Raw genomic sequence first — 230,686 nt, 5'->3', positions numbered from 1 at the left:
TTGTCTGCTGCGGTACTGAACCTCAGGTTATTGCCTGACCGTGGTTTTGTTGTTCAGCATATCAGCAAAATACGCCAAAAATTCACGGCCGATTTCCTTGCCTTGCACGTAATCAAGATTCAAATCCTGCTGGCTGCTCAGCAACGCCTTACTGTGCAAAGCTTTTTGCGGCGCAATCTGGATCACTTTTAATTCCTCAGGAGGATGAATGAGAAATTCATTCACATCTTTGTAGGTTTGATAATAGCGATTGAGCATCTCGAACACTTCAGAGCGCTTACCGGTTAAAGACAGAAAACGTTCAACATTCAAACCACTGAGCCATTTACGGTAGCCATTCACCGCTTTTTTCTCTTCTTCGAGCTCTTTATTCATTTCATCGGCCGCGATCATGCCTTGTTTTTCTTTATCCAGCCACAGACGCTTCCAATTGTCGAAACGGTCGGTCAGTTCATGACTTACCGCTTTCACGCGGTCGAGAGATTCATTCAGGCTGAATCGTTCAATATATTCCGGCAGGGCAACTTCAATGCGCTCTCTCCAGTCATCCAGCACCCCCGGTGTTTGCTGTATGATCTGCAAAGGTTCGGTACGTACCACGATGACCAGTTCAGCCCCTCGCTTCCAGGCTTCCTTTACAGGCACAGCCGCACTGACGCCGCCATCAACCCATTCAAGTTCATTGAGACTAACGGGCAAATTATAAAGCAGTGGAATGGCACAGGACGCGCGCAATACATCACGCCAGTTGTCTTCGTACATAGGCAGGTAGATATCCTGCAAGGTATCTTTGCGCGTGGCACAGGCAAGGGCCTGACGATACGTCAGTACCCGGCGGGCCGTCGAAACATCTAAGGGCGTCTTGCCATTGAGCCCAATCTGGTCAAAGGCCCAGTCCAGATTCATCGGCTTTTGCTGACTCAGATAATGGTAGAGATTAAAAAACTCTTGTTGGGTTGTCAGGTTCACGATGAAGTCATGACCAAACTTGGGTTGGCGACTGATGAAAGAAGAAAGATTCAGCGCACCGGCAGATGTGCCGATGTAGAGCTCGAACGGGTCAAACCCGGCCTCCAGAAAGGCATCAAAAACACCGGCAGTGAAAATACCACGCTGCCCGCCCCCTTGAACCACCAGCGCAATTTTTTGCTTTTTTGATTCCGACAATTTTGCAGAAAATGTGTCGACAAGACTGTCATCAAGCTCCCCGAGACTAAAAGGCAAGTGATTCATACACCTAACTCACTCTGTTAAAAAACAAAAAACCTTCCCCTCATTTCATTGTAAAGCGGATGCTCAACAACAGGAGAAAAATAATAACAGGGTGATATATAACGATTAATGCGTTATTGCCGTCAACCCAAATCCGAAAAGGACTATCATAATGATAACGGCAACGGTTAACGCCATTTTAAATTCAGGGGTTAAATGATTCATATGCGCTCCATATTAACTATCACTGTGAATGCCTGCTACCAGCACCATTCACTGGTACTAACATTAGCAGATTGTAAAGCTGAGCGCCGCTCTTGACCACATAGAAAGCATGGTTTTAGGGCGACTATCACAATTATCCGGCACTGGCGCAAGGAAGAGAAAATGGCATTAAATAACAATTACTTATTTCTAGCGTGTATGGTCTCAGCTCTGGTGATCACACCGGAAACACAAGCGAGTTCACAAAAACCAATCTATATCACACCGTATTGGGGTTACGCCTTTCCGGATAGTATTGAATCTGAAGGAGGGAGAACAATATCCCCGGATAATGCGGGTCTTTTCGGTGTCACCATTGAAGGAAATTACGGAAAACAATCATTATTCAATGGCCGGATTGGATTTACTGCACAGCACATGAAAATGCAAACCAAAGGCTTTGATGACGACGGCAGCGCAACGTTTTTTCATTTTCAAAGCAGCAGCCATTATCGCATTGCCCCTATGCTCACCAGCTTTATCGGCTTAAGCCTGGGCGGGACACTCATGGATGCCAGTTGGTCAAAACAGGACGTTCTGATTTCAGGTGGTGCCTTTTTTGGTTCTGACTTCTTCATCAATAACAACGCCAGAATTCGGTTAGAAGCCAGATGGTTAGCCAGCCGCGTTGACGGCAGCACCACGGCTGACTGCCAGGAAGCCACCGGCACACAAGCCTGTGACGTGAATATCGACAGTGACTGGTTGAATGTGTATCAAACCAACCTTGGTGTCAGCTTTGTGTTCTGAAAGAAAATAGTAAACTACCTACTTAGTACAATTAGTCTTCATAATGTTGCAAAAGTCTAATTTTTGACTATTTATTAGCCATCGGCACTAAAAAATTAAAATAAAACAATTCACTCAATAATCACTACATTTCGGTGCAATCATCTAAACATTTCATTAACAACTTGTTATTTCCACAGTACGGAGGAATAAGTCAATAGTAATGCCTATTTATAGCCAATAGTCCAAAAGTTACTGTCTATTGCACTGGTCAGTATCAGTGGTTAATCTCGTTTTAACTGCGTGGGGTTTCAAACCAAATTCCACGATACAGGAAGTAAATACTTAGAATAAAAAACTTAATAGATACTGTTTCATAGAGAAAAACAGTACACAAGGAGATACTTATGAAACGCGAACAATGGGGAACCCGTGCCGGATTTATCCTGGCAGCGGTGGGTTCTGCTATAGGATTAGGGAATATCTGGCGTTTCCCCTATATGGCTTACGAAAACGGCGGCGGCGCATTTTTTATTCCATACCTTTTCGCCATGATAACAGCCGGTATTCCATTTATGATTATGGAGTTCAGCCTGGGACACAAACTGCGTGGTGCGGCGCCAAGAGCCTTCTCCAAACTGGGTGTGAAACTGGAATGGCTGGGCTGGTTCCAGGTATTCATTGCCTCTGTCATCGCCGTTTATTACGTCGCTGTTATCGGTTGGGCCATCTCGTATCTGGGCTTTGCATTTACGCAAAGCTGGGGAAGTGATACCAATGCTTTCTTCTTTAGTGAGTACCTGAAACTCGGAGATAACTCGCCAAGTAACCTGGGTGGGCTGCAACTGCACATCGCCATTCCGATGGTCATCGCCTGGGGTATCACATTCGCGGCTATTTACACCGGCGTTAAAGGCGGTATTGAGCGCGCGAGCAAAATCATGATGCCTTTGTTGTTCCTGATGGTGCTGGCGCTCATTGCCCGGGTTATTTTCCTGGATGGTGCATTGAACGGTCTGAACTACCTGTTCAAGCCTGATTTCAGCAAAATCCTGGATGCAAAAGTGTGGTCTGCCGCCTATGGTCAAATCTTCTTCACCCTGAGTGTTGGTTTTGCCATTATGATCGCCTACTCCAGCTATCTGCCTGAGAAATCCGACATCAGCAACAATGCCTTTATGACGGTATTGATCAACTGTGGTTTCTCTATGGTTGCAGGTATTTTGATTTTCTCTGTGCTTGGCTATATGGCTCAGGAACAGGCGAAACCGCTCACTGAAGTCGTTTCAGCGGGTGTGGGTCTGGCTTTCGTCACCATTCCTGCGGCAATCAATCTGTTACCGGCGCCGTATATTCTTGGTCCGGTGTTCTTCCTGGCTCTGGTTGTTGCTGGTTTGAGCTCGCACATTTCTATCATTGAAGCTGTGACGTCAGCAATCATGGACAAGCTGAAATGGTCGCGTAAAAAAGCGGCTTCCGTTGTTTGCGGTGTGGGCTTTATTGTCTCGATGGCATTTGCAACCAATGGTGGTCTGCTGCTGTTGGATCTGGTTGATTACTTCATCAACAACGTTGCCCTGCTGGCAAGCTGCCTGATTGAATTGCTGGTGATTGGCTGGTTACTGAAAGTCTCTGACATTCGCAGCTATGTGAACAGCATTTCTGAGTTCTCTATCGGTAAATGGTTTGAAATTTGTATCCGCTTTATCAGCCCAATTATGCTGGCAATCATCCTGGGTACGAACCTGACCAATACCTATAATGACGGCTACGGTGGTTACGAAACGTCTGATTTGCTAATGCTGGGTTGGGGCCTGGTAGCAGCGATGTTTGTGATTGCAGTGATTATCAATGTTGCATCTAAACCACTAGATAAAAAAGAGGTATAAGTATGACTGCTGGAGCTATCATCATGATGCTATTCGGCCTGGGTATTACCTGGGGAGGCGCAGCCTACTGCATCTCTGTCGCCATGAAAAACAAGGGGTAACCCTTTGCTGACAAGAGGCCTTCGGGCCTCTTGTTGTATTCTCTCCTGACATATTGCAGTCGATTTCCACCCAAAAATGCGCCTTAATTCATATTCGTCGCACGATGTGAACGAATGATGCCAAGATCTCTTTCCTTTCAGACGCTTCTACCGCTACAATTTGCAAAAATACTCCAGAAGCTTGAACACCATAATGACATGGCGTGAATAGCTTTTATCAAACAGTTCAAGGAAAGACCATGAAGTTTCCAGCTCTTGTTCTCTCGTTCGCCCTGCTACCTACTGCAGCTTTTGCTTCCACACAAACTTGCGAAAGCAATAAATACCATCAATACATTGATGCTTCTCTTGAGTGGTACCAAAACCTGGTCCAGCTGACTGTGCAAAAAGATCCAGATTTGCAGGAAGTCGGCGACTGGTTCATGGAAGGAAGAACCCATCATTTTGAATTGAAGCGCGAAGCTGTCGATTGGTACTTGGCAAACGACAAAAGCCATTTAGACCTGTCACAATCTGTCGAATCCTGGCTTAAACTCACTCAGCAAGACATTAAAGCGCTGTCGGCCCAGCCAGGTAATCTCGGCGATTACGCGAAAAAAGTCTTTGAGGATCGCCAAAGCACACCACACCCCAAAAATTATGAGCTGCGCAGTGCCTTTGCCGATCTGTTAACGCACCCGGATGACATCGATAAGCCGCTCAAAGCATACAACCGACAAATGAGCGCTATTGCTGCCACTCAGTGTGAATAATACTCAACCGCCTGGCACCGGACGTGACGCGTTCGGTGCATTCTGATAAATATTTCAAGACAATTATCCTCATTTCCAGTAAATTAGCCGGATTTGCCGACGTTAACTAAAAGTAACAACTCATTATGGCAGTGGAAAACAGACAAGCTGAAGCATCTCTTGATACCCTGCACCGTATCTTTACCGTGCCGGAAGCCCCCGACTCCACGCTTGGTCGGATCGAGAAAGAGATCTCCGAAAACCTCAACGCCTTTTTACAGACTCACATTGCCGCCCAGGAAAAGCCACTGACTGAAATTGAAAAAGATTTCTCTTGTGCTTCTGTGCCAGAGCAACCCAGTTTTGTCTCTGAACATACCCATTTTTTACTGGAAAAATTGGTTGCTCAGTCTGTTCACACATCCGCACCCACTTTCATTGGTCATATGACATCGGCGCTGCCCTACTTTTTGATGCCACTGTCAAAGATCATGATTGGCCTCAACCAGAACCTGGTGAAAATTGAAACCTCAAAGGCCTTCACACCACTTGAACGGCAGGTACTGGGGATTCTCCATAATCTGATCTACGGTGAAAGAGACGCGTTTTATCAACGCTGGATGCACAGCGCGGAACATTCTTTAGGCGCATTCTGTTCCGGCGGGACCATTGCGAACATTACTGCGCTATGGGTTGCCCGTAACAACCTGCTAAAACCAGAAGGCGATTTTAAAGGGGTGGCGCAGGAAGGTCTTTTCCGGGCAATGAAACATTACGGCTATGATGATCTGGCTGTACTGGTGTCTGAACGCGGTCATTATTCACTGAAAAAAGCCGCCGATGTGCTCGGCATTGGCAGAGACTGCCTGATTGCGATCAAAACTGATGAAAATAATAAGATCTGTACCAAAGATCTTCAAAGCACCATCGAACGTCTCAAAGCCAGAAATATCAAACCCTTCGCGATTGTTGGCGTCGCCGGAACGACAGAAACAGGCAACATCGATCCGCTGGATGAATTAGCCGATATCGCTCTCGCGCACAATTGCCATTTCCACGTTGATGCGGCCTGGGGCGGCGCGACTTTAATGTCCAATAAGTACCGCCCTTTACTGAAAGGCATCGAGCGTGCAGATTCGGTCACCATTGATGCCCATAAACAGCTCTATATCCCTATGGGTGCGGGTATGGTGATTTTTAAAAATCCCGCCTCTATGGCTGCGATTGAACATCATGCAGAGTACATACTCCGTAAAGGCTCCAAAGACCTTGGCAGCCATACGCTTGAAGGGTCCAGAAATGGTATGGCGATGCTGGTTTTTGCCAGCCTGAATATTATCAGCCGCCAGGGATATGAATTACTGATCAATAACAGTATCGAGAAAGCCCGGTACTTTGCAGAACTGATCCAATCCGACCCCGAGTTTGAACTGATATCAGCACCAGAGCTGTGTCTGCTGACTTATCGTTATGTACCTGAAGATACACAAAAGGCGCTGACTATTGCTAACGATGAGGACAAACAGGCCATTCATGAAGCCCTGAACGATCTGACTCAGTACATTCAGAAACGTCAGCGTGAATCAGGTAAGTCCTTTGTCTCGCGGACACGTTTGATGCCAGAACAATGGGATCGCCGGATCACCACAGTCTTTCGTGTGGTGCTGGCTAACCCGCTGACCACCCCAGACATTCTGAGTGATGTGCTCAAAGAACAGAAGCAACTGGCTTTAACCAGCCAGCAAAGCTTGCCTAAGATTAACGCGATCACGGCACGCATTCTTTCTCAGGCCAATCTCAGCAATTAAATTGCTCACCATAAAAAAACGGACAGTAAACTGTCCGTTTTTTTATATCAATAGCTATCAGGCTGACTTCGCATCACCGCTGTCATCAATGCGTTTATGCCCTTCCGTCAAGTGAACAAAATCGATCAGATCATCGCCGGTCACTTGAAATGCCTGGCCGAATCCTTTCACAAACAGTCCGTGAGTCGGCTCAAGACGGAATAGTTTGAAATCTTCCAGGCCACTCAGCCCGTCAACAATCTCCCCGAAACGCGCTTTTAACGCTGCAACACCCAATTGCCAGCGTTCTGTGTCACGCTCAACCAGGACAACATTGGCTTCAAAGGTTAAACGGGTACGCGCATAAATCGTTTTAGAGGTGGCTTCATCTTCAATCATCATCAGAGATACCTGCGGATTTTCCAGCAGATTTCGGGCATGCCGGGCGATTTTCGAAATGAGCACATAGTATCCGTCATCCAGCAAAGCAAATGGCGCATAGCTCACATTCGGCTTCCCTTCCGAGTCTACGGTTGCCAGTTGCAGTGTCTGACAAGCATCTCTGAACGCCTGAATTTGTGGCTCCAGACGGTTTTGCAGACGTTCTTGTTTCACTTCGCTCATTACACTTTTTCTCCAACAAAAGCCTGTTTCAACGCATGAAATTTCTCAACTTGCTCAGGGATAAGCTGACGCTTTTCATCCCTGCCGAGATAAATTTTAAAAATACACTCACCATTATCCGCCAGAAAACCAATGAAATAACTTTCATTTCCTTGCACAGGTTTACTGACTAACACCACATCCGACACGCGTTCAAGCTTCAGGTGACCGTGCATCTCACCCGCTTTCCCCATCAAATTGTAGTAACCACGCGCTTCTTTGCCTTTCGGAAATGGCGCCTTTACTTCAAAGATTGACCCCATCGAGTGAACAATGGTTGTCATCATTCCCCACTCCGGCAGCGCCTCTAAAATAGCCTGAGCATGTTCCCCAGCAATATGGGTAACGAGTTCATCCGGTAAGGCCAGGATGATTTCGCCCTCAATCACGCCCAGCTTTTCCGCTATCAGCACTGCATGCAAGTTAGGATTTTCTTCCAGCATCGCACCTACTTCTGTTTTCAACGCTGCCAAACTGAATTTCTCAAACACTCACGCTCTCCTTCATCATGCTGCTTCAAAGTCGGCCCTCATCGGCACGCGGAAGCACAGAAAGATACAAAAACTAATGATAATTAATTGTATTTGCAAAAATGATAAGGTGCTCTATGTCCTTTTGCAAATGATAATTGATATTGTTTGCCGTTCATGGATAATGACGCGATTAATAATAATTATCACTTGCGATAGCAATATCATTTGTATGGTATGGATTCTCATCTATATTTCACTTGAGACATTTTGCCTGACCTCCGTAACCAATTGATATTGATTTGATTTATCAAGGCTATCTGCAATCACATTGAGGAATTTTCATGAAACGCGCCGTACTGTCTCTTGCTCTTTTCTTCGCTGCCACATCTGCATGGGCAGAAGAACGAATCATCAGTGCAGGTTCCGGCATTACCGAACTCATCGTGGCAATGGGCGCAGAGAGTCAGCTTGTTGGTGTCGATATCACCAGTAAAGCTTATGTCGGTAATGACATCCCAACTCTTGGTTATCACAGACAGCTTTCTGCAGAAAGCATCATTGCTTTGACACCGGATCGGGTCGTGGGTTCTGAGGAAATGGGGCCTGAAACTACCCTCTCGCTGCTTCGTCAGGCTGGAATCTCAGTCGACATTCTCAATTCAGGCGATACCATTGTCGATCTGCTCAAGCGTGTCGAGCAAGTGGGTCAGCTCGCAGGGAAACCCGCGCAGGCAACACAGCTAAACAGCCAAATTCAACAACAAGTAAAGCGGATTGAATCACGTCTGGCAGGCAATCACACACCTAAACGTATGCTCTTTTTAACCATTCATGCCGGACGGGCACCTATGGTTGGAGGACGCCACACCACAGCGGATACGGTTATCAGACTCGCAGGCGGTATGAATCCGGCGGCTGCCGCCATTGAATCTTATAAACCCTTATCTGCGGAAGCTATGGTGGAGATGCAGCCTGATATCATCCTGCTCAGTACTCATGCCAGTCAGTCGATCGGCGGACTCAAAGGTCTGATAAAAAGCTTACCCTTACTGGCAGCAACACCCGCGGGTCAGAACAATGCGTTATATACCATTGACGGTACTGCCCTGATTGGCGGCTTGAACCTGAAGAGCCTGGAAGAAGCCGAGCGATTGAATCAGGCTCTGTATGGCCAGTAAAACCATGTCTAACCCAACTGTGCCTAACTCCAGGATGCAACGCATCAATCTGTTGTCATTTCTAAGATTGCCAACCTCAGCTATCGTACCTGCGGCATGCCTGCTACTGGCCGTTGCGGCAAGCTGTTCCATCATTGTCGGACCTATGGCTATCTCATTCTCCGACATCTGGCAGGTTATTCTGCCGGGGCAACAGAAGGTCGCTCCTCATATTGAGTTGATCATTGAGCAAGTTCGTCTGCCACGTACGCTGCTGTGTATTGCCATAGGCGCTGTGCTGGCGCTTTGTGGCGCAGTTATGCAGGGGTTGTTCCGAAACCCGTTGGCTGATCCCGGGATTATCGGCGTATCGGGCGGAGCAAGTTTAGGCGCTGCATTCGCCATCGTGTTGTTCGGCTCACTGGCGGCGTCATTCCCGCTACTGCTGACGCTGGGAACCGTACCGGTTTTTGCCTTTGTCGGTGGCGCCATCACAACCTGGATTGTGTATTTTCTCGGTACAGATAAAACCGGCACCTCTGTCACTGTGATGCTGCTTGCAGGCGTGGCGATCGGTGCTTTATCCGGTGCAGCGCTCGGACTGCTCAATTTCTATGCCGATGATCAGGCACTGCGTGATCTCTCACTGTGGACTATGGGATCTTTGGCGGGGGCGACCTGGCCGGGGATTACCCTGTCCTTTGTTACCCTTGCAGCCCTGCTCTGGCTGTTCACTCGTCAGGCTAATGCATTAAATGCCCTCTTGCTGGGTGAATCTGAGGCGCAGCATTTAGGTGTCAATGTACAAGCACTGAAACGTTTACTGGTTCTCTTGTGTGCAGCCGGCGTTGGTGTGGCCGTCTCGCTATCTGGTGTGATCGGCTTTATTGGATTGATCGTACCGCACCTTGGCCGCATGTTAACCGGCCCTAACCATAAAACACTGCTGCCCCTTTCTGCACTCCTGGGCGCACTGATCCTGTTGATTGCCGACATGCTCGCCCGCGTTGTCGCCGCGCCCGCCGAACTGCCGGTGGGTATTATCACAGCCCTGCTGGGGGCACCATTTTTTATCGTCCTGCTTACAAAACAGCGAGGTCGTTTGCAATGATCCACCACATAGTCCGTCAGCCCAAAAAACAAGCAGGCAGAAACCGGCCCGTGGCAATATCAGCGGAGCAACTGTCGCTGACACTGGGCGGAAAAGTGTTGCTCGATAACCTGTGCATCAGTTTTCGCAGTGGTGAGCTGACCGCTTTGCTCGGACCCAATGGCGCCGGCAAGAGTACTTTGCTCAAAGTGTTATCAGGTGAAATGCATGCCAGAGGCAATGTCTACATCTTTGGTGAGCATCGTAGTCACTGGCATGCCAACCGACTGGCGCGTCATATGGGCGTGCTCCCCCAGCACAGTACGCTGTCTTTTGGCTTTACCGCTCAGGAAGTTGCAGAATTGGGTACCATGCCTTTAAAACTCAGTCTGGAAGACAGCCAGCACATCACACGAGAAAAAATGGCCGATGTGGGTATCAGTCATCTCAGCCAGCGGCTTTACCCTTCGCTGTCCGGTGGGGAGAAACAACGTGTCCACTTTGCCAGAGTCCTGGCACAACTCAGCGCTGCCGGTGATCAGTGCATATTGATGCTGGATGAACCCACCTCTGCTTTAGATCTTGCCCATCAGCAAACCTGCTTAAGCCTGGCGAAAAAGATGGCAGATAATGGCGCTGCGGTCATTCTTGTGATTCACGACCTGAATCTCGCCGCTGAGTATGCCGATCGATTGATCTTGCTCAACCACGGTAAAATTCAGGCCGATGGCGATGCCTGGCACACATTATCAGCAGAGAATATCCAATCCGTGTATGGTGCCCCTGTCATCATAGAGACGCACCCACGCGGGCATTTTCCTGTCGTCCTGTCGGCATAACGCCAAAAACCGTGAAGGCACATGGACTGTGCCTTCTGCCGACATCAGGTCACTCAGATTGCGTACAATTGTTGCATCCTATTATTGACCTCTATCAAGAATCATTCCACCCAACAAGAGAAACGTTGCACTGTGCGTGAGTCTCAGTAAAATGTGATCGCAAGCGATTAACCGATGAAACGAAGCGTAATGACGGTCAGACTTTTATCCGGTTTATGCGTCCTTGGGCAATAGCCTTTCGGATTCTTTTTTACAGTGCGTTGTGGGTATCTTTTCAAGTCATTGTCAGATAACACAACAACGATAGAACATAATGAACAACCAGGCCTGAGTCATTCATTTCTCGCCGCTTTCTTATGCAAAAGCGGCTTTTTAGCGTCTGGCCAACATTCAGACTCAAAGAGGCCAAAGGGCCTGCTGACTAGAAGAACAACTATGGCAACCATTAAAGATGTTGCACGTATGGCTGGTGTATCAACAACCACAGTTTCACACGTGATCAACAAGACCCGCTTTGTAGCGGAGGCAACACAGAAAAAAGTCCTGACTGCAGTTGAAGAGCTGAATTATGCGCCAAGTGCTGTCGCACGCAGCCTGAAATGCAATACGACCAGCACAATCGGTATGTTGGTGACCAAATCGACGAATCCATTCTTTGCTGAGTTGGTGCATGGTGTCGAGGAATACTGCTATAAGGCAGGATACACACTGATCCTGTGTAACACGGAAGGTAATCTCGACAAGCAGAAAGATTATCTGCGCATGCTGTCCGAAAAGCGCGTCGATGGGCTACTGGTCATGTGTTCTGATCTGGATGACCAGTTGCTGGAGCAATTGGAGCGACAGCCTGATCTGCCGATGGTGATCATGGACTGGGGTCCGGCACGCCCTAAAACAGACAATATACAGGATAACGCTGAACTGGGCGGCTACCTGGCAACCCGTCATTTTATTGACAATGGTCACACTAAAATCGGCTGCTTGTCTGGCCAGAAAGATAAATCCACCTGCCGTGAAAGACTGAAAGGTTTTAATAAAGCGATGCGCGAAGCGGGTCTGACTGTCAATGAAGACTGGATTCTTGAAGGTGATTTCGAATGTGAATCTGCCGTTGTTGCAGCCAATGAATTTATTGCCATGAAAGATCGCCCAACGGCCATTTTTTGTTTCAATGACATTATGGCGATGGCGTTAATCAGCACATTTGAGCAAGCCGGTGTGAAGGTACCCGAAGATGTGTCCATTATCGGTTATGACAATATCGATCTGGCCCCATACTTCTCCCCACCGCTGACCACAATCCACCAGCCAAAGCGGCGTTTGGGCAAAACGGCGGTTGGAATCCTGATGGAGCGAGTGAAAAGCAAAAGCCACGATTTCCAGACATTTGAAATAAATCCGGAATTAGTTGTCCGCCATTCCGTCAAACGAATCACGTAAAAAATAAACGATTTTCCTCCATGTTCTGCAGCATACAGCCGATATAAATTTGACTATCGGCTATTTGCATATGGAATATTACTACGCCATGGGGGAATTAATGAGACAAACCATCGCATTCTGTAAAATTTATACGATTTTTATTGCGATTAGCCTCACAATTTTTTTGTGCGATCCATATCAAATTCGTCTTATTGATATATGATTAAACAGTCACGAACAAGGCAAACCATTTGAAAGAATGGGACGCAAAGCTTCCGGCCTAAAAGTAATTACTTGATTAGTATTTGCTCATGGTAGCGGGGTTGCCGATGGATGAAGTGAAGATTATAGGCTGTTTTTGTCATAACTATGACAAAGCATTCATAATCTTGTGCATAATTGAATCCTCGCTCCTTTGTTAAGTGACTTCTTTTGTTGAAAATAATTGCCGAGAAAAGAAGCATGGACAAACCATTACTGAAAGATTCAATTCGTTTATTTGAGAAATTTGGTCAAATAAAATCTCGCTCTATGTTTGGCGGATTTGGCATTTTCGCAGGTGAAACGATGTTCGCTCTCGTTGTTAACAACAAGCTGCATCTACGTGCTAATGCGAGAAATGAAGAAGCCTTCAAACAAGCAGACCTCAAACCGTACGTCTACCAGAAACGCGGTTTTCCTGTCGTTACGAAGCACTATGCCATTCCGGATAGCTGGTGGGAAACCCCTGATGTCATCCTGGAACATGCAGAACGTTCACTGAATGCTGCTCAGGCAGATAAAGAGAAAAAACTGCAGGCGAGCCCGAATCGCATTAAAGATCTGCCCAACCTGCGCCTGGCTAATGAGCGTATGCTCAAAAAAGCCGGCATCAGTTCTGTTGATCAGCTCTTCGAAGTCGGTGCTATTGGTGCTTTCCAGGCGTTACAGGAATCTCATCACGAGTCATTGAGTCTGGATCTGCTCTGGGCATTGGAAGGTGCAGTCAGTGGCAAACACTGGTCTGTGATTACCCCACAACGCCGAAATGAGCTGTTGTCAAAGCTGGAAACATCAGCTTTAAGTGCTCATCATTAAGGTTTCCCCTGTCCGTATTTCATTAAGTGTAATGAACACTGACGGTTTATAACCTGCTTTCCAGCCCTGGCGCTCCGTCAGGGCTGTGTAAAATGAAGACGCAACTCACAAACACAAGTTACAAGATTATCAGTTAGCTTCCCTTCAGCTCCGTCACCTTTAGAATGTATGTTTTGCCACCACCCAAGGGAGGTTTCATGCGTTCGTCATCGCCGTTTCCGGGTCAGACTGACAACATCTTCAGAGACAAATTCTGTAAATGGCCAAGGCTGATGCGTTACCTGGTCTTCATCAGTTTGTTACCTTCGGCCTTTCTCGTTGCTATTGTGCATGCTGACACAGTCAGCTTTCAGGAAGTGCTGATTCCCTGCGTTATTGCTTCTGCACTCAATATGCTGATTTTTTTCTGGGGCATCATATTGAAAGTCAAAGCACGAAAATACTGGTACCGAAACTACCATATCGGAAAAACCATGCTCATTGCACTTGTACCTGTCATCGCAAGCAGTTATATGTTACTGGAACAGCACGAATCTAAAACAGCGGCGAACCACCTCACCCCCAGAAGTGTTCAACTTTCAGTCAATTAACCACAAGAACACACAAATTTGACTGTTTTCTGAAATTTGTCCGGGTATCCGCGGTCGGTATTTTAAATCGCATTATCCGGAGACCCTCAGGTGCGCATTCCCCCAAAACAGCATTATTCAATCTGGATCCGTCCACTGCTCTGGCTGCAGACACGGCACTTTGGCAAGCCCCTGAACCCGGCTTTGCTTTGGGGACGTCGCCCCTTCCTCTTTTATCTGGTTGCGAGTTTTTTTGGCTATCTCGACCGAAAACGCTCCCCTGTCTCTGATGTGATACGCTCATTGGTTTGTGTCCGTGTTTCGCAGCTAAATGACTGCGCATTTTGCATTGATGCCAACGGTATGCGACTGGCGCAGCGTTGCCAGTCTGTAGAAAAAATACAATCTTTGTCTGACTGGCAGCACAGCCCGCTGTTCGACGCACAAGAAAAAGCCGTTCTTGCCTATACAGAAGCCATGACAGTGACAGGCATGAAAGTCACACCATCTATGATTGCTGATCTCAAACAGTGGTATGACGACGACGCCCTCGTTGAATTAACCGCATTAGTCAGCTTTCAAAACCTTTCTGCGAAATTTAATACTGCGTTAGATGTCCCTTCTCAGGCGTTTTGCACTATTCCTTTAACAAAGGATCACAAACACACTGAGCAAAAAGATGAGCCGTCGAATGGCAATGCAAACCAATAGCAACGCAGATAATCAATGATGAATCATATGAAAAAAACCTTATTGCTGGCATTCATCTTCAGCGCCATCCTTGCCTGGTTTGCTTTCGATCTCGGTGATTATTTCACCCTGGAGCAGGCGAAGGCTTACCAGTACTCATTACAGGCAAGCATTACCGAAAATCCCCTGCTTTCCAGCGGACTCTTTTTCCTCATTTATGTTGTCATGACGGCTTTGTCCTTCCCGGGGGCTGCCATCATGACGCTGCTTGGTGCTGCACTGTTTGGTTTCTGGTGGAGTCTGTTGATCGTCTCCTTTGCCAGTTCCATCGGGGCGACACTGGCCTTTCTGGCCAGTCGGTTTTTATTGCGGGACTGGGTGCAGCGCAAATTTGGCCTGCGACTGGCCGCAATTAATCGTGGTATCGAAAAAGACGGCGCTTTTTACCTCTTCTCGCTGCGTTTAATTCCGGTCGTTCCTTTTTTCTGGTCAACCTGCTGATGGGCCTGACACCGATGCGCCCGCGTCAGTTTTATTGGGTCAGCCAGTTAGGTATGCTGCCGGGTACCGCTGTCTACCTGAATGCAGGGACACAACTTGGGGAGATTCAGTCGCTGTCCGGACTGATTGCTTTTCCTGTACTGGTGTCCTTGGTTCTGCTGGGACTTTTTCCCTTTATCGCCAAAGCAGTCATGGCTTTCGTCCAGCAACGGCGAGTCTATCAAGGCTGGCAGAAACCAGAGCGTTTTGATCAGAACATGGTGGTGATCGGTGCCGGTGCCGGCGGGCTGGTCAGCGCCTATATTGCCGCAGCCGTCAAAGCCAAAGTCACGCTGATTGAAAAACACAGGATGGGCGGTGACTGCCTGAATACCGGCTGCGTGCCGTCGAAGGCACTGATCCGGGCCGCCCATACGCTGCATACGATAACCCGTGCACCGGAGTTCGGCATTCGCAGCCAGCCAGCACAGGTTGATTTCCCCGCTGTCATGCAACGTATTCACCGTGTGATCAAAGGAATTGAACCGCACGATTCCGTCGAACGCTACACTGAGCTTGGGGTGAACTGCATTCAGGGTGAAGCGCGGATCCTTTCTCCCTGGGAAGTGGAAGTGAACGGCACACGCATCACGACCCGCAACATCGTTATAGCGACCGGTGCCCGTCCTGTTGTGCCGTCTATTGATGGCATTGAAAAAGTGCACTACCTGACCTCAGACACCTTGTGGTCGATCACAGAGCAGCCCAAAAAGTTGCTGGTGCTGGGTGGCGGCCCGATCGGCTGTGAGCTGGCACAGAGTTTTCAGCGCCTGGGCAGCCAGGTCACTCAGGTGGAAATGACCGATCAGCTCTTGGTCCGGGAAGATAGCGATGTGGCAAAACAGGTTCAGGATAGCCTAATGAAAGACGGCGTAGACATTAAACTGCAACACAAAGCCGTAAAGTTTGGCGCTTCGACGTCAGATTCCGGCGAACCTCTTCAGTATGTCATTCTTGAAGATCATCACGGACAACAGCACCAGGTTGAATTTGATGCGGTTATCCTGGCGCTGGGCCGTGCAGCCAATGTCGAAGGGTTTGGCCTGGAAGAACTCGGCATCACACTGAACGAACGCAAAACCCTGGACGTGAACGATTACCTGCAAACCCGCTATCCCAATATTTTCGCCGTCGGCGATGTTGCCGGGCCGTTCCAGTTAACACATGCCGCCGCGCATCAGGCTTGGTATGCGGCTGTAAACAGTCTTTTCGGGCAATTGAAGAGATTCAAAGCAGATTACCGTGTCCTGCCCGCGGTCACTTACACCGCCCCCGAAGTCGCTCGTGTGGGCATTAATGAGAAAGAAGCACGAGCTCAGGGCATAGATGCAGAAGTCACTTTGTATCAATTGAATGATTTAGATCGCGCAATTGCCGACGGTGAAGACTATGGTTTTATTAAGGTGTTGACGCCAAAAGGGAAAGATACCATCCTCGGTGCCACCATTGTGGGGCATCAGGCTGGTGAGCTGCTCGCAGAATTTACCCTGGCGATGAAATACGGGCTTGGCTTAAATAAAATTCTGGGGACGGTTCACCCCTATCCCACCATGAGCGAAGCCAATAAATACACGGCGGGCATATGGAAAAATACCCATAAACCAGAACGGGTTCTGGCATGGCTGGAGAAATTTCATCGCTGGCGCCGGGGTGGAGACAACGGCCAGCAACAGAAATCACAGAGCGAGCATCTGAAGGCTCATCTGCAGGAAAGTAAGGATCAGCAATGAAAATGACATGGATAGCACTTGGGTTGGCAATCGCAGCGACTATGCCTGCTCTGGCAAATGAAGCACAGCCGGAAACCCCGCCCATCGCAGAGATGAGCTGGCAAGCGATTGAACAGCAAGCCCGCGGACAGACGGTTTTCTTTAATGCCTGGGGAGGCAGCCAGCCCATCAACAGCTATTTACGATGGGTGGCCCGCGAGGTGAAGAGCCGTTATGACATTACGCTCAATCATGTCAAGGTGGCCGACATCGCTGAAACCTCGCAACGACTGTTAGCGGAGAAAGCGGCCGGCAAGCAAACCGGCGGCAGTGTCGATATGGTTTGGATCAATGGCGAAAACTTCCGCACCATGAAAGCCAATCACTTGTTGGATGGCCCGTTTGTCGCCCAGTTACCCAACTGGGAACTGGTCGATAAACAGCTGCCTGTGTATGAGGATTTTACTGAAAGCACAGAAGGTCTCGAAGCCCCCTGGGGAGTCGGTCAACTGGTCTTCATTCATGACAGCCAGACCTTAAATAACCCACCCAATAGTTTTGCTGAACTGTTAAGTCTGGCCGTCGCTTTTCCGGGCAAAGTAACCTACCCGCAGCCGCCTGCCTTTCATGGCACCAGTTTTTTAAAAGCAGCACTGATTGAACTGACCAATGCAGCACCGGCACTCTATGAGCCCATTGATCCGACAACGGATGAAAAGAAATTCGCCCGCATCACAGCACCACTCTGGAAATACCTCGATCAGCTCCATGCCGTTGCCTGGCAACAGGGAAAGCGCTTTCCGGCCAGCTCGACGGAAATGATGCAACTTCTGGACGACAGGCAGCTTCTGGTCGCCATCACCTTTAATCCGAATGAAGCCAAAGCGGCGATTGAACGTGGCGATCTACCTGAATCAGCCAAGGCATTTGCCTTTGAGCAAGGCGCCCTCTCCAACATTCATTTTCTGGCCATCCCCTGGAATGCCAGCGCGAAAGCAGGCGCACGGGTTGTGATTAACTTTCTGATGAGCCCTGAAGCACAAAAGCGGAAAGCGAATATTCAGATCTGGGGTGATCCTGCGGTGCTGACACCAGAGGCGATGGGTGAAGACCAGGCACAAGGTTTTGAGCTGTATCGCGCTATCCCTGAGCCGCATCCCAGTTGGCAAACGGCACTGGAGGCCGCCTGGCAGCAAAAATATGGACACTGAGCATTTCCTGACTCCCTGTAAACTGATTCCAGACATCTGCTAGGCGAACGTTGCAATATGTTGTATCTGATGTTTATTGCCACGCTGTTGATCTGCTGTTTGCCGTTGTTACCAGGGCTGCTGGGCATTTTGTTGCCGGCCCTGTCCTGGTTGCCCTTTGCCGGCCTGACGCATCCCGGGCCGCAGGCTTTCTATCAGGCATTGACCTGGCCCGGTTTGTCTTCTTCTGTCCTGCTGACGCTTTCCACTGGCGTCGTCAGTACTTTACTGGCATTAGGTTTTACTTTCTTGATCCTGCAGAAGTATTGGGGATCCCGCCGCTGGCAGCAGATAGAATCCTGGCTCTCTCCGATGCTGGCGATTCCGCATGTGGCCTTTGCCATTGGCTTTGCTTTCACCTTTTCATCCACGGGGCTCATTACCCGCCTCATCGCCGCATTCGGCGGCGACCCCGGTCAGTTTTCACTGCTGCAGGACGCTTATGGCATCGGGCTCACTCTGGCGTTGGCGATCAAAGAAACTCCGTTTCTGTTATTAATGAGTATCTCTGTGCTGCAGCAACTGAATATCGGCCGCTTGCTGGCTGCCAGCAATGGGCTGGGCTACAACCGGGCATCAACATGGCTCACTGTCATACTGCCGCAATGGCTGCCCAGGATGCGACTACCGATCTACGCCGTGCTGGCTTATGGCATTTCCGTGGTCGACATGGCCATGATTCTGGGCCCGACCCGCCCGCCGACTTTCGCTGTACTGGTCTGGCAATGGTTCAATGAACCGGATGTCGCTTTGCTGCCCAGAGCTGCCGTCGGCGCACTCATGCTGCTCATGCTGGGCCTTTGCCTGCTTGCTGTGTTTCGCGCGCTGGAGTGGCTGATTCTGCGTGGTTTTCAGGGCTGGCAATATGCCGGACATCGCAAACAGCGATTGCCCGGACGATTTTTTCACTTCCCCTTAATTGCGGTGCCACTGCTGGTCATTCCTGTCCTCATGCTCTGGTCAGTGGCGCTGCGCTGGCGCTTTCCCGATCTGTTACCGAGCCGGTTCAGTCTGCAATTCTGGCAACAGGAAACCGCCGTGTTTACCGATCTGGCTTCCACCAGCCTGATGCTGGCCGGTATCAGTACAGCGATTGCTCTTTGTCTGACCATTGGCTGTCTGGAATACAGGGACAAAACCGGAACCGGCATTCCGGGCTGGCTGATCGCCATGCCCATGGTGCTGCCGCAGGTTTCTCTGCTGTTCGGTATTCAGGTCACCACTTATCTGATCCCCGGCCAGCACCACCTGCTGTGGGTGATATGGAGCCATGTGCTGTTTGTGTTTCCCTATCTCTACCTTGCGTTGGATGGCCCGTGGCGCAGCTTTGACCGCCGGTATACACAAACAGCCAACAGCCTTGGCTTATCGGGATTCCAGGCCTGGTGGCGGGTCAAACGCCCTATGCTGATGCCGGCCATTTGTCTGGCACTGGCCGTGGGCTGCAGTGTCAGTCTGGCTCAGTACCTGCCAACACTCAGTCTTGGTGCCGGCCGGGTCAGTACCCTGACCACAGAAGCCGTTGCACTTGCCAGCGGGCAGGACAGAAGAGTCAGCGCGATTTACGGACTCCTGCAGGGACTGGTGCCCTTCATGCTCTTCGCGTTTGCCACCTTAGCAAGCCGTTACTATCAATCAAGAATGACATCCGGAAAATACACAAGGAATGCAAAAGCCAATGTGCTTGTCAGTCAAAAACCTCACTATAAATAATGGGCATCAGCGGTTACTCAGTTCGCTGACGCTGTCGGTTGAGCAGGGAAAGGTACTGACGGTTATGGGCCCCAGCGGCTGCGGGAAGTCGACCCTGTTGGGTGTGATTGCCGGTCATATTCCGCCCGACTGCTCCTATCGGGGCGAGATCAAGCTCAACAACAGATTGCTCAATGATCTGACGCCGGATAAGCGGCGCATTGGCCTGCTGTTTCAGGATGATCTGCTATTCCCGCACCTGAACGTGTGGCAGAACCTGGCCTTTGGTTTACCGTCCAGTGTGAAAAAGCCAGAACGGAAAACCCGAGCTTATGACACTTTATCGGCGTTAGGCCTGACAGCACTGGCCTCTCATTGTCCGAGCCAGATTTCCGGCGGACAACGCGCCAGGATCAGTCTGATGCGTTGCCTGCTGGCAGAGCCGGACGCCATACTGCTGGACGAGCCTTTCAGCAAGCTGGATAAAGATTTGCGCATCCAGTTCCGCGACCTGGTGTTTCAGGAAATCCGGCAACTGAATATCCCAGCGTTAATGGTCACCCACGATCAGGATGATGTGCCGCCCGATGGTCAGGTACTGCACTGGCCCGCTTTGCCGGAGGAGGAACAGTCCTATGCTTGATCGCTACGCCATCAAACTCATCAAAGCGCCGGTGAACGGTCTCGGCTTACTGCTGGATAAAACGCCTCTCACCGCCAATCAAATTACGGTGGCCGGGTTTGGTATTGGCTTGCTGACATTGCCTGCGCTCATCTTCCACCAATATTGGCTGGCACTGTGTTTGATCATCATCAACCGCATTTTTGACGGTTTGGATGGCGCACTGGCCCGACGAAGAGGCATCACCGACTGTGGTGGTTTTCTGGATATCACACTGGATTTTTTGTTTTATTCCCTGGTGCCCTTTGGTTTCATTCTGGCGGATCCGACGCAAAATGCTGTTGCCGGTGCGTTTTTGATCTTCGCCTTTGTCGGCACAGGTTCCAGTTTTCTGGCTTTTGCCATCATGGCGGGTAAACGCGATATTGATAACCCGGTTTATCCGCATAAATCTCTGTTTTATCTGGGAGGGCTGACGGAGGGAACAGAAACGATCGCATGTTTTGTGCTCTTCTGCCTGTTGCCGGCACACTTTGCGCTCATCGCATGGACTTTCGGTGCATTGTGCTGGGTGACCACTGCAACCCGGGTCTGGGCTGGTTATCAAACCCTGAAAACACCGGCTCAATAGCGCCAGCAGAGAGAATCTCAGCAACAAAAAACGGCAGCCCTAACCAGGACTACCGCCGTTTTATTCACCAGCCCGCGAGCTGAAGCTCGGAATTAGCTGAAATTCGGAATTCTCTGATTGTGCTTTTCCTGCCGGCTGTGAAATTTATTGATCTCAATATCAATGGCGTTATAGCTGCTGTTCATCAGCTCACCCAAACAGGCCGGAGAATCAGGGTTCTGACTTTGCAGAAAAGCAGCCAGCAGCTTCACGTCATCCGGTCTGGGACGATAACTCAGGTTCGGAAAGGCCTGATAGATGTAATCGATCGCAATGGCCAGCGTCCCTTCATTCTTTTCAGTCATTCTTTTCATCATCAACACAGTGTTTTTATTCATATTTCTATGAAGTAATGGATTTGACGAAGGGCATCCTAAGCGGTCTGAATGAAAGAATTATGACTCAGCGCAGTTTTTAAGGAGATTTTTATCCTCTTGCTGTTTTTTATTCAGCTCGCGGTGGTGCTCGCTCCGATATATCACCGCGCGAGACTTGCTCTTGATTTGCTAACGCATCCACTCGCGGTGCAGTTGTTCGCTGTCGCCCAGATACTCGAGCAGCCAGCTCAGGGCGGGATTCAGGCTGGCTTTGTTCCATGCCAGGCAGCAGGGACTGACCGGTGGCGCATGCGGGAGTGTGCGGGTCACCAGTTTGCCTCGTTTCAGCCTGGGTGCAGCCATATGTTCAGGTACAACCCCTATGCCCAGCCCGGCTTCAAGGCACTGAAACGCGCTGGACCAGTCCGGCACCATGATGCGACGCTGATTGTTCATTAACCAGGTTGTGCGCTTGGGCAGTGTCCGTGAAGTATCTTCCAGGCAAATCGCCGGGTATTTTGCCAGTTCTGAATCCAGCAAAGGCAGCGGCCTTTCCGTCAGCGGGTGATCCGGCGCCATCACAAACACCCAGTGCAGGTTGCCCATATCGGTGTAATCGAAATCCCCGCTGACCGGAATGGCGGCCGTTGCTCCAATCACCAAATCGGCCCGACCGTCTGCCAGTGCGTCCCACACCCCGTTATAGACTTCCATCGTCAGATGCAACTCGACATCCGGGAACGCCTGATAAAAATCCCGCACCATGGTACTGACACGGCTTTGTCTGACCACTGTGTCCAGTGCCACCGAGACATTTTCAGCCCATCCGTTGGCGACACGTTGCGTCTGCAACTGAATGTGCTCCATTTGCTTGAGCAGTTGTCTGGCTTCTTCCACAAAGTACTGGCCCGCCGGTGTCAGGCTGACCTGCCGGTGATGCCGCTCGAACAAGGTCACAGATAATTTCTCTTCGATTATCCTGACCGTGTAGCTGATTGCGCTGGGCACTTTGTGCAACTCTTCTGCGGCAGACGAAAAGCTGCCCCGCCTCGCAACCACATCAATTACCTGCAAGTCATTGAAAGAAAACATATATCCCACTATTTAATTACGCGTTATGTTGAATCAAATTTTTTGAAAGCAATGTTGAAATTTTAGCGTTTCACAGCACAAATCACCACGCTTACAATCTGATCACTGAAAAAACTTCTGGTTACATTAAAATGACGACAAAACCGACTACCGTTACACTTGCCTGGTTTGCATTACTGAGCATGCTTGGCTTTCTGGCCACCGACATGTATCTGCCTGCTTTTACCGCCATGCAGGCCGACCTGAATACCTCATCCAGCCTGATTGGTATGACACTCGGCATTTTCCTGTTAGGCATGGCCATTGGCCAGTTGATCTATGGCCCTCTCTCTGACCGCTTAGGCAGAAAAAAGTATTGCTGGGCGCCATGTTGTTGTTCAGTCTCGCCACTCTGGGCTGCGCAATGGCGCCGAATGTGGAAACGCTGCTGGCATTCCGTTTTCTTCAGGCGCTGGGCGCTTGCAGTGCCACCGTGCTATGGCAGGCCATCGTCGTTGACCGATATGAAGGTAAGCTTGCCGAGAAAGTGTTCGCAACGATCATGCCTTTGGTGGCCCTTTCACCGGCCCTTGCACCTTTAGTGGGCGCAGCAATTCAGTCGCATTTTGGCTGGCGTGCCATTTTCCTGAGTCTGATTGCCTTAGGCGCGATTTTAGCCCTGATGACGACCATGCAGCCTGAAAGTGTCAAAGGGGGAAAAAGCAAGGTAAAGTCCTGTCAGAACTGGCAATGAACTATACAAGCCTGCTCAAGTCAAAAAAATTCATCGGTAACATGCTCATTTTCGCGGCCTGCTCTGCTGCTTTTTTCGCCTACCTGACCGGTTCGCCCTTCATCATGTCCGCGATGGGCTACTCAAGCGAAGATATCGGCCTGAGTTATGTACCGCAGACGATTGCCTTTTTGATTGGTGGCTACGGTTGCCGGGCATTATTAAACCGCATGGAAGGTAAAAAGCTGTTGCCCTGGCTGCTGAAACTGTTCATCGGCAGTGCGCTGGTCATACTGTTGATCACTGTTCAGCATACGCCAGACAACATCTGGCCTATCTTGGTGCCTTTCTGTTTTATTGCCGTGGCTAACGGTGCGATTTACCCCATTGTGATCAGTAAAGCCCTGGAAGATTTCAAGCACTGCAGCGCAACCGCAGCCGGGCTGATGAATTTCCTGCAAACCTTAGGGTGCTTTGCTGCCAGTTCAGTGGTTGCGGCTTTTGCCGATAAAGGCCTCAGCATTGTTGCCTTCAGCATTGCCGGAACCTGTGTCTTTGTTCTGATCGGCTTCTCTTTTGTTGTCAGCAGTCAGCGCCAGCAACTGGTTGAAGCACAATCCACGCCAAACTGATCGATTCCATTCCGATTCAGCCCCCGCTATGACAGGCAGCCCTATCGCTGCCTGTATTTTTCATATTGAAAAATATTGTCTATTGTTCAGCGATAAGCCCAAAAAATTCCTGATACGTATGGATTGCATGTTATGCATGCCCAGAAAACCGTCACTATACTGTTCTTTTAGGGGCTCTGCTTTATCATGGATGATATATGAAGAGAAATGTGATTCGTTCAAAAGTGTTGCTGTTGATTTCGCTGCTTTTTGTATTTTTGCTGTGTGTGTTTTTTCTCAACGCGAGCATGCGACACAGCCAGGAAAAACGAGATCACCCTGTGACTCATCAGGCCTCATCACTGTTTGATCAACACACTTTTCTTTCTGACGGGTATCAAACCCTGGCAGAAGAATGGGAAAAATCTGAGATTTTACACTCGGCACTGAACCTCTTCAGCGTCAATCAATTCATCTTTAACAACTTGTATTCACGCGAGAAACTTGAAAAGTTCACGTTATTTTCCCTGATCTCTTTCGGCTTTCTGCTCGGTTGCCTGGTACTGGCCTGGCACCTGCATAAAATGCTTCGCCATGAAAAACGTCTGAAAGCTGAATTACATGACATGGTGAAAAAGTTCAGCCATGTACTGAAACATGCACCGGATGGCATGATTTTGCTGAAACAGGACAACACTGTACTCAATATCAATCAGTCCGCTTGCCAGATTTTGAATACCTCGGAGCAACAGGCTTCACAGCGCAACATTACCGCACTGGTTAGCGACCCCGTGGCCAGCAATAAACTGACAGCATTACTCAGTCAGGTACACGGCAGGATGAATCAGGGCGATAGCCGGCCCGTCAGTCAACAGATCACCATTAACACCACATCTGTACAGCACCTTGAAATCATCGCGAGCGAAACAGCATACAATGACGGTAATGAGATTTTATTGAATATCAGGGATGTCACTGTTTGGGTTGATCGTGAAGAAAAACTGAAAAGCCTGTCCCGCGCCCTGGAACAAAGTGACGACTCTATCATCATCACCAACGAAAAAGGGATCATCGAGTACGTCAACCACAGCTTTGAAAAGTATAACGAGCTCGATGCCAACGAACTGATCGGCAGTGATGCCGCGCATCTGATTTTGACTGCCCTGCAAAATCCGGCAGAGCTGGCAAAATTGCAACAACAGCTGGTCAAAGGCCAGACAGTCAACCGCATTATCTCGCACCGTAAGAAAGATAACAGCCTGGTGTATATGGAAAAACGCATTTCCCCTATCCGCAATAACCTGGGAAAAATCAGCCATTACATTACAACAGGCAAAGATATTACCGACAGAGTGCTGTTTGAAAGCAAACTCAAACAGTTAGCGCATTTTGACATACTCACTCAGCTACCAAACCGCCTGATGCTGCAGCAGCAGATCGATCACCTGCTCCAGCAGTCGCCCTGTCCGGTCATAGGCCTGCTGACCCTTAATCTGGATCGCTTCAAACAAATCAACGATTCTCTGGGTCACGACACCGGTGATCAGGTGCTGTTAGGAGTCAGTGAACGACTGCAGGCTATTCTGCGTGAAAATGACATGCTGGCGAGATTAGGCAGTGATGAATTTGCCATTCTGGTGTTCTCTGATAACCGGCTGCCGGCTTTGGAGCAGTTAGCCGAGCGTATCCTTCGCCATCTCAGCGAGCCGATGACTCTGGGCAGTAAAGAAGTGGTGGTCGGTGCAAGCATTGGCATCACCTACAGTGACAGCAGCCATTCGACCAGCGAAACCCTGCTCAGACAAGCAGACATTGCGCTGTATAAAGCCAAAGATGACAAACAGCAGCAACAGTACCGGGTTTATAACCGGCAGATGGGGGCCAACAGTGTCAAACGCCTGGAAATGGAAGCACAGCTCCGGCAAAGCTGCGGCACTGACCGCTATCAGTATTACTATCAGGGCCGCTTTGACTCACGAACCCGTGAACTGTGCGGCGTGGAAGTCCTGATGCGCTGGATCGATGATGACAATCACATCCAGTCGCCGACTGAGTTCATCCCGATTCTGGAAACCACAGGACTGATTATTGAAGTGGGCGAGCATTTGATTCAACAGGCTTGCAAACAATTACGTCAATGGCAATTACAAGGCCACTGGCTGCATTTTGCCCTGAACATTTCAGCCCGCCAGTTGCTCAATTCCGATATTGTCGGTACCGTCAGCAAAGCAATACAGAGCAGCCAGTGTGACCCCAGTTTTTTAGAACTGGAAATCACAGAGAGTGTCGTCATGTCAGACGTGAAGCTGGCACTCAATAAGTTACGCCAGCTCAACGCACTGGGAGTCAGGATTGCCATTGATGATTTCGGGACCGGCTATTCCTCCCTGGCCTACCTCAGCCGGTTTCCGATTCAGATACTCAAAGTCGATCGCGAATTTGTCCGTGACTTACCCCTCAATAAAGAATCTGTCACTATCACTAACGCGATTGTTGAATTGGCCCATAATCTGAATATCAGCGTGGTGGCGGAAGGGGTGGAAAACAAAGGGCAAGCCGATTTTCTGGCAAGCATAGGTGTAGAAGAATTTCAGGGATTTCTGTACTGTAAGCCACTGCCGCTATCAGACTTTGAAACAAGATTTTTACAGCCAATTCAGAATATGAAAGAACAGTCGACCTACTGAGCCAGACTGCCAGGGATTGTAACCTTTCACTTCTGCCAAGAGCCAATTACAATACGCTCAGTATGGGCGAGGATAGAAACATGGATTTTAGCGATTATCTGGAAACGGTGCTTAAGCAACGTCAGCAACAGGCCAATAAACCGGTCCAAAATAAGCAGCAACCTGTCTGGCTGCAACAGCGTATGGAAGACAAAACCAGCCAGAGTACGGCGCGTGATGCAATCGCCAAAGCCCAGGAAGATGCTTCGGTTCGTGCCGAACAGGAAACCAAAGCCCCTCATGTCAGAATTAATGGCCGCTACATGTCACAGGAAGAAGCACAGGCGAAAGCAAAATTGCAAACTCAGGCTGCGCCAGCTAATGCCGACAGAATTGCCTATATTGAATCACTCAAAAAAACCTTACGTGCCAAAAAGTATCAATAATCACCTGACTGCCCGCCTGCCCCTCGCCAACTTGTGACAACGTCACTGCAGATTTTGTGCCTTTCATCTGATTTTCAGCCTCAGTCGGGTTGAAAATAACCTCATTCGACTATGCTTAAACAAGTAAACATTTTTAACTGCAAGGGATGTGCTGACCAGCAGTAATCTCTGATCAATAAGCAAATAGTTACACATTTAAAAGAACAATGACGAAAAAGCAGGGCTTTCATTCACTAAGATTTATGGAGTGACAGACATGTTAGGTGAAAATCACGCACTCTTCATTGAGTTCCCCGAAATGCAGGACAAAATCACCGAGTTGAAAACCTGCGACGAAAACTTTAAGGCCATGTCAGACCGATATCACCAGCTTGACCATAGAATACGGGGATTGGAATGCAGCAACATTCCCACCGAAGATCACCACTTCACCCAACTGAAAATGGAGCGTTTGCAGCTGAAAGACAAAATTTACAACATACTCATGAACTGATGTTGTCAGCTTTTCACTGGCTCCACCCTCTGTAGTCCGGAGGGTGGAGAACCTTCGCCGCCAAACACCATCATCCCCTGCCTCAAACAAGCCATTTGTAACAAAACATTGCTGCCCGGTATTTTCATAACATTTATTGATAGAATCCGCGCCCTCAACAACAAATACATCTTTTTTGATTGCTACCAAGAAAAGTTTAGTAAAGCAGTTGCCGTTCCGGCATTTAGAGAGACCTATGAAAACATTTGATCGCGCCAAGCAAATCCTGCTGGCAGGGTTCTGTATTAACTTGTGTATGGGCATTCTGTATGCCTGGAGTGTATTTAAAAAAGCCTTAGTGGTGGATCTTGGCTGGTCTAACGCCGATGCGTCTCTGCCTTATACTGTTGCTATCATTACTTTTTCTCTCTCATTGTTACTGGCCGGTATTCTTCAGGACAAAATCGGTCCGCGTAAGGTCTTGCTGCTCGGCACGACCATGGTTGGCCTGGGCATGATTGTATCCAGCTTTGCCACCACGCCACTGCTACTGGTACTGACTTTCGGGGTACTGACAGGTTGCGGTATCGGTTTTGGCTATGCCTGTTTAAGCCCTTCCGCGATGAAATGGTTCCACCCGTCAAAGAAAGGCATGGTAAACGGCCTGATTGCAGCCGGTTTTGGCCTGGCTGCTGTGTATCTGGCGCCGCTGACATCATCCCTGATTGCCGATTACGGTATTAACCAGAGCTTCCTGATCCTCGGCATCGCTGTGCTGCTGGTCGCTGTCCCTCTGGCATGCACCATCAACAACCCGCCTGAAGGCTACCAGCCTGAGGCGCCGTCTGCCGTCGCGGCCTCTGCCAATCCGGCAGCGGCTGTGAACATGACCTGGCGAAGCATGGTGAAAACCCCCAGTTTTACTCCCTGTGGGTGATGTACGCTTTTGCCTCCGCAGCAGGTTTGATGATTATCGGCAATATTACCTCGATTGCCGCGGCTCAGGCTGACCTGTCTGATGCGGCGTTTCTGGTGGTGATTCTGGCTGTGTTCAACTCGGGTGGCCGCATCGCTGCCGGTATGCTGTCAGACAAAATCGGCGGTGTGAAAACCCTGATGATTGCCTTTATCATGCAAGCCATCAACATGGTGATGTTCGCCACGTTCGACAACGAGTTCAGCCTGATGGTCGGCGCTGCCGTTGCCGGGGTTGGCTATGGTACTCTGCTTGCCGTTTTCCCATCGATCACCGCCGATTTTTACGGCCTGAAGAATTACGGTGCGAACTATGGTGTGCTCTACACTGCCTGGGGTGTCAGTGGTTTCATTGGCCCTGTAGTCGCCGCTGTGGCAGTCGATATGACCGGCACCTACACGCTGGCCTATTCTGTGTGCTCTGGCATGCTGGCCGTCGCTGTACTGTTGTCATTCATCACCAAGCCTGTCACCACACCCGTGGCTGATCAGAAGCTGGCGACAGCCGCATAACGGTACGCCTGACTCTTGTTGAAAAGCACAGCCGGCCGGCTGTGCTTTTTTATTTTCACCTTTTCGGGGTGAGAGACGGGACAGACAAAAAAAACCCGGTTCCAAAGGGACCGGGCAAACAAATAGTGGTGAAAATGTTCCTGATGGGAACAGGATATGCGCTATTAGCGTACCGCTCTGGAAGACTGTGCGATTGGCTTAACAACATTCTTCACGGGTACTCAGGTAGCAAATAGTTAAGGCGTCCAATTTTTGGTTTGATTAAGCATTTTTTCAATCAAATCACTGAAGTCGCTTATTTAAGTGATGAATCGATTGAGACAACCAAACTCAAATGCAACAATGCACCTAACGATAACAGATTTATCAACACCGCAGTTGTCATTCCCAAAAGCTCGCGTCTCTTTAGCATGTTTATACTGTCGCTTCTTGAGCCGCCACCCCCGTTTTTATGCAATATTTCCTCTTTACAATCTGTACCGCCCTCATTGATATCGCTGTCATGCTGGCATACGCCATCGCTGGATTCCAGAATCGTCAATTCGGCGCTTTTCTGTTCTGAATTCAATCTGTTTTTATGTGATAAGAATATTGGTTTTTCACGTTCCGCGGAATACGCTGACGCCTGCCAACCGGTGTGAAAACAGTACCAATGTTGTGAGACTTATCGAATTAAAAACCAGAAAACTAGTTCACGAGTTTGTTTTGCATTCATAGCGGGGATATCATCGTTGCCGTGCCAAGACCATTATGCAACCATGATATATGCGTTTAGTTTATTAAATCTCGACTCAGTATGATGCCTGACAATGCATCAAATGATTCAAATTCACTTGGAGTATTCTTCCACCATGGTCAGTACATTACTTCTATATTGCATCGCTTCATTTACCGTAACCGTCATTCCGGGGCCGACCATGCTGTTATCTCTATCGAACGGTGTGAGTAAAAACAAAAAAATTGTACTCTATGGCATTTTAGGGGCTGCTCTCTCTGACGCGATTCTGATCAGTGCTGCGGGGCTGGGGCTGGGGGCATTGATGGCAGCTTCTGAAGCCCTCTTTCTGACCGTCAAATATTGTGGCGTTGCTTACCTGCTGTGGCTGGCATACCAGTTGTGGCGCAGTACACCTTCAGCCAGCGCATTGACAGCAGACAAACTCAAAAGCACACAAGTGCACAGCCCTGCAGCAGCGTTCCGGCGCAGCCTGTTCGCAGCCCTGTCTAATCCGAAGGGGCTCCTGTTCTTTGGCGCCTTTCTACCTCAGTTTCTGGATTTAACAGCGCCGGTTTTCATGCAATACGTGCTCTTCGCGATTGCTACCATCTTGATTGATATCGCTGTAATGCTACTTTACGCAACTGCAGGGTTTCAGGCAGCAAAGTATTTATCGGTCAGCCGCCTGAAATCGCTCAACAAAACCTGTGCTGCCATGTTGGCCGCGATGGCGTCGGGGTTAGCATTTTATAAAGAAGCGGCCTGAGAATTTTTCACGTCAAAAAAGAAAAGCGCCCGAGGGCGCTTTTCTTATAATGCTTTTCGTTTGCTGCGGGCATTGATCAGATCTTCAATGAACTTCTGCTCTTTCTTGGCCTGTTCATAACGCTGCCTGGCTTGCCAGCGCTCCATCACGGTTTCAAGGCCTTTCACCTTGACCTGACTTTGTTCCAGCGCTTTTTTAGTGCGCTGGCTTTCTGCATGCATCAAGGCCATTTCATGCTGCTGATGGGAAATCAGGCGGCTGAGCATCGTATTGACCTGAGTGGTGTTCTGCAGCGCCAGTGCGTTCAACCCGACGCTTCCTTCTTGCTGGCAGCCCGATTTCAGCCCGGCCAGCGCCTGCAGTTGCTGGGCAAAAAAGCCGACCTGATCTTGCTGCCTTGCAAAATGCTGTCCGTGACGATCACGCTGCTGCTCCGCGATCTGCTGAAGCTGACTCACGGCTTTCAGTCTGCCTTTCATCGCACCGTCTCCTAACCTTGCTGCGTTTGCGTAAACAACTCAGCGAGCCGAACCAGCGACTGTTGGTAGTCAGTCACTTCATCAACCTGCTGAACCAGAAAATCTTTGAGTTGGGGAAACACCTGCACTGCCAGATCCAGTTCGGCGTCCTGTCCGGGCTGATACCCGCCTAAAGGCAACAGCTCTTTGACTTGCAGGTAGTTGGCATTGAGCTGCCTGAAACGGTTGGCCACCGTGACATGAGAATTTTCGGTACAGCTGCTCATACAACGGCTGATCGAGGCATTGATATCGATTGCCGGGTAATGCCCCTGCTCTGCCAGCGTACGGGATAACACCACATGGCCATCGAGAATGGCACGGGCAGAGTCCACCACAGGATCCTGCTGATCGTCGCCATCCGCCAGTACGGTGTAAATTGCCGTCAGACTGCCGTCCGGGTGCTCACCGTTACCGGCGCGCTCAAGCAGTTGAGGTAACTGGCTGAACACAGACGGCGGATAGCCACGAGAAGCTGGCGGCTCGCCCAGCGACAAAGCAATTTCCCGCTGCGCCATAGCGTAACGAGTTAAAGAATCCATCAGCAGCAGGACATCTTTGCCTTTGTCACGATAATATTCCGCCACGCGGTGACACAGTTTCGTGGCACGCAGACGCATTAAAGGAGATTCATCGGCCGGCGCTGCTATCACCACAGCCCGTTTCATCCCCTCAACCCCGAGGTTGCGCTGTATGAATTCCCGGACTTCCCGGCCTCGCTCGCCGATCAGGCCCACCACCACAATATCGGCCTTGGTGTTTTTGGTGATCATGCCCATGAGGACACTTTTACCCACACCACTGCCTGCCATCAAACCGATACGCTGGCCTTTACCCAGCGTCAGCAGCCCGTTGATGGCACGTATGCCCACATCCAGCGGTGTATCAACCAGACGACGCTTTAACGGATTGATTGGTGAAGGGTTGAGCGACACTTTCTCTCCGCCTTTGAGCGGGCCCAGATCGTCAAATGGCTCGCCAAGACCGTTAACGACCCTGCCAAGCCAGTGATCACCGAGCGCAACTGTGCTGTCGCCGTCCAGCGGGACCACTTTTGCGCCGGCGTAAAGTCCGCCTAATTGCCGGACGGGCATTAAATATGCGACATCACGGTCAAAACCCACGACCTGGGCTTCAATGGCTTCACCATCATCCGTTTCGACCAGACAACGCTGTTCCAGTCTGAATTTACAGCCAACCGCCTGAAGCATCAGACCGTTGACTTTGACCAACCGCCCGGTGACCCGGGCAATCGGAATGGATGACATGGAGGCGATAGCATCATTCAAACGATCATGAAATGCACCATCACTCACTGAGACTCTCCGCCGTTTCTACTGTTGCGGAATGACTGGTTTCAGCAGCCGGATTCTCCAGCAAGTGCTCGCGCAGCGTTTCCATACAGGCTTCCAGTCGGGCATCACTGCTGGCATCGGCTTCAGCATGGTCCGTGACCAGCTGAACACCGCCGATCGGCATTTCTTTGTTCGCGACCAGTTTCCAGCTCGGATGCAGGGTCGGACTGAGATTGGTAATACGCTCAAGATCCTGCGGATTAAGATTGATCACCACCTTGTCGCTGTTACCCGGCATGCTGTCTAACGTTTCTTCCACCAGCGCCAGAATTTGCTGCGGCATCAGTGTCAGCTCCGCGCGAATCACCTGCTGGGCAACTTTCTGCACCAGGGAGCAAATCTGCTCGCGCTGAGCATGTTCCCGCTCATCTTGCCATTGCTGAATCTGCGCCTGCAGTGCCTGAACCGGCGCAATTGCTGATTCATATTTTTCGCGACCCTGGCTTTCACCCTTGGTATAGCCCTGCTGAAAACCGTCTTGCTGACCAAGAGTAAAGCCTTGCTGACGACCCTGCTCAACCCCCTGACGCAGGCCCTCTTCATGGCCCCGCTGCAAGCCTTGCTGAAACCCTTCTTCCAGCTGTTTCTGCAAAGCGGCCTGGTGTTCCTTGGTATTGAACTCCGGCTGGGCGACATAATTGTCTGCATCCTGTGCACCACCTTCGTGCTGTACAACAGGCTTCACCATGGGCGGAAAGCGGTGTGAGCGGTATTCACCAGGATTCAGCTGCATCACTTTTACTGAACGCATCACTTACTCCACTGTTTGTTCCTGATACAAGCTCAGCTCGATCTCACCGGCATCGGCCAGTTCACGAACCACTTGCATAATATCCTGTCGTGCCCTTTCGACCCGGGATAATGGCATCGCACCACGCATAGCCATTTCATCATCCAGTGAAGTGGCCATACGCTGTGGCATGGACTGTTTGATGGCCATTTGCAGCTTGAGCTCTGCCCCTTTCAGCGCCGTTGCCCACAGGTCGAGCGGAATTTCCTGGATCAGGCGATCCATTGTGGCCTCACGCTGACGGGAAAGGATCACGAAGTCGAACATGTTTTCTTCGATTTCGCTGACCACTTTTTCGTCATGCAGTTTCAGCATTTCCATCAGCTGAGCACGATCACCCTCAAAGCGGTTAATAATGTCGGCAGCCTGCTTGGCACCCAAGACCGATGCGCCCTGACCGCCCGAGACCTGCTGAATACAGCGGTCGATCAGCAGATGCAGATCTTTGGCGATCTCATGATCGATTTCGCTCAGGCGGGCAACGCGGTAAATCAGTTCATCATGCTGCTCTGACGGCAGTTTCGCCAGCACCTGAGATGAGGTTTCCGGCGGTAGATAAGCCAGGAAAATAGCCTGCATCTGCGGGTGTTCCTGACTGATAAATTTTGCGATAACGTCCGTATCAACCCACTGCAGACGCTGCATGTTATTGCGCAGCTCATCACCATAAATACTGTTCAGTACGCCTTTGGCAAGATCATTGCCCAGGGCTTTCGACAGTGTGTTCGACAGATAATCTTTCGACGCGCCGCGAATACCACTGTGGTCACGAAAATCATCAAAAAACCGCTGAATCACGACCTTGGCGTTCTCACTTTTGATGCCAGTGAGTTTCGCCATGGATCGGGTGACGCGTTGTACTTCATCGCGGGAGAAATAACGCAGAACCTGAGCGGCTGCATCCTCTCCCATGCCCAGCAAAACCAGCGCTGTTTTATCCACACTGCTTAAGGTTTGCATGTCTGCCGGATTAGTTGTCTCGGTTGTGCTCATTTCCATTTACCCATTGTTTGAGGACTTCAGCAACGCGCTGTGGTTCTTCGCTGGCAATTAATGTCAGATGTTTCAGTTGGATGTGCAGAGGCGAACCTGAAGGCGGCAACATCATCTCAGCATCGGCATCCAGCCCGTTGGTGGTATTGCTCAGGCCTCTGTCGGACAGACGTCGATTAAGCTCATTTTCTTGTGCCTGCTCGTCGAGCTCTTTGCTCAGAATATTGTCTGGTAAAGTGGCAATGTCCATTTCCTGTCGTGCTTTATCCACACCGGTCAGGTGGCGAATCAAAGGACGTAGAACAAAGAAGATCATCGCCAGTCCCAGTAAACCACCAATGATGTAACGCAACGGCTGCTGCAATGCCGTATCCTGCCACCACGGCATAGGTGTAACCGGTTCAATGTTGACTGGGGTAAAGTTGAAGCTCATCAGGCTCAGGCTGTCACCACGCTCGGCATTCAGACCAACCGCTTCAGAAATCATCTGGCTGATTTCGGCTTTTTGCGCCTCATCCCAGGCTGCGCCATCCGGTGCAACTGCATTATTAAGCAGGACAGACACATTCAGTTTCCTGATTTGGCCCTGTTGATACTGGGTATGCCTGACACTGCTGCCTAACGCATACTGACGGTTCACTTCAGAGCGCTCACTGGTGTTCTTCGGTGCTGCGCCTTCACCCTCTTCTTCCACCGTCGGTGGCTGATTGCTCAGTGAACCCGGTACACCCAGTGCAATTTTATCCGTTGAGTTGTTTTCAATGCTGTGTTCTGAGCGGACAACCGGATTGTCATCCACCAATTCACGGGTTTCTTCAATACGGCTGAAATCCAGATCGGCAGCGACCTGCACCCGGAAGTTACTTGGACCCAGAACCGGCGTCAGCATGTCAGTGGCGCGCTGAATCACCTGCTTTTCCAGATTCTTCTGGTACTCAAGATATTTGGTATTCATCCGGCCGGAGGTCTCAGAGCCGATATCTGCGCTCAGTAAACGGCCGAACTGATCCACCACAGAGACGTGTTCCGCCGTCATACCGGTAACACTGCCCGACACCAGGTTGACAATGGCTTCAACTTGTTCAGGTTTCAGATCTTCACCCGGTTTCAGCTCAACCATGACAGAGGCCGTGGTCTTTTCTGTGTTCTGGCGCACAAACAGAGTCTGGCGGGGAATCGCCAGGTGCACACGGGCGTTATTGACGGCATTCAGTGAAATGATGGTACGGGCCAGCTCGCCTTCAAGGCCGTGACGGTAACGCGCAGTTTCCATAAACTGGCTGGTTCCCAGGGAAGAGTCGGTCTGAAGTGTTTCCAGGCCGGTCGGCAGTTTGGCTTTCACCCCTTTAGCGGCCAGTAACATACGGACTTCAGCGACTCTGCCGTCTTCGACCAGCACCTGACCGTTTGTTTCCTGTAAGCGGTATGGAATGCCTTCCGCTTCCAGGACCGAGATAATCTCGCTGGTGTCAAAACGCTCCTGCTGGCTGTAGAGCGGGCGATAGCTTTGTGTCGACGTCCAGAGTGCAACCACGATGATAGCTGCCACCACTGCCGCCAGCGCAGCAGACAAGACAAGATTACGCTGGCTGCTGTACCAGGCGCGTTTAGCCCGCTCCAGCAGAGAATGATCAGAACGGTTGGCAGCAGTCAGTTCCGCTGCCGCTGCTTGAGTAATCATGGTCATAATTTACACCGGCATCTTCATTACATCTTCAAACGCACCGACCACTTTGTTTCTTACCTGCATCAAAGCAGAAAAAGACAAACTGGCCTTCTGGCTGGCAATCATCGCACCAACCAGATCATCACTTTTTCCGGTTTCAACCGCCGTCATTTTCGCACTCGCAGCGGCCTGATGGCCGTTTACCAGGTCAAGCACTTGTGTCATAGCAGATGAAAAAGCAAGTGGTTTAACCTGTTGGTCTAAAGGATTGGCTTTCACAGCGATGTTCTGTTCAGCCTGAGCTTGCATGAGCTGCATTTTATCCAGCATTAATTGCTGGGCGGTGGTCGTCTGCGTCAAATTCGTCGCAAGCATAGTTGTGTCTCCTGATCGTTAGGCTGCTGAGCCAATTTGTGAAATATCAATGCCTTGCTCACGCATTGCCGCCAATTTGTAACGTAAAGCCCTTGTCGTCACACCCAGAGCTTTTGCCGTGAGTGTTCTGTTACCTTCATGCTGTTTCAGCACGTCCAGCACATACTGGTATTCGGCCTGTTTCTTCGCACCAATATGGCCCTGTTCTGTTCCTGCGATGCCCGCCGATGCAGGCATATATTCAGGTTTAATTGCCTGGATTTTGCTGCTGTCTACCGGCAGCATCAGATCCTGCGAGGTCACAAAATCGCCGTGTCTCATGACCAGTGCGCGCTGGATAATGTTTTCCAGCTCGCGGATATTGCCCGGCCAGTGGTACTGCATCATCATCTGCTGGGCATCTGCGGATAGCTGACATGCGCTGCCTTGCTGATATTTAGCGATGAAATAATCGGCCAGCGGAAGAATATCCTCAGGGCGCTCGCGAAGCGGTGGCCAGTGCAGCGGTAACACATCCAGACGGTAATAAAGATCTTCCCTGAACACCCCTTCCTGTACGGCAACACGAAGGTCTTTATTGGTGGCGGCTATCACCCGGATATCAAGCTTGATGGTTTTATGGCTGCCCACACGCTCGACTTCGCGCTCTTGCAGCACACGCAATAATTTGGCTTGCAGCGCCGGCGACATTTCGGCAATTTCATCCAGCAAAATGGTGCCGCCGTTCGCTTCTTCAAACTTACCGCTCTGGCTGCCGGTTGCCCCGGTAAAGGCCCCTTTCACATGGCCAAACAAAACGGCTTCAAGCATGGATTCCGGGATAGCTGCACAGTTCACCGCAACAAACGGCATCTTGCTGCGCGGTGACTGCTGATGAACATAGCGCGCCAGCACTTCTTTGCCTGTCCCTGATTCACCGGTGATCAGCACACTGGCATGGGTACAGGCCGCACGGTGGGCCAGTTGCAAGATTTGCTTGCTGCGCCAGGATTGCGCCACTATGTCAGACATAGGCTTTTGCAGCGCTTCCACCCGGGCAATCAGGCTTAACAGCTGGCTGGGTTCGAAGGGTTTTAACAAATAATCCGTCGCACCGGCCTTCATCGCTTCCGCTGCCAGCAAGCCTTCATGCTGATCCACAATCGCAATGGCAATCCGGCGCTGCTGAGTGTCCGCCACTGTCTGGCTGTAGCGGACCCATTCGGTCAGTGACATATCCGGCAACGAGGAACTGACCAAAGTGATAGCTGCCCGGCGAGACTGCAAACCGGCCTTGCCCGATGTCAGATAATCCACCTGATAACCTGCCTGCTCCAGCACCTGAATGACTTGCTGAGCCTGCTGCCTGTCCGGTTCAATGAACTGAATCGTCTTCGTAATCATTACTGAACCCTGCTTTCATCATTGTTGCCAGCACGCATCACACGCACTGTTACCCGACGATTTAACGCTTGCCCTTTCGCCGTTTTATTATGGGCGATCGGATAGCGGGAACCATGTGCCCTGATTTGAATCAAGCTGTCTTTCACGCCGGCTTCCCGAAGAAAACTGGCCACATCATCGGCACGCACTTTGGAGACCTGAACATTGCCCAGCTTAGAACCGACATTATCGGTATGGCCGTCAATCAACACCTGATTCACTGAGTTATCCAGACGAATGTATTCAGCCAGATTTAACAGCGTTTCTTTTTGCTCCGTGGAAACTGTGCGTTGTCCCAAATCAAACTGAAACACCAGGTCACGCGCCTGTTTGTACGACATGGCCGGCAAGCGGGAACGACAGCGCGTAAAGTCAGCCAGTGCCGGAGTCATATTGACACTTGATAGCACCAAATCGACCGGGGTATTGTTGTTCTTATAAATCATCGCCACCCGTGCCCACTGCCCTGCTGTCATACCGTCCAGCAGCGCATCGACCGCCTGGGTGAACCTCACTTCAGTCGGGCTGACCTGCTTACCCGGGCTCAGTGATGTCTGCTTGGGCGTCACCACCCAAGGACCATCCTGCAGATACAGACCTGCAGATTGAAACTGAACCACAGGTCGCATCGGCTTTACTTTCAGCGTCAGATTTTCCCCGGCATCGGCGATAAAGCTCACCTGACCGAAATTATCCACCTGCTGATTTAATGAGCAGTGAAATTTGTCGCCTTGGTATTTCCACTCGACAAGATCCATCGGTGTTGAAACAAGCTTTGCTTCAACCGAACCTGCCGCAAGAGCAATAAATAAGAATGTGTATTTCTTGAGACATGAAATTAACATTTTTACCCTTCTCAGATTTTGGAAAAAAACCAAAATTCATTTCTTAATCATAATATCCAACTTAGCCACAAAATATTAAAAGCCAAATTGGTTTGTTGTTTATATATATTTATTTCTTGCTCGAAATCACTTTAATAAAATAAAGGTGATCTTGATTCAATTTATATTTGACGCCACCATGACACTAATTTGACACCACACCGCCATTCTAGCCGTCAGAATGATTTTTTTGATATGGCTTCAAAAACAGCAACTTGTGGCAAGCAAAACCTAACAAAACACAGGGTATTTCAAAGGCGGCCATAAAAGTCTCATCAATTCATATATAAGAAAACCCTATAAATGAAGATATAATCAACATGTGGACTAACATCACAAATTCAAAATCAATAACTAAAACACAGGAATTAGCTCAGGCTAGACTTAGCGAAACTAATAGTGGTTTTACCAAAATAGAAGTAAATTAAATTCGCAACAGTTAATAAGTTGCATATGAGTTCTGACGGATATGCCAATATGAAAAAAATTGAGTTAAACAGTGCTCAACATTTCCCCACACTGAACGTTGAACATTTAGGGCGCCCAATCCATGTCATCCGGGAAGAGTTGCAGAAAATCTTCTCGCAGGCAGATTCGTCAATTACCCAGGATTTACAACGCTGGGTGAAAGACAAAAATCTGACCATTAAGCTTGCTGACATTCAACTCTCCAACCGGGATGCCACGGATCAAAGCAACAATGCCTCTGTCATTCGGCATGAAGCCGGAGGCCTGATTGAAGCGCAACTGGATACCCAGTTGTTACTGGCGCTGTCGGATAAATTTTACAACGCCGATATCGATCGCAGCGATGCCGGTTACGCGAATTCATCGCTGACAGCCAGTGATCTGCGTCTTCAGCAGCGATTACTGCAGCGTATTTGTGCACTGGTTGCCGATGAGAAGTCATGGCAACTGACCGATGATGGCATGACTTACGGTGTCGGCTTACTGGCCACTTTCACTGTGAGCTACCGTAAAAAAGTGGCGGCGTTCCGCCTGTACTTTGATGAAAACATGCTTCAGGTGCTGATGGATGATATGGCGTTCCAGACCAACCATCACCTGAGCGATGATTTCAGGCTCGCGCTGGAGAATACGCCGGTTCAGCTTCATGCCACGCTTTGCCAGAAAAAAATGCCGCTGGATGATATGCTCAAGCTGCGTCCTGACGATGTACTGAATATTGATCTCCTCACCAATGTGCCGGTGCGTATCGGACAGGAACATTTATTTAACGGATGCGTGGCCGACAAAGACGGCCAGCTCGTCCTGATTCTTAAAGATAAATAACACTATTACAGGATTGAAACATGACTGATTTGAATGAGATGACAGACGTAAACGCATTCAGCGAAGACGATCTGAACTTTGATGATCTGAATTTGGACCAGCTGGATGATGATATTGAAACCGAGCAGGAATCAAATGCTTCACCCTTTATTCCCTATGACGACGTGCCTTCACGCGATATCAATTTCTTCAAGAAAATCCCCGTCACTGTCACGCTGGAAGTTTCCAGTACCGAAGTCTCGCTGGGTGAACTGATGAAAGCCGGTGAAGGCAGCGTGATTGAGCTGGATAAGCTCAACGGCGAACCGCTGGATGTCAAAGTCAATGGATCGCTGATGGGCCATGCCGAGGTTGTGGTGGTCAATGATAAATATGGTCTGCGCCTGATCGACATCGTGGATTCGCCGCTTAACTCCGTGGAATCCTGATGATGCTCCGCAGTACCTGTTTCCGAATAGCCCGCACAGGCGGGCTATGTATCACCGGTTTTCTCGTCTTTCTTCTGTTTTCACATCCGGTATTTGCGGCTGAAAGTGGCGGCCTGACACTGATGACAGTGTCTGATGGTGCCGCCAACCAGGAATACAGCGTCAAGCTGCAGGTGCTGCTCTTAATGACGGCGCTGAGCTTTTTGCCCGCCTTCCTGCTGATGGCCACCAGCTTTACCCGGATTATCATCGTGCTGGCCATTTTGCGTCAGGCGCTCGGCCTGCAACAGAGTCCGCCGAACCGGGTTCTGGTCGGCATCGCGCTGGCGTTAACCTTGCTCATCATGCGCCCGGTGTGGACAGACATCTATGAACACGCTTTCAAGCCGTATGACGCAGGCCAGATGACTTTGATGGATGCCTTTGCGGTTGCAGAAAAACCCGTCAAAGACTTCATGCTCAAGCAAACCCAGCAAAGCTCTCTGGAACAAATGCTGCACATCGCTAACGAGCCGATCAATCAGAACGCTGAAGATTTGTCGTTTGCCGTCGTCTTACCCGCTTTCGTGATCAGTGAACTGAAAACGGCATTCCAGATTGGCTTCATGTTGTTTATTCCCTTCCTGATTATCGATCTGGTGGTTGCCAGTGTCTTGATGGCGATGGGTATGATGATGCTGTCACCCCTGATCATTTCTTTGCCTTTCAAGCTGGTTATCTTCGTACTGGCAGATGGCTGGGCCATGACGGTTGGCACACTCGCAGCCAGTTTCGGGTAGGAGAACATCATGACACCGGAACTCGCTGTTACCCTGTTTTCAGATGCTGTATGGATGATCATCACCATTGTGACGGTGCTGGTCATTCCGGGCTTGCTTGTCGGGCTGCTCATTGCCGTGTTTCAGGCGGCAACGCAAATTAATGAACAGACCCTGAGTTTTCTTCCGCGTTTATTAGTGACCCTGCTGATGGTGATTTTTGCCGGTCACTGGATGATCCGAAAACTCGTCGACCTGTTCACCTATCTGTTCCATAACATTCCGGGAATGATTGGCTGATGGATCTGACCTTTGCGCAAATCACAGCCTGGCTGGGGCAAGTCTGGTGGCCTTTTTCCGCCTCGGGGCGGCGCTTGTGGCTATGCCTTTTTTGGCGACGGCGCCATTCCGATTTGGATAAGACTGCTTTTTGCCTTGTCGATCAGCATTCTGATTGCGCCGCTGATGCCTGCAATGCCAGCTGTGGATCCCCTTTCCCTTAAAGCATTGGTACTCGCCTTCGAGCAAGCGATCTGGGGAGTGTTCTTCGGATTTATCATTCACCTGTTATTCAACACCATGACCATGCTCGGACAGATTGTCTCGATGCAGATGGGCCTGAGCATGGCGATCATGAATGACCCGGTGAACGGCATGTCTGTCGCCCTGCTCGGCCGCCTGTTCCTGATGTTCAGCACCTTGCTTTTTCTGGCACTGGACGGCCATCTGATCGTGATTGATATTCTGGTCCAGAGCTTTCATGTCTGGCCTGTCGGCTCAGGTATCAGTGAAGCGACGCTGCACCAGATTCTGACCATGGTCGGCTGGATGTTCGCCTCTGCACTGGCACTGGCCTTGCCCGCCATCGTTTCCATGCTGCTGGCCAACATCAGCTTCGGTGTTATGAACCGGGCCGCGCCCAGCCTGAACGTGTATGCCTTAGGTTTTCCGATGACCATGCTTTTAGGCCTGTTCAGTATTCTCATTGCTATCAGCGGTGTACCCAGCCGCTATACCCAGTTCGTGCATACCACCTTGCAGGAACTGACCTATTATGTCGCAGGAAACGGCCTATGAGTGACCAGAGTACGCAGGACAAAACAGAAAAAGCCACGCCCCAGAAAATCCGTAAAGCCAGAGAGCAGGGGCAGATCCCACGGGCCAAAGATCTCACCGCCGCGGTGATTTTTATCGTTGTTGTGTATTTCTTCTCGGTTCAGCTTGAGGCCATCTGGGATGCGCTCAGCGGTGTGTTCCGGTTCAACATGCAACTGACCCGCGAAGATTTGCAGTCGCCCTGGCAAGGCATTGAACATATGGGGCAAAGCCTGGCTATTTTGATAGAACTGCTGCTGCCCCTGTTTGCGGTCATACTGTTAGCGGCCATCGGCGGCAGTCTGATGCTGGGCGGCTGGCTGTTCTACCCTGCCGGTGTGCTGCCAAAACTGTCGAAGATCAGCCCGATTGCCGGCATCAAACGTATGTTCTCGTTACGCTCACTGGTTGAGTTGCTGAAATCGACCCTCAAAGTGACTGTTATCTTCTTGCTGCTCTATACCTATCTGGATTCTCATCTGGCTGAACTGATGGCGATGCAGAACCTGCCTTTGCGCCAGGGCGTTGTCGCCGTCATGAGTATCCTTTTTCACGGTGTGCTGCTGATGGGTGTCGCGCTGATCATTTTTGGCTTGCTTGATGTGCCCTACCAACGTTGGGAGCACTTAAAGCAGCTGAAAATGACCAAGCAGGAAACCAAGGAAGAATACAAAAACAACGAAGGCCGGCCGGAAGTGAAACAGCGTATCCGCCAGATTCAACAGCAATTTGCACGACGTAAAGTGGAAAAAACCGTGCCGCAGGCAGATGTGGTGATTACCAACCCAACCCACTATGCGGTCGCCATCAAATACGATCCCACTATGTACGATGCCCCTTTCGTGGTGGCCAAAGGGGTGGATGAAATGGCCCTGCATATTCAGCGTATCGCCCGCGAGAACAATGTGGAAATTCTGAATTCCCCGCCCCTGACGCGTGCTATTTACCATACCACTCAGTTGGAGCAGGCCGTGCCGAACCAGCTGTATATCGCCGTGGCGCACATTCTGACTTATGTCATGCAGCTCAAAGCTTTCCGTACCGGGAAAGGCGGCAAACCACAGGCATTACCGACTTTTGCGATTCCACGCCACTTACAGTATTAAGGCAGGAGAGAGAACAAACCCATGTTAAACAGGCTACCTAAATTTAACCATTTAAAGCGCAGCTACATCAGTATTCCTGCTGCGCTGCTCATGATACTGGCCATGGTCATGCTGCCTCTGCCTCCGATGCTGCTGGACGCCATGTTCACCTTCAACATCGTGCTGGCGATCATGGTGCTGCTGGTCAGTACCACGGCAAAACGACCACTGGATTTTTCTATCTTCCCGACCATCTTGCTGGTGGCAACGCTGCTGCGTCTGACGCTGAACGTCGCGTCAACGCGGGTCGTGCTGCTGGAAGGTCACAACGGCGGCGATGCGGCCGGTAAAGTGATTCAGGCATTTGGTGAAGTGGTGATCGGCGGTAACTATGTCGTCGGTCTGGTGGTCTTTGTCATTCTGATGATCATCAATTTCGTGGTGATTACCAAAGGTGGCGAGCGTATTTCAGAAGTCGCTGCCCGATTTACCCTCGACGCCCTGCCGGGTAAACAAATGGCCATTGATGCCGATTTGAATGCCGGTTTAATCGATCAGGAACGCGCCAAACTGCGCCGGAAAGAAGTCGCCAATGAAGCGGATTTCTACGGCTCGATGGATGGTGCGTCAAAATTCGTCCGTGGTGACGCCATCGCCGGCCTGCTGATTCTGTTCATCAATATTATTGGTGGTGTCAGCATTGGCGTATTCGAATACGATATGACGGGCGCAGATGCGTTCAAGACCTTTGCCTTGCTAACAATTGGTGACGGTCTGGTTGCACAGATCCCGTCCCTGCTGCTGGCCACCTCAGCGGCGATTATCGTGACGCGCATCAATGACAGCGACGATGACATGGCTGAGTCCATGCGCAGTCAGCTGCTCGCTTCCCCGACCACTTTGTTTACTGCCGCCACGATTATGGCGATTGTCGGCAGTGTGCCGGGTATGCCGCATCTGGCGTTCTACGCCTTCGCTGCCGTCCTGGCCTATTCCGGCTGGCGACAGCTCAAATCGCCCACCCATGATGATCAGCTCGAACAGGTTGAACAGCTTGGCTATGCCATGCGTCGTGAAAGTGAGCAGGTGCTGGCCTGGGATGATATTCCGCATGTTCAGAGCTTGTCGCTGCACCTGGGTTTTCGTCTGGTCCATCTGGTCAATAAAGATCAGGGCGCGCCGCTGTCGCAGCGGATCCGGGGGATTCGTAAAACCCTGTCCGAGCAAGTGGGTTATCTGCTGCCGGAAGTCAGCATTCAGGACAACCTCAGCCTGAGGCCAAACCAGTACACCATCGCCGTACAGGGTGAAATCGTTGAACAAGGGGAAATTGAACCGGATCGCCTGATGGCCATTGCGGTGGGTGAAACCTATGGTGATATTGACGGCATCCTGGGGACTGACCCGGCCTATCAGTTACCGGCCGTCTGGATTGAGCCCGGCGACAAAGCCAAAGCACTGAATATGGGTTATCAGGTTATTGATGATGCCACTGTCATCGCCACGCACCTGAGCAAAGTGATGAAAAACAACCTGGCCGATTTGTTCACCCACGACGATGTTGACAATATGATCCACCGCTTGGCAGTGCAGGCACCGAAACTGGCCGAAGCGCTGGGCAATGTCATGACACCGGCGCAACAACTCAAAGTGTTCCGTCACTTGCTGCAGGATCAGGTGCCGGTCAAAGATATCCGCACCATCGCCAACACCATGCTCGACAGTGCAGAAAATACCAAAGATCCGATTCTGCTGGCCGCTGATGTGCGCTGCAGCTTACGCCGCACCTTAGTCAACCTGATTAACGGTGACCGCAAAGATCTGAACGTGTACACCTTGTCTGATGATCTGGAGCAAATTTTGCTGAAATCTTTGCAGCAGGCACAGTCAAACGGCCAGGCCATGCTGGACAGTTTTCCGGTTGAGCCCAATATTCTGCAGCAATTCCAGCAAAACCTGCCATTAGTCAAACAGCAGCTTAAGCAGCAAAATCTACCTCCGGTTCTGCTGGTGATGCCACAACTTCGGCCACTTCTGTCACGTTATGCGCGGACATTTGCACAAGGCCTGGCGGTCTTGTCATATAATGAAATTCCAGAACACAAGCAAATTAATGTGGTAGGAAACCTTGGCTAAGTTGTTTACCGATGCCGCGTTAAGCGAGCATGCACGCGGGCTGCTGATTCAGGCAGCCCGGACTCCGGATGATCACATTCTGCTCGAGGCCATGCAGCACAATGATATCCGTCATGTCTGCCAGCCGATCAGACACACAGAAACCAACGAGGTTACATTCCAGCACCTCACTTTACGGTTCGGCAGCAATAACGAGCAGAGTGTCTACCGTTTCGATCTGTCGGAAGAGATGCGTTATGCGCTGGATCTGTTCGGGCTACTGCTGGCGGTCAGACACATTAAATTTCAGCAAGAAACCATCCATGCCAGCCTGATTAATCCGTTAGTTGTGCCCCTGCAGGTAGAAACCTTACTGCAATGGGAACCCGGCCAGCATTTTTTGTCTTCCCTGTTTGAACACCATCCCCAGGCGATGCAGGACGTCGTGCCCTGTATTCAGCTTTTCCAGTCCGGTTTAGATTCAGAGCAACTGGGCCAATTGCTGGGCTGGTTACACGATGCCTGTCCGGCTTACTGGGTAGATATCAGGCTGCCAACCACCTATCTCCCTTTGCTGGAGAGGTATTCGCCTGCTGCGATTAAAATAGCCCAGTTCAATGAAGACACGACCTTTAAGCAAGGCTTGCTGCCCGTCATCCGCTTTCTAAAGCAGTGCCACGTCGAGTTTGTCGCCGGACGGGTTGCCACTCAGTACGATCTGGTCCGTTTCCGCCGACTTGGTGCGGGTTATTATTTCGGGTACATCAGCGATATACCCACCTCCTTCTCCGCGCCGAGAAAATTTAAACTCGTTCAATAGCCTCTGAACACTTTTATGTACAACGCCAGCATTTCAGCTGGCGTTTTACTTTCTGTCGTTGCCCGCCAAATATTGAATCTCGATCCCAACTCTTTGCTACTTCTTTTCCTGCTTTTCTCAGTCCTTCACTCACTCATCCATAGACTATTTACTCTATCCCGCAGCTTATCGGATTATTTCATCGCCATGTTTAATCAATTTGATACTTCACAACACAAGCATTACAGCCAAAACTGGTGAATTTAACAATTTTTTCTAATTTTATTTTAGCATTCTATATAAAAATTAAATTATTGATATCAAAGAAATTAATGGCGTTTCTGGCAGTAAAAAAACAACCAATTATCGAGATAAAATCATTTTTTTCACTTTTCTGATTAATGTTCTCAGAGCCTCTTCCGCCTCATATTAGCGAGTAGGAATAACGGCCACACAGAACAACAAACTGATTTGTGTGCCGATATAAACCAATATAAAGAAGCAATACTTAGGAGAATTTTCATGGCTCTATCAATGCACACCAACTACGCATCTCTGGTTACGCAAAACACCCTGAACGGCACAGGCAACATGCTGAACACGGCCATGGAGCGTCTGGCGACTGGCTACCGTATCAACTCTGCTGCTGATGATGCTGCTGGTCTGCAAATCGCAAGCCGCCTGGAATCTCAAACTCGCGGCATGTCTGTTGCAATGCGCAACTCTCAGGACGGCATCTCTATGATGCAAACAACTGAAGGTGCACTGGACGAAGCAAGTAACATCCTGTACCGCATGAACGACCTGGCGACTCAGGCAGCGAATGGTACGAACTCAGTCAACGACCAGGAAGCTCTGTACGCAGAATTCACTGAACTGACCAGCGAGCTGGGCAGCGTTATGGCTAACACTAAGTACGCTGGCGAAACTGTGTTTGACGCAGCTGGTGTGAAAGGCGGCGGTATCGTTCTGCAAATCGGTGGTTCTTCTGCTGAAACGCTGGACTTCGCAACGTCTATCGATGCTAAAGTTGGCGCAGCAGTAACTATGCTTCAAGCTGGTGGTACTATTGCTTCTCTGGGTACCTTCGGTGACACAGGCGCAACTGTAGCTGCTAACCAAACTGCTGCACAAACTGCAATGGATACTATCCAGACTTCTCTGGACACCATCGGTGGTGCACGTGCTGCTCTGGGTGCGAACATCAACCGCCTGGAACACACCATCACTAACCTGGGCAACATGGTTGAGAACACCTCTGCTGCGAAAGGCCGTATCATGGATGCTGATTTCGCTGTTGAAACCTCTAACATGACTAAGAACCAGATGCTGATGCAAGCCGGTACTTCTGTACTGTCTCAAACAAACCAGCTGTCTGGCATGGCAATGTCTCTGCTGCGCTAATCAACTGATTAGTCACAGATACCTAGTCAAAGTCACTCCAATGTTCAAAGCCCCGATTTTCGGGGCTTTTTTTGTTCGGTGCCCCGCCCTGAAATCACACCCTGAATGATGTTGCCGTTTTCCTCTCCTAGAAGGACAGACATATTAAGCCGCAACTCCAATCTTATTAGGACAGACACATTATTTTATTGGGACAGACAGATTACGAAACAACATCACGCAGCCAGTTGATCAGCCACTCTCTCAGAAACCGCCAGCCTGGACAGGCACATTAAGAAAAAAACCACTTCATCAATTTCATGTTTTTCATACCTGGCCCGAAATTCTGAACGTCTTCCTTTCATCTGCGCTCAAACACAGATACTGTAAATCCATCCAGTACCACTCAATCATTACCAATGACAACAGCAAGAAGCCAACTCATCTGTGTAGAAGCAACGCCCTATTACCATTGTGTTTCCCGCTGTGTCCGGCGTTCATTTCTGTGCGGGTATGACGAACTGACCCAAACCAGCTATGAACACAGGCGGGGGTGGGTCGAGAAACGGTTGAAACTGATTGCCAGTGTGTTCTGTGTGGATGTTTGTGCTTACGCCATCATGAGCAACCATTACCATGTCGTTCTGCATATCAACAAAGATCAGGCCCATCGCTTATCGAATCACGAAGTCGTTGAGCGCTGGCTCACCATACATCGTGCGCCCGTGCTGATTCAGCGGTTCTTACAAAACGAAAGCTTGTCCGAAACCGAACAAAATGCCTGCTACACCGTCATTCAGACTTGGCGGGAGAGACTCTGCTCCATCAGTTGGTTCATGCGTCTGCTGAATCAATACATAGCAAGTGAGGCCAATCGTGAAGATGACTGCACGGGCCACTTTTGGGAAGGACGTTTCAAAAGTCAGGCATTGCTGGATGAAAAAGCCTTAGCTGCTGCGATGGCATACGTTGATCTCAACCCCATACGAGCCGGTATTGCAGCCACACCTGAAACCTCCAATTTCACATCGGTAAAAGCACGCATAAAATCGCTTCGGAAAAATCAGGTAACGCCCTCATCGCTTTTTCCCTTCGCCGGTAATCCGAGAAATGCTATGCCGGAAGGACTGCCATTTCGCCTGGCAGATTATCTTGAACTGGTTGAATGGACGGGACAACAAATCAGAGGAGATAAGCCCGGACATATACAATCAACTCAGCTTCCTATCCTTGAACGACTTGGTATCGAAGCTGATTCATGGCTAAATGTTTGTACAAACATAAAAAAATGTACACTCGTTGGTTCCGCAGCTGCAATTCAAACAGCACTCCCCAGTTTAACCGGCAACGACGAACTGCCGTGCAAATTTCATAATCCCTAATCGCTACACTGTACCCTCCGCGCACAACACACTGAATGCCAAGCATACGCACCCACTCACCTGAAAATCAGACAAAACAGAAAATCCGCTGCTGTTATCAAAAATACTGTAAATCAATTTGTTAAGATGCTTTTGACAGCAATTCGGTGACACTAGAAACAAAGCACAATACATTTTTCAGGCCAATGGTCCGAAGTGACTGTCCTTTCAACTCGGTCCTTTCAACTCGAAATGCGACTGTCCTTTCAACTCCCTTAGGATGACTGTCCCTTTAAGCCTCCCTTTAAGCCTCCCTTTAAGCCGGTCCCTTTAAGTCGCATAGCTCGCAAAATTGAAATCTATTATCAACCCATCTCAACAATATTTTTCTCCTTATATCCCCAAAATTTATGCCCGTAATATCAATGAAACGCCGTAACTAAGCAGTTCATCACGAAGAGTCCATTCTCCCCCGGCGCAAAACACTTTATTGATAACTTTATGACAACTCTGCGTTACACCTTGATGCAAAAGGATAATTTCGCTTTCTCATCAAACTGGCCTACGTTTTGTTGGTTTAATAAAAATCTCCAGGGAGGAGAATATGAAAAACACAACAACGTATTTGGCTTTACTCATCTCAGCTGTCTGCAGTCAGGCTTATGCCGAAGACAAAGTCTGGATATCCATCGGGTCGGATGCCAGCCAGACAGTGAAATCTGTCATGCAGCACAAAGCACAAGCTTTATTACCAGAGTCATTGGCCAGCAGCGGGCCAGTGTGGGTAGGACAAGTAGATTACAGCCAGCTGGCTGAGTTATCGCACCACATGCACGAGGATCATCAGCGTTGCGGCGGTTACATGGTTCATTCCTCGGCAGAAAGTGCCATTGCTGCCAGCAATATGCCGCAATCACTCGCCGTTTTTCCGATCCCTGACATCAGCCAGCAAGACACAGTCAACGCCTGGTTACCTCAGGTAAGTTCACAGGCCATTACCGGCACAATCAATTCACTGACCAGCTTTATCAACCGTTTTTATACCACCACTTCCGGTGCGCAGGCATCGGACTGGCTGGCCAGTGAATGGCGTTCGCTGAGCGCGTCACTGCCTAATGCCAGCGTTAAGCAAGTTTCGCACTTTGGTTACAACCAGAAATCTGTTGTCTTTACGATAACAGGCTCAGAAAAACCGGATGAATGGATCGTACTGGGCGGTCACCTGGACTCCACCATCGGCTCTCACACCAATGAGCAGAGTATTGCACCCGGCGCCGATGACGATGCATCCGGCATTGCCAGCGTGACGGAAATTATTCGCGTACTGTCGGAAAACAATTTCCAGCCTAAACGCAGCATTGCCGTTATGGCTTATGCTGCGGAAGAAGTGGGATTACGTGGCTCTCAGGATCTGGCCAACCAATATAAAGCCGAAGGCAAAAAGGTTATCTCTGCGCTGCAGCTGGACATGACCAACTATAAAGGCTCGGTAGAAGACATCGTCTTCATTACTGATTACACAGACAGCAATCTGACGACCTTCCTGAGTCAGCTGCTTGATGAATACCTGCCAAGTTTAACCTACGGGTTCGACACCTGCGGCTATGCCTGTTCAGATCACGCCTCCTGGCACAAAGCCGGTTTTTCTGCAGCCATGCCCTTTGAAGCAAAATTCAATGACTATAACCCGATGATCCACACGCCGAACGACACGTTGCAGAACTCAGATCCGACAGGTTCTCATGCGGTGAAGTTCACCAAGCTGGGTCTCGCCTACGCCATTGAAATGGCCAATGCTACAGGCGGAACCCCGCCGCCGACAGGTAACGTGCTCAAAGATGGCGTACCGGTTAACGGATTGTCCGGTGCAACGGGCAGTCAGGTTCACTACAGCTTCGAGTTGCCGGCGCAAAAAACATTGCAAATTAGTACAACCGGTGGATCGGGGGATGTTGACCTGTATGTGTCATTTGGCTCGGAGGCCAGCAAACAAAACTGGGATTGCCGCCCATACCGCAACGGGAATAACGAAGTCTGTACCTTTGCCGGGGCAACACCGGGCACATACTCCATTATGCTGGACGGCTATCGCCAATTCTCTGGTGTAACACTTGAAGCGTCAACTCAGTAGTCTGCGCTGACTCACCAGCATCAGGGGGATCTTTCCCCTGACATTTTAACCGCACCAAAGTTACCGGAATCCCGCGGGTTTCCGGTTCTTTATCGTTAACGCTCTCCCCGTCCCTGATTTCCCGCTGCGCTTCTTAATGACCCCAACTGATTCGCCGCCCTACTTCATAGGGATTGTTGCATCGATCACAAGGTGATCCTGCAAAGCGAATTGGCTTTACCTGTCTATTTTCTGCTGAAACGGCACAGTTTCCGTCTGGAAGCAATCACTGTCAGACGGAAGATAAAGCGGAAACCTGAACGGAAATCTTGCTTCCGCTTTGTGAGGTGAAACCCTGACAACCCTAATTATTTCAATCAATTAAGACAGTGGCACACTAATTGCTTTAGTAGTCATAAATATAGGAGTTTTTCCATGAGTTCCATCGATCCGATCAGTATGGCAACACAGCTGGCCACCTATGAGGTTCAGCCGTTTCAGCAACGTTTTCAGACTCAGGCTGATAAGTACCAAAGCCAGATTTCTGCCTACGGCAAGATTGAAACAGCCTTACGGACATTCCGCAGCGCAGTAGAAGACATGAACGGTCGGAATGACAGCGTGGTAAAAAACGGTGCCACTTTCTCGCAGGAAGGCAACATCAGTGCCAATGTCAATGCCAGCGCACTGGCGGGTGAGTACCAGGTCTTTGTTGAACAAATCGCGACCTCTCATCAGATGGGCGTTGATCTGGGCGCAGGTACCACAGCCGACAGCGCGATTCCGGCGGCAGGCAGCATGGTCATCTCTATGGATGGCAATACCATGACGCTTGATCTGGCGACCGTAGACACAGACAACGATGGCACGACCACCCTTCAGGAGCTGGCTGCCGCCATCAACAATGATGAAAACAACCCGGGTGTGAATGCCTCACTGGTCCGCGCCAACGGTGAAACCCATTTCATGTTGTCCGGCAAGGAAACCGGTGTCGCCAATACCGTGTCCGTCAATGTAACGGGGACAGGTGATGCAAACTTCGAAAATGCCTTTGCCAACAGCACGGATATCAGCACACCGAAAGATGCAGTGATCTGGCTGGGTGCGGAAGGCACCGGCCTGAAACTGACCAACAGCTCCAACACATTTGAAGGTGTGATTGACGGCGTTGATCTGACCGTTTCTAAAGCGCAGGCTAGTGGTGACCAGCCAGTCGGTATTACTGTGGGATCGGATAAAGAAGCCACCAAAGAGCAGCTGAACAAAATGGTCGATGCGTATAACGCGCTGATGTCTGAAATCGACAAGTACACCAAAGTCGGCTCTAAAGACGAAAAACGTGGCCCATTAGCCGGTGACGGGACGATTCGCTCTCTGGAAAACCAGATCAGCAGTATTTTCCGTCAGTCCTACAACGGCCAGAGCCTGTATTCAGTGGGTGTCAGTATTGACCGTACCGGCAAGCTGGCTATCGACAATGACAAGTTCGAAGCCGCCCAGGCTAGTGATCCGGCAGCACTGAACGAAATGTTCAACGGCACCGATCAGCTGTTCGACTCGCTCGAAGCCACGGTAAAACCTTATCTGTCGTTCTCTGACGGCGTCTTCACAAGCCGTAAAGACAGCCTTCAGCAAAGTATCAGCCGTATTGACGACAAAATGTCCAATCTGGAGCGCAAGTACCAGATGTCTTACGACCGTTATCTCGCCCAGTTCACTCAAATGAACCAGCTGATGACACAAATGCAGCAAACAAGCGGATTATTCGCGATTTAAAGGAGTTAACTCATGCTAATGCAAAACTCGGGCTTTGATTCGTATCAAAGCGTCGATCTGGATGCCCAGGCCGCATCAGCAAACCCTCACCAACTGGTGATCATGCTGATTGACGGCCTGCTGGATGAAGTCGTCCGGGTCAAAGGTCACATCGAATCCAAACGTCTGGAAGCCAAAGGGAAAGGCATCAGTAAGTGCATGAACATCCTGATTGGCCTCGACAGTGCGCTGGATGTAGAAGCAGGTGGCGAACTGGCCGCCAATCTTCACGACCTTTACGAGTTTTGCATCAGCGAGCTCTTTAAGGCCAGCTCCCAGAACAAAGTCGAACACCTGACGACGGTAGAAAATGTCATGACGAACGTCCGCGAGGGATGGGAAGGTTTTGGTCAGCATGCCTAACATCACCCTGAGCCAGCTTGTGGCTCTCAGGCAGCATCTTGACCGCACCGTGACTGATAGCGACTGGGATCGCCTTCAGCAGCTTGATCAGACGTTACAAAAAGTACTGCGAAATCTGAAAGGCACGCAGCTGACTGAAGATTATCTTCAGGCGCTTGCCCATCTGAAAAGCAGTCATCAGACAGCCATTGCTGCGGTCAATGCAGCGAAAGAAAAGTTACAGCAAGACATGAATGCCGTCGGTGAAGGAAAAGAAGGACTTCTGGCATATCAAATGGCCATGAATATGGAGCTTTAATGAACACGATTGTCTCACATTCCAAACTGGCTAACAGTGACAGCGAGTCGGCGGACATGCTTTCCGGCAAAGTCAAACCGTCCAATGATGGCACTGCCTCCAACTTCAGTGACACGCTGCAATCCAATGCCGCCACTGACAAACAGGATGCAGCCATGACTGAGACCTCTCACACGTCCGACGCTGCCGAACTGTCAGACCCACAGCAAGACAGCAATCCGGCGCTGTCTCCGGCAACGGCGGCAGACATCATTGCCAATCTGCTGGCGCAGGCCGAGAAGCAGCTGGGCGCAAGCTCGGCAACCAATACCGGAGTGCCCGGAGCGGCTGTCAGTACTGCAGAAAACGCCATTTCAGCATCCGGGAATACCGGCATGCGAGAAACGCGCTTGATGCAATCCGGCGCCACCGCAACAACCGCCGCACCGACAGACAGCCAGGCTGTCAGTACACAGTCAGCCGACAATGCCCGCTTTACTGCCCTGCTGCAGCAACGCGGTCAGTCGCCGGCTCAGCAGGATCTCGCGTTAGCAGGATTAGTTGAATCCCGCAGCGCCGGCACAGCCCCATCTCTGCAAACTCTGATCGCAGGACTATCTGCAGACGGTGCGGCGAATTCTGCGGCCTTGCAATCCGGTTCAGCCCAACAGACTCAAAACGCCGCGGCTCCCGTGGAATGGGCCAGTGTCAAATTACCCCAGGGCCAGCAAGGTAAATGGGGAGAGCAGATGATCCAGGTGCTGCAGGACAGAGTGCAGATGCAGGCCAGTCAGAATTTGCAGGAAGCACGGATTCGTCTGGATCCGCCTGACCTGGGCAAACTGGATTTAACCGTTCGTATGGATGGCGATCGTCTCAGTGTTCAAATCCACGCCAGCCAGTCGGCCGTCCGTGATGCGCTGGTTCAGGTGTCTGAGCGGCTGAGAGCCGAGCTACAGGAACAAAATTTTGTTCATGTTGATGTCAATGTCGGCGATGGCCGTCAGGGTCAGCAGCAAGAGCAAGCCGAAGAAGACTCACAACCCGTTATTTTTGCCAACAATCAGGCTGATGACAGCCAGATAACAACAACAGATTCAGGCCATTGGTTATCAACCAGAGCCTGATGAGGAGCCATTTACATGACCCAGCGTAATCTCGTCTTGATCATTATCATCATGCTGATCACCAGCGTACTGGTCGCAGCTGCCAGTGTTGGCGGTACCCTTTGGTACGTCAAAAGTCATCAGGGCGAAGGCGGTACCCGTTTCAGTCTCCCCTTTAGCCAACCAGAGAATGTTGATCCTATTTTCCACCCACTGGAAAAACTGGTTCTGTCGGTGAAAGGCGAGCGTCAGACGCACTTCATCATGATGGAACTGGCGCTGGAAACGCGTAATGCAGAAGCGATTGAAGGGATCGATAACTATATGCCGGTTGTGCGCAATGCTCTGCTCAAACTCTTCAGCAATAAAACTTACGAGCAACTGCAGAACCAGCGGACGATTGAAGAACTTCAGGATGAAGTCAAAGGTACATTGCTGAACGCTTTCAGTCAGACACGTTATGCCCGCGCCATCGACAATGTATTGCTGACCAAATATGTGATTCAGTGAGGCGCCTATGCTAGATATCAACCCGACTGAAGAGTACGAGAAAAAACACGATACCGGGCGTAATAACCCGGTTGTGAACGAAGATAAGCTGATCCGTGATCACCTGATCTTAGTCAAGCGTGTTGTCAATCAGCTACGCAGTCATGTCAGCACCCACTGCAGTCTGGAAGATATGCAGCAAATCGGTCTGATGGGACTGCTGGAAGCAGGCCGTCGCTACGGTAACGTAGAGGACCCGAACTTCCCGTCATTTGCCGTATGCCGGATCCGCGGTTCCATCCTCGACGAACTGCGCCGTCTTGACTGGCGCTCGCGCCAAACCCGTCAACAGGCCCACGAACTGAATGACGTAACCCGCGACTTAATGAAAAAACTCGGCCGCCAGCCATCGGAGGCCGAAATCATCGCAGCGTTAGGCACGGACCAGGCAGATTATCTGCAGCGCCTGAATGCCTCGATGGCCAGCGAAATGCAAAGTCTGGATCAATTGCTTGAAAGCGGTTCCGATTTTTCAATGAACCATGACGGTGGAGAATCGGTTCGTCATGAACATATTCGCCGTACTTTATCTGCGGCGCTTGGCAAGCTCAAGCCGCGTGAACAGCTTCTGCTGACCCTGTTCTATCAACATGATATGAACCTGCACGAAATTGCACTGGTGCTGAACCTGACACCGCCTCGTGTATGCCAGCTTCATAAGCAGGCACTGAAACAACTGAATCAATATCTTTGCTGATAGGAGCAAATTGACATGCAAAAATTTACCGGCGCAATCGTCATTCTGTTGTGTGTTTTCGGCGGTTACCTCTGGGCCGGCGGTACCCTGATGGCTATCTGGCAGCCTGCTGAAATTCTTATTATTACCGGCGCCGCACTGGGCTCTATCATCATAGGCAACCCACCCCATGTGATTCGTGAAATGCGCATTCAGTTTCGCCAGATCATGAAGCCCCGCAAGAACGAACAAGAGTACTACATGCAGCTGATGGGGCTGATGCAACTGTTGCTGGAAACCATACGTAACGGCGGCTTCAAGTCACTCGACAGCCACATTGAAGATTCTCAGAACAGTGAAATTTTCGAACGTTACCCTTTGGTTAAAGACGACAGCCACCTGGTGGCTTTTATTACCGATAACCTGCGTCTGATGGCCATGGGCCAGATGTCCCCCCATGAGCTGGAAGCTCTGCTGGAGCAGGAAATCATGGCCATTGAAGATGATCTTCTGCTGCCTTCACGTTCACTGCACCGCACTGCTGAGGCCCTGCCCGGCTTCGGGATTCTGGCTGCAGTGATGGGCATCATCATCACCATGCAGTTCATCGACGGTTCTATCGCGCAAATTGGTTATAAAGTTGCCGCCGCACTGGTGGGAACATTCCTGGGTATCTTCGGTTGCTACTGTGTGCTTGATCCGGCCAGTAATGCCATGTCGCAACGTGTGAAGCGTGATATGACAGCCTTTGAATGCGTCCGTGCCACACTGGTCGCTTATGTGGCCAAAAAGCCTACCCTGCTGGCCATCGATGCTGGCCGTAAGCACATTCAGCTCGATGTGAAGCCAAGCTTCAATGACATGGAAAAATGGCTGTCTGAGCAGGAGGCATAATGCAACGGCACGATCAGATCATCATCAAACGAGCGCGCCGCAACTCGCATGAAGCCGGTCATGGCGGGGCATGGAAAGTGGCATTTGCCGACTTCATGATCGCCCTGATGGCGTTGTTTCTGGTGCTGTGGATCCTGGCCATTGTCGACAAAACAGAGCGCCAAGCAATCGTGGCTTATCTCAACAGCTCCAGTTTGTTCGACCAGGGTTCCGGGAATCCGTTTAATACCTCCACCAGCCTGTCGCCGATTGATCTGGGCGGTGAAGCAGCCGACCTCAGCTCACATGATGCGGCTGTGACTGTCACCTCCTTCTACGACGGCAATGGTGATGGCTCACAAACTGACGCACTGGTTCAGGGGACGTATGACACACAGGAACAACTGAAAGTACTGGCGCAAGTGGTTGAAGAGCTGGCAAAGCAGGTTTCAGCTGAAGGGAATGTGCATGTCGATGTGACACCGCAAGGGCTGCGCATCGTCTTGCAGGATGACTTCCGCCAGAACATGTTCCACCGGGGAAGCAGCGAGCTGACACCTTTCTTTGAAGATGTCTTACTGGCACTGGCCCCCATTTTCCAGAAGATTCAGAATCCGCTGATTATCAGTGGCCACACAGATGCGGTTCGTTACAGCGGTACTTTCAGCGAAAGATCGAACTGGGAGTTGTCAGCTTCACGGGCCAATGTGGCACGTCAGACGCTGATTGCCGGCGGGGCGCCTGAAAATCATGTCTTGCAGGTTGCCGGCATGGCTGATCGTGCGCCGCTGAATCCTGAAGAACCCAAAGCCAGCGAAAACCGGCGGATTGAATTGTTTGTCCTGACATCAGTGGCTGCCCGAATGGTGGAAACCCTGTTCAAAGGTCCGCCGGCTCACGATGACGGTCCGGTGTTACAACAGGCCCGAGAGAAAGCGGAATTTAATCAGCCTGTCATCCGCCAGGATTACATCAAAGCGTCTTAGTTTAATCACCCCGGCAAAGGGAGATCCCTTTGCCGCCTGGAGAACGTTAGCGAAGTTACCCATGAAAAGAGCTGCATCTTCTTCCGCAATTGTCCCGAGTGAACGTCGACCGGACAGTCTGCAAAAGTTATTTCTCTGGCTCATCGTGCTGGATTATTTTCTGCTCAGCCATTTTTTGCTGAGGATGCACAGCATGACACTGAATACAGGGACGACAATCAGTTTTCTGCTTTTAGGCTATAACGGACTGCTCTCCTATCTGTGTTTCAAACGCGCCCGGCGTAGCGGTGATTTCTACATTATCTACCCCACGCTTGCCGCGATATTGCTGGCTTTTATTCTATTTTTGTATTTTTTCTTTCTCATTGCTTAACAGAACAGACAACAGGATACGTTTCATGAACTTATGCCAGGGAGCACAGTTTTACATCTTCTTTTCCCGGCAAAGGTTAATCCTGCATCCAGTTTGTCGCCTAATGCATTAGAGAAAGCGAATGAGCTTAGCGTAATGAAAGATCAACTCACTATCTCGATATCAACCATTAATGGGTCTTACCATTTTCAGCTGGGTAAGTATTTACGGCGAAATTTGATTGCGACCTTGTTGTTTTTCATTGTTGCCGTTGTGGTCATGGCATTTTCCATTCAGTACTTATGGAATGCTGTTGATCAGACGCAACAGGAAAAATCGCAGTTAAGCCAGCATGCTAATGAGCTGAAAGATGAGATTCAAAACCTGGAAAGCGATCGTCAGTCGCTGGAACAAAATCTGGCTGACAGACGCTATGAACTGGAACAAATTTCTGGCCGCGTGAATGATCTGGAAAACGTTTTAGGCATTGAAAGCGAAGGTGAACAGCCTCTGGATACACGACTGGATACTGCCGCATTAAACTCGGCAGTGCGTGTCGTCATGCTGAAAGTCATACCGAATGGTAGTCCGATGGACTACCGGCGTATTTCTTCCACCTATGGCTCTCGTAACCACCCGATTTACGGCAATAAACGCCGTCATTTGGGTATTGATCTCAGCGGACACACGGGCACATCCGTCTTCTCCCCTGCCGATGGCGTGGTGGAGCTGGTGCGGCCCAGTAAAAAAGGCTATGGCAATTTGATGAAAATTGACCACGGCTATGGATTCATGACTCTGTATGCGCACCTGAAAGCATTCAAAGTCAAAACCGGGGATTTCGTCAGAAAAGGCGATCTCATTGCATTATCAGGCAACAGTGGTACCTCAACTGGCCCCCATCTTCATTATGAGGTTCGTTTTCTGGGTCGGGCTTTGAATCCCAAGTATTTCATCAACTGGGGGCCCGATAACTTTGATTATCTGTTTAACCATGAGAGGAGCATCCAATGGGACTCTTTAGTAAAAGTGCTGGAAGCACAGGCAAGCACTCAACTGCAACTATCATTGCACAAGGCTGTTCCTTTAAAGGAGATATCGAACTAAGCGGTAACATCCAGGTTGATGGTTACATTGAAGGACGTATCCGTACCGAACAGACGTTATCAATCAGTGCGACAGGCCGTGTGTCTGGTGAAATTTTTGCCAGCAAAGTGGTCATCAACGGCCTGCACGAAGGCGCCTGTCACGCAGACAGTATTGAGATCCTGGAAAAAGGCAAAGCCAAAGGTGTGATTTACACCAACGATATTTGCATTGAGCGAGGCGGCTGCTTCCATGGCCAGACTTACCCGGCTGATAAAGAAAAAGTCATCACGATCAATAAAGAAGAACCGGTAAAAGCTGCCGAGGCACCGAAAGAGCTCAACAAAAAAGAGAACAGTAAAGAAGCCGCACCACTGACGCCACCCACACAGCTCAAATCTGCAGACGCATCTGGCACTGCTGATAAAAGCGCCGCGGTCGCAGCAGCAACAGCGGTTAAACCTGCGGCGTCTTCTGCATCAACAGCAGCGGCTCCTGTCACGGATACCAGAAAACAAGTCAACGCCCGAAAATAAACACGAAAACCGGAATCCAGTATTCCGGTTTTTTTTCGCTGCTGTTTTCCTCCGCACTCTCCTACCGACCGCCTGCCAATTAAAAACTGTTATCTGCTTCTCAATTTCATCGTTTACTTTCAGTTAGCCCAGAAAAGCAATCATCAGGATACGATAATCAGTACATATTCAGTTGGATACATAGGGATAATGAAATGAATACAAGGTTTACTCTGACCGCAGCGTTTATTGCCGGTTTTGTTCTGTCAGGCTGTACATCAACGCCGGGCAGCACTGCACAAGCTGAGACAGCCAACCCCGCCACTGCCACGCAGGACATACTCGATGCCAGTGCCTGTATTGGTTCAACTGAGCCGCCTGCAGCTTGGGCCAGTAAGCTCAATCTTGTGGAAGATCCTCAGCTGCTGGCCAGTTCTCTGGGTCAGCCCAATAAGGGGAAATTGTGTCAGGGACAGGTGTATGAAGTGAAAGAAGGGGAAGCACTCACTGTATTCCGGGCCTGGAACAGTACCAACCCCAATAGTCAGTTTGGTGCCTGGTGGGCAGCAAATCGGCCTGACGGAAGAGTGTCACATTACCGTGCTGGATATGAGATTTGTTACCAGTGGTCACCACTGGACAAAATGACCCGCTGTGAGCTCAAGCCAGGCAGCAAGCTGGTGATTGGCAATGGGCAGAGTGCTCAGTGTTCAGAATGGCTGACTTATCCGGTATCGGCTGAGCAGCAGCTCTACCTTGAAGATACGCAAACGCTGGTCAGTAATTGCCAGACCTACGATGCCGTGTTCGGCTGGGAATAAAATCAGCAACCGTTTGAGCGGCTGACCTGCCTTTCGCATGTACTCGCTGACTGCCCTTTTTACAGTACACTTTTATAAAGTATTCATTGATAAGGCATCAATTGCCTCTGCGACAGAAGCAAAAGATACCTTAGCCGCACAACATGCGCCAAGACAAGACTGATGCGCCTTGATGAGATCAACAAGATCATCAAGGCGCATTGTCTGGTCCGACATTTCTAAACGGGTCTCGCCCGGACGCAGGCTTTGAGGACGAAACACCTGCCCGGCGGAATCAATCAGCACATCACCTGGCTGAAAGCCAAAGCAATGCAAATCAGCATCCGACTCCCAGGTATGGCGATCAGCCACCACACTCAACTCCTGATCACCCTCATACTTCAACACCGCGGGCCAAACAACCATCACTATTTCACCTTACTGATTCAATCTGCCCATATTGCCCGCTTTCAGGTGCCTCAGGCAAGTACCAAGCCAGCTTGCCTGAACGCCCCTTAGTCGGATTGCGATACCAGATGGATAATATTCGAAGGGCTGGCAACCCAAAATGCGGCGAATCCTTCCGGCAAAGCTTCAATCTCATCGCATCGGGTCACCTTGTGGTTCGCAAGGTGCTCTGCGGCGGCGACAAGATCATTCGTCACAATTTCGAGCCAGATTTCAGCCTGGCTGATCCCCGGGACATTATCGAGCCACAACGTTTTATCGCCAAACTGAAACCGGGGCGTATCCGTGTCCTTCTCCCGCGCCAATTCCGGAATGGCAACCACATCACGATAAAAATGCAGCGTTTGATCATACTCATGGGAAGGTATCTTCATTGCGATATTGTTGCCGGGTTGAAACACAGCTTTCATCATGAATTCTCCGATTTACCAGACAGTACAAGTGACCAGGCAGCGCAAGGTCTCTGCGCATTCAGGCAAACACTCCGGTGATTGTTGCTGAAATAGCAAGCGTAAGCATCCATTAGCATAGTCTGCAAACAGGCCCGTTGTCAGTACATCGCGATTTGCAAGGATGCGGGTCATGGTTTCTCAGTTACACACCTAACAGTTACACACCTAACAGCGGTAAATGGCGCAGGCGTTTATAGTTGAACGCCAGTTCGACGCAATGGCAGACAATCGCTGCCGGCAGCGGATCTGCAACATTCAAAGCTATGGCTCTGTTACCCTGCAAGGACAGCGCGTGTCCGTACACTTCACGGAAAGTGTCCACTAACCTGGTATTGCAGTTAAAGTAGAGAAAATAGTGTGCAGGATCTTTGGGTGACCAGTTCATCCTGACCGGGCTGCCCCCTTTCACCTGATAGCTGGGCTCGCCCCATTTCAGTGCTTCTTCAACGTTTCCCAGTGCATGGGTTTCAGCGACACCTAACACTAAACTGCGCAGGTTGAGCATCACAGGTTGGATATGAGCCGGATAACTGTCGAATTTGGCTTTTACTGTCTCGTCCATGTGTTTTTTCCTGATAGTGGAATCGTCAGCGAAACCGTCATCAAACTGCGTTCTCAATTACATTTCAATAAGATTTTCAGGCACCATGCTTGGTCTGCCAACAGCCAATGGCTATGGCTTGATGTCAGTTTCAGAAAAACATCATAAGCCCGCAAAGGTAAACGGTTCAGAGACTTCGAATTTTCCGAGGGCGTTTCCTGTATAGATCTCATGGTTTGTAAGAGACAGCTTCCTGACAGGACTGCCTTCGCTGAAGTTGGCTCCCTTCAAATCCACCCAAAGCGTGTTGGGCGTGAGCGCAGTCTCAAAATAATAAACAAGGTTCTTTTGGTCAGAGACGGAGCGCCACCGTGTGGAAGAAATGTTCGGTTCTTCTTCAGAGGTAATACCAAAAGGCACGGACGCATTTCTGATCACACTGAATACACTGGCGACTGCCGTTCGGGTATCGCTTGTTCTTGGAATTGCGTCCATATAAAACGAGGCCCTCACAAAACGATCAGCGGCGCGGTTGGTTCCCGGCAGCATCGTCAGGCCTCCGATTTGCCGCCAGTAGGCGTTCAATGCAAGCTGTTGCTCGAAAACGGGTGAATTCGTCATCACTGTATAAGACATGTCATGATGAATCACGAGCTTTCCGTCGATATACTCGAAAATTGCGTTATCACCTTTGGCATCCGAAATAGACAGGTGAAGCGTAGCAAAACGGTCTGTACCAGGAATGTCTGCCGAAACCACCACGAAGGATTCTGAGCGCAGCGCGTCGACTGCATCTTCAACCGTCGCAAAATTATCCAATACATATTGCACCCAAGCGGCGACGGTCAGCCCCTTTTTATCTGGCCCGTATTCCGGGTAACTGGATTCAGCTAACCACAGCAGATTGGCAACAAGTCCTTTCTCATTCATGCCGTCTGTGCTGGATATGTCGAATGCGCTTGTGACCACACTTCCGTACTTAGAGGTCCAGGTGACCGAGTTAGGCCCGACAGCTCCGTTCCGCTTCATCCCCCTGGGAAATAACCAAAGATTCGCCGGTATTTCTTCTTTCCAATCCATGGATCGGGCAGTAATAATCATGCCATCCGGGCCTTGATAAACGGCTCTGGTGCAAGCAAACGCTGATGCTGCAACCAGCAACAGGCAAGTGCCTGTAATAGCGAGAATATTGATTCTGCTCTTCATTTGTCGTCTCCATCTTCACGCTAATGACATCAGGTTCGCGGCTGGAAAAGTGGTGGTTAAAAAGAGCTTTACCAGACCGGCAATGTTAGTTTGTGACACACTGCCGGCTACAGAAATACACGGCCCTATCCTGCCGCGCGAGTAATTAGCCAAACTCAGGTACATCGCTGTTTAGTATAAAAGGAATTACAATAATCGCCGGATAGTTCGGCTCATTGTCAGGTTTGCGGCTATGTTATGCAGCAGTGTCATTCGGGAAAATGATCTGCCTCAATACCAGTGGCACTTCGGCCTTTTAATTTACGAGCCTGGAACCTAAAAATACATCGATGCATTTTTTACCCTGGCTTTAAGGATAATTGCTCACAAATACTGGCTGGCTTCACGGTAGGCTTCACGCTCCATGGGCGCGTCGCGATAGCCATAAATAAACAATTGCAGTAAATACTGTTTTGTTTGTTCCCGAACGCCCATCTGCTCTGCCTGGCGAACATGAATGAGCTCATGTGCCAGCAGCTCCTGATTGCCTTTCTCTGAACGTTTCATCCAGAGTCCGTAGCCATACGTATAGGCACCCGTTAACGGAGAACTGTAGCCATACTTTTTGGCTAGCGCAGCCAGCTCAGGATCATCAGGAAAAGGGAGTTTATCTACATAATAAACACGCACTTTTTCCGGTGATTTCAGGCCAATCCGGGCAGCCATCATCAACTGATTCGCGTTTAACAGTACGCCCTTTTCCAATGCTTCTGCTTCATTGTCACGTACATACTGTTCTGCGGCCGGCAGTAACCTTTCAACATATTGCAGCACTTCCTATGGCGGGTTTGCATAGATTTCATCCCGGTCTTGACAGCCAGAAACAGCAAAGATGACGGCAATGAAAACGATGACTTTCTGATACACGTCACACTCCTTGTTTTACACGTATTCAATTAAGGCAGGTGCAGCCTTCGGGTCTGGGCCATAGTCATTCTCACCCGAAGTCCCTGCTTCCATCATGACACTGAGACCAATGATTGCGCCAATCAAGGGGACAAAAGCAACCAGCATCCACCAACCACTACGGTTGGTATCATGTAATCGGCGTACAGTAACCATGAGCGAAGGGATTACAGTCAGGCTGTTATACACAGCGAAAAGTGCATAATCATCGTGAATGGCCTCACCAATGAAAAGAAACAGATAACTTAACAGCGCATTAATCAGGCAGAACATCCAATATTCCCGACGACGCGCCCTGCCATCTGAATCCGCATATTTTTTGATCACACTGAAATAATCTCTCATACCTGCCAACCCTTATTTTATCAATATCGTTATCAATGAAGTGCCGAGAAAACGCTTGAATGACAGGCAAATCGTTCATGCCATAGCAGTCAAACCGCTTTCATGCACAGCTAAGGGCGACGGGGTGCAGGTTAAATTAATGCTTTATTCCGATTATTCAGATATTTCTGCCAATGTTGCTGACCTTTCAAAACTACCCTGTAATCTTCATACTGACATGAGCGATACAGTTTTTTAGCAGCAACATTATCATCAGCCACTTCCAGGGTAATTTTCAGATAGTGATTATCGTGACAATACTGCTCTATTGCATGAAGTTGCGCCTTACCTACCCCTTGACCTCTACAGCAATTCGCAACCATAAAGTCATGAATGTTCATGACCCGCTGCATTCGATATGTAGAAAAAGATTCAAAGCAAACCGCAAAACCTGCAGGCTTGTGGTCAATGAAGCTCATAAAGCCATGAAAATAGGGTAACGCAAACAGCTGTTCTATGACTGCAGGATCAAACGCCATAGAAAAGCCGGATAGATACTCTCTGAATAAAGATTCAAATTGACCTTGATATTCACTATTCCCTGCTTCGATATGTGTGACTGAAATATCCATATTCATTACCGATGAAAATTCATAACGTGACTGTCCTGTTAATTTTCTTTTCTATATTATTCATTTAATATCACTCAAGGAGAGACTTACATTCCCGGAATGATTGCGATCCTAGATTCTATGTTATGAAAAAGTATCGCGTGAGATAAACAGAACTAAAAATTAACGACTATCGCCATAGCTACTTACTCAACTTGTAATTCCATCAAATGCTCGATACCGGATGCATCAACAACATTAAAACCTAATCTCAGATACAGATGTTTAGCAGGATTTGTTTTAATCACACTTAAGCCTACGCTAGCCCCTGTTCTTCGGGCTTGTTCAATTAGATCTTGAATAATTCTGCTTCCAATCTGTAATCCTTGGTAACTCGGTTCTATTTGAATTTGAATTATGTACCAGTAGTTAAGCGCTTCATCGAATTTGGCCTTGAACAAACCAATGGGAGTACCTTCAAGTTCAACGATTTGAGCATGATCAAATTCAAATAGAATCCGCTTTACATACTCTTCACGACTTATGGGCATTCCGACTGCTAAGAGATGTTGCCTCATCGTTTTTTCTCTCAGCGATATTAAGAACTCGAGATCTTCATCAACTGCACGTCGAAGAGAAATATCCATGTTTTCTCCTATAAGCCTCACATTTTGTTATCCGACATCCGTTCGCCTTAGCTACAACGCAGTGCGGTTACCTTCAGAACTCACACTGACATGCTACCGCCCCTGACAATCAAGTCACGCAACGGTGTGTAGAGAAAGAAGATGGTTTCAGGCAGGCATCATATTTTGATATGAGTAAAGTTTCACCAAATAAACTGTGTTTACATGCATATCTGTGGCTTGGTACCGGTTTTTGGCAGATGTAACAGGCAGGCAGACGGCAAACAGAGACACCTTCTCATGCATAGAGAAACAAGCATAGAGAAACGGCCTGCAGTGCAGGCCGTGATCCAGTATTTATAACGTGACTGTCCTGTTAACTCCTGTCGATTAACCCCTGACCTGTTATACGCAATTTTTCAAGGGCTTTTCCATTGGAATACAATCCAAACTCACGCCTCTTGGAGAATGATATGTGGAAAGCGCCTCACCAATAAAACCACAAGAGCGATAAAAAGGCGCTGCATTCAAAGTCGATTCTAACTTCAGCAATGACAGACCATGTTGTTTGCCTAACTCTTCTAAAAATGCCAGCATTTGCTTTGCCGCACCTTTACCGAAATAATCAGGGTCGACAAAAATCGCATCGACCATACCCGTAGCAACAGTCAGCTTACCGCAACCAATCACTCGATCATCTATTTCTGAAACATAAAATGTTTCGATAATGTCCCGAATTAATGAGTCCGTTATTCCGCTTTGAGTCCACAATGCCAACTGCTCTAAGGAATAATGCGCTGAACATTGTTCAAGAATCGCACGACTTCTGAGATCGAAAATTGCCTGAACATCAGACTGAATCGCCTTTCGGATTGTGATCATAAATTTGCTTCCTAAGCTGTACACATAACATTTCCTACACCATCGCGCCGTCCAGCTCGTTTACCGCTGTAAAGTTTCCGACAGACATCACCAATCATGCTATCGCCCCTGACAATCATGTCACGAAGCGGGTGAAGTGTTCAGATGGTAGGTATTATTTCCGGCAGGCATCATATTTTGATATGAGTAAAGTTTCACTAAATGAAATGTGTTTACATACATATCTGTGGCTTGGCAGCGGTTTTTAGCAGATGTAACAGGCAGACGGCAAACAGAGACACCTTCTCATACATAGAGAAACGGCCTGTAATGCAGGCCGTGATCCAGTATTTATAAGGTGACTGTCCTGTTAATTTTCATCAACAAACTCAACTTTACCTTGAATTACACCCATCAAGATCAATACACCACGAATGACAGCAATCACCATAACCAATGACATCATCCCACTGCATGCTGCCAGAGTATAAGTGAGCACACGTTCATCTGAGAAATCCTTTGCGCTGGCTTCTAAAAAATGGGTGTAGGAAAGGTGGCCCATAATAAAGCTGAGCACAAATGGGATCAGAAGGCTGAGTTTAAACTTTTCCCGGGTGATTTTTTTGACTTCGTCTGACATTGTGTTTCCTAGTCGATCTTAATATAAAGTAAAGGTGCCATTGCAACGCATCTGCAACAAAAATTCGCTTTTATTACAGCTGTTTTCTTTTCCATATTTTCCTGACCAAACAGTTATCAGGGCAGCGGTTACACATGACTTTCATTCAATAAGAGCCAGCGGGAAGGAACACTCCGCTGAGATGATGGATGAAATGATTCTGTGTTTATTTCTCCGCAGAATAAGGATCGTCGGCAAGAAGGTAAGCTCTCAGGTCGGCTTTTTGAGGATGCTGTTGCAGCCACTCGCGGAAGGCTTTTACTTTAGCGTAATTTTCATCACCGAACTTATCTTTGTAGATATCACTGAAGTTTTGTTGGGTGCTTTGTTCACGGATCTGCTGTTGCCACTGTCTGGTCACAACTGCGTTCAGTGTGCCTGCCAGGCCTTCAGCTTTCAGCAGTTCCCATTCACAACGGTCTAACCACAAACCACCAACAGCTGCGCTGTAATCTACCCGGTGATCGTTTTGCGCTGAAATCCGGAATTTGTTCATAATCGTGCCGGTCACAGGGCACAACAAGGCTTTTTTCGTATCAGAAGCTTCTTGTTCGAAGCGAATCGCATCTGAGAACTGATAGTCAGGATTTCTGTCTTTCCAGGCGACGAAATCTTCAATCAATATCCAGTTCCCTTCACAGGCTGAACACGTATGCGCTCTGAACTGTCCTTCAATAAAGCTGGGATTTAAAATTCCTTGTTTACAACTCGTACACTTCATTCGATTACCTTCTTGGTGCGGTCAAATTACAACAATTGTAAAAGGATAATTAAGACAGTCTATATGCTGTGTTATAGGCGACAAGTCACAGGCTTTATTAACAACTGCCGAAGCAGATATATTCCGCCGCATGTCAACATCATCCCAACACCCAAATGTACCTCAATAGATTGGGAGGAAAAGTCAGCAGAGACGCCGGTCATGTTTTGGCCATCATCAAAGCTTTGCCAAGCCCATACGGCTAACGAGTTGTACACGACATGAGTAAAGAGACTTGGCCAGAGTGAGCGACTCTTCACAAAAACCCACCCCATAAATGTTCCGAGAATATAAGCAACTGGAATTTGATATAGGTTCAAGTGATAAACAGCAAAGAGCATCGATGACAGCATGATTGCGATACCGTCAGAATAGCGTTGCAAAAAACCCCGCAGGATAATACCTCTGAAGATGACCTCTTCTACCAGGGGAGCAACAATACACACGGCGAAAATTGAAGCGATGCCGTCATTCATGATTTTTCTGGTGAATTCTGTCTCTTGTTCACCAGAGACAAGAGATGAAACAATCCAGTCAGAAAGCAAGGGTATCCACAGTATGACTCCCACAGCGACAAAGAGAATCGGCACCGACAGCAAGGTCATCGTTGCTTTCACTGAATTTCGGCTGTCATGAAACAATTGCTGCCAGGAAAGGCGGTTCAGCGAGACAATGCCGGAGATGATAAGAGCACCAGATATCAGCGTGTTCACCGCGAGAAAGAGCGCGGCTTCATTGTTGATATCCAATCCTATTTCAATCATCACCAGAGATAGAAACGTTTCTACCGATAACAGACTCACCGATATAAACAGTGCCCCCCAAAAACTGGTCAGATAATGCTTTTGATTCATTCTGATTGTCCTCGCCATCCTGTAACTTTTTTCGCTCAAATCAGCTCACGATGTTCATTACCCGGTCTTTATCAGGACTGAACACCTTGAAATCGCTTTGATCATGCATCTCAGAGCACATAAACCTCATCAGGTATGAACGGCATAAATCATCGCAGTATTAAACGAAAAACGGCCTGCACAGCAGACCGTTTTTTGACCGGAAGCTTTGTTTCCCCTTCCGGCTTTTCAGCAAATCACCGGTTTCAATACAGTCGTTACTTCAGCAAAGCAACCACGGTATGACGGTGAACATTCGCCTGGGCAGAGACCACCTGGAAGGCAGCGGCGAAAGACTGGGAGTTCTGCAACGATTGCAGCTTGGTATCAATGTTCTCCGCAGACTGGCCGGCCATCGCCTTGCCGACTTTCGTGTCCAGATCGGCCTGGAAGTTTCTCAGCTGATCCAGCCCTTTCTGAACCTGTTGCAGCCCCTGATTAACATGGCGCATGGTGTGGCGAATTTGCTCACCATCGGCCAGTTTCAGGGAGATATTTTCAATGCCCTGCGGCTCGGGTTGCACTTTAATGCGGTTCGGCTGACCGGCCGGGTAACGATGGCCCTGTCCGCTGATGTTCACATGCTGACCCAACGTCTGAAAATCCGACTGACTGGTTGAAAAAATCACATCACCGCTTTCAGTTGCCGCCGCGCGTAAACCGAGCGGAATCACTGCTTTGTCGATTTGCTGGGTTAACTGACGATCGGTTTGCGAGGCGTCGAAAGTCAGCAGCGCAGTACCGCGATCCTGGACCGTCAGGTGAAGCTGCTCACTTTGCTGGCGCTGACGTACCAGATTCAATCCGTTCACCGTAAAGCTTTGCTTGGGGTCGCCCTTGGGCTGGAACTGAAGCTGACTATCCAGCACCCGTTCACCGTCAAACTGGCCGGCATTCAGCGTTTGTTGGATATGGCTATGGTGTCGCTGAAGCTGATCCACACGGCCCTGAGTAATTGCTGTCGAACTGCCCAGCATCTGAGTGAGGATTTTTTCATCCCCTGCAGATCACGCCCGACACTGACCAGACCCTGATACGCAATCTGCCCGCGGGTAACTTGCTGCTGGCCCTGTGAGAACAGCTCGCTGGTTGCTGTATATCCGCCTTTCACGACAGCCGGACGTTGCGCCGGTGCCGAGTCCTGAACGGCGGAAACAGAGCCACCGGCGGGTGCCGGTGGTGAAATTGTTGCCTTGTCATTTTTCAGCAGTGAAATCGACTGTTGCCGAATCTCTGCAGTAGAGTTCACCATAGTGTTCTCTCTTCCTTATAAGCGATCAAACAATGACAGATCGTTAATCTTGGTAAAGCTGGCCTGTGATGCCTGAAGTGCCGAGAGATAATTGCTCAAACGGACAGACGCTTCCGCGTAATCCAGGTTTTTCAGGTCGCCTTCCACTTTATCAACGAACAGTTTGTTATCGGCGTGTCCGTCTGACATCAGATCCAGGTTATTGTGGCGGCCGCCCATGTCGGTTATGGCGCCTAACACGTTGCCAAAGGTGGTATCTATCGCAGCCAGGGTGTCATCCACTTCGGTTCTGAAATTGGCCGTCGGGGCCTGAAACTCTGCAATCAGATCATCAATTTTCTGAAAGACAGTGGCACCGCCACCTAAATCCAGCAATTCCAGCGCCGTCACGTTCGATTCCATCGTCACCCCTTTGGCGACTGTCACCAGACGCTTATCCGCATTGCCGTTCAGGGTGTAACCCGCGCCGGTATCCGTCAGAGCCTGTGTGTCGGTCTGGGTGCCGGAAAACAGATAGATACCTTCTTCGTCCTGAGCATTGAACACCGCCTGTAAGCCCTCTTTCAGGCTTTCCATTTCCGTGATAATGCCCTGACGATCTTCATCTGTCATGGTGCCGTTTGAACCCCATAGCACAAGATCACGTAAACTCTTTAAACTATCGCTTGCCGTGTCTAAATAGGCTTCCTGACTTGACAGCGTGGTTTTCACGTTGGCGATATTGGCCTGATACTGAGTCAGTGCGCTGCCTTCGCGTCCGAGGTTCAGAAGCTTGATGGAATCAATCGGATCGTCCGACAACTTCGTCAGTCGGTCACCGGTTGACATCTGTTGCATCACTTCGCCCAAACCCACATTGTTTTTGCTCAGGCTGCTCAGCATCATCTGGCTGAATTGAGTGTCACTGATACGCATAATTATTCCTTAAAACAGAGCCAGTACAGTATCGAACAGGTTATTCGCCGTACTGATCACCTTCATGTTTGCCTGATACGCATTGGCAAAAATCATCAGATTCGCGGCTTCCTCATCACTGTTTACTGAACTCAGGTTCTCTTTAACTGAGATCGCCTGTGCATTCAGGTTTTCCGCCGCTTTTGCGTCTGAGGTGACCTGGCGGGCTTTGATCGCCGTCTCCCCGACCATGGCAGTAAAGGTATCGCTGATGGCGATATTGCCGTAACCGGTAATCGCAAAGGTCTGGTTGCTCAGACCGACTAAGTCGGTCAGCACATCACTGTTACCCGGAGTACCGTCTGAAGACAGAGCCAGCTCTTCCGGTTTCAGGGTGGTAATTTTCAGACTCGAAGACGGGCTGGCCGGATCATAGGTAAACAACGGCTGGCCGGCATTGCCGTTCAGATCCTGCCCGGTGGCCAGGGTGTTGTTAAAGGCATCGGCAAACGCCACGGCCATTTCGTCCAGTGTCTGACGGAAAGGCAGCAGGGTCTCGACCTGATAATCGGTTATCGCGCCAAGCTCACCGCCAATATCGCCGTTAATTGGAAAACGCTGACCGGCAAAATCGATTTCCATGTCGGCCAGATAGGGATCAGACGGATCGGGAATGGCTTTGATCTGAGAGGCCTGATCACCCAGCACCAGCGGCTGACCGGACGCCAGAGTGACCTGCAGACTGCCATCCGGCTGCTGATTGGTTTTGATGGACATCATTTCCGACAACTGTCCAATCAGTGCATCACGTTCATCGAGCAGCTGAGACGGGTTGCCGTTGGTTGAGCTCATTTCAACAATACGCTTGTTCACATCGGCAATATTGACCAGCAGGCTGTTACTCAGCTCCACCGCTGCCGTGCGCTGCTCACTCAGATCTTTATGCTGGGAGTAATAAGACTCAGACAGCGTATTGAAACGTCGCGTCAGGGCGTCTGCTTCACTGATGATTTGCTGACGCAGCGGCGTAGACTCAGGCTTCACCGAGGCATCATTCAAAGCAGCGTATAAGTTGTCCAGACCTTTGGCGATGTTAAAGCTGTCTGCCCCCATCACGTTTTCAAGCTGAGACATATTGCTGAGATAACGGGAAGAATAAGACGCCTGGCTTTGGGTCGCCCAGGTTTGTCTCACCACAAATTCATCGGATATACGGCGAATGCTGGTGACTTCCACCCCGTTACCGGCACTTGTGCCCAGTGCGGAGCTGGGACCGATCGCAGCAAACTGCGCCTGCTGACGGCTGTAACCCGGGGTATTCACGTTCGCAACGTTTTGCGCGGTGACATCCAGGCCAGCACGGTTTGCATTCAAACCGGTTAATGCAATGTTGATAATGCTCATTAAGATCCGTGCTCCATTTTCGCATCAATCCTGGTAATTAGCGGCTGTTGAAACGCCACATTGTTCATGGCAGTCACTCGTTGAGTCGCCGGAAGCTGTTCTTTATCAAGGGCGACCTGGCCGCTGGCGGTGTTAAATTTGCCCGTCTCCGGTGCCAGCGACGGGCTGTTCGCGGCCAGATTTTCACGGCTGAGCGCCGAATCGCGGCTGTCATGCGGACTCAGTTGCTTGACCAGCATGTCGGCAATGCCGGCACTTTGTCGCTTCGCCATGTCCATCGCCAGCTGGCCGTCATAGAAGTCGCGAAAGACGCCCTGCTCTTTGCTTGAGAACGGGTTGTCTTCCGCCGCCAGTACGTCGCTGCTGCTGCGCATCTGGCGCAGCACCATCTGCAGAAACATGGCTTCAAACTGCCCGGCCACTTCATGCAGGGCCTGCTTTTTATCCGCCTGAAACTTCAGGTTATTGACTGCACTGTTATCGTGATACAGCATGGCGTTAGCCTGACCATCAATTTTCATTGCCACTCCTTAAATCACCACCAGCTCAGCATTCAGCGCACCCGCTTCATGCAGGGCCTGCAGAATTGACATCAGATCATCCGGTGTCGCGCCCAGGCTGTTCACCGCATCGACAATCGTGCTCAGTTCAGTACCTTCCGGCCAGATATACATCGGCGCTTCGTCCTGATTGATATCGACCAGCGAGTTATTGACCACTTTGGTTTCGCCGTCGGCGAAGGCATTTGGCTGACTGACTGACTGCATTTCACGAATGGTCACGGTCAGGCTGCCATGACTGACGGCTGCAGCGCTGACTGTCACGTTTTTGCCGACCACCACAGTACCGGTACGGGAATTGAAGACGACTCTGGCCGGACGACGACCTTCTTCAACAACCAGCTCTTCCAGCATCGACATAAACGTCACGCGCTGTTGGGTATCCATGGGCGCCAGTACTTCGACTTTGGCCTTGTTGATCGCCGTTGCCACACCTGAACCAAAGGTGTTATTGACAGCGCGGGCAATGTTTTTCGCGGTGGTGAAGCTCGGGGTTCGCAGATTGAGTGTGATATTGGGCTTTTGGTTGAAATCGGTCGGAATTTCACGCTCCAGCGTGGCGCCGTTGGGAATACGGCCTGTGGTTGGGGTGTTAATCGTCACTTTCGAGCCGCTCAGGCCTTCGGCACTGGCACCGCCGACGATGACGTTCCCCTGCGCGACGGCGTAAACTTCACCGTCCACGCCCCGCAAAGGGGTCAGCAGCAATGTACCGCCGCGCAAGCTTTTGGCATCCCCAGGGATGACACCACAATATTGACGGTCTGACCTTTCCCTGCCATAGGATCGATAAACGCAGTCACACTGACTGACGCCACGTTTTTCAGCTTGGGATCGGTTCCCTCGCTGATCTGCACACCAAACTGACGCAGCATATTGGTGACCGACTGGCTGGTAAATTTCACCTGGTTACGGTCGCCCGTGCCATCAAGACCAACGACCAGACCATAGCCCACCAGCTGGTTACCACGGATGCCTTGCACATCCACTAAATCCATAATCGGCATCGCAATGGAGGCGTTGGCAGAGACAGAGTGAGCTCCCCAAAGCGCCACTGCCATTAACAGCAATAGGGTTTTGAACGATTTCATCAGAACGGCATCCATGGGCTAGTAAAGAATTGAGTCAGCCAACCTGCTGAGTTGCTGTCAGCCAGTGCTCCGCGGCCGGAATAGGTGATACGCGCATCACCGATACGCTGCGAAGACACCTGATTCAAGCGGTTAATGTCATCCACGCGCACAATCCCTGACAGGCGGATAAATTCATCACCCTGATTGAGACGCAGCCATTTTTCACCGCGGATACGCAGCACACCATTCGGTAGCACGGCGTTCACAGTCACGGTAATCGCCCCTTTCAGTTTGTTGCCCTGCGAGCTTTGCGATGAACCATCGAAGCCACGGCTGGCATCCACACTGGCTGATAAATTATCGGCGGTGTAATTGCCGAATATCGGCGCGCTGATGCCAACTTCAGAATCTTTGGAAAACTGGGTATTGGCTTTTTTGCTCGACTGGGTTTCTTCATCCAGCACTATGGTGAGAATGTCACCGACCCGGTAAGCACGACGATCCTGAAACAAGGTCATCATGTAGTTATTGCGATAAAGACTGCCGTCAGACGCTTCCGGCAGAGAGTAATCCAATACCGGTGGCGCGAAGGCTTCATCATCGGGTTCTGGTGTGGAAAATTCAGGGCGCATGGTGCACCCTGTCATTAACACCATGAGAAATGGAATCAGCCACTTCATAGGATTTCCTTTCGGTGTAAGCATTAAACTGACTGCGCGACAAACTTCAGCATGTCATCCGCAGCTGAGACGACTTTGGCGTTCATTTCGTACGCACGCTGCGTGGTGATCATATCGACCATTTCTTCCACCACCTGCACGTTAGAGCCTTCCAGTGCACCCTGTTTGATGCTGCCGGCACCGTCCAGACCCGGCACCAGTTCATCCGGCTGGCCGCTGGCTTCTGTTTCGCGGTACAGGTTGCCACCCAGTGCTTCCAGACCGGCTGGGTTTGCGAACTGCGCCAGCGTGATCTGACCCAGTTCCTGCGGCTGCGGATCACCGGCCACCTGTGCAGACACTGTGCCGTCCACACCGATGCTGATGCGGGTGGCCGTATTCGGGATCTCGATTTGAGGGATCAGCGGCAACCCCTGAGTATTGACAATCAGGCCTTCCGAGTTGACATGAAACTGGCCGTTGCGGCTGTACATGACTTCACCGTCAGAGTTTTCAATCTGGAAGAAACCGCCACCCATAATGGCCATATCCAAATCCTGGCTGGTGTTCTGCGTGTTACCCTGGGTAAATACTTTCTGTGTGCCGACGACGCGCACACCGCTACCCAGCTGCACACCTGTCGGCAGTTCATTAACCTGGTCGACCGGCGCACCCGGCTGACGCTGAATGGTGTAAAAGAGGTCTTCAAACACAACGCGGTCGCGCTTGAAGCCTACTGTGTTCACGTTTGCCAGGTTGTTCGAGATGGCGGTCATCTTGGTGTCTTGCGCCGCCATACCCGTTTTGCTGACCCATAATGCAGAATGCATGTGATCTCTCCTTCTTATTAGCCGTTACGCAGCAGGCGGTTACCAGCCTGAGCGAGTTTTTCTGCGGTCTTCATCATCCGCACCTGCATTTCGAAATTACGCGTCAGCGACATCACGCTGACCAGCTCTTCAATCGCGGAAACGTTACTGCCTTCCAGATGTTCAGGCGCCAGACGCACTGTGGCATCTGCAGCGAAATCATTGCCGTTACGGGCCTGAAACAGGCCATCGTTCATTTTCTGAACATCGGCAATATTCGGATTGACCAGTTTTAACTGACCCACTTCCAGCTCTGCGCCACCACCCGGCGGGATCACAGTCACCATGCCGGTTTCGCTGATTTCAATGCTCTGGTTCGGCGGAATCACAATCGGCTCGCCTTCTGCCATCACAGGAAAACCGTTGACGGTCAGGTTGCCCTGCTGATCCATTTTCAGGTTACCGGCCCGGGTGTATGACTCGCCGCCATCCGGGCTTTGTACTGTCAGAAAGCCATCGCCATTGATGGCGATATCCAGTTTGCGGCCGGTTTTCACCATGTCTCCGGCATCAAAACGGGTCGAGGCCGAGTTCGTCACCACCATAGTGCTGCCGTCAAAACCACGACCCTGCACGGCGTAACTTTTGGCCCTTTCCATGTCGGCACGAAAACCTGTGGTATCGGCATTCGACAGGTTGTTCGAGCGCACCTGCTGTGCGCTCAGAACCCGACTTGCCCCACTGGTTGCTGTGTATAACAAGCTATCCATCAATGAACCCTTAAATCGCGTTGAACAGCGCTTGGGTCAGCTGCTCTGTGGTCGAGATGGTTTTGGCGTTCGCCTGATAGTTACGCTGTGCTGTCATCAGGTTGACCAGTTCGCTGGTCAGATCCACATTAGAGCCTTCCAGTGCTCCCGGCGTCAGGCTGCCCAGGATACCGCTGCCAGGCTGACCGGTGATCGGCGCACCAGAACCAAAGCTTTGCTGCCAGCCGGTGTTGCTCACTTTGACCAAAGCTTGCGGGTTCGCAAAATCAGCCAGCATGACCTGACCCTGCAGCAGAGACTGGCCGTTGGTGTAAGTGGCGTAGACCATGCCGTTGTCTTCAACGCGCACGCCTGTCAGTTCACCGGATGAGTAACCGTTCGGGTTGTTGGTGCTGGTGCCGAAATCGGCACCGAACTGGGTGGTCCCCAGCAGGTCGATATCCACACTCATCGGGTCGGCACCGGCAGGGTTAAAAGCAATATTGAAAGGGGCCGCAGGGGTAGCCAGCGTTCCATCGGTATTAAAGGTCGCCGCCTGTGGCGCACCCGGCGCAGCACCGTCAACAGACACATGAATATCCCAAGCATTGGCACCGGTTTTCACGAAATACTGGGTCATGGTGTGCGGATTACCCAGCGAGTCATACACCTTGGTGGTGTAAGAGGAGTTGTAGGTATCGTGATCAGCCATGTTGAATGGCGCAACCGCTGGCGTATTCACGCGTGAGTCGAAGTTCGCCACAAAATCCACACGATCGGTGGCTTGTGCCGCCAGCGACGCGGTTTTAATTTGCAAATCACCCACAGCGCCCGATTGCAGGTTGTTATTCGCGTCAACGGTATAGCCTTGCAGCTTCATGCCCGTGTTGCTGATAATGTTGTTGTCTTTATCTGTGTTGAACACACCAGAGCGGGTATACACCACCTGACCGCTGGTATCTTTGGTGACGAAAAAGCCGTTACCGCCAATCGCCAGATCCAGAGAACGACCTGTGCCGCTCACAGAACCGTTTTTATCAAAGTTCTGAGAGATGGCAGCCACTTCCACACCACCGGCCTGAATACCGTTGTAGACAGAAGAGAACTCAGTACGCGACTCTTTAAAGCCAGTGGTCGACACGTTTGCAATGTTGTTACTGATGGTATTGAGCTGTGTATTGGTGGCTCCCAGGCCACTCAGCGCGATATCAAAACTCATAATATCCTCGTTATCTTGTATGAAAATCAGCTGCCGAACTGGCTAATCTGGTAGAAAGGAACGCTGCCGACACCGGCAACATTGACCAGGGCTGAGCCCCCGTTACTGGGTACACGTACTTGTTCAACCTGACCGGCCAGCAGCACCTTGGGCTCTGTCTGACCGGACTGGACTTCCACCGACACGGTGTAATTCCCTTCCGGCAGTTCCAGCGCCTCCGGGTCAATGGTGAAATCCACATCGCCCGCGCCGTGTGCGCCCAGCGGTACTTTGGTCACACGGCCATAGTCATCTTCCAGCAGCAGGTTGACCTGATTCGACGCGTGCGCCAGTTCAATCTTGCCGCTCTGGGTACCTTCACCCAGGGTCATTTCATTGGTGTTGACATACACTGTCTGTCCCACTAAACCCGCTGTTGCCAGTACCTGCATGTTGTCCATCAAGACCATGCTGTTCTGCATCATCTTGGACATATTCTCGGTGCTTTGAACCTGAGAGAACTGCGCCAGCTGACCGACATATTCGGTACCGTCCAGCGGGTTGAGCGGATCCTGATTCTGGATCTGAGCCACCATCAGGGTCAGGAACTCGTTCTGCAGGGCATCCGCACTGTTATCGTTGGCACGGTTTGCCTGAACACCGGTATTGCCGCTTGTGGTTGCCGGGCTATCCCCGGACAAGGCGGTATATTGTGCTAAGCTCATCGGCTACCCTCCCCAGACGCAGCAGGCCCTGCTGCATACTTTTCACATTGGCCAGCACTTCGACATTGGTCTCGTAACTGCGGGTAGCGGACATCATGTCTGCCATTTCCGCCACAACGTCGATGCCCGGATAGAAGACATAGCCTTCATCGTTCGCCAGCGGGTTATTCGGTTCGAAACGCTTATCCACTTTGCCATCATGCTGAACCACATCGACAATGCGCACTTCCGCATTCGGGTACACATCTTTATCAGCAGATAATTGTGTCTGGCTGTACACAGTGGCAAACACAGGTTTCAGCGCTTTGTAAGCATCATTAGGATTGCTGGCTACTGCGTCGGCATTGGCCAGGTTACTGGCTATCGTATTCAGACGGACGGTTTGCGCCGTCATTGCAGAACCAGCGATTGAGTAGATGTCCGTAAAAGCCATAGTGATTAACGACCCTCAATTGCTTTGGCCAGTCCGCTGAACTTCATGTTCATAAATGTCAGACTGGTTTGAAAATCCATGTTGTTCTGGGCAAACTTGGCTTGTTCCACGCCCAGCTCAACGGTGTTACCGGTTTTGCTGTTCTGGTACGGCACCCGGTATTTCGCGCTCACATCCAATTGCGGTGGGGGTGTATCCACTCGTGAGCTTGTGTTTTTCATCACGCTTTCAAACGCCAGGTCTCTGGCGAGATATCCAGGGGTATCGACATTTGCTAAGTTGCTTGCCAATACTTTGCTGCGCTGTACCCTGAAATTAAGCGCATCAGGATGGACACCCAGCGCATTTTCAAAACTGATCGCCATTGTTTTTCCTTTAAATCGGTCACGCTTGCACCATGACTACTAACAAGAAACATGCCAATATTTTATGTATTATTTTTCAATAGGTTACAAAGAGGAAGGGAAGCGGAACTTCCGCCCTTTCACACATAAGCGGAAATCAGGAAACAGGAAATCCGGCAAGCTTCTCGCGCTGTGGGCAACGGTATTTCTGCTCCCTTCTGTGACCCTGGCTGACAGCGGTAACAAACAGGATGCGTCTGAACTGGTGGCCTGGACACAGGCTCAGATCGAGCAGGAAATCGCCAGTTATGCGTCAAGACAACAATGGCCGGACTATCACACGGAAATCAGTATCAGTGTGCCGGCTTCTGTGGATCACCTGCCGGCCTGTGACACTGCGCTGTATATCAGCGCCGCCGATCAGCAGAGCCTGCCGGTGGGTTATCTGCGCCGTCAGCTTGAATGCCAGTCCGGCCCCCAGCCCTGGAAACTGAATATTACCGCGCAGGTCAGTATCCGATTACCGGTCATTGTTTCGACAACACACATCCGGCGGGATACCAAACTGTCGGCAACCCTGCTCAAATCCCAGACCTTAACGCTGAGCCGCAATGAAGCGTTTGCGACCCGGCCCGAGCAGCTCATTGGCCAGCGAACCTTAAGGCGGATCCGCAGCGGCCAGATCATCAACCCATTGCAGCTCCAGCCGCTGTGGCTGGTCGAGGAAGGTGACGCTGTCGTCATCGTCGCCAGCAAAAATGGCCTGGAGGCCAGCATGAAAGGAGAAGCCTTACAAAATGGTGTTAAAGGTGAGCAGGTTTCTGTCCGCAATATCAGTTCAGGAAAGGTCGTTCAGGCTTTAGTGGTCGAGCGTGGAAAAGTTGAAACTATTTTTTAATTTCCGCCCGGAAGCGGTCGCCCTTCCTCTTTAGCAGACACTTAAATTCAAGCGGTAGAAAAAAGCGAGCAGGATAAATTCATGAAAATTGACAAAGTAATTAATTCTCAAGTGGCGTCGTCAACACAGCGTCCGTCCAGCCCGGCACAAGTGGAAACCGCAGGTAAGTCGAAAGGCCTGGAGCCAGTGATCAGCGCCAGCAACCAGATCATTTCACAGGCGCAGGAAAAACTGGCCGATTTACCGGACATCGATATGGAAAAAGTGAATGCGGTGAAGCAGGCGCTGGCAAAAGGCGATCTCAAACTCGACATTGATACCCTGTCCAGCGCGATTCTGGAATTCCACACCGGACACGAATGAGGCCAGACATGAGCAAGCAGCAGATAGTGAAAGCACTGATTCAGGGGATCCGCCACGACCTCCAGGCTTACCAGCAACTCGGTCAACTGCTGTTACGGCAGCAAGCCAGTTATCTGCAATTTAACGGCACGACGTTATCCGAACTGGTCAAAAAGCAGGAACACTTGCTTGCTCAGCTTCAACACAGCGCCTCGCAGCGCAGGCAGTTATTACAACAGCTCGGACTGTCTGCCGATAAGCAAGGTATGGCGGTACTGATGAAAAAACTGCCGTCACCTCTGAATACTCAGGTTCGCCAGAGCTGGCAACAACTGGAGAATCACATCCAGTCTTGTCAGAAAACCAATCAGGTGAACGGCAACCTGTCCGCCTCTTATGGTGAATTGCTGATGCAGATTAAAGGCGAACCCGCCTATGGCACGGCATTAATGCAGAGCTGATATGACGACTGCCCGCAAAACCGCCGCCTGCTTTTGGGCCGGTTTCTGTTGTTGGTTCACACTGATTATCATGCCGGGTTTCGCATTCGCCAACCCGGCATCGTCGTCTTTTTCTCTCAGTGCCAATGCCTTACAGGCTCAGGTCGACAAGTTACTTCCCCACCGCCAGCTGATTCAGCGACACCTGCTGCGTCATCAAGAGACACTGCTTGATATTGCGCGGGCCCTGCGCGACAAACAGCTCCCGGCCAACCTGGCGTTACTGCCCATGATTGAATCCACGTTCAGGGTGGATGCGGTCTCGTCAGCCAATGCAGCCGGCCTGTGGCAGTTGATCCCGGCCACCGCCGAGCGGTTCGGATTGCAGGTACAAGCCGACAACGACGAGCGTTTTGATGTTAAAAAGAGCACTCAGGCCGCCGTCGCTTACCTGTCATTTCTGTACAACAAGTTCGATCAGGACCTTGCGCTGACACTGGCCGCCTACAATGCCGGCGAAGGCAGAGTCGGCCGGGCCATGAAAAAAGCCAACAGCCACCAGTTCACGGCGCTCTCGTTACCGAAGGAAACCCGCGACTATGTGCACAAATTTCATGCACTGCTTTCGGTTGTGGATCTGGACGCACTGACCCGGCAGGCAAGCTCAAAAGATCCCCTTCTCCGGCTGAGCATCAGCCGCCCGCCCACCGATATGGAAACCCGGATACTGACTGATCTGTTTGCTAAACGGGAGGTCATCAACATGTCACCTGTCAAACCACTGATCCCTTTATAAATATTGATACTCGCACATCCGTGAACGATTCCTATACTGAAGATTGATATTTCTATTCATAAGCATTAGCTGTCGGTTCTCACCTACAGGCCGATGAAGTAAAAGGACACGTTATGACGGACACGATTCAGGCTTGTCTGCTGGGAACCCTATGCCTGCTGATGATCTCAGGGTGTGATCGCGACAATGCACAAGACAAAGCGCTCATCAAAGCGCTGGAAAATAAAGTCGAGATGCTCGAGCAGCAGATGGAAGAACAGCCGGTTCAAAACCTTCTGAGTCAGGATTCGCAACGTGTCGAAGAGCTTGAACGAGAAGTCAACACACTCAGGAGCCGTCTGAGCAAACAAATCAGCTTTTCCCCGACCTTGCAGCGTATCGCCGAAAAAGGTTACCTCGAATGTGGTGTCAGTACCGGGCTGCCCGGATTTTCCATGCCCAATCAGAAAGGCGAATGGTCTGGTCTTGATGTGGAATTCTGCCAGGCTGTCGCCGCCGCGACGCTGGGCGATAAAAACAAAGTAAAATTTATCCCGCTCAATGCCCGGGAACGCTTTTCAGCGCTGCAAAAAGGTGAGATAGATATCTTGTCACGTAATACGACCTGGACCTTACAGCGCGACACGGCGCTCGAACTGCATTTTGCCGGCATCCTGTACTTTGATGGTCAGGGCTTCATGGTGAAAAAATCCCTCAATGCCAACAGAGCGGAAGATTTATCCGGCGCCACCATTTGTGTTCAGTCCGGCACCACCACTGAGCTGAACCTTGAAGACTATTTCAAACTCAATCACCTGACTTACACCCTGGTGCCGTTTGATACCGCGCAGGAAACAATCAAGGGTTTTGAAGAGGGCCGCTGCGAGGTGCTGACCGCGGATCAGTCCGGCCTTTATGGCTTAAGGCTGAATCTGAAAAATGCAGAAGACGCGATTATTTTGCCGGATATCATTTCCAAAGAGCCGCTGGGACCTGTGGTCCGCCAGGGAGACGATCAGTGGTACAACATCGTGAAATGGACGCTCAATGCCATGATTAATGCCGAGGAGATGGGGATCAGTTCGCAAAATATCGATGAGATGAAAAGCAGTAATATTCCTGAAATTCGCCGGTTTCTTGGCTTAGATGGTCCGCAGGGAAAAAGCCTGGGCCTGAAACCAGACTGGGCGTATCAAATTATCAAACAAGTGGGTAATTACGGCGAAAGCTTTGATCGCACCGTCGGCATCCAGTCTCCGCTTCATATACAACGGGCACAAAACAGTCTCTGGACTCAGGGAGGTTTGCATTATGCGCCCCCGATACGTTAGTCTTGCCTCAGCCTGACGGGTCGAACCGTCATATTTACACACTGTTACATCTTTGATCATAGGTATTGGCACTGACTCCAGTATATTTAAGCCAATAGATTCAACGTTTTTTTCAATTTCGGTTCAAATTTTCAATGACTTACTATTGAAACTTGCCGACGTTGCCGCCATATATGGCATAGTAGATTTCAACACTAACCCTAAGGGGAAGCATTTATGAACGATCGTATTGTTCGTAGTAATGGCTACGAAGGCGTACTGTCAACAAACAAGGTTCTGCGTAACACTTATTTCCTGTTATCCCTGACCTTATTGTGGTCAGCCGTGGTCGCCGGTGTTTCAATGGCCATGAACCTGCCGCATCCGGGTTTCATCATCACCCTGGTTGGCTTTTACGGTTTGCTGTTCCTGACAGAAAAGAACCGTGACAGCGGCTTGGGACTGGTGTTTACCTTCCTGCTGACCGGTTTCATGGGTTATACCCTTGGCCCGATCCTGAATATGTACGTGGGCGCAGGGATGGGACACGTGATCATGCCGGCGCTGGGCGGTACTGCACTGACCTTCATGGCCTGTTCTGCTTATGCACTGACCACTAAGCGTGACCTGTCTTTCCTGAACGGCATGCTGCTGGCTGGCTTTATTGCTATCGTGGTTGCTGTGATTGCAAACATCTTCCTGAAATTGCCTATGCTGTCTCTGGTGATCAGCGGAATGTTTGTGCTCTTCTCTTCTGCGGCGATCCTGCTGACAACGCAGTCGATTGTACGCGGCGGTGAGACAAACTATATCTCTGCAACCGTGACGCTGTACGTGTCTATTTACAACCTGTTCCTGAGCCTGCTGCAAATTCTGGGCATCATGGGCAGCGACGATTAATCTCGTCTGTCACTGACAATGAATGTCTGAAGCGCCCTCCGGGGCGCTTTTTTGTTTTTCTGTGATGCGATCAATGGCCTTCAGTAAGCAGACAATCGTGTGCAGAACACTTGCGAAGGACGAGCGATATCACTATCCTTGCCGGGTTAATCACTGCGAGATGTACCATGCTTGAATTTGACGGAACTGTCATCGACACCGATGCTCAGGGGTATTTAAAGAATGTCAGCGACTGGACACCGGAAATGGTGCCCCTGCTGGCGCACGATGAAGGCGTTGAGCTGACTGACGCCCACTGGGAAGTGATCACTTTTGTTCGTGAATTCTATCTGGAATTTAATACCTCACCCGCGATTCGCATGCTGGTGAAGGCAATGGCAAAAAAGTACGGTGAAGAAAAAGGCAGTTCCAAGTATCTGTTCAAACTCTTTCCCAAAGGGCCGGCGAAACAAGCCACCAAACTGGCGGGTTTACCTAAACCGGCAAAATGCCTGTGATTGGTTAGCCGGAGCAACGCAGCTTCGGCTAAATAATTTCAAATCCGTCAATTGCACGCCATTCAAGATCATCCCGACTGACACTGTCCACCCGGGATGTGCGGGGACCACTGGTCAGCCACTCGACCAATTGTTCGACTTTTTCGGCTTTCCCGCACGCCAGCACTTCGACGCTGCCGTCGGGTAAATTCTTCGCATAACCACTGACACCGATTTTCAACCCTTCATGCGCTGTATGAAAACGAAACCCCACCCCTGAACATGGCCAGTGACCCTGACCAAGACGCAAATTTGTGACATATATCACCTCAAGATTAGTCCTATTTAAAAGATAAAATATTAGTATTCACTAACGCCACACCACTCCTCTTTATTCAGGATGACAAAATGAAAGAAGTTGCATTTCGATGGATCGATAAATACCTCATTCACCTCAGGCTGCAGGAGAAGTTCTACCTCTTGTTCTTGTTGCCGCTTATCGGAATGATCGCTGTCAGTGCAATTTTAGCTGATGCTGGCGAAAAGCAGTATCAATCACTTATCACACAAAAATTACAGGCTTCAGCACACTTGCTGGCAGAAATGAAAGTGTCGCAGGCGGATGCCACACAATTGCTGGGAGGGACCCACCTCGCGGTTGGACGTGGGAGCGATGCGGTATCGGTGGCGGGAATGAATTACAGCCTGGTGTCCACTGAGTCATCAGGCCTGTTTGATTACCTCTCAGGGTTTCAGATTGGATTGGGCCTCTTTGTCGTATTCATGGCCTGTGCCATGGTGTATTACATCATGACCTTTATTGGCGGTGCGATGTTCACCACGCACAAAGCACTGTCGACTCTGGCTGATGGCGACCTGACACAGCGGCTGAATTTTTTTAAAGTCCGGGATGAGTTCAGCACCATTGCGATCACTATCGACAAAGTGGCAGAACGCGAACAGCAACTGGTGCTGGCCACGCAGGAAGCCACCGCACTGATGCAGCAAATCAGCAGCGAGCTTCGCCAGCGCTCGATGCAAACTGAAAACCTCTCGGCTGACCAGCAAGCTCATCTGGACTCACTGGCGAGTGCCACCGAAGAGATGGCCTCTTCAATCCGTGAGGTGGCCGCCCATGCCCACGACACCTCAACGCAGACCCGGGAAGCCCAGGATGTGACTGAGCAGGGCCGCATCCAGGTCAGCCATACGAAGCAGGCGATTAACCAACTGACTCGCGAAATTCACCAGGCCGCTGAAGCCGTCAATGCACTCGACAGTAATGCCGCAAAAATTGACGCTGTGGTCACCACCATCAACGCCATTTCAGAGCAAACGAACCTGCTGGCATTGAACGCCGCCATTGAAGCAGCCCGTGCCGGCGAACAAGGGCGCGGTTTTGCCGTGGTCGCGGACGAAGTGCGCACCCTGGCGGGCCGGACACAAACCGCGACCGTCGAAATCCAGCAGATGATTGAATCACTGCAAAAAAACAGCCAGACCCTGATGGCTGTGATGCAGAGCACAGTCACCAACGCCGGTGAGAGTGAAACCCTGATGGGCTCGGTTGACCAGCAAATCACCCAGATATCCGAACGCAATCAGCATATTTCAGATCGCAGCACGGAAATTGCGGCCGCCGCTGAGCAGCAGGGTTCAGTCGCGGACGGGATTGCCAGCAGCGTCGAGCAGGTGCGGGAGCAATCGCGTCAGGTCAAGCAAGTGATTGCCCACACGGCCAGTGATATTGAGCGCTTGAATCAACAGGCGCAGCAACTGGAAATTCTGATGAATGGCGTCAAAGCCTGATTCAGGCGAACCCACATTGCTTCTTCGTTCCTCCCCCTTTCTAAGGGGGAGGTTCACTATTCCTGAAATGCCCTGACTTGCGGTTGATTTTCCTCACACTGAACAAGATAATACGCCTCCATTCTTTACAGCTTCTGGTCCTAACATGACAGCTTCTATCTATTTGGTGAAAGGTCGCGATAAATCACTGCGCCGCCGCCATCCTTGGGTTTTTTCACGTGGTATTCAACGTGTCGAAGGAAAACCGGAACTGGGCGACACCGTTGATGTGTTTGATCACAAAGGTGAATGGCTCGCCCGTGGTGCCTATTCACCTCAGTCTCAGATCCGTGTCCGTGTCTGGTCCTTTGAGCAAAACGATACCATTGATACCGCGTTCTTTATCAAGCGTCTGAACGCCGCTCAGGGTTTGCGGGACATTCTAGCTGAACGTGACGGACTGACAGGTTACCGTTTGATCGCTGCTGAGTCAGACGGACTGCCGGGGATTACTATCGACCGATACCAGGATTTCCTGGTGTGTCAGTTGCTCAGTGCCGGCGCAGAAGCACAAAAAGACAATTTGATTGAAGCACTCAAAACCTGCTACCCGGAGTGCAGCATCTATGAGCGCTCTGATGTCTCAGTCCGTAAAAAAGAAGGCCTGAAGCCTCGCACCGGTGTGTTGCATGGCGAGACCCCGCCAGCGATTGTTACCATTGAAGAAAACGGTATTAAAATTCACGTTGATATCGTTGGCGGCCACAAAACCGGCTTCTATCTGGATCAGCGCGACAGCCGCCAGGCAGCCATCAAGTATGTGAAAGGCAAACGGGTACTGAACTGTTTCTGCTATACCGGCGGTTTCGGTTTGTATGCACTCAAAGGCGGTGCCGACAAAGTCATCAACGTTGATGTCTCGCAGCCGGCGCTGGATACCGCCAGACTCAATGCCGAGATCAACGGCCTGCCCACGGAAAACGCAGAATTCGTCAATGCCGATGTGTTTAAACTGCTGCGCGAGTACCGCGAACGTGGTGAACTGTTTGATGTGGTGATCATGGACCCGCCTAAGTTTGCTGAATCAAAAGCACAGCTGGTGGGCGCCTGCCGGGGTTACAAAGACATTAATATGCTGGCGATGCAGATTCTGAAACCGGGCGGCACGCTGCTGACGTATTCCTGTTCTGGTCTGATGGACAGCAACCTGTTCCAGAAAATTGTTGCTGATGCGGCGCTGGATGCCAAACGTGAAGTACAGTTTATTGAGCGATTCAGCCAGGCGGCGGATCACCCGCTCGACTCTGCGTATCCGGAAGGTTTTTACCTGAAAGGATTTGCCTGTTACGTGAAGTAAACCTGGCGAAACAAGCGACGTTGCACAAGCCGTATTGAATAAGCAACAAAGTCAGTTACAGGAAATGACACACAAGACCGGGCGATCATCGCTCGGTTTTTTTATGAATGAAAAGCAAAAAAAGGTTTTTCTCTGACTCGATGGAGATAGTATCGAGGCAGGAAAAACCCAAACCGGAACAAAAGTAGCTAATTTAAGTTGTTAGCCAAGAGAGTGTTGAATCGGTAAATTGTGATGAACCGCCTGCCGTTATATGAACGGAATCAATTCCAGGCCCAGCACACAGCTGATTCCGGTTACCACAAACAGTGATGTCTTAAATACTGATTTTGACCACTGTACATAGGTGTCCTCGCTCAGAGGACGGAAAGTGACGACGCACCACCACAGGCACACACCCGACGTCACCAGTAGATATTCATAACCGCTGAAACCTAAGCCAAACATCGCCAGCGCCACAAGGGTAAACGCAGCCACATAGGCCATCATATGACGGCGGGCTTTGTGAATGCCTTCAACCACAGGCAACACAGGTATCTCAGCATTCTTGTAGTCCTGCATGCGGAACATGGCAATCGCATAGGAATGCGGCATTTGCCACAGGCAGAACATGATAAACAGCAACATGGCTTCCAGGCTGATGTAGTTGGTCACCGCCAGATACCCCACCAATGGCGGGACGGCGCCTGAGACACTGCCCACTAACGTGCCGTACACCGAATGTCGCTTGTACCACATGGTGTAGAAAAAGACGTAAAAAACAAACCCCAGCAGCACAACGACCGCCGAAAGCGGGTTGGCTTTCTGATACAGCACCGCTGTACCTGACAGCAGCAACACAACCGCGTACACAAAGGCGGCGTCTGCATTGATCGCCCCTTTCGCCAGTAAACGGCTTTGGGTACGGGACATCTTCTGGTCGATATCCCGGTCAAAAATGTTGTTGATCACGCAACCGGAAGCGATCACAAGAGCAACACCCAGCAATGTGTAAATCAGGAGGGGCCCGTTCAGCCCCTCCGTCTTCGCGGCCAGAAAATATCCGGCCAGCACAGAGATGAGGTTACCGATGATGATCCCAGGTTTGGTAATCGAGATGTATCCTTTGATCATTATCGTCATCCGAATTACAGCAGCATGTTTTCGTGCAGATTAACCATGATCCAAACTGAACCCGCAATCAGAATCAGGACGATAACCGCCGTAAACACAAAGGACATTGAGTTCCACATGCCTTTCTCAGAGCGATCCAGGTGCAGGAAATACACCAGATGCACCACCAGCTGAACCACAGCACAGGCCACCAGGATCATGACGGTGGTTGTGGTCGGCAGGCTTTTGGTCGCCGCAAAGTAGAAAGGAATAATGGTCAGGATTAATGACGCAATGAATCCTTTGATGTAATCACCGTAACCGGTTTGATGCGCTTGATTCGCCATTACAATACTCCCAACAGGTAGACGATGGTAAACACGCAGATCCACACGATATCCAGGAAGTGCCAGAACAGGCTCAGACACTGGAAGCGGGTTTCCATCATCTCGTTCAGGCCTTTGGTATTGAGCTGAATCATACACACCAGCATCCAGATCAGACCGGCAGTAACGTGCAGACCATGCGTTGCCACCAGGGTAAAGAAGGACGACAGGAACGCGCTGCGATCCGGGCCGAAACCTTCTTCAATCAGGTGGTGGAACTCGTACACTTCCATCGCCACAAAGCCGAAGCCCAGCAGGAAGGTCACGTACATCCAACGCTTCAGACCACCAATGTCTTTGCGTTTCATGGCAATCATACCGAAGCCAAAGGTGATACTACTGAACAGCAGCATCATAGTTTCGGTAAACACAAACGGCAGCTCGAAGATATCTTTCCCACTCGGACCGCCTGCCGTATTGGTAAACAATACGGCGTAGGTAGCAAACAGTGTTGCGAACAGAATGCAGTCGCTCATCAGGTAAATCCAGAAGCCCAGCAGCTTGGTTTCACCGATGTCGTGATGGTGCTCGTCGTGCTCGTGATGATCGATCGCATTAGTTTGCATATTCGACCTCCATCTCATCTTCGTCGTCGTTATTGGTGGCAGGTTTAGTGCTTGCGCCTGCAACTCGGGCTTTATGTGCTTCTTCGATCGCTTTCACTTCTTCAACCGTCACGTAGTAATCCACGTCTTCGTTAAAGCTGTGCTTGATCCAAGTACCGATCATACCGACCACACCGATAGCGACCAGCCACCAGATGTACCAGATCAGACCAAAACCAAATACCAGTGCATACGCAGAAATAATCACACCAGTGCCGGTATTTTTCGGCATATGGATTGGCTGATAATCACTCGACTGATGGGTTTCACCACGTTCTTTCTGATACCAGTGCGCATCCAGTTCATTACCTTCAGGCAAATGAGCAAAGTTGTAGAACGGCGGTGGCGATGAGGTCGCCCACTCCAGGGTACGGCCATCCCAAGGGTCGCCGGTCACGTCACGCAGCGCTTCACGGTCACGGAAGGTCACGTATAACTGCATGATCTGACACAGGATACCGCACAGAATCAGTACGGCACCAAAGGCGGCAATCGCCAGCATTGGGAAATACTGAGGTTCAATGTGCTGGCTCAGACGGCGTGTCATACCCATAAAGCCCAGAATATAGAGCGGCATAAAGGCCACGAAGAAACCGGTAATCCAGAACCAGAAGGCACGTTTACCCCATTTCTCATCCAGCATGTAGCCGGTGGCTTTCGGGAACCAGTACGCAAAGCCGGCAAAGCAGCCAAAGACCACACCGCCGATAATCACGTTATGGAAGTGTGCAATCAGGAACAGACTGTTATGCAGAACAAAGTTCGCAGCCGGTACCGCCAGCAGCACACCTGTCATCCCACCGATGGTAAAGGTGATCATGAAGCCGATAGTCCACAGCATAGGGGTCGTGAACTTAATGCGGCCGCGGTACATGGTGAACAGCCAGTTGAAGATCTTCACCCCAGTTGGTATGGAGATAACCATCGTGGCGATACCAAAGAAGGCATTCACGTTCGCGCCGGCACCCATAGTGAAGAAGTGGTGCAGCCAGACCACGAAGGCCAGGATGGTGATCACAACCGTCGCCCACACCAGCGAGGTGTAACCAAACAGTTTCTTACGCGAGAAAGTAGCCACAACTTCTGAGAACACACCGAAGACCGGCAGTACCAGAATGTAAACTTCAGGGTGACCCCAGGCCCAAATCAGGTTGACGTACATCATCATGTCGCCGCCCATGTCATTGGTGAAGAAGTGCGTACCCAGGTAACGATCCAGCGTCAGCAGTGCAATGGTCACGGTCAGAATCGGGAACGAAATAATGATCAGTACGTTGGCACACAGTGAGGCCCAGGTGAAAACAGGCATTTTCATCAGCGGCATAGACGGTGTACGCAGGCGCATGATCGTCGTAAAGAAGTTAACGCCCGATAACGTGGTCCCGATACCGGATATCTGCAGTGCCCATATCCAGTAGTCTACCCCCACGCCGGGACTGTATTCCTTACCAGACAGCGGCGGATACGCCAGCCAGCCTGTTTGCGCGAACTCACCGACAAACAGCGACAGGTTGATCAGCACCACACCCACCACGAACAACCAGAAGCTCAGGGAGTTCAGGAACGGGAAAGCAACGTCACGCGCACCGATCTGCAACGGAATAACAATGTTCATCAAACCAATGATGAAAGGCATTGCCATGAAGAAGATCATGATTACGCCGTGCGCAGAGAAAATCTGATCATAGTGATGTGGCGGCAGATAGCCGGTTTCACCCGCAGCAGACAGCACTTGCTGACTGCGCATCATGATGGCATCGGCAAAGCCGCGCATCATCATGACAAAGGCGACGATGATATACATCACACCGATTTTTTTGTGATCGACAGTAGTGAACCACTCTGTCCAGAGGTAACGCCATTTACCCAGGTAGGTAATACCGCCTACCAGAGCCGCGCCGCCCAGCATGATGATCGCCATCGTTATCATGAGAATTGGCTCATGGAACGGTATGGCGTCCAGTGTTAATCGTCCAAACATAATATGTCCTAGAATGTTTGCTCAGTGGAATTTGATGGCGTGATTGTGCACATCAACGAGCCTTCGAATTGATTCAATATGGTTGTGAGCATGCTTGAAGGCACATTGGAGTAATAACTCACTGGTGCATTCTCACTTGGCTCTGCAATGGTCTCGAAGTCCTTCAGCGTGACCAGCCTGTCGCTTGATGCCTGAGCTTTCTGAACCCACGCATCGAAACTTGCCTGGTCTGGCATCGCCAGTGCTTTGAACTTCATGCCAGAGAAACCGTGGCCGCTGTAGCTCGCTGAAATACCATCGTAAACACCCGCTTCATCAGCAATCAGATTCACCTTGGTCAGCATACCTGCCATGGCGTAAATCTGGCTGCCCAGTTGTGGAATGAAGAAGGAGTTCATCACACTGTTGGACGTCACACGAAACTCAACCGGCACATCTTTCGGGAAGGCGACTTCGTTGATCGTTGCAATGTGCTGATCCGGATAGATAAACAGCCATTTCCAATCCAGCGAAACCACTTCAATCGTCATTGGTTTTACTGAACTTTCAATTGGCTTTCTTGGATCCAGCGCGTGAGTCGACTGCCAGGTAATTGTGCCTAAAATGGCGATGATAATAATTGGCACAGTCCATACAACCAGTTCAATTTTGGTTGAATGAGCCCACTCTGGGGTATAGGTTTCACCCGTATTCGATTCACGATATTTAAATGAAAAATAGAACGTCATCAGAATAACGGGAATAACGACAACCAACATCAGTAGTACTGATGTGATTATCAAATCTTTTTCTGCAGCACCAATTTGTCCCTTAGGATCAAGCAGCGCAAATTGACATCCCGAAAGGAAGAGGCTTATAAAAAATACAAACCCACCCGACAAGATGTTCTTATATCTTGAGGTTTTCATGTTCTCTCTCAGCTTTTTGGGCAAAAGTCGTCACCAACAGCCAGTAGCACTTTTTAATGACTACATGAGTTATTATTTTGATCTGAATCATTTTATTTTACGTAAAATCAAGTTGTTATATGTCCCTATTAACAATAATGAATCACTTTGATGCTCGTAAAAGCGCTGACTGATTCACTAAACAGTTCACACATATTCACTTGATTTCACTTGCGGTTACACCCCCTCACATTTTGTTACAACTGAAATATTTTGCCACTTTCGCTGTTAAGTTAACACTCACTAAAAATGAAACTTTAGATCTAGCATTTGGAATCATGGCCAAATTGTGACCAGACAGACAAAAAAACCCGCCATTAACCATATTATTTCTATGGCTAATCGCGGGCTTTCAATATGAATAGCAAATATATTTAGTTCGCTGTTCGAACAATATCAGCAGAGCAACAAAAACTTTATTCAGGTAAAAACAACTCAACACATATGTTAATTAAATTAACAAAATTACAGCAATGATTTAATTATTTCCTACACCTTAGTTCAGCATCGCAGCAATACAACCGCACAATGTCATTAAAAACAAAAACCATTTCAATGTTTTTGCCGTTGCTTTAATCGCAAACTTCACTGCCAGATGGGTGCCAACGATAGTCCCGGCCGCCAGGATCAGACCCGGCAACCAGAGCACCAGTCCTTCGTAGATAAAGAGCCCGAGAGCAACCACAGTGAACATCAGGGTACACAGCATCTTTAATGCATTCGCCCGGACCAGGTCATAGCGTAAGGTGCCTGCCAGTGCAGCCAGCAACACAAACCCCACTCCCGCCTGAACAAAACCGCCGTAGAATCCAGCCAGTCCTAATCCCCACCAGGAGCTGGGCGTATCTGCCACTTTCCTCGCCAGCGTACCGGGTTCAGGTGCCACCACGGCAGGTTTGACTAAAATGATGAATGCCATCAGCAGCATGGTGCCCAGCAACAAGGGTTTGATCCACTCCGAAGGCGCGTAAGCTGCTGCCACAGCTCCAGCCAAACCGCCGGCTATGGTTGGCACCATAATCGGACCGGTATCACTGAGTTCCAATTTACCATGGCGTTTAAATCCCAAAACCGCAGTCAATGCCTGCAAAACAACACCAAGACGGTTGGTTGCATTTGCCACTTCTGCTGGCATGCCCATCACCATCAAGGCAGGCAAAGTTAAATTTGAGCCACCGCCAGCCAGGGTATTGATGATGCCGGCAAGAAACCCTGTACCGATGAGCAATGCCGCGTGGAATAAGGTGATATCCATTTCTGATCCTGAAAGTAATTCCAAAGCACCACTTTATACTCTATAGGCTGCACAGGTGTACAGGTAACAGAGCACTAATCTATTGATTAAATCATTTATTTCATCAGGACAATTAAGCCGATCATTTGATTGTCACCGCAAAATAATGAAGGAATTGTTACAGATCATCACTATTTTTATGTGATATTAGATCAAATTATTAACAAAAAATCTCGGAGTTCCAGTGAAAAACCTATAGTAATTTTACGGCTAAATATAAGTCAGTTACTTATTTTATTATTTGATTTTTTCACTAAGGAACCATTCATGCTAAAGCTAAATATGAAGCGCAAGCGCGCTAAGCAGGGCTTTGCTCTCGCGACTCTCAGCGCAGCCTGCCTGCTGAGCTTTCAGGCCCAGGCAGCTGCTAATTGTCGTCCGGACGGCTTGTATCAAACCCCGGGTGTGACTGTGCCCTACTGTACTGTGTATGATCAGGATGGCCGCGAAAAAATGGGCGCAGACCACCCGCGTCGCGTGATCGGCTACTTCACCAGCTGGCGCAGTGGCAACGACCCGCAAAGCAGCTATCTGGTCAACGATATTCCCTGGGACAGCCTGACTCATATTAACTACGCCTTCGTCAGTATCGGCTCTGACGGTAAAGTCAACATCGGGGATGTCAATAACCCGGACAACCCGGCAGTCGGTAAAGAGTGGCCCGGGGTTGAGATAGACCCGGCACTTGGCTTTAAAGGTCACTTCGGTGCGCTGGCAACAGCCAAAGCTCAGCATAATGTCAAAACACTGATTTCCATCGGTGGTTGGGCGGAAACCGGGGGTCACTTTGATGACAACGGCAACCGTGTTGCTGACGGCGGCTTCTATACCATGACAACCAATGCAGACGGCAGTATCAACCATCAGGGAATCCAGACTTTTGCTGACTCTGCTGTGGCCATGATGCGCCAGTACAAGTTTGACGGCCTGGACATCGACTACGAATACCCCACCAGTATGCAAGGTGCCGGTAACCCGGATGACTTCGCTTACTCCGATGCAATGCGCCCTCATTTAATGAAGTCTTACCACGAGCTGATGAAAGTACTGCGTGAAAAACTGGATCAGGCCAGTGCGCAAGACGGACACCACTATATGCTGACCATTGCCGCTCCTTCATCCGGCTATCTGCTGCGCGGTATGGAAACCATGTCGGTCACTAAGTACCTCGACTATGTCAACATCATGAGTTACGACCTGCACGGCGCATGGAACGATTACGTGGGACATAACGCCTCACTGTTCGACAGCGGCCTGGATGCGGAGCTGGAAGCCGGTAATGTCTACGGCACAGCTCAGTACAAAAAAACCGGTTATCTGAACACTGACTGGGCTTACCATTATTTCCGCGGCTCAATGCCTGCGGGCCGAATCAATATTGGTGTTCCTTATTACACCCGTGGCTGGCAAGGCGTTACAGGCGGAACCAACGGACTTTGGGGTAAAGCGGCGCTGCCGAACCAGAGCGATTGCCCAACCGGTACCGGTGCAGGTACCAGTAATTGCGGTTATGGTGCCACCGGTATCGATAACATGTGGCACGACAAAGATGCCAACGGCAATGAAATGGGCGCGGGTTCAAACCCTATGTGGCATGCCATGAATCTGGCGAACGGTGTTTACGGCAGCTATACCGCAGCCTATGGCTTAGATCCGGTGAACGATCCTCAGGACGCGCTGACTGGCACTTATACCCGCCACTACGACAGCGTCTCTGTTGCTCCCTGGCTGTGGAACGCAGACAAGAAAGTCTTCCTGTCGACCGAAGATAAAGAATCGATCAACACCAAGGCAGACTATGTGATTGAGCAGGGGATCGGCGGTATCATGTTCTGGGAACTGGCCGGTGACTACAGCTGTTACAACCTGGATGCCAACGGTAACCGTACCACGGTGGACCCGACCGAAAACGCCTGTAAGACAGGCAACGGTGAATACCACATGGGTGACACCATGACCAAAGCTATCCATAACAAGTTTGCCAGTGCGACGCCTTATGGCAATACCCTTGCAGAGGGAGCGATACCAACAGAAGCGGTCAATGTTGAAGTCTCTGTCACCGGATTCAAAGTGGGCGATCAAAACTACCCGCTCAATCCAACCATGACATTAACCAACAAAACAGGTCAGGTTCTGCCTGGCGGCACTGAGTTCCAGTTCGACATTCCAACCTCAACGCCGGATAACATGTCGGATCAATCCGGTGCCAACCTGCAAGTCATCTCTTCCGGTCATACCCGAGGTGACAACATTGGTGGCCTGGACGGCAACTTCCACCGTGTCGCGTTCACTCTGCCAAGCTGGAAGCAGTTAGGTAACAATGAGAGCTTTGAGCTGACCCTGAACTACTTCCTGCCTATTTCTGGTCCGGCGAACTACAGCGTACGTGTCAATAATACTGACTATGCTCTGGCATTCGAACAACCTGACCTGCCAATTGCAGATTTGAGTAACGGCGGCGGCGACAATGGTGGCGGCGATGGCAATAACGGTGATTGTGTAACTACAGGTGTCAATACCTACCCTAACTGGCCACAAACTGACTGGGCCGGCAACCCAAGCCATGCGGCCGGCGGCGACCAGATCATCTACAATGGCGTGGTTTACCAGGCTAAATGGTGGACAAACTCGGTACCGGGCAGCGACGGCAGTTGGGATACCGTCTGTACTGTTCAGTAACAAAACCATAAGTCATTCTTAAGTTGTTAACCAAAGCGGGCAATCTAGCCCGCTTTTTTATACAGCAACATTGTTCATTTTTTAACCCAAGATATTATTTTCTATCATAAAAATGCGATATCAAGCTCAAAATCAGAACAAACAGACAAATGAGTGATTATTTGATGTTTCTGTAATATCCCTATTATTTTTCTTTTCTAAAACAGAATATTAATCGTGTCTGAAGTGGCAGTTTACTAAAAATGTAAAAAAAACTGACATGTTGAGACTAATTTTCGATTAAACAATGTTCATATTCTAATGCGCTGTTTTATATTGATAAATATATAACCATAGAAAATTTAAACACTTTGGTGATGGGATAATTTTAACTTAACCCTTTCAATACAAGGGCTAAAAAAATTCAATTCCTATGGTAGAGTCCTATCGTCACTGGCACCAACTAATTAAAAGAGTGTAAACAAGGAAATGAAACAAGCCATCTACCTATTCATTTTGCTGTTTTGTTATTTACCACAGTATGCATCAGCAAGCACAATTAAGGGACCACTTTCACAACAAACTCAGAATCCTGAAATCATTGTTAAATATGTTTATGAACAGGCGGGTTTGCAAGGAAAGCTAGACTTCGAAGTATTTAAAAATGGTTATAATGCTTATTACAATACCAAGACACGAAAAAAACAATTACTGACGATTATTGACTACAGTAAGCCATCGACTGAAAAGCGTTTTTTTGTTATCGATCTGAAAAGAAATAAACTGCTATATCACACTTACGTGACACACGGCGTCAACAGTGGCGGTGTGGTTGCAAAGCACTTTTCAAATATCGTCAATTCGCGCCAAACCTCGCTGGGTACCTTTCTGACAGATACCACCTACTTCGGGGGCAATGGTTACTCACTGCGTCTTGACGGGCTGACAAAAGGCCTCAATGACAATGCGCGTCGCCGTTATATTGTTGTTCACGGCGCTCCCTATGCGTCTGAAGATTTTATTCGACGCCATGGTTATTTAGGCCGCAGCTGGGGTTGCCCTGCTCTGCCTGCCAATCTTTCCAAGAAGATCATCGACACCATTAAAGGTGGCAGCGTCATATACGCTCGCGCGTAATTTAACCTGATTGATTCATTTTATTTCTTGCCCTTATGTTCTCATAAGGGCTTTTTGTTTTGTCAGAGTATTATCAATTTAATGTCTGACAATCAGAGTTGTTAGGATGATCTCATTTTCATTGGCTAACGCATTTTATATGACCGGTTTTTAAGACATAAAAGACCGGTTTAATTGACTTCCCCGCGAGCGTTTACACGCTGTAATTCACTTTAAATAACCCGGTGATTAACAGCCATGTTATCCACCGTCAGTCACCGTATTTGCGATCACTTTAATTGGTCATAAAAAAATCCCTGCCGAAGCAGGGATTTAAATACTATCATCAAGCATTCAGTCTTTTATCAAGCTAGCGCTTTGGCCGCATCAACAAATGGCAGATCCAAGGCTGTTGATACTTCGTGACAAGTAATTTGACCACGGTAAACGTTCAAGCCGTTCAGCAGGTGTTTGTCTTCCTGCAGCGCCGCTTTATACCCTTTGTTTGCCAGTTTCAGGATATACGGCAATGTCACGTTATTGAGGGCAAAGGTAGACGTGCGGGCAACGGCGCCAGGCATGTTGGCGACGCAATAGTGAACCACATCATCCACAATGAAAGTCGGCTCGCTGTGGGTCGTCGCATGAGAGGTTTCAACACAACCGCCCTGGTCAATAGCCACATCCACAATCGCAGAGCCAGGTTTCATCTTCTTCACCATCTCAGCTGTGACCAGCTTAGGCGCAGCGGCACCCGCCACCAGCACACCACCGATGACCAGATCAGCTTCCAGTACATGCTTTTCAATCGCGTCTTTGGTTGAATACACGCACTGAACCTTGCCTTCAAACTGCGCGTCCAGTTTGCGCAGCACATCAATGCTACGATCCAGAACAACGACATTCGCACGCAGGCCGACAGCCATCTGAGCGGCGTTCGCACCCACAACACCACCGCCGATAATCACCACTTTCGCAGGTTCAACACCGGGAACACCCGCCAGCAGCATACCGCTGCCGCCACGAGATTTTTCCAGCGCAAAAGCACCCGCCTGAATCGACATCCGACCGGCCACTTCAGACATCGGCGCCAGAAGAGGCAAGCGGCCGAAATCATCAGTCACAGTTTCGTACGCAATACATACTGCTTTACTGTCCACCAGATCTTTGGTCTGTTCTGGATCCGGTGCCAGGTGCAGGTAGGTAAACAGAATCTGACCTTCACGCAGCATGGCACGCTCTACTGCCTGAGGTTCTTTCACCTTCACAATCATTTCAGCTTCTGCAAACACATCAGCGGCGGTCGGCAGAATTTTTGCACCGGCGTCAATGTAGTCCTGATCGCTGAAACCAATCCCGACACCAGCTTGCGTTTCAACATACACAGTGTGGCCATGGGCAACCGCTTCGTTGACAGAAGCAGGCACCATGCCTACGCGGTATTCATGAACTTTAATTTCCTTAGGTACACCAATAATCATTGTTAGTTTCCTTGCGGCTTGTCAGAGGTTGTGAAAACAATAATGGAATACATTTGAAATGTGTCACCGTTTTTTAACCTAAAAGCAACAAATGAAACCAGCCATGACAGATTTGACAGCACATCACTCTGTTTATGACGATAGTCACACTACAAAAGCTCAAGAAAACACCATTAATTAGCCCTTGGGACTAGTTTCAAGTCCATTTCATGGTCTTTAAGTCTGAATATCACTTCAATATAAGAATTTTTGACCTTACTGATAATCTTCATTACTGAAATAAATGCAGAGATACTGGCAGTTTCGTTTCAGCCATATAAAATGCTGGATTTCCCCCAACAGCTTGGTTGTTCAGGGAGATTTATCACTATGGATTAGGATTTCAGCGGGGATAAATAAGAACGCCACCCTGAGGTGGCGTTGAAAATCCGACGTAGGTGCCCGATCAGTCTTCAATCTCCCAATCCATGTCAGGTAAGGCATCGAGATTGTCTGAGTAGCGCTTCAGGTTAAATTCACCGTCATTTTTCACCACATCAAACACTTCAATCGACAAGGCACAAGCAATCATCTCAATGGCTTCTTCCCTTGGTGTCCCTGTCATCACGAGGCGCATCAGGGTTTCTTTTACTTTAATCGGATTGCCTTCAGCCAGTTGATTTTCAACTGTTTCCACCAGCATTTCACCTGTCATGATCTCATCATCTTGCATACTGTCTGCCCTTCTTCATGCTTCACCAGTAAGATTTCCCCCAATCTTACCGTAGCCGGACAAGTAACACGAATTCGTCAGCTGCAGTGCGTTATTCTGGCCGTCGGGCCAGTAGGTGGCATTTCCTGTGATAATATCCGGTCCATGATGTATGGTTTGCAGTGAAGTGATTGTCGATGAATCTTGATACGAAATGGTTGGAAGACTTTATCGTGCTTTGTGAAGTCCGAAACTTTTCCCGTGCGGCGAAAGCCCGGCACATTACTCAGCCCGCGTTCGGACGCCATATCAAATCTCTGGAAGAGGCCGTTGGCGTGCAGCTGATTGACAGAAGCACGACACCCATCAGCCTGACGCAGGCAGGCAAGCAATTCCATTCTCTGGCCCGCAATCTGCTGATGCAGCTCGACCATGGCCTGTCGCAGTTAAGCAGCCACCCGCGGCCGGTTTTTACACCGCTTCGTATTGCAACACCGCATTCGCTGGCCTCGCCCACCTTAATGAACCTGATGGACTTCGCCAGTCAGGAACTCAGTTTCGAATACAGTGTTGACGTGCTCAGGCTGGATTATGCCATTGAGTCGTTGACCGAAGGGCGCAGTGATTTTCTGTTTGCCTTCGATGCCCTGGCCTTGCATCAGCCGCCGTTTCAGAATATTGCCATTGGGGAAGGTCATTTCTATTTGGTCTCCACGACCGATCAACACGGCGCCCCGGTCTTTACACCCGGGCCGGACAAGATGACGCCCTTATTACGCTATTCTCCCGAAAGTTACACGGCCCGGCTGATCGAAAACGCCCTCGGGCAGCCGGCTAATTTTCCCTGCCATCCGGTGTTTGAGTCATCGATGTGCCAGTTGCATAAAGACATGGCGCTCCGGGGTAAAGGCGTGGCCTGGTTGCCCGATTGCTTAATCGCCGAGGAATTAAAAGACCAGCGTTTGGTCTGCCTCAGCCCTGAAGTCTGGCGTATTCCGTACAAAATCCGGCTGTACCGTAATCAGGCCCGGCTGCCTGATATTGCCGAAGCGTTCTGGCAATACCTGCAACAACAGGCCGAGTCTGGCTGGCAACTTTTGCCAGCTGACTAACCCGGCAATGCTATTTGATACATTGATGCAGATTCAGCATCAACATACCGAAAACAGCATTTCACAATGTTCGCCCTTCTCGCCAAACTGCTTCTCAACTGATGTAGCAGATTGAGTATGGATACGTGACGACCCTGACTTTACCTGAATTTATTCGCCGCCTGCCCAAAGCCGATATTCATTATCACTTGCTGGGCGGGGTACGGCTGAGCACCATGCTGGACCTTGCCCGCAAGTACCAGGTTGAACTTCCGGAAGCCGAGGCCAAAAGCTACTATCGCGCCTACCAGACGCCTGGCGGGCCGCGCAAAGGCGGGATTGCGGCGCTGACATTCCTGTATCAGCTGATGCAGGAAACCGCCGATTATGAAAGAGTGCTGTTTGAAGTCGCAGAAGATGCCCACCACAGCGGTGTGAAATATATTGAAACCTTCTGGAACCCTTCTGATGTCGCTTTACCCTATGCCGATGTCAATGATGCGCTGGTGCGCACCATCGATCATTGCCAGCAGGTGTTTGATATCACCATACGTTTGATTCCCTCCATCAACCGTGAAAAATCCCCCGAAGACGCCGTAGCCATGGTGGAGGCCATGATTGCTCATCCGCATCCCTATGTGCTGGGCATCGGGATCGATTACAAAGAGCATCAGGCGCCGGTTGAACACTTCTGGAAGGCATACCGGCTGGCTGCAAGACACGGATACAGGCTGACAGCGCATTGTTCTGAGTTTGGCCTGCACTGGCGCAATGTCGAAACCGGTATCGAACTCATCGGGGTTGATCGGATTGATCATGGCTACAGCATCATCAATAACCCGCAACTCACAGCGAAATACGCGGCGCTGGGCATCCCTTTTACCGTGGTGCCGTCCAACACCTATTTTCTGCAGCAATGGCCGGAACATGACGAATGGCGGGTCAAACATCCGATCCGTGCCATGGCAGAAGCCGGTCTGAACATTATTCCCTGCACCGACGACTGGCACATGCACGATACCCATACCAGCAAGTGTTATCAGGTGATGGTTGAAGATTTCGGTTTTGATGTGTACAGCCTGAAAACCATGATGCTGAACAGCCTCTACGCAAGCTGGCTGCCCACAGCACAGATTACACAGTGGGCGAATGAATGGAGCCGCTGCTTTGATGAATTGTATGCACAGCTGGACTATCAGCCGGCACTGAGCACCAAAGAACTCATTCTGTATCGACGTGAACATAACGGAAAGAAATAAATGGAACGTATAAAGGACTTTTTCAAACTGCAAGAAAATGGCACAGATATCAAAACGGAGTTCATTGCCGGATTTACCACTTTTGCCACGATGGCCTATGTGGTGGCTGTCGTGCCCAGCATGCTGAGCAAAGGCGGGATTCCCTTTGCCTCGGCGATGACGGTGACGGTGATTATGACAATAATCACTACCCTGGCGATGGCGATTTATACCAACCGGCCGTTTATTCTGGCGCCGGGCCTGGGCAGCGTCGCGATTTTCTCCTTCACACTGCTGGGCGGCGGCGTCCCGCTGCCGGTTGCCTCCGGCATCGTTTTTATCAGCGGTGTGCTGTTTATGGTGGTTTCTTTCCTGGGGATCAGAAATTTCATCGTCCGCATCATACCGCCGAGCATTAAAGTGTCTGTCGGAGTCGGCATCGGTCTCTTTATCGCCTTGCTGGGTCTCAAGCAGGCGGGCATCGTGGTCGCCAATGCCAAGAAAAATGTGCTGATTTTTGGCGATCTGGCATCGAGCGACGCCCTGCTGGCCTTTTTCGGGTTTTTCCTGGTACTGTTTTTCGTGGCCCGTAAAACCCGTGGCGGCATTATTCTGGCGGTACTGATCACCACGCTGGTGGGAATCCCACTGGGTGTCACTCAATTGCCTACCCATCTGTTTGCCATGCCGGGCGGCGTGGATGACCTGCTGTTCCAGCTTGATATCACCGGTGCCCTGTCACCGCAGTATCTGCCTTTCCTGCTGGCCTTTTTTATCCCGGATTTCTTCTCAACCCTGGGCACCTTGCTGGGTGTCGGTGCGCAGGCGGGCTATCTGGATAAAGACGGTAACCTGCCGGGCATTGAGAAGAACTTCCATGTCGATTCTTGCGCGACGACCTTTGGCTCACTGTTCTCGTGTCCGGTACTGACCACATATCTGGAAAGCTCTGCGGGCGTGGAGGCCGGTGGCCGTACCGGTTTAACCGCGGTATTCACGGCAGCCTTGTTTGTTCTGACCCTGTTTATTTCACCGCTGGTGACACTGATCCCGACCGCAGCGACCGCACCTGTGCTGATTTATATCGGTTTTGCCATGATGTCTTCGATGCGAAAAGTAAACTACGATGACATCACACAGTATCTGCCGGCCTTTGTCTGTGTCGCCATGACCATCTTCAGCTTTAATTCGGGTAACGGTATTGCAGCAGCCATGGTGGTATATGCATTCCTGAAACTGGCCACAAACCGCTTTAAGGAAGATCACTGGTCTGTGTATCTCATTGCCATCTCAATGATTTACTACTTTTACGTCGTAGCAGGTCACTGATCAATTCGGGCCAGTCGATTGACTGGCCCGAAATAAAGACGGCTGACCCGAGACGTTGATCCCTGCATGGCGCATGATCATTGAAGGTTTAAACCGCGATATCCAGACTTCCTGCGCTCACGCCATTGAGACGGAACCAACCCGCAATACTGAAACGCGGGCGGTGCGCTGGCAGCACCTCATGGGGAAACTCTTCAGACAAAAACATCACCAGGCGCCCGCCTTGAGGCACCAGCTTTGTCAGAAAGCTCTCATCATCATTGTAAATCACCAACTCTCCGCCATCCGTTTCCTGCCAGTCTTTGTCGTTCAGATACAAAACAGTCGTAAGAATTCGGTTCGCTTTGCCACGAAAACTATCACGATGCTTTTTATAGAAATCACCCTGCTCGTACTTGGCAAAATGCGCTTCGTATTCAAACAGGCCCAGATAGAGGTAGCGATTCGCCGCCTGACGGATCGCCTCCATCTTATCCAGATAGTGATGAACCGGCTGGCCCATCTCTTCTTTCAGCCAATGAATCTTATCGCTTCGGATTGACGCCACATGTGTATGGGCATCCTGACGCCCGATACCCGCCTGTGACCATTCTGATGGCAAGCATTGCAGCAATGCAGCTATTTCGTTTGCAGAAAGAAAATCGTCCCACACACACCAACCCTGCGTGTGCAGGCTATCAAGCATCGTGTCGAGATCCATGCGATGAGTCCGTATTAGCCTAGCGTTGAGGCTTTATAGACACTCACCTTGCGAGTCACAAATCATTGATTGAATGGGAAAGATAAAAAAAATCATGGATAAATTTTACAGTTTCTCATCATAAAATAATCTGCTTGATGATTATCCGCTGTTTGCCAGAACCCACTGTTCTATTTTTCTGGCAACCAAGGGATGTGTAAGCAAGCCCATATGATTGACACTGCCTATAATGCACTGATTATTTTCAGGGAAACCCACAGCCAGTTGCTGCTCATCCCCTTCCCCCAACGCACTCGAAACCGGGACCAGCCCATCGCCGATACGGCGGCTTCTGTCCTCCTGGGTATCTTTGCTCAGACAACTGGCGACAGCGTAACAGGCCACGCCGTCTGGTAAAGGTGGGCGAAGCGGGTAAGGCGGCGGCTCCCGTTGCCAGTCAGAATGGCAAATCGTGCCCAGACTGAGATCTTTACTGCCGGCACTGCGCAGCCGGGTCAGATTGGCCACAGACTGCAGGTAAGGCACCGCCTCAATACGGGTTTCAGCCCAGCTGGCCAGTTTTGCTAAAGGTGCACCGTTATGTGGGGTGCCCAGGGTAATCAGAGTGGAGAGCTGATGTATCCAGCTCACCTGATGTCTGGCAGCATAAAAGCATGCACTCCTGCTGACCAGCCCGCCCATACTGTGGGCAACAATGACAATTTCCTGCACCGGACAAGGCCAGGCGGCAATCAACTGCTCCAACAATAGCGCGAAATCTTCACCATTGGTCGAAATATGGCGTCCGGTGTTGTAACGCAGATACACAGGGGTATAGCCAAACTTCGCCAAATTTCGTCCATGGTCATGGGGTTTCCGTTGCCATTGGCTGTCGTTCATACACCAGCCATGAACACAAATCACAATCCGGGGCTGCGGCAGCGACAATTGCCCGGCCAGCGTAATCGGATCCAGGCTCAGTGGCTGCATACCGCTGCTGAATGCCATTCTCTGGGCTAACCGGCTTTTGCGCTCTTCAAGCGCATCCCCCATCACACCGTTCATGGTGGCGATCACCAGATCGCTGGGCGCCGGCGGCAGACCGGTTTCAACAAACTCTCCCAAACCTGCCCGCCACTGACTGGCATTGGCAAGTGCACGATCAGACAGATCGTTGAACAGCAACTGAAATGTACGGTTAATCCGTCGCTTAAATACCATACTCACACCCTTACATCAGATCTGGCCAACCACTGGTCACCTCAGTGTCATGCGCAACCTCATGGACAAATCAGCTTCTGAACTGTCACAGCCATTATAAGGATAGGGTCCACAGGCCATTTATGTGCGCCAGCATTGATGTGAATCAGCTCAAGCTCTCGCATAAAACCTGTCCTGCCCGCTCGCTAAGATAGAGCTTAGACTCTAGTCTGCTAGATATATCACAACACAAGGATCTCTTAACATGGAAGACCAATTGAGCGCGACCGACTACTTCGATTTTCATCATCCGGCCATCCAAAGCTTCAGTCAACAGGTGACAGGGCGGACTGCGGCCGAGAAAGCCATCAGCATCTATTATCTGGTCCGTGATGAAATTGTTTACAATCCCTACACACTGCAGGATGGCCTGCCCAGCCTGAAAGCCAGCTATTGCTTTCAGAAAAACCAGGCATATTGCATCCCAAAAGCGGCGCTTATGGTCGCACTGTGCCGTCAACATGGTATCCCGGCTCGTCTTGGTCTCGCGGATGTGATCAATCACTTATCAACACCGGCATTGGTTGAATGGCTGGGAACAGACTATTTCGCTTTGCATGGCTATGCAGAGATCTGGCTGAATCAGGGCTGGGTGAAAGTGACGCCTGTATTCGATCGGGCTTTATGCGAGAAGTTTAACGTTGAACCACTGGAATTTGACGGTAAACATGACGCTATTCTCCATTCCGCGACAAAAGATGGTAGCCAACACATGGAGTATGTAAAATACCACGGTTGTTTTGATGACATGCCCATTGAATTTATTCAAAAAACAGCCTCCGAGGCTTATCCGAAATTTGCCGATTTATTCAATCAGAACCGGGCGAACACTCAATAGTTTCGCACCGTCAATGAGTCGCCATCAGGACACGGTTATCCACTCTGTTTCATTTTCCCTGATTCATCGTGATTCAAGAGCACAAGCGAGCCGGATAAAGTATGATTATTTATTTTACTCTGAAAAGTTAATTCGCTTTTTTGCGTTAATTGCATACAATAACGGGGCAGCTGGAGAAGCTTTAGGAGAGAAGTAGTGACCACGCCAGTGAAAAAAGTCAACGTTAAAGAAATCACCCACTGTGGGTCCGACACTTACCCAGGATGATATTGTCTACGGACACATTTTTGATGCCATCCTGGAACAGCGCCTGCCACCCAACACCAAGCTGAATGAAGAAGCTCTGGGTGAAATTTTCGGTGTCAGCCGAACCATTATTCGCCGTGCCTTGCTTCGCCTGTCTGTCGAGCAGATTGTTAAAATTCGCCCGAACCGTGGTGCCATTGTCGCTGCGCCTAATGTTGAAGAAGCCCGGCAGGTACTCAAAGCGCGTGAAGTGCTGGAGCTCGCCATTACCGAGCTGGCCGTTGAACATGCGACCAGCGAACAAGTCGCCAAATTACGTGAACTGGTGAAAGATGAGCATGCGGCTTTTGACCAAGGTGATGTGGGCCGGGGTATCCGCCTTTCCGGTGAATTCCATATCCAGTTGGCCAGCATGGCCAATAATCCGCCTCTGCTTTCCTTCCAGCGCAGTATTGTGTCGCAAACTTCTCTGATCATTGCACTGTATGAAGTCGGCAACCGTGGTCAATGCTCCTTTGATGAGCATAACCAGCTGCTGGACGCTATTGAAGCGGGTGAAACAGAAAAAGCGGTTGCGCTGATGCGTAGTCACCTGGGCCACATCAATGCCAAATTAGCCCTTGATGACGAAGCCATCAGCAGTGACCTCCACGCTGTCTTTTCGGATGTTGTGTTAAAGCGAAGATAAATCGTAAACAATCCACCTCAAAATAAAAAACAATATTGTATACAATAACTACATGCCCTATACTGTTCTCAGTGGGGCATGCAGCCTACGCGTTCAGTTCGGTATTGTATAAGTTGGTGCTGCACGCTCCCACCCATTCCTCTTTTCAGTCTGTTCAGACTCATATTTACCTGTATTCATCTTTTCTTGACGAGCTATTGCTCACTGAAATCTTTCATCAAAAAATCACAAAACATCCTATACCTCCACCGGCAGACTGAACGGTTCAGCCTGGTCCTTTCTGCTCAATCAATCATGGGTTTTGTGTTGGCTGAATGGACTTTCGCCTGTGCGGAAATGACGGTCAGTGGTGAAATAACAATAAAAAAAGGAATAGTGCCGCTGACACTATTCCCAAAGGGCACACAGTCTCCAAGGACAAAGAAAACTGTGCCTACCGTTGCCTCTTACAACTTACAACATAACTCAAGGAGTTATTCAGTGACCGGATTCCTCCTTCGGAAGAATCAGAATGGCGCGAAAATCATTCACATTCGTCAGTGTTGGACCTGTTGTTAACAATGAATCCAATTGTTTGAAGAAAGTGTATCCATCATTGTTATCCAGATAGTCCTGGCTATTGAGTTCCAGAGCCTGCCCCTGGTGATAACTCTGCGGGTTCAGTACCGCACCGGCATTATCTTCTACCCCGTCAATACCATCGGTATCGGCGGCCAGTGCGAAGATCTGCGGATGGCCCTGCAGTTCATGATAAAGACTCAGCAAGAACTCACTGTTACGCCCGCCACGTCCCTCACCCCGGACTGTCACTGTGGTTTCACCACCTGACAGTAATACGCACGGCGTGGTGAATGGCTGTTCGCGGTCAGCAATCTGTTTCGCCAGCGCAGCATGTACCTTGGCGACATCGCGAGATTCACCTTCAATGCAGTCACTCAGGATATGCGCCGGGATCCCCCACTGGCTTGCCTCTTCGGCAGCCGCTTCCAGTGACAACTGAGGGCTGGCGATCAGCTCGAAACTTGCCCGAGCCAGACAGGCATCGCCCGGTTTTACCGTTTCAGATTCAGGGCTGTGTAACCACTCAGTGACTGAGTCGGGTACGCTCACCTGATAGCGGCTCAATATATCTAAGGCATCTTTGCTGGTCGTCGGATCAGCAACCGTCGGGCCGGAAGCAATGACTGTTGCCTCATCACCGGGTACGTCCGAAATAGCCAGTGTAATCAGCTGTGCAGGTGCGACGGCCTTCGCCAGCCTTCCGCCTTTAATGGCAGACAGGTGCTTGCGTACACAGTTCATTTCATCAATGGCCGCCCCGGATTTCAGCAAAGCTTTGTTGATTTGCTGCTTTTGCGAGAAGGTGATGCCGGGAGCAGGCAAACTCAGTAAGGCCGATCCGCCACCAGACAAGAGACAGATCACGAGATCGTTCTCGTTGAGCCCGGCAACCAGGTTCAGGATGCGTTCTGCCACTTCACGGCCGGCATCATCCGGCACCGGGTGAGCGGCTTCGATCACTTCGATCTTCTGGCATTCTGCGGTGTGACCATAACGAGTCACGACCAGACCTTCCAATTCACCTTCCCAGACACTTTCCAGTGCTCTGGCCATTGAGGCGGCAGCTTTACCCGCCCCTATGACCACCGCTTTACCCGTTCTGTCTTCAGGTAAATAGTGTTTCAGGGTTTCACCGGGCAGGGCCTGTTTTACTGCACGATTAAACAGTGCAGTCAAAAATGCATGCGTTTCCATTTGCATGTTGCGCTCCACGTCAAGTTAGCTCCCAGTTACGGCAAGCAACAGGGGAAAAAACCCGAAACCGTCACTGTCACCCACATTGTATATCGAACTGGTAGGGCCGGCTAAAGCCACCTCTGACAAGCAGCCAGCCCTAATATCCAACCCGCGGTTTCGGGACCACATAACCAAAGGAGACTAAAAATTGTTATGTGACAAGAATGATTCAGGATACAGCTGATTACCAGCTGCATACCTGGGGCGACATCAATGATGCCGCCTTTTCATCAGATTACTGACGGATGCTGTGATTCGCCAGCTCTTCAATCGCACGAATCAATGCTGAGTGATCCCAGCCTTCGCCGCCCAGTTTCACACAGGCATCAAACAGATTCTGAGCAGACTGGGTGTTTGGCAGAGACATACCCAGCGCTTCAGCGCCTGACAGCGCCAGATTCAGATCTTTCTGGTGCAGCTGGATACGGAAGCCTGGATCAAAGGTCCCCTTCACCATACGCTCACCGTGCACTTCCAGGACTTTAGAGTTGGCAAAGCCACCCATCAGCGCTTCACGAACACGGGCTGGATCGGCACCGGCTTTCGAGGCAAATACCAGTGCTTCAGCAACCGCTTCAATGTTCAGCGCAACAATGATCTGGTTCGCCACTTTACAGATCTGGCCTGCACCGTTATCACCGACCAGGTTGATATTCTTACCCATGACTTCAAACAGTGGCAGTGCTTTCGCGTAGGCTTCTTCGCTGCCGCCCACCATGATGGTCAGCGCAGCATTAATCGCACCCACTTCACCACCAGAGACAGGCGCATCCAGGTATTCCGCACCGGTTTCTTTGACGCGTGCTGCAATTGTTTTGGTTTCGATAGGCGAGATTGAACTCATATCGATCACGGTTTGACCCGCTTTCAGCACTTCTGCCACACCATTTTCACTAAACAGGACGTCTTCAACCTGAGGGGTATTTGGCACCATCAGGATGATGTATTCAGCCAGCTCCGCCGCGGCTTTCGCCGAGTGGACAACCTGAGCGCCGTTTGCAACCAGATCAGCCGGCGCTGGATTGTAATGGTCAGAAAAGATCAGTTGGTGTCCAGCTTTCTGCAGGTTCTCGGCCATAGGTTTACCCATGATGCCTGTACCGATAAATGCGATAGTCGTCATTATCCTCTCCTTAGATTTGATTAAATTCTTTCAGCCAGCCAAGGCCTTCTGCGGTCGTGGTCTGCGGTTTGTACTCACAGCCTACCCAGCCTTCATAGCCGATTTCATCCAGATGCCTGAACATGAAGTGGTAATTGATCTCACCGGTTCCCGGTTCGTGACGCCCTGGATTGTCAGCCAGTTGCACGTGACGGATTTGGCCCAGTTCACGACTCAGCGTCGTTGCCAGATCACCTTCCATGATTTGCATGTGGTAGATGTCGTATTGCAGTTCCAGATTGTCACTGCCGACTTTCTCAATAATATCCAGACCTTGTTTAGTGGTATTGAGGAAGAAGCCTGGAATATCACGGGTGTTGATCGCTTCAATAATCAGGTTTATCCCTGCTTTTTTCAGCTCTGCCGCAGCAAAGCGCAAGTTATCAACAAAAGTGGCTTCCGCCTGTCCTGGGGTGACGCCGGCAGGGACAATCCCTGCCAGACAGTTCACTTGGGTACAATTCAGTGCTTTGGCATAGCGAATCGCTTCCGGTACGCCGGCACGAAACTCTTCAACCCGCTTAGGGTCGACCGCGATACCGCGGTCGTCAGCATCCCAATCGCCAGCAGGCAGATTGAACAGTACCTGAGTCAAACCATTCTCATCCAGCTTGGCTTTAATCGCTTCTGCTTCAAAGGCATAAGGGAACAGATATTCCACGCCACGGAAGCCCGCCTGCGCGGCGGCTTCAAAACGATCCATGAAAGGTACTTCCGTAAAGAGCATGGATAAGTTTGCTGCTAATTTCGGCATGTCACATTCCTTTTGCTATTCGTGGCATCTTATTGATTGAAGGTGATGGCCGTTGGCGCATCGGCCTGATCTTCTGTCAGTGCTTCAAACTCGTTGATGCCGTCAATCTCAACGCCCATCGCGATATTCGTCACACGCTCCAGAATCACTTCAACCACAACGGGTACTTTGTGCTTGTTCATCAGAACCTGAGCTTCACGTAAGGCATCGGCGATCTTCTCAGGATCCGTGACGCGAATGGCTTTACAGCCCAGACCTTCAACCACTGCGACGTGGTCAACACCATAACCGTTCAGCTCCGGCGCATTCTGGTTCTCAAACGCAAGCTGGACACAGTAATCAATGTCAAACTGACGCTGTGCCTGACGGATCAGACCCAGGTAAGAGTTGTTCACCAGTACGTGGATATACGGCAGGTTAAACTGCGCGCCCGCGGCCAGCTCTTCAATCATGAACTGGAAGTCATAGTCACCAGACAGTGCCACAACCGGACGCTGCGGATCGGCTGCACGTACACCCAGCGCGGCAGGGATTGTCCAGCCCAGAGGACCAGCCTGACCACAGTTAATCCAGTGGTTTGGTTTGTACACATGCAGGAACTGAGCGGCAGCAATCTGAGACAGACCGATGGTGCTCACGTAGCAGGTCTCTTCGCCAAACACTTTGTTCATTTCTTCGTATACACGCATGGGTTTCACTGGCGTTTCAGTGTAGTGTGTCTTACGCAGCATGGTGGCTTTACGCTGCTGACATTCAGACACCCAGGCGCTGCGGTCGGCCAGTTTGCCAGCGGCTTTCATGTCGCGGGCCACTTCAACAATCAGTTCCAGCGCGGCTTTTGCATCCGATACGATCCCCAGATCAGGGCAGAATACACGACCAATCTGAGTCGGTTCGATATCAATGTGAACAAATTTACGGCCTTTGGTGTACACATCTACAGAACCTGTGTGGCGGTTTGCCCAACGGTTACCTACCCCAAACACAAAGTCGGAAGCCAGCATGTTGGCGTTACCGTAACGGTGTGCTGTCTGCAGACCGACCATGCCCACCATCAATTCGTGGTTGTCCGGAATAGAGCCCCAGCCCATCAGCGTTGGGATCACAGGCACACCGGTGATTTCAGCAAACTGCTGCAGCAAGTCAGACGCGCCGGCGTTAATAACACCACCACCTGCAACAATCAGCGGCTTTTCAGATTGATTCAGCATGGTTAATGCTTTTTCGATCTGAGCACGGCTGGCCGTTGGCTTGTAGGCCTCCAGTGGTTCGTAGCTGTCGATATCGAATTCGATCTCAGCCAGCTGAACGTCAATCGGCAGGTCAATCAATACCGGACCGGGACGGCCAGAGCGCATCAGGTGGAAAGCCTGCTGGAATGCACGTGGCACCTGGGCTGGCTCCAGCACAGTGGTTGCCCACTTAGCTACGGGTTTGGCGATGCTCTCAATATCAACCGCCTGGAAATCTTCCTTGTGCAGACGAGCACGTGGTGCCTGACCTGTAATACACAGAATTGGAATCGAATCAGCTGCTGCTGAATACAATCCTGTGATCATATCAGTACCTGCCGGGCCTGAAGTACCGATACAAACACCGATATTGCCGGTATTGGTACGCGTGTAACCTTCTGCCATGTGAGAAGCACCTTCCACATGACGGGCCAGAATATGATCAATGCCACCCAGTTTTTTCAGTGCAGCATACATAGGGTTAATCGCTGCACCTGGAACACCAAATGCCTGAATAACGCCTTCTTTTTTCAAAACTTCAACGGCGGCTTCAATTGCCTTCATCTTCGCCATACTGCCTCCTGCATAATTGTATACAATGTTGTGTATGATTGTATTCTAGACATACATAATTGATCTTAGCAAGAGGGCTGTTGCGATTTAAAACAAACTTAATCTATCGATAGAACACTATTTATTTAAATAACAGTAAGTTATGAACAAAAATAGCGACACATAAAAACAACATCAGATTTACATAGTGATAAAAACCACTTTACCTGATACGCCCATATAGGTTATAGATAATAGGAAAATTATAAAATGTATACAAAACGATAGACCGTTTGTTCTAAGGAGACGCAATTGGATACCCTACAACATCAAGAGGCACAAGCCGATTCCCTACAGCTCGCCGTTGGTTCACTGTCACCCGACTATCAGGCTATCCTGAACGACGATGCCATGGCGTTTCTGACGGCACTTGTCAGTCAGTTTTCAGGCCGTCTGGACGATCTGCTTGCCCGCCGTGAAACACGTCAGCGTGAATTCGACAATGGCAAACTGCCGGGTTTCAGAGCCGACACAGCCGATATCAGAAATGATAAAAGCTGGCGCATTGCTGATATCCCTGCGCCTTTACAGGATCGCCGGGTGGAAATTACGGGGCCGGTTGATCGCAAGATGGTGATTAATGCGCTGAACTCAGGCGCGAAAGTCTTTATGTGTTGTTTCGAGGATGCCACTGCGCCGAGCTGGGACAACATGGTACAAGGCCAGATCAACCTGCGTGATGCCAACCTGGGCGAGATGCGCCATTTCGATGACAAACGTCAGAAAGAATATGTCCTGAATGATGATCCGGCCCTGCTGATTGCGCGTCCCCGCGGTCTGCACCTGCCGGAGCAGCACATTCAGTATCAGGGTAAATCTATCCCTGGCTGTCTGATGGATTTCGGCTTGTATTTCTTCCATAACTACCAGACACGCGCTGACAAAGGCTTGGGGGTTTACTATTACCTGCCAAAGCTGGAGTCGATGGAAGAAGGTCAGTGGTGGGCTGATGTGTTCCGTTTCACCGAGAACTACTTCGGGGTACAAACCGGCACCATCAAAGCGACTGTGCTGATTGAAACCCTGCCCGCCGTTTTTGAAATGGATGAAATCCTGTACGCCATGCGCGATTACATTGTTGCCATGAACTGCGGCCGCTGGGATTACATCTTCAGCTATATCAAAACCCTGAAACAACACAAAGACCGCATTCTGCCTGACCGTCACGATGTGACCATGGCACAGCCTTTCCTGACAGCCTACAGCCAGTTGCTGATCGCAACCTGCCACCAGCGTGGTGCGCTGGCCATGGGCGGCATGTCGGCCTTTATTCCGAGCAAAGATCCTGAAGAAATGAAGCAGGTTCTGGAAAAAGTCATCGAAGACAAAGAGCGCGAGTCCAGCAATGGTCACGACGGTACCTGGGTCGCCCACCCTGGTCTGGTTGATACCGCAATGACGGTGTTTAACCAGCGCCTTGGCGGCAAACCAAACCAGCTCGACTATCTGCCATCGGCTGCCAATGACATCACAGCCGCCGATCTGCTGGCACCGTGCGAAGGTCACCGTAATGAAGCCGGTGTCCGCAAGAATGTGCGCATCGCTCTGCTGTACATCGAAGCCTGGATCCGCGGGCTTGGCTGCGTACCAATCCATGGTCTGATGGAAGATGCGGCAACCGCTGAGATCTCACGCGCCAATATCTGGCAGTGGATTCATCATGGTGTCACGCTGGATGACGGCCAGTTATTTACTGCTGAGCTGTTCCGCCACTGGCTGCAACAGGAAGTGGACAGCCTCAAGCTTGAACAGACGGATAACAGCCAGAATCGTCGTTTTGACGATGCGGCCAAACTGTTTGATGAACTGTCAACATCAGACGAATTTGCACCATTCCTGACACTACCAAGCTACCCGTTGTTGGTTGGCTGATTGTCTGCTCAGGGGGATTTCCCAGAGCGGTAGAGACGTTTACTCCCGGTCATCATGTATGAATGACATTTTCGGAGTAAAGCCGCTCACCGAGCATGGATTGGTGGCACATAAACAACATACCCGGCAGTCGGCTAACCGGCTGCCGCTCAAAAAGTTAGTCAATTAATTCTTGATCGGAGGGATCACTATGAGCTTAACACTGGACGAGGCACTGGTAATTACCAAGGGCGCATTCAGCACTGCCCTGACCAAAGGTGCTGCACCGCTTACTGTGGCTGTGCTCGACAGCGGCGGTAAACTTATTTCTCTGCAACGTCAGGACGGCTCCAGTATGCTCCGTCCTGAAATTGCCATCGCCAAAGCCTGGGGAGCCCTGGCACTGGGCTGTTCTTCCCGTAAACTTGCCCTTGATGCTCAACAGCGACCGGCGTTCATGTCGGCGGTCAATGTGCTGGCCGAAGGCAACCTGCTGCCGGTACCGGGTGGCGTTCTGATCCGCGGCAGCAACAACTGCCTGCTGGGTGCGGTCGGCATCAGCGGTGATTTATCCGAACTGGATGAGCTGTGTGCCATCGCCGGCATTAAAGCGGCAAACCTGGTAGCGGACGAAGTGGAAGTCGTGGAGTAATCACAGAGACCCCGTCCACTATGCAAAGGGCCATCATTGATGGCCCTTTTACTGTTCAGGACGGGTCAGACCCGTTCATGATGGCCTCTGTTACTCTTCACGCTTCTTACTGCCTGCCAGCGCCTCATCTGATGAGTCTGTAAAACCAATACTGGCGCTTTCAATAGCACTCACCCGCCGCGCCGCCCGAAATGGCCGGGATCCCAAGCGGTACAATATCAGAGACGACAAAATCAGCAGACATCCCAGCGCTTTGTTCAGCGTGAACACTTCGCCGTACCACATCACGCTGAGCGTCGCTGTCCACACAGGCTCCAGCAACATGATCAATGCCGCATTCGAAGCAGTGATCTGTTTTTGCCCGACCGTTTGCAGCACGTAGCGTAAACTGGTGGCCAGCAAGGTACTGAGTGCGAACCAGCCCCAGATCGTCACCGGCACGTGAGACGGTATTTGCTCAACGGTCAAAGACATCGTCAACGACAACAAGCCGGTGACAAATAACTGAATACAGGCCAGTAACAGTATCGGGATTTGCTGAGCAAACCGACTGTTCACGTTGAAATGAATCGCCAGCATAGAGGCACAGGCGGCAAACCAGATCTGACTGTCAGACTGCTGCCAGCCGCCGGACAGCGATAACAACGCCATGCCTGCCACCGCGACCGGCATAGAAAGCCAGAAGGCGCGCGGCGGTTTCTGCCTGAAGAGCGCCCAGGCAACAACCGGCACAAACAGCATCGACAGGCTGGCAATAAACGCCCCTTCCGCTAAGGCTTCTGTATTGGACATGGCATGGATCCAACACATCATGGCCACCCCCAGCAACACCCCCACCAGGGCCGCAAAACCGATGGTTTTCAGCGTGGTGCGCCTGAACGCTGCATAACAAAACGGCAGCAGGCACAGTGAAGCGAGCAGAAATCGCATGCCAATAAACAGAAACGGCGGCAAGCCCTGCAGCGTCTCTTTGGAGAAAATCCACCCGATAGCCGCGAGCATAGTCGTCAGCACCAGAATCGCGCTTGCTTTATAGTTTGGATTCAACAGAAACGCTCCTTTTTAGTGCCACAACAGACAATTACACTCGTGCAAACGCACGGTGACAACCATATCAACACTAAACCGCCAGGCTGGCAATGCTTTCTCTAGGGAGCTGGCGGGATTGTTTTTTCATGCTGGTGAAACGGAGAGATTGAGCGTCAGACATAAAAAATGGCCATCAGTATCAGTGACGGCCATTCTTGCAAAAACGAATAATTACCCGACCCGGTGAGCACGTATCCAGGTATGCGCACAATCCCCTTCTTTGTCGTAACCGATATTGACGGGTTTACCGGTTGCATAGGCAGTTAGCAACCGTGACAGTACCTGGTGCCGGGTTTCACCAGGAGTGCTCGCGTCAATGGCGAACAAATCAGGTTTACAGCTGGGGTGTGATGTTGGCTGATTCTTCAGCAAGAAATAAATCTGGTTGCCATCCGTGTAAGTTAACACTTGCGTTACTACGCCAGTCACCGATTTCATGACAGCTACGGCCACTCAAATTTCCAGCCAAGGCCGGATGCCTGTAATAAATCACCACCGGACGATTCAACATTTTGGCTGATAACCCCATAGACATCCACGATTTACAGTGTTCTTCAGACACATTGCACAGTTTGTGAACACCAAAGCCATTGCTGACATGGAGGGTTGAAGAATCAACACCAAGATGCTTGATTTCGCCTAAACAAAGTAGTTGGCGTGGACTGATAGTGACAACAGAGCAAATATACTCAAGAAGCATTTTAATAAATGTTCACCTATTAACAATCTGGTAGTAATAAAAATAAATCACACATAGAAACCTTATCAAGAAATCATTTCCCGCATATATAATCACTCTAGCTTCTCATGAAGCTCACAACTATAAAGAAGGACAAAAACAGCAATGACAAAAAGAACAATACATCATTACCACTTTTATAGTTCTCTTGCATAGATACATAAAGAGATAATCCAGACAAGATGAATGACAATCTATAAAATCGACTTATTCGTTTAAATTTAACAAACATAAAGCTTAAAAAAAACAACACTGAAACAACAAAAATAAGCATAACTTTAATACCTTAGTTGTTAATTACACACGTTGTATTGTCGTAGATACTATAAAACATCAACAAATGACATCATACCTGCCGCTGACCATACAATGGCATACTGCCGGTAACTTTAACCCTGCTATCGCCATAAGTAACCTCACTAATAAAATTTGTTTTAGTAGTGATCTCTAGTGGTACTTTAGCCATGGACCCAAGAGATATTACTAGATCAACACTAGGGTAAACCTTGTTACTTCCAGTCAAAGAATACCAAAATTCAGATACTGAGTTTCTGGCTGAGCTAAGACCAATCAAACTACCTAAGGTAGTAATACCCTCTTCAATTGAAGACATACCATGAAATGCAATAATACCTCCCGGTACACTACCGTAACCAGTTGGTATTAATAATCCTCCGACAACCATCTGACCGACCCCATCTATAATTTTTATATCCGCATATATAGCTTTCCGAAGGTTATCTTTAAATCGTTCGTAAAAACCATCTCTATGCATTTCATCATTAAATAACCTAGAAAATGCACCAGTCACAGCACCATTCTCAAATTTTCCACCACTGAGTTTTGAACTCGTCCCGCCAATTACTGCCGCAACTGTCACTCGCCCCATCACAGCGACTCCGCTTTCTCCCGGCATCATATCTTCTTCTTCGCTACATCTTACAAATAAAAACCTTATATCAGATCAATAGAAACCTCGTTCACCTGTTCAACCTTAACAAGGTTCCGAAGATTGCGTATAAAAAATGGCCTTCAGTATCAGTGATGGCCATTCTTGCAAAAACCAGCTCAGCCACAGCCACACGCCCCATTTCCAAAATTACAGCTTAAGTAAGCTCATGAATAAATATCAAAATCACCACAACAAATATTGAAAAATACATATGCCTGATGTTATTTATACAAGACCTATATAATTCCAACTTATTATCATTATCCAAATTAAATATAGAGTCCCCTATTGTAAAAGCTTCAACCTGGACAATATAGTAAACTTCTAACGCTCCTTTTTTTACACCAAGCTGGTACTGGAGCATATTAGCCAATATAACACCTCTAAAAGCGAGAACCACAGTAAAAACAAAACCTAGGATAATTAATAAAGTTACCATACTTTTATTCCTGAACCGCCCCAAACACCGAAATCTCCGGAAAGTCTCAGTTTCAACTCAATATTCGTATTCAAATGACCATTTTGGCCAAACCTAGTTGTTGATAAACCAATAGGACCTATTTGAACTGCTACACCTTGATAAAAAGTTAAACTACCATTTTCAGCAACAGTTGTAACATTGTTATAAATTGTCAGATCACTTCCTACTCCAGCAGAAAAGCCGCCCCCATGAAGAACCAACTCTACCTGAACTTGACAAACCAAGTTGATTGGTAACTTCATCTTCAATATTGAAACACGGTCCCATACATGCATCAAGATCTAATGAAATATCCATATTATCTCTCGCCCAGCGCATCGCAGGGTCAGTTTTTAATCTTGGTTGCGAAATCTTGGGGATTTCCACCTATCTCATTCACAATAAACTGAATTGCTGAAGTTACTGCACCATTAGCAAACTTCCCTCCAGTAAGATTTGGACTGTAATACGAGCAAGTGCATTTGAAGTTCATACTTTATCTGTCCCCTTCATGAACCTTTTCAACAAAGCACCTCGAAACATAAGTAAAATCATTAATATAAAGATATTCCTTACCATGCCTCTCACACAAAATTAATAAATATTCTTTTACAATCGCTTCAGTTATTAAATGAAACGATTGTGTTCTCAATCCTGCGATAAGTCGAATAAATTCTCATCCAGAAATTCATCAATAACAACTTCACCAGGTAGAACATAATAACGAACCCATCAAATAACTAACCAATATATCAAGTTAATCATAAGTAAAATAAGTGAAAACGTAAACGCCCTCAAAAAGCATAGGTATATGATCGAAAACAAATTTACTAACAATGAAAACGATATAAGAACAGATTTAACAATAAATGATCCGCTCAAGCTATACTGATCAGAGTTTTTCTCACTCTCTAAAGCTTGATCTAATAACCTAATTTCTTTTTCTGTTAATATTTTATCTTTATTAAATTGCTTGAATAATACCGAATAGTCAGAACTTTCTGACTCAAATTGATACGTACTTCTCGAGACCATTTCAGCCACAAACATGATGAACAATGAAAAAACAACAAAATAGATACTTTTATTCATGGCCTAAAATACATATCAAACTAAATACGTCACGGATCATAATCACACGAAACCTTATCAAAAACAACGTCCCCAGATAAACCACCCTTGAACTTTTTGATATAAACACAATCTTGTCTATCTGATAAATAATCAGAAAAATACATGTTAGTCACAACATTGTTTATCTGGCCACCACTTTCTTCTGAAAACACATAGAACAACCAGATATTACCACTTCTATGCTGATTATATGTTACATGGCACACCACACCATAAAAACGTTTTGAAACATGAGAATAATCACAAAAATAAGCATCAACACCAGCGTTTTCTTTTACCAGATCATTTATAACATTTGAGAATTTAAAGTACTCATGAGTAACTCTCGAAATTTTATCCTGATTTCCATTTCTAATACCTTCCATTAAAGAATTAATGGTATTTAAAGCCGACTCACCACCTGAAGCTTGAACTTGAAATGTTAAAAATATCAAGAAACCAAAAACTAACCTCATCGCGCAACTTACCTTAAGCATCAAAACCAATGAACAATACTCCTAGTCACTTAATATAAACCAACCATATAAAACTTAATCCCTTATATTTACTTACTTTTATAGAATGGAAAAACCAACATCATAGCTACAGAATAAATAGTAACCATCACCACAGAGTTTAAAAAACCACCAACAATGGCACTTCCAGCACAAATAATCAAAAATTTTGAAAAGCTCATTACTCTCTCTTCATTTCTTATTTTAAAGAAGAAATCAATCATTAAAAATACAAGTATTATGATAAAAAAGAGTAACAGCTCATTGAAGCCTTCATTAAAATAGATTGACGACACAAATCCACTCGCACCATAGCACATAGTAATTAAACCTGATGTGTTAATTACTTTCATCTCATTCATGTTTTTATCATCTTTCATTTGCAGCAGCTTTCTGTGCAAGTCAAATTAAACCCTTTCAGTTTTTGATTACTTATCATCATGACTAACTATTTTTCCAACATTGAAAGCCATTTATACTCAGCATCAATCGCTCTGGATTCATATTGGACAACTACCTTTGAACAGGTGGATTTGCTGGGCTCACCTTGATATTTAGCATTTCTGCATTTTCCGAAATAAAGAAAAAAAGAATTGTAACAAAAGAAGCAACAAAGCACTGAAGTATCAACGCCCAATTAATCTTTTTATTCATCCAAATTTCTTTCATCACATTACAAAACCGATTCAAAGCAAATAAAGTTACCAGCATCAAAGCTATAATTAGCATCATCCCTAAAGCATTTTCCATTGTTGCACCTCAACAAAATATTAAAATTAATCGGGTTTAAATCTTTATCAATCCACTTTACGATTTTCTCACATACTTCAGCGAAAACTCTATACTAAAGGCACTTATAGCAATTTACTAAACCAATTCACTGAACACCCTGCAAAACTACCGGCGACCCACAAGAGGCGTCCAGTTTTCAGCCCAGGTGTGATTTGTGCTTTCGCCCATCGCGGCTAAAGAGGTTGTCATAAATTCAATAAACACCCTGACTTTGGCGGGTAAATATTCCCGCTTCGGGTAGATGGCAAACACACCATTATCAGGCTGTGGCGGCCTGAAATAGGGATACAGGGATACTAAACTGCCGTTGTTCAAACCCTGTTTTGCAAGAAAGTGAGGTAGTTGGGCAAAGCCCAGACCATCGGCACACATATTGGCCATGGTTTCGCCATCATCAGTGATATGCGTTCGTTTTAATTCATAAGGAACATATTCACCCTGCTCATTTGGCAAAAAGATGGGCTGTAGCTGTCGTGTCTCTTTGATACGAAATCCAATCCAGCTGAGCTGATGAAAGTCATCGGTACATTGGGGGGTGCCTTGTGCGGCTAAATAATCTGGTGAGGCGCAGACAAGAAAGTCCATCGGGCTCAGTCTCCGGGCCACCAGGCGGCTGTCCTTGACATAACCCGTACGCAGCGCGATATCAATATCGTTTTCAATGATATCTGCGTGTAAATCATTGATTTCAAGATCTAACTGGATGGCTGGGTAACGCTGACAGAATGCCTGCAGCAAAGGACGAAGATAGAGATGACCGTAACAGACGGCCGAGCTGATGCGCAGCATACCGCTGGGTGAATCATTCAAATGCTTGAGCTCATCTTCGCAAACGGTGAGATCTTGGATCATCTTGCGCACTGTATCGGCATAGCGCTGACCCGCGGCGGTAATTCGCAATTGCCGGGTAGAACGCTGAAAGAGCGTCAGTCCTAACTGCGCTTCCAGGCGGCTGATTGCCTTACTGACCGTCGATGGATCCGTGTTACAGGTTCGTGCCGCTGCCGCAAAACTCTCACCATCACACGTGGCTAAAAATATTTCTAATGACCTAAGTTTATCCATTTCTGCGCATCAAGCGTTTATTCGTTGGCTGACTATAACAATAAAAACTCATGAATAGTATTCACGACTCAAAGGGGTTTCGACCTGTTTTTCTTCCTTTTTCTGAACCTTAACATTCAGGCGTCACTAACAAACCGTGTTACGTCAATGAGGCATTATGTTCAGAAAAGTATCCGTCAATCATCCACTGGTCTATTTTTTCCTGGCATTTATCACGATGGCCGGGCTTTCCTATATTAACTTTCTTCCCGGTTTGGTGAATGCACTCGCAGGCAGTATTGGTTTTAGTGATGCACAAGCCGGACAGCTTGTTGCACTCAATGGCTACGGTGGGCTTTTGGGGAGCACGATGGCTATTTTCCTGGTGCGCCGAATGCCTTGGCAGCCGGCCATGTATACGTTTTTAGCCCTGTTAGCTGTCATAGATACCGGAACCTTATGGATTGAAGACTATGGTGTCATGCTCGGCTGGCGCTTTTTAGCCGGGCTTTTCGGTGGGCTTTGTGTCGGGATCGGCTTTTCTGTACTGGCCAGATTAAACAATCCGGATCGTGCTTTTGGTACCTTGTTACTTATTCAGTTCAGTCTGGGCGCTTTGGTGATTTACCTGCTGCCGGCACTCGAAATACTGCTGAGTGCTTATGCCGTTTTTTATGTCATGGCAGGCTTTGCCCTACTGAGCCTGATTATGATGCTGTTTCTGCCTTCTCTTGCCAGCGAGCGCAAACCAGTCAAACAAGCGGGGCTGTTGTCAGAACTGAATGGAAACGCGGTGTTATTGATGCTGGCTATCGCCGCCTATCAGCTTGCCGCCAGCGCTATCTGGACTTATGTCGGGCGCATCGGCCTCGGGGCAGGCATTCGCGCGGATCATGTCAGTCTGTTTATCGCAATCACCGGATTGCTGGGGCTATTGGGAGCAATGCTTCCTGTGATCAGCGGCAACCGTTTGGGTCGGTTATCCTGGGTGATCACGGGTGTGACTTTGTCGATCATTTCCGCGCTCTTGCTCAGCGTCTCACCGCTTACCCCGCTTTTTTATGTCACTTCAATGGCGCTGCTGTTTTTTTCCTGGCCCGCGGTTCAGTCTTATTTGTTAGCGGTAACGGCTGACATGGACAGCACAGGGCGCCTTTCAGCGCTGGCGGCTGTTGTTTCTTCCGTCGGCTTAGCAACAGGTCCGCTGCTCGCTTCCGGCTTATCAGAGCGCGGTAACTTTTCGGTCATGCTGTATGCCAGCGCCCTGGTCTTTCTCTCGTGTCTCTTTCTGTTATTCAAGCCTGTTCAGGCACAGGAAAGAACGAAAACCGGTGCACTGCCATCTCACTATCAGCCAAACACGACTCGCTATCAACCAAACACTAAGGACCCAATATGATCCGCTATCTGTTCAGCAAAATGCTTCTGGCATTCAAAAACCGTTACGATTACGACATTCGTTATCAGCAGGATATTCTGAAAACCGATCTCGGGGCTTTCCTGAAATTTATGGGATTTCAGACCATGGCTTCTCATTCGGGGAATTTGCCCGCGGGGCCGCTCTATGCCGCCAGAATACGCGCCATTCTCACGGACGATTGCGGCCCATGCACACAGTTGGCGGTCAATATGGCCTTAGAGGCAAAAATAAGCCCGGAGATTGTACAAGCCATTATCAATAAAGATTTAAACAATCTGCCTGACGAGATTGCCCTGGTGGTGAAATTTACTGAGTGTGTACTGGCTCATCACCCTGAAGCGGATGATTATCGTGAGAAAATACTGGCCCTGTGGGGTCCCAACGGACTGATTACGATTGGTTTTGCCATCAGCGCTTATCGGGTTTATCCCGCCCTGAAATACACTTTGGGCTACGGAAAAACCTGTCATCGAATTCAGATCAACGCATCATCCATCACACCTGAGCGGGAAGCGGCTTTAACCGGGGAGTCTCAGCATGCTGAATAAATGGCGCATTGGAATAGCGGCACTGCTCGGATTGGCAGCCTTGGGGAACGGCGTATTGATGACGATCGCCCCTGAACCCTGGTATTGGATGGTGCCGGGCGTGCCCGATCGGGGACCGTTCAATCAGCATTTTCTGCGCGATATTGGCATGAATTACATCCTGATCGGGATGGCTTTTATTTGGGGAGCGATTTACACCAGACAGCAGTTGATACTTTGGCTGATGCCAACGGCCTGGCTAGCCGGCCACGCCATTTTCCATGTGTGGGAAGTACTTGTTGGCATTTGCGGGCCCGAATTTCTGATCATTGATTTTGGCGGCGTTACACTGCCCGCATTGCTGGCGCTGTGGCTGATTTTTAGCAGTTATCAGGAACAGGCACATGAATAGTGCAAAGATGGTTTTTTTACTGCTTAGTCTGGGCATAACACTGGGGACAATACTGGCTATCGTGGCCCTCGACTTCAAAGCGCAACAACCCAAGGCCCAACAAGCCAGGACACAACAAGCCATTGAATGGCTGGACAACCCGCGCAATGTGGCCAATTTTAACCTTGAATCTGAAGCCGGTGAGTTTACGAACCAATCTTTATTGGGGCATTGGAGCATCGTATTATTTGGCTTTCTCCATTGCCCTGACATCTGCCCGACCAGTCTGGCACAGCTATCAAGACTCTCTGCTGCCCTGGCAGAAAACTCCGGCAAACATGATGTTACTTTTGTTTTTGTATCGGTTGATCCCGGGCGAGATTCCGTTGCCAAGCTCAGCCAGTATTTACATTACTTTGATGCCTCAATTCTCGGTGCTACAGGAAGCGAAGCGCAGATAAAGCGATTTGCTGACAGTCTGGGTATCCGGTTTGAAGTCTCAGCAAACCAGGAGGACTACAGCGTTGCGCATTCCATTAAATTTTCCATTATTGACCCTGAAGGCGTGTTTCGCGGGCGGTTTAGCCCGGACTTCGATATGCCCAGCTTGATCCAGGATCTTGCAGCCAAACTGAAACAAACCCCAAATGCCCGTACACAGGCTACAGCAAGGTCGAAATGATGCCGCTTACAATCCAATAATTGCTTTGCCGCTCATGGGTTTATAAAAATAAAACCCTTGAATCAAATCAACACCCGATTTTTTCACCAGATCAGCCTGGGCTAAGTCTTCGACACCTTCGGCAACCACAGTCGCACCTTTCTCGTTACACAGATTCACCAGAAATTTCACATAGGTGCGAACTGAAGCGTTCTCTTCCATTTTTTTGATAATAGCTCTGTCCAGCTTGAGCTGGGTGAACGGGATAGAAAAAAGGTATTGAACGATGTATAGCCGGAGCCAAAATCATCCAGAGAGATGGTGAACCCGGCCTGATCCAATGCCAGTAACTGTTGAACGGCAAAAGGGTTCGACTCAAGAATGACAGATTCTGTCATCTCTATCGTCAGATTTTCTGGTTGTAGTTGATAGTGGCGAACGATAGCCAGAAAATGGGCAACAAAGTCAGGCTGCATCAGCTGAATAACCGATACATTCACCGACGTCTTAATCACGCTGGAATGGGCCTCTCTGTATTGATGTAAAAATTCACATGCCAGCACAAGTACATGGTACCCCAGTTCGACAATATCTCCGTTTTCTTCTGCAATACTGATAAATTCAGTTGGCATGATCTCGCCATAGCGGACGCTGTTCCAGCGAACCAGAGATTCCACACTCACTATTTTTCCTGTTGAGGCACAGACAATGGGTTGAAACAGTAAATAAAACTCTTTGTCTGTAATGGCTTTTTTTATTCCGGTTTCCAAAAAGAGATGGCGTTCAATCGAGCGTTTTTCGTCATCTGCATAGAATGAAATACAGGTGCCTTTTTCCGAGCCATGCCGCATGATTAACGTCGACTTATGCAATAAAGAATCAGCATCTTCATTAAGGTGATGATTTTCCATTAACAAATAAACACCCACATTCAGTGCCTGTAATGTCGACTGATGAAAAGAGCGAAAACGTTGTTCAAAGTCAGTGAGCACTGAGCCAATTTGCTGTTTCAAGACGCTCTCAGAAAAAACGCCCATTTGTAACACAACAAATTCATCTGGCTGAGTTCTGTATACGTTTTTCGAGCCAAAAGCTTCTTTCAGACACTCAGCACAAAGTAAAATAATACCGTTACCTGCCTGGTAACCAAACACATCCATTATTTGGTTTATTTTATTTAATCCAAACGTCATTATGGCCGCTTGATTATTGGCTTCCAGTAATTCTGTCAGGATTTCAGCTAATTTACGTCTGTTATTAAACCCAGTCAGTGAATCACAATAAGCCAGCTGATACAGCTTATCCTCATAATGTTTTTTTTCAGTGATATCTTTATGAGCGCCAACCATATACAGAAGTTTACCGCTGTCATCGGCATGAATCACACCGACCGCTTCAATCCAGTGGTACTCCCCTTGCCGGTTACGCACACGATACTGACTGATAAATCGGGTTATTTTCTCGGTCACCTGAGCGTTAATATTTTGAATAAACTGGCTTTTATCATCCGGATGCATAATCGCAATCCACTCATCCAGTGGTGAACCATGTAATGACACATCGAAGTTTTCATAAAAGCGAGTGTTATAGAAATTCACCATATTATCTGGTGTCATTTCCCACAAACCTTCACTGCCAGCATCAAATATTTCCAACAACCTATGCTGGTTATTAACAGCTTTATTGTCGATAATGTCAGGTATCACGTTAAGCCCAGTTGATTGTCTGTAAAAATGAGGCGCGTAATATACCACACAAGGATAAGCGATTAAAATATCAACAATATTGAATAACTAGTCTGCACGTGAAAACAGCGAAACATACTGATTGCTATTGACAGGATAGAATGATGCCCTGAAAAAGTATTGAAAATTCAGGTAAAAAAGATGTGCGTATAGAACAAGTTTTTTCAGGCCAGCCTTCACCTCAGTCTGGAACACACAGAGCACGATCCACGATGCTCTGTGTGTTCCAGACTGAGTCACTTTTTAGCCATGCTGAGCCAGATCTTTGCCTAACGCTAATAGCTTCTCGCCGACCATAGGCCGATAGAAATAGTAGCCTTGTATTAAACCGATGCCGGTTTTTCTGACGAGTTCAACCTGAGCAAGATCTTCGATCCCTTCTGCGACCACAGAAATCCCTTTTTCACGACACATCGCCACCAGGAATTTAACATAGGAGTATACAGAAGAATCATCAGCCATTTTTTTGACGATGCATCTGTCGAGCTTGAGCTGAGTAAAAGGAATAGAAAAGAAGGTGTTTAATGAGGAATACCCAGAGCCGAAATCATCCAGTGAAATTGAAAATCCTAATTCATTCAGAATCAGCAACTGTTCAACAGCAAATGCATTGGTTTCTAATACCGCCGATTCTGTCACTTCCACTGACAGATAACTCGGGGATAGCTGATACTGATTGACAGTTGCCAAAAATTTACGAACAAAATCTGCCTGCATCAACTGAATTACAGAGATGTTCACCGATACTTTGAAATCATGCTGGTGCTGTCTGCGATACTCCGCAATATATGAGCACGCCAAATGCAGCACATGATACCCCAACGGAATAATGTCCTGATTGGCTTCGGCGATGCCAATAAATTCACCCGGATTAATTTCGCCATAACTGGCACTGTGCCAACGGAGCAATGATTCGACACTCTTGATCTTCCCTGTCGTTGCGCAGACGATTGGCTGGAACATTAAATAGAATTCATCATCCTGAATAGATTTCTCTATACCGGTTTCCAGAAAAAGATGCCGCTCAATCGCCCGTTGTTCATCGTCCGCATAAAACGCAATGCGTGAATCGTGCTCTTTACCGTGGCGCATGACCAGCATGGATTTGTATAAAATCGATTCTTCATCTTCAGCCGCTGCGGAACCACCGGGCAATTGATAAACCCCGGCATTTAACTTTTGAATCGTGGTATCGTGAACGGCGCGAAATCGCTGATCAAACAATGTGATCGCTTTATTAATCGTGCCGCATAGCGTCGATTTTTCAGGGCAGTTTTTGAGCATAACAACAAATTCGTCGGAATACGAACGGAAGATCAGATCGGTGTCATTAAAGACTTCTGTTATCGCCTCAGCACACAGCTTTATCAACTGATTACCGGCCTCAAAACCAAACACCTCGACAAACTGGCTGAATTTCGTCAACCCAAAAGTAATGATGGTGCCTGAGACGCCATCTGCCTGGATCGCTTTGAGTTGCTCAACCAATTGCCGTCGATTCCATAAACCCGTGAGTGAATCCTGGTAAGCTAATTGAAATAATTTTTCGTCATGCAATTTTTTTTCGGTGATATCTTTATGCGATCCAACCATAGACAGCAATTCGCCATGCTCATCGGTATTCAATACGCCAACTGCTTCAATCCAGCGATATTCATTCTGCCGGTTCCGAATCCGGTATTGGCTGGTAAAATAGCCGATTTTCTCCGTCACCTGTTGATTCACATTCTTCTGGAATTGTTCAATATCTTCCGGATGCAAAAGCGCAATCCACTCATCCATCGGAGAACCATTCAGGGTCACATCAAAATTTTCATAAAAACGCGTGTTATAAAATTGCACCACATTCCCTGGCGTCAGTTCCCACAGGCCTTCACTGCCCGCATCAAAGATTTCTAATAACCGATTCCGGTTTACAGCTAAATTGATGTTGATAATGCCTGAATTCACGCCGAGCCCAACTCACTAACCAGATCAAATAATGAGCGCGCAATATACCATATGAGGATATGCTAAAGTACAACAGTAAAGCGAATATGTGCCCCACCTGCCAATATCGAGAAAAAGCACCACTAAAAACTGACTTTGCTATAGAAGTCAAAATGATAACGCTGTTAATGCACCATTTTACGGAAGGTATGACTTGTCGCACATTTTCAGTAATGAAACCCGGTGCCTACCTCAATAAAGCTGTACACTTTTATTTACAGCCCGAAATCGTTTGGCTTTCTTGGCCAGTGATTGCCATCAAAATACTGTGTCAGGTGATCGATCAGTCCCCGCACCGCCGGTAATAGATATTCTCTTGCGGGATAAAGTGCATATACCGACATTGATTTAGGCACCCAATCCGCTAATACCACGGCTAACCTGCCCGTTTGAATATCGTCATCAACCAGATACATGGGTTGCACTGCAATTCCCGCGCCTTCTATCGCCGCGGCTTTCAATACGGTGGCTTCATTTGAAATGAACCGGCACGACACTTCGACCGACTCAGTGACGTTATTTTTCGTCAGGTGCCACACATGCTGCTCGAAACTACGATTACCAAGGCATTGATGATGGCTGAGATCCGCCGGTGTCTGTATATCTGGTGATCGCTCAAGATAGGCAGGTGACGCCACGATAACAGAGTCACAACCTGCAATCGGTTTACCGATCAATGACGGATCCGGCGCCATCGCTATACGAATGGCTAAATCGAATCTTTCTGCAATCAGGTCAGTTACCTGATCGCGGACATCGATTTCAACAGAGACCTCAGGGTTGAGCGCTAAAAATGGCTGGATTGCCTTCGCAAGCTGCGCATGAGCGAAAGACATACTGGTCGTTAATCTGATATGCCCGGTGAGCCGATCTGCAGGCTGCAAGGTCACCGCTATGTGCTCGGCCTGCTCAACCCAGAGTTTGATTTCTTTCAGGCATTGCTGGCCTGCAGTAGTTAATGCCACTTTGCGGGTTGTGCGCTGTAGCAGCCGGGCCTTCATCCACTCTTCCATGGTGTTGATGTACCGGGTCACCATCGAGCGGGACATCTCCAGCCGATCTGCTGTCGTGGTGAAACTTTCGGTCGTTGCGACATCAATAAACACTTTTGCTGCCGTGAGTCTGTCCATTCATTTGTCCGATTTAAGAAACAATGTTGTTGATAATTGATTCTATATCCAATCAAATGAAATCACTATGATGCATGCCATTCCCAATGACATTCGCTGGAGCGAACACATGAAAAAGACACTCTTAATGGCAGCCTCACTTGTCGCACTTTCTACCGCCACTCTGGCCGAAGCGGCGCCGCTTTCAACCCAGGTTTACAACGCCGATGGCAACAGCTTCCATGTGAATGCCACGCTGGTCTATGGCGAGCATGACGCTATGCTGGTTGATACCGGTTTTACCCGTGCCGATGCCATGCGTATCGCCGCTATGGTGCTGGACAGTGGCAAAACACTGAAAACCATTTTTATCAGCCAGGCCGATCCCGATTACTACTTTGGTGCACAAGTGCTCAAAGCGCAGTTTCCTGAAGCGCGCCTGATCACCACACCTGCAGTCCGTGCGGTGATTAAAGAGAAAATGGCGGGCAAACTGGCATTCTGGACCCCAAAAATGGGTGATAACGCACCAGTGAAAACCTTGCTCCCTGACGCGTATGAGCAAACCACTTTAACAGTTGATGGTGAAACCATTGAAATCCGTGACACCAGTGGCGAGCTGGCGCACCGCCCTTACCTGTGGATCCCGTCCAGTAAAACCGTGCTGGGTAATGTGGCCGTATACGGTAACGTTCACCTGTGGATGGCTGACGCACAGACTCCGGCTGAACAAACCGCCTGGACACAGCAACTGGAAGCTATGCAGGCACTGAAGCCGCAAACCGTCATTCCGGGCCACATGAAAGCAGGTACGCCAATGACTGCTGAAAACATCATGTTTGCACTGAGCTACCTGAAGGCATTTCAGCAAACCGTCAAAGCCAGTGACAACAGCCAACAAGTCATCGACACCATGGCGAAACGCTACCCGGACGCTGGCCTGCCGATGGCGCTGAGTATCGGTGCAAAAGTCCACATGGGAGAGATGAAATGGTAAGCGCTGCAGTCACAGTCCATTACTTTTACGACCCACTTTGCGGCTGGTGCTTCGGCGCCGCCCCGCTGATTGAACACCTGGCTGAGCGCGATGATATTGAGCTCATACTGCATCCCGGTGGCTTGTTTGACAGCAGAGTACTCGACAAAGCGAGTCGCCAGCACTTTCTCGACAGTGATCAGCGTATCCATGCTCTGAGCGGCGTCACCTTTGGCGATGCCTATCAGACAAAGATGCGCCATGCAGACCCTGTGGTTCTTGATTCGATGTTGCCGATCCGCGCTATTCTGGCGACAGCGCAATGTGGTTTCCCAGCAACCGACATGCTGAAACGGATCCAGATTGCCCATTATCAGCAGGGAAAAACCGCGCATTCCCCTGCAGTACTTGCTGAGTTGGCACAGGCAATGGGGATTGAAGCGGATCTCTGGCACGCAACATTCGAAGCAACGAATGAGCAGGATGCTATCTCAGAATCAATCCGGCAAATGATGCAGTATCAGCTTCAGGGTTACCCATCGATGATGGTGGAAAAGCAGGGAATAAGACAATCGGTCCCAGTGCAGTCTTTCTTTGGCAAACTGGATGCATGGGATGATTTTCTGAACCGCCTGTCTGAAAACGGCTGAATTCAATAGTGGTGAGATCAAAAAACCCAGCCTGAAAGCTGGGTTCTTGATGTCTTGCTGAACCAAAGTGAGCACATCACTTCAATCAAATATGGAGGCGCGTCCCGGAGTCGAACCGAGGTCCACGGATTTGCAATCCGCTGCATAGCCACTCTGCCAACGCGCCATTTTGTGATACCGCTTCATTGCTGCGGTGCGGGTGCTAATTTACTGATTTTAAAATTTGAGTCAAACACTAATTGATATTTTGCGTTTATTTGTTCAAATTTTCTCTCAACCAGTTAAAAACTGCACCAAAGTGTTTATGTCGCCGATAAAACAAAGGCCGGTCAGTGACCGGCCTTCTATTTTCCGCAGGGCAGAATCTTAATTCACTGACCACTGCGACAACGAACGTTTAAAGTCTTCATAGCCGAATTCATTCAGCTTCTGCACGTCGCCATTGGCACGCTGGCAGTAAATCGACGGCATTTTCAGGCCGTTGAACCAGTTCAGTTTCACCATGGTGTAACCGGCACTGTCCAGGATGTGCAGACGCTGACCAATTTCCAGCGGCTGATCAAACTGGGTGACACAGAACTGATCACCAGCCAGACACGAGCAACTGCCAATCACGTAACGGTGATCACCACTCTCGCTGGCACCAAGGATCGAAGCGGGTTCGTTATAGATGAGGGTATCCAGACGGTGCGCTTCGGTTGCACTGTCGACGATGGCCGTTTTGAGTTCGTTCTCAACGATATCAACAACCGTCACCACCAGATCTGTGGTTTGAGTAATGATGGCTTCGCCCGGCTCCAGATACAGCTGAACACCGTGTTTTTCTGAAAACGCTTTCAGTGCTGCGGCCAGTTTCTCAACATCATAGCCCGGCCAGGTGAAGAAGACACCGCCCCCCAGGCTCACCCATTTCAGCTGGTCCAGATACGTACCGAACTGCTCAGAAATGTCATCCAGCAAACGAATAAAGGCGTCCACATCTTTGTTTTCACAGTTCATGTGGAACATCACGCCGTCGATGCTGCTAAATACTTCCGGCTTGATATGATTGATCTGCACACCCAGACGAGAGAACTGACGTGCCGGATCGGCCAGATCCTGACCTGCATAACTGACACCAGGGTTCAGACGCAGACCCAGTTCAGCCTTGCCTTCCACCAAATGGCGGTGTGCGGCCAGCTGATTTTGCGAGTTAAAAATCATTTTATCGCAGATATCCGCGACTTCTTTGACGTCGTCTTCGCTGTAGCCCACGCTGTAGGCATGCGTTTCACCACCAAAGGTGTCATAACCCAGCTTGACCTCAAACGGGCCGCTGCTGGTGGTGCCGTCCAGGTAGGGTTTGATGATGTCAAACACGCCCCAGGTCGAGAAACACTTCAGGGCCAGAACCAGCTTCACGCCGGACAATTCTTTCAGTTTCTTGGCAATTTCAAGATTGCGGATCAATTTGCTCTCGTCAATCATGAAATACGGGGTTTTTAATTCAGGATGCTGCATATTCTAAGCTTCTATCTAAAGAAGCCGGTGTCGTTTCCAACGCCGGCTTGAATATGGTGAACTCAACAGTCGGTGACTTACTTGAGAATATTAATCAGTGGCTGGCGAGGTTCCAGCTCCTGAACATGCCAGTCCAGGCCAATTTTTGGCATGGTTGCCAGGAATGGATCCGGATCCAGCTGCTCCATATTGAACACACCGGCATCGGCCCATTTTCCGGCAAAGAACTGCAAAGCCGCAGTGATCGCAGGGACACCTGTCGTGTAGGCAATCGCCTGATGCTCAACATCTTTGTAAGCCACTTCATGATCAGCGTTGTTATAGATAAACACGCTGCGCGGCTCGCCACTTTTAGTGCCCTGCACCCAGGTACCGATACAGGTTTTACCGGTATAACCCGGTGCCAGTGTGGTTGGATCAGGCAGCAAAGCTTTCAGCACTTTCAGTGGCTCAACAACCGTACCGTCACCCAGCGTGACCGGTTCAGGACTCAGCAAACCGATGTCGCGCATGCAGTTGAAATAGTTCAGGTAACTGTCGCCAAAACCCATCCAGAATTCGATGCGTTTTGCCGGGATGAATTCTTTCATTGAACGCACTTCGTCGTGCGCCATGGAGTACACTTTTTGTGAGCCGACCAGCGGGAAATCAAATTCCATCATGCGGGTGTGGCAGCCAACCTGCTTCCACTCGCCGTCTTCCCAGTAGAAAGAGTCGCCCTGAATTTCCAGCATATTGGTTTCAGGATCGAAGTTAGTCGCAAATTTCTTGCCGTGATCGCCTGCGTTGACGTCCATCACGTCGATAGAATCAATCTCATCGAACAGATGCTTCACTGCATAGGCAGCAAAGACGCTGACGACACCCGGATCGAAACCGGCACCCAAAATACCTGTGATACCCGCTTCTGCAAATTTGTCACGGAAAGCCCACTGAGGGTCATAGGCTTCTGGCACTTGCTGGCCTTCGCTACAAAGGTCAACTGCCACTGATGTATCCAGATAGGACACTTTCGCCTGATAACAGGCTTCCATGATTGCAACGTTAACCCAAGGAGGACCAGCGTTAATCACAAGATCTGGCTGAACCTCTTTGATCAGTGCCACCAGGGCATCGACATCGTCAGCATCCACGGCACGAGCCTCAAGCTTCTTGCCTGGATCTTTCATATTGTTGCGACCCTTGATGGATTCAATGATCTGTTCGCACTTGTTCACAGTACGCGAAGCGATAGTAATATCACCTAACACATCATTGTTTTGAGCAGCTTTATGGGCAATAACCCAGCCAACACCCCCAGCACCGATTTGTAAAATTGCCATTTAATTCATTCCGTCTTCTTCAGATAAAACATTGGCTTGCTCCAGCCCCACTGGAGCAAGCCACGTCATTCAGTCAACCAGTGAACAAGCAAGCTGGTTAACGTCATTTAGCAGGTTCTCAAAATCTGCCATGGTCAGACATGGGTTGAGAATCGTAAGCTTGAGGGCAATTTTGCCATCAACTACGGTTTCACCCAATACTGCAACACCTTTCACCAGGGCCTCAAAACGCAATTTTTTGTTCAATTGGTCGAGATCAGCCTCGGTATTTCCGACATGGCGGAACAGTACCGTCGACAGCGCAGGATCAGCCAGTAGTTCAAACTCTTCAGACTGGTTAATCATGTCTGCAACCTGTTGTGTCTGACCCAGCAGATGGTCGTACATCGCACCCAGTGAATGGGTACCGACAGCTTGCATTGTCATCAGTACTTTCAGTGCATCAAAACGCTTGGTGGTTGCGATAGACTTGTCCACCAGGTTCGGTACGACATCGTCTTCACGGTTCAGGTAATCTGCATGATGCAGCAGATACTTGAAGTTACTCTTGTCTTTGATGATCACCGCACCACAGCTGATTGGTTGATAGAACAGCTTGTGGAAGTCCACACTGATCGAATCAGCACGCTCGATGCCGTGCAAACGCGTTTTGTGACGGCTCAGAATCAGCGCACCACCGTAAGCACCATCGACATGCAGCCACATATTATGCTGAGCGGCGATATCAGCCAGACCATCCAGATCATCAATCGCACCGTGATCTGTGGTACCCGCTGTACCGACGACCGCAAACGGCAGCAAACCATCACGCTTGAGTTCATCAATACGCGTAACCAGCGATGCCAGTTTGATGGTGCCGTCCGGATGCGTATCCACGGTTTCTACCGCATGCTCACCCAGGCCCATCAGCGACGCAGACTTCTGTACGGTGAAGTGCGATTTCTTCGAGCACAGAATGCGCATCTTGCCGGCATACTCAGGCAAGCCTTGTTTCTGAATGTTGTGGCCCGACTGGATATCTGCAAAACGGTCACGTGCCAGTAACAGCCCCATCAGGTTGCTCTGCGTACCACCGCTGGTGAAGACACCGTCCGCCTGCTTGTCGTAACCATAAACACCGCACAGCCAGTCGACCACTTTCTGCTCAACAAAGGTGGCAGCGGTAGACTGATCCCATGAATCCATGGATTGATTCAGGGCAGCAATGAATGCTTCAGCCGCAACAGCCGGCACCAGTGGCGGCGTGTGCAGGTGCGCAATGCAGTTCGGGTGTTGAACAATGATTGAGTTTTTGGCAATCAGTTCGCCCGCCTGATCAATCACGGCATCCAGCGGCAGTTGCTGATCATTCAATTCAATATTGTTGATCAGGTTTTTCAGCACCTGCGGTTCCATACCTGAGTATGGGGCCGTTGTACTTTCAAAGACTTGTTTCAGTACTTTCGTGGTCTGGTTCAGCGCCGCTTCGAACTGGTCAGCACCGCCTTCACCGGTTTGGATGAAGAAAGAGCGCCATTTGTCGGCATCGCTGGCCGCTGGCTTCTCAACCACTTTCGCCGGACCGGCAGTAGCGATAATCGCTTTGCTCAGTGCATCCAGCGCAAAATCAATTTGCTCCAGGCTGATGATCAACGGTGGCAGGAAGCGCAGAACTGAGCCCTGACGACCGCCTTTTTCGATGATCAAACCGCGCTCCAGCGCTGCACGCTGAATTTGCATGGTCAGTTGCGGATCCGCTTCCGGCTCACCGAATTTGTTTTTCTTGCCGCCTTTGACGATCTCAACACCCAGCATCAGGCCTTTACCACGCACTTCGCCGATACAGTCGACGTAAGTCGCAATGCGCTCCAAGCCTTCGCGCAGGTACTGACCTGCCACGCGGGCATGCTCAACCAGGTTGTCACGACGGATAATTTCCAATGCTTTCGCACCGGTTGCCATCGCCAGCTGATTGCCGCGGAAAGTGCCTGTGTGTTCGCCCGGACGCCAGGTATCAACTGATTTATCGAAAATCAGCAATGACATAGGCAAACCGCCACCCACAGCTTTAGACAAGCACAGGATGTCTGGGGTAACGCCAGATTCTTCAAACGCGAAATTGAAACCGGTTTTACCGATACCGCACTGAATTTCATCAAAAATCAGCAGGATGCCGTGTTCTTTGGTAATGCGGCGCAGTTCACGCAGCCAGAATGCCGGGGCAGGAATCACACCACCCTCACCCTGAACAGGCTCCACAATGATTGCAGCTGGTTTTTGTACACCGCTCTCATCATCGTTCAGCATCCGCTCCAGGTAACGCAGCGTTTGTTTTGCACCTTCATCACCGCCGATACCAAACGGGCAGCGCAGGCTGTACGGGAATGGCATAAAGTGGACGTCAGCCATCAGACCCTGGCGGCGTGCCTTGGTGTTCAGGTTGCCCATCATGGCCATCGTACCGTTGGTCATACCGTGGTACGCGCCATGGAAGGCCATCATCACGTTACGGCCCGTGGTTTGCTTTGCCAGCTTAATGGCAGCTTCTACGGCGTCTGCACCAGACGGACCACAGAATTGAATGCGAGCATTGGCAGCAAACTCATCCGGCAGGAAGTTCATCACTTCACGGATAAATTTATCTTTTACGGGTGTCGTCATGTCCAGCGTCTGATACGGGATGCCCGCATTCAGCTGGTCAATGATTGCTTGGTTAATCTCAGGATGGTTGTAACCCAGGGCCAGAGTACCTGCGCCTGCCAGGCAGTCCAGAAAGACCTGGCCACGACTGTCTTCAACCAACACACCTGTCGCTTTCATAATCGCCAACGGCAAACGACGCGGATAAGAGCGAACTTCCGACTCATAGTGCTCCTGACTGAGCAGCAGCTCATCTGGGGTCAGGTCATACAGGTCATGAACTACAGGAACATTGGACGCATGCTTGACATCGTCAAAATCAAACACATTACTCATTGGTTTTTAATCCAAAATAGTGAAGCCCACCAAAGGTGGTACTTTTGAGTATAAAAGACATTGATAAGTCAGTAACTTATCGGTAAAGCGCACTCAGCACACAACTAACAGCCCCAGCGATAAACATCACTGTAGTTTGATAGATAGTCAGCTGAAGACATGGTGATCGGACGATCAAGGCTCAGTAATAATACTGCAATTGGGTAAGACAAAGCTGATTTGGGTTAGAGACGTTAAAGTATTCACGTTGGGTTCCCTCAATGATGCCCTTGCTTCATTACGCAAGATTGCACTATTAATGCCCTTCTACTGACAGCGCCATCGCTAGCAGTACCTACGGATCGTCAACATGCAATCAGCCTGAGTTCATGATGACGGATGTGTCTCAGATATGTTGCCCCCTGAGATTGCGCGAAAAATAACATATTGCGCTTTTCATTGCCAAGCAGAATTTGCGATTGAATAAAAAAATTCATCCACTTTGTTTCAACACACTGGTTACAAGAGAAAAAGAAAAGCGGCCAAAGCCGCTTTCTCTAAATAGGTAGGTGATTGTTCTGTCACATATTGTCAGGGTGGAGTAAATCACCCTTTGCAGCTTTCAGATACAGGTACATTGACCAGTAAGTCAAAATTGTTGCAATGTAGAGGGCAACAAAACCCACAGTCTCCAGCAGCTCGTTGGGATGCCACAGCAACATCACCAGAGCGAACATTTGAGACGCAGTTTTTACTTTGCCAACCCAGGAGACTGCGATACTGGAGCGCTTGCCCAGCTCTGCCATCCACTCTCTGAGCGCTGAGATGATAATTTCCCGGCCAATCATGGTCATTGCAGGAATCGTCACCCAGACAGAATGATAATTCTCAGTCACCAGCACTAATGCCGCAGCCACCATGACTTTATCGGCAACCGGGTCGATGAAAGCACCGAATCTTGAGGTCTGGTTCAGCTTACGGGCCAGGTATCCGTCAAACCAATCTGTGATACCGGCTATGGTGAAGATAAGAGCGGTGGCAAACGGTGACCATTCGTAAGGTAGGTAGAAGGTAATCACGAAGAATGGAATGAGCACCAGCCTGACGAAACTCAGGATATTTGGAATTGTTAAGCGCATATTGTTCGTTCTTATGTTTAACGTATTGTGCCTGCCAACGAAAGCCTTTCCGCTGTAAACAGACCTTAAGGGTGCCGCAAAGCTAGCCGTGTTGCAATGCGTCGTATATTTTTTCGGCCAGAGATCGGCTTATGCCCGCCACTTTTTCAATTTCTTCCCTGCTTGCGCGTTTCAGTTCCTGTAATCCCCCCATGTATTTCAACAATGCCTGTCTGCGTTTCGGCCCGATCCCTTCCACATCTTCCAGTGTGCTGCGTTTACGGACTTTGCCACGCTGCGCCCGGTGACCACTAATCGCATGATTATGGCTTTCATCACGAATATGCTGAATGAGGTGCAGCGCCGGTGCATCGCTTGGTAATGAAAATTCTTCCCCGGTGACCAGTAGCAAGGTTTCCAGGCCGGGTTTGCGGGTCGTGCCCTTCGCCACCCCCACCAGCAGCGGCCTTTTCGGCCAGTCACTGCACAAGGGGCTCACCACCTCATGCGCGCGGGAAAGCTGCCCTTTGCCCCCGTCGATGAAAACAATATCGGGGATCTTATCAGGATCAATCTGTTTACTATACCTGCGATTCAGCACTTGTCCCATCGCAGCATAATCATCGCCGCCCGTGATACCGGTTATATTAAACCGTCGATATTCAGCCTTCACCGGCCCTTCCTGATTGAAGACAACACAAGAAGCTACCGTTTTCTCGCCCATCGTATGGCTGATGTCAAAACATTCCATACGGGAAAGTGAATCTAGTCCCAGCAATTCACGCAGTTCGGTCACACGCTGATGAACCGTCATTTTATGGTTGAGTTTGCTGGTTAATGCTGTCAGGGCATTCGTTTGCGCCAGTTTCAGGTAGCGGGCACGATAGCCTCGGGCCTGTGAACGCAGTTCGACTTTACGGCCGGCGACTTCAGTCAGCGCAGTAGACAGGGCCGCCTGTTCATCGCCCAATGACTCACTGACAAGAATGACTGAAGGGATGGTCCGCCCTTCCGCCTGATTGAAATAAAACTGACTGATGAAGCTGGTGATCACCTCGTTCATATCCGTATCGGCTGGCATACGCGGAAAATAACTCCGGCTGCCCAGCACCTTACCCTGACGGATGAAGAGCGCATGAATACACGCCATGCCTTTATCATGAGCGATGCCGATGACATCCAGATCATCATCGCTGTCCTGGCTGACAAATTGTTGTTCCTGGATTCGGCGCAGCGCCTGTATCTGATCCCGGTAACGTGCGGCCTTCTCAAACGCGAGCTGCTGACTGGCCACTTCCATTTTGTCTACCAGCGAAGTGATCACCTGGCGATCTTTGCCCTGTAAGAAAAGACGCACAAAATTGACCTGCTCTGCATAATCTTCATCACTGACGAGTCCCTTCACACAAGGGCCGAGGCAGCGACCAATCTGGTACATCAGGCAGGGGCGGCTGCGGTTAGCGTAGACGGAATCTTCACATTGACGAATCGGAAAGATTTTCTGCAGAAGGTGCAGACTTTGGCGAACAGCGCCTGAGTCCGGATACGGGCCGAAGTATTCGCCTTTGCGTTTCTTCGCCCCCCGGTGAACCGCCAGTTTTGGATGATGCTGGCCGCTCAGAAAAATATAGGGGTAAGACTTATCATCGCGCAGCAGTACATTGTATTTGGGGAGGTACTGCTTGATGTAGTTATGCTCAAGGATCAGGGCTTCTGTTTCGGTGTGCGTCACCGTGACATCGATTTTACAGATGTTGCGAACCAGCGCCCGGGTCTTTTCACTCGACACCTGAACACGGAAGTAGCTCGCCAGCCGTTTTTTCAGATCTTTGGCTTTACCGACATAAATAACGTCACCAGCCTGGTCATACATTCGGTATACACCAGGCTGGTTTGTAACTGATTTCAGGAAACTTTTTGCATCGAAGGTTTCTGACACTACAAGGTCTCTGTGTCTAACATGCCATGACGAATTGCGAGGTGGGTCAGTTCAACATCACCATTGATATCCAGTTTATTGAACAAGCGATACCGGTAGCTGTTCACCGTTTTAGGGCTTAAGTTCAATTGCTCGGAAATCTCGGTCACTTTCTGACCTTTGGTAATCATCATCATGATTTGTAATTCACGCTCAGATAAATCCTTAAACGGGTTCTCTGAGTTGGATGCAAACTGGCTCAGCGCCATTTGTTGTGCAATTTCCGGCGAAATATAACGCTGGCCACTATTGACCGTACGAATCGCGTTGACCATTTCATCGGCACCGGCCCCTTTGGTCAGGTAGCCGCAAGCACCGGCCTGCATAACTTTGGTCGGGAATGGGTTTTCCGTATGAACGGTCAGCACGATAATCTTCACATCCGGGTTGAAGCGAAGGATCTTTCGTGTTGCTTCCAGCCCACCAATGCCTGGCATATTCATATCCATCAGGATTATGTCGGCATGCTCGTTTCGACACCACTTGACGGCGTCCTCACCACTGATGGCTTCCCCTACCACTTTAATACCACGGACATCTTCCAGAAGACGTCGGATCCCTGTGCGAACCAGTTCGTGATCATCTACAAGGAATACATTGATCAAGCTGTATCTCCAATATGATTTGGCTCTGCACCCTGCCGGAATTGGCGGGATAACTTTTGCTGATAGTACCCAATTTTGCCTGAACTTGGAATGTTCTCACAGACTGTTTATGTGTAAAAGCACACGAATTACGCATCATATAAAGCCACATAAACAGATGAAAACATCCTGTTTCAGCCAGTTAAGTCAAAAATATACAGGGACTGTAATCTATGAAGCAGTGCAGAATAATATTCAGTATTACCGGGCTGTTATAATCCACAAAATAAAAAAATGCTACTCCCATATTCATTCATCATATTTATACTCATGCCCTGATTTATCTATTTCAGCCTCTTTGATGCCGAAGGCTGTCTTTTCACAGACTAGTAACATCCGTACCACTGCAACTGTTAACAAACACACCGCCCGGCAAAGCCGATACTCTGTACTGTCTAGTCCCTCGCCACAGCGTTGTCTTCACTTCAGTTTAGTTCAGCCCGCTTGTTGCCTACGGCATGCGACCGTAAAAAAGCTTGTCAGATCACAGAGTCTCTACATTAAAGCTCAACAAGCAGAGAATCATTCTATATTGATAAATATCAATAAGTTAACCTCACCACTCGCAAACAAACCCGCGCCATCATCGCAGCATATTCCACCAACAAATACTAAAATATACAGATGAAGATTCCGTTTTATTGATGACAGTTATATCAAAACCATGACTTGTTAGCTAAATCACAACATTTAGAAACAAATTTGACACAGATGGTATGACCCAACAGCACAAAAATGAAGCAACACATTGATTGAAAAGAGTTAACTGTAATTTTTCACCCAAGCTAATCTGTCACACAGCGTTAACACAAAAGTTGACTACTGGGTCAAGTATATCCAGAATTGACTTATAGGTCAGATCATGAGCCTGTGAGGAGGTCACTTGATTACTTTTTTGTTAAACCAGGACATTCGGGAAGAAGAGCATGTTTCCCCGAATATGACGGTACTGAACTACCTGCGTACCCATGTAAAGAAAACAGGCACCAAGGAAGGGTGTGGCTCTGGTGACTGCGGTGCCTGCACCGTAGTGCTGGGTGAACTTGTCGACGGAAAACTGCAATACCGCTCAGTCAACTCTTGCCTGACGTTTGTGTCTTCCCTGCATGGCAAGCAGCTGATTACGGTTGAAGATCTGCAAAATGCCAACAAGCAGCTGCACCCTGTTCAGCAAGCCATGGTCGAATACCACGGTTCGCAGTGCGGTTACTGTACACCAGGCTTTATTATGTCGATGTTTGCGCTGAGCAAAAACAAGCCAGCGGCCGATAAAGAAGATGTGATGGAAGCGCTGGCGGGTAACTTATGCCGTTGTACCGGTTACCGCCCTATCGTTGATGCAGCCCTGTCTCTGAGCCAGGAAGAACAGCTGATGGACCAGTTCGCAGAGCTGGAGCGTCAGACGGTTGCCAAGCTGTCCAAAATCAATCTGTCTAACGCCACGTTGAAACATGACGGCCAGTACGGCTTTTCTCCGACCTCAAGCGACGAGCTGGCCAATCTGCTGCTGACGCACCCGGATGCCCGCATGGTTGCTGGTGGTACGGATCTGGCTCTGGAAGTCACTCAGTTCCATCGCTCAATCGATAAACTGATTAACGTGGGCCTGGTCAGCGATATGAAGATCCTGACCGAGACCGAAAGCAGCATTGAAATTGGCGCAAACCTGCCGATTTCTGACTGTTATGCCACACTGAAAAAGTACTATCCGGATTTCGGAGAACTGCTGCACCGCTTCGCTTCTCTGCAGGTGCGTAATCAGGGCACTATCGGCGGTAACGTCGCGAACGCCTCGCCAATCGGTGACAGTCCGCCCCTGCTGATTGCCTTGAATGCGCAGATCGTACTGCGCCGTGGGAACGACCGCCGTACCCTGCCGCTGGAAGACTATTTCATCAGTTATAAAGTCACGGCCCAGCAGCCTTCCGAGTTTATTGAGAAAATCATTGTGCCTAAGCCTGTGATTGGCAGCCAGTTCCGTGCTTACAAACTGTCGAAGCGTCTGGATGATGATATTTCCGCCGTCTGTGGTGCATTCACGATTGCGTTGAGCGATGACGGAAAAGTAGCGGATGCCCGTATTGCCTTCGGTGGCATGGCTGCCGTGCCAAAACGTGCCGCCAGCTGCGAGGCCGCACTGGTGGGTCAGGCGTGGAATCTGGAGACGGTCAAGACCGCGATGGCAGCTTTGTCAGATGATTTTGAGCCATTGTCTGATTTCCGGGCCAGCAAGGAATATCGTGCATTAACGGCCGCGAATATGCTGCACCGTTTCTATCTCGAACAACAGTCCAACGGCCAAATTGAAACAAGGGTAACTGCTTATGTCTAATCATCACCATAACCCATTGAGTCACGATGAAATGGTGGCGAAATTCGCGCAGGATCTGACTTCCGGCGTGGGTAAAAGCGTAAAGCATGACAGCGCTGCCAAACAAGTGACCGGCGAAGCCGTTTACATTGATGACCGGCTGGAGTTTCCAAACCAGTTGCACGTGTATGCACGAACCAGTACGTATGCACACGCCAAAATTACCAAACTGGACGTCAGCCCGTGCTACGCCTTTGAAGGCGTCGCCATTGCCATTACCAGCAAAGATGTACCGGGTCAGCTGGACATCGGTGCAGTATTGCCGGGTGATCCCCTGCTGGCAGACGGTATTGTCGAGTTCTACGGCCAGCCCGTCATTGCGGTTGCCGCCAATGACATGGAAACAGCCCGTAAAGCTGCTCAGGCGGCCATCATCGAATACGAACCACTGGAGGCCGTATTAGATGTTGAAGAGGCACTGGCTAAGAAACACTTTGTCTCAGGCAGTCACCAGCACAAACGTGGCGACTCTGACGGCGCACTGGCGAGTGCGAAGCACGTACTGGAAGGCGATCTGCATATCGGCGGTCAGGAACACTTCTATCTGGAAACCCAGGTCAGCTCTGTGATGCCAACCGAAGACGGCGGCATGATCGTGTACACCTCGACCCAGAACCCGACTGAAGTGCAGAAACTGGTCGCTGAAGTGCTGGGCGTCCCGATGCACAAAGTGGTGATCGATATGCGCCGCATGGGTGGCGGTTTCGGTGGTAAAGAAACGCAGGCGGCAAGCCCGGCGTGTCTGGCTGCTGTGATTGCGCACCTGACCGGCCGCCCGACCAAAATGCGTCTGCCCCGTATGGAAGACATGGTCATGACGGGTAAACGCCACCCGTTCTACAACCAGTATAAAGTCGGTTTTGATGATGACGGTCGTATTCACGGTATTGATATTACGGTATCTGGTAACTGTGGTTATTCACCGGATCTGTCGAATTCTATCGTCGACCGTGCCATGTTCCACTCTGACAACGCCTATTATCTGGGTGATGCCACAGTGACAGGTCACCGCTGTAAAACCAATACAGCGTCGAATACCGCTTACCGGGGTTTCGGTGGTCCACAGGGCATGATGACCATCGAACACATCATGGATGAAATCGCCCAGCATCTGGGCAAAGATCCGCTGGATGTGCGCAAGGTGAACTACTATGGCCATGATGATCGCAATGTCACCCACTACTATCAGAAAGTGGAAGACAACTTCATTCATGACATTACCGAGCAGCTGGAAGCCAGCAGTGAGTATAAAGCGCGCCGTAAAGCCATTGCTGAGTTCAACAAAACCAGTCCGATTCTGAAAAAAGGCCTGGCGCTGACACCGGTGAAGTTCGGCATCTCGTTCACAGCCACATTCCTGAACCAGGCCGGTGCACTGATTCATATCTACACCGATGGCAGTATTCATCTCAACCACGGTGGTACCGAGATGGGTCAGGGTCTGAATATCAAAGTGGCACAGGTGGTCGCTGAAGTATTCCAGGTCGATATCGACCGGATTCAGATCACGGCAACCAATACCGACAAAGTGCCGAATACATCACCTACGGCAGCATCATCTGGTGCGGACCTGAACGGTAAAGCGGCTCAGAACGCAGCGTTGACCATCAAGCAGCGCCTGATCGACTTTGCCTGCAGCCACTTTAAAGTTACTCCGGAAGAAGTGATCTTTAAAAACGGTCTGGTGCAAATCCGTGAAGAACTGAAAACCTTTGAAGAAATCATTCAGATGGCTTACTTCAACCAGGTTTCGCTGTCGAGCACAGGCTTCTACCGTACGCCTAAGATTTACTACGATCACGAGAAAGCCCGCGGTCGCCCGTTCTATTACTACGCCTACGGTGCTGCCTGTGCCGAAGTGGTCCTGGATACCCTGACCGGTGAGTACAAGATCCTGCGTGCTGACATCCTGCATGATGTCGGGGCATCGCTGAACCCGGCGATTGATATCGGCCAGGTTGAAGGTGGCTTTATTCAGGGTGTGGGCTGGCTGACCACAGAAGAGCTGGTGTGGAACGATCAGGGCCGTCTGATGACCAGCGGTCCGGCGAGCTACAAGATCCCGGCCATTGCTGATATGCCGATTGATTTCCGCACACAACTGCTGGAAAACCGCAGCAACCCTGAAGACACAGTCTTCAACTCAAAAGCCGTGGGTGAACCACCGTTCATGCTGGGTATGTCGGTCTGGAGCGCCATTAAAGATGCCATCCGTTCAGTTGCTGAACCCGGTACTTTAGTGAAACTGGACACCCCGGCAACACCAGAGCGCGTACTCTGGGCAATCAACGAAGTGCAACCGTCTTCGTCTCAACCTTTCCTGAGTCGCAGGAAGAAAGAAGAGGCAGAGACAGCAACCAGTGAACAAGCCCAGTAAAAACAGCCAAAAGTAGTATATGGCGGGCCTTCGGGCTCGCCTGATGAGGAAAGCGCGATGTTTAAAGACAACTGGATTCATGCCCTGGCTGAACTGGATCAACGTGGTGAACCCTGTGTCATGGTCACTGTGCTGGCTGACCGGGGCTCAGTCCCCCGCGATGCCGGCACCAAAATGCTGGTGACCCGTAACGAGATCATCGCCACCATTGGCGGCGGCCATCTGGAGCACAAAGCGATCAAACTGGCACGGGAAATGCTGCTGACCGGAGACAGACATCCGCGAGTCGAGCACTTCAATTTAGGTGCCAGACTGGGTCAGTGCTGCGGCGGAATGGCCACCCTGAGCCTGGAGCCGATTGGCCAGCAACAACACCATCTGGTGCTTTTTGGTGCAGGCCATGTCGCCAAAGCATTAATCCATATTGTCAGTACATTGCCTTTTCGCGTGACCTGGATCGATCAGCGGGAAAGTGAATTCCCTGCCGAGCTGCCACTCGGTGTGACCAAGCTGGTGTCTGATGATCCGGTTGGCGAGATCCGCGATATGCCTGCCAACAGTTATTATCTGGTGATGACGCACAATCATCAGCTGGATTTTGAGCTGGCAAGGGAAATCCTCAACAGAAATGATACTGCCTATTTTGGCATGATAGGGTCGCTGACCAAGAGGAAGAAGTTTGATTATCGACTGTCACAACGCGGCTACGATGATGAAACCATACGGCGTATGGTCTGCCCGATAGGCATTGATGCCGTCAAGGGTAAGCATCCGGCAGAAATTGCGGTTTCCGTCGCAGGCGAGCTGATTGCCCACTATCAGGGCGAAACCCTGGCCGATAAACGCGAGGACTCTGCTGCCACAGAGCCCAATGACAGCCCCGACAATCAAGTCGCCTGACAGCGATTAACGAAGGATAAATACATGACATTACAACGCACGGCTTATCGCTCAGCGATTTTACACAGCATTGCCGACCCCCAGGAAGTCGGCCTTGAGAACAGCTTTGAATTTTTTGAAGACGGTGTTCTGGTGGTTGAGAACGGCCACATTCTGGATGTGGGCCCGGCTGACGAAGTACTGGCTCGCCACCCGTCCGGTATGGCCGTCACACAGTATGCGCACAAGCTGATCACCGCTGGCTTTATTGATACCCATATTCACTATCCGCAAACGGGCATGATCGCCTCATACGGCGAGCAGTTGCTGGACTGGCTGGAGAACTACACCTTCCCGGAAGAGCTGAAGTTCAAAAACCCGGTTTATGCACGCCAGGTCGCTAACATATTCTTTGATGAACTGGCCAGCAACGGGACAACCACCGCCCTGGTTTTCGGTACAGTGCATAAAGAATCGGTGGATGTGTTTTTCGAAGAAGCCGAGAAACGCAAACTGCGCATGATTGCCGGTAAAGTGTTGATGGATCGCAACGCGCCGGATTACCTGACAGACACCCCGGAATCCGGTTATCAGGACTCAAAAGCGCTGATCGAAAAATGGCACAACAAAGACCGTCTGCTGTATGCAGTGACGCCGCGTTTCGCGCCAACCAGTACCCCAGAACAACTGGCCACAGTCGGTAAACTGCTGGAAGAGTATCCGGATGTGTACATGCACACTCACCTTTCTGAAAACAAGAAAGAAATTGAGTGGGTGCTGGAACTCTTCCCCGAGCGCGACAGCTATTTAGATGTGTACGATCATTACAAGCTGCTGAAAAACAGAGCGGTTTTTGCCCACGGTGTACACCTGACCGACTGTGAATGCAAACGCCTGTCTGAAACTGGCTCAGCGATTGCTTTCTGTCCGACCTCTAACCTGTTCCTTGGCTCCGGCTTGTTTAACCTGCCGAAAATGGAGCAGCACGGGATTCGTGTGGGAATGGGGACAGACGTCGGTGCCGGCACCAGTTTCTCGCTGCTCCAGACCATGGGCGAAGCTTATAAGATTCTGCAATTGCAACAGCAAAAACTGCATCCGCTGAAATCTCTGTATCTGTCGACCCTGGGCGGTGCCAAAGCGCTGTACCTGGACGACAAGATCGGTAACCTTGCGCCCGGTAAAGAAGCGGATTTCGTGGTCCTGGATCTGCACGCCACCCCGTTAATGTCTTTCCGCATGCAACAAGCAAAAACGCTGGAAGAACAACTGTTTGTACTGATGAGTCTCGGCGATGACCGCACCGTCAGCAAAACCTTCGTCTATGGCGAAAAAGCCTACGATGCCGAAGGCACAACCGAACCAGAAATGGTAACTAAGAAAAAAGCGAGCTAAAAACTCGCGTCTCCACAATGCGTCTATCCTTGCCCGTCCCGGTATTCACGTCTCTAACACCGCCGCGGACGGGCGTTTTTTATCTTGCCTGCTTCTGTCTGTATCTAATTTACAGCACCTTATGCGGTCCGAAACACTCATAATGCATCTGGGATTCGCTTACGCCTTTCTCTTTCAACTGCTTAGCCAAATGCTGCATGAAACCTACAGGTCCACAGAAATAGAAAGTGGTGTTGTGCCAGTCAACCGCCGTATCCAGCTTACTGAGATCCAGAAATCCTTCAAAGTCCGCGGTGACACCCTGTGGCTCGCGATACCAGACATGGCTGCTAACCCCCTCGGTTGTATTTGCAATCTCTTCCACATGGCTGCCAAACGCATGCTGACAGTGGCTTTCGGCAGCATGCAGCCAGTGAACCGGCGCCTGGTGGCTGTCTTTGATGCTTTCCAGCATCGCCAGCATAGGTGTCAGGCCTACACCAGCCGAAATCAGGGCAACAGGCTGAGTCGCTTCAGAACGGAAGAAGAAGTCACCAGATGGTGCAGCCAGCTGAACTTTATCACCCACCTTCAGGTGCTGATGCAGATAGGATGACACAGTCCCCAGCGCTTCACGCTTAACTGAAATTCGGTAAGTCTCACCATTAGGGGCACCGGACAGGCTGTACTGGCGGATTTCCTGGTTGTCAAAGCCATCCGGTTTCAGATAAATACCAATGTACTGCCCCGGTTGGTAAGCCGCGACGGGTTGGTCGTCTGTCGGCATAAACACAAAACTGGTAATCACATCGCTTTCTGGTGTTTTTGCCACCAGCTCAAATTCCCGGGTGCCGCGCCAGCCACCGGTTTTGGCTTCATTTTCCTGGTAAATCGCCTCTTCACGGTCAATAAACACAGTAGACAACAAGCCGTATGCTTCAGCCCACGCATCCAACACCGCCTGTCCCGGAGCGAACAATTCATTAATGGTTCCAAGTAAGTGCTCGCCCACAATCGCGTACTGCTCAGCCGTAATGTTGAAGCTGGCATGTTTCTGGGCAATTTTCTCCACCACGGGCAACAGCACTTCCAGATTATCGATATTCGCAGCATAGCCGTACACCGCATTGAACAAAGCTTCGCGCTGACGGCCGCTGTCCTGATGGGTCAGGTTAAAAATATCTTTCAGCTCTGGGTGATGACGGAACATACGATCATAAAAATGTGCGGTGAGTTTCGGGCCGGTTTCGGCTAAAAGCGGTGCGGTGGATTTCACGATATCAATGGTGTTCTGACTCAGCATAGCGGCTTCCTTTAAAGATGTATTTATGATGCATGTTTTAAAGTTGTATCTTAAATATATCTTTTAGTCAATAAAGGAATTACACTTGCCGTGGGTGTTGAAAGAGGAAAAAATGTGCAACTGACCAACTTTACTGACTACGGATTAAGAGCTTTGATCCTGCTGGGAGCCTTGCCCGACGGTGAACTCACCAGTATCAGTCACGTCAGTGACACGTTCGCTGTGTCCAGAAACCATATGGTGAAAATCATCAATAAACTGGGTCAGCTGGGCTATGTGAAAACCGTCCGCGGAAAAAATGGCGGGATATGCCTGGCAATGCCAGCGAGTCGCATCATTGTGGGTCAGGTGGTCCGGGATCTGGAACCGCTGCAAGTGGTGAACTGCGCCCCGGAGTTCTGCCATATTACGCCAGCCTGCCGTCTGAAATCCTATCTGGCGAAAGCCAAAGACGCCTTTCTGGCAGAATTAGACCAATGCACCATCACCGATCTGCTGGCAGATAACCAGGAGTTGCTGATTTTGCTGACCAGGCCAGCGTAAAGCTCAAAAAAAGCCCCGATACAAAACGTATGGGGCTGGTCACATATTATGGATTGATATGTAAAGGAGATTATCTGCCCTTCTTACCCGGGTTTCAGCCTGAGCCACACAGCACGCTTACTCCATCAGATTGCCATCTAATTTATGGACTTCGCATGCTTGTTTCCAAGCTGTAGCACCGGGTATATCCAGGCTAACGGACTATAAAGTGGGGGCTTTCGCCCCCGAGGGGACTACAGTTGCGCACCTTGCTTAACCCAGTTTCCGATCAGCTTACGCTCGTCATCGGTCATCTGAGTCAGGTTACCCAGCGGCATCACTTTTGTTTGTACCGCCTGAGCCACGATGCGAGGTGCATTGACTTTGATTTCTTCCGGTGTATCCAGTATCACACCTGCCGGCGCTGTCGAGAACGCAGCGTGCGTCGGTTGTGCTGAGTGACACACTGAGCAACGCTCCTGAATCACATCATTTACCTGAGCAAAACTGACGCCATTGCTGGCTGGCTGAGCCGCTGCTGCCGTGCCGGTTTCCGCCTGAGCAGTCGCTGACTCTGCTTTGGCTTCTACAGCAGGGACAGACGCAGCAGGAACAGCACTCTCACCCATTTTACTTGCGTAAGGCGAGGTCACAAAGGCCAGAGCAATCATGCCCAGGGCTGCGACAGGCACTGTCCAGGCAAACTTCTGGCTGCCATGACGGGTGTTGAAGTAGTGCCGCACCAGGATACTGAAGACCGCCAGACCTGCCAGGATCAGCCAGTTATATTCTGAGCCATAGGTGCTCGGGAAATGGTTACTGATCATGATGAACAGTACTGGCAACGTCAGGTAGTTGTTATGACGTGAACGCAGCAGGCCTTTCGCTGGCAGTACAGGATCCGGTTCGCGGTTCTCTTCAATGGCTTTGACCAGACCACGCTGAGCCGGCATGATCACGAAGAATACGTTACCGACCATGATGGTACCGATGATCGCACCGACATGGATGTATGCACCACGCCCGCTGAACACCTGGCTCAGGCCATAGGCTGCAGCCACTAAACCGAAGAACAGAATAATACCCAGCAGCATCGGCTTCTTGCCTAGCGCAGAATCACACAGCAAGCTGTAAATAATCCAGCCCGCAGCCAGGGAACCCACACCCAGCGCTACTGAAGCCGTGGCACTCAGGCCAGAGCCCGGCGCAACCAGATAGATATCCGCATTGAGGTAATACACCACACCCAACAGCAGGATACCTGTGATCCAAGTGAAGTAAGCTTCCCACTTAAACCAGTGCAGATTTTCAGGCATGCTTGGCGGTGCCAGTTTGTATTTTTCCAGGTGGTAAATACCACCGCCGTGAATGGCCCAGAGATCACCAGACAAGCCAGTTTTCGGATTGACACGGTTCAGGTTGTTTTCCAACCAGACAAAGTAAAATGAGGCACCAATCCAGGCGATACCTACAATCATGTGAACCCAGCGAATTGCCAGATTCAGCCATTCCGTCATATGTGGATCCATAACGAACTCCTGTTATGTTATGCGAACTTTAATTGCCTTGGGCTTATCAAAGTGCGACGGTTAATGCTTCCTGCTCCAAACTGCTCAGTGATAATTCGATACGAACATCGTCAGAAAAGTACACTTCATCGCAGTTATTGCCAGGCCCGGCACGATCGACAACCAGAAATTGATCGTCTTTGCGCAGAGCCAGAACCGGGTGGTGCCAGACCCCTTTTCCATAATTCACGCCCTGACGTCCGTTACTGTAAAACGCCTTAAGCTGAGCGGGGTCCGGTGTATCCCCTGCCGGGGCCACCAGGATCAGGTACGGATTTCCAAGTAAAGGAATAAAGGCCTGAGATCCCAGAGGATGCCTCTCCATCATGGCTATCTGTAAAGGATAACTCAAAGGCTGGGCTTCAAAGATACTGATGATGGCTGATCCACCCTCTTCCTGCACATCCACATTGGCCATCGCATGGTAACGTCGGGTTGACCCGTTATTGATCATAAAGTAGTCACTTACTTCTTTATCAATAACATCACCAAAAGGGGCAAATGCTTCGCGGGTAAGTGGCTCAATCGTCAGTTGTCTCACTGGTGTACTCATGGTGACTATTCCTGTCCTGATTACATTGTCTGCAGGCGGAACAAAGCGATCTTATTGATCTCTTCCAACGCCTTATCGAACTCAGCCTCAATTTCATTGCCTAATCGCGCCTCGAACGATTCAAGGATTTGATAACGATTGGCCCCTTTCACCGCCATAATGAAGGGAAACTGAAAACGTGCTTTGTAGCTATCGTTATAACGATTGAACTTTTCGAATTCTTCCGGTGAACACTGGCTGATCCCTGCACCAGCCTGCTCGGCGGTGGACGCTTCGGTCAGTTCACCGTTCACTGCAGCTTTTCCGGCTAAATCCGGGTGCGCATTAATCAGGGCTAACTGTTCTTCTTTGCTTGCTGAAAGCAAAGTGTCTGCCATACGCGCATGCAGGGTGCTGATGTCATCATCAGCATCACTGAGACCATTGTCGTAAACTTTTTCCGCCACCCAGGGGCTGTGCTCATACACATCTGCAAATTGAGAGACAAACTCTTCCCTGCTCATTTGGCTCGGTTGGCAAGACGTAAAACGTGCCATCATTAATACTCCTTCATACTTGGGTGCGGGTGATGTTCGTGCCAGTGCTTGGCGATATCAATTCGGCGGCACAGCCAGACCTTGTCATGCTGACTCACATAGTCCAGGAAACGGCGCAATGCAGCGATACGTCCGGGACGGCCAATCAGGCGGCAATGCAAACCCACAGACATCATTTTGGGTGCAGTGGCCCCTTCTTCATACAGGGTGTCAAAGGTGTCTTTTAAATAATTGAAGAATTGATCACCTGCATTAAAACCCTGCACGGTGGCAAAACGCATGTCATTGGTATCCAGTGTGTAGGGAATCACCAACTGTGGTTTCGGCCCCTCTTCATGCCAGTAAGGCAGATCGTCATCGTAGGCATCAGAGTCGTACATAAAGCCACCCTCTTCCGCCACAATACGACGGGTGTTCGGGCCGGTGCGACCTGTGTACCAACCGTACGGGCGCTCGCCCGTCAGATTTTTGATAATCTCGATCGCTTTCATCATGTGATCGCGTTCTTCAGACTCATCAATGTTCTGATAATCAATCCAGCGATAACCATGGCTACAAATCTCGTGGCCGGCTTCGACAAACGCTTTCGCCACATCCGGGTGACGCTCCAGTGCCATCGCCACACCGAACACAGTCAGCGGCACATCGTATTCTTTAAACAAGCGCAGGATGCGCCATACGCCAGCACGGCTGCCGTACTCATAAATCGATTCCATGCTGATATGACGCTGACCCGGAAATGGCTGAGCCGCTGGGATCTCAGACAAAAAGGCTTCCGACTCGCTATCACCATGAAGAATGCAACGTTCCCCACCTTCCTCGTAGTTGAGAACAAAAGAGACAGCGACGCGAGCGTCATTTGGCCAACGTGGGTGCGGGGGTACTGCACCATAGCCGATCAGATTGCGTGGATACTCATTACTCACACATGACTCCTTAATCCTAATTGGTCAACACACTGACCATCTGATAATCAATTTATAACAGTGATTGTATACAATATCCAGAATTTTTGTAAATAAAATGTGCGCAACATTTTTTAATATTCATCAAAAAAAGTTAACCGCTTGTTATGCCTATATAGCTTACTTTAATATCAATACGTTAGCTAACAAGCAGGTACAACAAAGGGTTACATCACCTAACTTCCGGGTTAACATTTCGGTTACACAAGCCTTTACTAATCGGCAAAGTTGTGTACATAGTTAAATACAATGTGGCGAACTGATTACGGATCACACATCAGAAGGCATACAATAGGTATGCAAGAAGTAATCCATTTTCTGTACAACTTAAGGAGCGCAACGCGCGAGGTTATCCATGGGAAAACTGACAACTCACGTGCTTGACACAGCCTCAGGCTTACCTGGAGCGGAGATTAAAGTGTCGCTTTATCGTCAAGAAGGCACAGACTTCGTTCTGGTTAAAACCACTCATACCAATTCTGATGGCAGAACCGATCAGCCTTTGCTGGAAGGGAGCGAATTCCAGACCGGTAAATATGAGCTGGTCTTCGAAACTGCCCATTACTTCCGCCAGAGAGGCGTTGAACTGTCTTCAGTTCCCTTTCTGGACGATGTAGTCATCCGTTTCGGTATCGCAGATACCGGCAGCCACTATCATGTGCCACTGCTGGTGTCGCCTTACAGCTTCTCCACATACCGGGGCAGCTGATCCAAATCGGAACACAAGTAGAACAATGAGGGTTCCCGGGCCTGAGGTCAGATGCAGGTCAGGGAGCCGTGCAAGAGAGTTTGAAGATTGTATACAATGAGTGCAGGCTAAGTCGTCATCACTTCAAAAACCACGTAGTCTCCGGCAGTAACCAGGCCGGCAGGGTTTTCAGCAAGTGCCAGCCTGGAACATAGAGGGAAGCCCTGTCTGACAGGTGAAGTTGGAAACACTAAAAAACAACCAGCACACATCGTCATTCAGGCAAAAAAAGGAAGCGTCGTCATGAACAACTCTAAAACAGAAACGCTCGGTCGTTCTGAGGCTGGTTCAGCTTCACTGTTAGAGCGCCTGTTTAAACTCAGCGCTCACGGCACCAGCGTGAAAAATGAGATCGTAGGTGGGATTACAACCTTTGCCACCATGGCTTATATCATTTTCGTTAACCCACAGATCATGTCGGCCTCAGGCATGGATGCCGAAGCGGTTTTTGTTGCGACCTGTATTGGTGCTGCAATAGGCACTTTGCTGATGGGCCTGTTTGCAAACTGGCCTGTCGGTCTGGCTCCGGGCATGGGACTGAACGCCTTTTTCTCTTTCACCGTCGTGGGAGAAATGGGTTACAGCTGGCAAGTTGCCTTAGGCGCGGTTTTCATTTCCGGTATTCTTTTCGTTGCGATGAGCTTTTACAAAGTCCGCGAATGGATCATCGAAAGTATCCCTGAAAGCCTGCGTTTTTCCATGACAGCCGGTGTGGGCCTGTTTCTGGGACTGATCGGCCTGAAAACCGCCGGTATTGTTGTAGACAGCCCTGCCACCCTGGTCAGTTTGGGTGACTTTACCCAACCACAGGCGCTTTTAGCTGCAATCTGCTTTCTGATCATTGCCGTACTGAGTGAACGTAAAGTCTTCGGTGCCGTGCTGATTGGTATGTTCAGTGTTACCCTGATCGGTATCCTGCTGGGTCTGGTCCATTACAACGGTGTTATTTCCGCACCACCGAGCCTGGCGCCGACCTTGTTCGCCATGGACATTGGTGGTGCCCTGAACATTTCCATGATCAGCGTGATCCTGGCTTTCCTGTTTGTGAATATGTTTGATACTGCCGGTACCCTGATGGGTGTGGCGGATCGAGCAAACCTGATGAACAAAGAAACCGGGAAAATTGAAGGCCTCAGCAAAGCCCTGAAAGCCGACAGTATCGCCAGCGTAGCAGGTGCTTGTGTGGGTTGTCCGCCAGTCACCAGTTATGTCGAAAGTGCAGCGGGTGTCGCGGCCGGTGGTCGTACCGGACTGTCAGCCATCGTGATCGGTCTGCTGTTCATCGCGGCCATCTTCTTCTCACCGCTGGCTGGCATGATCCCGGCTTACGCCACTGCTGGCGCGCTGATTTATGTTGCCTTCGTCATGATGAGCAGTATGCAGCACGTGAAATGGAACGATTTTACCGACGCTGCGCCTGCCGCCATCACAGCGCTGATGATGCCGCTGACTTTCTCCATCGCCAACGGTATCGCACTGGGTTTCATTACCTACACAGTGCTCAAAGTCGCCACAGGCAAAACCAAAGATGTCTCCATCAGCATGTACATACTGACCGCGATTTTTGTCGCCAAACTGGTGTACCTCTGATCACAAACAGACATATGCAACACCCATTAAAACTAATAATCAAAACAGCAATACTTTAATGCACACCTACCTCTGTCGTACGGCAGAGGCAGGTCACTGCATACTTAATGAAATCCAATTTTAATAAAAACATACGTAGTAAAAACATACGTATACAACCATACGTATAAACACATAGACGCGAACACAACCTATAACCCTACGCAGCCAATTCATCGGATGAATTGTGGAGAACTAACGATGAAACTTCTCTATACGCTAAACCAGAGACCACCACACAGCATCACCCTGCTCTTAGCTATCCAGCATATGCTGGCTTCCATTGGCGGCATTGTCGCTGTGCCATTAATTGTCGGCACCTCGATTGGTCTGCCAACCGATGAAGTCGTCACCCTGATCAACGCCGCCCTGCTCGCATCCGGTATTGTCACCATTGCTCAGTGTCTTGGTTTTGGCCCAGTCGGTATCCGTCTTCCTGTTGTGATGGGATCGAGTTTCGGTTTTCTGGGTGTTGCCATCAGCATCGGTAATGCTGACGGTGTGGGCGGTATCATGGGCGCAGCACTCGTCGGCTCTTTTGTGGTCGTGGTCGCCAGCTTCTTCATGGATAAAATCCGCAAGCTGTTTCCCAATGTGGTCAGCGGTGTGGTCGTGACGCTGATCGGCCTGACCATTCTGCCCGTTGCCATGAACTGGGTGGGCGATGCGCCCAATACAAGTGAACAATTCGCGACCATGCCAAAGCTGTTCCTGGCATTTATCTCGCTGGCAATCGTTATCGTGGTGTCCATTTACTGCCGCGGTGCCGTTGCCGCTTCAGCCATCGTCATCGGACTGGCCGGTGGTTATCTGGTGGCCTTATCAATGGGCATGGTTGATCTGGACCAAATCGCTCGCGCTGAGTGGGTGGGCAGCCCGGCCATCATGGAATACGGCATGAGCTTCAGCCTGTCGGCTATCGTCAGTATGAGCCTGGTCTATATCGTGGTGATTGCAGAAGCAACCGGGGATTTCATGGCCCTGGCCAACAACTGTAAGGTCAAACTGTCAGGAAACGATCTGAAACGCGGTCTGCTGGGCGACGGGCTGGGCAGTACACTGGCGGCTTTTCTGACCGCAATGCCACTGGCTTCTTTCAGTCAAAACGTGGGGATTGTAGGGATCACAGGCGTTGCCAGCCGCTATGTGGTAGCAACAACCGGTGGCTTGCTGATTCTGGGTGGTCTGTTCCCTAAACTGGCCGCACTGGCAGTGACGATTCCAAAACCGGTTTTAGGCGGCGTCGGTTTCATCATGTTCGGCATGATCGCTTATGCCGGTATCCGCATGCTAATCAAAGCGGCAGATACCAAGCGAAACGCCCTGGTGATCTGCGTTGGTCTGGCATCCGGTCTGGCAGTGACGATTGAACCGCGCCTGGTTCAGCACCTGCCGCAGGATCTGGCGAACCTGTTCCACTCAGGCATTACGACCGGCACGATCGTCACTGTACTGCTCAATCAGATCCTGCCTGAGAACGCCGTCAGCGACAGCATCGAGGAAACCGCAGATGATGAGGCAGACATTGAGCGTCCGGTTCAAACCTCTGAAACTGCAGAAAAGAAGCAACACATTGAAACAGCAAAACAATCCTGAACAGAGTGATCAATAACACACTCATATTAACCCGGGGATCGTGATGATCCCCACCCCATAAGACCTTCTCCTCGGCAACGGCAGAGAAGGCTAAGGAAAACAAAATGGTAACCATCTGGCTGAAAAACCCTTTAGCCATTTACACTGGCTCAAATACAGAATCGGATGCGCGCGGCGGCGTCGTGATTCAAGGCACTAAGGTGATTGAGCTGGTTCCTCTTGGTGCTCAACCGTCAATCAAACCCGATCAGGTCATTGATGCCAGTGAACATGTCATCACACCCGGTCTGGTCAATGCCCATCACCATTTCTATCAAACCCTGACCCGCGCCTATCCGGATGCACTGAACAAAGAGCTGTTCCACTGGCTCAAAACCTTGTATCCGGTCTGGGCGGGTCTTGATGAAGAAATGATGCAGGTCGCCACCGAGCTGGCATTGGTTGAGCTGATGATGTCCGGCTGTACGACCGCCTCGGATCACCATTATCTGATCCCCCGCGGGCTGGAACATGCCATTGATATCCAGGTAGAAACCGCACAAAAGCTGGGTATCCGTTCTATTTTCACCCGAGGTTCGATGAGCCTGGGTGAAGATGAAGGTGGCCTGCCGCCCCGTCATACCATCCAGAAAGAAGACACCATCCTCGATGACAGCATGCGGCTGATCCGTCAGTACCACCAGCGTGGCGATGGCGCGATGACCCAGATTGCCCTGGCGCCCTGCTCACCTTTCTCGGTCACAACCGATCTGATGAAAGAAACCGCTCGCCTGGCAGCCCGTGAAAATGTCATGGTTCACACCCATTTGTGCGAAACCATTGATGAAGAAAACTTCTGTCTGGAACGTTTCGGCCTGCGCCCTGTGGATTACCTGGAAGAAACCGGCTGGCTGAATCACCGCACCTGGCTGGCACACGGCATTCACTTCAACGAAGAAGAGATCCGCCGTTTAGGGAAAGCCGAAGTCGGGATATGCCATTGCCCGTCATCAAACATGATGCTGGCCTCCGGTATCTGCCGCAACAAAGAGCTGGAAGCAGCAGGCGTGAAAGTCGGACTGGGCGTTGACGGCTCAGCGTCAAACGACGGCTCAAACCTGGTCAACGAAGTGCGGATGGGGCTGTACATCCAGCGCCTGCGTTACGGTTCGGCGGATGTCACCCATTTCGATGCCCTGCGCTGGGCAACGTCAGGGTCAGCTCGTGCCATGGGCCGTGAAGATTTCGGCACGCTGGAAGCGGGTAAACAGGCAGACATCGCGATGTTCCGTCTGGATGAGATCCGCTTCTCAGGTGCACACGACCCACTGGCTGCATTGGTACTCTGTGGCGCGCATCAGGCAGACAGGGTCATGGTCGCTGGACAATGGCGCGTCCATGATGGCAGGGTGATCGGTGTCGATTTACCGGCATTGCTGAGCCGTCATCAGGCGGCAGCAAAACGCCTGGTCGAGCGCTTCCAGCAACGCCGATAAGCCAAATCACTCAAAAAGCTTTGTTCAGGAAATAACACCCAAGCGCTTTCGCTCTTTACCTCGTTGGGCGGAAGCGCTTTTTTATCGATTAAACGTGTATCGACGATATCCAGTCTATCGGCTTCAGGCTGATTTTATCTGACAGCCCCGAATCACCAGTTGCGTGAGAAATTCTGCAGCATCCGCAAAATCCTGATCATCCAGTGCTTCTTTTTCCAGCACATTGCAAATCTGCCAGCTGAAGTCGGCATAGGTCTGGGTCGATGCCCAAATCGTAAACATCAGATGCTGCGGCGACACCCGTGCCATCACCCCTTTCTCGATCCAGCGTTCCAGCTTGGCAATGATCATTCTTGACTGCGCCAACAGTTCATCACCGATATCTGACGGCAGATAAGGCGCCCCCGACATCACTTCATTGGCGAACACTTTGGACGCAAAGGGGTGATCACGGGAAATGCGTAACTTGGTCTGAATATAAGCGGTGAGCGCCTGAACCGGATCATCCAGCTGCTCAATCGGGCTGGAGGCCTCCAGCAGTGGCTGGGTCACACTTTCCAGCACCGCACGATACAGGTTTTCTTTCGTTTTGAAGTAGTAATACACATTCGGCTTCGGAACGTCGGCCAGCTTGGCAATATCGGCGACTTTCGTGGCCGCAAAGCCCTGTTCCGCAAACAAACGGCCCGCAAACTTGATAATTACTTCCTGATTTTTTTCTCTAATACGTGACATAACCTGATTTCACCCCTCCAACCGGTGCAACGCCTCATACTAGTCGAACTGACCTGCGAATCAAGATCTGACAAAGTTATTTGCCTGATATCTCCGGTGATTTCTCTTTTTTCTGCAGCACGACAATTTTTTTGCATCCATTTGCCGCTCCCAATCGTTTACTCAATGACGACCAACAACACGAAAGGATCGATTATGAATACCAAACTCGTTGTGAGTGTCATTGCGATGGGCCTCTCCGGTATCGCGTCTGCTTCCAGCCACCGGGAAGCACCGAACATTACCCGGCTTCCCACGCTGGACTCTACCGACTTTTACGCCTTCAACAGTTATGAAACCGGCAGGGAGGACTACATCACCCTGATTGCGAACTACATACCGCTGCAAGATGCCTACGGTGGCCCGAACTACTTCGCCATGGATCCTGCCGCCGTGTACAGCATCCATATCGATAACGACGGTGATGCCGTTGAAGATATGACCTTTCAGTTCAAATTTAAAAGTGCATTGCCCAATAACAACATGGGGGTCGCTCTCAATATCGGCAACAGCGGAGAAACACAATCTGTGGCGGTGCCGTTAAAAGTTGTTGGCGGGATCAGTGCCGCCGATCAGAGTGCGGCTAATTTCAGTGAAACTTACACCCTCAGCCTGGTCAACGGCCCGCAGCAAAATGGCCAGCCAACCAAGCTGACCAACGTATCCACAGGCCAGACTGAATTTCACAAGCCGCTGGATTTCATTGGTACCAAAACTTTTGGCAGCGAAAGTGGCTATATCAGCTATGCCAATCAGTTTATCTATGAATTTACCATGCCGGGCTGCGCCGCAACGGGCAAAGTCTTTGCCGGCCAGCGCAAAGACCCGTTTGTGGTTAATCTGGGTAAAACCTTCGACCTGGTCAACTATGTCCCTGTCGAAGGCGACAGTGCGCCTGGTGCCTATGATGGCGGCGGCTTTCCGGGGGTATTACTCAGTCAGCCGATAATGATGACCTGAGGCTCAAAAATGTTACCGAACTGGCGATAGAAATACCTAAAGCCTGTGTGACCGGCGATGGCAACGGCACCATAGGTACCTGGACGACCGCCAGCCTGCCACAAGCCAGAATTCTGAACCCAAATGCCACTTTCACCCTGCCGGAGGTCAATGGCGGCGCCCTGACACAGGTCTCGCGTCTCGGCAACCCGCTGGTCAATGAGCTGGTTATCGGCTTGAAAGACAAAGATACCTTCTCTGCGGCCAAGCCTGCCGATGATGCTCAGTTTGCCACTTATGTGACACATCCAAGCCTGCCAGAGCTGTTGAACATTCTGTTTAAAGACGCGGTCAACTCTACGCTGGGCGCCAACTTAGCGACGCTGGCCCCCACCAACTTTCCCCGTACCGATCTGGTCACTGCATTTCTGACCGGTTTCCCCGGGGTCAATCAGCTAAAAACAGTCACACCTTCTGAGATGTTACGCCTGAATACGGCGATTGCTGCCAAACCTGTTTCTCAGCAATCGTCTTTCGGTGTTGCGGGTGACGATCTGGCGGGTTTCCCTAACGGCCGCCGGCCCGGTGACGATGTGGTCGATATTGCGCTGCGTGTTGTCATGGGTCGCTTGTGCTACCCCATTCCGGTGAACGGAACGGATACAGATCTGGGTCTGTGCCAGCCTGAAGATGCCAATGTCGGTAACGTTCCTTTTACCGATGGCGCACCGGTCAATGCCACCATGATGGATGACAGCTTCCCCTATCTGGCGCCGCCTCTTTCCGGTTCTGGTACTGACATGGTTTCTGAGTAAGGAGCAGCACAATGACTCGATCTATTCGTACTTCCTTACTGCTGTCAGCCGTGATCCTGGCGGGCTGTAACGGCAGTTCAGATTCAGGTCAGAATACCTCCGGGGGGACCAATACCGCCCCGGCGGCCATGGCCCTGAGCCTGACAACACAAACCGACACGCCTGTCACCGACTCGCTGAAGGCCACAGACAAAGATGGTGATGCCCTCAGCTTTGCGCTCGGCAATGCGCCGGCTTTGGGTTCAGTCGTCATCACCCCAGATGGCACCGTCACCTACACCCCGGCCAGCGGGGTCACAGGTAATGACCAGTTTAGCTACACGGTCAGTGACGGAAACAATGAGCCTGTCAGTGCTCAGGTCTCTGTCTCGATAGAGGTACTCCAGGTTAGTTTTGCCTCGTTCAGCCGAGCGGTATTCAACGCCCCAGAAAACAGTACGCCGAAAAGTCTGCGCGGACGCGATGTCAACAATGACGTCAGCAGTCCGGACTTTTATGACGATCTGCTGATGGAATAAGGCGTACCGGCTTGTGGCCTGCTGTCAGGGCCACCTTCGTGTTGTGTTCGATCGGCCAGGGACGGCCACTTTATTAAGGAAATCGCCATGTCTGTACACTCTTTCGCTGCACTGATGATCGGTATGGCCGTGTTCTGCAGTGTATCCGTGTTCGCAAAGCCTTACCTGCCGGACAATCAGGATGCGGCATTGCTGACAGTACCAGAACTGACCGTCAAGTCAGCAACGCTGGAAGATATCCGCGCACTCATTGACACCGCTCAGCGCCCGTCGGGCAGTGTCGACGGTTTCAGCCTGGCCGATGCCCTGATACAACCGCATCTGACCGCAACTCCTTCGCCAGAAGCGCTCTACCTTTGGGCCAGAATTCAGCAGCATCAGCATGATTTCAAAGGTGCAGAGCTGACATTAATGCGGTTGCTGGCACAACAGCCCGATCATGCCGGTGCAAGATTACTGCTGGCCAGCGTACAGACCATTCAGGGTAAATTCGGCCAAGCCAGACAATCTTGCCTGCAGCTGATTAGCCAGTCTTCTGCGCTTGTTGCCGCTGCCTGTGCGCTGGACAACAATTTCCAGCAAGCCAAATCCGGGGAAAGCCGTGTCCAGAGCTACCGTGAACTTCAGTCTGTCGCCGCTCGCTATCCGTCGCAATCGCAGGAAGAATCTGTCTGGCTCATGCAGATCCTGGCGGGTATGGCGCTGGCGCTTAACCGCCCGGAAGAAGCACTGGATCACCTCAGCTTGCCTGTCGATAGTCAGCGTCCCATCAGCTACCTGAGTTTATGGGCAGATGCACAACTGGCTCAGGATAACCCTCAGGCTGTCCTCAAAACCCTGGCAGACATCGCCTCCCGCACAGGGGCAACTGATGACAATCTGCTGCTGAAACTGGCTCTCGCTGAACAGATGACAGGGACATTCCAACACTGGCAGGTTCGCTGTCTGAACCGGATCACTTTGCGGGAACAACGGCAAGATACCACCCACGCTAGTTTACTGGCGAGCTATTACCTGCTGCTCGGTGATCGCCCTGACAAGGCACTGTTCTGGGCAAAAATCAACTGGCAGCAAAACCGCCTGTTATCAGACCGGCAATTGCTGTTAGACGCTGAACAGGCTTTTAATCCGCAGTCATAACGCTATCAAGGAAGGGATATCATGCGAACTCTCGTCATCATTTTTGCACTGCTTGCGGCGTCGTTTTCTGCACAGGCACACCAGTTAAGTACGGCTTATCTGACCTTAGATCAAAATGACAGCGCCACGCTGAGCGGTAACTGGCAGTTACAACTATCCGATCTGTACGCGCTGATGGCCGATAAAGGTATCGAGCTGGATACCAACCGGGATGGCAAGCTGAGCTGGCGCGAACTGGAAAACCAGCAGCCAGCAATACAAACACAGTTACTCAGCCAACTGACCGTCGAGCAGGGCGGACGTCGCTGCAACCTGACTGTCACTGGCAACATGATGCTGGAATCACACGCCAACCTGCCCTATCTCTGGCTGCCGTTAGACGTCAATTGTCCGTCGGCTACCGGACTGAGCCTGTCCTATCAGGCGATGTTCGACTTAAATACCGGCCATAAACTGATTGTGAATATTACCCAGTCCGAGCAAAGCATCAACAGAATCCTGGATTCCGGCAACCGCTCACTGGCAGTCAACATGCAAGCGTCTTCCATGGGCGAAACGGCACGTGAGTATCTGTATCAGGGCATCGTCCATATCCTGATCGGAACCGACCATATCCTGTTTCTGCTGGCCTTACTCCTGACTTGTGTGCTGTACCGCGATAATCGACAGTGGAAAGGCATCGACAGCCCAAAATCGATACTGATCAGCACCACCTGGATTATCACGGCCTTTACCCTTGCCCACTCGATTACGCTGACAGCAACGGCGCTGAACTGGTTACCATCAAGCCGGTGGGTCGAGCTCCTGATCGCTCTGTCTGTCCTTTTTGCCGCCCTGAATAATATCTTTCCGCTCATCACTAAGCTGGGCTGGGTGACTTTTGGCTTTGGTTTACTGCACGGTATGGGGTTTGCGTCTGTGCTTGGCGAACTGGGGCTGCCGTCCAGCCATACATTGCTGGCGGTTGTGGCATTCAATTTAGGGGTCGAACTCGGACAATTGTCGATACTGCTGCTTGCTTTACCTGTGTTAATACTTGTCAGACATCAATGGCGCTACCAGCGCTGGTTTATGCCTGCGGGTTCAGCATGTATTGCTTTGATGGCGGCACAGTGGTCTATAGAGCGCCTCTGAATTTGTGGCGCGTATATCAAAAACAGACGTGATATTACTGGCGAATACGATTGTGGATGCTACCGTTAAAACATGCTGATAAATCAGTTTCTTAACGTATTTCATCATTACAGTACAAGGACAGACATGGATCAGGACGATCATCTCAAACTCATCAGCGCCACGGCACTGGGCGACAGGCAGGCCTTCGCCAGGCTGTATCAGCAAACCAGCGGCAAACTGCTGGCGGTATGCCTGAAAATGCTGGGAAACCGTGCGCTGGCCGAGGAAGCGATACAGGATGCTTATGTGAAAATCTGGCATAACGCCGCCGATTATCAGCACCATAAAGGCAGTGTCCTGACCTGGATGATCAGTATTGCCAGATACCGGGCTCTCGACATACTGCGCTACCAGAAGGTCAGGAAAGAAGACGCTTTCACGGCTGAACCCGCGCCACAGGAAGAAAGCGATGACCGGTTTTCCGATCTGGATGCCGGGCATAAATTAAGCCAGTGCATTGATGAACTGCCCCAGGAGCACCAACAGGCGATTCATCTGGCTTACTTTAACGGGCTGAGTCATCAGGAAGTAGTGCACTATCTGGACAAGCCGCTGGGAACCATCAAAAGCTGGATTCGCCGCGGGTTACAACAACTACAAAGGTGTCTGACGCCATGAACTATCACAACCAGACATTGATCGATATGCTGGCCGCTGAGTACGTACTGGGCACACTGCGCGGTCCGGCCCGGCAACGCTTTCAGACCCTGATGATGCAATCCACCCGTATTCGGGAAGCCACCTGGCAGTGGGAACAGCATCTCAACGACATTAATCAGCAGATTGCCCCTGTCGAGCCCAATGATGCGGTCTGGCAAACGATCAGCCAGCGACTCGGTTTCAACGAACAACCAGCCAAAGAAACCAGCCACAATGTGATCAAACGCGGACTGTCCCGTTTGTGGCCTGTGCTGACTGGTGTGGCCACAGCGGCTTCGCTCTTACTTGCCGTTCTGCTCTGGCGGGAAAGCCAGCCCTCCGTGGCACCCGGACCTGTACAGCATGTGGCTGTCGTGAAAGGCGAAGATGCCTCGTCATACTGGTTGATAGAAGTGCACCCGCGCGATATCACGGTCCGGGCCGGATCTTCGTTCCAGGGACTTGCCGACAAAGATTACGAGCTGTGGGCTGTAGCCGCCAATGAACCGAACCCGGTATCGCTTGGCCTGCTGCCGAAACAAGGCGAACTGGTGCTGGCGAAAAACACCCGCTTTGACCAGTTGGACATTCAGATGCTGGCGGTCAGTGAAGAACCGCTGGGTGGCTCGCCATCAGGGCAGCCAACCAAAGTCCTTTATACGGCAGAACTGTCACAGCTTTAACATCAGGGATATGTGACAACGTCACCTTGTGATCTGCTGTCCAGAATGACCTTGCCGCATTTACGCGATGAACCCCGCTTTTATTCGGGTAAAAGCGGGATCAGACAGCAGCATCACCGCGAGCGCCTCAAGCCATTGAGCATGAGGTCCAGCGATTGTGCCGCTTCATTCAAGGCCATCCCACTGTCTTCACTGCCTGCAATATAACGCGCAGTGTCCAGCAAAGCCCCGTTAATCAGCCTGGCGAGCATCACCGGTGAGGTCTCGGGGATGATTTTGTCCCCGATTAACTGCGTCAGTAACCCGGCAATCGCGTCAATGCAGCTCATCCGAACCGCCTGGATCTGCTCACTGTCGAGCACCGATGACGCGTCCCTGATCATAATCTGTTGAATATCCGGCTCAGTCGCCATCTTCAGGTAGGCATGACAGCGCCCTGAAAAAGCACTCCAGCTGTCCGGAGCGCTGGCAGAGACCGCCTGCAGCCTGCTGTCCATCTCCTGATCCAATTGTTGGTATACGGCAAGAAACAGGCCTTTCTTACTGCCGAAGTGATGATAGAGCGCACCTCGGGTTAAGCCCGCTTGCCCGGTCAGCTCATCCATCACTGTGTCAGCAAAGCCCACTGTACCGAACCACATACGGGCATGCTGCAGCAAATTAAGCCTTGTCTGTTCCATCGTGATTGCTCTGTTCATGCGAATCATTGTCCCGTAAATATGAAAACAAGTTCATTTATAGTTGACATACACCGCGTATGTCAATTAGTTTCTTATGCAACCCATCCGTCATCAGCGCGCATGGGCATATTCTGAATCGCTGACTGGAGATATTCATGGCGAACCCATATAAGGAACTGTTTCACGCCCCGGGCACATTAGCTTTTTCCCTGTCGGGACTGATTGCCCGCCTGCCCATTTCAATGACAGGCATTGGGATCATCACTATGATTTCCCAGATATCCGGCTCTTACTGGCTGGCAGGTGCAGTTGCGGCCACGTTCACACTCGCAACGGCCTTGGTTGCCCCTCAGATTTCCCGCCTGACAGACCGTTATGGTCAGGGCCGTATCTTACCCTTAGCGGCCGCAATCAGTGTACTGGGGATGGTGCTGCTTTTAGCCTGCGTTCATCTGGCGGCACCTGACTGGACACTGTTTCTGTTTGCGGCACTGGCCGGGTTTATGCCCAGCATGCCAGCCATGGTCAGAGCACGCTGGACACACATCTACAAAGGCCAGCCTGCCCTGCACACGGCTTACTCTCTGGAATCTGTGCTTGATGAAGTCTGTTTCATTGTCGGGCCGCCTATCGCCGTCGGTCTCAGTGTGGCTGTGTCGCCCATCGCCGGACCGTTCGCGGCAGCTGTCATGCTGGCGGTTGGCATCTCATTTTTCAGTTTGCAGAAAAAACCGAACCCCCGGTTTCCGATCAAACTGAACATCAGCAAGGATCTGCGCTTGAACCTCTCACCATGAAAATGCTGATGCTGACACTGATCGCTTTGGGCACCATAGTCGGTACGGTAGATGTACTCAGTGTCGCCTTTGCCAAACAACAGGGCGTGCCTGTTGCAGCCAGTTTTGTCCTGTCGGCCTATGCGGCGGGTTCCTGTATTTCCGGTCTGATATTTGGCGCACTGCGTCTGAACCTCACGTTGCCAAAACAATTGTTATTGGCTTCGATTGCCACTGCGGCAGCCACACTCCCGCTGCTGGTGGTGTACGATGTGCTGACGCTGTCCGTCTCCGTTTTTGTCGCGGGCATTTTCTTCGCACCTACCATGATTGTGACCATGGGCCTTGTGGAAAAGATAGTGCCTGCGTCAAAGCTGACAGAAGGGTTTACCTGGATGATTACAGGCCTGGGAATCGGCATTGCTGCCGGTGCAGCACTCACTGGCTGGGTGATTGATGAAATGGGCATTCGCGCCGGGTTCACCGTCACGATTGTGGCAGGCAGCGGGGTGCTGCTGGCAAGCGTGTATTGCTATCGTTTACTGCAGCAACATATGGCGCTGCAAACGGCCTGACTGTGACCAGGAGTTGAGATCAAACAGGCTCAGATTCTGGGCCTGTTCTTTTGTGCGCAACGGCTTTATGGCCGTTTTTCCGCCAGGGCTTTTTCAAGAAAGAGGACAATCCAGGACACCACCCGCTTGTCATCCACCGGTTGCGATAATGAGCTGATGCCTTTTTCATAGACATCATCGCCGTAAAGCTGCTGCCGGGCTGTCATCAGATCGTTCACATAGCTTTTCGTGAATTCAGGATGTCCCTGTATGCCCAGAAAGAAAGTCTTTATCTGGATCATGGCAAAAGGACAAAAATCACTGCCTGCCAGCACTCTGGCCTCAGGAGGCAACCGGCTGATCTGATCCTGATGGCTGACCACAAGAGAGATTTGCGGTCCGGCGCCTTTCATCCAGCCGGCTTTTTCTTCACCGCATAACTGTGGACACCGATCCCCCAGCCTCTGCCGGATGTGACCACTTCACCACCCAGCGCCTTTGCCATCAGCTGATGACCAAAACAGATCCCCACAAAAGGCTTTTTCTCTTCATACAGCCTTTCAATAAACGCCATGAAATGGCCAATCCAGACAAAGCCGTCATTAGCGCCAAATTGACTGCCAGAGGTGATATATGCATCGCACTCGTCAATGTCCTTGGGATATTCACCGTCAATCACACGGTAGAAATCCAGGGTGATTTGGTTTGAATCATCCTGAAACAGCGCGGAAAACATGTCCCGATAGGTTCCGTGAGCGGCCTGTAGCTCAGGGGCCACATCGTCACACAAGAGTACACCTAGTCGCATCGTTGTTTCTCCCTGTCAGTACCATCGCGAATTAAATGATTTCGAAATACCGGGCAAGCTCCCAATCCGTGACCTGCTTTCTGAATTCACGCTCTTCCCACTCTCGTGTCGCAGCAAAGTGCTCAACAAACGCATCTCCCAGCAGGGAACGGGCTGCGGCGGAGGCCCTGAAACGCTGTGCGGCTTCCCACAAGGTGGCGGGCAGTGCCAGCGCTGAGGGTTGCGGCTGATCATAGGCATTACCTGTCACCGCATCCAATGGCTGCCATTGATTCATGATGCCGTATAAGCCTGACGCGACAGCCGCCGCCAGTGCCAGGTAAGGATTGGCATCTGCAGCGCCCAGCCGGTATTCAATACGCTGGGATGCCTCATTCCCCGGGATCACCCTTAGTGCCGTTGTGCGGTTTTCAATGCCCCATGTCGCGTGCGTCGGCGCCCAGAAACCGGGCACCATACGGGTATAACTGTTGATCGTTGGGGCAATCATACATAAGAATTCGGGCATCAAACGTTGCTGGCCGGCCAGAAACTGTCGCTGAATTGTGCTCATGCCCTGTGTTTTGCTGGCATCATAAAAGGCAGATTGACCATTTTTATGCCGGAGAGAAACATGGATATGGCCGCTTTGGCCGGGATAATCCATGGACCATTTCGCCATGAAGGTCGCCAGCAAATCCCGACGCTGGGCCAGCACTTTCATGTAGGTTTTAAACAGCGCCGCTTTATCGGCTGCGGCGAGTGCCTGGTCAACCGCAATCGCCGCTTCAATCACACCCGGGCCGGTTTCGGAATGAATCCCCTCGATGGGGAAGTCCATGGTCTGCCCCATCGCCAGAATGTCGTGATACAGCTCGCTGTAAACTGAATTGCGGATCATGGAATAGCCAAACCAGTCCGGCGTGACGGTTTGCAGGTTACGGAAACCTTTCTCCCGCGCTGAATGCGGTGTTTCGCGAAATAAAAAGAACTCATATTCCAGCGCCGCCTGAACCTCGAACCCCATCGCCTCTGCTTTTGCCAGCACACGTCGTAACACGCCGCGCGGACACACCGCTTCGGCCGTACCGGTAAATTCAGCGATAAAGAGCAGCATCCCCGCTTCGTCCAGCACATCGCGGCAAGTATGCGGCAGGATACGCACAGGCGCATCCGGATACCCGGTATGCCAGCCGGTATACCGGCTATTGTCATAGAGCTGATCTTTCGCATCCCAGCCCAGCACTACGTCGCAAAAAGAAAAACCTTTCTCCAGCGAAGCAAAAAACTTGGCTTTGGACATGTATTTGCCACGCATGATGCCGTCATTATCAAACAGCCCGACCTTGACATGGGTCAGGCCGCGCTCTTCGACAATTGCTTTTGCATCGGCCACGGATTTTACTGCTCGCGCTTGCATCATCAGCCTCACCCCCTTTGCTCAACCCGCAGAGCAGCGCCGCACAACAGCCACGGTTCGGCTCTTACATTAAGCTTAGATGTGATTTTGCAACAGACTGAGTTTCAGGCAGTTTTGAGAGGAAAATCTGAATCAATCTTGGCGCCTCGCGCTCTGTCGTCATGCATCCTGCAGGGCATCAGCCAAGCCCGACACCGCGTGCCATCAGTACCGCCAGCAAAGGAATCACAAGCAGCAGCAATAACTCCAGACGGATAAGAATAACAATCACAGGCGGAACCGGAATGGTTTCACGGGTGGTGCGTCTGTGCCTGTAAAAAAACGGTCGGAAAAACCGACAAGGCAGCCACGATGAGAAACAAGGTCACTTTGGCATGAAAAACCGGATTTGCGGTATAGAAATCAGCGGGTTTTCCCACCAGAAACCACAAAGCCAGCCCGGCCAAAAGCACAACAACGGCTGCAATGCCATAAACAGCATCCCACCTTGCCAGACGATGCATTTCCTCGGCGGTCAGGCGGCGTTTGATCAGCATATGCTCAACCACCAGCACAGAGAAGAGTGCAAAAATGCCGATAAAATGGAAATAGCGGATCACGACTTCGAACATACTGGGTCCTTATTGTACAAAGTGACACAAGTGCAGTGGGTGACTTATCACCCTAACTTTTTAAAAATTCTGCAATTTTCTGATAAGTGGCGCCACACTGAATCGGCACGAAAGATTCGAGATTAAGGTACGCGTGGATCATGTCATCAAGATGAAAATGTTCAGTATGGTTCCCCAGCGCCGACAATTGCTGCACGTAGGCCACGCCTTCATCCCGTAACGGGCAGAATTCAGCCGTGATCATCAATGTCCGGGGCATTTGGCCGCTCTTCGCCATAAACAATGGGGAAGCGGCCTGCCTGTCCTCGCCATGCTGAAAATACTGATCAAAATACCACTGCATTTTATCTTGCTGAAGAAACAACCCTGTGCCGTTTGCTGTGACCGAAGGAAGGCTCATGGTGTAATCCAGACTGGGATAAATCAGCACCTGATTGATGATGTTAACGTCCGGATGATACTGATAGTCAGCGCTTAAAGTTGCCACCATAGCGCCGCCCCCGGAATCTCCCGCCAGTGTCAGAACCGGTACATACGCGAACTGATGCTGCTCAAGCAACGACCAGAGTTGCTCTATCACCACTCTGGCATCGGCCAAACCGTTGGGATACGGCCACTCGGGCGCCAAACGGTAATCAACCGACACCACAATGTGTTGCGTGGTTTTTGACAGCTTGCGGCAAATCGGATCATACACAGCCACACTGCCTGCCATGTGGCCGCCACCGTGCAGAAAAACAATGACAGGCAACGGCCTGTCAGGTGCGGGATGATAAATTCGGACAGGAATCACCTGTGTTTGCTCAGTGACGCTGGTGTCCAGCACTCTGGCTATGTCAGGCGGGTCAGTGACACACGCCGCCGTCAGGCTCGACAGCCCGTCCCGTATGGCTTCAACAGTGGCCACATAGCCCGCTTGCTTCAGTTGCGCTAACCCCTGATTGTAGGCATCCAGCCAGATTTTCAATCCACTATCCAGTTTGACCATGACTTAGCCGATAGCTCCTTGCCGTTGAGATTGAAGTTCGGCGCATTAACTTAAGGTATCCAGATACACTGGCGCTTCGCTGCAAAACGCATAGCCTGCTCTGCCATTCGCTTTCGCCTGACAAAGCGCCTTATCCGCCCGGGCTATCATGGCATCCATGATCTGCGCCGGTTTGACAAACTGCGACAGCGCATTTTCATCAACCTGCCGGGTTTTCAGATGACAGATACCTACGCTGGCCGTTAGTTTTTCATCAACCAGCGCAAGATTATCCAACCCGCTCATGAAGCGATCACACACCACTTCAATGCCTGCTCTGTCTGTATCAACCAGCCAAATGACAAAGACCTTACCGCCGTATCTGGCCACAAGATCGTAGCTTCTCAGGTTCTCTGTGATCACTTTTGCAAATTCAATCAATACTTTGTCGCCGAGTAAGTGGCCGTAGGTATCGTTCAGTTCTTTAAAAGAATCGATATCAATCAAGAGTAAGGCAGCTTCCTGCAGTTGCTTGCTACGGCGAAAGTGGTTCACAGACCGTGCCAGTTTTTCAGTGAAAGCGCGGCGGTTCATCAGCTTGGTCAGCGGATCGGTCGAGGCCGTTTCCCTGAGCTTGACATTCAGCTCCCGTAACTGGTTTTCCTGCATTCGCCGGACCAGTTCGACTTCTATCCAGCTCGCCATCAGTTGCAGAGCATCGATATCCATTTCTTTGAATGCGCGGGGATAAGGGGCCGGACTGGAAAAGTTCAATGTTCCCCAGGTGACTCCGCCCACGTGGATAGGAATGGCAATATAGGATTCAAGCCCAAAATGCCGGTAGGCAGGATGGCTCCCCAGTATGTCGCTGTGACCAACATGCTCCACGGCAACAACACCGTTCGATTCGCAAGTGACCGCACAGTAGGTCATACCAAATTCAAATTGATTGCCCGGCAGGAGGGGCATATATTCCGGGCAAATACAATGACGTATGGTGTAAGTATCCCCTTCTACCTGCGCCAGAATACCAATATCCAGGCTGAATCGTTCCAGCCCCAGCTGAATCAGCGCATTTATCTGGAAATCAAAGCCTTTATCATAGGACTGGGTAATTTCATATAAACGGCGAATCACGTTTTCGCTTTCAGAATATTCAGTGTGCATACATTCCCTTGTTCTGTTCACTGCACCCGACTCAGTCGCCACAACAAATCACGAATGACTGATGACTCCACTGAGTCGGGGCAACATACTGTCTGCTTAAGGCAGGCCACCAGCTACGCATGAAGATACAGTACACACGCACTGAGGATTCACTCTCAGACGCACCAGGATTCATTGTCACCGATATCGTCAAGAATAGCCTGTGCTGACCATTCTGCCTGAAGATGTATCGATTTTTAGACCCAGGACATGGAATCCACAAGCCTATGAATACGCTGCCTATACTCAAAAAATAAGGAAGTGTGGACTCAACAAGCAGGAAGCGCCCGTGATTCAACCACAGCCCTTAGATACGGAGTATTCGACAATGCATCGAACAGTCTCTTTCATGTTGCCAGGCTCATCCCTACTGCTGTCCGCTCTGATTTTAGTCACGTCCGGGGCACACGCCGCCGATACTTCATTCTCAGCCGGCAAGAAACTGGCGCTGCTCAGCGGCCAGCAACCTATCTATTCGCCACAGGTGAACATCGAAAAGCGCACAGGACGCATCACCAGAGAAGAATTAAAAAATGGTGTGATGGACAGCCGGCAATATGTCGACATCGATGACTACCTGGCCAGACAGAGCAAGAGCAATGCTGCAGTCCCCCCGGATCGATACTCTGTAGTTAACAGCATTCGGGTCACCCGACCTTACGGCAGCTGGTACGAAGGCTACGGTCAATATCGAACGAACCAAGAAGCCATCAACTGGCTGGGATTCACCGCTATTCATTTCGAGCTGCTAAACCAGCTCGATGAACACCAGCAACGGCGTCATGAACAAGCGCAGATCACGGCCACCACATCGCCGGTGGGCCGCACTGTACAATGGCAGGATGGCACCGCTTCTGGTTCTGTGGAAACGACACGTGAAGGCACCACAACCAGCGGCCGCTATTGCAGGGAATTTCAGCAGATGGTCACAGTGAATGAGACAACAGAAACAGCTGTCGGCACCGCCTGCAAACTGCCAGACGGTACGTGGGAAGTGATCTCTACCGGCTAGCTAACTGTCATTTTTGATGCGGCGCCGGTCAGAGCTGGATAAACAACCAGCGCCGCTACTCCAGCATCAAAGCTGCATAATAGACCAGACAGGCCAGAAGACTCATGGCAGATCTGACCGCATGCAATCTCCCCCAGTGCTCTAGCAGCATGTAGGTTGAGCTGGACTGTTTTTTCAGCGCCGGAGACTGAAGCTGTTTATTCAGCGGCATGATCATCAGGTACGTAAAAGGGATCACGGCAGCGATCAGTGCTCCGCCCAGTAACCACACCATGGAACTACCCAGGGCCGCCGCCGTCACCGCAGACAATGCCGAGCATAAAGCAAGACTAAGCTGCATTCTGGCGGCACGGCGATAGCTGGGAGTAAATTCAGTCGCCGCCAGTTCCGCGCCGCATTCCAGTCTGGCGGGATGCTCGACTAGGCTGATATAGCAAGCCGCGCCGCAAAACAGACTGGCGCTCCATGCCGCCAGAGCACCGAAGAGTTCCGCGCCAGTCACCACAAAAGACATCATGGCTCGCGCTATTTTTTCAGCTGAAAGGCAACAACATAGTCACCAAGCGTTGTGCCGATTGAACCATGGCCCCCGGCCACAATCACCACCATCTGTTCGCCCTGACTATTGAGGTACGTCATCGGTGTGGCTTGCCCACCGGCAGGCAGGCGTGCTTTCCAGATTTCTTCACCGTCGCTGAGATCATAGGCACGCAGATAGTTATCGACCGCAGCAGCCATAAAGACAACGCCGCCTTTGGTAATGATCGGCCCGCCTATCCCGGGCACACCCATTTCGATCGGCAGCGGCAAGGGGGTCAGATCGCGAATTGTCCCGTTTCTGTGTTTATAGACGACTTTACCCTGACTCAGGTCAGCTCCGGCCACATAGCCCCAGGGCGGTTGCTGACAAGGCACGCCCAGCGGTGACAGGAAAGGTTTGAGGCTCACGGCATAATCGGCCCCTTCGTTGGCATTCACTCCATGCTCCCCCACGTTGACTTCTCCCAGTGAGGCACTGCTGTCTTTCTTAATTAAGGTGGAAGTAAAGGCCAGATAGAGCGGCATCCCGAACATCACCTGCCGCTCCGGATCCACGGCGATTCCGCCCCAGTTAAAGACACCGAAATTACCGGGAAAGACGATGGTGCCCAGCTCAGATGGCGGCGTGTAACGGCCTTCATAACGCAGCTGGCGAAACTGAATGCGGCAGTAAAGCTGATCAATCAGCGTTGCGCCCCACATGTCTTTCTCTTCCAGCGGCGGCGGATTAAAGTTCAGCGCCGACTCAGGCTGGGTCGGAGAGGCAAAATCGCCCTCAATCGTTCCCTGAGGCGCTGCCACTTCGGTGATCGGATGAATGGGCTCGCCGGTCTGCCGGTTCAGTACATAAACATCCCCCTGTTTCGTCGGGACAACCAGGCCGGGCACCAGACCACTGTCTGTCTGAATATCGAGCAGACTGGGTTGTGCCGGAGTATCCATATCCCACAAATCATGATGCACAAACTGCTGTACCCAGGCAGGCTGGCCATTATCCAGGCGCAATGCCACGACCGAAGAGGCATATTGTTCTTCTTCCGGGGTGCGGTACATGCCCAGTTGATCAGGCGTACGGTTGCCCATAGGGATGTAAATCAGGCCCAGCGCTTCGTCTGCACTGGCGACAGACCAACTGTTCGGCGAACTGGTCGCATACAGTTTGTCTTTGGCAATCGGCTTCGTATCGGTTGGATTGGCCGAATCCCAGTTCCACTTCAACGCCCCGGTTTTCACATCGTAAGCGCGAATCACCCCGGATGGCGAGTTGATGTCATAGTTATCATTGACTGAGCCGGCGACGACCACGACCCCTTTCGCCACCACAGGCGGGGATGTGGAATAATAGTAGCCGGACTTAGGAAAGGGCATGTTGTGCAGTAAGTCCAGCACCCCGTCCTCAGCGAAGTTTTTACAGCGCGCGCCGGTGGCCGGATCCAGCGCAATCAGCTTGGCATCTGAGGTCGGCAAAAAGAGCTGTGCATCGCAATCCATACTGGCCAATGTTTCCGCCGCACCGGAACCGGACTGCGACATCATGACCGGTTCGCCCGCCTGAGGTGCGAGATAAGACACCCCGCGGCACGTCTGATGCTGGCGCTGATTCTCCTCCCCGACTTTCGCGTTATACACCCAACGCTGCTGGCCACTATCGGCATCCAGTGCCACCAGCCAGTTGTGGGGCGTGCACAAATACAAGGTATTGCCGATTTTCAGCGGCGTGGCCTCATAGGTAAACTCACCGATATCCCCTTTCCTTTTCACATCATCGGTTTGATACTGCCAGGCTTGCTCTAAATGACGCACATTCTGCGGGGTAATCGTCTCCAGCGGCGAGTAACGCTGTCCCAGATTGCTGCGGCCGTAGCTGAACCAATCCCCTTCTGGCACCTGTCCCAGTTTCGGTGTCTGGACAATCGTGGACGTGTTTAGCTGGCCTTCCAGCTTATGGGGATCGTTAAACATGCTGCCCAGCGTCACCAGTGCGACTAACCACCAGTACGCGGTCAGACGGCTGATTCTGGTACGCCCCATCAGACGGAAAGAAAACAGCAGCGGTATACCCAATACCAGCAGCAACCCCATCCTGCTGGCCAGTGGCCACCAGTCATAACCGGACTCCCACAATGACCAGATCAGCGATGCCAGCAAAAACAAACCGTACAGGATCTGTGCATTCCCCCGTTTGGTTCTGACTTTGGCAGCAACCAGCAAAAACACGACGCCTGCAATGGCAAAGTACCAGCTGCCGCCCAGGGAGATCAGCCACAGGCCGCCCCCAAAAAGCACCAGCCCGATGAGGAGATACAGAAATGCGATGAATCCCATGCGCCTCTTCCTTCTTCTTATGATTCGGCCAATTCGGACGGTAAGCATAACGGGTCACTGACGCGCTGACCGTACCTAAAAAAGCGTAGACTATGTCGAAAAGAAGGACTGAAATTCAATCAGATGTGGTTGAGGAAATATTGCTCAAAGCTGTCATGCCAAGCGGGAACATGGCCCGCCATCAGCCTTTATTCAGCGTTCAGCTGCAACCACGCTTGCCGTGTAATACGGTACAAACAATGCTCAGCCAGTGCGTGATCATGCGGCAGTTTAGGATGCATAAAATTTTTCTCACAATCCGTCATGCCCAGCTTCTCCATCACACGCCGGGAAGGCTGATTGGCTAAGGTGGTAAACGCATAAACAGCAGGTGCCTGCAGCGACTCAAACGCATAGCGCAAGGCAGCTTGCGCTGCTTCAGGGGCGAACCCTTTCCCCCATTGATCGGCAGCCAGTCGCCAGCCAATTTCAATAAAAGGAGTGTCGGGGATATCGAGATCCTGATAATGCAAACCGGTCAGGCCAATAAATTGACCGGTATCCTTTCTCTCAACCGCCCAAAAGCCCCAGCCATTCTGCTCAATCAATGCGGTCGCTTTCTGTGCAAGCTGTACGCTTTCGGCTTCACTCAGGGGTGCAGGAAAATACCGCATCACGTTCGGGTCTGCGCACATGGCGGCAAACGGCGCGTGGTCATCCGCTTGCCATTGCCGGATGATGAGTCTTTCAGTCTGCAACTGACAAATATCTCTCTTGAGTGTTTCAATCATCGGTTATCTACCTGTGTTTTGTTTGGCGATCACAGCCATGTGCTCATTGCTGTCAATGGGTGTTCAGCAGCTTAGCCATATAAATTTCATCCACATACTTTCCATTCACCCGCATGGCATCTCGCCTGATCCCTTCCTCAGCAAACCCGGCTGATGTGTAGAGCTGACGAGCCCGTGCATTATGTGCCATTACCGTCAGCTCAAGACGGTGAAAATCATGATGAGAAGCCCACGTTTCTAAAGTCGTCATCAGTTGCCGGCCGACCCCCTTACCCTGTGCGCTGCTTCGAAGGCCAATCACGCAGTAAAGCGAATGCCTGATCCGGTTCATTTTGCCACCTACCCCGACAATAAAACCGGCTAATTCACCCACTTCATTTTCTGCGACGAACATGGTTTGCTGATTGGAATCCACCCATTCCGACAACTGCGCTCTTTGCTGCTCTATCGTCAGCTGTCGCTCTCCGGGTTCAAACAGCATGAAAGCTGTCTCTTTATCGAGTAAGTGAAACAGTGCCACCAGCCTTTCCGCATCATTGACTGCCACTTTTCTGATCATCATGCCTCACTCCAGTCATCATTCTTCGGCTTTTTCATCGGTCCACGACTATACAAAACTCACGCAAGCGCACAAAACCCAGTTGCATAAAAGATAGACATAAATGAAATTCACCCTTTCAATACCAGACCTATTTCACGTAATACGATGATCTTTCTGTATTTACCTGTTAATCAATAAACGCTGAGCATCAAACTTTGTGCAGAAGATTAAATTTTTGTCATTTCGACCTGCTTAATTTTTTTCCTGAATTAGACTTGTGGGAGCTTGGTCAAAAATCAAACAAATCGTTACATTCATTTTCTCTAAAACAGTGGTATGGATGCAGTTCTCAGGGAGGAGCAATGAGAAATCAGTTTCTCAAGCTTTTTGTATTGTTGGCTGGATTTTCGCCGGCCATTGCGAGTGCCTCTCATCAGGCTCCACTGAGACAACCCTTAGCAGATTATGAACCATGGGCCACTGAGCTGAGTGCACAGAAAGTGTTCTATTGTTTTAATCCGTCCTGGCGTCCGTATGATTACCAGGAACAAGCGCAACACAAAGGCATCTTTGCTGATTATCTGCATTTGATTGAGGCTTATCTGGGGGTGACGTTCCATCCCTATTTCACCAATAGCTGGACGGAGTCCTTATCTGCCCTTCAACTTGGTCACTGCGATTTCATTCCGGCGATCAGCCAAACACCGGCGCGGGAAAAGTACCTGTCGTTTACCTCACCCTACTACCAGATTCACAACGTGCTGGTTGCCAAATCCGATAAACCGGTGCTGGCCTCTTTAGATGAACTGGCCGGAAAGGCAATTGCCGGGCCAAAACACACCGCTGTGATGGCGAGATTACAAGAAACCCACCCGGATATTCAGCAAGTTTATGCCGCCACGCCTTTGCAAGCCATGCATCTGTTAAATACAGGAAAAGTGTACGCCTTTGTCGCCCCGTTAGATTCACTGATCGATGAACTGAAAGAAGATGTCTTTCGTAAAAAGATCATTGCCAAGCTCGACTTTTCGCTGCCTATTGCTGTCGGGGTCAGACAGGATAAACCCGAATTACTCGCCTTGCTGGACCTGGCAGTGCAGGCGATTACCCCTGAAGAACACCGTGAGATATCACGAAAATGGACACAATTCACCCTGACTGAAAGCCACCATTTCACAGATATTTATCGCTGGTCTGCAATTTCAGTGGTCATTATTCTGGTGCTTGGCTTCTGGATCACCCGGTTACGGGATGAGATCAAAAAGCGCAGCCAGACCGAAGCCAGGCTGAGGCACATGGCCAATCATGATGCGCTGACCAATCTGCCGACGCTGCGTTACGCCCAGGAAAAAATTGACAGTGCCATCCTGCGTTGCCAACGTGGCAGTACCAATCTGGCATTGATGTTTGTCGATCTGGACGGATTTAAAGAGGTAAATGACACCTATGGTCATGATGCCGGAGACAAGCTGCTGAAAGCCGTCTCGCTGAGGCTGGTGAATTCACTGAGAGAAACCGATACTGTGGCCAGAATCGGTGGCGATGAATTTATTCTGATACTGGAAAATATTGCGACAACCGATACAGCAACATTGCTGGCAGACAAAATACTCACCATGTTCAGCCGTCCTTTCATGCTGGCAGAAAATCCGCTCCATCTCGGGGTCAGCATTGGGGTGTCAATCTATCCGTCACACGGTACCACCCGAGAATCTTTGCTCAAACATGCGGATCAGGCCATGTACTGTGCGAAGAAAAACGGTAAAAATCAGTGCCAGTTCGCTTTAGCGCAACAGCAGATTTCCGCAGAAAAAGCCTGACCGAGCTTCGCATCAAACCGGCAGCGTTAGTCGTCATAACAACGCATACATTGATGTAAATCAATTAATCAACACAGGATTCATGTCAGCCATGTTTAAAATATCAACAGAGTGCGGTAAAATTCGCGCCGCTTCCGTAATAAAATTAGCAATAAGTGTAAAACACATCACAATCCGGGTAACTCTGATTACTCCTTCTTGATTAGCATTCACATGATATCCACCTGTAAAAACTGGTTTCTTATTCGTTTTGCTACTCGGTATAAACACTTTCTGCTGGCAGTTTTACTGGGGCTCAGCGTCTTAGCCTTCGGCTTGTGCGGCATTTACCTGCATGGCAGGGGTAATCTGGATAACCTTGTCGAAGAAAAAGCCACCATTGCGAATGCCCTTTTCCAGAACACCATTGATGAGGCCCATACTGCCGTAAATAAGGCCACTCCATTGCTCAGCACCGCCTGTACCACTGCAACCGCGGAAGAGTTAAAGCGCATTTCCGTGCTCAGCCCTAACATTCGCACAGTCAATTTAGTGGAAGATAATTACATCTACTGCTCGTCTCTGATCAATCATGCCTTAACAAGAAATGAAAACACTCATATTCCTGTTACGACACGTTTGTTTCTGGCCACACATAATTACTTAAATCCGAACGAAAGAATTCTGTTCCTCGGAAAAAAGTCGGTGAAAAGTATGTCATCGCCAGTATTGATGTCCAATACATAAAAAGAACACTCCAGACCATTGGACAGAAAGTACCGTAACAATCACGTTAAACAATCAACAAAGCATGACATACACTACGTTTTACTCTGAGACAAAAGACGGCACATTCATCGCGCTGAATTCCCGGGATAATGAGTTCATGATTTCATCCCGAATCAGTCAGAGAATGTATCTGGATTACATGCTGTCGCATTTGTACATTTCAATGTATCTGTGCGTCATTATTGCCATTGTTATCGGCATCAATGGCTATCGCCAGTTCAAACGACCGCGTTCACTGCAAGAGGAATTACGTCGTGCGGTAGAAGAGAATGAGTTTTTGCCTTATCTGCAACCTATCGTGAACCATCAAGGCAGGATTTGCGGCGCGGAAATATTAATGCGTTGGCACCACCCGAATCAGGGTTTCATCATGCCAGACTTATTTATCCCGCTGGCAGAGGACACCGGCCTGATTCATATCATGACCACTCAGATACTGAACCGCGTGAAATCTGATTTGCTTCAGAATCATCAATATCTGCCCGACGGCTTTCACCTGGCCATTAATATCAGCCCAAGCCAGTGTAATGATCTGCTTTTCTATAAAGACTGCCTGAGCTTCATGTCCGCCTTTCCGGAGGGCAAGGTAAAATTGGTCGCTGAACTGACAGAAAGAGAGTTCATTCAAGACACAGGAAATGCAGCTCTGCTGTTTGAGAAGCTGCATCATCTGGGGGTTCAGATTGCGCTGGACGATTTCGGCACCGGTCATTCATCGCTGGCGTATATCAACCAGTTCCACATCGACATCATCAAAATTGATAAGAGCTTTACCCACCTGATTGGTTCGGTAGACATGCCGAGCCATATTGTCGATAACGTGGTGGATCTGGCAAACCGACTGAACATCGATGTGGTTGCAGAAGGGGTGGAAAACGCGACACAGGAAGCCTACCTCAAGCAGCGCGACATTCAGTTCTTCCAGGGCTATCTTTACGATAAACCCCTACCGCCGGCGGTTTTCATAGAGAAGATGCAGCAGCAAAGCGACATGCTGGTACGCTTACAAGCGGATCCTTCACTGAATGGCTAACGAATCAAGCAGGGAGCAAACTCCCTGCTGTTGATTCGCATCCGGCAACGCTACACCTTAAAATAGGCCAGGTGCTGGTTCAGTAATTCAGAGACGTGCGCCATGGCCTGACTTTCCTGAGCAAGATTCATGGACGATTCTTTCATCACATTCGCAGACAGATGAATACTGCTGACATTTTCATTCATTTCATTGGCGACGATGCCTTGCTGTTCCGCCGCGGCGGCTATCAGCACCACTCTGTCGGTGGTCTGATTCAAGTCCGACACCATATTTTCAAACGTGCTTCGGGTTTCCAGCGCAATATCGACACAGCTTGCCGCCTGAAAATGGCTCGATTGCATGGTTTTACTCGATTGTTCAGCAATACTGGTCAGTCTGTCGATACTGGCCTTGACCTCTGAGGTCGACTGCTGAGTGCGGCTGGCAAGATTCCTGACTTCATCGGCAACCACGGCAAATCCGCGTCCCATCTCACCGGCTCTGGCCGCTTCAATGGCGGCATTCAATGCCAGCAGATTGGTCTGCTCCGAGACATCCTGAATCACGTTCACCACAGCATGGATATCTTTTACCCCTTGTAACAGCTCATTGACGAAGCTGTCTGCATGGGTGATATTTTCGGCCACCGACTGAATATTATCGCTGGTGGCTTTCATACTGACACTGCTTTGCTGAGCCTGTTCGGCAACGTGAACTGTGGCCTCAGAGGTACTTTCTGCATTTTGGGCGACATCGTTAATGGTTGCCGACATTTCATTCATCGCCGCCGACAGTTGCTCAAGCTGGACGTGCTGAGATTCGACGCTGGTTGCCGTTTCTTCACTGGCACTGGCAATCCGGCCTGCCATTTCGCGCGATTGCTCCGCAGACTGACTGGCCACTTTGAGTGCCGCCTGCAGTTTATCCAGCATGCGGTCGACTTCCCGCCCCATTTCACCAATTTCATCCTGACGCTTTTTATTCAGCCTGACTTTGAGATCGCCGTCTGCTATCACATGAATCTTGTCGACCAGCGCATTGAGCGGTGTGACGATATCGTGTGCCAGCAGGTATCCAATCCATGCCAGAATGATCACCGCAGCGGCAGCAAAAACCGATGCCTGAGTCAGATTGCTGTAGAAAACATCGTCGATATCCGACACCAGCACGCCCGAGCCGATGATCCAGTCCCACTCAGGAAAATACATCACATAGGATATTTTTTCGTGCAGCCGGCCATCCGGTGCCCGCCAGGTGTAATCCAGAAAGCCCTGACCTGTCGTCGTTGCGATATCCGCCATTTCACGCCAGTGATACTTCCCCGAACCATCGCGGAGCGTAGAGGCATCAGCACCATTTAATTCCGGCTTTAGCGGATGGATGATGACCTGTTGGCCAGGGTTGGTAATCCAGAAATAGTTATCACCGTCATACCTGAGCTGCTCAAGTGCCTTCAGTGCCATACTTTTCGCCTGCTCAGCACCTAACTCAGAAGTCTGCGCGGCAAAAAATGCAATGAGACCTTGTGCGGTTTCAACCTGTGCACGCAGCTTATCCTCGCGCTCACTGAATGAAGCGCTGTGCTGCTGCACCAAATTGTAAATACAGACAGATACAATCATCACTGCAGCCATGACCACCAGCAGCTGCAGCTTTATTTTTATTGATATATTTCCAAGTTTCACGTGATATCCCTGCCAAAATAAGCAACAAAGCACGTATTTTGCCGCAGGATATCTTCGTCATAATTATCTGAAATCAAAGAAAGTTGAAACTCTATGCCTGGCAGGTATGTAACGCCATGATATGTGATACACATCATATACATTTTCCCGATACTGTCTTCTCAAACACCTGGTTTAAGCCATGAAAATGCACGCCGTAAAAACGCCGTCGCATCTTGTGTGATCAGTTCCCCGTGCGCCAGCACTATGGTATCCGGTGCCCAGCTCAGTATATGCTCAATATGACGCCTGGCCTCAGGCTTGTTCAAATAAAAGGATAAACGCCAGTCGAGCGGGGTTTTACCGTGAGGTGCCATAACACCTGCACCTTTAGCGATCATCCTCTGCCAGGGTTTGAACGAATCGGCTGGGAAATTTTCTATCAGATCAGTCAGTATCAGCGTATGGGTTGCCGGATGGAAAAAAACACATTCCTGCATCGCTTTCGAGCCGGTAAACAGCAGTTGCTGAATCGCGGGCTGCCAGGGAAATCCGGTGATGAGGTCAGCTCGCCGTCGAAGTGAAGATCACTGCGCTTGTGAATCACTTCTTTCGTCCCAAACGTGGTGGCTTTGGGATAAGCCTGCTGCCATTGCGCAATAAACAGATGGTGTAAATGATTGGGGGCGATCAAATAACTCACCTCGCCCAGGGTATTGACCGCTTCCGCCAACTCAGGGGTCAGCTCAATCGGACTGTGTACCCACAACGTGCCATCGGGCAGTTTCACCACTGTCATCCGAGTTGTATAGGGTAAGGAAAAGAAAGGTACCGCTTTGCCATCCGCAATCCAGATCGATTCATTCAAGGCGTACATCATGTTTCCTCAAGCATTCAGTTGATATGTGTTAATTATCATATCACTGCGTCGGAAAAACAGTGAGGAATCATCTCCAGTCTGCGGATGCGACTGTTGCTGCTTCAGTACACGCTTGTCGCGACGTCCTTGTCATGGGCTTACTGAACCGGGCTGAAACGTGTCGCCTCAAAGCTGTTCAGTAAACGGTGGATCAGGTAGGTCACCAGCAAGGTGGCCACTATCGCAAAGAAGATACTGCTGACCCGGTAAAGCGCACTGAACACCAGATCATTACCCGGGGTCAGGTATTGCCCGTAGAGGATCCCCAGGGTTGTGAGGCCGCCAAAACCTGCGCCTGAACCACTGGATTCCTTGACATGCATATAGCTGAACAGCATCGCGCCTATCCAGAGCAAGGGGACAATCAATACCAGCATCCCGGACCAGTCATACAATAACAACTGCCCTGCCATCCCAAAGGCGACCCCCATGATCGTGCCCATCGCCCGTTTACGGGCATAACCCAAAGCGCCATTCCAGTTCATCGGAAATAACAGTAACAAGGTGGTTGCCTGAGCCGACATCGAATCATTGAGATCAAAGATCTGAAAAACCAGAAACGACAGGGTTGCAATACTGGCCCCCATCAGCGCTTCATGGCGCATCCGGTGGGACCCTTTGGGCTCGCTGGGACGCGCTGGCGGCTGACGAGGTTCGGCATCAGGGATCAAAAACGTCATCAGGTAAGCAATCACCACCGACAGCACATTGGCCAGCAGGTTGCTGAAGATCAGATCATTCAAATCTGAACTCGGATAACTGGCAAAGTGCAGCATGATGCTCAGGCTGAGCACGCTGTTCGCCCCGAACAGAAAGAGCGTCCCTTTGGACATACAGGCAAATTTGTACAGAAAAAGCACGAAAGCAATCCCGGTCATCATGCCCGGATGCCCGCCAAAGAATCCGCCTAATATCCCCACTTCCAGTCCGCACACGATTGCCGCAGCCAGCAGCTGACGCGCGGCGTGTGCGCTCATGACGGGCACCATACCCAGCAGCAGCATGGGGGTGACCGTAAAAAAGACGCCGTAGTTCCAACCGAAAATCTTACTGATGGCAAAACCGATCGTGGCACCGGTTGCGATTCGCAGGCACTGGCGAAAATCGTTTTCTGACATCGGATGATCCCATAACTTCATGGCACCTCCCGCTTAATAAATATAATGAAGAGTGCTCAAGAATTTAATCTGAGCGTGAGCCATCCAGGCAAACAGACCGCTGTCCGGAACCAGCTGTACCGTGGCACGTGCACCGGCGGGTAAATGTTGCGGTGAGTCCCCTTCAATATTCAGGTGAAGGCGCATCCGCTGAGCATCCCGCACCCAACGGTTAGATTCTGTCGGCGTGGCAAGCCGTCCATTCGCATCAAACTGGCCGGCACTGACACCCGCATCCAAACTGCTGATGCGAGCGGTAAAGACCTGCCCAGGCTGACTGTCGAAAGCAATCAGCGCCTGACTGTCGTGACTGAAATGTCGCAGGCTCTTTTCCCGGAAGTCGGCAATGATATCGACATCCGTTGAGACCAGCGCCACCAGCGGATTACCGGCTGCCGCGTAAGCACCTTGCTCCAACTGGAGATTGGTGATCACGCCGTCGCGTTTGGCTTCAACCCGGGTATAGGACAGATTCAGTTCTGCCTGTTGCAGCTGATTTTTCGCCACACGGATGCTCAGATTTTTATCGCTGATTTCGCCCCGGCTGACTTCCAGCTCTTTTAAGCGCGCTTGCGAGGCAGACAAATTGGCTTTGGCTGCGATGGCGGCACTTTGGGCATCATCGCGCAGCTGTTGTGAGGTGCCGTTACGATGAAACAGCGTACTCAACCGATGCGCTTCGCGTGTTTTTTGTTGCAGAATGGCTTCATTCGCCGCGACTTCTGCCTTTGCGGCCAGAATAGAGGCATCCAACTGGCTGTTATTCTGGATCACTTTTTCCAGATTCAGACGCGCTTGTTCGACAGCCAGCTTATAAGGGGCCGGATCGATAACAAACAGTACATCGCCCTGATGGACTGCCTGATTATTATGCACATGTATTTCGGTGATCGGGCCACTCACTCTGGGGGCGACTTTAGTCACAACCCGGGTCGCCATCGCTTGTGGGGTCAAAGGCATGGCCAAATCGGCCATCAAAAAATAAGCAAATACCAACACAAATGCGAAACAGGCGTATTTGATCCAGCGGGCAAATTTTTGATCAGGTGTCATAGCGGTTTATTTCTCCTTGGAATCGTTATTGTGTTCTTTATTCAGAGAATCCAGCGCATTGTGGGCAATCTGCTCCAGAATGAAGCCCAGCTTTTGTAGTTCCTGGTCGTTAATATGGGACAACAGCTGTTTACGTACCTGCATGATGCGCGCTTCCATCTGGGTGAGCAGTTGGCGCCCTTCTTCCGTCAGGCTGACAATCCGGGCGCGCTTATCGCTGTCGCAGCAACGGCGTGTCACCAGCGATTGCTCTTCAAGCTGTTTTAAAGTGCGCATCAGCGAAGCCAGTTCAATTTCCAGCGCTTCTGCCAATGTTTTCTGACTGACGTGATCGCCCAGTCGCTGCAGTTTCCACAACGCCGTCCAGCGCGGATGCGTGAGACCCAAAGGGGCCAGTTCACGGTCTGCCACCATCTTCCATAAACGGGAAACGCGGCTGAGCTGCTCAGCTAACGGCAGATCGCGAAGGATGTTGATATCTTGAATCATGGTGCCTCACCAAATTACTTAGCATGCTAAGCAATATAATATAGTTAGCAGGCTAAGTAAATACCTTGTGAGTTCAATCACACCTTTCCTGTACGAGCGTTTAGGCGCAGTGCGAATGGCCGACAGGAAAAGCGGACTCATTCAGAAAGGGCGTCAGCCAATCGCACCAAGACTTCCCCCTGCCTTGAATAACGCCCCCTGCATACCTAAGCTAACCGATAACCATGGCCGATTAACGAAAAGCGACATCTCCGTACACAGCCCAATTCCATCGGCACGACTCTCTGAGCGATAGAACCGCGCCCGACGATTTTGAATCGGTCAAACGATGACAACGTGGGAATTCTCGAATGAAAATTACTTTTCTTGGTGGTACTGAAACGGTGACGGGATCCAAGTTTCTGCTGGAGACAGAACGAACCAGCGTGCTGATCGATTGTGGTCTGTTTCAGGGCTATAAGTGGTTGCGGGAACGCAATTGGCAAACATTGCCTATGGATATCGAAAAACTCGACGCCGTTCTGTTAACCCATGCCCATCTCGACCACTCTGGTTATCTGCCTGTGCTCTACAAACATGGCTTCCGCGGCCCGGTTTTTACGCATCACGCAACCAAAGATCTGTGCCGGATTCTGCTGGCAGACAGCGGCCATATCCACGAAGAAGACGCCAGGTATTACAACAAACACCATCTGGGCAAGCATGAGCAGCCAGAGCCGCTCTACGACAGGCAGAATGCTGAAGACTGCATGGCCCTGTTTCAGCCGGTAGATTTTGACGAACCGGTCGAAGTCGGAGAGATTCGGTTTTATCTGCAGCCGGCGGGACACATTCTCGGTGCTGCCAGTATTATTGTGGAAGCGGAAGGAAAACGCGTGGGATTTTCCGGAGATGTCGGCCGCTTTCACGATGTGCTGATGATGCCTCCCCGCCCGCTGCCCGCGCTTGATCTTCTTCTGATGGAGTCCACTTACGGCAACCGGCGGCACGAAACACAAGACCCCTTTGAAGAACTGGCAGAAATCGTCAACCAGGTTGCGAGCCAGGGTGGCGTCTTACTGATTCCTGCCTTTGCTGTGGGACGGGCACAGGCTTTGCAACATATGCTGGCAACCTTGATGGAAGACAAGAGGATCCCCAGAATCCCCGTTTACCTTGATAGCCCGATGGCCATTCAAGTCTCGGATATTTTTTGCCAGTACGGTGAACAGCACCGGCTCAATCCCGACGAATGTCATCGCATGTGCAATGACATTATTTATATCCGTACTGTGGATGAGTCGAAGGCGATTGAAAAGCAAGCCTTCCCTCACATCATTCTTGCCGGCAGCGGGATGGCAACGGGAGGTCGCATTCTGCACCACTTTAAACGTCTGCTCAGCAGTCCCAAAACCACCGTCTTGTTTACCGGTTATCAGGCCGGGGGAACACGGGGGCGAAAATGCTGGCCGGTGTTGAGACGGTGAAAATACACGGCGAATGGATACCGTTGCGTGCCTCAATCAAAATGCTTTCCAGCCTGTCCGGTCATGCAGATTACCTTGAACTGACCCAATGGTTACAGCAGTCGGCATTGGCGAAAAAGACACCCATTCAGCTGATTCACGGCGATCCTGAAGCTCTCGAAGCGCTGCGTGTGCATTTACAGGAACAGACAAAATTTACCGTCGATGTGGCGGGTTACTGGAGTATTTTGCGCCTGTAGCTGCCGGGTGAATTCAATGAATGAAAAGCGGAGACCATAACAAACAAGGGGGTGTCTGAAAACAAAAACGCCAGAATGCGTCAGAGCGCAGACTGGCGTTGTGTGGTTAATGAGCGATTACAGCAAGCGTTCGAAGGTTAATGTCTCCTCAGCACCAAAAGTGATGGTTAGCTCATCAGCTTCACTGCTCACAACAGAATCAAGAGACCTGGTCTCTCCCTCTATGCCTTCATCAAACACTAAACTGCCACCGGAACCATCAAACGTCAGCTCCAGATTGAGTACGCCGTTTGTATGTGAATAAGTTCCGTATTCAATGCCGATATCACCGTCTTCACCTTCCGCTGCCTCGCCATCTACCATTTGAACCAGAAAGAATTTATTGTCATTGCGGAAATTAAATATAACGTGGCCGCCATTTTGCTCTTTCAGTTCCCAGCTACCTACAATGGTGTTGGAGGTATTCACTCTCGGGAACACTTCATCTCCGGAAGCGTCCTCATCATCCGATGGTGTTGGATCTGTCCAGGTCAAAGAAAGTGACGCATCGCTGACGACAAAATTGGTGATGATGTCATCACTGGCCAGGCCGCCATCAAAGGGGTCATCTGCAGTACCGTTGTTATCGTTATCTTTAGACCAGTTGATCTTTTTCCCGACTAAATCCGTTCCATTGAGCTTAAAGCTCCCATACTGGAAACCTTGCCAAAGATCTTCATCTTCGTCTCCAACTTCATATTCATATTCCACAACCAGAAAATGACCATTCGGGAAAATATTCACAATGCCTGCATATTCAGAATCCTCACCCACTTCCCAGCCTAAGGTAAACATACCTTTCAAATCAGCCGTTGTTGTACTCAGGCTTTCTTCAAAGTGGGCTTTTGCTTCAGCCTCATCTGGCAGATCGCTGGCAGATTTACTTGCCTGAGACAGAAGCGCTGTGACATTAGAATCATTACCAAAATCCGCGGGCGCAACATTGAAGTTAATTTGAGTGGCAGTGTTCTTCACTGTTTCATTGATAGAGATGCCATTTGAAGGATCATCGTCTGAATCTAATGTCATCAGCAGACGCACGATATTCACAACCGCATTGTCATTGATATCCTCTGTACCCGCTAAGTCCAATGGGGTAATCACATTCCCGGCATCAACCGAGGTAAAGCTGTGGCCACCCATTTTAAAGGTGACTTTTTCACCCGGCTTATAGCTGAATTCGCCATTTGCATTGGTGGTTCCGCTCTGGGTGGCGGTGACATAGTCCATGCCTTCTACCGCAGCGTCAATCAAGCGACCGGTTGATACATCACCGGATTGCGTTTGATCACCACCGGATGAATTGTTGTTTGCTGTATCTTTACCAGAACTGCCACCGCCACAAGCACTAATCGCGAAACCCAGTGCTGCCACAATCGACAAGTTTAATAATTTTCCTTTCATTGTTGTTGTCCCTCTGCATATGTGTTTTTTTGCTTTTATAGACTTTTGTTTTTCTTCATCCAAATACAGGAACAAAAACTGAGACATTCAACAATTCTCTCTTATTAATATATTAAACATTCATTTCAAAAGCATGAAACACTGCGAACAACTCATATTCCAAGTCGATTCGCTAGCATGGCACTCAAACAAAATAATTAATATCAACATCAATAATGAAACAAAACTTTTCACTATTGGTAAATTAAACATAAATCTGGAAATTCTGTTGATTTCAAGCAACAAAACCACCGAATGATGAAAATTCCAGAAATAGAAAAACTAACAAACCACTGACACAAAACAAAAAAAATTTAACTAATCGCCATTAGTTCCTGGCAATTGATATTATTGTGATTACCATCACGCAAATTAATGCTGAGAATTTAAAATGAACAAAGGCTAGCGGAATACGAAATACAGAATAGCAAGCACAGACAATTCGCCGGGTAAATTATAAACAAGTTAAATATACCCAATGATATGCAACCAAAAACAAACCAAAGGATAAGAATAAGGATACAACATTCCCCCCAGAGAAATCAGCCATCGAAAGGGACTAAACCGCTAAAAACCTCATTCATTTAACCTCATAATGACTTATTCACGTAAAAATCCAACGCAAAGAAATGAATCAAACAGCTGATTGATATGGGTGATTTGATTGAGCCAGAACAAGGGAGTGAGGGATATTCAACCCTTGAATATAAACGCTGAACCCAAAAAAATCACCACCGCCATAGGCGGCGGTTTAGGGGTGACAAAAAAAGCCCCGTCAAAACGGGGCTTTCAGGAAACAATAAGTGACAACTGATTTAGAATGTCAGTTTATTGATAATGTCATCGTCAACCTGGTTCGCTAACGTCACTTTGAGTTTAGGCGTTCTTGCCATTTCGCGCTGAATCGCGAAATTCGCTTCTTTGTTACGGGCCCAGCTGCGACGCGCAATGCCGTTGTTCACATCGAACAGCAACATAGACTTCAGCCTGCGTTCTGCACTTTCACTGCCGTCAAGCAACATGCCAAAGCCGCCGTTGATCACTTCCCCCCAGCCGACACCGCCACCGTTATGAATCGAGACCCAGGTTGCGCCGCGGAAGCCGTCACCGATCACGTTGTGGATGGCCATGTCCGCGGTAAAGCGGCTGCCGTCATAAATGTTCGACGTTTCACGGAACGGTGAATCCGTGCCACTGACGTCGTGGTGGTCGCGGCCCAGAACGACCGGACCGATTTCACCGCGATGGATCGCATCGTTAAATGCTTTGGCAATTTCCATACGGCCTTGTGAATCAGCGTACAGAATACGCGCTTGTGAACCGACGACCAGCTTGTTTTGCTTCGCATCTTTGATCCAGGTGATATTGTCTTGCATCTGCTGCTGAATTTCTTCTGGCGACTCGGCCATGATCTTGTTCAGCACCTCAGCGGCAATCGCATCGGTTCTGTCCAGATCTTCCGGCTTGCCTGAAGTACAGACCCAACGGAACGGGCCAAAACCATAGTCAAAACACATCGGACCCAGAATGTCCTGTACGTAGGACGGGTATTTAAAGTCGATGCCGTTTTCAGCCATCACATCGCCACCGGCACGCGACGCTTCAAGCAGGAAAGCATTGCCGTAGTCAAAGAAATAAGTGCCGCGGGCTGTGTGTTTATTGACCGCATCCGCATGACGCTTCAGGGTTTCCTGAACTTTCACCTTGAACAGCTCTGGCTCTTCCCGGATAAGACGGTTCGATTCGTCATAGCTGATGTCAACCGGGTAGTAACCGCCTGACCAAGGGTTATGCAGCGATGTCTGATCTGAACCCAGGTGAATAAAAATGTCCTTCTCGTAGAAGGTTTCCCATACATCCACCACGTTGCCGATAAAGGCAATCGAGACCACTTCGTCGTTGGTTTGCGCTGCACGGACACGTTCGACTAACGCATCCATATTGTCGATCAGCTCATCCACCCAGCCTTGCTCGTGACGTTTCATCGCCGCTTTCGGGTTCACTTCCGCACAGACCGTAATACAGTCAGCGATATTACCGGCTTTGGGTTGTGCGCCACTCATACCGCCAAGACCCGCAGTCAGGAAGATCTTCCCTTTCGGGCTTTGACCTTTTTCAAGTACCTTGCGGAAGGCGTTCATCACAGTAATGGTGGTGCCGTGTACGATCCCTTGCGGACCGATATACATAAACGAACCTGCGGTCATCTGGCCGTATTGCGTCACGCCTAATGCGTTGAACTTTTCCCAGTCATCCGGCTTAGAGTAGTTCGGGATCATCATGCCGTTGGTCACCACAACACGCGGTGCATCTTCTGACGACGGGAACAGGCCCATCGGGTGTCCTGAGTACAAATGCAGCGTCTGGTCGCTTTCCATTTCACTTAAGTATTTCATGGTCAGCAGGTATTGGGCCCAGTTCTGGAATACCGCACCGTTACCTCCGTAAGTAATCAGCTCTTCAGGGTGCTGCGCCACCGCCGGATCCAGGTTGTTGTCGATCATCAGCATGATAGCGGCTGCCTGTTCGCATTTCGCCGGATAGTCAGAAATAGAGCGTGCTTTCAGGTCGTAGTTCGGCTTGAAGCGGTACATGTAAATGCGGCCAAAATCTTTCAGTTCCTGAGCAAATTCAGCGGCCAGTTCCTGATGCCATTCTTTCGGGAAGTAACGCAAGGCATTGCGAATAGCCAATTGCTTTTCTTCCGGCGTCAGGATGTCTTTGCGTTTAGGCGCACGGTTCACACCGGCCGGATACGGTTTAGCCTCCGGCAGTACGCTCGGGATCCCTTGTCGAATTTGTTCTTGAAAATTGATTACAGTGTCCATTCTTACAGGCTCCCTTCAGTTCACTTTAAACGCTTGTGCTTTCACCAATGCGATCATGGCGTCGATGTCTGGCTTCAGCAGGCGGTCTTCTTCCAGCTTGGCCACTTTCTCGCGAATGATTTGGTAGTTTTCTTCAATCACATCTGAACAGCGATTCGGACGTCTGAATTCAATCGCTTGTGCCGCATACATCAGTTCGATAGCGATGATCTTTTCCAGGTTTCCTAAAATCTGATTCAGTTTTCTGCCCGAGATACTGCCCATAGATACGTGATCTTCCTGCCCCATCGAGGTTGGCACGCTGTCTGCAGACGGTGGGAAACAGAGTGATTTGTTTTCAGTCACCAGCGCAGCGGTCACGTATTGCGGGATCATCATGCCCGAGTTCAGGCCACCGGATGACGTCAACAGACGCGGCAGACCGTGTAAGCCTTCAAGCAGCAGGTAGCAGCGGCGGTCTGCAATATTCCCCAGTTCCGCAGCAGCAATCGATGCATAATCCAGCACCATGGCCAGCGGTTGCCCATGGAAACTACCGCCTGAAATGGCCTCTTCGGAGCTGATAACAATCGGGTTATCCGTCACTGAGTTCATTTCAATTTCAGCCAGTTCTTTCAGGTGATTGAAGGCATTACGCGAAGCACCATGCACCTGCGGAATACAGCGCAGGGAATAAGGATCTTGCACGCGAACACAATCAGCATGCGAGGCCATGTTTTGTGAGTCTTTGAAGAAACGCCTCATCCGGGCGGCGACTTCAATGTTGCCGGCAAAGGCACGCGTCAGGTGCAGCTCTTCTCTGAATGGCGAACCACTCCCCTGCATCCCTTCAATACTCATCGCACCGGCAAGGTCTGCCAAATCAAGCAGATAACGCATTTTCGTGAGTGCGGTAATGGCATGAGACAGAATAAACTGTGTGCCGTTAATCAGCGCCAGACCTTCTTTTGCATGCAGCTCAAGCGGCGCTAAACCGTTGTCACGCAGCGCTTGTGCGGCTGGCACGGTGTTGTCGCCCTGCCAGAATTCACCTTCACCAATGAGGGGTAAAAACAGGTGAGAAAGCGGTGCCAGGTCACCCGATGCGCCAACAGAGCCTTGCTCCGGCACAACAGGGATCAGATCGTGTTCGAGAAACGCCAGCATACGCTGAACAACTTCCAGGCGAATCCCTGAGTAGCCCTGGCTTAAGGCATGTATCTTGGTGATCAGCATCAGTTTTGAGATGGATTTCGCAATCGGCTCACCCACACCAACCGCATGGGTGATCAGGAGGTTTTTTTGTAACAGATGCGTTTCTTCCGGTGAGATTTGCGTATCACACAGCGGGCCGAATCCGGTATTGATGCCGTACACCGCCTTGTCTGAGGCGGCGATGATGTCCACATTACGACGGCTTGCATTGATTTTATCTAAAGCTTCTTCACAGAGTTCCGCTTTGATACTGCCATCCGCTATGCCGTTTACAATATCCAGATTGAGTTGATCAACACCATATCTAAACATCTTGTTTGTTCTCCTGACTGACTGATATCTCTGTATCAGATTGCTTCTATAAGACAATGCTAGCTTGCTCTGTAAGTTTTATAAAAGCATAATGTTCGTAGTTCATTCCGGTTTTATCGAACAAAAAACACAAGCTGACAGAGAGCCCTTATGCAGATTCAAGATGTTGATTTACGTATGCTGAGAATATTCGTGGCTATCGTTGAGTGTGGCGGTCTGTCGGCGGCGGAATCCCGCTTAAACATCGGTCGCTCTACCATCAGTTCTCACTTATCCGATCTGGAAGTGCGCCTTGGGATTACGCTTTGCAAACGCGGCCGGAGCGGCTTTGAGGTCACAGAAGCCGGGCGTGTGACCTATCAGGCCTCACTGGAATTACTCCAGCAGTGCGAAGCCTTTGCCGCCACCGTGGCAAGCTCTAAAAACGAACTGTCCGGCCGGGTCACGATTGCCATGATCGATACCTTAGTCAACGATCCGCGCTGTCGGGTATCCCAGGTGATTGCCGGGTTAAAAAGCAAAAGTAATAACTTACAGTTCGACATCAACGTCTGTGAAGCGCGCGAAGTCGAAACCTCCGTGGTGAACGGGCGCTCGCTGGTCGGGATCGGCGTCAGTCGTCATCCGCTCAGAGGGCTCGACTATTTCCCCCTGCATCATGAAACGAACTATCTGTATTGCGGCAAAGGCCACCCGCTGTTCGACTGCCCCCTTCGGAAATCAACACGCTGTTACAACAAGCGGAGGTGATCACCAGTAACTATATGCGGGATAAGGAAACCCGCAACGACGCGCTGAATTATCAGAACACGGCCATCGCCTATCACGATGAGGGAATTGCCCATTTGATTTTATCCGGTGCGTTTATCGGCTATCTGCCCGAGCACTACGCCAGCACTTGGGCCAACAAGGGGCTGATTAAACCTATCTTGCCCGAGAAATATACCTATCAAATCCCGGTCATGCTGATCACGTTAAACAATAATTCTGCGTCGCCACTGGCCAAAGCACTGATCAAAGAAATTAAACGTTGTCACCGTACGGACAGCTGATCCAACGCTATCGTTGCCAAGGTTCATGTGCAACCAACTATACGGAACGACGTCATCAGAAATGCTACAGCTTGCAAAATACCTTTGTTACTCACTCAGAAAAGCCCGTATCTGCTCTCTCAGCCAACGGCGTAATGGATCGGCATGTGTCCGTTCATGCCAAAACTGAAAGATATCAACACCCGGCAGCTCGAAGGGGACGGGATAGATCTCCAGACCGTCATCAAGCTGAGCTGCCTCTTTTGCCAGTGATGCCAGGCAGGTCACGATCAGATCACTGTGCCGGATAATACGGGCTGGGGATAAAAAACTCGACACACCCGCAACAACCTGACGGCGTAACCCCAGTTTTTCCAGTCCGCGATCAACATTGCCATGCAGATCGCCTGTCAGGGTTGTCACAATATGCTGGCAGCTTAAGTAAGTTTCAAGATCAAGCTCCTGCCCTATCCGGCTGTGATTTCGATTCGCAAGTACGGCAAATTTCTCGCTGGCGACTTTCTGCTGCCGGAATGTATCCGGTAACTGGGTATAAAAGCCTGCAATCGCAATATCGCACTGACCATTTTCCAATTCTGCTCTGGGCAGCTTGCTCCCGGTATTGTGGGTCACTAAGGTTAACTGTGGGGCGTGCTTCTGGACATGTGGAATCAGGCGGGCAAACAACTTCTGTTCCATATAATCGGTTGAGTAAATGTATACCTTGTCTCTCCGGGACAAAAAATCTTCCGTGTCCAGCTCACTGTAAAACTGCTCCAGGCCATTCATTAAACGGCGAATTTCAGGTGCAATCGCATGGGCTTTCGGCGTTGGCGTTAATCCTCTTGGCGCTTTGACAAAAAGAGGATCATCAAATTCATACCGGAGTTTGTTCAGCTTATGGCTCAAAGCAGGCTGACTCAAAGTCAGACGTTCAGATGCACGAGTCGCATTCCTTTCCTGATAAAGGATGTGAAAAATCATCAGCAAATTCAGGTCTTTCTGATAGACATTCATAATTTGGATATCAATTATCAGTTTTTTAGAATTCAAGAATATCACGGAGACACTTATTCTCACCAACAATCAAAGAGAACAAACAGGAGTACATTGTGAAAGTTTTAATGATTCTGACCTCACACGACAAACTCGGTGACACCGACCATCAAACTGGCTTCTGGTTGGAGGAATTCACCACACCTTATTACACGCTGGCTGATGCAGGGGCCGAGATCACTCTGGCATCTCCCAAAGGTGGATTACCGCCCATAGATCCACGCAGTCAGGACGAAAGTTCTGCCGTAGACAGTACACGTCGCTACGCTTCAGATCAGACACTTCAGTCTGCCCTGTCACATACTTTCAAACTGGCTGAAATGGATGCGTCTGAATTTGATGCCGTTTTCTACCCAGGGGGACACGGACCACTGTGGGATCTGGCAGATGACAAGGATTCCATCGCACTGATTGAACAGTTTTACGCGCAGGGCAAGCCTGTTGGCGCAGTCTGTCACGGACCTGCCGTATTCAAGTCCACCCGCAATGCGCAGGGAGAACCTTTAGTCTCCGGAAAACGTGTCACCGGATTTTCTAATGAAGAAGAGGCAGCGGTTGAATTGACCGATATTGTTCCTTTCCTTGTAGAAGATATGCTCAAAGCTAACGGGGGCCTGTATGTGAAAAAAGACAACTGGCAGAGTCACGTCGTTACGGATGGCTTACTGATCACAGGTCAGAACCCGAATTCATCGCAAGCATGTGCACAAAGTGTGCTTGATGCGCTGAATGCAAAGTGAGATCAACCGATGAAATACTTACATACCATGGTTCGGGTCAGAGACATCGAGCAATCACTTGCCTTTTACTGTGATGGCCTTGGATTGACTTTAATCAAGCGTAATGACTACCCGGAAGGCCGGTTTTCCTTACTGTTTCTGGCGCCACCTGACCAACCAGAGGCACAGCTGGAACTGACCTACAACTGGGATCCTGAAATGTATTCAGAAGGCAGGAACTTTGGCCATCTGGCATATGAAGTTGAGGACATTTACGCGCTCTGCGAGCATTTGCAGTCAATGGGCGTCACCATCAACCGCCCACCCCGTGATGGCCATATGGCGTTTATTCGGTCTCCGGACAACATTTCCATCGAGCTACTGCAAAAAGGTGAAGCTTTACCTGCCGCTGAACCCTGGGCATCTATGCCAAATACGGGACATTGGTAATCCAATGCTGAGTGCCCCTGCCGCGATGGCTGAATGAACTGACACTGCAGATGGTTATGAGCGGCATTCAAGTTCAATCTGGCCAGAGTGCGGCCAAAGTGCAGACGAAAAAAAACCGCTGATAGTTCAGCGGTTTCTTTAAATGTGGTGGAGCCAGAACAAGGTATGGAGGGATTTTCAAATCCCGGACAACGCACTCTGAAGCTCAATGAAAAAAGCCCCGTCTGTCGACGAGGCTTTCGAATGTGGCGGAGAGATAGGGATTTGAACCCTAGATACGCTATTAACGTATGCCGGTTTTCAAGACCGGTGCTTTCAACCACTCAGCCATCTCTCCGTAAGTGGTGCGCATGATACCCAGCCGATCCCATGTTGTAAATACCCCAAAGAATCAAATGCACACTTGATCGCCAATCTGACACATTCCTTTTCGCTTTGGCTGATTTTTCAGCCCGTTAGCTTTCCTGTTGTCCCTTTAGCTTTCCTGTTGCACAGAGGTCAACGCTTTTTCCTGCGCTTGCGCTGTTTTGGGTTTTCGCATCACCAGATAAACCGCCATCGCCGCCAGCATAAAACCGACCGCACTCATCGCATCAAAGGTTTCATGAAATGCCAGCCAGGCTTGCAGCGCTGTGACCGGCGGCACCAGATAAAAGGTTGAGGCGACTTTTGAGGCTTCACCGTGCCGCACCATATACAGCAGCAGCCAGACTGCGGTCACCGACACACCGAGCACCAGCCAGGCCAGAGTCAGGGTGAATGTCAGATTCCATTCCACCTGCATGGTTTCCATCGTCATCATCACAGGTGCGAACAGGAGCGCCGCCATCAGATATTGGTAAACCGAGCCGCCCACCAGATCAACCTGCTGACAGAAACGCTTTTGGTACAGGGTGCCGAGTGTAATGCCGAGCAGAGCGGTCGCCGCACACAAATAGGCGGCGACTTGATGATCTTCTTGCTGCCAGCTCATATTGCCTTGCAGCACCAGGGTGATGCCCATCAGCCCCACGACCAATCCCAGCCACTGGGACAGTGCCAGACGCTCCTGCCCCATTGCGACTAACAAAAGCGCCGTCAGTACCGGCTGTAATCCAACCAGCAAGGCGCACAGGCCAGCCGGCATGCCCAGATATATGCCGTAATAGGTGCCGCCCAGATAAAAACCATGAATCAGCACTCCCGCGACCATACTGTGCAGCCGCGCGCGACCGGTCGGAAGCTGGCCGTTCAGTACGTACAGCAACACCATAAAAATCAGAATATTGAGTGCCATGCGTATAAAGAGAAAGGTTGCAGGCTCCGCATACGGCAAACCAAAACGGGCTCCAATGAACCCCGTGCTCCACAGCATCACAAATATGAAAGGAATAAACCGAGCCAATGAGATGTCCTTCTGGTGATTAACATGATTTTCCACTACTGTAGATGGGTACAAAAAAAGTAAAAAGTGACAGTTTTGTGATTTTGATAGGGTACAGATGCCACAAGTACAACACGAAGAGCAACCCAGCGAAGCCAAATACCGCCAGGTGATCCGGGAGCTGACGCTGCGAATCGATCGCGGTGTGTATCAGGCTGGCGATAAGCTCCCTTCAATCCGGCAGTTGAGTGAACAGCTCACGGTGAGCAAAAACACGGTCATACGCGCGTATCAGGAACTGGAGGCGGATCAGACAATTGAAGCGCATCCCCGGTCCGGCTATCGGGTCACGATGGCCACTCAACCGGCACCGCTGACCATGCAGGCCCCCGCCTTTGTCGATTTACTGACATTAAGCCGCACCATCTTGCAACAGTCCCCGTCATCGTCGCTACTGCCAACCGGCAGCGCACACCCGAATACCCAATTTCCCGCCATTACCTCGCTGTATGCAGAAATTGGCCGCCACAGTCGTTACCAGACCCATCAGCCAAGTCATTATTTGCTCCCGCCGGGCGATGAGCAACTAAGAAAGCAACTGGTGACTGTCAATCAGTGGCTGGGTATTTCAACCTCCCCCGATGAAATTCTGATCACCCATGGCGCACAGCAGGGGATCAGTATGGCATTGCAGGTGCTGGCCAAACCGGGCGATACCGTCATCGTGGATTCCCCCTGCTATTTTGGCAATCTGTTATTACTGGAATCACTTGGTCTGAAAGTGGTCGAGATCCCCTCTCACCCGCAAACCGGGATGGATTTAACGCATCTGTCTCAGGCTCTGGCACAATGGCCGGTCGCGGCGATTCTGATTAACCCGAGTTTTAATAATCCAACCGGCGCTGTGATGCCACGCCGTGAACGCGAACGCTTTCTCAGCATCACCGCGGGTATCCCTGTGATTGAAGATGATGTATTTGGCGACTTGGGTTACAGCAAACGACCACCCGCGATTTACAGTCTGGATTCCGATAACAGGGTGATCTATTGCAATTCGTTATCTAAAACACTTGATTCGCGTTTGCGTATTGGCTGGATGCTGGCCGGACAATATCAGCCACTGATTGAAAAACGCCTGCTTGCAGACAACATGGGCAGCCTGAATCTGATGCAGTCGGCGGTGGCTGAGTTTTTAAAGACAGGCAAATACCGCACTCACCTCAGTAAAGTCAGGCGCTATTACCAGCGCAATCAACGCGCATTCAGCCAGCGTTTTTGTGCTGCCCTCGACAACTATCCCTGGATGGCTGGCCGCTATCATTTATATCAACCCGATGGCAGTTTTCTCTGCTGGCTGACGTTGCCCGAGCAGGCAGACAGCTATCAGCTGTATCAGCAGGCGCTGACAGCCGGCATCAGCCTGTTACCCGGCAATATGTTCTGCACTCAGGATCAGTACCGCCATTGCCTGCGGCTGAGCTACGCGGTATTTGAGGAGAACGCCCACTGGCACTCAGGCATCACAAAGCTGGCACAGCTGATTGCCGCACATGTCAAACCACTGATTGATAACTCAGAATAAACATCGACTAGGCTTACTGAAATGATCATTTGATTAAGGAAGATACCATGAGATTCAAACACCTTGCTTTCATCGGTGCATTGCTGAGTACATTGCCTTTATCAGCGGTGTCAGCGCCGAGCATTGTCAGTACCGGTTCCAGTGAAGGCATGGATTATCAGCTTGAAAAAGTGACTGACGGGCTGCCAGTTCCCTGGGGAATGACCTTTATTGACCCAACAACACTGCTTATTACACTACGTGAGGGAAAGGCGGTACTGGTCGATACCCGCTCAGGCCAACAAAGCGCCCTGAGTGGTTTACCCGAGATATATACCCGGGGTCAGGGTGGTTTACTGGATGTCATCCTGTCCCCCGATCCCCTGGCAAAGGGCTGGATCTATTTTACCTACAGCAAACCGGTCAACAACGGCAGTGCCACCACACTGGCAAGAGCCAAATTGTCAGGCCAGACACTTACCGACTGGCAGGATTTGCTGGTTTCCCGTTCACACAGTGACGCCAGTAAACACTATGGCAGCCGAATCGCCTTTGATATGAAAGGCCATGTGTTTTTCTCTGTCGGTGACAGAGGAAACCGCCCGAACGGGCAGGATCTGACCAATCATGCAGCTTCGATATTACGTTTAAATCTTGATGGCTCAGTACCAAAAGATAATCCCTTTTATGGCCAGTCTGGCGCATCGGCAGAGATCTGGAGCTATGGTCACCGCAACCCGCAAGGCATGGTATTTGATTCGGCGACAAACAGGTTATGGGAAATTGAACATGGTCCGCGTGGCGGTGATGAAATCAACCTGATCCTGCCCGGACGCAATTACGGCTGGCCAGTGACCTCACACGGTAAGGAATACTGGGGACCGCTGGATGTCGGCGAGTCGAAAGAAAAAGCCGGTATTGAATCACCGAAAAAAGTCTATGTCCCTTCCATTGCCCCCGGCAGCCTGATGATTTATCAGGGCAGCGCTTTCCCGGCCTGGCAGGGTCATCTGTTTGCCGGCGCACTGGTGTTACAGCACCTCAACCGTGTTGCTCTTAATGCGCAGGGAAACCCTGTAAAAGAAGAAAGGTTGTTTGAAGACTTGCATGAAAGAGTTCGCTCACTGGCGCAAAGTGCGGACGGGATGATCTATTTCGGCACGGACAGCGGCAACCTGTACCGTATTGTCCCCAAATGAAACCGCCCCCGCTTCATATGAGGCGGGGGCGGCTATACATCACAAGTGACTGCGTGATTACAGGTGCTCACCACGACGCAACGCATCAATACGCTTTTCCAGTGGTGGGTGCGTCATAAAGAGTTCAGACAAGGTTTTCTTGCCGTTGATGCCAAACGCCATCATGGAACCTTCCAGATGAGACTCCTGACTGACTTTCAGACGCTCCAGCGCAGCGATCATCTTCTCTTTACCGACCAGATGCGCAGAACCGGCATCGGCTTTGAATTCGCGGTGACGGCTGTACCACATGGTAATAATGCTGGCCAGGAAGCCGAACAGTAATTCCATAATGGTGGAAACGATGAAGTAGGTGACAAAGCTGCCGCCCTCACCTTCTTCATTGTTGCTGCTGACGCCACTGACGGCACCCGCAATAATACGGGAGACAAAAATCACAAAGGTGTTCACCACCCCCTGCAACAAGGTCATGGTCACCATATCGCCATTGGCAATATGGCTGATTTCGTGCGCCAGTACGGCCTCAGCTTCATCGCGGGTCATGCTGTGTAACAAACCGGTCGAAACCGCCACCAGAGAGTCATCACGCTTGGCGCCTGTTGCGAACGCATTGATATCCGGTGAGTCATACACAGCCACAGTCGGCATCCCAATACCGGACTGCTTCGCCTGACGTGCCACCGTTTCCATCAGCCAGTGTTCGGTTTCATTCCTCGGATGTTCAATCACCATACCGCCCACAGACCTGAGTGCCATGGACTTGGACATGAAGAGGGAAATCAAAGAACCGCCAAAACCAAACAACACCGCCATCACCAGCAGGCCGTTCAAGCTGCCTGGCTGTAAATCAGTCACGGCATAAATAATATTGAGCACAATGCTGAATACCAGCATTACGGCAAGGTTGGTTGCCAGGAACAAGCCAATTCGCTTCATACCTTTCTTTCTCCAACAAAGGTCTGGGTGTCAAATGCTTATGCGCCTTCCGAATGGCTGGCGCATCAATAAGATGGTACTTATAGTATGGTCGTTCAATCTAAAAACAAGCGGAAGCAGGAAATTGTTACTTTTGGTAAGGGATATCCGCTTCTGAGACAGAAATCATGGTTTGCCCGATCAGCAGGGTCTTAGACTTTGGTCGTATTGTATAAGATGTCGCCATTCTCTATTGTCGTTGCGTATTCGCATTCACAGTATCGAACAAGGAGGCAAGATGGCTGACCAAGAAAACTACCAAGTCGCAATTGATATCCTGCGTTGCCATCTTGGCATGACGGCTGAAGAAGCCTGCGCAGAGCTGGGGATTGACCCGGCAGCGTCTAAGACAGCCGAGGCCATGGATCCTGCCGCTGTACTGGGTGATCATTAACCCCAGCCACGATTAAGTCATTTCGCCAAAACCTCCAAACGGAGGTTTTGTCATTTCTGCGTCATACTCACCGCACGTCAGTTCTCATTCAGAATTATTATGTGATACTTGTCCCAAAAATCATTATGAACACTGTGCAGGTAGATTATGAACAAGTCTTACTCAACTGCTATGGACAGCACCACTTCGCGCGTAGGCGCGCTTCCTTTACTCACTCCCGTTGCTCGGTTTATGGCGGTTGCCGTAATCGCTGCAATTGCAGCATTCATCATTAAAATTGAAATGCTGCAACTGAGTGGCAACCTCGGTGAAAATTCACTCGTTGAATATACTCAGGAACTCTTTTTGTTTTTCACCAGCGCACTCTTTTTTGCCGTGGCCGTAAAACAGCCTGCCCAGAAAGGTTTTGCGGTTCTGGTTTCAGCGTTTTTTATGGTGTTGTTGATCCGGGAACTGGACGGGCTGCTGGATATGGTCTGGCACGGCTTCTGGAAATTTCCGGCTGCCGTGGTCGCGGTGCTGGGCATGGCCTATGCCCGGAAACACCTGACAGCAACCCTAGCCCCACTCAGCCGATACAGCGAGCACGCCAGTTTCGGTCTGATGCTGGGCGGTCTGGCGACCCTGCTGGTGTTCTCACGCCTGTTTGGCATGGGAGAGATCTGGCAAACCGCGATGCAGGAAAACTATATGCGAGAAGTAAAAAATCTGGCTGAAGAAGGCGTCGAACTGCTGGGTTACAGCTTAATTCTGGCTGCGGCTATCTGGTATTGTTTGCCAGGCTTAGTCAACAAAAACCAGCGCGATAAACACAATTAAGATGCGACAACGCCGCCTTGCTGGCGGCGTTGTCATGTTATCGCGCAATCCAAAAGAGAAGACAGTTAAGCCAAAAGCGCCATATTCAGGTAGGCCGTTAAATCCCGCTTGGCAATCCCGGGCAAATAGGGAATTTCACCTAACTTAGGGGCAGGCAGATAAGCTTCAAGATACTTCAGGTTATCCTCGTAACAGTGGGTATCCGGATCAACAAGGTTCGCCACCCATCCCGCCAACGTCAGGCCATCATTTTGAATTGCTTCCGCGGTCAGCATCGCATGGTTCAGGCAACCCAGCTTCACGCCCACCACTAAGATGACAGCCATTTTTTCCTGCTTGACCCAGTCAGACAATTTCATCGTGTCGGAAAGAGGAACACGCCAGCCCCCGGCACCTTCCACAAACACCACATCGTTCTTGCACTTCAGCTTTGATAAGCCTTCAGACAACCGTGCAGGATCAATGCTGATGCCCGCCTGCTTCGCCGCAATGTGCGGCGCGATGGGCGGCTCAAACGTATAGGGATTGACTTCGTCATAGTGCAATTCCGGCTGCGAAGCGGCTTGTAAAAACAGTGCATCAGAATTACGCATCCCGTAAGCGGTCAGCGTACTGCCTGACGCAATCGGTTTAAACCCTGCCGTTCTATACCCGGCGCGGACACTGGATTCAATCAAGGCGCGGGTTACCACCGTTTTCCCGGCATCGGTATCCGTTCCAGTCACAAAAAATACATTAGACATTGGTAAATACTCCAAAACCAACCTGATACGTAGCGGGTAACTGACTCGTACTGTCGCGAAAACGCGCATAAGCATTTTCGATCCGATTCAGCGTCGTCCGGCCGAACATCCCTTGCCGACGTTGCTGCGACAGGTGCGTCGCGCCGATTCCCTTCAGATCCTTCATTAAATCCAGCGCACGCGCATAATGCATCACCACAGGCTGAACCGATAACTCTGCCGCATTTAGTCCGGCATCGGCCACGGCTTTTGAAAGCTGAGTGACAGAGTCAAACTGATTGACATGCCGCTGCGTATCAACCGATTGCCAGGCGCACTCAAGCTCAAACAATGTGCCCTCTGCCAGGGTGGTGATGCCAATCACCCCACCCGGTTTGACGACTCGCTGCAACTCGCGCAACGGCACGGCCAGATCTGAGCACCATTGCAGGGCGAGACTGGAAAAGGCCGCATCAAAAGAGTTGTCGGGAAACGGCAGCGATTCAGCATCAGCGACACAAAATGTGCCTGTCCCATCACAACGGGCTTTGGCCTGCGCCAGCATCTGTGCTGACAGATCGATGGCTGTGGTCTGGTAGCGCATAGCCTGCAGCTGGCGGGTGAAATACCCGGTTCCGCATCCGGTATCCAGCCAGTGACTGCCTTGTGGCAGGCTGGGTAAGCTATCCAGTAATTGGTGTCCTACCTGCCGCTGGAAAGCCGCCGATTGATCATAATGTTTGGCGGCTTTACCAAAACTGGCGGCAATAGCCTGCTTGTTCAGACCAGACAAGCTCTGATTCTGTGGCTTAACAACCACTGTCGGACTGATTTCCTGCATCCTGTACCTCTTCAAAAGACGCATTCAACGATGTTGCCAACGCTTTAACTTGTTTCTCTGTATGACTGGCCGAGAGAGTGATACGCAGTCTGGCCTGATTGACCGGCACGGTCGGCGGGCGGATAGCCGACACCCAGAGGCCTTTTTCAGCCAGAGCCGCAGACAACTGGATTGCCAGCGCACTGCTGCCCAGCAATACAGGTTTGATCGGCGTTTCTGTCGTCACCAGACCCACTTCAGGCAGCAGTTCGTCATTCAGAATGTGCCCTAATGCCGCCAGTTTTTCCCGGCGCCAGTTTCCGCTCTGGACCAGATCGCAAGCGGTACACAGGGCATGCGCCTGTGCCGGTGGCATCGCTGTGGAGTAAATATAATGCCGCGCAAACTGAATCAGATACTCGGCGACTTCATCGCTGCACAGCACCGCCGCGCCCTGCATACCGAACGCTTTACCAAAGGTCACAATAGAGATCTCAGGTTTGATGCCCGCCAGCGCCGCGCTGCCACGGCCGCCTTCCCCCAGCACCCCGCAACCATGGGCATCGTCAACCATCAGCCAGCTTTGTGATGTGCGGCACAGGGCTGAGATCGCCGCCAGCGGCGCCTGATCTCCATCCATGCTGAACACGCCTTCAGTGACCACCAGGGTGGCGGCACAATCGTCTGAGTCAGCATTGAGTAATGCCTGCAGAGCTTTGAGATCGTTGTGCGCAAAACGGCGCATTGTCGCCGGTGATAAGAGGCCCGCTTCCATCAGCGAGGCATGATTCAGCTTGTCCTGGATCAGCCGGTCTGATTTGCCGAGTAAGGCAAACAGCACCGCCTGATTGGCACTGAATCCGGTACTGAAAAGCAGCGCTCTGTCGTACCCCAGCCAATCCGCCAGCCGGTGCTCCAACTCTGCATGCGGTGTGTGATGCCCGGTTACTAAAGGAGAGCCACCGCTCCCCGCGCCGTACAGCGACAACCCCTGCTGCCAGGCCGCAATCAGTTCCGGGCACTGCGCCAGCCCCAGGTAATCATTGCTGGAAAAGTTGATCTGCGCTCGCGGTTTGCCGGCAAACTGCACACAGGATGGCTGCCTGTTGAGTGGCTGCCTCTGACGATACAATCCCTGAGTCCGTCGCTGACTCAGGGACTGTGCTATCCGGGAATTAAACAGAGGCATCGTAGAACAAGTCATCTGCTGCCGGGCGGGCAGCGACACGCTGTGCCACCTGACCCAGCAGTTCCTGTTCCTGAATCTCATCCGGTTTCGCGGACTGCTCCTGACGGTTAATACCCAGCTTAGTAAACAGCTGCATGTCTTTGTCTTCTTCCGGATTCGGCGTGGTCAGCAGCTTACATCCGTAGAACACAGAGTTTGCGCCCGCCATAAAGCACAGGGTCTGGGTTTCTTCACTCATTCCCTCACGGCCCGCCGACAAGCGCACAGCGGACGCTGGCATCATAATACGGGCAACCGCGATGATGCGGACAAAGTCCAGCGGATCGACATCATCCACGCTATCCAGTGGCGTTCCTTTGACTTTGACCAGCATATTAATCGGCACACTTTCCGGGTGGACCGGCAGGTTCGCCAGCTCAACCAGCAGACCGGCTCTGTCCCGGGCACTTTCGCCCATGCCGATAATGCCACCGGAGCAAATTTTCATACCGGCATCACGCACATGTGACAGGGTATCGAGGCGATCCTGATAAGTACGGGTGGTGATGATGTTGCCGTAATATTCAGGCGAGGTATCCAGATTGTGGTTATAGTAATCCAGACCGGCATCCGCCAGCGTGTTGGCCTGATCGCCGGTAATCATGCCCAGCGTCATACAGGTTTCCAGCCCCATCGACTTCACACCGCGTACCATTTCCAGCAAATACGGCATGTCGCGCTCTTTCGGGTTCTTCCAGGCTGCACCCATACAAAAACGGGTCGCACCCGAGCTTTTGGCTTTTTCTGCCGCATCCAGCACGCGCTCAACTTCCATCAGGCGCTCGCGGTCGACATCGGTACGATAGTGGGCGCTTTGCGGACAGTACTTACAGTCTTCCGGGCAGGCACCGGTTTTGATCGACAGCAAAGTACTGACCTGAACCTTATTCGGTTCATGGTACTGACGGTGAATTTGCTGCGCTTCAAACACTAAATCCATGAAGGGTTTTTCAAACAGCGCCTGAACTTCTGCAACGCTCCAATCGTGTCTCACTTCCACGTGTAAACCTCGTTAATTGTTCTTATGCCCCGCAGCTTGAATGCGATAACCGCAACAATTCCACGGGTTTGAATAGTTGCAAGTCTACTTTCAGCAAGTACACTGTCAACCACAAAGAAAATACAAGGTTTACATCTGTGCAAAATATCACCAACAAAAAGCGCTCCTCCAACCACTTCACGGCTTCACAGGTGGATTTGGATTACGACCGTCAGCACGTCTGGCACCCGTATACGTCCACCATCAACCCGCTTCCCTGCTATCCGGTGACTCACGCTGAGGGCGTGACTCTGTATCTTGAAGATGGTCGGGCGCTGATTGACGGGATGTCTTCCTGGTGGTCAGCGATCCACGGTTACAATCACCCGGTGCTCAATCAGGCCGCACAGGATCAGCTGGGCAAAATGTCGCATGTCATGTTCGGCGGCCTGACCCACCAGCCTGCGGTGGAATTGTGCCGCAAACTGATTGCCATCACGCCTGAGCCCTTGCAGCAGGTCTTCCTGGCCGATTCCGGTTCCGTGTCGGTGGAAGTGGCTCTGAAGATGGCGCTTCAGTACTGGCATACCAAAGGTCAATCGCGGGCGAAATTCCTGACGCTGCGCCATGGATATCACGGTGATACCTTTGCCGCGATGTCGGTCACCGATCCTGATAACTCAATGCACAGTCTGTATAAAGGTTTTCTGCCAGAGCATCTTTTTGCGGATTCGCCCGCGCTCGGATTTCATGACGACTGGGATGAAAGTGACATTGCCGATTTCGCCGCCAAACTTGAAAGCCATCATCAGGACATTGCTGCCGTAATCCTGGAACCAATCGTTCAGGGGGCCGGGGGAATGCGTATCTATCACCCGACTTTTCTTCGCCGTGTGCGCGAATTGTGCGACGTCTATGGTGTGCTGCTGATCGTTGATGAGATTGCAACCGGGTTTGGCCGGACCGGCAAACTCTTCGCCTGCGAACATGCCGGCATCAGCCCGGATATCATGTGTGTCGGAAAAGCCTTGACCGGCGGCTATATGACCTTAGCGGCGACCCTGACCACCAGGCATCTGGCTGATACCGTGTGCAGTGGTGCCGCAGGCTGCTTTATGCACGGCCCGACCTTCATGGGTAACCCGCTGGCCTGTGCGGTGGCCAATGCCAGCCTGTCTTTGCTGGAAACGGGACAATGGCAGCAGCAGGTCAGCCGGATCGAAGCACAGCTGGCAGAATTACTGCCTGCGGTGGCTCAGTCTGACAAAGTCAAAGCCGTCCGCTGGCTCGGCGCAATTGGTGTGGTGGAATTGTATGAACCTGTGGACATGGTCACGATACAGCAAAGTTTTGTAGACAATGGTGTCTGGATTCGTCCATTCGGCCGACTTATCTACATCATGCCGCCATTTATTATTCGTAATCAGGAGCTTAGTAAACTTGTTTCCGCCATTTTACAATCATTGAACTAATATCGAAAAACAGACAGATCCTCATGTTTGACCAGATATACTCTATGTAAGAGTCATGGTAAGGCCGTATCGTATCTCTGAACAATCTGCGGCCTATGACAAACATGCTGTCAGAAGGTTAAGTATGATGCAGTTACCCCTTTTCCCGCTCAGACTCTATGTGTTGCCGGGAGGTGTCAGTAAGCTGAGAATTTTTGAGCCTCGCTATACTCGCTTAGTGACACTGGCCATGTCTTCCGGCGATGGTTTTGGCTTGTGTATGAAAGACGGTGATTCACTGTGTCACTTCGGCACCCGGGTTGAAATCACAGATTTTGAACAGTTGCCTGACGGGTTACTGGGCATCACTATACGGGGCGTAGAAAAATTCGTGATTAATAATCACTGGCAGGAAAAAGACGGCCTGAGATTTGGTGAAGTCAGTGCAATAAAAAACTGGACGCCCAGCTCGACCCGTTTCATCGACAAGCCTATCGCCAATAGTCTGGAAGCCTTGTTCGATGAATACCCCGACTATGCCGCGAATTATCCGGATCCCGATTTTACTGACATGGCCTGGGTCTGCCAGCGATGGCTTGAAATTCTGCCTTTAGAAACCAATCAGAAGCAATGGTTTATGAGCCGAAACGATCATCGTGCAGCGCTGTCTTTCCTGCACAATGTGATCGATGAAGAACTCAGACACGACGATTTATAACCCAGCCCTTCAGCCTCGGCCCTCACGGGCTAACCGCTGATCAACCATGCGGCGATAGGCGGCAGATAACACCTGCCTGATGCCGGGCAGCCCCATCAACCAGGCCACAGGCCGCATCCACCAGATTTGCTTCAGCAGCAGTATATAAGCATCCATTTCCTTGTGAACCGCCCCGTCGCTGTCCTGAACGTGCAGCTCTCTCAGCGCTTCAGAGGGCACAATGCCCATCGCGGCCAACGCTTCATCCTGACCGGTAATGTCGTACCATTCCACCAGATGCGGATGCTTTCCCAACCAGGATTCATACCATTTCCGATCGCGGACACAGGTCGGGCAGGCGCCGTCATAAAACACAGTGATTTTGTTCGTTTTCATGAAGGTTCTCCTAGTTGCCGGGCGCTTACTTTCAGTCTGGCTGATCACGGGTAATCGACATCAAAAACGCAACGACGGATATGTCGCTGCGTGATTCATCGTTGCATCCTGACCCTGTTTAGCCTTCTTCAATCAGTTTCACCAGCAGGTGACCGTCATACATGGCCTGTTTCACCAGCGCGGCAGCAGGCATCGTCGCCTGCGTATAAAAACTGGTTTCTTCGATGCGAAGATCCTGGTTATAAACCGGCAAAGACTGGCTTTTTACACACTCAAGGATGGCGGGATACAACACTGATTTGGCCTGATTAAATTCACCGCCGATCAGCACTTTCTCAGGGTTGAACAGATTGACCATAATGGCAATGGCCCGACCTAAGTGGAAACCCAGTTCAGTAATCACCTGATAAGCCAGCGGATCGCCCTGCACGGCAGCCTCGCAAATGGTCTCGATCGTCAGTTCTTTACCGTACAAAGAAGACGCTTCACCCAAGGCCAGACGGGATTTCACCTGCTGCCTGACAGCCTGCAAACTGGCGACTGTTTCCAGACATCCTTTGTTGCCGCAATAACAGGGCAGACCATCAGGCTGAATCTGAATATGGCCCAGCTCGCCGATGTTGCCGATCCGGCCCTGCAGCACTTTGTTGTCCAGAATGATACCCGCCCCCACCCCGTGGTGAATGGAGATCAAAATAGAATTCGCCACATCTTTGGCATTGCCGAACAATTGCTCAGCCAGCGCCCAGGAGCGGGTATCGTTACCGATAAACACCGGCAGACCCGTTGCTTCATGAATGGCCGGGCCTAACGGCAAATCTTTCACATCGTAGTGCGGCATTTGCAGCACCATGCCTTTGTCGGAGTTCACTAAGCCCGGTAAAGAAACCGCAATCGCAGTAATCCGGTCCAGCTGTTTAGCGTGACGGGCAAAAAAAGATTCAATTTCATCAAGCAGCTTTTGCAACACATCATTTTGCGCCAGCTCTTCGATATCCTGACGCTCCTCGAACAGGATGTCGCCCCCCTGCTCATGCAAAGCAATCGTCAGGTAACCCCGGCCAAGACGAATGCCTAAAAATTGCCAGCCATCATTATCAGGCACTAAGCCAATGGCCGGGCGACCGCGATTGCCTGATTCCTGAATTTCAGCTTCTTTGATCAAATGCCCGTCAAACAGCTCACGGGTGATTTTGGTAATACTGGCTGGCGCTAACTGGCTCTTTTTCGACAGCTCGATACGGGAAATAGGCCCATACTGATCGATAAGTTTGTAGACGCTTCCGGCATTGTTTCTTTTGATATGATCGATATGACCGGGTTGAGCGACATACATGCTCTGGATCCTCAAAGGTTAACGAATACGCAAGAAGTTGAATTTTTTTACTTTGCGAAGTAATTGTGAAGCCCCTTGTGCCAAGGACGTGAACCCAGTCACGACCCGCCTGTCCCTTTTGGCCTTCGCGTTACCGGGCCGGGCAAACAAGCAGCATGATTGAAAGATATGTGGCTCTAGAGACAATGACGCAGGGTTCTGACATAATACGCGCCCTTTGAGGTTCAGGGTACAAAAACCCCCTTTTCGCGTTAACTTGATTGATTGTTTTGAGGTCAGCCGTGTACAAAATCAATGAAATCTTTGAAACCATCCAGGGTGAAGGTGTTTTCACAGGCGTGCCGGCTATCTTTGTCCGTCTGCAAGTCTGCCCTGTCGGCTGTGCCTGGTGTGACACAAAGCAAACCTGGAGCGCCGAACCTCAGGACGAAGTGAACGTCAGCGCTATGCTTGCCAAACAGGGTGACTCGCCAAGCTGGACCTCTCTGGATGCCGGCGGCATTGTCAGCCTGCTGATTGAGCAGGGCTACACGGCAAGGCATGTTGTGATTACCGGTGGCGAACCTTGTCTGTATGACTTACGCCCGCTGACCAAGCAGCTGGAAGCCAACGGTTTCCGTTGCCAGATTGAAACCAGCGGGACTTATGAGGTTCTGGCAACCGACAATACCTGGGTGACGGTTTCCCCGAAAATTAACATGAAAGGCAAGCTACCTGTGCTGCCTGGTGCACTGTCTCGCGCCAATGAAATCAAGCACCCGGTCGGCACGCAAAAGGATATCGATCAGTTAGATGCCCTGTTAACCGGTGTGCCGCTGCAAGACACAGTCACCATCGCCCTGCAGCCCATCAGCCAGAAAGCCAGAGCCACCGAGCTTTGCATTCAAACCTGCATTGCCCGTAACTGGCGTCTGTCTGTCCAGACACACAAATACCTGTCGATTGCCTGATTAAGCTGACTCTTCAGTCCCCCCTGTTTTCGGTCGTCTCAATTCTTAGATGCTGTCTCAACTGATGAGACGACCGGTCGGGTTTTACATTTCCCTGCCCGCCGCTTACCTATACTCAGGCCAAACACCGAAACCAATCCAGCCGCCTATGATCGGCCATGAGATTGGTACAACACGTGCTGCATTGAGTATTCAGGGGAAATGTTATGCGCACCTATCTGAGACTTGGTCTGAGCCTGTTTCTGGCTGGCCTGCTTTCTGCGTGCGGTGGCGGCGGAGATGATGCAGGCATTCAACCTGCTGAGCTGCCACCCGTCAAAACCAAATTTACCGTCACTGTCGATTTACCTGCCGGGTTGATGACAGCACAGCAAAGCGTGAGCTGGAGCCCTGTCAGTCAGGCTTACGCGGCCACCCCTGAGCTGTATCAGGACAACTTTGCTGTACTGTTTATCAACCAGCAGGGCAAAGTCATGGGTCAGGGATACATCACCAGCTTTGCGATGACAGACGGCAACTACAGTATTGAAGCTCAGGTGCCACTGCTGCTGCAAGGCGTACTGGTGCTGGATCTCAATGGCGTGCCGCAATTTGCCATCGGTGATGATTTGCCGACCAATCTCTTCATGACACCGTTAACCGACACCGAAATCGCCCTGTCATTAAAAACCACGCTCGCCTACCGCGCGTTGATTAAACGCGTCGCCGCAGACGGCAACTGGGGCATATTCAGTGAAACCGTGAGTGACCCCAGTAACCTTGATGTCCGGAATGCCGGTGATTTCATCAATGAGCTGGCGGATGAGCTGAGTGTCACGCTGATCCCCAAACTTGGGCTCAATGGCGTCAGCCTGAGCAATCTGATGTCGCTCAGCGTAGTCAACGATATCCTTGAAGGCATCATGACCCGCAAATACACCGAGCTGACGGCACAAAAAGACGAGATAGCGACCATCTTCAATTCGGGTTTCTGGCGCTTGGCCAGCCACAGCTCAAACACAGGCAGCACCCTTGAAGCTGACATGATGGACTACAACAGCCCGGATACCGCCACCAATGAAACCCGCCAGATCGACTGGCGCTGGACCAAAAATGGCGAGAGCGACATTTCGCTGACGGAAGATTTCACCTACCTCAGCGAACAGGGTCTGGTTCAGTTCGACAGCAAAGAAGACGCAATACAAGGCCAGATTCTGACCTCAAGCGGCTGGAAAGATCTGTACGAGTATTTCAAAGTGCTGATCTCTTCCAGCAGTACCGCCAGCATGACAGATGCCGGACTCGAAGAAGCCGATGGCCGCAACATCACCATGCGGGTCAACAGCTATTCTCTGGCTGGCCTGAAAATGCATGACTTTCTCACCACCAAAGAAAACCATTTCATGACCCGCTACGTGCCTGCTGACACCACCTTTGGCGAGGCCGCCAAAGGCTACTATTTCACCTGGAATCCGGTGGCAACGCGTATGCTGCTGTGTAACACTCAGGTCGGTGGCGACGCGTGTACTGTGGCGCCCAGAGACAATCCGACCGTCCCTTATACATCCCTGGAGGATATGGTGTCAGTAGAACGTGCTGGCAGTATTGAGCAGGTCAACGGTTATCATCTGACCGATAACGTGGTGGTGGAGTTAGTGCTGAATGGCACCCATCAGGCCAACTATTGGGTCAATGTCGGCGGTGATGACTGGATGGTGGTTGAAACCGGTATCTGGGGTGCGGTGTCGGCCCTGGGCAAAGAAATGTTCCAGTTCGCCGTGCCTGATGTCATCAAACAGCTGGCGAATCACTATCCCTTTGATACGCCCTACTTATTCTTAGTCGTCGAACAAGGTGCAGTGCATCAAGGTCAGGCAATTCTGAAAGACACTGACTACCACTTCGCCGGCTTTAATCACGCCGCCAAAGAAGAGATTTATGCGGTGACTTCCCGCGACAATCTGCCTGCTTTTGGCGACTGCAGCTTTGGCAATACCTCTCCGGCCACTGAAGATCAGTTCCTCAATTCAGTGACCGAATGTGGCGGTGACGAGCGTTTCGTCACTGACAGCGTCAACAGTCTGGTTGACCAGCACCTGGTGCAAATCTCTACCGATCCGGGCTCGCTGGGCGAGCTGGAAACCCTGATTCTGAAAAGCGACAACACCTGGGAGTATTACCTCAATACCGTCTTGCAACCCGGCAGCAGCAACCGTAGCTGGACGCTGAATGACAATGGCTTTCTGCGTCTGACTGAAAACAGCAATGATACCTTCAGCGATTACCAGTTATGGGCACTCACCCACAAGAAATATCAGGATCGTCCGATTCTGGCCGTTAAATATTTCAGCCAGACCGACATTGGCGGAGCCAATACCAGTGTGATTGATAACCTGATGACCAAGCAATACGCCCCTGACACGCTGGTTGCCTGCACGGCCAGTGATTCCGGCTGGAACAGCGGCAGCCAAATGCCTGCCACGGCACAGACCAAAGCAGCTTTCACCAGTCAGGCAGCCAGTTGCACCGTCAGTTGGGAAGGCAGAACGCCACGCTTCACCCAAAGCATGCTGGCCGGTAAGGCGCTGACGTTCAGCGATACCTCGCGCCATTTAGTCCTGAATGCGCAGGCCGACAGCCAGAGCGGCTTTCAGACCGGTCGCTACACAGACAGTGACGGCTGTGGTTTTGACATCCCTATCCGCTGGAAACTGGAAGCCGATGGCACGCTGTACTATGAAAATGCCATGGCTCAATCGGAGATCGACGCAGTGTTCAGCAACGGCGCCAAGCGATTCCCGACCGGCAATTTTAAAGAGTGGATCAAAGTCTCGGATACCGATGGCCTGACATTCACGGTCAAAGGCTTCAATCACTTTACCCGCTGGCAGAGTGCGACACCGGCGTTGGGTGCCGATCAGGGCGAGATGTGGAGCGATGTAGTAGCGCTGATCCCGGCGGCGAATGTGCCCGCAGTGACGGTACAATCACCCACAGAAGCCCCGCTGCCGGACAGCCCGTTCCCCGGCACCATCTTAAGGGACGGACAAACCTGCGATCTAACACCGCCGGCGCCACCCGCGCCTTAGGTTAAAAATCACCCTGGCGGCCTGAAAACGGCCGCCAGCGTTGCCGCAGCGATTATTTAATCGACACAAAACACAACACAATGTGATTATTTCCCATCAGGTAACGCATCAAGGCTTGATGCTTGTGTCAAGACAGGTAATATTGCTGTTTTGGACAGTAAATTAAGCACAGCACTCAGTCGTGCCTAAACGGAGAATAATGACATCATGACTTACGCGCCTGTTTCAGACGTACTGAGCGGTAAGATTGCGGTAGACAGTGAAATCACTGTACGCGGTTGGATCCGTTCACGTCGGGATTCCAAAGCCGGAATCTCTTTCCTTGCCATCTATGACGGCTCTTGTTTCGACCCGATTCAGGCCGTGGTCCCGAATGCACTGAATAATTACCAGGAAGAAGTGCTGAAACTGACCACTGGCTGTTCAGTGGAAGTCACGGGTAAAGTGGTTGAATCTCCGGCACAAGGTCAGGACTTCGAACTGGCAGCGACTGACGTGAAAGTGGTTGGCTGGGTGGATGACCCAGACACTTACCCAATGGCGAAAACACGTCACTCGATTGAGTATCTGCGTGAAGTGGCTCACCTGCGTCCGCGTACCAACGTCATTGGCGCAGTCGCCCGGGTGCGTAACTGCCTGTCTCAGGCCATTCACCGCTTCTATCACGAGCAGGGTTACTTTTGGGTATCTGCCCCGCTGATCACTGCCGCTGACGCCGAAGGTGCCGGTGAAATGTTCCGCGTGTCCACGCTGGATCTGGAAAACCTGCCACGTACCGAACAAGGCAATGTCGATTTCAACGAAGACTTCTTCGGTAAAGAGACTTTCCTGACCGTTTCCGGCCAGCTGAACGCCGAAGCCTACGCCTGTGCCCTGAGCAAAGTGTACACCTTCGGACCGACCTTCCGTGCTGAAAACTCGAACACCAGCCGTCACCTGGCTGAGTTCTGGATGGTTGAGCCTGAAGTGGCATTCGCTGATCTGAACGATGTTGCCAAACTGGCGGAAGACATGCTGAAGTATGTGTTTAAAGCCGTGCTGGCAGAGCGCCGCGATGATCTGGAATTCTTCGCACAGCGCATCAACAAAGAAGCGATCACCCGTCTGGAAAAATTCGTTGACTCTGATTTTGCTCAGGTGGATTACACCGATGCGATTGAGATCCTGAAAGCGTCCGGCCGTCAGTTCGAGTTCGACGTTGAGTGGGGTATCGACCTGTCTTCCGAGCACGAGCGTTATCTGGCCGAAGAGCACTTTAACGCGCCTGTTATCGTGAAGAACTACCCGAAAGACATCAAAGCCTTCTACATGCGTATGAACGATGATGGCAAAACAGTCGCGGCCATGGATGTTCTGGCACCTGGCATTGGTGAAATCATCGGTGGTGCACAGCGTGAAGAACGTCTGGATATTCTTGATCAGCGCATGCGTGCCATGAACATCGATCCGGAAGATATGAACTGGTACCGCGATCTGCGCCGTTACGGCACTGTACCGCATGCCGGATTTGGTCTGGGCTTTGAGCGTCTGGTTTCTTACGTCACCGGTGTGGCTAACGTTCGTGACGTGATTCCATTCCCACGGACACCGCGTTCAGCGAACTTCTGATCAGCCATTCATTCTGCTGATTGATCAAACCCTGCCCGCTTACGCTGGCAGGGTTTTTTATTACCCGCCCGATCATTTATTCGCCACTTGAGGCAAATTTCAGACAAACGCTGGCTGATATAACGTGCTGGCACATTTTCCATTAAATGTTCACTCAGAATTGACGCACTCTTTATATGGAATTATGACCTCCATTACATCTGACACGCCTAGCGCAAAAAACATACCTGGTGAGCATAGATGATAATCGCTGATTTCAGCTTTGCTTACTTTTTCTGTCACTAAATTTGCATTCTTTGAGGAATTTCAAATCCCCGGCATTTGCCCCGTGCGGTTGAATATCCCTCATCTAGAGTTGAGTCAGACGTGTCATATAAATAAAAGAACTGCTTACAGTTCAACAATGCTGCCATTTATCGCATTACGAAGAGGGACAATTCATGCGTAAAAATCGCCAGGTCAATGACCGGGAAGTGGTGCTTGATCCTAATGCTCAATTAGTGACAACAACGGATTTACAAGGTGTGATTACCTATGCCAATGACGAATTTGTCGAAGTCAGCGGCTACAGCTTTGACGAACTGGTTGGACAACACCACAATATTATCCGCCACCCGGACATGCCCAGAGCGGCATTTGGTGACTTGTGGAGCCACCTGAAAGCCGAGAAACCCTGGCGGGGCATTGTCAAAAACCGCTGCAAAGACGGCAGTCATTACTGGGTGGATGCTTACGTCACCCCGCTGTACGAAAATAATCGGGTTTGCGGCTATCAATCGGTCCGCCGCAAACCGACTCAGGACATGATCAGCACAGCGACGCATGTCTATCAGCAACTGAACAATGAAAAAAACCCTTATGGGTTTCGTCTATCCAGCTGGGCCAAGCTGGGCCTGTCTGCCCTGCTCACTGTGCTGAGTGCCACATTAACGCACTTTTATCTCCCTCAATTCGAATTCCTATCCGCTGCTGTTCCATTGATCTTCATTGCGATCCTTTGTCGGGGTGAACTATTTGCTGTGCCCCGTTTTTTTCAGCAACTCTCGGATAACTATGATGCCCTCACCCGCATTGTCTACAGCGGCGATGACCTGACGTCCATTGCCGATTTCCATCTGAAATTAAACGATGCCCGACTGAAAACCGTACTGGGCCGGGTAAATGACGCTGCGCTGACCATTCGCGAAGTTACAGATGAACTCACCAAGGTCACGATTACCACCCGAGACTCTATCTCTAATCAGGATGCAGATACCCAGCATATCGCGACGTCCATTACTCAGATGTCTGCTGTTGCGACGGAAATTGCGCAAAATACCCAGCTCACGACAGACAAAGTCCTCACCGCGCAGCAAAAATGCGCGAACACCACCAAAGTGCTGCAGCTCACGCAAAATAATATCAATGACTTAGCTAAAGACACCGAAAATGCCGCGCAAACCGCCCAGTCACTGGTCAAAGTGTCTGAACAGATTGAAACCATGATGATGGAAATTCAGGGCATTGCTGAGCAAACCAACCTGCTGGCGCTCAACGCCGCGATTGAAGCCGCACGGGCCGGCGAACAAGGGCGGGGGTTTGCGGTCGTGGCCGATGAAGTACGTGCCTTGTCGCAGCGTACCCACGGCGCGACTGAAAACATCCAAACCAGCATTGTCAGTATCAATGCTACCCTGAATCAGTGGCAAGCCACCTCTTCGGAGAGTATTGAGAAAACCCGTCAATGTGTTGCCCACACCAATGACACAGCAGACAGTATTCTGGAAGTGGTGTCCATGGTGGATGAAATTGCTGAAATTTCAACGCAAATTGCCGCAGCGGCCGAGGAGCAAGGCGCCGTTGCTCAGGAGATCAGTCACAACGTGCATCAGATATCCACCTCGTCATCGGACAACCTTGTGATGATGTCCCGCATGGAACAGGCCGCAAACCAAATGCGCGAGAAAGTGACGTCTCTGGAAGGCATGAGTAAATCCTTTGGCTAACCTTTTCCCCTGAAAAGGCAGTGGCCTACCCGACCACTGCCGTGATATCCCAAGGCCGCGATGCGGCCTTTTTTATCCATGAGTGAGCGTGCCGGCGGCATCACCACGCGAACGTTTCCAACATGGCATTTCATGCCGACTTCACTTAACCTTTAACTCAAGGTGTTGACATTGAAAGCATAGTGAAAGGAATAAGTGTGGTTTCTCTATGGATAGTTCTGCTGCTCTCTCTGATTTCTCCCTTTGCTGTCGCTGCGCAATACGCAGGCTCAGAAAGTTGTCAGCAATGCCATCAGCAAGCCTATCAGGACTGGTCAGCCAGCCATCATCAGGCGGCGATGCTCAAAGCCACAGACGAATCTGTTCTGGGCGATTTCAATAACACTGCCTTCACTTATGGCAAAATCACTTCCACTTTTTACCGCAAAGGCAAAGAATTTTGGGTCAAGACAGAAAATGCACTTGGCCAGTTAGAAGATTTCAAAATCAGCTACACATTCGGGGTGTATCCTCTGCAGCAATACATCGTGGATTTTGATGACGGCAGAAAACAAGTCCTGAGTATAATCTGGGACAGCAGACCCGCCTCTCAGGGCGGGCAACACTGGTACCATTTATACCCTGAGCACGAAAGTCTGTCTCATGGTCTGCCTGCGCAGCCTGCCGTTGACTCTAACGACCCGCTGCACTGGACAGGTACTCAGTTTAACTGGAATACCCGCTGTGCCAGTTGTCATTCAACCGGGTTAGTCAACAAGTTCGACATAAAAACCAATACGTTCAATACAACCTGGAATGAAATCAACGTCAGTTGTGAATCATGCCATGGCTCAGGCAAAGATCACATCGGCTGGGCGCGTTCAGAATCACAGCCACCTCCTCAGCATTTCGGCTTTAAACACACCATCAGCAATCCGGCACTGTGGCAATACCCCAATGCCCGGCAACGCATTAAATACCGTTCAAGCAGCAATAATCCGCATCAGGTCGATGTGTGCGCGCATTGTCACTCACGCCGTCAGGAACTCAGCCAGTGGGAACCAGACAGCAGTTTTGCCGATCAGCATATCCCCCGCTTAATAGAAGCTGGCCTTTACTATCCGGACGGCCAGATGCTCGATGAAGTATACGTGTATGGCTCTTTTATGCAGAGCAAGATGCATGCAAAGGGTGTGGTGTGCTCCGACTGCCATAACCCGCACAGCTTATCACTCAAAAACCAGGGAATCAGGTGTGCAGCCAATGCCATAACCCTGAGGTGTTCGACACTGTGGCTCACCACCATCACACTGATGACAAAGCCAGCCAGTGTGTGAACTGCCATATGACAGCGACCACCTACATGGGGGTGGATGCCAGACGAGACCACAGTTTTCGTGTTCCTGATCCGTTGTTAAGTCACCAGGTCGGCAGCCCGGACGCTTGCACGACCTGCCACACCGGACAGACACCCGCCTGGGCAACGAAAGCGATTCAGGCATGGGTGGCTGATTTACAAAAACCACCACAGAAACCTGAATTTGCGACCACCTTCATGGCGGCCGATCAGGGAATCAACAAAGACAAAGCACTGTTAAACATTGCCAATGACGGCGGTTACAGCGCTATTGTAAGAGCCAGCGCTGCACTGCGTTTAAGCCCGAACCAAGTGGCAAATGATCAGCAAAGTATTGCTGATTTGCTCAATGACGAGTCCTGGATGATCCGGCTTGGTACCGTACGCTCTGTGATGCAGCTACCTGTTTTGCAACGCTGGCAATTGTTGTCTGCACACCTGGATGAACCCGTCCAGGCAGTGCGCTATGAAATAGCCCGAGCCTTAGCAGGTTTGCCGCTTTACCAGCGAACCAAAACGCAAAGCGACAAGGTGCAGAGACTGTATAAAGAGTTCATCACAGATTCAGCGTTCAATTCAGGTATGCCCGACATGCAGGTGATTCTGGGCCTGTTCAGCTTAAATCAGCAAGATACCCTGAGCGCTGAAACCTACTTCCGGCAGGCCCTGACCATTACGCCTGACTATCAGGATGCTTTGCTGAATCTGGCGGATTTATACCGTGCCACGGGCCGGGACGACAAAGCAGGTGATCTGCTCAAACTTGCGGTAAAAGCGCATCCGAATGCGGTCGATCCTCACTACGCACTGGCGTTATGGTATGTCCGGCAAAAATCCTTACCCGATGCTCAAATCGAACTGCAGAAAGCCTATGAGATTCAACCCGGTTTCCGGCCAACAACCCTGGCCTTGGCACTGGTGATGGAGCAACTCAATCAAAGAGAAAAAGCCTATAAACTGGTGACGTCCTGGCTGAACACCTACGGCAGTGACCCGCAGCTGGAACAATTAAGGCAGCGGCTTCGTTACTGAAACGGCCTCACGCGCTGAGTAAATTGCCGCTGTTCATACCGTGTTGTCTTTGCCCTGTGGAATATCACCGGTACATATCACTGGTGCATCAAAGCACCAGTGACGAACTCAGATGCAGTTCATTTCACCTCGAGCATGATCTGATGGATCTTGCCAGTAAACTTAGTTTCCTCCGGGCCATAACCTATGCCGTTGGCAACCGGCGTCTGGTTATCAAGACCCACATCGGCGGTTTCATCTGCCGAGAAGATATAGGGCTGCGTTTTTTCCACCCTGCCTTTAGCCACTTCTTTCCCATTGACCAGTAACGTCGCTTCGCCTCCTTTACCGAGCCCACCTCCGTCGTAAACAAAGTTCAGCACGACAGTCGACTTCCCGCTCGGTAAAGCATCAGGGCTCTCAATAACGTAGCGCTGTAATCCGAGCCAGTTGTATTCATAGCCCGGCTTACCCTCTCGCACATGCAGCGACCAGCCACCATACCGGCTGCCCTGAACAAGCAATGCACCTGATGCACCACCCTCGGGAATTTCAATTTCAGCCGTGATGGTTTTAGATCGGTTTTTCACGTTAATAAAGGTGTTTTCTAACATGCCATCCATCCCCTCGTAGAGGGTCAATGACTTACGATCACCAATCAAATCTGGTCGTCCGGCCAGCGCCGGATTCGTGCGCTCAATTGTGCGGTCGTCGATAGGCAACACGTGGTATTTCTCTGCTTCAGACATAAACAGTGCCTGTAGTTCTTTGAGCATTTCCGGATGTTTATCGGCGAGATTATTCGCGAGGCTGAAATCCTCCCTGACATGATACAAATCCCAGACATCATCTTTCAGCGGTTTCTGTTTGCCTGTCTGCCAGGGCGCACGGTGAATTGTACGTGCCAACCAGCCTTCACGGTAAATGGCACGATTTCCGAACATCTCGAAATATTGCACAGTGTGGCGTTCCTTCGCTTCAGCGTCATTGAAGCTGTAGAGCATACTCGTCCCTTCCATTGGCACTTGCGGGGTACCATTGACTACGGTAGGTTCCGGCAGTTTGGCCGCTTCCAGTACTGTCGGAGCGACATCAATCACATGACTGAACTGGTTTCGTAACCCGCCAGGTGCCTGGATGCCTTGCGGCCAGTGGACGACGAGACCATTACGGGTACCGCCAAAATCGGAGGCGACTTGTTTTGTCCAGGTAAAAGGCGCATCAAAGGCCACGGCCCAGCCAGCAGACATATGCGGGAAAGTCTCAGGGCTGCCCCACTTGTCAATCAAAGGTAACAAATCCTCTACCTTTTCCTGCACACCATTAAAGTAGGTCATTTCATTGAACATCCCGACCATACCGCCTTCGGCACTGGTGCCATTATCGCCAGCAATATAGAAGATTAAGGTGTTGTCCATTTCGCCGATGGCAGCCACGGCATCCATCAGCCGGCCGACGTTATGGTCAGTATGAGCCACAAATCCAGCAAAGGTCTCAGCCTGACGACGGAACAATTTTTTCTCATCCTCAGAGAGCTGATCCCAAGCCTTGATATCGTCAGGTCGTGGTGGCAACTGGGTATTTCCCGGAATGATGCCTGCCTTTTTTTGCCGTTCATAGCTTGTTTGTCGTACCTGGTCCCACCCCTCGTCGAACTGACCATGAAATTTCTCAATCCACTCCTTCGGGACATGGTGTGGCGCGTGTGTGGCCCCCGTGGCAAAGTACATGAAGAAAGGTTTGTCCGGGGTCATCGACTGCTGCGCTTTCATCCAGTTGATAGCCTGATCAGTCATATCTTCAGTGAAGTGATAGCCTTTGGTACGAGGCGGATTAATGCGTTTGAGGCCATCAAAGATCAACGGTGACCACTGGTCTGTCTCACCGCCAATAAAACCATAGAACTTGTCGAATCCCTGCCGGGTCGGCCAGCGATCAAAGGGACCAGAGACACTGGTTTCCCAGGCGGCCGTTTCGTGCCATTTACCAAACGCGCCAGTACTGTACCCGTTCAAACGCAGCATCTCCGCAAGCGGTGCAACGCGATTAGGAATGGCGCCCGTGTTTCCCGGGTACGCTGTAGAAGTCTCCATAATCGAACCGGCATTGGCCGTGTGATGATTCCGTCCGGCTTTAAGTGCCACTCGGGTCGGTGAACACAGAGAAGTCGTATGGAAATTGTTATAGCGTAATCCTCCCTGAGCAAGCTCATCAAGCGTTGGCGTTGGAATGGGGCCACCGAACGTAGACGTCGCTCCAAAACCCAGATCATCGATCAGGACAATAATCACATTAGGGGCACCTTCGGGAGCTGTCACCTCAAACCGGGGAGGCGGTTTGGTGTCTCGCACATCAAGCTCTGTATAGGTTGGCGGTTCAGGTTCTGCAATGGGTAAGGTGGTGCGATCCAACTCACCGCTTGCCGCCTGCCCGGGAGCCGAGACCAAAAAGCCTGACAAGGTGGCTATCATGGCTACCGTCAGAGTTTGCCGTAACATAACTTTGTTCACTTGCATAATCAGTCTCCTTGTTCACCCGTTCGGTATCATTGGGTTGTCAGGTTTATCTTTGAATGCGTGAAACGGTAGTAATCATGGCATAAGGGAATCTGCAGGCCCGAGAATAGGCTTACAAATCAGTATGTACGCTGCGGAAAATTGATATTCAACTACCAATGAAATCGAAGTCCTAGTGCCGGGCCGGCTATTTCCAGTTCATCCAATAACATTTCATTGAACTGCCATTTAAGATATTGGTACCCAAAAGAAATATCAAAGTTTTCCAAACGATAACCAATTGAAGTCACTGCCTGCCAGGTTAAGTCAGAATCGCCACTCCCAATATCCGCATAATAAGACAGATACCATTGGTCAGATAACTCTGCTCTGCCCTGTACACCGATGACTGCGTCCCAAACGTCAGTTGATTCATTAAAGTCGCTTGCACCGAGAGAATCTGCCTCAGCGGTCAAGTCGGTATCCAGTGCCAACAACCTTGCTCCGAGAACCCCGTGGATCACATAAGTATCACTGCGATTGAATTCCCAGCCCGCACCGAGTGTGCTTACGACAGCTTTCAGCTCAGCCTCAATCCGGCGTGTCACTGAATCGCGGGTGTTAACTTTGCTATCATTCAGATTCACATAGAGAATATTTGCGATGAGAGCCAGTCTGTCACGTTTCGCGGCAAAGGCCCCAAATAAAGCAAATTCTAACTTATCGACTATCTCATCAAAGTCAGCTGTCGTGCTCCGACCTCGGGCAGACTTGATATCGACACTCGCACCCAACGCATATACTTCGGCGCTGTATGTCCAATCATTTGCTATTACAGAAGAGGAAAATACAACGGCTATTCCAAGACCGGCTAAACGTCCCAAGGATGAAGGTTGAATTCTCAGGTTAAATGTCATCGCAACATTCCTGTTCTCTGTATCGTGCGATATCTCGGTAAATGGTAGTTCAACACTGATGATGAAAGTGGCTCATAATCGATAAGGCTCTGATGATCGCCTATTCAGTTACGAATTGATTCAGGGATAAATAAATGCAAACCGGCATCACATTTAAATCCCAAATAACACATTCAGTTTATCGCTCAATACCCCGATATCATTGTTAAAAGTTATGAGGATACTAACGAAGAAACCTATCTTCCTATTGGCACTCATCCCACTATCTTTTATCAGAGTGATTGCTAAACAGATCGATTGAACCTCATCACGCATCATTGATCTTACCCCATGAGCAAGTCGCACCGAAAAATCACCAACCTGAAGCAGCACAACCGGCATGATGAGCAATTTTGTTCAAGCCTTTCTTGAAAAGATTGGTTAACCTCTTCTTTTAAGTCGCACGGACAGGAGGACAACATGGAATCAGAGAATCAATTTCAGTTTTTCATCAATCCTCATCTGGCTGGCGTCACCCTGCTTCATGCCACCATGAGTGACTTTTCTTATGACAAACACGCTCACGAGGAATATGCCATTGGTGTGACTCTCAAAGGGCGGCAGAGTTCACCAACGATCGCTGTCATAATTGTGAGATTAGAGCCGATAGTTTCAACAGAGGTGCCGATATGATCGGATCCACTAACTCTGGACACTTTGCTAAGCACTGTTCTTAATTGTTTTATATCTATCAGTAAGAAGCAGTTAATCAATAACTAATTATAGTCTTTCCTCTTATCTTTACGATAAGCTATTTTTCACACTAGCCTTCCCTAGATTATATAAACATAAAAATTGTTAAAAACCTCAATACTGGGAAGGGCATCGCAATATTTAAACCAATAAAAATAATTGCAATTAAAATAAAATTTATCGTCTACTCTTATCTTGCTCAAAGATCAATAAATAACATTCCCTTCTATCAAATTTATAAATTTAACACTTAATAAGCCAGTGAAAAAACAGTGACTTAAATTTACATTCAAATCGGAGAAACCAATTTATGGATAGTACAAACGGTGTAATGCTACCTGCGATATTTCATACCGACAGACAGGAGCCTATTGTAACATGGGAAGTAGCTGAAGCTAATGGTAGTCTTATTGACACAAACCAAGTGCTATTTTTTTCAGACAATGAGAATGGCGAAAGAGAGCTAAAATTTCACATAAAGCTGTTAACAACACCCGATTCAAATGATCATACTGCTGGATTCTACCTTCAAAATTTTGCGGATATCATGATCATTGCCGGTAATACTAAGTATAAGAACTCAACAGGACAAGTGACTGTATCTCCAGCATTTGATGACCCAGGTGTATCTATCCACACTTGCTTTACAGTCACCGTTGTACTTCCTGGAGAAAAGCCAACTAAAATCAATCATCTACACTCAAATATAGAAATTCAACTATGTTCAAAAACGGTAAATGCTTTAGGTCTTGGTAATGTATCCGTTGATCAATCGAGGCTAATGTATCGAAAATCAAGTCACTTGCAAAGAAGCCGCATTGGTCGAGTTCACAAATATTTTTATTGGGACAATCAAAATACTGGAAATAGTGATTTTTCATTAGAACAAAGCTTTCTTGTAGATCCTAACGTGAGCGGATATTACTCTATTAATCTCACACCGGTTACGACTAAGATGGATTTAACAGGTGAAATCAAATATGATTATTCATCTTTCTTTCCCAATGAAATGAATGATCAGGTTAGAGCACAATTGACGATAGCAACGAAACACTTGGATAAGGTCGCTGAGTTGCTAAACAATTTTTATGCAAGATTGGACACTGAAAAATCACCTGTCTCATTTATTCAAACATCAATAAACGAGATCCCAGATTTAACTTTTGAATATTATAGTCTTATGGGGAATACAGACGCAGCTGTTCTCAAAGACAACTTTATTTCGATAGGTTCTATGGCTGTCGATGAAATGAATTGGGTCCATGTTCTCGCCCATGAGTTTGGTCACATGCTAGGTTTACCCCATCAGGAAAAAGGGAAAATAAAAAGTATTATGACGTATGACAATCAACAAATGTTCCTCGACTTTGATGTATACCTTTTGAATTTATTCGAAGCGCAGGATGTTGAAGACGAACGTTATACTGATGCATCTTAATAGACATAATGTGTGCAATGCTCGATAAATAGCATCGAGCATTGTTATTCTTAGCGTTCACTCAGAATTATAATTTCTGATCTTACACAAAAGCGTGAATCACAACACAGACCAGGCATCCTGCCACGCCGTACCTGTGCCCGGCGCATAGGCCCAGGCGGCTCCGCTGCACCAGGCTGCGTACGGATAAGGTTTGCACTGATAATCCACGCCACCTGCACTGACTTTATCGCCAGCAGTATAAGCCGTGCCTGCTTCGTACGCTGGGTAATCTCCCGGGATCACAGGCTCTGTTGGATCTGTGGTTCCATCAGGATCCGTCGGCTCAGATGGGTCAACCGGCAACACAGGCTCTGTCGTCTCACCCGTACAGCTGGCATTCCCCACCACTGCCCATGGTCCCCATTGTTCAGCACCCGGCTCATTGCCCTGGGTCCACCACTGTGCTTGCCACGTTTTACCGTCAAACACCACAGTATCACCAGCGACATAGACTGCCGTGGCTGACCAGCTTTGCGCACAGGTTTCCCCGGCTGGCTGGATCGTCACTGTCTTGGTTGCCGTCACGCTGTTCCCGGCAGGATCTGACACAGCAACCGACACAGTCACAGGCGTTTCAGCCGTAACTACCGGCGCGGTAAATGTGACTGAACGCTGATCCGGGCTGATTTGCAGTGTCAGCTCATTGGACACAGACCAGTTGACAGTCAGATCGGTGTCATCGGCATCAGAAATGGCTGCCGACACAGTGACCTCCTGTTCAGCCGTGGCTGTATCAGAGGCAGTCAGGCTGACCACAGGGGCTTGATTGTCGGACACCACCTTCGCTGTGATCACCACAAAGTCTGAGGCAGACAAACCGGTGCTGTCTGTGACAGTCAGCGTGAATTCAAACGGCGTTTCTTCCGCGACCTCAGGAACCATCACAGTCGCCAGCGCCTGATTCGCATTTGACATGCTCAGTGCTGGACCGCCCGTCTGGACCCAGCTGTAGCTGACGATATCGTCATTGGCATCGCTCGACTGGCTGCCATCCAGCGTCACTACCGAGTTGTCACCGACCACAGTCACATCAGAACCTGCGTTGGCAACCGGGGCAACAGGACCAGTGTCATCAATAATATCCACGCCGAATTTCTCGCTGACACATTTGGCATAATCACCGGTAATGAAAGCAGAATACGGCCCCTGATAGTTCACCAGCTGGCAGCGATAAGTCTGGTTATCCGGGGTATCCGGACGCCAGCCCCAGTCCTGCTCCCAGTAGATCGCCAGCGCACCGGCGCCTTCGCCATCGAACTGCTTCATGGCGGCACACCCCAGCACCTCGTCTGCCGGGACAGGCACATTCAGGTAACTGGCGAACTCACGGTAATAGTTAATCCGGTTCTGCGACTGAATGTGTTCGGCACTGCCACCACACTCGACACCCCCATTAATGATCTGCGTCGTGACACCAAAGCCGGGGACCAGGCCATTGGCCAAATCCGCTGCATTCGGCTGCCAGGTGCCGTCGATCACGTGCAGCATGCTGGGTTTCGGTGGCTGGGGATAGAGATAGAAGAACACCGCACTGGCCAGATTCAGCCAGGTATCGGCAACCCGATCCGGGTGATCCAGCAGCACAGAGACATCGCCGTAGATCATCTGCGAGAAAGAACCATAGTTATAGTTATAACTCAGTTGCTTCGCACCACGGCCAAAGTAGCTTTTGTATGTACCGTCAGCGTTGGTGCCACACGGGTACGCATCGGCCTGCCAGACCCCGGGCGCACAGATGCCGTAGCCACCGGACATCTCTTCCGTCCAGCCCACTTCGCGCAGATAAAAAAGCCCCTGGCGCCATTCTGGGATGGCGCTGTAACTGTTGTGTCCACCCGTTTCCTGGGTAAAGTGCGCGAACATGGTCGCCAGAGATTTACGGCAGATCGCATCGGCATCACGACCATCGGTGTAATTGCCACAAAATGCCGGGAATTTACCAATCCCTTTCAGAAAGTTCAGGTAAGTGTACTTTTCATTTCGTTCAGCAAACAGGAACTGCCAGTCGGACTCACTGACGATACTCTCCACTCGCTTAACATTATCCGGATTGCTGCCAGCGCCGACCGTAATGGCCTCTACGGTTGCATTATCCAGTGTGCGAATCGCATCCCTGACCAGTTGCAACCCTTCCGGCTGAGCCGCAATAATGGCCGCTTCATCGGCGTTGACTTCACTTTGAGTCAGCGTAAAAGCCTGGGCACCCGCCGAGCTCAGGCCGATGACGAGCCCAGCCAGGCTCGTCAGATAACATTCTTTATGCTTGTTCATCTCGTATCCTTACAGTTTGATCCAGGCATCTTGCCAGGCGGTCCCGACACCCGGCTCATAGGCCCAGGCAGCACCGGCGCACCAGGCTGAGTACGGATAAGGTTTACATTCAAAATCACTGCCGAGATTGGACACCCGATCGCCTGCGCCATAGTTCTCACCTGCCTGATAAACCGAATAAGCGCCTGGCTCTGCAGGATCGGTCGGGTCCGTTGGCTCTGTCGGATCTGTTGGGTCAACGGGATCCACCGGGTCGACAACGGTGCCGGCACAGCCGGAACTGCCGGTTTCTTCCCACGGTCCCCATTGTTCAGCGCCCGGAATATTGTTCTGCGTCCACCACTTGGCTTTCCAGGTTTTACCGTCGTAACTGACCACATCGCCGGCGTTGTACACTGAGCTCGCCTGCCAGGTATCACTGCACACCTGACTGTCATCCGTCACGGTCACAGTACGTGTGGCTGTGGCCGTCAAACCCGCAGAATCCATCACACTGTAAGTGAGGACATAACTGCCCACAGTGTTGACATCTACGCTGCCCGATAAAGACACTGAAGCCGTCAGATCGCCGTCTTCCTGATCAGAGGCCGACACGCCCGCCAGCGGATCAAACGCTTCGCCCTGCAGGACAATCACATCGCTGACACCACTGAATTGCGGTGCGCTGTTATAAACCGTCACCAGACGGGCGGCTGAGGTTTGATTCCCATCGCTGTCGGTGACTGAGTAAGTCAGTGAATACGCCCCTGTGACTGCTGTATCAACCGTGCCCTGAACCACGATCACCGAGGTCAGCGAGCCATCTTCGGCATCGGTAGCCGACACACCCGCCATGGCATCAAACTGGCCACCAGCCGGTATGCGAACATCTTCCACACCACTGAGCACAGGTTTTCCGTCCGGTAGGGGCACTGTCTGACTGTGGACAAATGGCCCGTAATTTTTTGCAAACTGGCCGTTGTAGTGCTGGCCTGAGGCATTGGTGCCCACATCCCAGTTAACCGACCAGGTCATGATGCCTTTTAACGGCTGGCCCTGCGCTTTCATGCGGTCAAAGGCACGATAGAGATCTGCCGGGTTCTGAATAAACCCGGTTGCTACCGCATCGATATTCGACGGAATGCCAAAGACCAGTTTTTCGGCTGGAATCTGCGTGAAACCGCGCGTGCCGTTGGCCAGTGAGTCCGCCATGTAGAAAATGAAATCTTCTTTCACCGCGTCGTTACTCTGCGCCAGCCAACCCACACCGTCGACCCAGACACCATCGCCACCCTGGTTGTAGAACTGCGGGTTGATATAGTCGTAATAGCCTGCCAGCCCTTGCAGGTAAGGCGTATATTTGCCCGATGCCGTCAGATAAGGAAACTCAGGCGCCATGGTGATCATGAAACGCTGGCCTGATTGTTGGTAATGATCTTTCACCATGCGCAGCGCAGCCGGAATCACCGTCTGGTTATCGCTGGCATCCACCGCCGCTTGTTCCAGATCGATATCCACACCATCAAAGCCGTAGGTATCGACCAGGCGGATAATTTCATCGGCAAAAGCGGCTTCATCACCGGCTTTCAGTTCAATGTGGGCATCCGCGCCACCCAGAGCCAGCAGCACCGAGCGGTTCTGCGCATTCAGTGCACTGATCTGACTGATAAATTCGGCTTCAGACAAACCAATATTCGGATCAAGCTTAAAGGTGGGAATCCGGCCTTCACTGACGTCATACACTTTCATGAAGGACACATTGACGACGTTATAGCCGCTGGCGACCTCAGACAGCGGCAGACACGGCGCATTGCCGCCCTGATAGCCCCTGCCGTCGCACCAGTTGTGCCAGTAACCGACCAGTACAGTGCCGTCTTGTGCGACCAGTTCACTGCCGTCAGCCATTGCTGGCTGTGTCATCATTCCGAGCGCTGCTAGCACAGCAAAAGCGGCGGGTTTTGCTTTCAAAATGGTTGGCATTGATTTTCCTTTTTCCTTATTGTCCACCAATTCAGACAGATTGATTAAAAATGACTCACCTCAATTATTAGCAGAGCAAAATATGTCGGTGTTAATTTTTTATCTAAGAAA

Annotated in this window: 212 protein-coding genes, 2 tRNA genes, 10 pseudogenes and 1 riboswitch; of the genes and pseudogenes, 112 read left to right on the top strand and 112 right to left on the bottom strand. The window is 50.2% G+C overall.

The window, feature by feature from the left end:
* Nucleotides 1-27: 27 nt before the first annotated feature.
* Together P4S53_RS16030 and P4S53_RS22655 are read right to left on the bottom strand one after the other, a co-directional pair.
* Nucleotides 28-1,233, bottom strand: coding sequence for a patatin-like phospholipase family protein (locus P4S53_RS16030; RefSeq protein ID WP_337113443.1), 1,206 nt, complete (start codon nt 1,231-1,233; stop codon nt 28-30).
* A 105-nt stretch (nt 1,234-1,338) separates the two neighbouring features.
* Nucleotides 1,339-1,410: a hypothetical protein gene (locus tag P4S53_RS22655; RefSeq protein ID WP_442958693.1), complete on the bottom strand. Its 72-nt coding sequence runs from the start codon at nt 1,408-1,410 to the stop codon at nt 1,339-1,341.
* A 189-nt stretch (nt 1,411-1,599) separates the two neighbouring features.
* Here P4S53_RS22655 and P4S53_RS16025 point away from each other — a divergent pair, with 189 nt between their 5' ends.
* From P4S53_RS16025 to panP, 5 genes are all read left to right on the top strand, one after another.
* Complete coding sequence (locus P4S53_RS16025) at nt 1,600-2,226, top strand: hypothetical protein (protein ID WP_337113442.1); 627 nt, start codon at nt 1,600-1,602, stop codon at nt 2,224-2,226.
* Between the two features lie 386 nt (nt 2,227-2,612).
* Nucleotides 2,613-4,094: a sodium-dependent transporter gene (locus tag P4S53_RS16020; protein WP_337113441.1), complete on the top strand. Its 1,482-nt coding sequence runs from the start codon at nt 2,613-2,615 to the stop codon at nt 4,092-4,094.
* A 2-nt stretch (nt 4,095-4,096) separates the two neighbouring features.
* Entirely contained in the window at nt 4,097-4,195 is a 99-nt protein-coding gene (locus tag P4S53_RS16015; RefSeq protein WP_120510723.1) for a MetS family NSS transporter small subunit, read from the top strand.
* Nucleotides 4,196-4,434: 239 nt separating this feature from the next.
* Nucleotides 4,435-4,947, top strand: coding sequence for a hypothetical protein (locus P4S53_RS16010; RefSeq protein ID WP_337114508.1), 513 nt, complete (start codon nt 4,435-4,437; stop codon nt 4,945-4,947).
* 125 nt (nt 4,948-5,072) lie between these two features.
* Nucleotides 5,073-6,734, top strand: a complete 1,662-nt coding sequence (gene panP / locus P4S53_RS16005; RefSeq protein ID WP_337113440.1) for a pyridoxal-dependent aspartate 1-decarboxylase PanP — start codon at nt 5,073-5,075, stop codon at nt 6,732-6,734.
* 57 nt (nt 6,735-6,791) lie between these two features.
* On the opposite strand, the gene hutZ is transcribed toward panP, so the two are convergent.
* Both hutZ and hutX read right to left on the bottom strand, forming a co-directional pair.
* Complete coding sequence (gene hutZ, locus P4S53_RS16000) at nt 6,792-7,337, bottom strand: heme utilization protein HutZ (RefSeq protein ID WP_337113439.1); 546 nt, start codon at nt 7,335-7,337, stop codon at nt 6,792-6,794.
* Nucleotides 7,337-7,849 (bottom strand): heme utilization cystosolic carrier protein HutX, encoded by a 513-nt coding sequence (hutX, locus tag P4S53_RS15995; RefSeq protein ID WP_337114507.1) that lies wholly within the window; start codon nt 7,847-7,849, stop codon nt 7,337-7,339. The genes hutZ and hutX overlap by 1 nt, the downstream gene beginning before the upstream one ends.
* Nucleotides 7,850-8,190: 341 nt before the next feature.
* Between hutX and P4S53_RS15990 the strand changes: the two genes are divergently transcribed.
* The 12 genes and pseudogenes from P4S53_RS15990 to P4S53_RS15935 all read left to right on the top strand — a co-directional run bounded on the left by P4S53_RS15990 (nt 8,191) and on the right by P4S53_RS15935 (nt 21,137).
* Nucleotides 8,191-9,027 (top strand): heme/hemin ABC transporter substrate-binding protein, encoded by an 837-nt coding sequence (locus P4S53_RS15990; RefSeq protein ID WP_337113438.1) that lies wholly within the window; start codon nt 8,191-8,193, stop codon nt 9,025-9,027.
* A gap of 34 nt (nt 9,028-9,061) precedes the next feature.
* Entirely contained in the window at nt 9,062-10,117 is a 1,056-nt protein-coding gene (locus tag P4S53_RS15985) for a FecCD family ABC transporter permease (RefSeq protein ID WP_337114506.1), read from the top strand.
* Nucleotides 10,114-10,935, top strand: a complete 822-nt coding sequence (locus tag P4S53_RS15980) for a heme ABC transporter ATP-binding protein (RefSeq protein WP_337113437.1) — start codon at nt 10,114-10,116, stop codon at nt 10,933-10,935. Before P4S53_RS15985 ends, P4S53_RS15980 begins: the two co-directional genes overlap by 4 nt.
* 435 nt (nt 10,936-11,370) lie before the next feature.
* On the top strand, nt 11,371-12,375 hold the full coding sequence (locus P4S53_RS15975) for a substrate-binding domain-containing protein (protein WP_337113436.1): 1,005 nt from the start codon (nt 11,371-11,373) through the stop codon (nt 12,373-12,375).
* A 213-nt stretch (nt 12,376-12,588) separates the two neighbouring features.
* Nucleotides 12,589-12,688: riboswitch (cyclic di-GMP riboswitch) on the top strand.
* A gap of 131 nt (nt 12,689-12,819) precedes the next feature.
* Nucleotides 12,820-13,434, top strand: coding sequence for a TfoX/Sxy family DNA transformation protein (locus P4S53_RS15970; protein WP_120510715.1), 615 nt, complete (start codon nt 12,820-12,822; stop codon nt 13,432-13,434).
* Nucleotides 13,435-13,631: 197 nt separating this feature from the next.
* Entirely contained in the window at nt 13,632-14,024 is a 393-nt protein-coding gene (locus P4S53_RS15965) for a hypothetical protein (protein ID WP_337113435.1), read from the top strand.
* Between the two features lie 90 nt (nt 14,025-14,114).
* Nucleotides 14,115-14,714: a carboxymuconolactone decarboxylase family protein gene (locus tag P4S53_RS15960; RefSeq protein WP_337113433.1), complete on the top strand. Its 600-nt coding sequence runs from the start codon at nt 14,115-14,117 to the stop codon at nt 14,712-14,714.
* Nucleotides 14,715-14,741: 27 nt separating this feature from the next.
* Nucleotides 14,742-16,963: pseudogene (locus P4S53_RS15955) on the top strand (FAD-dependent oxidoreductase).
* A 41-nt stretch (nt 16,964-17,004) separates the two neighbouring features.
* The gene (locus tag P4S53_RS15950) at nt 17,005-18,153 is read left to right on the top strand and encodes an ABC transporter substrate-binding protein (RefSeq protein ID WP_337114505.1); all 1,149 of its coding nucleotides are present in this window, start codon (nt 17,005-17,007) and stop codon (nt 18,151-18,153) included.
* 57 nt (nt 18,154-18,210) lie between these two features.
* Nucleotides 18,211-19,905, top strand: a complete 1,695-nt coding sequence (locus tag P4S53_RS15945) for an ABC transporter permease (RefSeq protein WP_337113432.1) — start codon at nt 18,211-18,213, stop codon at nt 19,903-19,905.
* Entirely contained in the window at nt 19,871-20,527 is a 657-nt protein-coding gene (locus P4S53_RS15940; protein ID WP_337113431.1) for an ATP-binding cassette domain-containing protein, read from the top strand. Before P4S53_RS15945 ends, P4S53_RS15940 begins: the two co-directional genes overlap by 35 nt.
* Entirely contained in the window at nt 20,520-21,137 is a 618-nt protein-coding gene (locus tag P4S53_RS15935) for a CDP-alcohol phosphatidyltransferase family protein (RefSeq protein WP_337113430.1), read from the top strand. Before P4S53_RS15940 ends, P4S53_RS15935 begins: the two co-directional genes overlap by 8 nt.
* A gap of 92 nt (nt 21,138-21,229) precedes the next feature.
* On the opposite strand, the gene P4S53_RS15930 is transcribed toward P4S53_RS15935, so the two are convergent.
* The gene (locus P4S53_RS15930) at nt 21,230-21,481 is read right to left on the bottom strand and encodes a hypothetical protein (protein ID WP_337113429.1); all 252 of its coding nucleotides are present in this window, start codon (nt 21,479-21,481) and stop codon (nt 21,230-21,232) included.
* Nucleotides 21,482-21,682: 201 nt separating this feature from the next.
* Nucleotides 21,683-22,585 carry a DNA-binding transcriptional activator PunR gene (gene punR / locus P4S53_RS15925; protein WP_337113428.1) on the bottom strand — a complete coding sequence of 301 codons (903 nt, stop codon included), beginning with the start codon at nt 22,583-22,585 and terminating at the stop codon, nt 21,683-21,685.
* A 131-nt stretch (nt 22,586-22,716) separates the two neighbouring features.
* Here punR and punC point away from each other — a divergent pair.
* The 6 genes and pseudogenes from punC (at nt 22,717) to P4S53_RS15895 (ending at nt 30,464) form a co-directional block, all read left to right on the top strand.
* Nucleotides 22,717-23,929: pseudogene (gene punC / locus P4S53_RS15920) on the top strand (purine nucleoside transporter PunC).
* 197 nt (nt 23,930-24,126) lie between these two features.
* On the top strand, nt 24,127-26,595 hold the full coding sequence (locus tag P4S53_RS15915) for an EAL domain-containing protein (RefSeq protein WP_337113427.1): 2,469 nt from the start codon (nt 24,127-24,129) through the stop codon (nt 26,593-26,595).
* Nucleotides 26,596-26,675: 80 nt separating this feature from the next.
* Entirely contained in the window at nt 26,676-27,020 is a 345-nt protein-coding gene (locus tag P4S53_RS15910; protein ID WP_027252341.1) for a hypothetical protein, read from the top strand.
* A 256-nt stretch (nt 27,021-27,276) separates the two neighbouring features.
* Nucleotides 27,277-27,513: a YdcH family protein gene (locus P4S53_RS15905; RefSeq protein WP_120511864.1), complete on the top strand. Its 237-nt coding sequence runs from the start codon at nt 27,277-27,279 to the stop codon at nt 27,511-27,513.
* Between the two features lie 235 nt (nt 27,514-27,748).
* Nucleotides 27,749-28,980: pseudogene (locus P4S53_RS15900) on the top strand (L-lactate MFS transporter).
* 809 nt (nt 28,981-29,789) lie between these two features.
* Entirely contained in the window at nt 29,790-30,464 is a 675-nt protein-coding gene (locus P4S53_RS15895; protein ID WP_337113426.1) for a LysE family translocator, read from the top strand.
* Nucleotides 30,465-30,508: 44 nt separating this feature from the next.
* On the opposite strand, the gene fliJ is transcribed toward P4S53_RS15895, so the two are convergent.
* Genes fliJ through P4S53_RS15855 form a run of 8 tightly spaced genes read right to left on the bottom strand, consistent with a single transcriptional unit; the run spans nt 30,509 to nt 38,428 of the window.
* Nucleotides 30,509-30,943: a flagellar export protein FliJ gene (gene fliJ, locus P4S53_RS15890; protein ID WP_337113425.1), complete on the bottom strand. Its 435-nt coding sequence runs from the start codon at nt 30,941-30,943 to the stop codon at nt 30,509-30,511.
* Between the two features lie 11 nt (nt 30,944-30,954).
* A complete protein-coding gene (gene fliI / locus P4S53_RS15885; RefSeq protein WP_337113424.1) occupies nt 30,955-32,298 on the bottom strand; it encodes a flagellar protein export ATPase FliI in 1,344 nt (447 codons plus the stop codon).
* Nucleotides 32,291-33,088, bottom strand: a complete 798-nt coding sequence (gene fliH / locus P4S53_RS15880) for a flagellar assembly protein FliH (protein WP_337113423.1) — start codon at nt 33,086-33,088, stop codon at nt 32,291-32,293. Before fliH ends, fliI begins: the two co-directional genes overlap by 8 nt.
* A 3-nt stretch (nt 33,089-33,091) precedes the next feature.
* The gene (locus P4S53_RS15875; RefSeq protein ID WP_337113422.1) at nt 33,092-34,120 is read right to left on the bottom strand and encodes a flagellar motor switch protein FliG; all 1,029 of its coding nucleotides are present in this window, start codon (nt 34,118-34,120) and stop codon (nt 33,092-33,094) included.
* The gene (gene fliF / locus P4S53_RS15870; RefSeq protein WP_337113421.1) at nt 34,098-35,807 is read right to left on the bottom strand and encodes a flagellar basal-body MS-ring/collar protein FliF; all 1,710 of its coding nucleotides are present in this window, start codon (nt 35,805-35,807) and stop codon (nt 34,098-34,100) included. The genes P4S53_RS15875 and fliF overlap by 23 nt, the downstream gene beginning before the upstream one ends.
* 3 nt (nt 35,808-35,810) lie before the next feature.
* A complete protein-coding gene (gene fliE / locus P4S53_RS15865; RefSeq protein WP_192016560.1) occupies nt 35,811-36,161 on the bottom strand; it encodes a flagellar hook-basal body complex protein FliE in 351 nt (116 codons plus the stop codon).
* Nucleotides 36,162-36,179: 18 nt separating this feature from the next.
* Entirely contained in the window at nt 36,180-37,544 is a 1,365-nt protein-coding gene (locus tag P4S53_RS15860) for a sigma-54-dependent transcriptional regulator (protein WP_337113420.1), read from the bottom strand.
* Nucleotides 37,544-38,428 (bottom strand): OmpA family protein, encoded by an 885-nt coding sequence (locus tag P4S53_RS15855; protein WP_337113419.1) that lies wholly within the window; start codon nt 38,426-38,428, stop codon nt 37,544-37,546. Before P4S53_RS15855 ends, P4S53_RS15860 begins: the two co-directional genes overlap by 1 nt.
* Before the next feature lie 516 nt (nt 38,429-38,944).
* On the opposite strand from P4S53_RS15855, the gene P4S53_RS15850 reads away from it, so the two are divergent.
* The 23 genes and pseudogenes from P4S53_RS15850 (at nt 38,945) to P4S53_RS15740 (ending at nt 60,313) form a co-directional block, all read left to right on the top strand.
* Nucleotides 38,945-39,760: a FliM/FliN family flagellar motor C-terminal domain-containing protein gene (locus P4S53_RS15850; RefSeq protein ID WP_337113418.1), complete on the top strand. Its 816-nt coding sequence runs from the start codon at nt 38,945-38,947 to the stop codon at nt 39,758-39,760.
* A 29-nt stretch (nt 39,761-39,789) separates the two neighbouring features.
* On the top strand, nt 39,790-40,188 hold the full coding sequence (gene fliN, locus P4S53_RS15845; protein ID WP_442958692.1) for a flagellar motor switch protein FliN: 399 nt from the start codon (nt 39,790-39,792) through the stop codon (nt 40,186-40,188).
* A 2-nt stretch (nt 40,189-40,190) separates the two neighbouring features.
* Nucleotides 40,191-40,967: a flagellar type III secretion system pore protein FliP gene (fliP, locus tag P4S53_RS15840; RefSeq protein ID WP_337114504.1), complete on the top strand. Its 777-nt coding sequence runs from the start codon at nt 40,191-40,193 to the stop codon at nt 40,965-40,967.
* Between the two features lie 9 nt (nt 40,968-40,976).
* Nucleotides 40,977-41,246: a flagellar biosynthesis protein FliQ gene (gene fliQ, locus P4S53_RS15835; protein ID WP_027252354.1), complete on the top strand. Its 270-nt coding sequence runs from the start codon at nt 40,977-40,979 to the stop codon at nt 41,244-41,246.
* A pseudogene (fliR, locus tag P4S53_RS15830) lies at nt 41,246-42,023 on the top strand (flagellar biosynthetic protein FliR). The gene fliQ and the pseudogene fliR overlap by 1 nt, the downstream one beginning before the upstream one ends.
* Complete coding sequence (gene flhB / locus P4S53_RS15825; protein WP_337113416.1) at nt 42,020-43,147, top strand: flagellar biosynthesis protein FlhB; 1,128 nt, start codon at nt 42,020-42,022, stop codon at nt 43,145-43,147. The pseudogene fliR and the gene flhB overlap by 4 nt, the downstream one beginning before the upstream one ends.
* A 21-nt stretch (nt 43,148-43,168) precedes the next feature.
* Nucleotides 43,169-45,262, top strand: a complete 2,094-nt coding sequence (gene flhA / locus P4S53_RS15820) for a flagellar biosynthesis protein FlhA (RefSeq protein ID WP_337113415.1) — start codon at nt 43,169-43,171, stop codon at nt 45,260-45,262.
* Entirely contained in the window at nt 45,255-46,061 is an 807-nt protein-coding gene (locus tag P4S53_RS15815) for a hypothetical protein (protein ID WP_337113414.1), read from the top strand. Before flhA ends, P4S53_RS15815 begins: the two co-directional genes overlap by 8 nt.
* 501 nt (nt 46,062-46,562) lie before the next feature.
* Entirely contained in the window at nt 46,563-47,444 is an 882-nt protein-coding gene (gene lafA, locus P4S53_RS15810) for a lateral flagellin LafA (RefSeq protein ID WP_337113413.1), read from the top strand.
* Between the two features lie 398 nt (nt 47,445-47,842).
* Nucleotides 47,843-48,805, top strand: coding sequence for a transposase (locus P4S53_RS15805; RefSeq protein WP_337113412.1), 963 nt, complete (start codon nt 47,843-47,845; stop codon nt 48,803-48,805).
* Between the two features lie 583 nt (nt 48,806-49,388).
* Nucleotides 49,389-50,915 carry a M28 family metallopeptidase gene (locus tag P4S53_RS15800; RefSeq protein ID WP_337113411.1) on the top strand — a complete coding sequence of 509 codons (1,527 nt, stop codon included), beginning with the start codon at nt 49,389-49,391 and terminating at the stop codon, nt 50,913-50,915.
* A gap of 414 nt (nt 50,916-51,329) precedes the next feature.
* Nucleotides 51,330-52,670, top strand: a complete 1,341-nt coding sequence (fliD, locus tag P4S53_RS15795; protein ID WP_337113410.1) for a flagellar filament capping protein FliD — start codon at nt 51,330-51,332, stop codon at nt 52,668-52,670.
* A 12-nt stretch (nt 52,671-52,682) separates the two neighbouring features.
* Complete coding sequence (gene fliS / locus P4S53_RS15790) at nt 52,683-53,072, top strand: flagellar export chaperone FliS (RefSeq protein ID WP_337113409.1); 390 nt, start codon at nt 52,683-52,685, stop codon at nt 53,070-53,072.
* On the top strand, nt 53,065-53,370 hold the full coding sequence (locus tag P4S53_RS15785) for a hypothetical protein (RefSeq protein ID WP_337113408.1): 306 nt from the start codon (nt 53,065-53,067) through the stop codon (nt 53,368-53,370). The genes fliS and P4S53_RS15785 overlap by 8 nt, the downstream gene beginning before the upstream one ends.
* A complete protein-coding gene (locus P4S53_RS15780; protein WP_337113407.1) occupies nt 53,370-54,476 on the top strand; it encodes a flagellar hook-length control protein FliK in 1,107 nt (368 codons plus the stop codon). Before P4S53_RS15785 ends, P4S53_RS15780 begins: the two co-directional genes overlap by 1 nt.
* 15 nt (nt 54,477-54,491) lie before the next feature.
* The gene (locus tag P4S53_RS15775) at nt 54,492-54,965 is read left to right on the top strand and encodes a flagellar basal body-associated FliL family protein (RefSeq protein WP_337113406.1); all 474 of its coding nucleotides are present in this window, start codon (nt 54,492-54,494) and stop codon (nt 54,963-54,965) included.
* Nucleotides 54,966-54,972: 7 nt separating this feature from the next.
* Entirely contained in the window at nt 54,973-55,701 is a 729-nt protein-coding gene (locus P4S53_RS15770; protein WP_192016544.1) for a FliA/WhiG family RNA polymerase sigma factor, read from the top strand.
* 15 nt (nt 55,702-55,716) lie between these two features.
* The gene (gene motA / locus P4S53_RS15765; RefSeq protein ID WP_027252369.1) at nt 55,717-56,574 is read left to right on the top strand and encodes a flagellar motor stator protein MotA; all 858 of its coding nucleotides are present in this window, start codon (nt 55,717-55,719) and stop codon (nt 56,572-56,574) included.
* Nucleotides 56,574-57,539, top strand: coding sequence for a flagellar motor protein MotB (locus P4S53_RS15760; RefSeq protein ID WP_337113405.1), 966 nt, complete (start codon nt 56,574-56,576; stop codon nt 57,537-57,539). Before motA ends, P4S53_RS15760 begins: the two co-directional genes overlap by 1 nt.
* 61 nt (nt 57,540-57,600) lie before the next feature.
* Nucleotides 57,601-57,912 carry a hypothetical protein gene (locus tag P4S53_RS15755; protein ID WP_337113404.1) on the top strand — a complete coding sequence of 104 codons (312 nt, stop codon included), beginning with the start codon at nt 57,601-57,603 and terminating at the stop codon, nt 57,910-57,912.
* A gap of 135 nt (nt 57,913-58,047) precedes the next feature.
* The gene (locus P4S53_RS15750) at nt 58,048-58,998 is read left to right on the top strand and encodes a peptidoglycan DD-metalloendopeptidase family protein (RefSeq protein WP_337113403.1); all 951 of its coding nucleotides are present in this window, start codon (nt 58,048-58,050) and stop codon (nt 58,996-58,998) included.
* Complete coding sequence (locus P4S53_RS15745) at nt 58,902-59,513, top strand: bactofilin family protein (RefSeq protein ID WP_337113402.1); 612 nt, start codon at nt 58,902-58,904, stop codon at nt 59,511-59,513. Before P4S53_RS15750 ends, P4S53_RS15745 begins: the two co-directional genes overlap by 97 nt.
* Nucleotides 59,514-59,707: 194 nt before the next feature.
* Nucleotides 59,708-60,313: a hypothetical protein gene (locus tag P4S53_RS15740; protein ID WP_337113401.1), complete on the top strand. Its 606-nt coding sequence runs from the start codon at nt 59,708-59,710 to the stop codon at nt 60,311-60,313.
* A gap of 72 nt (nt 60,314-60,385) precedes the next feature.
* Here the strand turns inward: P4S53_RS15740 and P4S53_RS15735 are convergent, their stop codons facing one another.
* The 25 genes and pseudogenes from P4S53_RS15735 to flgB form a co-directional block, all read right to left on the bottom strand.
* On the bottom strand, nt 60,386-60,718 hold the full coding sequence (locus P4S53_RS15735) for a DUF4144 family protein (protein ID WP_337113400.1): 333 nt from the start codon (nt 60,716-60,718) through the stop codon (nt 60,386-60,388).
* Between the two features lie 89 nt (nt 60,719-60,807).
* Nucleotides 60,808-61,173, bottom strand: coding sequence for a hypothetical protein (locus P4S53_RS15730; RefSeq protein WP_337113399.1), 366 nt, complete (start codon nt 61,171-61,173; stop codon nt 60,808-60,810).
* Between the two features lie 196 nt (nt 61,174-61,369).
* Nucleotides 61,370-61,774 (bottom strand): DUF1801 domain-containing protein, encoded by a 405-nt coding sequence (locus P4S53_RS15725; RefSeq protein WP_337113398.1) that lies wholly within the window; start codon nt 61,772-61,774, stop codon nt 61,370-61,372.
* A gap of 141 nt (nt 61,775-61,915) precedes the next feature.
* Complete coding sequence (locus P4S53_RS15720; RefSeq protein ID WP_337113397.1) at nt 61,916-62,959, bottom strand: linear amide C-N hydrolase; 1,044 nt, start codon at nt 62,957-62,959, stop codon at nt 61,916-61,918.
* A gap of 363 nt (nt 62,960-63,322) precedes the next feature.
* Entirely contained in the window at nt 63,323-63,772 is a 450-nt protein-coding gene (locus tag P4S53_RS15715) for an eCIS core domain-containing protein (RefSeq protein ID WP_337113396.1), read from the bottom strand.
* Nucleotides 63,773-63,880: 108 nt separating this feature from the next.
* Nucleotides 63,881-64,249, bottom strand: a complete 369-nt coding sequence (locus P4S53_RS15710; RefSeq protein WP_337113395.1) for a DUF805 domain-containing protein — start codon at nt 64,247-64,249, stop codon at nt 63,881-63,883.
* Nucleotides 64,250-64,380: 131 nt separating this feature from the next.
* Nucleotides 64,381-64,860: a GNAT family N-acetyltransferase gene (locus tag P4S53_RS15705; protein WP_337113394.1), complete on the bottom strand. Its 480-nt coding sequence runs from the start codon at nt 64,858-64,860 to the stop codon at nt 64,381-64,383.
* Between the two features lie 185 nt (nt 64,861-65,045).
* Complete coding sequence (locus P4S53_RS15700; RefSeq protein WP_337113393.1) at nt 65,046-65,486, bottom strand: GNAT family N-acetyltransferase; 441 nt, start codon at nt 65,484-65,486, stop codon at nt 65,046-65,048.
* A gap of 384 nt (nt 65,487-65,870) precedes the next feature.
* Complete coding sequence (locus tag P4S53_RS15695) at nt 65,871-66,347, bottom strand: GNAT family N-acetyltransferase (protein ID WP_337113392.1); 477 nt, start codon at nt 66,345-66,347, stop codon at nt 65,871-65,873.
* A gap of 349 nt (nt 66,348-66,696) precedes the next feature.
* Nucleotides 66,697-66,966 (bottom strand): hypothetical protein, encoded by a 270-nt coding sequence (locus tag P4S53_RS15690; RefSeq protein WP_337113391.1) that lies wholly within the window; start codon nt 66,964-66,966, stop codon nt 66,697-66,699.
* 205 nt (nt 66,967-67,171) lie between these two features.
* Entirely contained in the window at nt 67,172-67,726 is a 555-nt protein-coding gene (locus tag P4S53_RS15685) for a TFIIB-type zinc ribbon-containing protein (RefSeq protein ID WP_337113390.1), read from the bottom strand.
* A 71-nt stretch (nt 67,727-67,797) separates the two neighbouring features.
* On the bottom strand, nt 67,798-68,619 hold the full coding sequence (locus P4S53_RS15680) for a CPBP family intramembrane glutamic endopeptidase (protein ID WP_337113389.1): 822 nt from the start codon (nt 68,617-68,619) through the stop codon (nt 67,798-67,800).
* Between the two features lie 257 nt (nt 68,620-68,876).
* Entirely contained in the window at nt 68,877-69,599 is a 723-nt protein-coding gene (locus P4S53_RS15675; RefSeq protein ID WP_337113388.1) for a hypothetical protein, read from the bottom strand.
* Complete coding sequence (locus tag P4S53_RS15670; RefSeq protein ID WP_337113387.1) at nt 69,554-69,910, bottom strand: hypothetical protein; 357 nt, start codon at nt 69,908-69,910, stop codon at nt 69,554-69,556. The genes P4S53_RS15675 and P4S53_RS15670 overlap by 46 nt, the downstream gene beginning before the upstream one ends.
* A 15-nt stretch (nt 69,911-69,925) precedes the next feature.
* Nucleotides 69,926-70,825 carry a flagellar hook-associated protein FlgL gene (gene flgL, locus P4S53_RS15665; protein WP_337113386.1) on the bottom strand — a complete coding sequence of 300 codons (900 nt, stop codon included), beginning with the start codon at nt 70,823-70,825 and terminating at the stop codon, nt 69,926-69,928.
* A 9-nt stretch (nt 70,826-70,834) separates the two neighbouring features.
* On the bottom strand, nt 70,835-72,208 hold the full coding sequence (flgK, locus tag P4S53_RS15660; protein ID WP_337113385.1) for a flagellar hook-associated protein FlgK: 1,374 nt from the start codon (nt 72,206-72,208) through the stop codon (nt 70,835-70,837).
* On the bottom strand, nt 72,208-72,729 hold the full coding sequence (locus tag P4S53_RS15655; RefSeq protein WP_337113384.1) for a rod-binding protein: 522 nt from the start codon (nt 72,727-72,729) through the stop codon (nt 72,208-72,210). Before P4S53_RS15655 ends, flgK begins: the two co-directional genes overlap by 1 nt.
* A gap of 9 nt (nt 72,730-72,738) precedes the next feature.
* Nucleotides 72,739-73,829: pseudogene (locus tag P4S53_RS15650) on the bottom strand (flagellar basal body P-ring protein FlgI).
* A 29-nt stretch (nt 73,830-73,858) separates the two neighbouring features.
* Nucleotides 73,859-74,521: a flagellar basal body L-ring protein FlgH gene (gene flgH / locus P4S53_RS15645; RefSeq protein WP_337113383.1), complete on the bottom strand. Its 663-nt coding sequence runs from the start codon at nt 74,519-74,521 to the stop codon at nt 73,859-73,861.
* A gap of 23 nt (nt 74,522-74,544) precedes the next feature.
* The gene (gene flgG, locus P4S53_RS15640) at nt 74,545-75,330 is read right to left on the bottom strand and encodes a flagellar basal-body rod protein FlgG (protein WP_337113382.1); all 786 of its coding nucleotides are present in this window, start codon (nt 75,328-75,330) and stop codon (nt 74,545-74,547) included.
* A gap of 17 nt (nt 75,331-75,347) precedes the next feature.
* Nucleotides 75,348-76,079 carry a flagellar basal-body rod protein FlgF gene (flgF, locus tag P4S53_RS15635; RefSeq protein ID WP_337113381.1) on the bottom strand — a complete coding sequence of 244 codons (732 nt, stop codon included), beginning with the start codon at nt 76,077-76,079 and terminating at the stop codon, nt 75,348-75,350.
* Between the two features lie 10 nt (nt 76,080-76,089).
* The gene (gene flgE, locus P4S53_RS15630; RefSeq protein WP_337113380.1) at nt 76,090-77,277 is read right to left on the bottom strand and encodes a flagellar hook protein FlgE; all 1,188 of its coding nucleotides are present in this window, start codon (nt 77,275-77,277) and stop codon (nt 76,090-76,092) included.
* Between the two features lie 26 nt (nt 77,278-77,303).
* Entirely contained in the window at nt 77,304-77,981 is a 678-nt protein-coding gene (gene flgD, locus P4S53_RS15625) for a flagellar hook assembly protein FlgD (RefSeq protein WP_337113379.1), read from the bottom strand.
* Nucleotides 77,944-78,414, bottom strand: coding sequence for a flagellar basal body rod protein FlgC (gene flgC / locus P4S53_RS15620; protein WP_337113378.1), 471 nt, complete (start codon nt 78,412-78,414; stop codon nt 77,944-77,946). Before flgC ends, flgD begins: the two co-directional genes overlap by 38 nt.
* A gap of 5 nt (nt 78,415-78,419) precedes the next feature.
* Nucleotides 78,420-78,779 carry a flagellar basal body rod protein FlgB gene (gene flgB, locus P4S53_RS15615; protein ID WP_027252394.1) on the bottom strand — a complete coding sequence of 120 codons (360 nt, stop codon included), beginning with the start codon at nt 78,777-78,779 and terminating at the stop codon, nt 78,420-78,422.
* Between the two features lie 64 nt (nt 78,780-78,843).
* On the opposite strand from flgB, the gene flgA reads away from it, so the two are divergent.
* The 7 genes from flgA (at nt 78,844) to P4S53_RS15580 (ending at nt 83,920) form a co-directional block, all read left to right on the top strand.
* Nucleotides 78,844-79,656: a flagellar basal body P-ring formation chaperone FlgA gene (gene flgA / locus P4S53_RS15610; protein WP_337113377.1), complete on the top strand. Its 813-nt coding sequence runs from the start codon at nt 78,844-78,846 to the stop codon at nt 79,654-79,656.
* Between the two features lie 81 nt (nt 79,657-79,737).
* Nucleotides 79,738-80,019, top strand: coding sequence for a flagellar biosynthesis anti-sigma factor FlgM (gene flgM / locus P4S53_RS15605; RefSeq protein WP_027252396.1), 282 nt, complete (start codon nt 79,738-79,740; stop codon nt 80,017-80,019).
* Nucleotides 80,020-80,027: 8 nt separating this feature from the next.
* Entirely contained in the window at nt 80,028-80,459 is a 432-nt protein-coding gene (gene flgN, locus P4S53_RS15600) for a flagellar export chaperone FlgN (protein ID WP_337113376.1), read from the top strand.
* 1 nt (nt 80,460) lies between these two features.
* Nucleotides 80,461-81,234 (top strand): lytic transglycosylase domain-containing protein, encoded by a 774-nt coding sequence (locus tag P4S53_RS15595; protein ID WP_337113375.1) that lies wholly within the window; start codon nt 80,461-80,463, stop codon nt 81,232-81,234.
* A 113-nt stretch (nt 81,235-81,347) separates the two neighbouring features.
* The gene (locus P4S53_RS15590; protein ID WP_337113374.1) at nt 81,348-82,544 is read left to right on the top strand and encodes an amino acid ABC transporter substrate-binding protein; all 1,197 of its coding nucleotides are present in this window, start codon (nt 81,348-81,350) and stop codon (nt 82,542-82,544) included.
* 216 nt (nt 82,545-82,760) lie between these two features.
* Entirely contained in the window at nt 82,761-83,423 is a 663-nt protein-coding gene (locus P4S53_RS15585; RefSeq protein ID WP_337113373.1) for a Bax inhibitor-1/YccA family protein, read from the top strand.
* 167 nt (nt 83,424-83,590) lie between these two features.
* Nucleotides 83,591-83,920 (top strand): TusE/DsrC/DsvC family sulfur relay protein, encoded by a 330-nt coding sequence (locus P4S53_RS15580; RefSeq protein WP_337113372.1) that lies wholly within the window; start codon nt 83,591-83,593, stop codon nt 83,918-83,920.
* Between the two features lie 28 nt (nt 83,921-83,948).
* Here P4S53_RS15580 and yccX read toward each other — a convergent pair.
* Nucleotides 83,949-84,220 (bottom strand): annotated as a pseudogene (yccX, locus tag P4S53_RS15575) (acylphosphatase).
* 87 nt (nt 84,221-84,307) lie between these two features.
* Between yccX and P4S53_RS15570 the strand changes: the two are divergent.
* Nucleotides 84,308-85,708 carry a methyl-accepting chemotaxis protein gene (locus P4S53_RS15570; protein WP_337113371.1) on the top strand — a complete coding sequence of 467 codons (1,401 nt, stop codon included), beginning with the start codon at nt 84,308-84,310 and terminating at the stop codon, nt 85,706-85,708.
* Nucleotides 85,709-85,853: 145 nt separating this feature from the next.
* A complete protein-coding gene (locus tag P4S53_RS15565) occupies nt 85,854-87,044 on the top strand; it encodes a class I SAM-dependent methyltransferase (protein ID WP_337113370.1) in 1,191 nt (396 codons plus the stop codon).
* 249 nt (nt 87,045-87,293) lie between these two features.
* Here P4S53_RS15565 and cyoE read toward each other — a convergent pair whose 3' ends face one another.
* The 6 genes from cyoE to P4S53_RS15535 form a co-directional block, all read right to left on the bottom strand.
* Nucleotides 87,294-88,157 carry a heme o synthase gene (gene cyoE, locus P4S53_RS15560; RefSeq protein WP_337113369.1) on the bottom strand — a complete coding sequence of 288 codons (864 nt, stop codon included), beginning with the start codon at nt 88,155-88,157 and terminating at the stop codon, nt 87,294-87,296.
* Between the two features lie 14 nt (nt 88,158-88,171).
* Entirely contained in the window at nt 88,172-88,483 is a 312-nt protein-coding gene (gene cyoD / locus P4S53_RS15555; RefSeq protein WP_337113368.1) for a cytochrome o ubiquinol oxidase subunit IV, read from the bottom strand.
* The gene (cyoC, locus tag P4S53_RS15550; protein WP_337113367.1) at nt 88,483-89,088 is read right to left on the bottom strand and encodes a cytochrome o ubiquinol oxidase subunit III; all 606 of its coding nucleotides are present in this window, start codon (nt 89,086-89,088) and stop codon (nt 88,483-88,485) included. Before cyoC ends, cyoD begins: the two co-directional genes overlap by 1 nt.
* On the bottom strand, nt 89,078-91,108 hold the full coding sequence (gene cyoB / locus P4S53_RS15545) for a cytochrome o ubiquinol oxidase subunit I (RefSeq protein ID WP_337113366.1): 2,031 nt from the start codon (nt 91,106-91,108) through the stop codon (nt 89,078-89,080). The genes cyoC and cyoB overlap by 11 nt, the downstream gene beginning before the upstream one ends.
* Before the next feature lie 8 nt (nt 91,109-91,116).
* Entirely contained in the window at nt 91,117-92,016 is a 900-nt protein-coding gene (gene cyoA / locus P4S53_RS15540; RefSeq protein ID WP_337113365.1) for a ubiquinol oxidase subunit II, read from the bottom strand.
* A gap of 535 nt (nt 92,017-92,551) precedes the next feature.
* Nucleotides 92,552-93,310 (bottom strand): sulfite exporter TauE/SafE family protein, encoded by a 759-nt coding sequence (locus P4S53_RS15535; protein WP_337113364.1) that lies wholly within the window; start codon nt 93,308-93,310, stop codon nt 92,552-92,554.
* 405 nt (nt 93,311-93,715) lie between these two features.
* On the opposite strand from P4S53_RS15535, the pseudogene P4S53_RS15530 reads away from it, so the two are divergent.
* Both P4S53_RS15530 and P4S53_RS15525 read left to right on the top strand, forming a co-directional pair.
* Nucleotides 93,716-96,028, top strand: a pseudogene (locus tag P4S53_RS15530) (chitinase C-terminal domain-containing protein); the annotation flags it as partial.
* Between the two features lie 468 nt (nt 96,029-96,496).
* Nucleotides 96,497-97,144, top strand: a complete 648-nt coding sequence (locus P4S53_RS15525; protein WP_337113363.1) for a murein L,D-transpeptidase catalytic domain family protein — start codon at nt 96,497-96,499, stop codon at nt 97,142-97,144.
* A gap of 344 nt (nt 97,145-97,488) precedes the next feature.
* Here the strand turns inward: P4S53_RS15525 and ald are convergent, their stop codons facing one another.
* Nucleotides 97,489-98,604 carry an alanine dehydrogenase gene (gene ald / locus P4S53_RS15520; protein WP_337113362.1) on the bottom strand — a complete coding sequence of 372 codons (1,116 nt, stop codon included), beginning with the start codon at nt 98,602-98,604 and terminating at the stop codon, nt 97,489-97,491.
* A gap of 445 nt (nt 98,605-99,049) precedes the next feature.
* Nucleotides 99,050-99,316, bottom strand: a complete 267-nt coding sequence (locus P4S53_RS15515; protein ID WP_027252412.1) for a hypothetical protein — start codon at nt 99,314-99,316, stop codon at nt 99,050-99,052.
* Nucleotides 99,317-99,492: 176 nt separating this feature from the next.
* Between P4S53_RS15515 and P4S53_RS15510 the strand changes: the two genes are divergently transcribed.
* From P4S53_RS15510 to P4S53_RS15500, 3 genes are all read left to right on the top strand, one after another.
* Nucleotides 99,493-100,407 (top strand): LysR substrate-binding domain-containing protein, encoded by a 915-nt coding sequence (locus P4S53_RS15510; protein ID WP_337113361.1) that lies wholly within the window; start codon nt 99,493-99,495, stop codon nt 100,405-100,407.
* Between the two features lie 125 nt (nt 100,408-100,532).
* Complete coding sequence (locus P4S53_RS15505) at nt 100,533-101,645, top strand: adenosine deaminase family protein (RefSeq protein WP_337113360.1); 1,113 nt, start codon at nt 100,533-100,535, stop codon at nt 101,643-101,645.
* Nucleotides 101,646-102,953 carry an NCS2 family permease gene (locus tag P4S53_RS15500; protein WP_337113359.1) on the top strand — a complete coding sequence of 436 codons (1,308 nt, stop codon included), beginning with the start codon at nt 101,646-101,648 and terminating at the stop codon, nt 102,951-102,953.
* An 88-nt stretch (nt 102,954-103,041) separates the two neighbouring features.
* Here P4S53_RS15500 and P4S53_RS15495 read toward each other — a convergent pair whose 3' ends face one another.
* Together P4S53_RS15495 and P4S53_RS15490 are read right to left on the bottom strand one after the other, a co-directional pair.
* Nucleotides 103,042-103,653, bottom strand: coding sequence for a 2OG-Fe(II) oxygenase (locus P4S53_RS15495; protein WP_337113358.1), 612 nt, complete (start codon nt 103,651-103,653; stop codon nt 103,042-103,044).
* A gap of 141 nt (nt 103,654-103,794) precedes the next feature.
* The gene (locus P4S53_RS15490) at nt 103,795-104,853 is read right to left on the bottom strand and encodes a lipase family alpha/beta hydrolase (protein ID WP_337113357.1); all 1,059 of its coding nucleotides are present in this window, start codon (nt 104,851-104,853) and stop codon (nt 103,795-103,797) included.
* Between the two features lie 244 nt (nt 104,854-105,097).
* Here P4S53_RS15490 and P4S53_RS15485 point away from each other — a divergent pair, with 244 nt between their 5' ends.
* Both P4S53_RS15485 and P4S53_RS15480 read left to right on the top strand, forming a co-directional pair.
* The gene (locus P4S53_RS15485; RefSeq protein ID WP_337113356.1) at nt 105,098-105,730 is read left to right on the top strand and encodes a transglutaminase-like domain-containing protein; all 633 of its coding nucleotides are present in this window, start codon (nt 105,098-105,100) and stop codon (nt 105,728-105,730) included.
* A gap of 241 nt (nt 105,731-105,971) precedes the next feature.
* Nucleotides 105,972-106,664, top strand: coding sequence for a GntR family transcriptional regulator (locus tag P4S53_RS15480; protein ID WP_337113355.1), 693 nt, complete (start codon nt 105,972-105,974; stop codon nt 106,662-106,664).
* A gap of 477 nt (nt 106,665-107,141) precedes the next feature.
* Here the strand turns inward: P4S53_RS15480 and P4S53_RS15475 are convergent, their stop codons facing one another.
* From P4S53_RS15475 to gcl, 4 genes are all read right to left on the bottom strand, one after another.
* The gene (locus P4S53_RS15475; RefSeq protein ID WP_337113354.1) at nt 107,142-108,425 is read right to left on the bottom strand and encodes a glycerate kinase type-2 family protein; all 1,284 of its coding nucleotides are present in this window, start codon (nt 108,423-108,425) and stop codon (nt 107,142-107,144) included.
* 271 nt (nt 108,426-108,696) lie between these two features.
* Nucleotides 108,697-109,584, bottom strand: coding sequence for a 2-hydroxy-3-oxopropionate reductase (locus P4S53_RS15470; protein WP_337113353.1), 888 nt, complete (start codon nt 109,582-109,584; stop codon nt 108,697-108,699).
* 10 nt (nt 109,585-109,594) lie between these two features.
* Nucleotides 109,595-110,377 (bottom strand): hydroxypyruvate isomerase, encoded by a 783-nt coding sequence (hyi, locus tag P4S53_RS15465; protein WP_337113352.1) that lies wholly within the window; start codon nt 110,375-110,377, stop codon nt 109,595-109,597.
* Nucleotides 110,378-110,406: 29 nt separating this feature from the next.
* On the bottom strand, nt 110,407-112,182 hold the full coding sequence (gene gcl / locus P4S53_RS15460; protein ID WP_027252423.1) for a glyoxylate carboligase: 1,776 nt from the start codon (nt 112,180-112,182) through the stop codon (nt 110,407-110,409).
* A gap of 351 nt (nt 112,183-112,533) precedes the next feature.
* On the opposite strand from gcl, the gene aceB reads away from it, so the two are divergent.
* Both aceB and P4S53_RS15450 read left to right on the top strand, forming a co-directional pair.
* A complete protein-coding gene (gene aceB, locus P4S53_RS15455; RefSeq protein ID WP_442958691.1) occupies nt 112,534-114,093 on the top strand; it encodes a malate synthase A in 1,560 nt (519 codons plus the stop codon).
* Nucleotides 114,094-114,283: 190 nt separating this feature from the next.
* Nucleotides 114,284-114,724, top strand: a complete 441-nt coding sequence (locus tag P4S53_RS15450; RefSeq protein ID WP_161456925.1) for a GlcG/HbpS family heme-binding protein — start codon at nt 114,284-114,286, stop codon at nt 114,722-114,724.
* A 90-nt stretch (nt 114,725-114,814) separates the two neighbouring features.
* On the opposite strand, the gene P4S53_RS15445 is transcribed toward P4S53_RS15450, so the two are convergent.
* The 9 genes from P4S53_RS15445 to P4S53_RS15405 all read right to left on the bottom strand — a co-directional run bounded on the left by P4S53_RS15445 (nt 114,815) and on the right by P4S53_RS15405 (nt 121,449).
* Nucleotides 114,815-115,774, bottom strand: a complete 960-nt coding sequence (locus P4S53_RS15445; protein ID WP_337114503.1) for a DMT family transporter — start codon at nt 115,772-115,774, stop codon at nt 114,815-114,817.
* Between the two features lie 210 nt (nt 115,775-115,984).
* Nucleotides 115,985-116,266: a hypothetical protein gene (locus P4S53_RS15440; protein WP_337113350.1), complete on the bottom strand. Its 282-nt coding sequence runs from the start codon at nt 116,264-116,266 to the stop codon at nt 115,985-115,987.
* Between the two features lie 632 nt (nt 116,267-116,898).
* The gene (locus P4S53_RS15435) at nt 116,899-117,471 is read right to left on the bottom strand and encodes a hypothetical protein (RefSeq protein WP_337113349.1); all 573 of its coding nucleotides are present in this window, start codon (nt 117,469-117,471) and stop codon (nt 116,899-116,901) included.
* A 187-nt stretch (nt 117,472-117,658) separates the two neighbouring features.
* Nucleotides 117,659-117,943 carry a hypothetical protein gene (locus tag P4S53_RS15430; RefSeq protein ID WP_337113348.1) on the bottom strand — a complete coding sequence of 95 codons (285 nt, stop codon included), beginning with the start codon at nt 117,941-117,943 and terminating at the stop codon, nt 117,659-117,661.
* The gene (locus P4S53_RS15425; protein WP_337113347.1) at nt 117,937-118,227 is read right to left on the bottom strand and encodes a hypothetical protein; all 291 of its coding nucleotides are present in this window, start codon (nt 118,225-118,227) and stop codon (nt 117,937-117,939) included. Before P4S53_RS15425 ends, P4S53_RS15430 begins: the two co-directional genes overlap by 7 nt.
* Nucleotides 118,228-119,085: 858 nt before the next feature.
* Nucleotides 119,086-119,553, bottom strand: coding sequence for a hypothetical protein (locus P4S53_RS15420; RefSeq protein WP_337113346.1), 468 nt, complete (start codon nt 119,551-119,553; stop codon nt 119,086-119,088).
* An 89-nt stretch (nt 119,554-119,642) separates the two neighbouring features.
* A complete protein-coding gene (locus P4S53_RS15415) occupies nt 119,643-119,972 on the bottom strand; it encodes a hypothetical protein (protein ID WP_337113345.1) in 330 nt (109 codons plus the stop codon).
* A gap of 133 nt (nt 119,973-120,105) precedes the next feature.
* Nucleotides 120,106-120,342, bottom strand: a complete 237-nt coding sequence (locus P4S53_RS15410; RefSeq protein ID WP_337113344.1) for a hypothetical protein — start codon at nt 120,340-120,342, stop codon at nt 120,106-120,108.
* Between the two features lie 147 nt (nt 120,343-120,489).
* Nucleotides 120,490-121,449 (bottom strand): LysR family transcriptional regulator, encoded by a 960-nt coding sequence (locus P4S53_RS15405; protein ID WP_337113343.1) that lies wholly within the window; start codon nt 121,447-121,449, stop codon nt 120,490-120,492.
* A 157-nt stretch (nt 121,450-121,606) separates the two neighbouring features.
* Here P4S53_RS15405 and P4S53_RS15400 point away from each other — a divergent pair, with 157 nt between their 5' ends.
* Genes P4S53_RS15400 through P4S53_RS15385 form a run of 4 tightly spaced genes read left to right on the top strand, consistent with a single transcriptional unit; the run spans nt 121,607 to nt 124,448 of the window.
* Nucleotides 121,607-122,827 (top strand): MFS transporter, encoded by a 1,221-nt coding sequence (locus P4S53_RS15400; protein WP_337113342.1) that lies wholly within the window; start codon nt 121,607-121,609, stop codon nt 122,825-122,827.
* Nucleotides 122,824-123,396 carry a hypothetical protein gene (locus tag P4S53_RS15395; RefSeq protein ID WP_337113341.1) on the top strand — a complete coding sequence of 191 codons (573 nt, stop codon included), beginning with the start codon at nt 122,824-122,826 and terminating at the stop codon, nt 123,394-123,396. The genes P4S53_RS15400 and P4S53_RS15395 overlap by 4 nt, the downstream gene beginning before the upstream one ends.
* Entirely contained in the window at nt 123,386-123,787 is a 402-nt protein-coding gene (locus P4S53_RS15390; protein WP_337113340.1) for a hypothetical protein, read from the top strand. The genes P4S53_RS15395 and P4S53_RS15390 overlap by 11 nt, the downstream gene beginning before the upstream one ends.
* Nucleotides 123,780-124,448 (top strand): SCO family protein, encoded by a 669-nt coding sequence (locus P4S53_RS15385; RefSeq protein WP_337113339.1) that lies wholly within the window; start codon nt 123,780-123,782, stop codon nt 124,446-124,448. The genes P4S53_RS15390 and P4S53_RS15385 overlap by 8 nt, the downstream gene beginning before the upstream one ends.
* A gap of 6 nt (nt 124,449-124,454) precedes the next feature.
* On the opposite strand, the pseudogene P4S53_RS15380 reads toward P4S53_RS15385, so the two are convergent.
* The 3 genes and pseudogenes from P4S53_RS15380 to P4S53_RS15370 all read right to left on the bottom strand — a co-directional run bounded on the left by P4S53_RS15380 (nt 124,455) and on the right by P4S53_RS15370 (nt 129,291).
* Nucleotides 124,455-126,028, bottom strand: a pseudogene (locus P4S53_RS15380) (putative bifunctional diguanylate cyclase/phosphodiesterase).
* Nucleotides 126,029-126,415: 387 nt separating this feature from the next.
* Nucleotides 126,416-128,122 carry a putative bifunctional diguanylate cyclase/phosphodiesterase gene (locus P4S53_RS15375; protein ID WP_337113338.1) on the bottom strand — a complete coding sequence of 569 codons (1,707 nt, stop codon included), beginning with the start codon at nt 128,120-128,122 and terminating at the stop codon, nt 126,416-126,418.
* A 254-nt stretch (nt 128,123-128,376) separates the two neighbouring features.
* Entirely contained in the window at nt 128,377-129,291 is a 915-nt protein-coding gene (locus P4S53_RS15370; protein ID WP_337113337.1) for a LysR family transcriptional regulator, read from the bottom strand.
* 109 nt (nt 129,292-129,400) lie between these two features.
* Between P4S53_RS15370 and P4S53_RS15365 the strand changes: the two genes are divergently transcribed.
* Nucleotides 129,401-130,267, top strand: coding sequence for an MBL fold metallo-hydrolase (locus tag P4S53_RS15365; RefSeq protein ID WP_337113336.1), 867 nt, complete (start codon nt 129,401-129,403; stop codon nt 130,265-130,267).
* On the top strand, nt 130,261-130,896 hold the full coding sequence (locus P4S53_RS15360) for a DsbA family protein (RefSeq protein WP_337113335.1): 636 nt from the start codon (nt 130,261-130,263) through the stop codon (nt 130,894-130,896). Before P4S53_RS15365 ends, P4S53_RS15360 begins: the two co-directional genes overlap by 7 nt.
* A 92-nt stretch (nt 130,897-130,988) precedes the next feature.
* Here the strand turns inward: P4S53_RS15360 and P4S53_RS15355 are convergent.
* The 7 genes from P4S53_RS15355 to uvrY form a co-directional block, all read right to left on the bottom strand.
* Nucleotides 130,989-131,062, bottom strand: a tRNA-Cys gene (locus P4S53_RS15355).
* 200 nt (nt 131,063-131,262) lie between these two features.
* Nucleotides 131,263-132,396: a carboxynorspermidine decarboxylase gene (gene nspC / locus P4S53_RS15350; RefSeq protein ID WP_337113334.1), complete on the bottom strand. Its 1,134-nt coding sequence runs from the start codon at nt 132,394-132,396 to the stop codon at nt 131,263-131,265.
* Nucleotides 132,397-132,473: 77 nt separating this feature from the next.
* Nucleotides 132,474-133,718, bottom strand: coding sequence for a carboxynorspermidine synthase (locus P4S53_RS15345; protein ID WP_337113333.1), 1,245 nt, complete (start codon nt 133,716-133,718; stop codon nt 132,474-132,476).
* A gap of 69 nt (nt 133,719-133,787) precedes the next feature.
* On the bottom strand, nt 133,788-136,673 hold the full coding sequence (locus P4S53_RS15340) for a pyridoxal phosphate-dependent class III aminotransferase (protein ID WP_337113332.1): 2,886 nt from the start codon (nt 136,671-136,673) through the stop codon (nt 133,788-133,790).
* Nucleotides 136,674-137,233: 560 nt separating this feature from the next.
* The gene (pgsA, locus tag P4S53_RS15335) at nt 137,234-137,791 is read right to left on the bottom strand and encodes a CDP-diacylglycerol--glycerol-3-phosphate 3-phosphatidyltransferase (RefSeq protein ID WP_337113331.1); all 558 of its coding nucleotides are present in this window, start codon (nt 137,789-137,791) and stop codon (nt 137,234-137,236) included.
* A gap of 82 nt (nt 137,792-137,873) precedes the next feature.
* Nucleotides 137,874-139,709, bottom strand: coding sequence for an excinuclease ABC subunit UvrC (gene uvrC / locus P4S53_RS15330; RefSeq protein WP_337113330.1), 1,836 nt, complete (start codon nt 139,707-139,709; stop codon nt 137,874-137,876).
* The gene (gene uvrY, locus P4S53_RS15325; protein ID WP_027252441.1) at nt 139,709-140,353 is read right to left on the bottom strand and encodes a UvrY/SirA/GacA family response regulator transcription factor; all 645 of its coding nucleotides are present in this window, start codon (nt 140,351-140,353) and stop codon (nt 139,709-139,711) included. Before uvrY ends, uvrC begins: the two co-directional genes overlap by 1 nt.
* A 922-nt stretch (nt 140,354-141,275) precedes the next feature.
* Here uvrY and xdhA point away from each other — a divergent pair.
* The 4 genes from xdhA to guaD are packed head-to-tail and all read left to right on the top strand — an operon-like array spanning nt 141,276 to nt 147,414.
* Nucleotides 141,276-142,724, top strand: coding sequence for a xanthine dehydrogenase small subunit (gene xdhA, locus P4S53_RS15320; RefSeq protein WP_337113329.1), 1,449 nt, complete (start codon nt 141,276-141,278; stop codon nt 142,722-142,724).
* Nucleotides 142,717-145,140, top strand: a complete 2,424-nt coding sequence (gene xdhB, locus P4S53_RS15315) for a xanthine dehydrogenase molybdopterin binding subunit (protein WP_337113328.1) — start codon at nt 142,717-142,719, stop codon at nt 145,138-145,140. Before xdhA ends, xdhB begins: the two co-directional genes overlap by 8 nt.
* A 57-nt stretch (nt 145,141-145,197) precedes the next feature.
* Nucleotides 145,198-146,040 (top strand): xanthine dehydrogenase accessory protein XdhC, encoded by an 843-nt coding sequence (xdhC, locus tag P4S53_RS15310; RefSeq protein WP_337113327.1) that lies wholly within the window; start codon nt 145,198-145,200, stop codon nt 146,038-146,040.
* Between the two features lie 24 nt (nt 146,041-146,064).
* Nucleotides 146,065-147,414: a guanine deaminase gene (gene guaD / locus P4S53_RS15305; protein WP_337113326.1), complete on the top strand. Its 1,350-nt coding sequence runs from the start codon at nt 146,065-146,067 to the stop codon at nt 147,412-147,414.
* Between the two features lie 109 nt (nt 147,415-147,523).
* On the opposite strand, the gene hmpA is transcribed toward guaD, so the two are convergent.
* A complete protein-coding gene (hmpA, locus tag P4S53_RS15300) occupies nt 147,524-148,696 on the bottom strand; it encodes an NO-inducible flavohemoprotein (RefSeq protein ID WP_337113325.1) in 1,173 nt (390 codons plus the stop codon).
* Between the two features lie 114 nt (nt 148,697-148,810).
* Between hmpA and nsrR the strand changes: the two genes are divergently transcribed.
* Nucleotides 148,811-149,239: a nitric oxide-sensing transcriptional repressor NsrR gene (gene nsrR / locus P4S53_RS15295; RefSeq protein ID WP_337113324.1), complete on the top strand. Its 429-nt coding sequence runs from the start codon at nt 148,811-148,813 to the stop codon at nt 149,237-149,239.
* A 233-nt stretch (nt 149,240-149,472) separates the two neighbouring features.
* On the opposite strand, the gene P4S53_RS15290 is transcribed toward nsrR, so the two are convergent.
* The 4 genes from P4S53_RS15290 to puuE are packed head-to-tail and all read right to left on the bottom strand — an operon-like array spanning nt 149,473 to nt 152,801.
* Nucleotides 149,473-150,747 (bottom strand): urate hydroxylase PuuD, encoded by a 1,275-nt coding sequence (locus tag P4S53_RS15290; RefSeq protein WP_337113323.1) that lies wholly within the window; start codon nt 150,745-150,747, stop codon nt 149,473-149,475.
* A 46-nt stretch (nt 150,748-150,793) separates the two neighbouring features.
* Complete coding sequence (locus tag P4S53_RS15285; protein WP_046219225.1) at nt 150,794-151,339, bottom strand: ureidoglycolate lyase; 546 nt, start codon at nt 151,337-151,339, stop codon at nt 150,794-150,796.
* A gap of 20 nt (nt 151,340-151,359) precedes the next feature.
* Nucleotides 151,360-151,875 carry a 2-oxo-4-hydroxy-4-carboxy-5-ureidoimidazoline decarboxylase gene (gene uraD / locus P4S53_RS15280; RefSeq protein ID WP_120511855.1) on the bottom strand — a complete coding sequence of 172 codons (516 nt, stop codon included), beginning with the start codon at nt 151,873-151,875 and terminating at the stop codon, nt 151,360-151,362.
* A gap of 2 nt (nt 151,876-151,877) precedes the next feature.
* Nucleotides 151,878-152,801, bottom strand: a complete 924-nt coding sequence (gene puuE, locus P4S53_RS15275) for an allantoinase PuuE (protein WP_120510604.1) — start codon at nt 152,799-152,801, stop codon at nt 151,878-151,880.
* A 394-nt stretch (nt 152,802-153,195) separates the two neighbouring features.
* On the opposite strand from puuE, the gene uraH reads away from it, so the two are divergent.
* From uraH to P4S53_RS15255, 4 genes are all read left to right on the top strand, one after another.
* Nucleotides 153,196-153,549 (top strand): hydroxyisourate hydrolase, encoded by a 354-nt coding sequence (gene uraH / locus P4S53_RS15270; RefSeq protein WP_161445100.1) that lies wholly within the window; start codon nt 153,196-153,198, stop codon nt 153,547-153,549.
* 282 nt (nt 153,550-153,831) lie between these two features.
* Nucleotides 153,832-155,178: an NCS2 family permease gene (locus tag P4S53_RS15265; RefSeq protein ID WP_337113322.1), complete on the top strand. Its 1,347-nt coding sequence runs from the start codon at nt 153,832-153,834 to the stop codon at nt 155,176-155,178.
* Between the two features lie 240 nt (nt 155,179-155,418).
* Entirely contained in the window at nt 155,419-156,813 is a 1,395-nt protein-coding gene (locus tag P4S53_RS15260; RefSeq protein WP_337113321.1) for a nucleobase:cation symporter-2 family protein, read from the top strand.
* A gap of 104 nt (nt 156,814-156,917) precedes the next feature.
* Nucleotides 156,918-158,288, top strand: coding sequence for an 8-oxoguanine deaminase (locus P4S53_RS15255; RefSeq protein ID WP_337113320.1), 1,371 nt, complete (start codon nt 156,918-156,920; stop codon nt 158,286-158,288).
* 123 nt (nt 158,289-158,411) lie between these two features.
* Here P4S53_RS15255 and P4S53_RS15250 read toward each other — a convergent pair whose 3' ends face one another.
* Nucleotides 158,412-159,023, bottom strand: a complete 612-nt coding sequence (locus tag P4S53_RS15250; protein ID WP_234204469.1) for a TetR/AcrR family transcriptional regulator — start codon at nt 159,021-159,023, stop codon at nt 158,412-158,414.
* A 195-nt stretch (nt 159,024-159,218) separates the two neighbouring features.
* Here P4S53_RS15250 and P4S53_RS15245 point away from each other — a divergent pair, with 195 nt between their 5' ends.
* The 7 genes from P4S53_RS15245 (at nt 159,219) to P4S53_RS15215 (ending at nt 164,972) form a co-directional block, all read left to right on the top strand.
* Nucleotides 159,219-160,022, top strand: a complete 804-nt coding sequence (locus P4S53_RS15245; protein WP_337113319.1) for a DUF4331 domain-containing protein — start codon at nt 159,219-159,221, stop codon at nt 160,020-160,022.
* Nucleotides 159,992-160,816 carry a DUF4331 domain-containing protein gene (locus P4S53_RS15240; protein ID WP_337114502.1) on the top strand — a complete coding sequence of 275 codons (825 nt, stop codon included), beginning with the start codon at nt 159,992-159,994 and terminating at the stop codon, nt 160,814-160,816. Before P4S53_RS15245 ends, P4S53_RS15240 begins: the two co-directional genes overlap by 31 nt.
* A gap of 11 nt (nt 160,817-160,827) precedes the next feature.
* On the top strand, nt 160,828-161,334 hold the full coding sequence (locus P4S53_RS15235; protein WP_337113318.1) for an Ig-like domain-containing protein: 507 nt from the start codon (nt 160,828-160,830) through the stop codon (nt 161,332-161,334).
* Between the two features lie 87 nt (nt 161,335-161,421).
* Nucleotides 161,422-162,474 (top strand): tetratricopeptide repeat protein, encoded by a 1,053-nt coding sequence (locus P4S53_RS15230; protein ID WP_337113317.1) that lies wholly within the window; start codon nt 161,422-161,424, stop codon nt 162,472-162,474.
* Between the two features lie 21 nt (nt 162,475-162,495).
* Nucleotides 162,496-163,608 (top strand): HupE/UreJ family protein, encoded by a 1,113-nt coding sequence (locus P4S53_RS15225; RefSeq protein ID WP_337113316.1) that lies wholly within the window; start codon nt 162,496-162,498, stop codon nt 163,606-163,608.
* 126 nt (nt 163,609-163,734) lie between these two features.
* Nucleotides 163,735-164,268, top strand: a complete 534-nt coding sequence (locus P4S53_RS15220; RefSeq protein ID WP_337113315.1) for a sigma-70 family RNA polymerase sigma factor — start codon at nt 163,735-163,737, stop codon at nt 164,266-164,268.
* Nucleotides 164,265-164,972, top strand: coding sequence for an anti-sigma factor (locus P4S53_RS15215; protein ID WP_337113314.1), 708 nt, complete (start codon nt 164,265-164,267; stop codon nt 164,970-164,972). Before P4S53_RS15220 ends, P4S53_RS15215 begins: the two co-directional genes overlap by 4 nt.
* A 113-nt stretch (nt 164,973-165,085) precedes the next feature.
* Here the strand turns inward: P4S53_RS15215 and P4S53_RS15210 are convergent, their stop codons facing one another.
* The gene (locus tag P4S53_RS15210; RefSeq protein WP_337113313.1) at nt 165,086-165,670 is read right to left on the bottom strand and encodes a TetR/AcrR family transcriptional regulator; all 585 of its coding nucleotides are present in this window, start codon (nt 165,668-165,670) and stop codon (nt 165,086-165,088) included.
* 137 nt (nt 165,671-165,807) lie between these two features.
* Here P4S53_RS15210 and P4S53_RS15205 point away from each other — a divergent pair, with 137 nt between their 5' ends.
* Both P4S53_RS15205 and P4S53_RS15200 read left to right on the top strand, forming a co-directional pair.
* Entirely contained in the window at nt 165,808-166,449 is a 642-nt protein-coding gene (locus P4S53_RS15205) for an MFS transporter (protein WP_337113312.1), read from the top strand.
* The gene (locus tag P4S53_RS15200; protein ID WP_337113311.1) at nt 166,446-167,003 is read left to right on the top strand and encodes an MFS transporter; all 558 of its coding nucleotides are present in this window, start codon (nt 166,446-166,448) and stop codon (nt 167,001-167,003) included. The genes P4S53_RS15205 and P4S53_RS15200 overlap by 4 nt, the downstream gene beginning before the upstream one ends.
* Nucleotides 167,004-167,068: 65 nt before the next feature.
* Here P4S53_RS15200 and P4S53_RS15195 read toward each other — a convergent pair whose 3' ends face one another.
* The 6 genes from P4S53_RS15195 to P4S53_RS15170 all read right to left on the bottom strand — a co-directional run bounded on the left by P4S53_RS15195 (nt 167,069) and on the right by P4S53_RS15170 (nt 171,934).
* Nucleotides 167,069-167,395 carry a hypothetical protein gene (locus P4S53_RS15195; protein ID WP_337113310.1) on the bottom strand — a complete coding sequence of 109 codons (327 nt, stop codon included), beginning with the start codon at nt 167,393-167,395 and terminating at the stop codon, nt 167,069-167,071.
* The gene (locus P4S53_RS15190; protein WP_337113309.1) at nt 167,392-167,790 is read right to left on the bottom strand and encodes a glutamine amidotransferase-related protein; all 399 of its coding nucleotides are present in this window, start codon (nt 167,788-167,790) and stop codon (nt 167,392-167,394) included. The genes P4S53_RS15195 and P4S53_RS15190 overlap by 4 nt, the downstream gene beginning before the upstream one ends.
* 31 nt (nt 167,791-167,821) lie before the next feature.
* Nucleotides 167,822-169,192 carry a glutamine synthetase family protein gene (locus P4S53_RS15185; RefSeq protein WP_337113308.1) on the bottom strand — a complete coding sequence of 457 codons (1,371 nt, stop codon included), beginning with the start codon at nt 169,190-169,192 and terminating at the stop codon, nt 167,822-167,824.
* A 287-nt stretch (nt 169,193-169,479) separates the two neighbouring features.
* A complete protein-coding gene (locus P4S53_RS15180) occupies nt 169,480-169,800 on the bottom strand; it encodes a DUF2214 family protein (RefSeq protein WP_337113307.1) in 321 nt (106 codons plus the stop codon).
* A gap of 52 nt (nt 169,801-169,852) precedes the next feature.
* A complete protein-coding gene (locus P4S53_RS15175) occupies nt 169,853-170,788 on the bottom strand; it encodes an alpha/beta hydrolase (RefSeq protein WP_337113306.1) in 936 nt (311 codons plus the stop codon).
* A 45-nt stretch (nt 170,789-170,833) separates the two neighbouring features.
* Nucleotides 170,834-171,934 (bottom strand): GGDEF domain-containing protein, encoded by a 1,101-nt coding sequence (locus P4S53_RS15170; protein ID WP_337113305.1) that lies wholly within the window; start codon nt 171,932-171,934, stop codon nt 170,834-170,836.
* A gap of 367 nt (nt 171,935-172,301) precedes the next feature.
* On the opposite strand from P4S53_RS15170, the gene P4S53_RS15165 reads away from it, so the two are divergent.
* Entirely contained in the window at nt 172,302-172,985 is a 684-nt protein-coding gene (locus P4S53_RS15165) for an RT0821/Lpp0805 family surface protein (protein WP_337113304.1), read from the top strand.
* A 55-nt stretch (nt 172,986-173,040) separates the two neighbouring features.
* On the opposite strand, the gene P4S53_RS15160 is transcribed toward P4S53_RS15165, so the two are convergent.
* The 4 genes from P4S53_RS15160 to P4S53_RS15145 form a co-directional block, all read right to left on the bottom strand.
* Entirely contained in the window at nt 173,041-173,502 is a 462-nt protein-coding gene (locus tag P4S53_RS15160; protein WP_337113303.1) for a DUF1772 domain-containing protein, read from the bottom strand.
* 8 nt (nt 173,503-173,510) lie between these two features.
* Nucleotides 173,511-175,850 (bottom strand): membrane-bound PQQ-dependent dehydrogenase, glucose/quinate/shikimate family, encoded by a 2,340-nt coding sequence (locus tag P4S53_RS15155; RefSeq protein WP_337113302.1) that lies wholly within the window; start codon nt 175,848-175,850, stop codon nt 173,511-173,513.
* 188 nt (nt 175,851-176,038) lie between these two features.
* Nucleotides 176,039-176,620 (bottom strand): GNAT family N-acetyltransferase, encoded by a 582-nt coding sequence (locus P4S53_RS15150; protein ID WP_337113301.1) that lies wholly within the window; start codon nt 176,618-176,620, stop codon nt 176,039-176,041.
* A gap of 52 nt (nt 176,621-176,672) precedes the next feature.
* Complete coding sequence (locus P4S53_RS15145) at nt 176,673-177,182, bottom strand: GNAT family N-acetyltransferase (RefSeq protein WP_337113300.1); 510 nt, start codon at nt 177,180-177,182, stop codon at nt 176,673-176,675.
* 341 nt (nt 177,183-177,523) lie between these two features.
* Between P4S53_RS15145 and P4S53_RS15140 the strand changes: the two genes are divergently transcribed.
* The 3 genes from P4S53_RS15140 to P4S53_RS15130 all read left to right on the top strand — a co-directional run bounded on the left by P4S53_RS15140 (nt 177,524) and on the right by P4S53_RS15130 (nt 180,782).
* Nucleotides 177,524-178,981, top strand: coding sequence for a diguanylate cyclase domain-containing protein (locus tag P4S53_RS15140; protein ID WP_337113299.1), 1,458 nt, complete (start codon nt 177,524-177,526; stop codon nt 178,979-178,981).
* 213 nt (nt 178,982-179,194) lie between these two features.
* A complete protein-coding gene (locus P4S53_RS15135; protein ID WP_337113298.1) occupies nt 179,195-179,707 on the top strand; it encodes a CSS-motif domain-containing protein in 513 nt (170 codons plus the stop codon).
* Between the two features lie 64 nt (nt 179,708-179,771).
* Complete coding sequence (locus P4S53_RS15130; protein ID WP_337113297.1) at nt 179,772-180,782, top strand: EAL domain-containing protein; 1,011 nt, start codon at nt 179,772-179,774, stop codon at nt 180,780-180,782.
* A 50-nt stretch (nt 180,783-180,832) separates the two neighbouring features.
* Here the strand turns inward: P4S53_RS15130 and P4S53_RS15125 are convergent, their stop codons facing one another.
* The 5 genes and pseudogenes from P4S53_RS15125 to slyA all read right to left on the bottom strand — a co-directional run bounded on the left by P4S53_RS15125 (nt 180,833) and on the right by slyA (nt 186,046).
* Nucleotides 180,833-182,449: a methyl-accepting chemotaxis protein gene (locus P4S53_RS15125; protein WP_337113296.1), complete on the bottom strand. Its 1,617-nt coding sequence runs from the start codon at nt 182,447-182,449 to the stop codon at nt 180,833-180,835.
* Nucleotides 182,450-182,610: 161 nt separating this feature from the next.
* A pseudogene (locus tag P4S53_RS15120) lies at nt 182,611-183,305 on the bottom strand (DUF4336 domain-containing protein).
* Nucleotides 183,306-183,445: 140 nt separating this feature from the next.
* Nucleotides 183,446-184,486, bottom strand: a complete 1,041-nt coding sequence (locus P4S53_RS15115) for a DUF2955 domain-containing protein (RefSeq protein ID WP_337113295.1) — start codon at nt 184,484-184,486, stop codon at nt 183,446-183,448.
* A 12-nt stretch (nt 184,487-184,498) separates the two neighbouring features.
* Entirely contained in the window at nt 184,499-185,557 is a 1,059-nt protein-coding gene (locus P4S53_RS15110; RefSeq protein ID WP_337113294.1) for an HlyD family secretion protein, read from the bottom strand.
* Between the two features lie 6 nt (nt 185,558-185,563).
* Nucleotides 185,564-186,046: a transcriptional regulator SlyA gene (slyA, locus tag P4S53_RS15105; protein WP_337113293.1), complete on the bottom strand. Its 483-nt coding sequence runs from the start codon at nt 186,044-186,046 to the stop codon at nt 185,564-185,566.
* Nucleotides 186,047-186,396: 350 nt separating this feature from the next.
* On the opposite strand from slyA, the gene P4S53_RS15100 reads away from it, so the two are divergent.
* A complete protein-coding gene (locus P4S53_RS15100) occupies nt 186,397-187,512 on the top strand; it encodes an MBL fold metallo-hydrolase (protein ID WP_337113292.1) in 1,116 nt (371 codons plus the stop codon).
* On the top strand, nt 187,488-187,751 hold the full coding sequence (locus P4S53_RS15095; RefSeq protein ID WP_337113291.1) for an MBL fold metallo-hydrolase RNA specificity domain-containing protein: 264 nt from the start codon (nt 187,488-187,490) through the stop codon (nt 187,749-187,751). The genes P4S53_RS15100 and P4S53_RS15095 overlap by 25 nt, the downstream gene beginning before the upstream one ends.
* A 117-nt stretch (nt 187,752-187,868) precedes the next feature.
* Here P4S53_RS15095 and P4S53_RS15090 read toward each other — a convergent pair whose 3' ends face one another.
* From P4S53_RS15090 to hutH, 3 genes are all read right to left on the bottom strand, one after another.
* Entirely contained in the window at nt 187,869-189,281 is a 1,413-nt protein-coding gene (locus P4S53_RS15090; protein WP_337113290.1) for a hypothetical protein, read from the bottom strand.
* 767 nt (nt 189,282-190,048) lie between these two features.
* Nucleotides 190,049-192,061 carry a urocanate hydratase gene (locus P4S53_RS15085; RefSeq protein WP_337113289.1) on the bottom strand — a complete coding sequence of 671 codons (2,013 nt, stop codon included), beginning with the start codon at nt 192,059-192,061 and terminating at the stop codon, nt 190,049-190,051.
* A 15-nt stretch (nt 192,062-192,076) separates the two neighbouring features.
* Nucleotides 192,077-193,567 carry a histidine ammonia-lyase gene (gene hutH / locus P4S53_RS15080; RefSeq protein WP_337113288.1) on the bottom strand — a complete coding sequence of 497 codons (1,491 nt, stop codon included), beginning with the start codon at nt 193,565-193,567 and terminating at the stop codon, nt 192,077-192,079.
* A 150-nt stretch (nt 193,568-193,717) separates the two neighbouring features.
* Here hutH and P4S53_RS15075 point away from each other — a divergent pair, with 150 nt between their 5' ends.
* Together P4S53_RS15075 and P4S53_RS15070 are read left to right on the top strand one after the other, a co-directional pair.
* On the top strand, nt 193,718-194,317 hold the full coding sequence (locus P4S53_RS15075; protein WP_337113287.1) for a LysR family transcriptional regulator: 600 nt from the start codon (nt 193,718-193,720) through the stop codon (nt 194,315-194,317).
* Nucleotides 194,314-194,619: a LysR substrate-binding domain-containing protein gene (locus P4S53_RS15070; protein WP_337113286.1), complete on the top strand. Its 306-nt coding sequence runs from the start codon at nt 194,314-194,316 to the stop codon at nt 194,617-194,619. The genes P4S53_RS15075 and P4S53_RS15070 overlap by 4 nt, the downstream gene beginning before the upstream one ends.
* An 87-nt stretch (nt 194,620-194,706) precedes the next feature.
* Here the strand turns inward: P4S53_RS15070 and P4S53_RS15065 are convergent, their stop codons facing one another.
* Entirely contained in the window at nt 194,707-195,582 is an 876-nt protein-coding gene (locus P4S53_RS15065) for a LysR family transcriptional regulator (protein WP_337113285.1), read from the bottom strand.
* A gap of 128 nt (nt 195,583-195,710) precedes the next feature.
* Between P4S53_RS15065 and P4S53_RS15060 the strand changes: the two genes are divergently transcribed.
* The gene (locus P4S53_RS15060) at nt 195,711-196,394 is read left to right on the top strand and encodes a type 1 glutamine amidotransferase domain-containing protein (protein ID WP_046219255.1); all 684 of its coding nucleotides are present in this window, start codon (nt 195,711-195,713) and stop codon (nt 196,392-196,394) included.
* 9 nt (nt 196,395-196,403) lie between these two features.
* Nucleotides 196,404-196,823 (top strand): VOC family protein, encoded by a 420-nt coding sequence (locus P4S53_RS15055; RefSeq protein ID WP_046219256.1) that lies wholly within the window; start codon nt 196,404-196,406, stop codon nt 196,821-196,823.
* Between the two features lie 246 nt (nt 196,824-197,069).
* Here the strand turns inward: P4S53_RS15055 and P4S53_RS15050 are convergent.
* Nucleotides 197,070-197,160: transfer RNA gene (locus P4S53_RS15050), tRNA-Ser, on the bottom strand.
* A 138-nt stretch (nt 197,161-197,298) separates the two neighbouring features.
* Nucleotides 197,299-198,177: a DMT family transporter gene (locus P4S53_RS15045; protein WP_337114501.1), complete on the bottom strand. Its 879-nt coding sequence runs from the start codon at nt 198,175-198,177 to the stop codon at nt 197,299-197,301.
* Between the two features lie 127 nt (nt 198,178-198,304).
* On the opposite strand from P4S53_RS15045, the gene P4S53_RS15040 reads away from it, so the two are divergent.
* Nucleotides 198,305-199,768 carry an aminotransferase-like domain-containing protein gene (locus P4S53_RS15040; protein ID WP_337113284.1) on the top strand — a complete coding sequence of 488 codons (1,464 nt, stop codon included), beginning with the start codon at nt 198,305-198,307 and terminating at the stop codon, nt 199,766-199,768.
* 47 nt (nt 199,769-199,815) lie between these two features.
* Entirely contained in the window at nt 199,816-200,946 is a 1,131-nt protein-coding gene (locus P4S53_RS15035) for a PQQ-dependent sugar dehydrogenase (protein ID WP_337113283.1), read from the top strand.
* Between the two features lie 57 nt (nt 200,947-201,003).
* Here the strand turns inward: P4S53_RS15035 and htpX are convergent, their stop codons facing one another.
* The gene (gene htpX / locus P4S53_RS15030; protein WP_337113282.1) at nt 201,004-201,882 is read right to left on the bottom strand and encodes a protease HtpX; all 879 of its coding nucleotides are present in this window, start codon (nt 201,880-201,882) and stop codon (nt 201,004-201,006) included.
* 277 nt (nt 201,883-202,159) lie between these two features.
* Between htpX and P4S53_RS15025 the strand changes: the two genes are divergently transcribed.
* Both P4S53_RS15025 and P4S53_RS15020 read left to right on the top strand, forming a co-directional pair.
* Complete coding sequence (locus P4S53_RS15025; protein WP_202603971.1) at nt 202,160-202,315, top strand: hypothetical protein; 156 nt, start codon at nt 202,160-202,162, stop codon at nt 202,313-202,315.
* 147 nt (nt 202,316-202,462) lie between these two features.
* Nucleotides 202,463-203,134 (top strand): hypothetical protein, encoded by a 672-nt coding sequence (locus tag P4S53_RS15020; protein ID WP_337113281.1) that lies wholly within the window; start codon nt 202,463-202,465, stop codon nt 203,132-203,134.
* Between the two features lie 65 nt (nt 203,135-203,199).
* Here P4S53_RS15020 and bioD read toward each other — a convergent pair whose 3' ends face one another.
* Genes bioD through bioB form a run of 4 tightly spaced genes read right to left on the bottom strand, consistent with a single transcriptional unit; the run spans nt 203,200 to nt 206,904 of the window.
* Nucleotides 203,200-203,877, bottom strand: coding sequence for a dethiobiotin synthase (bioD, locus tag P4S53_RS15015; protein ID WP_337113280.1), 678 nt, complete (start codon nt 203,875-203,877; stop codon nt 203,200-203,202).
* Entirely contained in the window at nt 203,870-204,697 is an 828-nt protein-coding gene (gene bioC, locus P4S53_RS15010; RefSeq protein WP_337113279.1) for a malonyl-ACP O-methyltransferase BioC, read from the bottom strand. Before bioC ends, bioD begins: the two co-directional genes overlap by 8 nt.
* Entirely contained in the window at nt 204,666-205,865 is a 1,200-nt protein-coding gene (bioF, locus tag P4S53_RS15005) for an 8-amino-7-oxononanoate synthase (RefSeq protein ID WP_337113278.1), read from the bottom strand. Before bioF ends, bioC begins: the two co-directional genes overlap by 32 nt.
* Nucleotides 205,852-206,904: a biotin synthase BioB gene (gene bioB / locus P4S53_RS15000; RefSeq protein ID WP_337113277.1), complete on the bottom strand. Its 1,053-nt coding sequence runs from the start codon at nt 206,902-206,904 to the stop codon at nt 205,852-205,854. The genes bioF and bioB overlap by 14 nt, the downstream gene beginning before the upstream one ends.
* A 191-nt stretch (nt 206,905-207,095) precedes the next feature.
* On the opposite strand from bioB, the gene bioA reads away from it, so the two are divergent.
* Both bioA and P4S53_RS14990 read left to right on the top strand, forming a co-directional pair.
* Nucleotides 207,096-208,355 carry an adenosylmethionine--8-amino-7-oxononanoate transaminase gene (gene bioA / locus P4S53_RS14995; RefSeq protein WP_337114500.1) on the top strand — a complete coding sequence of 420 codons (1,260 nt, stop codon included), beginning with the start codon at nt 207,096-207,098 and terminating at the stop codon, nt 208,353-208,355.
* 127 nt (nt 208,356-208,482) lie between these two features.
* Nucleotides 208,483-209,052: an LON peptidase substrate-binding domain-containing protein gene (locus P4S53_RS14990; RefSeq protein WP_337114499.1), complete on the top strand. Its 570-nt coding sequence runs from the start codon at nt 208,483-208,485 to the stop codon at nt 209,050-209,052.
* Nucleotides 209,053-209,061: 9 nt separating this feature from the next.
* Here the strand turns inward: P4S53_RS14990 and P4S53_RS14985 are convergent, their stop codons facing one another.
* Both P4S53_RS14985 and mlc read right to left on the bottom strand, forming a co-directional pair.
* Nucleotides 209,062-209,427 carry a thiol-disulfide oxidoreductase DCC family protein gene (locus P4S53_RS14985; RefSeq protein ID WP_337113276.1) on the bottom strand — a complete coding sequence of 122 codons (366 nt, stop codon included), beginning with the start codon at nt 209,425-209,427 and terminating at the stop codon, nt 209,062-209,064.
* 118 nt (nt 209,428-209,545) lie between these two features.
* Nucleotides 209,546-210,763 (bottom strand): sugar metabolism global transcriptional regulator Mlc, encoded by a 1,218-nt coding sequence (gene mlc / locus P4S53_RS14980; protein WP_337113275.1) that lies wholly within the window; start codon nt 210,761-210,763, stop codon nt 209,546-209,548.
* Nucleotides 210,764-211,044: 281 nt separating this feature from the next.
* On the opposite strand from mlc, the gene queE reads away from it, so the two are divergent.
* The 6 genes from queE (at nt 211,045) to P4S53_RS14950 (ending at nt 220,742) form a co-directional block, all read left to right on the top strand.
* Nucleotides 211,045-211,713 (top strand): 7-carboxy-7-deazaguanine synthase QueE, encoded by a 669-nt coding sequence (gene queE / locus P4S53_RS14975; protein ID WP_337113274.1) that lies wholly within the window; start codon nt 211,045-211,047, stop codon nt 211,711-211,713.
* Nucleotides 211,714-211,919: 206 nt separating this feature from the next.
* Nucleotides 211,920-214,781: a hypothetical protein gene (locus P4S53_RS14970; protein WP_337113273.1), complete on the top strand. Its 2,862-nt coding sequence runs from the start codon at nt 211,920-211,922 to the stop codon at nt 214,779-214,781.
* A 207-nt stretch (nt 214,782-214,988) separates the two neighbouring features.
* Entirely contained in the window at nt 214,989-216,389 is a 1,401-nt protein-coding gene (gene asnS, locus P4S53_RS14965) for an asparagine--tRNA ligase (protein WP_337113272.1), read from the top strand.
* Between the two features lie 440 nt (nt 216,390-216,829).
* Nucleotides 216,830-218,374, top strand: coding sequence for a methyl-accepting chemotaxis protein (locus P4S53_RS14960; protein WP_337113271.1), 1,545 nt, complete (start codon nt 216,830-216,832; stop codon nt 218,372-218,374).
* A 197-nt stretch (nt 218,375-218,571) separates the two neighbouring features.
* Nucleotides 218,572-219,690, top strand: coding sequence for a multiheme c-type cytochrome (locus tag P4S53_RS14955; RefSeq protein ID WP_337113270.1), 1,119 nt, complete (start codon nt 218,572-218,574; stop codon nt 219,688-219,690).
* Complete coding sequence (locus tag P4S53_RS14950; protein ID WP_337113269.1) at nt 219,645-220,742, top strand: tetratricopeptide repeat protein; 1,098 nt, start codon at nt 219,645-219,647, stop codon at nt 220,740-220,742. Before P4S53_RS14955 ends, P4S53_RS14950 begins: the two co-directional genes overlap by 46 nt.
* A gap of 119 nt (nt 220,743-220,861) precedes the next feature.
* Here the strand turns inward: P4S53_RS14950 and P4S53_RS14945 are convergent, their stop codons facing one another.
* Nucleotides 220,862-223,237, bottom strand: coding sequence for an arylsulfatase (locus P4S53_RS14945; RefSeq protein ID WP_337113268.1), 2,376 nt, complete (start codon nt 223,235-223,237; stop codon nt 220,862-220,864).
* A gap of 152 nt (nt 223,238-223,389) precedes the next feature.
* Nucleotides 223,390-224,133: a hypothetical protein gene (locus tag P4S53_RS14940; RefSeq protein WP_337113267.1), complete on the bottom strand. Its 744-nt coding sequence runs from the start codon at nt 224,131-224,133 to the stop codon at nt 223,390-223,392.
* Nucleotides 224,134-224,592: 459 nt separating this feature from the next.
* Between P4S53_RS14940 and P4S53_RS14935 the strand changes: the two are divergent.
* Nucleotides 224,593-224,736: pseudogene (locus P4S53_RS14935) on the top strand (AraC family transcriptional regulator); the annotation flags it as partial.
* Nucleotides 224,737-225,175: 439 nt separating this feature from the next.
* Nucleotides 225,176-226,303: a matrixin family metalloprotease gene (locus P4S53_RS14930; protein ID WP_337113265.1), complete on the top strand. Its 1,128-nt coding sequence runs from the start codon at nt 225,176-225,178 to the stop codon at nt 226,301-226,303.
* Nucleotides 226,304-226,402: 99 nt separating this feature from the next.
* Here P4S53_RS14930 and P4S53_RS14925 read toward each other — a convergent pair whose 3' ends face one another.
* The gene (locus P4S53_RS14925) at nt 226,403-228,616 is read right to left on the bottom strand and encodes a chitinase (protein WP_337113264.1); all 2,214 of its coding nucleotides are present in this window, start codon (nt 228,614-228,616) and stop codon (nt 226,403-226,405) included.
* A gap of 9 nt (nt 228,617-228,625) precedes the next feature.
* Entirely contained in the window at nt 228,626-230,566 is a 1,941-nt protein-coding gene (locus tag P4S53_RS14920) for an immunoglobulin-like domain-containing protein (protein ID WP_442958690.1), read from the bottom strand.
* Nucleotides 230,567-230,686: the final 120 nt, after the last annotated feature.

Source organism: Photobacterium sp. Hal280 (assembly GCF_037162255.1).
Taxonomy (GTDB): Bacteria; Pseudomonadota; Gammaproteobacteria; order Enterobacterales; family Vibrionaceae; genus Photobacterium.
The sequence above is the reverse complement of the archived record's forward strand: the minus strand, read 5'-3'. Positions and strand labels throughout refer to the sequence as shown.

Excerpts from the sequence above, each read along its gene's own strand:
- P4S53_RS16030 (WP_337113443.1), bottom strand. The coding sequence starts at position 1,233 with ATGAATCACTTGCCTTTTAGTCTCGGGGAGCTTGATGACAGTCTTGTC.
- P4S53_RS16025 (WP_337113442.1), top strand. The coding sequence starts at position 1,600 with ATGGCATTAAATAACAATTACTTATTTCTAGCGTGTATGGTCTCAGCT.
- P4S53_RS16020 (WP_337113441.1), top strand. The coding sequence starts at position 2,613 with ATGAAACGCGAACAATGGGGAACCCGTGCCGGATTTATCCTGGCAGCG.
- P4S53_RS16015 (WP_120510723.1), top strand. The coding sequence starts at position 4,097 with ATGACTGCTGGAGCTATCATCATGATGCTATTCGGCCTGGGTATTACC.
- P4S53_RS16010 (WP_337114508.1), top strand. The coding sequence starts at position 4,435 with ATGAAGTTTCCAGCTCTTGTTCTCTCGTTCGCCCTGCTACCTACTGCA.
- panP (WP_337113440.1), top strand. The coding sequence starts at position 5,073 with ATGGCAGTGGAAAACAGACAAGCTGAAGCATCTCTTGATACCCTGCAC.
- hutZ (WP_337113439.1), bottom strand. The coding sequence starts at position 7,337 with ATGAGCGAAGTGAAACAAGAACGTCTGCAAAACCGTCTGGAGCCACAA.
- P4S53_RS15990 (WP_337113438.1), top strand. The coding sequence starts at position 8,191 with ATGAAACGCGCCGTACTGTCTCTTGCTCTTTTCTTCGCTGCCACATCT.
- P4S53_RS15985 (WP_337114506.1), top strand. The coding sequence starts at position 9,062 with ATGCAACGCATCAATCTGTTGTCATTTCTAAGATTGCCAACCTCAGCT.
- P4S53_RS15980 (WP_337113437.1), top strand. The coding sequence starts at position 10,114 with ATGATCCACCACATAGTCCGTCAGCCCAAAAAACAAGCAGGCAGAAAC.
- P4S53_RS15975 (WP_337113436.1), top strand. The coding sequence starts at position 11,371 with ATGGCAACCATTAAAGATGTTGCACGTATGGCTGGTGTATCAACAACC.
- P4S53_RS15970 (WP_120510715.1), top strand. The coding sequence starts at position 12,820 with ATGGACAAACCATTACTGAAAGATTCAATTCGTTTATTTGAGAAATTT.
- P4S53_RS15965 (WP_337113435.1), top strand. The coding sequence starts at position 13,632 with ATGCGTTCGTCATCGCCGTTTCCGGGTCAGACTGACAACATCTTCAGA.
- P4S53_RS15950 (WP_337114505.1), top strand. The coding sequence starts at position 17,005 with ATGCCTGCTCTGGCAAATGAAGCACAGCCGGAAACCCCGCCCATCGCA.
- P4S53_RS15945 (WP_337113432.1), top strand. The coding sequence starts at position 18,211 with ATGTTGTATCTGATGTTTATTGCCACGCTGTTGATCTGCTGTTTGCCG.
- P4S53_RS15940 (WP_337113431.1), top strand. The coding sequence starts at position 19,871 with ATGTGCTTGTCAGTCAAAAACCTCACTATAAATAATGGGCATCAGCGG.
- P4S53_RS15935 (WP_337113430.1), top strand. The coding sequence starts at position 20,520 with ATGCTTGATCGCTACGCCATCAAACTCATCAAAGCGCCGGTGAACGGT.
- P4S53_RS15930 (WP_337113429.1), bottom strand. The coding sequence starts at position 21,481 with ATGACTGAAAAGAATGAAGGGACGCTGGCCATTGCGATCGATTACATC.
- punR (WP_337113428.1), bottom strand. The coding sequence starts at position 22,585 with ATGTTTTCTTTCAATGACTTGCAGGTAATTGATGTGGTTGCGAGGCGG.
- P4S53_RS15915 (WP_337113427.1), top strand. The coding sequence starts at position 24,127 with ATGAAGAGAAATGTGATTCGTTCAAAAGTGTTGCTGTTGATTTCGCTG.
- P4S53_RS15910 (WP_027252341.1), top strand. The coding sequence starts at position 26,676 with ATGGATTTTAGCGATTATCTGGAAACGGTGCTTAAGCAACGTCAGCAA.
- P4S53_RS15905 (WP_120511864.1), top strand. The coding sequence starts at position 27,277 with ATGTTAGGTGAAAATCACGCACTCTTCATTGAGTTCCCCGAAATGCAG.
- P4S53_RS15895 (WP_337113426.1), top strand. The coding sequence starts at position 29,790 with ATGCATCAAATGATTCAAATTCACTTGGAGTATTCTTCCACCATGGTC.
- fliJ (WP_337113425.1), bottom strand. The coding sequence starts at position 30,943 with ATGAAAGGCAGACTGAAAGCCGTGAGTCAGCTTCAGCAGATCGCGGAG.
- fliH (WP_337113423.1), bottom strand. The coding sequence starts at position 33,088 with ATGCGTTCAGTAAAAGTGATGCAGCTGAATCCTGGTGAATACCGCTCA.
- P4S53_RS15875 (WP_337113422.1), bottom strand. The coding sequence starts at position 34,120 with ATGAGCACAACCGAGACAACTAATCCGGCAGACATGCAAACCTTAAGC.
- fliF (WP_337113421.1), bottom strand. The coding sequence starts at position 35,807 with ATGACCATGATTACTCAAGCAGCGGCAGCGGAACTGACTGCTGCCAAC.
- fliE (WP_192016560.1), bottom strand. The coding sequence starts at position 36,161 with ATGCTTGCGACGAATTTGACGCAGACGACCACCGCCCAGCAATTAATG.
- P4S53_RS15860 (WP_337113420.1), bottom strand. The coding sequence starts at position 37,544 with ATGATTACGAAGACGATTCAGTTCATTGAACCGGACAGGCAGCAGGCT.
- P4S53_RS15855 (WP_337113419.1), bottom strand. The coding sequence starts at position 38,428 with ATGTTAATTTCATGTCTCAAGAAATACACATTCTTATTTATTGCTCTT.
- P4S53_RS15850 (WP_337113418.1), top strand. The coding sequence starts at position 38,945 with ATGAAAAAAATTGAGTTAAACAGTGCTCAACATTTCCCCACACTGAAC.
- fliP (WP_337114504.1), top strand. The coding sequence starts at position 40,191 with ATGCTCCGCAGTACCTGTTTCCGAATAGCCCGCACAGGCGGGCTATGT.
- fliQ (WP_027252354.1), top strand. The coding sequence starts at position 40,977 with ATGACACCGGAACTCGCTGTTACCCTGTTTTCAGATGCTGTATGGATG.
- flhB (WP_337113416.1), top strand. The coding sequence starts at position 42,020 with ATGAGTGACCAGAGTACGCAGGACAAAACAGAAAAAGCCACGCCCCAG.
- flhA (WP_337113415.1), top strand. The coding sequence starts at position 43,169 with ATGTTAAACAGGCTACCTAAATTTAACCATTTAAAGCGCAGCTACATC.
- lafA (WP_337113413.1), top strand. The coding sequence starts at position 46,563 with ATGGCTCTATCAATGCACACCAACTACGCATCTCTGGTTACGCAAAAC.
- P4S53_RS15805 (WP_337113412.1), top strand. The coding sequence starts at position 47,843 with ATGACAACAGCAAGAAGCCAACTCATCTGTGTAGAAGCAACGCCCTAT.
- P4S53_RS15800 (WP_337113411.1), top strand. The coding sequence starts at position 49,389 with ATGAAAAACACAACAACGTATTTGGCTTTACTCATCTCAGCTGTCTGC.
- fliD (WP_337113410.1), top strand. The coding sequence starts at position 51,330 with ATGAGTTCCATCGATCCGATCAGTATGGCAACACAGCTGGCCACCTAT.
- fliS (WP_337113409.1), top strand. The coding sequence starts at position 52,683 with ATGCTAATGCAAAACTCGGGCTTTGATTCGTATCAAAGCGTCGATCTG.
- P4S53_RS15785 (WP_337113408.1), top strand. The coding sequence starts at position 53,065 with ATGCCTAACATCACCCTGAGCCAGCTTGTGGCTCTCAGGCAGCATCTT.
- P4S53_RS15780 (WP_337113407.1), top strand. The coding sequence starts at position 53,370 with ATGAACACGATTGTCTCACATTCCAAACTGGCTAACAGTGACAGCGAG.
- P4S53_RS15775 (WP_337113406.1), top strand. The coding sequence starts at position 54,492 with ATGACCCAGCGTAATCTCGTCTTGATCATTATCATCATGCTGATCACC.
- P4S53_RS15770 (WP_192016544.1), top strand. The coding sequence starts at position 54,973 with ATGCTAGATATCAACCCGACTGAAGAGTACGAGAAAAAACACGATACC.
- motA (WP_027252369.1), top strand. The coding sequence starts at position 55,717 with ATGCAAAAATTTACCGGCGCAATCGTCATTCTGTTGTGTGTTTTCGGC.
- P4S53_RS15760 (WP_337113405.1), top strand. The coding sequence starts at position 56,574 with ATGCAACGGCACGATCAGATCATCATCAAACGAGCGCGCCGCAACTCG.
- P4S53_RS15755 (WP_337113404.1), top strand. The coding sequence starts at position 57,601 with ATGAAAAGAGCTGCATCTTCTTCCGCAATTGTCCCGAGTGAACGTCGA.
- P4S53_RS15750 (WP_337113403.1), top strand. The coding sequence starts at position 58,048 with ATGAAAGATCAACTCACTATCTCGATATCAACCATTAATGGGTCTTAC.
- P4S53_RS15745 (WP_337113402.1), top strand. The coding sequence starts at position 58,902 with ATGGGACTCTTTAGTAAAAGTGCTGGAAGCACAGGCAAGCACTCAACT.
- P4S53_RS15740 (WP_337113401.1), top strand. The coding sequence starts at position 59,708 with ATGAATACAAGGTTTACTCTGACCGCAGCGTTTATTGCCGGTTTTGTT.
- P4S53_RS15735 (WP_337113400.1), bottom strand. The coding sequence starts at position 60,718 with ATGGTTGTTTGGCCCGCGGTGTTGAAGTATGAGGGTGATCAGGAGTTG.
- P4S53_RS15730 (WP_337113399.1), bottom strand. The coding sequence starts at position 61,173 with ATGATGAAAGCTGTGTTTCAACCCGGCAACAATATCGCAATGAAGATA.
- P4S53_RS15725 (WP_337113398.1), bottom strand. The coding sequence starts at position 61,774 with ATGGACGAGACAGTAAAAGCCAAATTCGACAGTTATCCGGCTCATATC.
- P4S53_RS15720 (WP_337113397.1), bottom strand. The coding sequence starts at position 62,959 with ATGAAGAGCAGAATCAATATTCTCGCTATTACAGGCACTTGCCTGTTG.
- P4S53_RS15710 (WP_337113395.1), bottom strand. The coding sequence starts at position 64,249 with ATGAGAGATTATTTCAGTGTGATCAAAAAATATGCGGATTCAGATGGC.
- P4S53_RS15705 (WP_337113394.1), bottom strand. The coding sequence starts at position 64,860 with ATGGATATTTCAGTCACACATATCGAAGCAGGGAATAGTGAATATCAA.
- P4S53_RS15700 (WP_337113393.1), bottom strand. The coding sequence starts at position 65,486 with ATGGATATTTCTCTTCGACGTGCAGTTGATGAAGATCTCGAGTTCTTA.
- P4S53_RS15695 (WP_337113392.1), bottom strand. The coding sequence starts at position 66,347 with ATGATCACAATCCGAAAGGCGATTCAGTCTGATGTTCAGGCAATTTTC.
- P4S53_RS15690 (WP_337113391.1), bottom strand. The coding sequence starts at position 66,966 with ATGTCAGACGAAGTCAAAAAAATCACCCGGGAAAAGTTTAAACTCAGC.
- P4S53_RS15685 (WP_337113390.1), bottom strand. The coding sequence starts at position 67,726 with ATGAAGTGTACGAGTTGTAAACAAGGAATTTTAAATCCCAGCTTTATT.
- P4S53_RS15680 (WP_337113389.1), bottom strand. The coding sequence starts at position 68,619 with ATGAATCAAAAGCATTATCTGACCAGTTTTTGGGGGGCACTGTTTATA.
- P4S53_RS15670 (WP_337113387.1), bottom strand. The coding sequence starts at position 69,910 with ATGGTGAACTCTACTGCAGAGATTCGGCAACAGTCGATTTCACTGCTG.
- flgL (WP_337113386.1), bottom strand. The coding sequence starts at position 70,825 with ATGCGTATCAGTGACACTCAATTCAGCCAGATGATGCTGAGCAGCCTG.
- flgK (WP_337113385.1), bottom strand. The coding sequence starts at position 72,208 with ATGAGCATTATCAACATTGCATTAACCGGTTTGAATGCAAACCGTGCT.
- P4S53_RS15655 (WP_337113384.1), bottom strand. The coding sequence starts at position 72,729 with ATGAAAATTGATGGTCAGGCTAACGCCATGCTGTATCACGATAACAGT.
- flgH (WP_337113383.1), bottom strand. The coding sequence starts at position 74,521 with ATGAAGTGGCTGATTCCATTTCTCATGGTGTTAATGACAGGGTGCACC.
- flgG (WP_337113382.1), bottom strand. The coding sequence starts at position 75,330 with ATGCATTCTGCATTATGGGTCAGCAAAACGGGTATGGCGGCGCAAGAC.
- flgF (WP_337113381.1), bottom strand. The coding sequence starts at position 76,079 with ATGGATAGCTTGTTATACACAGCAACCAGTGGGGCAAGTCGGGTTCTG.
- flgE (WP_337113380.1), bottom strand. The coding sequence starts at position 77,277 with ATGAGTTTTGATATCGCGCTGAGTGGCCTGGGAGCCACCAATACACAG.
- flgD (WP_337113379.1), bottom strand. The coding sequence starts at position 77,981 with ATGAGCTTAGCACAATATACCGCCTTGTCCGGGGATAGCCCGGCAACC.
- flgC (WP_337113378.1), bottom strand. The coding sequence starts at position 78,414 with ATGGCTTTTACGGACATCTACTCAATCGCTGGTTCTGCAATGACGGCG.
- flgB (WP_027252394.1), bottom strand. The coding sequence starts at position 78,779 with ATGGCGATCAGTTTTGAAAATGCGCTGGGTGTCCATCCTGATGCGCTT.
- flgA (WP_337113377.1), top strand. The coding sequence starts at position 78,844 with ATGTATTATTTTTCAATAGGTTACAAAGAGGAAGGGAAGCGGAACTTC.
- flgM (WP_027252396.1), top strand. The coding sequence starts at position 79,738 with ATGAAAATTGACAAAGTAATTAATTCTCAAGTGGCGTCGTCAACACAG.
- flgN (WP_337113376.1), top strand. The coding sequence starts at position 80,028 with ATGAGCAAGCAGCAGATAGTGAAAGCACTGATTCAGGGGATCCGCCAC.
- P4S53_RS15595 (WP_337113375.1), top strand. The coding sequence starts at position 80,461 with ATGACGACTGCCCGCAAAACCGCCGCCTGCTTTTGGGCCGGTTTCTGT.
- P4S53_RS15590 (WP_337113374.1), top strand. The coding sequence starts at position 81,348 with ATGACGGACACGATTCAGGCTTGTCTGCTGGGAACCCTATGCCTGCTG.
- P4S53_RS15585 (WP_337113373.1), top strand. The coding sequence starts at position 82,761 with ATGAACGATCGTATTGTTCGTAGTAATGGCTACGAAGGCGTACTGTCA.
- P4S53_RS15580 (WP_337113372.1), top strand. The coding sequence starts at position 83,591 with ATGCTTGAATTTGACGGAACTGTCATCGACACCGATGCTCAGGGGTAT.
- P4S53_RS15570 (WP_337113371.1), top strand. The coding sequence starts at position 84,308 with ATGAAAGAAGTTGCATTTCGATGGATCGATAAATACCTCATTCACCTC.
- P4S53_RS15565 (WP_337113370.1), top strand. The coding sequence starts at position 85,854 with ATGACAGCTTCTATCTATTTGGTGAAAGGTCGCGATAAATCACTGCGC.
- cyoE (WP_337113369.1), bottom strand. The coding sequence starts at position 88,157 with ATGATCAAAGGATACATCTCGATTACCAAACCTGGGATCATCATCGGT.
- cyoD (WP_337113368.1), bottom strand. The coding sequence starts at position 88,483 with ATGGCGAATCAAGCGCATCAAACCGGTTACGGTGATTACATCAAAGGA.
- cyoC (WP_337113367.1), bottom strand. The coding sequence starts at position 89,088 with ATGCAAACTAATGCGATCGATCATCACGAGCACGACGAGCACCATCAC.
- cyoB (WP_337113366.1), bottom strand. The coding sequence starts at position 91,108 with ATGTTTGGACGATTAACACTGGACGCCATACCGTTCCATGAGCCAATT.
- cyoA (WP_337113365.1), bottom strand. The coding sequence starts at position 92,016 with ATGAAAACCTCAAGATATAAGAACATCTTGTCGGGTGGGTTTGTATTT.
- P4S53_RS15535 (WP_337113364.1), bottom strand. The coding sequence starts at position 93,310 with ATGGATATCACCTTATTCCACGCGGCATTGCTCATCGGTACAGGGTTT.
- P4S53_RS15525 (WP_337113363.1), top strand. The coding sequence starts at position 96,497 with ATGAAACAAGCCATCTACCTATTCATTTTGCTGTTTTGTTATTTACCA.
- ald (WP_337113362.1), bottom strand. The coding sequence starts at position 98,604 with ATGATTATTGGTGTACCTAAGGAAATTAAAGTTCATGAATACCGCGTA.
- P4S53_RS15515 (WP_027252412.1), bottom strand. The coding sequence starts at position 99,316 with ATGCAAGATGATGAGATCATGACAGGTGAAATGCTGGTGGAAACAGTT.
- P4S53_RS15510 (WP_337113361.1), top strand. The coding sequence starts at position 99,493 with ATGAATCTTGATACGAAATGGTTGGAAGACTTTATCGTGCTTTGTGAA.
- P4S53_RS15500 (WP_337113359.1), top strand. The coding sequence starts at position 101,646 with ATGGAACGTATAAAGGACTTTTTCAAACTGCAAGAAAATGGCACAGAT.
- P4S53_RS15495 (WP_337113358.1), bottom strand. The coding sequence starts at position 103,653 with ATGGATCTCGACACGATGCTTGATAGCCTGCACACGCAGGGTTGGTGT.
- P4S53_RS15490 (WP_337113357.1), bottom strand. The coding sequence starts at position 104,853 with ATGGTATTTAAGCGACGGATTAACCGTACATTTCAGTTGCTGTTCAAC.
- P4S53_RS15485 (WP_337113356.1), top strand. The coding sequence starts at position 105,098 with ATGGAAGACCAATTGAGCGCGACCGACTACTTCGATTTTCATCATCCG.
- P4S53_RS15475 (WP_337113354.1), bottom strand. The coding sequence starts at position 108,425 with ATGCAAATGGAAACGCATGCATTTTTGACTGCACTGTTTAATCGTGCA.
- P4S53_RS15470 (WP_337113353.1), bottom strand. The coding sequence starts at position 109,584 with ATGACGACTATCGCATTTATCGGTACAGGCATCATGGGTAAACCTATG.
- hyi (WP_337113352.1), bottom strand. The coding sequence starts at position 110,377 with ATGCCGAAATTAGCAGCAAACTTATCCATGCTCTTTACGGAAGTACCT.
- gcl (WP_027252423.1), bottom strand. The coding sequence starts at position 112,182 with ATGGCGAAGATGAAGGCAATTGAAGCCGCCGTTGAAGTTTTGAAAAAA.
- P4S53_RS15450 (WP_161456925.1), top strand. The coding sequence starts at position 114,284 with ATGAGCTTAACACTGGACGAGGCACTGGTAATTACCAAGGGCGCATTC.
- P4S53_RS15435 (WP_337113349.1), bottom strand. The coding sequence starts at position 117,471 with ATGATGCCGGGAGAAAGCGGAGTCGCTGTGATGGGGCGAGTGACAGTT.
- P4S53_RS15430 (WP_337113348.1), bottom strand. The coding sequence starts at position 117,943 with ATGGTAACTTTATTAATTATCCTAGGTTTTGTTTTTACTGTGGTTCTC.
- P4S53_RS15425 (WP_337113347.1), bottom strand. The coding sequence starts at position 118,227 with ATGAAGTTACCAATCAACTTGGTTTGTCAAGTTCAGGTAGAGTTGGTT.
- P4S53_RS15420 (WP_337113346.1), bottom strand. The coding sequence starts at position 119,553 with ATGAGGTTAGTTTTTGGTTTCTTGATATTTTTAACATTTCAAGTTCAA.
- P4S53_RS15415 (WP_337113345.1), bottom strand. The coding sequence starts at position 119,972 with ATGAAAGATGATAAAAACATGAATGAGATGAAAGTAATTAACACATCA.
- P4S53_RS15410 (WP_337113344.1), bottom strand. The coding sequence starts at position 120,342 with ATGGAAAATGCTTTAGGGATGATGCTAATTATAGCTTTGATGCTGGTA.
- P4S53_RS15405 (WP_337113343.1), bottom strand. The coding sequence starts at position 121,449 with ATGGATAAACTTAGGTCATTAGAAATATTTTTAGCCACGTGTGATGGT.
- P4S53_RS15400 (WP_337113342.1), top strand. The coding sequence starts at position 121,607 with ATGTTCAGAAAAGTATCCGTCAATCATCCACTGGTCTATTTTTTCCTG.
- P4S53_RS15395 (WP_337113341.1), top strand. The coding sequence starts at position 122,824 with ATGATCCGCTATCTGTTCAGCAAAATGCTTCTGGCATTCAAAAACCGT.
- P4S53_RS15390 (WP_337113340.1), top strand. The coding sequence starts at position 123,386 with ATGCTGAATAAATGGCGCATTGGAATAGCGGCACTGCTCGGATTGGCA.
- P4S53_RS15385 (WP_337113339.1), top strand. The coding sequence starts at position 123,780 with ATGAATAGTGCAAAGATGGTTTTTTTACTGCTTAGTCTGGGCATAACA.
- P4S53_RS15370 (WP_337113337.1), bottom strand. The coding sequence starts at position 129,291 with ATGGACAGACTCACGGCAGCAAAAGTGTTTATTGATGTCGCAACGACC.
- P4S53_RS15365 (WP_337113336.1), top strand. The coding sequence starts at position 129,401 with ATGAAAAAGACACTCTTAATGGCAGCCTCACTTGTCGCACTTTCTACC.
- P4S53_RS15360 (WP_337113335.1), top strand. The coding sequence starts at position 130,261 with ATGGTAAGCGCTGCAGTCACAGTCCATTACTTTTACGACCCACTTTGC.
- nspC (WP_337113334.1), bottom strand. The coding sequence starts at position 132,396 with ATGCAGCATCCTGAATTAAAAACCCCGTATTTCATGATTGACGAGAGC.
- P4S53_RS15345 (WP_337113333.1), bottom strand. The coding sequence starts at position 133,718 with ATGGCAATTTTACAAATCGGTGCTGGGGGTGTTGGCTGGGTTATTGCC.
- P4S53_RS15340 (WP_337113332.1), bottom strand. The coding sequence starts at position 136,673 with ATGAGTAATGTGTTTGATTTTGACGATGTCAAGCATGCGTCCAATGTT.
- pgsA (WP_337113331.1), bottom strand. The coding sequence starts at position 137,791 with ATGCGCTTAACAATTCCAAATATCCTGAGTTTCGTCAGGCTGGTGCTC.
- xdhB (WP_337113328.1), top strand. The coding sequence starts at position 142,717 with ATGTCTAATCATCACCATAACCCATTGAGTCACGATGAAATGGTGGCG.
- xdhC (WP_337113327.1), top strand. The coding sequence starts at position 145,198 with ATGTTTAAAGACAACTGGATTCATGCCCTGGCTGAACTGGATCAACGT.
- guaD (WP_337113326.1), top strand. The coding sequence starts at position 146,065 with ATGACATTACAACGCACGGCTTATCGCTCAGCGATTTTACACAGCATT.
- hmpA (WP_337113325.1), bottom strand. The coding sequence starts at position 148,696 with ATGCTGAGTCAGAACACCATTGATATCGTGAAATCCACCGCACCGCTT.
- P4S53_RS15290 (WP_337113323.1), bottom strand. The coding sequence starts at position 150,747 with ATGGATCCACATATGACGGAATGGCTGAATCTGGCAATTCGCTGGGTT.
- P4S53_RS15285 (WP_046219225.1), bottom strand. The coding sequence starts at position 151,339 with ATGAGTACACCAGTGAGACAACTGACGATTGAGCCACTTACCCGCGAA.
- uraD (WP_120511855.1), bottom strand. The coding sequence starts at position 151,875 with ATGGCACGTTTTACGTCTTGCCAACCGAGCCAAATGAGCAGGGAAGAG.
- uraH (WP_161445100.1), top strand. The coding sequence starts at position 153,196 with ATGGGAAAACTGACAACTCACGTGCTTGACACAGCCTCAGGCTTACCT.
- P4S53_RS15265 (WP_337113322.1), top strand. The coding sequence starts at position 153,832 with ATGAACAACTCTAAAACAGAAACGCTCGGTCGTTCTGAGGCTGGTTCA.
- P4S53_RS15260 (WP_337113321.1), top strand. The coding sequence starts at position 155,419 with ATGAAACTTCTCTATACGCTAAACCAGAGACCACCACACAGCATCACC.
- P4S53_RS15255 (WP_337113320.1), top strand. The coding sequence starts at position 156,918 with ATGGTAACCATCTGGCTGAAAAACCCTTTAGCCATTTACACTGGCTCA.
- P4S53_RS15250 (WP_234204469.1), bottom strand. The coding sequence starts at position 159,023 with ATGTCACGTATTAGAGAAAAAAATCAGGAAGTAATTATCAAGTTTGCG.
- P4S53_RS15245 (WP_337113319.1), top strand. The coding sequence starts at position 159,219 with ATGAATACCAAACTCGTTGTGAGTGTCATTGCGATGGGCCTCTCCGGT.
- P4S53_RS15235 (WP_337113318.1), top strand. The coding sequence starts at position 160,828 with ATGACTCGATCTATTCGTACTTCCTTACTGCTGTCAGCCGTGATCCTG.
- P4S53_RS15230 (WP_337113317.1), top strand. The coding sequence starts at position 161,422 with ATGTCTGTACACTCTTTCGCTGCACTGATGATCGGTATGGCCGTGTTC.
- P4S53_RS15225 (WP_337113316.1), top strand. The coding sequence starts at position 162,496 with ATGCGAACTCTCGTCATCATTTTTGCACTGCTTGCGGCGTCGTTTTCT.
- P4S53_RS15220 (WP_337113315.1), top strand. The coding sequence starts at position 163,735 with ATGGATCAGGACGATCATCTCAAACTCATCAGCGCCACGGCACTGGGC.
- P4S53_RS15215 (WP_337113314.1), top strand. The coding sequence starts at position 164,265 with ATGAACTATCACAACCAGACATTGATCGATATGCTGGCCGCTGAGTAC.
- P4S53_RS15210 (WP_337113313.1), bottom strand. The coding sequence starts at position 165,670 with ATGAACAGAGCAATCACGATGGAACAGACAAGGCTTAATTTGCTGCAG.
- P4S53_RS15205 (WP_337113312.1), top strand. The coding sequence starts at position 165,808 with ATGGCGAACCCATATAAGGAACTGTTTCACGCCCCGGGCACATTAGCT.
- P4S53_RS15200 (WP_337113311.1), top strand. The coding sequence starts at position 166,446 with ATGAAAATGCTGATGCTGACACTGATCGCTTTGGGCACCATAGTCGGT.
- P4S53_RS15195 (WP_337113310.1), bottom strand. The coding sequence starts at position 167,395 with ATGAAAGGCGCCGGACCGCAAATCTCTCTTGTGGTCAGCCATCAGGAT.
- P4S53_RS15190 (WP_337113309.1), bottom strand. The coding sequence starts at position 167,790 with ATGCGACTAGGTGTACTCTTGTGTGACGATGTGGCCCCTGAGCTACAG.
- P4S53_RS15185 (WP_337113308.1), bottom strand. The coding sequence starts at position 169,192 with ATGATGCAAGCGCGAGCAGTAAAATCCGTGGCCGATGCAAAAGCAATT.
- P4S53_RS15180 (WP_337113307.1), bottom strand. The coding sequence starts at position 169,800 with ATGTTCGAAGTCGTGATCCGCTATTTCCATTTTATCGGCATTTTTGCA.
- P4S53_RS15175 (WP_337113306.1), bottom strand. The coding sequence starts at position 170,788 with ATGGTCAAACTGGATAGTGGATTGAAAATCTGGCTGGATGCCTACAAT.
- P4S53_RS15170 (WP_337113305.1), bottom strand. The coding sequence starts at position 171,934 with ATGCACACTGAATATTCTGAAAGCGAAAACGTGATTCGCCGTTTATAT.
- P4S53_RS15165 (WP_337113304.1), top strand. The coding sequence starts at position 172,302 with ATGCATCGAACAGTCTCTTTCATGTTGCCAGGCTCATCCCTACTGCTG.
- P4S53_RS15160 (WP_337113303.1), bottom strand. The coding sequence starts at position 173,502 with ATGATGTCTTTTGTGGTGACTGGCGCGGAACTCTTCGGTGCTCTGGCG.
- P4S53_RS15155 (WP_337113302.1), bottom strand. The coding sequence starts at position 175,850 with ATGGGATTCATCGCATTTCTGTATCTCCTCATCGGGCTGGTGCTTTTT.
- P4S53_RS15150 (WP_337113301.1), bottom strand. The coding sequence starts at position 176,620 with ATGATTGAAACACTCAAGAGAGATATTTGTCAGTTGCAGACTGAAAGA.
- P4S53_RS15145 (WP_337113300.1), bottom strand. The coding sequence starts at position 177,182 with ATGATGATCAGAAAAGTGGCAGTCAATGATGCGGAAAGGCTGGTGGCA.
- P4S53_RS15140 (WP_337113299.1), top strand. The coding sequence starts at position 177,524 with ATGAGAAATCAGTTTCTCAAGCTTTTTGTATTGTTGGCTGGATTTTCG.
- P4S53_RS15135 (WP_337113298.1), top strand. The coding sequence starts at position 179,195 with ATGATATCCACCTGTAAAAACTGGTTTCTTATTCGTTTTGCTACTCGG.
- P4S53_RS15130 (WP_337113297.1), top strand. The coding sequence starts at position 179,772 with ATGACATACACTACGTTTTACTCTGAGACAAAAGACGGCACATTCATC.
- P4S53_RS15115 (WP_337113295.1), bottom strand. The coding sequence starts at position 184,486 with ATGAAGTTATGGGATCATCCGATGTCAGAAAACGATTTTCGCCAGTGC.
- P4S53_RS15110 (WP_337113294.1), bottom strand. The coding sequence starts at position 185,557 with ATGACACCTGATCAAAAATTTGCCCGCTGGATCAAATACGCCTGTTTC.
- slyA (WP_337113293.1), bottom strand. The coding sequence starts at position 186,046 with ATGATTCAAGATATCAACATCCTTCGCGATCTGCCGTTAGCTGAGCAG.
- P4S53_RS15100 (WP_337113292.1), top strand. The coding sequence starts at position 186,397 with ATGAAAATTACTTTTCTTGGTGGTACTGAAACGGTGACGGGATCCAAG.
- P4S53_RS15095 (WP_337113291.1), top strand. The coding sequence starts at position 187,488 with ATGCTGGCCGGTGTTGAGACGGTGAAAATACACGGCGAATGGATACCG.
- P4S53_RS15090 (WP_337113290.1), bottom strand. The coding sequence starts at position 189,281 with ATGTCTCAGTTTTTGTTCCTGTATTTGGATGAAGAAAAACAAAAGTCT.
- P4S53_RS15085 (WP_337113289.1), bottom strand. The coding sequence starts at position 192,061 with ATGGACACTGTAATCAATTTTCAAGAACAAATTCGACAAGGGATCCCG.
- hutH (WP_337113288.1), bottom strand. The coding sequence starts at position 193,567 with ATGTTTAGATATGGTGTTGATCAACTCAATCTGGATATTGTAAACGGC.
- P4S53_RS15075 (WP_337113287.1), top strand. The coding sequence starts at position 193,718 with ATGCAGATTCAAGATGTTGATTTACGTATGCTGAGAATATTCGTGGCT.
- P4S53_RS15065 (WP_337113285.1), bottom strand. The coding sequence starts at position 195,582 with ATGATTTTTCACATCCTTTATCAGGAAAGGAATGCGACTCGTGCATCT.
- P4S53_RS15055 (WP_046219256.1), top strand. The coding sequence starts at position 196,404 with ATGAAATACTTACATACCATGGTTCGGGTCAGAGACATCGAGCAATCA.
- P4S53_RS15045 (WP_337114501.1), bottom strand. The coding sequence starts at position 198,177 with ATGCTGTGGAGCACGGGGTTCATTGGAGCCCGTTTTGGTTTGCCGTAT.
- P4S53_RS15040 (WP_337113284.1), top strand. The coding sequence starts at position 198,305 with ATGCCACAAGTACAACACGAAGAGCAACCCAGCGAAGCCAAATACCGC.
- P4S53_RS15035 (WP_337113283.1), top strand. The coding sequence starts at position 199,816 with ATGAGATTCAAACACCTTGCTTTCATCGGTGCATTGCTGAGTACATTG.
- htpX (WP_337113282.1), bottom strand. The coding sequence starts at position 201,882 with ATGAAGCGAATTGGCTTGTTCCTGGCAACCAACCTTGCCGTAATGCTG.
- P4S53_RS15025 (WP_202603971.1), top strand. The coding sequence starts at position 202,160 with ATGGCTGACCAAGAAAACTACCAAGTCGCAATTGATATCCTGCGTTGC.
- P4S53_RS15020 (WP_337113281.1), top strand. The coding sequence starts at position 202,463 with ATGAACAAGTCTTACTCAACTGCTATGGACAGCACCACTTCGCGCGTA.
- bioD (WP_337113280.1), bottom strand. The coding sequence starts at position 203,877 with ATGTCTAATGTATTTTTTGTGACTGGAACGGATACCGATGCCGGGAAA.
- bioC (WP_337113279.1), bottom strand. The coding sequence starts at position 204,697 with ATGCAGGAAATCAGTCCGACAGTGGTTGTTAAGCCACAGAATCAGAGC.
- bioF (WP_337113278.1), bottom strand. The coding sequence starts at position 205,865 with ATGCCTCTGTTTAATTCCCGGATAGCACAGTCCCTGAGTCAGCGACGG.
- P4S53_RS14990 (WP_337114499.1), top strand. The coding sequence starts at position 208,483 with ATGCAGTTACCCCTTTTCCCGCTCAGACTCTATGTGTTGCCGGGAGGT.
- P4S53_RS14985 (WP_337113276.1), bottom strand. The coding sequence starts at position 209,427 with ATGAAAACGAACAAAATCACTGTGTTTTATGACGGCGCCTGCCCGACC.
- mlc (WP_337113275.1), bottom strand. The coding sequence starts at position 210,763 with ATGTATGTCGCTCAACCCGGTCATATCGATCATATCAAAAGAAACAAT.
- P4S53_RS14970 (WP_337113273.1), top strand. The coding sequence starts at position 211,920 with ATGCGCACCTATCTGAGACTTGGTCTGAGCCTGTTTCTGGCTGGCCTG.
- asnS (WP_337113272.1), top strand. The coding sequence starts at position 214,989 with ATGACTTACGCGCCTGTTTCAGACGTACTGAGCGGTAAGATTGCGGTA.
- P4S53_RS14960 (WP_337113271.1), top strand. The coding sequence starts at position 216,830 with ATGCGTAAAAATCGCCAGGTCAATGACCGGGAAGTGGTGCTTGATCCT.
- P4S53_RS14945 (WP_337113268.1), bottom strand. The coding sequence starts at position 223,237 with ATGCAAGTGAACAAAGTTATGTTACGGCAAACTCTGACGGTAGCCATG.
- P4S53_RS14940 (WP_337113267.1), bottom strand. The coding sequence starts at position 224,133 with ATGACATTTAACCTGAGAATTCAACCTTCATCCTTGGGACGTTTAGCC.
- P4S53_RS14930 (WP_337113265.1), top strand. The coding sequence starts at position 225,176 with ATGGATAGTACAAACGGTGTAATGCTACCTGCGATATTTCATACCGAC.
- P4S53_RS14925 (WP_337113264.1), bottom strand. The coding sequence starts at position 228,616 with ATGAACAAGCATAAAGAATGTTATCTGACGAGCCTGGCTGGGCTCGTC.